Annotated in this window: 189 protein-coding genes, 2 tRNA genes, 3 rRNA genes, 1 other RNA gene and 1 pseudogene; 104 read left to right on the top strand and 92 right to left on the bottom strand. The window is 64.5% G+C overall.

The features are described from left to right. The first annotated feature begins 686 nt into the window (after positions 1 to 686). The 8 genes from zorA1 (at position 687) to PRtIB026_RS26295 (ending at position 16,184) form a co-directional block, all read left to right on the top strand. Positions 687 to 2,879, top strand: coding sequence for a type I Zorya anti-phage system protein ZorA1 (zorA1, locus tag PRtIB026_RS26330; protein ID WP_203650260.1), 2,193 nt, complete (start codon positions 687 to 689; stop codon positions 2,877 to 2,879). Between the two features lie 13 nt (positions 2,880 to 2,892). Further along, positions 2,893 to 3,636, top strand: a complete 744-nt coding sequence (gene zorB1 / locus PRtIB026_RS26325; protein ID WP_012053768.1) for a type I Zorya anti-phage system protein ZorB1 — start codon at positions 2,893 to 2,895, stop codon at positions 3,634 to 3,636. Beyond that, positions 3,633 to 5,261: a type I Zorya anti-phage system protein ZorC gene (gene zorC / locus PRtIB026_RS26320; protein WP_203650262.1), complete on the top strand. Its 1,629-nt coding sequence runs from the start codon at positions 3,633 to 3,635 to the stop codon at positions 5,259 to 5,261. The genes zorB1 and zorC overlap by 4 nt, the downstream gene beginning before the upstream one ends. Continuing rightward, on the top strand, positions 5,261 to 8,509 hold the full coding sequence (zorD, locus tag PRtIB026_RS26315) for a type I Zorya anti-phage system protein ZorD (protein WP_203650265.1): 3,249 nt from the start codon (positions 5,261 to 5,263) through the stop codon (positions 8,507 to 8,509). The genes zorC and zorD overlap by 1 nt, the downstream gene beginning before the upstream one ends. Positions 8,510 to 8,905: 396 nt before the next feature. After that, positions 8,906 to 10,639, top strand: coding sequence for a type I restriction-modification system subunit M (locus PRtIB026_RS26310; protein ID WP_203650267.1), 1,734 nt, complete (start codon positions 8,906 to 8,908; stop codon positions 10,637 to 10,639). Beyond that, a complete protein-coding gene (locus PRtIB026_RS26305) occupies positions 10,629 to 11,939 on the top strand; it encodes a restriction endonuclease subunit S (RefSeq protein WP_203650269.1) in 1,311 nt (436 codons plus the stop codon). Before PRtIB026_RS26310 ends, PRtIB026_RS26305 begins: the two co-directional genes overlap by 11 nt. Position 11,940: 1 nt before the next feature. Next, a complete protein-coding gene (locus tag PRtIB026_RS26300; RefSeq protein ID WP_203650272.1) occupies positions 11,941 to 12,879 on the top strand; it encodes a COG2958 family protein in 939 nt (312 codons plus the stop codon). 182 nt (positions 12,880 to 13,061) lie between these two features. Beyond that, a complete protein-coding gene (locus tag PRtIB026_RS26295) occupies positions 13,062 to 16,184 on the top strand; it encodes a type I restriction endonuclease subunit R (RefSeq protein ID WP_203650281.1) in 3,123 nt (1,040 codons plus the stop codon). 810 nt (positions 16,185 to 16,994) lie between these two features. Here PRtIB026_RS26295 and PRtIB026_RS26290 read toward each other — a convergent pair. The 13 genes from PRtIB026_RS26290 to PRtIB026_RS26230 form a co-directional block, all read right to left on the bottom strand. Continuing rightward, the gene (locus PRtIB026_RS26290) at positions 16,995 to 17,342 is read right to left on the bottom strand and encodes a hypothetical protein (protein ID WP_244670955.1); all 348 of its coding nucleotides are present in this window, start codon (positions 17,340 to 17,342) and stop codon (positions 16,995 to 16,997) included. Further along, entirely contained in the window at positions 17,339 to 18,319 is a 981-nt protein-coding gene (locus PRtIB026_RS26285) for an integrase domain-containing protein (RefSeq protein WP_203650283.1), read from the bottom strand. Before PRtIB026_RS26285 ends, PRtIB026_RS26290 begins: the two co-directional genes overlap by 4 nt. Beyond that, positions 18,297 to 18,656 (bottom strand): hypothetical protein, encoded by a 360-nt coding sequence (locus PRtIB026_RS26280; protein ID WP_203650286.1) that lies wholly within the window; start codon positions 18,654 to 18,656, stop codon positions 18,297 to 18,299. The genes PRtIB026_RS26285 and PRtIB026_RS26280 overlap by 23 nt, the downstream gene beginning before the upstream one ends. Continuing rightward, on the bottom strand, positions 18,640 to 20,037 hold the full coding sequence (locus PRtIB026_RS26275; RefSeq protein WP_203650288.1) for a YfjI family protein: 1,398 nt from the start codon (positions 20,035 to 20,037) through the stop codon (positions 18,640 to 18,642). Before PRtIB026_RS26275 ends, PRtIB026_RS26280 begins: the two co-directional genes overlap by 17 nt. A gap of 991 nt (positions 20,038 to 21,028) precedes the next feature. Next, positions 21,029 to 22,285: an integrase domain-containing protein gene (locus PRtIB026_RS26270; protein ID WP_203650298.1), complete on the bottom strand. Its 1,257-nt coding sequence runs from the start codon at positions 22,283 to 22,285 to the stop codon at positions 21,029 to 21,031. A 187-nt stretch (positions 22,286 to 22,472) separates the two neighbouring features. After that, positions 22,473 to 22,865, bottom strand: a transfer-messenger RNA (tmRNA) gene (gene ssrA / locus PRtIB026_RS26265). Positions 22,866 to 22,970: 105 nt separating this feature from the next. Then, positions 22,971 to 23,264 carry a hypothetical protein gene (locus PRtIB026_RS26260; RefSeq protein WP_023631557.1) on the bottom strand — a complete coding sequence of 98 codons (294 nt, stop codon included), beginning with the start codon at positions 23,262 to 23,264 and terminating at the stop codon, positions 22,971 to 22,973. Positions 23,265 to 23,811: 547 nt separating this feature from the next. After that, positions 23,812 to 25,167: an acetyl-CoA carboxylase biotin carboxylase subunit gene (gene accC, locus PRtIB026_RS26255; RefSeq protein WP_203650307.1), complete on the bottom strand. Its 1,356-nt coding sequence runs from the start codon at positions 25,165 to 25,167 to the stop codon at positions 23,812 to 23,814. Positions 25,168 to 25,184: 17 nt separating this feature from the next. Continuing rightward, on the bottom strand, positions 25,185 to 25,652 hold the full coding sequence (accB, locus tag PRtIB026_RS26250; protein WP_203650309.1) for an acetyl-CoA carboxylase biotin carboxyl carrier protein: 468 nt from the start codon (positions 25,650 to 25,652) through the stop codon (positions 25,185 to 25,187). A gap of 101 nt (positions 25,653 to 25,753) precedes the next feature. Then, a complete protein-coding gene (gene aroQ / locus PRtIB026_RS26245; protein WP_011535870.1) occupies positions 25,754 to 26,206 on the bottom strand; it encodes a type II 3-dehydroquinate dehydratase in 453 nt (150 codons plus the stop codon). A 177-nt stretch (positions 26,207 to 26,383) separates the two neighbouring features. After that, positions 26,384 to 28,141, bottom strand: coding sequence for a protein-disulfide reductase DsbD (locus PRtIB026_RS26240; protein ID WP_203650312.1), 1,758 nt, complete (start codon positions 28,139 to 28,141; stop codon positions 26,384 to 26,386). Positions 28,142 to 28,307: 166 nt separating this feature from the next. Next, entirely contained in the window at positions 28,308 to 30,053 is a 1,746-nt protein-coding gene (locus PRtIB026_RS26235) for a methyl-accepting chemotaxis protein (RefSeq protein WP_420713675.1), read from the bottom strand. A 526-nt stretch (positions 30,054 to 30,579) separates the two neighbouring features. Next, entirely contained in the window at positions 30,580 to 32,196 is a 1,617-nt protein-coding gene (locus PRtIB026_RS26230) for a diguanylate cyclase (protein ID WP_203650321.1), read from the bottom strand. A gap of 249 nt (positions 32,197 to 32,445) precedes the next feature. Between PRtIB026_RS26230 and PRtIB026_RS26225 the strand changes: the two genes are divergently transcribed. Continuing rightward, on the top strand, positions 32,446 to 33,513 hold the full coding sequence (locus PRtIB026_RS26225) for a DUF2333 family protein (protein WP_203650323.1): 1,068 nt from the start codon (positions 32,446 to 32,448) through the stop codon (positions 33,511 to 33,513). Position 33,514: 1 nt separating this feature from the next. Continuing rightward, on the top strand, positions 33,515 to 34,051 hold the full coding sequence (locus tag PRtIB026_RS26220; RefSeq protein ID WP_203650325.1) for an NUDIX hydrolase: 537 nt from the start codon (positions 33,515 to 33,517) through the stop codon (positions 34,049 to 34,051). Between the two features lie 125 nt (positions 34,052 to 34,176). Here PRtIB026_RS26220 and PRtIB026_RS26215 read toward each other — a convergent pair whose 3' ends face one another. Then, entirely contained in the window at positions 34,177 to 34,788 is a 612-nt protein-coding gene (locus PRtIB026_RS26215) for a DapH/DapD/GlmU-related protein (RefSeq protein ID WP_203650327.1), read from the bottom strand. Between the two features lie 342 nt (positions 34,789 to 35,130). Here PRtIB026_RS26215 and PRtIB026_RS26210 point away from each other — a divergent pair, with 342 nt between their 5' ends. The 3 genes from PRtIB026_RS26210 (at position 35,131) to PRtIB026_RS26200 (ending at position 38,209) form a co-directional block, all read left to right on the top strand. After that, positions 35,131 to 35,502 (top strand): translation initiation factor Sui1, encoded by a 372-nt coding sequence (locus PRtIB026_RS26210; protein ID WP_203650329.1) that lies wholly within the window; start codon positions 35,131 to 35,133, stop codon positions 35,500 to 35,502. Between the two features lie 152 nt (positions 35,503 to 35,654). Beyond that, on the top strand, positions 35,655 to 37,568 hold the full coding sequence (gene speA, locus PRtIB026_RS26205; RefSeq protein ID WP_028691191.1) for an arginine decarboxylase: 1,914 nt from the start codon (positions 35,655 to 35,657) through the stop codon (positions 37,566 to 37,568). A 185-nt stretch (positions 37,569 to 37,753) separates the two neighbouring features. Further along, complete coding sequence (locus tag PRtIB026_RS26200) at positions 37,754 to 38,209, top strand: REP-associated tyrosine transposase (protein WP_203650338.1); 456 nt, start codon at positions 37,754 to 37,756, stop codon at positions 38,207 to 38,209. A gap of 116 nt (positions 38,210 to 38,325) precedes the next feature. Here the strand turns inward: PRtIB026_RS26200 and PRtIB026_RS26195 are convergent, their stop codons facing one another. Continuing rightward, positions 38,326 to 39,663: an MATE family efflux transporter gene (locus PRtIB026_RS26195; protein ID WP_203650340.1), complete on the bottom strand. Its 1,338-nt coding sequence runs from the start codon at positions 39,661 to 39,663 to the stop codon at positions 38,326 to 38,328. 269 nt (positions 39,664 to 39,932) lie between these two features. On the opposite strand from PRtIB026_RS26195, the gene PRtIB026_RS26190 reads away from it, so the two are divergent. After that, on the top strand, positions 39,933 to 44,837 hold the full coding sequence (locus PRtIB026_RS26190) for an alpha-2-macroglobulin (RefSeq protein ID WP_203650342.1): 4,905 nt from the start codon (positions 39,933 to 39,935) through the stop codon (positions 44,835 to 44,837). Between the two features lie 137 nt (positions 44,838 to 44,974). On the opposite strand, the gene PRtIB026_RS26185 is transcribed toward PRtIB026_RS26190, so the two are convergent. Then, a complete protein-coding gene (locus PRtIB026_RS26185) occupies positions 44,975 to 45,268 on the bottom strand; it encodes a hypothetical protein (protein WP_110735938.1) in 294 nt (97 codons plus the stop codon). A gap of 68 nt (positions 45,269 to 45,336) precedes the next feature. On the opposite strand from PRtIB026_RS26185, the gene pbpC reads away from it, so the two are divergent. Next, the gene (gene pbpC / locus PRtIB026_RS26180) at positions 45,337 to 47,685 is read left to right on the top strand and encodes a peptidoglycan glycosyltransferase PbpC (RefSeq protein ID WP_203650344.1); all 2,349 of its coding nucleotides are present in this window, start codon (positions 45,337 to 45,339) and stop codon (positions 47,683 to 47,685) included. 111 nt (positions 47,686 to 47,796) lie between these two features. Here pbpC and PRtIB026_RS26175 read toward each other — a convergent pair whose 3' ends face one another. Continuing rightward, on the bottom strand, positions 47,797 to 48,795 hold the full coding sequence (locus PRtIB026_RS26175; protein WP_203650346.1) for an RHS repeat-associated core domain-containing protein: 999 nt from the start codon (positions 48,793 to 48,795) through the stop codon (positions 47,797 to 47,799). Positions 48,796 to 49,200: 405 nt separating this feature from the next. Further along, entirely contained in the window at positions 49,201 to 49,443 is a 243-nt protein-coding gene (locus PRtIB026_RS26170) for a hypothetical protein (RefSeq protein WP_046854291.1), read from the bottom strand. A 642-nt stretch (positions 49,444 to 50,085) separates the two neighbouring features. Here PRtIB026_RS26170 and PRtIB026_RS26165 point away from each other — a divergent pair. Continuing rightward, positions 50,086 to 51,633 carry a collagen-like triple helix repeat-containing protein gene (locus tag PRtIB026_RS26165; protein ID WP_203650349.1) on the top strand — a complete coding sequence of 516 codons (1,548 nt, stop codon included), beginning with the start codon at positions 50,086 to 50,088 and terminating at the stop codon, positions 51,631 to 51,633. A 91-nt stretch (positions 51,634 to 51,724) separates the two neighbouring features. After that, positions 51,725 to 53,395 (top strand): ShlB/FhaC/HecB family hemolysin secretion/activation protein, encoded by a 1,671-nt coding sequence (locus PRtIB026_RS26160; RefSeq protein ID WP_203650351.1) that lies wholly within the window; start codon positions 51,725 to 51,727, stop codon positions 53,393 to 53,395. A 125-nt stretch (positions 53,396 to 53,520) separates the two neighbouring features. On the opposite strand, the gene PRtIB026_RS26155 is transcribed toward PRtIB026_RS26160, so the two are convergent. After that, the gene (locus tag PRtIB026_RS26155) at positions 53,521 to 53,928 is read right to left on the bottom strand and encodes a response regulator (RefSeq protein ID WP_050703614.1); all 408 of its coding nucleotides are present in this window, start codon (positions 53,926 to 53,928) and stop codon (positions 53,521 to 53,523) included. A gap of 47 nt (positions 53,929 to 53,975) precedes the next feature. Continuing rightward, a complete protein-coding gene (locus PRtIB026_RS26150) occupies positions 53,976 to 54,158 on the bottom strand; it encodes a Flp family type IVb pilin (RefSeq protein ID WP_203650353.1) in 183 nt (60 codons plus the stop codon). Between the two features lie 289 nt (positions 54,159 to 54,447). Between PRtIB026_RS26150 and cpaB the strand changes: the two genes are divergently transcribed. The 8 genes from cpaB (at position 54,448) to PRtIB026_RS26110 (ending at position 62,039) form a co-directional block, all read left to right on the top strand. Beyond that, a complete protein-coding gene (gene cpaB / locus PRtIB026_RS26145) occupies positions 54,448 to 55,395 on the top strand; it encodes a Flp pilus assembly protein CpaB (RefSeq protein ID WP_203650355.1) in 948 nt (315 codons plus the stop codon). A gap of 19 nt (positions 55,396 to 55,414) precedes the next feature. After that, the gene (locus PRtIB026_RS26140; RefSeq protein ID WP_203650357.1) at positions 55,415 to 56,704 is read left to right on the top strand and encodes a type II and III secretion system protein family protein; all 1,290 of its coding nucleotides are present in this window, start codon (positions 55,415 to 55,417) and stop codon (positions 56,702 to 56,704) included. Beyond that, positions 56,701 to 57,891 (top strand): pilus assembly protein, encoded by a 1,191-nt coding sequence (locus tag PRtIB026_RS26135; RefSeq protein WP_203650360.1) that lies wholly within the window; start codon positions 56,701 to 56,703, stop codon positions 57,889 to 57,891. Before PRtIB026_RS26140 ends, PRtIB026_RS26135 begins: the two co-directional genes overlap by 4 nt. Beyond that, the gene (locus PRtIB026_RS26130) at positions 57,888 to 59,144 is read left to right on the top strand and encodes a CpaF family protein (protein ID WP_110739121.1); all 1,257 of its coding nucleotides are present in this window, start codon (positions 57,888 to 57,890) and stop codon (positions 59,142 to 59,144) included. Before PRtIB026_RS26135 ends, PRtIB026_RS26130 begins: the two co-directional genes overlap by 4 nt. Beyond that, the gene (locus tag PRtIB026_RS26125) at positions 59,141 to 60,022 is read left to right on the top strand and encodes a type II secretion system F family protein (protein WP_203650362.1); all 882 of its coding nucleotides are present in this window, start codon (positions 59,141 to 59,143) and stop codon (positions 60,020 to 60,022) included. The genes PRtIB026_RS26130 and PRtIB026_RS26125 overlap by 4 nt, the downstream gene beginning before the upstream one ends. A 2-nt stretch (positions 60,023 to 60,024) precedes the next feature. Further along, positions 60,025 to 60,912, top strand: coding sequence for a type II secretion system F family protein (locus PRtIB026_RS26120; protein WP_203650365.1), 888 nt, complete (start codon positions 60,025 to 60,027; stop codon positions 60,910 to 60,912). A 151-nt stretch (positions 60,913 to 61,063) separates the two neighbouring features. Next, the gene (locus PRtIB026_RS26115; RefSeq protein ID WP_232857069.1) at positions 61,064 to 61,765 is read left to right on the top strand and encodes a tetratricopeptide repeat protein; all 702 of its coding nucleotides are present in this window, start codon (positions 61,064 to 61,066) and stop codon (positions 61,763 to 61,765) included. 13 nt (positions 61,766 to 61,778) lie between these two features. Further along, the gene (locus tag PRtIB026_RS26110; protein WP_203650367.1) at positions 61,779 to 62,039 is read left to right on the top strand and encodes a DUF3613 domain-containing protein; all 261 of its coding nucleotides are present in this window, start codon (positions 61,779 to 61,781) and stop codon (positions 62,037 to 62,039) included. Between the two features lie 161 nt (positions 62,040 to 62,200). Here PRtIB026_RS26110 and PRtIB026_RS26105 read toward each other — a convergent pair whose 3' ends face one another. Both PRtIB026_RS26105 and PRtIB026_RS26100 read right to left on the bottom strand, forming a co-directional pair. Then, positions 62,201 to 62,983 carry a response regulator transcription factor gene (locus PRtIB026_RS26105; protein ID WP_267967213.1) on the bottom strand — a complete coding sequence of 261 codons (783 nt, stop codon included), beginning with the start codon at positions 62,981 to 62,983 and terminating at the stop codon, positions 62,201 to 62,203. A 113-nt stretch (positions 62,984 to 63,096) separates the two neighbouring features. Next, positions 63,097 to 63,567: an A24 family peptidase gene (locus PRtIB026_RS26100; RefSeq protein WP_028691368.1), complete on the bottom strand. Its 471-nt coding sequence runs from the start codon at positions 63,565 to 63,567 to the stop codon at positions 63,097 to 63,099. Between the two features lie 75 nt (positions 63,568 to 63,642). On the opposite strand from PRtIB026_RS26100, the gene PRtIB026_RS26095 reads away from it, so the two are divergent. Continuing rightward, a complete protein-coding gene (locus PRtIB026_RS26095) occupies positions 63,643 to 64,086 on the top strand; it encodes a TadE/TadG family type IV pilus assembly protein (RefSeq protein ID WP_203650371.1) in 444 nt (147 codons plus the stop codon). Continuing rightward, positions 64,083 to 66,719, top strand: coding sequence for a PAS domain-containing sensor histidine kinase (locus tag PRtIB026_RS26090; RefSeq protein ID WP_203650381.1), 2,637 nt, complete (start codon positions 64,083 to 64,085; stop codon positions 66,717 to 66,719). The genes PRtIB026_RS26095 and PRtIB026_RS26090 overlap by 4 nt, the downstream gene beginning before the upstream one ends. On the opposite strand, the gene PRtIB026_RS26085 is transcribed toward PRtIB026_RS26090, so the two are convergent. The 7 genes from PRtIB026_RS26085 to PRtIB026_RS26055 form a co-directional block, all read right to left on the bottom strand. Further along, positions 66,704 to 68,656, bottom strand: a complete 1,953-nt coding sequence (locus PRtIB026_RS26085; RefSeq protein ID WP_234562287.1) for a pilus assembly protein TadG-related protein — start codon at positions 68,654 to 68,656, stop codon at positions 66,704 to 66,706. The genes PRtIB026_RS26090 and PRtIB026_RS26085 overlap by 16 nt on opposite strands. Positions 68,657 to 68,914: 258 nt before the next feature. Then, the gene (locus PRtIB026_RS26080) at positions 68,915 to 69,475 is read right to left on the bottom strand and encodes a DUF4136 domain-containing protein (RefSeq protein WP_203650383.1); all 561 of its coding nucleotides are present in this window, start codon (positions 69,473 to 69,475) and stop codon (positions 68,915 to 68,917) included. Between the two features lie 19 nt (positions 69,476 to 69,494). Beyond that, positions 69,495 to 70,127, bottom strand: coding sequence for a DUF4136 domain-containing protein (locus PRtIB026_RS26075; RefSeq protein WP_203650385.1), 633 nt, complete (start codon positions 70,125 to 70,127; stop codon positions 69,495 to 69,497). Positions 70,128 to 70,147: 20 nt separating this feature from the next. Further along, positions 70,148 to 70,897: a methyltransferase domain-containing protein gene (locus PRtIB026_RS26070; protein WP_110739130.1), complete on the bottom strand. Its 750-nt coding sequence runs from the start codon at positions 70,895 to 70,897 to the stop codon at positions 70,148 to 70,150. Further along, on the bottom strand, positions 70,894 to 71,199 hold the full coding sequence (locus PRtIB026_RS26065) for a MazG-like family protein (RefSeq protein ID WP_203650387.1): 306 nt from the start codon (positions 71,197 to 71,199) through the stop codon (positions 70,894 to 70,896). The genes PRtIB026_RS26070 and PRtIB026_RS26065 overlap by 4 nt, the downstream gene beginning before the upstream one ends. A 56-nt stretch (positions 71,200 to 71,255) precedes the next feature. Next, positions 71,256 to 72,107, bottom strand: coding sequence for a MaoC family dehydratase (locus PRtIB026_RS26060; protein WP_203650389.1), 852 nt, complete (start codon positions 72,105 to 72,107; stop codon positions 71,256 to 71,258). A 2-nt stretch (positions 72,108 to 72,109) separates the two neighbouring features. Beyond that, positions 72,110 to 73,462, bottom strand: coding sequence for a 3-oxoacyl-ACP reductase (locus tag PRtIB026_RS26055; protein ID WP_203650391.1), 1,353 nt, complete (start codon positions 73,460 to 73,462; stop codon positions 72,110 to 72,112). Between the two features lie 115 nt (positions 73,463 to 73,577). Between PRtIB026_RS26055 and PRtIB026_RS26050 the strand changes: the two genes are divergently transcribed. Both PRtIB026_RS26050 and PRtIB026_RS26045 read left to right on the top strand, forming a co-directional pair. Continuing rightward, the gene (locus tag PRtIB026_RS26050) at positions 73,578 to 74,855 is read left to right on the top strand and encodes an acetyl-CoA C-acetyltransferase (RefSeq protein ID WP_203650393.1); all 1,278 of its coding nucleotides are present in this window, start codon (positions 73,578 to 73,580) and stop codon (positions 74,853 to 74,855) included. Positions 74,856 to 75,046: 191 nt separating this feature from the next. Continuing rightward, positions 75,047 to 75,823, top strand: coding sequence for an AraC family transcriptional regulator (locus PRtIB026_RS26045; RefSeq protein ID WP_050703629.1), 777 nt, complete (start codon positions 75,047 to 75,049; stop codon positions 75,821 to 75,823). Positions 75,824 to 76,013: 190 nt separating this feature from the next. Here the strand turns inward: PRtIB026_RS26045 and cueR are convergent, their stop codons facing one another. Genes cueR through PRtIB026_RS26030 form a run of 3 tightly spaced genes read right to left on the bottom strand, consistent with a single transcriptional unit; the run spans position 76,014 to position 79,255 of the window. Further along, positions 76,014 to 76,418, bottom strand: a complete 405-nt coding sequence (gene cueR, locus PRtIB026_RS26040; protein ID WP_050703630.1) for a Cu(I)-responsive transcriptional regulator — start codon at positions 76,416 to 76,418, stop codon at positions 76,014 to 76,016. After that, the gene (locus PRtIB026_RS26035) at positions 76,415 to 78,814 is read right to left on the bottom strand and encodes a heavy metal translocating P-type ATPase (protein ID WP_203650395.1); all 2,400 of its coding nucleotides are present in this window, start codon (positions 78,812 to 78,814) and stop codon (positions 76,415 to 76,417) included. Before PRtIB026_RS26035 ends, cueR begins: the two co-directional genes overlap by 4 nt. A 54-nt stretch (positions 78,815 to 78,868) precedes the next feature. Further along, positions 78,869 to 79,255 carry a hypothetical protein gene (locus tag PRtIB026_RS26030; RefSeq protein WP_203650397.1) on the bottom strand — a complete coding sequence of 129 codons (387 nt, stop codon included), beginning with the start codon at positions 79,253 to 79,255 and terminating at the stop codon, positions 78,869 to 78,871. A gap of 146 nt (positions 79,256 to 79,401) precedes the next feature. Here PRtIB026_RS26030 and PRtIB026_RS26025 point away from each other — a divergent pair, with 146 nt between their 5' ends. Further along, entirely contained in the window at positions 79,402 to 79,599 is a 198-nt protein-coding gene (locus tag PRtIB026_RS26025; RefSeq protein ID WP_028691383.1) for a heavy-metal-associated domain-containing protein, read from the top strand. Between the two features lie 248 nt (positions 79,600 to 79,847). Further along, positions 79,848 to 81,029, top strand: a complete 1,182-nt coding sequence (locus tag PRtIB026_RS26020; RefSeq protein WP_198744452.1) for a multidrug effflux MFS transporter — start codon at positions 79,848 to 79,850, stop codon at positions 81,027 to 81,029. Here PRtIB026_RS26020 and PRtIB026_RS26015 read toward each other — a convergent pair. Continuing rightward, positions 80,980 to 81,177, bottom strand: coding sequence for a hypothetical protein (locus tag PRtIB026_RS26015; protein WP_082337625.1), 198 nt, complete (start codon positions 81,175 to 81,177; stop codon positions 80,980 to 80,982). The genes PRtIB026_RS26020 and PRtIB026_RS26015 overlap by 50 nt on opposite strands. 490 nt (positions 81,178 to 81,667) lie before the next feature. Between PRtIB026_RS26015 and PRtIB026_RS26010 the strand changes: the two genes are divergently transcribed. Continuing rightward, the gene (locus PRtIB026_RS26010) at positions 81,668 to 82,378 is read left to right on the top strand and encodes an ArsR/SmtB family transcription factor (RefSeq protein WP_203650400.1); all 711 of its coding nucleotides are present in this window, start codon (positions 81,668 to 81,670) and stop codon (positions 82,376 to 82,378) included. Here PRtIB026_RS26010 and PRtIB026_RS26005 read toward each other — a convergent pair. The 5 genes from PRtIB026_RS26005 to PRtIB026_RS25985 all read right to left on the bottom strand — a co-directional run bounded on the left by PRtIB026_RS26005 (position 82,375) and on the right by PRtIB026_RS25985 (position 86,805). Then, positions 82,375 to 83,325, bottom strand: coding sequence for an adenosine deaminase (locus PRtIB026_RS26005; protein WP_203650402.1), 951 nt, complete (start codon positions 83,323 to 83,325; stop codon positions 82,375 to 82,377). The genes PRtIB026_RS26010 and PRtIB026_RS26005 overlap by 4 nt on opposite strands. An 87-nt stretch (positions 83,326 to 83,412) precedes the next feature. Beyond that, positions 83,413 to 84,099 carry an SDR family oxidoreductase gene (locus PRtIB026_RS26000; protein WP_203650404.1) on the bottom strand — a complete coding sequence of 229 codons (687 nt, stop codon included), beginning with the start codon at positions 84,097 to 84,099 and terminating at the stop codon, positions 83,413 to 83,415. A gap of 446 nt (positions 84,100 to 84,545) precedes the next feature. Beyond that, entirely contained in the window at positions 84,546 to 85,130 is a 585-nt protein-coding gene (locus PRtIB026_RS25995; RefSeq protein WP_203650407.1) for an IMPACT family protein, read from the bottom strand. Between the two features lie 9 nt (positions 85,131 to 85,139). Then, on the bottom strand, positions 85,140 to 85,802 hold the full coding sequence (locus PRtIB026_RS25990) for a TetR/AcrR family transcriptional regulator (RefSeq protein ID WP_023629633.1): 663 nt from the start codon (positions 85,800 to 85,802) through the stop codon (positions 85,140 to 85,142). Positions 85,803 to 85,887: 85 nt separating this feature from the next. Further along, positions 85,888 to 86,805, bottom strand: a complete 918-nt coding sequence (locus tag PRtIB026_RS25985) for a LysR family transcriptional regulator (RefSeq protein WP_110739145.1) — start codon at positions 86,803 to 86,805, stop codon at positions 85,888 to 85,890. A 119-nt stretch (positions 86,806 to 86,924) separates the two neighbouring features. On the opposite strand from PRtIB026_RS25985, the gene PRtIB026_RS25980 reads away from it, so the two are divergent. The 13 genes from PRtIB026_RS25980 to PRtIB026_RS25920 all read left to right on the top strand — a co-directional run bounded on the left by PRtIB026_RS25980 (position 86,925) and on the right by PRtIB026_RS25920 (position 107,920). Next, a complete protein-coding gene (locus PRtIB026_RS25980) occupies positions 86,925 to 88,271 on the top strand; it encodes an aspartate aminotransferase family protein (RefSeq protein WP_203650409.1) in 1,347 nt (448 codons plus the stop codon). Between the two features lie 71 nt (positions 88,272 to 88,342). Continuing rightward, a complete protein-coding gene (locus PRtIB026_RS25975; protein ID WP_050703641.1) occupies positions 88,343 to 89,836 on the top strand; it encodes a CoA-acylating methylmalonate-semialdehyde dehydrogenase in 1,494 nt (497 codons plus the stop codon). A gap of 989 nt (positions 89,837 to 90,825) precedes the next feature. Further along, positions 90,826 to 92,362: ribosomal RNA gene (locus PRtIB026_RS25970) — 16S ribosomal RNA — on the top strand. Between the two features lie 86 nt (positions 92,363 to 92,448). Next, positions 92,449 to 92,525: transfer RNA gene (locus tag PRtIB026_RS25965), tRNA-Ile, on the top strand. Between the two features lie 24 nt (positions 92,526 to 92,549). Then, positions 92,550 to 92,625, top strand: a tRNA-Ala gene (locus tag PRtIB026_RS25960). 245 nt (positions 92,626 to 92,870) lie between these two features. Further along, positions 92,871 to 95,764: ribosomal RNA gene (locus PRtIB026_RS25955) — 23S ribosomal RNA — on the top strand. Positions 95,765 to 95,900: 136 nt separating this feature from the next. Continuing rightward, positions 95,901 to 96,016, top strand: a 5S ribosomal RNA gene (gene rrf / locus PRtIB026_RS25950). Together the 16S, 23S and 5S rRNA genes with 2 tRNA genes alongside form the textbook arrangement of a ribosomal RNA operon. Positions 96,017 to 96,283: 267 nt before the next feature. Then, positions 96,284 to 99,763: an exodeoxyribonuclease V subunit gamma gene (gene recC, locus PRtIB026_RS25945; RefSeq protein ID WP_203650411.1), complete on the top strand. Its 3,480-nt coding sequence runs from the start codon at positions 96,284 to 96,286 to the stop codon at positions 99,761 to 99,763. Beyond that, positions 99,760 to 103,431, top strand: coding sequence for an exodeoxyribonuclease V subunit beta (gene recB / locus PRtIB026_RS25940; RefSeq protein ID WP_203650413.1), 3,672 nt, complete (start codon positions 99,760 to 99,762; stop codon positions 103,429 to 103,431). Before recC ends, recB begins: the two co-directional genes overlap by 4 nt. Further along, on the top strand, positions 103,428 to 105,503 hold the full coding sequence (gene recD, locus PRtIB026_RS25935) for an exodeoxyribonuclease V subunit alpha (protein WP_203650416.1): 2,076 nt from the start codon (positions 103,428 to 103,430) through the stop codon (positions 105,501 to 105,503). Before recB ends, recD begins: the two co-directional genes overlap by 4 nt. 69 nt (positions 105,504 to 105,572) lie before the next feature. Continuing rightward, on the top strand, positions 105,573 to 106,148 hold the full coding sequence (locus tag PRtIB026_RS25930) for a YfiR family protein (RefSeq protein ID WP_203650418.1): 576 nt from the start codon (positions 105,573 to 105,575) through the stop codon (positions 106,146 to 106,148). Continuing rightward, a complete protein-coding gene (locus tag PRtIB026_RS25925; protein ID WP_203650428.1) occupies positions 106,145 to 107,416 on the top strand; it encodes a diguanylate cyclase domain-containing protein in 1,272 nt (423 codons plus the stop codon). The genes PRtIB026_RS25930 and PRtIB026_RS25925 overlap by 4 nt, the downstream gene beginning before the upstream one ends. Before the next feature lie 6 nt (positions 107,417 to 107,422). Continuing rightward, positions 107,423 to 107,920, top strand: a complete 498-nt coding sequence (locus PRtIB026_RS25920) for an OmpA family protein (RefSeq protein ID WP_420713674.1) — start codon at positions 107,423 to 107,425, stop codon at positions 107,918 to 107,920. Between the two features lie 110 nt (positions 107,921 to 108,030). Here PRtIB026_RS25920 and PRtIB026_RS25915 read toward each other — a convergent pair whose 3' ends face one another. Next, positions 108,031 to 108,981, bottom strand: coding sequence for a LysR family transcriptional regulator (locus PRtIB026_RS25915; protein ID WP_203650432.1), 951 nt, complete (start codon positions 108,979 to 108,981; stop codon positions 108,031 to 108,033). 131 nt (positions 108,982 to 109,112) lie between these two features. Between PRtIB026_RS25915 and PRtIB026_RS25910 the strand changes: the two genes are divergently transcribed. Both PRtIB026_RS25910 and mmsB read left to right on the top strand, forming a co-directional pair. After that, positions 109,113 to 110,639: a CoA-acylating methylmalonate-semialdehyde dehydrogenase gene (locus PRtIB026_RS25910; protein ID WP_203650434.1), complete on the top strand. Its 1,527-nt coding sequence runs from the start codon at positions 109,113 to 109,115 to the stop codon at positions 110,637 to 110,639. Positions 110,640 to 110,649: 10 nt separating this feature from the next. Beyond that, complete coding sequence (mmsB, locus tag PRtIB026_RS25905; RefSeq protein WP_203650436.1) at positions 110,650 to 111,540, top strand: 3-hydroxyisobutyrate dehydrogenase; 891 nt, start codon at positions 110,650 to 110,652, stop codon at positions 111,538 to 111,540. Between the two features lie 198 nt (positions 111,541 to 111,738). Here the strand turns inward: mmsB and PRtIB026_RS25900 are convergent, their stop codons facing one another. The 8 genes from PRtIB026_RS25900 to PRtIB026_RS25865 all read right to left on the bottom strand — a co-directional run bounded on the left by PRtIB026_RS25900 (position 111,739) and on the right by PRtIB026_RS25865 (position 118,699). Further along, positions 111,739 to 112,083: a cupin domain-containing protein gene (locus PRtIB026_RS25900; protein ID WP_023631693.1), complete on the bottom strand. Its 345-nt coding sequence runs from the start codon at positions 112,081 to 112,083 to the stop codon at positions 111,739 to 111,741. A 96-nt stretch (positions 112,084 to 112,179) separates the two neighbouring features. After that, a complete protein-coding gene (locus PRtIB026_RS25895; RefSeq protein WP_203650439.1) occupies positions 112,180 to 112,938 on the bottom strand; it encodes an aminoglycoside adenylyltransferase family protein in 759 nt (252 codons plus the stop codon). A 10-nt stretch (positions 112,939 to 112,948) separates the two neighbouring features. Beyond that, on the bottom strand, positions 112,949 to 113,881 hold the full coding sequence (locus PRtIB026_RS25890) for a phosphatidate cytidylyltransferase (RefSeq protein WP_069017061.1): 933 nt from the start codon (positions 113,879 to 113,881) through the stop codon (positions 112,949 to 112,951). A 1-nt stretch (position 113,882) separates the two neighbouring features. Then, positions 113,883 to 114,506, bottom strand: coding sequence for a lysophospholipid acyltransferase family protein (locus PRtIB026_RS25885; RefSeq protein ID WP_203650441.1), 624 nt, complete (start codon positions 114,504 to 114,506; stop codon positions 113,883 to 113,885). Positions 114,507 to 114,516: 10 nt separating this feature from the next. Then, the gene (locus PRtIB026_RS25880) at positions 114,517 to 114,936 is read right to left on the bottom strand and encodes a hypothetical protein (RefSeq protein ID WP_203650443.1); all 420 of its coding nucleotides are present in this window, start codon (positions 114,934 to 114,936) and stop codon (positions 114,517 to 114,519) included. Further along, complete coding sequence (locus PRtIB026_RS25875; protein ID WP_203650445.1) at positions 114,933 to 116,309, bottom strand: phosphatase PAP2/dual specificity phosphatase family protein; 1,377 nt, start codon at positions 116,307 to 116,309, stop codon at positions 114,933 to 114,935. The genes PRtIB026_RS25880 and PRtIB026_RS25875 overlap by 4 nt, the downstream gene beginning before the upstream one ends. Further along, positions 116,309 to 118,063, bottom strand: a complete 1,755-nt coding sequence (locus tag PRtIB026_RS25870) for a bifunctional alpha/beta hydrolase/class I SAM-dependent methyltransferase (RefSeq protein WP_203650447.1) — start codon at positions 118,061 to 118,063, stop codon at positions 116,309 to 116,311. Before PRtIB026_RS25870 ends, PRtIB026_RS25875 begins: the two co-directional genes overlap by 1 nt. A gap of 30 nt (positions 118,064 to 118,093) precedes the next feature. Then, a complete protein-coding gene (locus PRtIB026_RS25865; protein ID WP_203650449.1) occupies positions 118,094 to 118,699 on the bottom strand; it encodes a CDP-alcohol phosphatidyltransferase family protein in 606 nt (201 codons plus the stop codon). A 518-nt stretch (positions 118,700 to 119,217) separates the two neighbouring features. Between PRtIB026_RS25865 and PRtIB026_RS25860 the strand changes: the two genes are divergently transcribed. Next, entirely contained in the window at positions 119,218 to 119,625 is a 408-nt protein-coding gene (locus PRtIB026_RS25860; protein WP_203650451.1) for a type II toxin-antitoxin system HicB family antitoxin, read from the top strand. A gap of 21 nt (positions 119,626 to 119,646) precedes the next feature. On the opposite strand, the gene PRtIB026_RS25855 is transcribed toward PRtIB026_RS25860, so the two are convergent. Beyond that, positions 119,647 to 120,534 carry a LysR substrate-binding domain-containing protein gene (locus PRtIB026_RS25855; RefSeq protein ID WP_203650459.1) on the bottom strand — a complete coding sequence of 296 codons (888 nt, stop codon included), beginning with the start codon at positions 120,532 to 120,534 and terminating at the stop codon, positions 119,647 to 119,649. A 77-nt stretch (positions 120,535 to 120,611) separates the two neighbouring features. Here PRtIB026_RS25855 and PRtIB026_RS25850 point away from each other — a divergent pair, with 77 nt between their 5' ends. Next, positions 120,612 to 121,376, top strand: coding sequence for a sulfite exporter TauE/SafE family protein (locus PRtIB026_RS25850; RefSeq protein ID WP_203650462.1), 765 nt, complete (start codon positions 120,612 to 120,614; stop codon positions 121,374 to 121,376). Here PRtIB026_RS25850 and PRtIB026_RS25845 read toward each other — a convergent pair. After that, positions 121,366 to 121,680 carry a putative quinol monooxygenase gene (locus tag PRtIB026_RS25845; RefSeq protein WP_203650464.1) on the bottom strand — a complete coding sequence of 105 codons (315 nt, stop codon included), beginning with the start codon at positions 121,678 to 121,680 and terminating at the stop codon, positions 121,366 to 121,368. The genes PRtIB026_RS25850 and PRtIB026_RS25845 overlap by 11 nt on opposite strands. Positions 121,681 to 121,840: 160 nt before the next feature. Here PRtIB026_RS25845 and PRtIB026_RS25840 point away from each other — a divergent pair, with 160 nt between their 5' ends. The 3 genes from PRtIB026_RS25840 (at position 121,841) to ggt (ending at position 125,307) form a co-directional block, all read left to right on the top strand. After that, positions 121,841 to 122,428: an NAD(P)H-dependent oxidoreductase gene (locus PRtIB026_RS25840; protein ID WP_203650465.1), complete on the top strand. Its 588-nt coding sequence runs from the start codon at positions 121,841 to 121,843 to the stop codon at positions 122,426 to 122,428. Positions 122,429 to 122,624: 196 nt separating this feature from the next. Then, positions 122,625 to 123,521 (top strand): LysR family transcriptional regulator, encoded by an 897-nt coding sequence (locus PRtIB026_RS25835; RefSeq protein ID WP_203650468.1) that lies wholly within the window; start codon positions 122,625 to 122,627, stop codon positions 123,519 to 123,521. Between the two features lie 118 nt (positions 123,522 to 123,639). Continuing rightward, on the top strand, positions 123,640 to 125,307 hold the full coding sequence (gene ggt / locus PRtIB026_RS25830) for a gamma-glutamyltransferase (protein WP_203650470.1): 1,668 nt from the start codon (positions 123,640 to 123,642) through the stop codon (positions 125,305 to 125,307). Positions 125,308 to 125,386: 79 nt separating this feature from the next. Here the strand turns inward: ggt and PRtIB026_RS26770 are convergent, their stop codons facing one another. The 3 genes and pseudogenes from PRtIB026_RS26770 to PRtIB026_RS25820 form a co-directional block, all read right to left on the bottom strand. Then, entirely contained in the window at positions 125,387 to 126,091 is a 705-nt protein-coding gene (locus tag PRtIB026_RS26770) for a methyl-accepting chemotaxis protein (RefSeq protein WP_371263159.1), read from the bottom strand. 198 nt (positions 126,092 to 126,289) lie between these two features. Then, positions 126,290 to 127,171 (bottom strand): annotated as a pseudogene (locus PRtIB026_RS26765) (methyl-accepting chemotaxis protein); the annotation flags it as partial. 362 nt (positions 127,172 to 127,533) lie between these two features. Beyond that, the gene (locus PRtIB026_RS25820) at positions 127,534 to 128,418 is read right to left on the bottom strand and encodes a neutral zinc metallopeptidase (protein WP_203650474.1); all 885 of its coding nucleotides are present in this window, start codon (positions 128,416 to 128,418) and stop codon (positions 127,534 to 127,536) included. 200 nt (positions 128,419 to 128,618) lie between these two features. Here PRtIB026_RS25820 and pcaH point away from each other — a divergent pair, with 200 nt between their 5' ends. Continuing rightward, positions 128,619 to 129,338 carry a protocatechuate 3,4-dioxygenase subunit beta gene (gene pcaH / locus PRtIB026_RS25815; RefSeq protein ID WP_203650476.1) on the top strand — a complete coding sequence of 240 codons (720 nt, stop codon included), beginning with the start codon at positions 128,619 to 128,621 and terminating at the stop codon, positions 129,336 to 129,338. An 11-nt stretch (positions 129,339 to 129,349) separates the two neighbouring features. Beyond that, entirely contained in the window at positions 129,350 to 129,955 is a 606-nt protein-coding gene (pcaG, locus tag PRtIB026_RS25810) for a protocatechuate 3,4-dioxygenase subunit alpha (RefSeq protein ID WP_232855740.1), read from the top strand. Positions 129,956 to 130,128: 173 nt separating this feature from the next. Here the strand turns inward: pcaG and trmA are convergent, their stop codons facing one another. From trmA to PRtIB026_RS25795, 3 genes are all read right to left on the bottom strand, one after another. Next, entirely contained in the window at positions 130,129 to 131,214 is a 1,086-nt protein-coding gene (trmA, locus tag PRtIB026_RS25805; protein WP_203650478.1) for a tRNA (uridine(54)-C5)-methyltransferase TrmA, read from the bottom strand. Continuing rightward, entirely contained in the window at positions 131,211 to 132,506 is a 1,296-nt protein-coding gene (locus PRtIB026_RS25800; protein WP_203650481.1) for an NCS2 family permease, read from the bottom strand. Before PRtIB026_RS25800 ends, trmA begins: the two co-directional genes overlap by 4 nt. 587 nt (positions 132,507 to 133,093) lie before the next feature. After that, the gene (locus tag PRtIB026_RS25795) at positions 133,094 to 134,314 is read right to left on the bottom strand and encodes an MFS transporter (RefSeq protein WP_232855738.1); all 1,221 of its coding nucleotides are present in this window, start codon (positions 134,312 to 134,314) and stop codon (positions 133,094 to 133,096) included. Positions 134,315 to 134,657: 343 nt separating this feature from the next. Here PRtIB026_RS25795 and PRtIB026_RS25790 point away from each other — a divergent pair, with 343 nt between their 5' ends. From PRtIB026_RS25790 to PRtIB026_RS25780, 3 genes are read left to right on the top strand one after another with little or no spacing between them, the layout of a single operon-like run. Next, complete coding sequence (locus PRtIB026_RS25790) at positions 134,658 to 136,094, top strand: cytochrome ubiquinol oxidase subunit I (RefSeq protein WP_110739371.1); 1,437 nt, start codon at positions 134,658 to 134,660, stop codon at positions 136,092 to 136,094. A gap of 1 nt (position 136,095) precedes the next feature. Beyond that, positions 136,096 to 137,103, top strand: coding sequence for a cytochrome d ubiquinol oxidase subunit II (gene cydB, locus PRtIB026_RS25785; protein ID WP_110739372.1), 1,008 nt, complete (start codon positions 136,096 to 136,098; stop codon positions 137,101 to 137,103). Positions 137,104 to 137,115: 12 nt separating this feature from the next. Beyond that, the gene (locus PRtIB026_RS25780) at positions 137,116 to 137,256 is read left to right on the top strand and encodes a DUF2474 domain-containing protein (RefSeq protein ID WP_036986195.1); all 141 of its coding nucleotides are present in this window, start codon (positions 137,116 to 137,118) and stop codon (positions 137,254 to 137,256) included. A gap of 91 nt (positions 137,257 to 137,347) precedes the next feature. Here PRtIB026_RS25780 and PRtIB026_RS25775 read toward each other — a convergent pair whose 3' ends face one another. Further along, on the bottom strand, positions 137,348 to 138,472 hold the full coding sequence (locus PRtIB026_RS25775; protein WP_203652587.1) for a methyltransferase: 1,125 nt from the start codon (positions 138,470 to 138,472) through the stop codon (positions 137,348 to 137,350). A gap of 78 nt (positions 138,473 to 138,550) precedes the next feature. Continuing rightward, the gene (locus tag PRtIB026_RS25770; protein WP_203650483.1) at positions 138,551 to 139,255 is read right to left on the bottom strand and encodes an autoinducer binding domain-containing protein; all 705 of its coding nucleotides are present in this window, start codon (positions 139,253 to 139,255) and stop codon (positions 138,551 to 138,553) included. Between the two features lie 216 nt (positions 139,256 to 139,471). Here PRtIB026_RS25770 and PRtIB026_RS25765 point away from each other — a divergent pair, with 216 nt between their 5' ends. Beyond that, positions 139,472 to 140,248: a ferredoxin--NADP reductase gene (locus PRtIB026_RS25765; RefSeq protein WP_203650485.1), complete on the top strand. Its 777-nt coding sequence runs from the start codon at positions 139,472 to 139,474 to the stop codon at positions 140,246 to 140,248. Positions 140,249 to 140,316: 68 nt separating this feature from the next. On the opposite strand, the gene mscL is transcribed toward PRtIB026_RS25765, so the two are convergent. Next, a complete protein-coding gene (gene mscL, locus PRtIB026_RS25760; RefSeq protein ID WP_110739376.1) occupies positions 140,317 to 140,730 on the bottom strand; it encodes a large-conductance mechanosensitive channel protein MscL in 414 nt (137 codons plus the stop codon). 176 nt (positions 140,731 to 140,906) lie between these two features. On the opposite strand from mscL, the gene radA reads away from it, so the two are divergent. The 8 genes from radA (at position 140,907) to PRtIB026_RS25720 (ending at position 152,096) form a co-directional block, all read left to right on the top strand. After that, positions 140,907 to 142,274, top strand: coding sequence for a DNA repair protein RadA (gene radA / locus PRtIB026_RS25755; RefSeq protein WP_203650487.1), 1,368 nt, complete (start codon positions 140,907 to 140,909; stop codon positions 142,272 to 142,274). Positions 142,275 to 142,346: 72 nt separating this feature from the next. Next, on the top strand, positions 142,347 to 142,850 hold the full coding sequence (locus PRtIB026_RS25750; protein ID WP_203650489.1) for an RNA polymerase sigma factor: 504 nt from the start codon (positions 142,347 to 142,349) through the stop codon (positions 142,848 to 142,850). 68 nt (positions 142,851 to 142,918) lie between these two features. After that, the gene (locus PRtIB026_RS25745; RefSeq protein ID WP_203650492.1) at positions 142,919 to 143,908 is read left to right on the top strand and encodes a FecR family protein; all 990 of its coding nucleotides are present in this window, start codon (positions 142,919 to 142,921) and stop codon (positions 143,906 to 143,908) included. A 204-nt stretch (positions 143,909 to 144,112) separates the two neighbouring features. Beyond that, the gene (locus PRtIB026_RS25740) at positions 144,113 to 146,782 is read left to right on the top strand and encodes a TonB-dependent receptor (protein ID WP_244670995.1); all 2,670 of its coding nucleotides are present in this window, start codon (positions 144,113 to 144,115) and stop codon (positions 146,780 to 146,782) included. A gap of 82 nt (positions 146,783 to 146,864) precedes the next feature. Beyond that, positions 146,865 to 147,482: a heme acquisition protein HasA gene (locus tag PRtIB026_RS25735; RefSeq protein WP_203650496.1), complete on the top strand. Its 618-nt coding sequence runs from the start codon at positions 146,865 to 146,867 to the stop codon at positions 147,480 to 147,482. Between the two features lie 169 nt (positions 147,483 to 147,651). Continuing rightward, positions 147,652 to 149,418, top strand: coding sequence for a type I secretion system permease/ATPase (locus PRtIB026_RS25730; RefSeq protein WP_203650498.1), 1,767 nt, complete (start codon positions 147,652 to 147,654; stop codon positions 149,416 to 149,418). Positions 149,419 to 149,422: 4 nt separating this feature from the next. After that, positions 149,423 to 150,754 carry an HlyD family type I secretion periplasmic adaptor subunit gene (locus tag PRtIB026_RS25725; protein WP_203650500.1) on the top strand — a complete coding sequence of 444 codons (1,332 nt, stop codon included), beginning with the start codon at positions 149,423 to 149,425 and terminating at the stop codon, positions 150,752 to 150,754. Positions 150,755 to 150,758: 4 nt separating this feature from the next. Next, the gene (locus tag PRtIB026_RS25720) at positions 150,759 to 152,096 is read left to right on the top strand and encodes a TolC family outer membrane protein (protein WP_203650502.1); all 1,338 of its coding nucleotides are present in this window, start codon (positions 150,759 to 150,761) and stop codon (positions 152,094 to 152,096) included. A gap of 210 nt (positions 152,097 to 152,306) precedes the next feature. Here PRtIB026_RS25720 and PRtIB026_RS25715 read toward each other — a convergent pair whose 3' ends face one another. Both PRtIB026_RS25715 and PRtIB026_RS25710 read right to left on the bottom strand, forming a co-directional pair. Further along, a complete protein-coding gene (locus PRtIB026_RS25715) occupies positions 152,307 to 153,824 on the bottom strand; it encodes a nucleobase:cation symporter-2 family protein (protein ID WP_050706911.1) in 1,518 nt (505 codons plus the stop codon). Positions 153,825 to 154,085: 261 nt separating this feature from the next. Beyond that, entirely contained in the window at positions 154,086 to 154,454 is a 369-nt protein-coding gene (locus PRtIB026_RS25710; protein ID WP_028691346.1) for a PilZ domain-containing protein, read from the bottom strand. 166 nt (positions 154,455 to 154,620) lie between these two features. On the opposite strand from PRtIB026_RS25710, the gene PRtIB026_RS25705 reads away from it, so the two are divergent. The 3 genes from PRtIB026_RS25705 to yjiA all read left to right on the top strand — a co-directional run bounded on the left by PRtIB026_RS25705 (position 154,621) and on the right by yjiA (position 158,073). After that, the gene (locus PRtIB026_RS25705; RefSeq protein WP_050706910.1) at positions 154,621 to 156,687 is read left to right on the top strand and encodes a carbon starvation CstA family protein; all 2,067 of its coding nucleotides are present in this window, start codon (positions 154,621 to 154,623) and stop codon (positions 156,685 to 156,687) included. A 13-nt stretch (positions 156,688 to 156,700) separates the two neighbouring features. Beyond that, a complete protein-coding gene (locus PRtIB026_RS25700; RefSeq protein WP_050706909.1) occupies positions 156,701 to 156,898 on the top strand; it encodes a YbdD/YjiX family protein in 198 nt (65 codons plus the stop codon). A gap of 182 nt (positions 156,899 to 157,080) precedes the next feature. Then, the gene (gene yjiA / locus PRtIB026_RS25695) at positions 157,081 to 158,073 is read left to right on the top strand and encodes a GTPase (protein WP_203650504.1); all 993 of its coding nucleotides are present in this window, start codon (positions 157,081 to 157,083) and stop codon (positions 158,071 to 158,073) included. A gap of 212 nt (positions 158,074 to 158,285) precedes the next feature. Here yjiA and PRtIB026_RS25690 read toward each other — a convergent pair whose 3' ends face one another. The 4 genes from PRtIB026_RS25690 to PRtIB026_RS25675 all read right to left on the bottom strand — a co-directional run bounded on the left by PRtIB026_RS25690 (position 158,286) and on the right by PRtIB026_RS25675 (position 166,304). Beyond that, the gene (locus PRtIB026_RS25690; protein ID WP_203650506.1) at positions 158,286 to 159,434 is read right to left on the bottom strand and encodes an MFS transporter; all 1,149 of its coding nucleotides are present in this window, start codon (positions 159,432 to 159,434) and stop codon (positions 158,286 to 158,288) included. Further along, positions 159,431 to 160,681: an aminotransferase class I/II-fold pyridoxal phosphate-dependent enzyme gene (locus tag PRtIB026_RS25685; RefSeq protein WP_420713673.1), complete on the bottom strand. Its 1,251-nt coding sequence runs from the start codon at positions 160,679 to 160,681 to the stop codon at positions 159,431 to 159,433. The genes PRtIB026_RS25690 and PRtIB026_RS25685 overlap by 4 nt, the downstream gene beginning before the upstream one ends. A gap of 230 nt (positions 160,682 to 160,911) precedes the next feature. Continuing rightward, entirely contained in the window at positions 160,912 to 162,165 is a 1,254-nt protein-coding gene (glyA, locus tag PRtIB026_RS25680) for a serine hydroxymethyltransferase (protein ID WP_203650510.1), read from the bottom strand. 308 nt (positions 162,166 to 162,473) lie between these two features. Continuing rightward, the gene (locus tag PRtIB026_RS25675) at positions 162,474 to 166,304 is read right to left on the bottom strand and encodes an EAL and GGDEF domain-containing protein (protein ID WP_203650512.1); all 3,831 of its coding nucleotides are present in this window, start codon (positions 166,302 to 166,304) and stop codon (positions 162,474 to 162,476) included. Between the two features lie 250 nt (positions 166,305 to 166,554). Here PRtIB026_RS25675 and PRtIB026_RS25670 point away from each other — a divergent pair, with 250 nt between their 5' ends. The 3 genes from PRtIB026_RS25670 (at position 166,555) to gdhA (ending at position 170,474) form a co-directional block, all read left to right on the top strand. Then, complete coding sequence (locus PRtIB026_RS25670) at positions 166,555 to 166,950, top strand: hypothetical protein (protein ID WP_203650514.1); 396 nt, start codon at positions 166,555 to 166,557, stop codon at positions 166,948 to 166,950. Between the two features lie 227 nt (positions 166,951 to 167,177). Continuing rightward, a complete protein-coding gene (gene ettA, locus PRtIB026_RS25665; protein WP_186734197.1) occupies positions 167,178 to 168,845 on the top strand; it encodes an energy-dependent translational throttle protein EttA in 1,668 nt (555 codons plus the stop codon). A 288-nt stretch (positions 168,846 to 169,133) separates the two neighbouring features. After that, positions 169,134 to 170,474 (top strand): NADP-specific glutamate dehydrogenase, encoded by a 1,341-nt coding sequence (gene gdhA, locus PRtIB026_RS25660; RefSeq protein WP_203650517.1) that lies wholly within the window; start codon positions 169,134 to 169,136, stop codon positions 170,472 to 170,474. Positions 170,475 to 170,608: 134 nt separating this feature from the next. Here gdhA and PRtIB026_RS25655 read toward each other — a convergent pair whose 3' ends face one another. The 4 genes from PRtIB026_RS25655 to PRtIB026_RS25640 all read right to left on the bottom strand — a co-directional run bounded on the left by PRtIB026_RS25655 (position 170,609) and on the right by PRtIB026_RS25640 (position 174,132). Then, positions 170,609 to 171,106, bottom strand: coding sequence for a GreA/GreB family elongation factor (locus tag PRtIB026_RS25655; RefSeq protein WP_203650519.1), 498 nt, complete (start codon positions 171,104 to 171,106; stop codon positions 170,609 to 170,611). Positions 171,107 to 171,174: 68 nt separating this feature from the next. Then, positions 171,175 to 171,531 (bottom strand): hypothetical protein, encoded by a 357-nt coding sequence (locus PRtIB026_RS25650; protein ID WP_203652588.1) that lies wholly within the window; start codon positions 171,529 to 171,531, stop codon positions 171,175 to 171,177. Between the two features lie 180 nt (positions 171,532 to 171,711). Beyond that, positions 171,712 to 173,565: a DUF4105 domain-containing protein gene (locus tag PRtIB026_RS25645; protein ID WP_203650521.1), complete on the bottom strand. Its 1,854-nt coding sequence runs from the start codon at positions 173,563 to 173,565 to the stop codon at positions 171,712 to 171,714. 78 nt (positions 173,566 to 173,643) lie between these two features. Further along, complete coding sequence (locus PRtIB026_RS25640; protein ID WP_028691183.1) at positions 173,644 to 174,132, bottom strand: DUF3015 domain-containing protein; 489 nt, start codon at positions 174,130 to 174,132, stop codon at positions 173,644 to 173,646. A 254-nt stretch (positions 174,133 to 174,386) separates the two neighbouring features. Here PRtIB026_RS25640 and PRtIB026_RS25635 point away from each other — a divergent pair, with 254 nt between their 5' ends. The 5 genes from PRtIB026_RS25635 (at position 174,387) to PRtIB026_RS25615 (ending at position 179,240) form a co-directional block, all read left to right on the top strand. Continuing rightward, a complete protein-coding gene (locus PRtIB026_RS25635) occupies positions 174,387 to 176,825 on the top strand; it encodes a Lon protease family protein (RefSeq protein ID WP_203650523.1) in 2,439 nt (812 codons plus the stop codon). A gap of 163 nt (positions 176,826 to 176,988) precedes the next feature. Next, positions 176,989 to 177,327: a hypothetical protein gene (locus tag PRtIB026_RS25630; RefSeq protein ID WP_023631147.1), complete on the top strand. Its 339-nt coding sequence runs from the start codon at positions 176,989 to 176,991 to the stop codon at positions 177,325 to 177,327. 236 nt (positions 177,328 to 177,563) lie between these two features. Beyond that, entirely contained in the window at positions 177,564 to 178,052 is a 489-nt protein-coding gene (locus PRtIB026_RS25625) for a TIGR00645 family protein (protein ID WP_203650525.1), read from the top strand. A 179-nt stretch (positions 178,053 to 178,231) separates the two neighbouring features. Next, positions 178,232 to 178,537, top strand: coding sequence for a DUF6482 family protein (locus PRtIB026_RS25620; protein ID WP_203650527.1), 306 nt, complete (start codon positions 178,232 to 178,234; stop codon positions 178,535 to 178,537). A gap of 85 nt (positions 178,538 to 178,622) precedes the next feature. Next, the gene (locus tag PRtIB026_RS25615; RefSeq protein WP_203650529.1) at positions 178,623 to 179,240 is read left to right on the top strand and encodes an FKBP-type peptidyl-prolyl cis-trans isomerase; all 618 of its coding nucleotides are present in this window, start codon (positions 178,623 to 178,625) and stop codon (positions 179,238 to 179,240) included. A 76-nt stretch (positions 179,241 to 179,316) separates the two neighbouring features. Here PRtIB026_RS25615 and PRtIB026_RS25610 read toward each other — a convergent pair whose 3' ends face one another. The 3 genes from PRtIB026_RS25610 to PRtIB026_RS25600 form a co-directional block, all read right to left on the bottom strand. Next, on the bottom strand, positions 179,317 to 179,562 hold the full coding sequence (locus tag PRtIB026_RS25610; RefSeq protein ID WP_028691179.1) for a hypothetical protein: 246 nt from the start codon (positions 179,560 to 179,562) through the stop codon (positions 179,317 to 179,319). A 151-nt stretch (positions 179,563 to 179,713) separates the two neighbouring features. Next, positions 179,714 to 180,055: a zinc ribbon domain-containing protein YjdM gene (locus PRtIB026_RS25605; RefSeq protein ID WP_046857186.1), complete on the bottom strand. Its 342-nt coding sequence runs from the start codon at positions 180,053 to 180,055 to the stop codon at positions 179,714 to 179,716. Between the two features lie 184 nt (positions 180,056 to 180,239). After that, positions 180,240 to 181,208: a polyprenyl synthetase family protein gene (locus tag PRtIB026_RS25600; protein WP_186712958.1), complete on the bottom strand. Its 969-nt coding sequence runs from the start codon at positions 181,206 to 181,208 to the stop codon at positions 180,240 to 180,242. A 244-nt stretch (positions 181,209 to 181,452) separates the two neighbouring features. Here PRtIB026_RS25600 and rplU point away from each other — a divergent pair, with 244 nt between their 5' ends. The 5 genes from rplU (at position 181,453) to PRtIB026_RS25575 (ending at position 185,149) form a co-directional block, all read left to right on the top strand. Next, positions 181,453 to 181,767, top strand: coding sequence for a 50S ribosomal protein L21 (gene rplU / locus PRtIB026_RS25595; RefSeq protein ID WP_003247466.1), 315 nt, complete (start codon positions 181,453 to 181,455; stop codon positions 181,765 to 181,767). A gap of 37 nt (positions 181,768 to 181,804) precedes the next feature. Continuing rightward, positions 181,805 to 182,062: a 50S ribosomal protein L27 gene (rpmA, locus tag PRtIB026_RS25590; protein WP_003247464.1), complete on the top strand. Its 258-nt coding sequence runs from the start codon at positions 181,805 to 181,807 to the stop codon at positions 182,060 to 182,062. Between the two features lie 187 nt (positions 182,063 to 182,249). After that, positions 182,250 to 183,473 (top strand): Obg family GTPase CgtA, encoded by a 1,224-nt coding sequence (gene cgtA, locus PRtIB026_RS25585; RefSeq protein WP_110735931.1) that lies wholly within the window; start codon positions 182,250 to 182,252, stop codon positions 183,471 to 183,473. Between the two features lie 87 nt (positions 183,474 to 183,560). Further along, positions 183,561 to 184,679, top strand: a complete 1,119-nt coding sequence (gene proB, locus PRtIB026_RS25580) for a glutamate 5-kinase (protein WP_203650531.1) — start codon at positions 183,561 to 183,563, stop codon at positions 184,677 to 184,679. A gap of 23 nt (positions 184,680 to 184,702) precedes the next feature. Then, positions 184,703 to 185,149 (top strand): CreA family protein, encoded by a 447-nt coding sequence (locus PRtIB026_RS25575; protein ID WP_186713018.1) that lies wholly within the window; start codon positions 184,703 to 184,705, stop codon positions 185,147 to 185,149. Positions 185,150 to 185,276: 127 nt separating this feature from the next. On the opposite strand, the gene mksF is transcribed toward PRtIB026_RS25575, so the two are convergent. From mksF to mksB, 3 genes are read right to left on the bottom strand one after another with little or no spacing between them, the layout of a single operon-like run. Further along, positions 185,277 to 188,108 carry an Mks condensin complex protein MksF gene (mksF, locus tag PRtIB026_RS25570; RefSeq protein ID WP_203650533.1) on the bottom strand — a complete coding sequence of 944 codons (2,832 nt, stop codon included), beginning with the start codon at positions 188,106 to 188,108 and terminating at the stop codon, positions 185,277 to 185,279. Next, on the bottom strand, positions 188,105 to 188,812 hold the full coding sequence (gene mksE / locus PRtIB026_RS25565; RefSeq protein WP_186712955.1) for an Mks condensin complex protein MksE: 708 nt from the start codon (positions 188,810 to 188,812) through the stop codon (positions 188,105 to 188,107). The genes mksF and mksE overlap by 4 nt, the downstream gene beginning before the upstream one ends. After that, a complete protein-coding gene (gene mksB, locus PRtIB026_RS25560) occupies positions 188,802 to 190,091 on the bottom strand; it encodes an Mks condensin complex protein MksB (RefSeq protein ID WP_110735926.1) in 1,290 nt (429 codons plus the stop codon). Before mksB ends, mksE begins: the two co-directional genes overlap by 11 nt. A 263-nt stretch (positions 190,092 to 190,354) precedes the next feature. Here mksB and PRtIB026_RS25555 point away from each other — a divergent pair, with 263 nt between their 5' ends. Both PRtIB026_RS25555 and rimI read left to right on the top strand, forming a co-directional pair. Then, a complete protein-coding gene (locus PRtIB026_RS25555) occupies positions 190,355 to 191,146 on the top strand; it encodes an energy transducer TonB (RefSeq protein ID WP_267813249.1) in 792 nt (263 codons plus the stop codon). Further along, complete coding sequence (gene rimI, locus PRtIB026_RS25550) at positions 191,143 to 191,598, top strand: ribosomal protein S18-alanine N-acetyltransferase (RefSeq protein WP_203650535.1); 456 nt, start codon at positions 191,143 to 191,145, stop codon at positions 191,596 to 191,598. Before PRtIB026_RS25555 ends, rimI begins: the two co-directional genes overlap by 4 nt. Before the next feature lie 66 nt (positions 191,599 to 191,664). On the opposite strand, the gene PRtIB026_RS25545 is transcribed toward rimI, so the two are convergent. Next, positions 191,665 to 192,843: an acetyl-CoA C-acetyltransferase gene (locus PRtIB026_RS25545; protein WP_267813246.1), complete on the bottom strand. Its 1,179-nt coding sequence runs from the start codon at positions 192,841 to 192,843 to the stop codon at positions 191,665 to 191,667. A 178-nt stretch (positions 192,844 to 193,021) separates the two neighbouring features. Between PRtIB026_RS25545 and PRtIB026_RS25540 the strand changes: the two genes are divergently transcribed. Next, complete coding sequence (locus PRtIB026_RS25540; protein WP_203650538.1) at positions 193,022 to 193,291, top strand: PepSY domain-containing protein; 270 nt, start codon at positions 193,022 to 193,024, stop codon at positions 193,289 to 193,291. Further along, a complete protein-coding gene (locus tag PRtIB026_RS25535) occupies positions 193,288 to 193,821 on the top strand; it encodes a cytochrome b/b6 domain-containing protein (protein WP_203650540.1) in 534 nt (177 codons plus the stop codon). Before PRtIB026_RS25540 ends, PRtIB026_RS25535 begins: the two co-directional genes overlap by 4 nt. Before the next feature lie 134 nt (positions 193,822 to 193,955). Here the strand turns inward: PRtIB026_RS25535 and PRtIB026_RS25530 are convergent, their stop codons facing one another. The 4 genes from PRtIB026_RS25530 to PRtIB026_RS25515 are packed head-to-tail and all read right to left on the bottom strand — an operon-like array spanning position 193,956 to position 198,125. Beyond that, complete coding sequence (locus PRtIB026_RS25530) at positions 193,956 to 195,080, bottom strand: agmatine deiminase family protein (protein WP_203650542.1); 1,125 nt, start codon at positions 195,078 to 195,080, stop codon at positions 193,956 to 193,958. A gap of 4 nt (positions 195,081 to 195,084) precedes the next feature. Next, positions 195,085 to 196,179: an extracellular solute-binding protein gene (locus tag PRtIB026_RS25525; RefSeq protein ID WP_203650544.1), complete on the bottom strand. Its 1,095-nt coding sequence runs from the start codon at positions 196,177 to 196,179 to the stop codon at positions 195,085 to 195,087. 3 nt (positions 196,180 to 196,182) lie between these two features. Further along, positions 196,183 to 197,079 (bottom strand): N-carbamoylputrescine amidase, encoded by an 897-nt coding sequence (aguB, locus tag PRtIB026_RS25520; protein ID WP_203650546.1) that lies wholly within the window; start codon positions 197,077 to 197,079, stop codon positions 196,183 to 196,185. After that, on the bottom strand, positions 197,076 to 198,125 hold the full coding sequence (locus PRtIB026_RS25515; protein ID WP_203650548.1) for an agmatine deiminase family protein: 1,050 nt from the start codon (positions 198,123 to 198,125) through the stop codon (positions 197,076 to 197,078). Before PRtIB026_RS25515 ends, aguB begins: the two co-directional genes overlap by 4 nt. A gap of 134 nt (positions 198,126 to 198,259) precedes the next feature. Between PRtIB026_RS25515 and PRtIB026_RS25510 the strand changes: the two genes are divergently transcribed. The 4 genes from PRtIB026_RS25510 (at position 198,260) to PRtIB026_RS25495 (ending at position 202,515) form a co-directional block, all read left to right on the top strand. After that, on the top strand, positions 198,260 to 199,120 hold the full coding sequence (locus PRtIB026_RS25510) for a LysR family transcriptional regulator (protein WP_203650556.1): 861 nt from the start codon (positions 198,260 to 198,262) through the stop codon (positions 199,118 to 199,120). A 243-nt stretch (positions 199,121 to 199,363) separates the two neighbouring features. Continuing rightward, on the top strand, positions 199,364 to 200,563 hold the full coding sequence (fabV, locus tag PRtIB026_RS25505) for an enoyl-ACP reductase FabV (protein ID WP_203650558.1): 1,200 nt from the start codon (positions 199,364 to 199,366) through the stop codon (positions 200,561 to 200,563). A gap of 167 nt (positions 200,564 to 200,730) precedes the next feature. Then, entirely contained in the window at positions 200,731 to 201,417 is a 687-nt protein-coding gene (locus tag PRtIB026_RS25500; RefSeq protein WP_203650560.1) for a GNAT family N-acetyltransferase, read from the top strand. A 189-nt stretch (positions 201,418 to 201,606) separates the two neighbouring features. Beyond that, positions 201,607 to 202,515, top strand: a complete 909-nt coding sequence (locus PRtIB026_RS25495) for an alpha/beta fold hydrolase (protein ID WP_203650562.1) — start codon at positions 201,607 to 201,609, stop codon at positions 202,513 to 202,515. Between the two features lie 90 nt (positions 202,516 to 202,605). Here the strand turns inward: PRtIB026_RS25495 and PRtIB026_RS25490 are convergent, their stop codons facing one another. The 5 genes from PRtIB026_RS25490 to PRtIB026_RS25470 all read right to left on the bottom strand — a co-directional run bounded on the left by PRtIB026_RS25490 (position 202,606) and on the right by PRtIB026_RS25470 (position 205,361). Next, the gene (locus PRtIB026_RS25490; protein WP_203650564.1) at positions 202,606 to 202,947 is read right to left on the bottom strand and encodes a HopJ type III effector protein; all 342 of its coding nucleotides are present in this window, start codon (positions 202,945 to 202,947) and stop codon (positions 202,606 to 202,608) included. Continuing rightward, a complete protein-coding gene (locus tag PRtIB026_RS25485) occupies positions 202,940 to 203,236 on the bottom strand; it encodes a DUF1244 domain-containing protein (RefSeq protein WP_203650566.1) in 297 nt (98 codons plus the stop codon). Before PRtIB026_RS25485 ends, PRtIB026_RS25490 begins: the two co-directional genes overlap by 8 nt. An 11-nt stretch (positions 203,237 to 203,247) precedes the next feature. Beyond that, a complete protein-coding gene (gene folM / locus PRtIB026_RS25480) occupies positions 203,248 to 203,940 on the bottom strand; it encodes a dihydromonapterin reductase (protein ID WP_203650575.1) in 693 nt (230 codons plus the stop codon). A gap of 76 nt (positions 203,941 to 204,016) precedes the next feature. Continuing rightward, positions 204,017 to 204,589, bottom strand: a complete 573-nt coding sequence (locus PRtIB026_RS25475) for an antibiotic biosynthesis monooxygenase (protein ID WP_203650577.1) — start codon at positions 204,587 to 204,589, stop codon at positions 204,017 to 204,019. Between the two features lie 148 nt (positions 204,590 to 204,737). Then, positions 204,738 to 205,361 (bottom strand): hypothetical protein, encoded by a 624-nt coding sequence (locus tag PRtIB026_RS25470; RefSeq protein ID WP_203650579.1) that lies wholly within the window; start codon positions 205,359 to 205,361, stop codon positions 204,738 to 204,740. A gap of 184 nt (positions 205,362 to 205,545) precedes the next feature. On the opposite strand from PRtIB026_RS25470, the gene PRtIB026_RS25465 reads away from it, so the two are divergent. Next, on the top strand, positions 205,546 to 206,001 hold the full coding sequence (locus PRtIB026_RS25465; protein ID WP_203650581.1) for a flavodoxin: 456 nt from the start codon (positions 205,546 to 205,548) through the stop codon (positions 205,999 to 206,001). Between the two features lie 147 nt (positions 206,002 to 206,148). On the opposite strand, the gene PRtIB026_RS25460 is transcribed toward PRtIB026_RS25465, so the two are convergent. Then, complete coding sequence (locus PRtIB026_RS25460) at positions 206,149 to 207,030, bottom strand: LysR family transcriptional regulator (protein WP_203650583.1); 882 nt, start codon at positions 207,028 to 207,030, stop codon at positions 206,149 to 206,151. Positions 207,031 to 207,130: 100 nt separating this feature from the next. Between PRtIB026_RS25460 and PRtIB026_RS25455 the strand changes: the two genes are divergently transcribed. The 4 genes from PRtIB026_RS25455 (at position 207,131) to PRtIB026_RS25440 (ending at position 210,303) form a co-directional block, all read left to right on the top strand. Further along, complete coding sequence (locus PRtIB026_RS25455; RefSeq protein ID WP_203650585.1) at positions 207,131 to 207,517, top strand: CidA/LrgA family protein; 387 nt, start codon at positions 207,131 to 207,133, stop codon at positions 207,515 to 207,517. Next, complete coding sequence (locus PRtIB026_RS25450; RefSeq protein ID WP_203650587.1) at positions 207,507 to 208,193, top strand: LrgB family protein; 687 nt, start codon at positions 207,507 to 207,509, stop codon at positions 208,191 to 208,193. Before PRtIB026_RS25455 ends, PRtIB026_RS25450 begins: the two co-directional genes overlap by 11 nt. 173 nt (positions 208,194 to 208,366) lie before the next feature. Beyond that, on the top strand, positions 208,367 to 209,272 hold the full coding sequence (locus PRtIB026_RS25445) for an alpha/beta fold hydrolase (RefSeq protein WP_110736894.1): 906 nt from the start codon (positions 208,367 to 208,369) through the stop codon (positions 209,270 to 209,272). Between the two features lie 116 nt (positions 209,273 to 209,388). Continuing rightward, on the top strand, positions 209,389 to 210,303 hold the full coding sequence (locus PRtIB026_RS25440) for an SDR family oxidoreductase (RefSeq protein ID WP_203650589.1): 915 nt from the start codon (positions 209,389 to 209,391) through the stop codon (positions 210,301 to 210,303). Positions 210,304 to 210,829: 526 nt separating this feature from the next. Here the strand turns inward: PRtIB026_RS25440 and PRtIB026_RS25435 are convergent. Next, positions 210,830 to 211,612: an IclR family transcriptional regulator gene (locus PRtIB026_RS25435; protein ID WP_203650591.1), complete on the bottom strand. Its 783-nt coding sequence runs from the start codon at positions 211,610 to 211,612 to the stop codon at positions 210,830 to 210,832. Between the two features lie 189 nt (positions 211,613 to 211,801). On the opposite strand from PRtIB026_RS25435, the gene hmgA reads away from it, so the two are divergent. From hmgA to PRtIB026_RS25415, 4 genes are all read left to right on the top strand, one after another. Beyond that, positions 211,802 to 213,103 (top strand): homogentisate 1,2-dioxygenase, encoded by a 1,302-nt coding sequence (gene hmgA / locus PRtIB026_RS25430; protein WP_203650594.1) that lies wholly within the window; start codon positions 211,802 to 211,804, stop codon positions 213,101 to 213,103. Positions 213,104 to 213,106: 3 nt separating this feature from the next. Then, a complete protein-coding gene (gene fahA / locus PRtIB026_RS25425) occupies positions 213,107 to 214,399 on the top strand; it encodes a fumarylacetoacetase (RefSeq protein ID WP_203650596.1) in 1,293 nt (430 codons plus the stop codon). An 11-nt stretch (positions 214,400 to 214,410) separates the two neighbouring features. After that, positions 214,411 to 215,040, top strand: coding sequence for a maleylacetoacetate isomerase (maiA, locus tag PRtIB026_RS25420; protein WP_267813237.1), 630 nt, complete (start codon positions 214,411 to 214,413; stop codon positions 215,038 to 215,040). A 185-nt stretch (positions 215,041 to 215,225) separates the two neighbouring features. Beyond that, the gene (locus PRtIB026_RS25415) at positions 215,226 to 216,575 is read left to right on the top strand and encodes an MFS transporter (protein WP_203650598.1); all 1,350 of its coding nucleotides are present in this window, start codon (positions 215,226 to 215,228) and stop codon (positions 216,573 to 216,575) included. On the opposite strand, the gene PRtIB026_RS25410 is transcribed toward PRtIB026_RS25415, so the two are convergent. Then, positions 216,564 to 217,370, bottom strand: a complete 807-nt coding sequence (locus tag PRtIB026_RS25410; RefSeq protein WP_203650600.1) for a SirB1 family protein — start codon at positions 217,368 to 217,370, stop codon at positions 216,564 to 216,566. The two genes, PRtIB026_RS25415 and PRtIB026_RS25410, sit on opposite strands and share 12 nt — an antisense overlap. Positions 217,371 to 217,493: 123 nt before the next feature. Here PRtIB026_RS25410 and PRtIB026_RS25405 point away from each other — a divergent pair, with 123 nt between their 5' ends. The 3 genes from PRtIB026_RS25405 (at position 217,494) to PRtIB026_RS25395 (ending at position 220,085) form a co-directional block, all read left to right on the top strand. Continuing rightward, a complete protein-coding gene (locus tag PRtIB026_RS25405) occupies positions 217,494 to 218,513 on the top strand; it encodes a Leu/Phe/Val dehydrogenase (RefSeq protein ID WP_203650602.1) in 1,020 nt (339 codons plus the stop codon). A gap of 115 nt (positions 218,514 to 218,628) precedes the next feature. Then, the gene (locus PRtIB026_RS25400; protein ID WP_050706855.1) at positions 218,629 to 219,270 is read left to right on the top strand and encodes an MBL fold metallo-hydrolase; all 642 of its coding nucleotides are present in this window, start codon (positions 218,629 to 218,631) and stop codon (positions 219,268 to 219,270) included. A gap of 95 nt (positions 219,271 to 219,365) precedes the next feature. Continuing rightward, positions 219,366 to 220,085 carry an OmpA family protein gene (locus PRtIB026_RS25395; protein ID WP_028689530.1) on the top strand — a complete coding sequence of 240 codons (720 nt, stop codon included), beginning with the start codon at positions 219,366 to 219,368 and terminating at the stop codon, positions 220,083 to 220,085. 145 nt (positions 220,086 to 220,230) lie between these two features. On the opposite strand, the gene pta is transcribed toward PRtIB026_RS25395, so the two are convergent. Together pta and PRtIB026_RS25385 are read right to left on the bottom strand one after the other, a co-directional pair. After that, the gene (gene pta / locus PRtIB026_RS25390) at positions 220,231 to 222,321 is read right to left on the bottom strand and encodes a phosphate acetyltransferase (protein ID WP_203650604.1); all 2,091 of its coding nucleotides are present in this window, start codon (positions 222,319 to 222,321) and stop codon (positions 220,231 to 220,233) included. Between the two features lie 32 nt (positions 222,322 to 222,353). After that, positions 222,354 to 222,656, bottom strand: coding sequence for a DUF3565 domain-containing protein (locus PRtIB026_RS25385; RefSeq protein ID WP_062572837.1), 303 nt, complete (start codon positions 222,654 to 222,656; stop codon positions 222,354 to 222,356). Here PRtIB026_RS25385 and PRtIB026_RS25380 point away from each other — a divergent pair. Together PRtIB026_RS25380 and PRtIB026_RS25375 are read left to right on the top strand one after the other, a co-directional pair. Further along, entirely contained in the window at positions 222,655 to 223,140 is a 486-nt protein-coding gene (locus tag PRtIB026_RS25380) for an FKBP-type peptidyl-prolyl cis-trans isomerase (protein WP_050706853.1), read from the top strand. The two genes, PRtIB026_RS25385 and PRtIB026_RS25380, sit on opposite strands and share 2 nt — an antisense overlap. Before the next feature lie 146 nt (positions 223,141 to 223,286). Next, positions 223,287 to 223,769, top strand: coding sequence for a glutathione peroxidase (locus PRtIB026_RS25375; protein WP_203650605.1), 483 nt, complete (start codon positions 223,287 to 223,289; stop codon positions 223,767 to 223,769). Between the two features lie 152 nt (positions 223,770 to 223,921). Here PRtIB026_RS25375 and fecA read toward each other — a convergent pair whose 3' ends face one another. From fecA to PRtIB026_RS25360, 3 genes are all read right to left on the bottom strand, one after another. Continuing rightward, the gene (gene fecA, locus PRtIB026_RS25370; protein ID WP_203650606.1) at positions 223,922 to 226,231 is read right to left on the bottom strand and encodes a TonB-dependent Fe(3+) dicitrate receptor FecA; all 2,310 of its coding nucleotides are present in this window, start codon (positions 226,229 to 226,231) and stop codon (positions 223,922 to 223,924) included. Between the two features lie 148 nt (positions 226,232 to 226,379). Next, positions 226,380 to 227,306 carry a FecR domain-containing protein gene (locus tag PRtIB026_RS25365; protein WP_203650607.1) on the bottom strand — a complete coding sequence of 309 codons (927 nt, stop codon included), beginning with the start codon at positions 227,304 to 227,306 and terminating at the stop codon, positions 226,380 to 226,382. Between the two features lie 214 nt (positions 227,307 to 227,520). After that, positions 227,521 to 228,015, bottom strand: coding sequence for a sigma-70 family RNA polymerase sigma factor (locus PRtIB026_RS25360; RefSeq protein WP_203650608.1), 495 nt, complete (start codon positions 228,013 to 228,015; stop codon positions 227,521 to 227,523). Between the last annotated feature and the right edge of the window lie 50 nt (positions 228,016 to 228,065).

The following is a 228,065-nucleotide window of genomic DNA, read 5'->3' as shown; positions in this document are numbered from 1 at the left end:
CAAAAAAAGACGCCCATTGGGCGTCTTCTTTTTAGGATTTGGTGGGCCGGGGTAAGTTGAATCGACTGATTAATATATTGATTAACAGGCTTAATTTCGGTTTGCATTTTAGCCTGGAATACCAACTGGAATACTGAGAAACCTATTCCTAGCCTGCCAGCAAACAACAGTGACGACTGTAAGTCGACCTGCGCCCAAATCGCGGCCGACCAGGTCGAAGCGTCAGCCTGCTTCGACTGACCTGCGCGAGCTCCTGATCCGATCGTCGGCCCGGCTCGAACCGACGCGGCGCATCGAACTGAAGGCACAGCCCGCCATCAGCTTGCACTGCACTTATCTGAGGTTTTTCACCCCGATTAGATGTACCTAGAGGGCTACTCTCAAGCTAAGCGGGTAGATGGGAAATCGCTTTCGCTTCAGGATGCCGAATATAAGGGTTGAGCTTTCAGCTTTACGACAGTTACGGCTCAAGCTAAGGTGCTGGCATAAGGACATTATCTCCCACCATTTGTCCACGGAAGGTTCTAGGGAGCACGTGGTGCGCCCGCCCATTCCGAGTTTGTGGCCCCCGAAGCGCGCGCTTGGCAAGGTGCTGTCATTGATCCAGCTGGATTGGTCTTTGACGCATCAGTGCCGGTAATGCGGTCATGCTGAACATCAAGAATGCTTAATTGAAGGCGGAAGGTATGGATTTTTCGACGTTGTTGCACCTATGGGGTGCAGCAAGCTCTGAGCAGCTGATCGCACCCAAAATGGTTGTTGGTCTCGTTTTCATTCTTTGCGCTTGGTATTTCGTCCGTTACTTCTGTAGGTCATTCAAGCTTAGCAGCCAGCTGAAACGTTTGACTGTTAGCTTGCAGAACGTGAAAACTCTCGCTCCACCTCTTCGGCGGTCTGAGCTTGAACGTCTGTTCAGTGGCGGCAGATTGGAGCATTCCTGGCGTGAGTATGCTGAAACGCTGCATGATCAGTTCGAGCTCAAGGAGGGCGAACAGGTTCTTGTCCGATCGCGAGCCACTGCCGGTGCTACACACTTCTTCTCACCGCAAAGTGTGGTTGATACCCCGCTGGGGACCGAGTTCTATAAGCACCTACCGGGTATCTTGACCGGTATCGGGATCGTCGGAACCTTCTTCGGCCTGATGCTAGGTCTTCAGCACTTCGACCCGAGCACGCCTGAACAGGTTAACGCCAGCGTCGATAAGCTGTTGAAAGACGTGCTGTTCGCTTTCATCGGCTCCTTCATTTCAATCATGGCCTCTATCGCCGTCACGCTTACTGAAAAGTGGCGCTTGGGACACTGCTACAAGCTGCTTGAGGCATTCAATGAAACCATCGACGGGCTTTTTGACAGCGGTGTCGGCGAGGAATACCTGGCTGAGCTGGTGCGATCAAGTGCTGAAAGCTCGGTGCAAACCCGTCAGTTGAAGGACAGCCTGGTAACCGATTTGCGGGAAATGTTACAGAACCTGGTTGATACCCAGGTCCGTGAAAGCCTCAAATTGGCAGATACCTTGTCGACGACGTACCGCGACTCTGGGCAGCTGTTGGCCGACCAGGTGAGCGGTGCAATCGAGAACAGCCTCAAATCGCCGCTTGAAGCCATCGCGGGTGCCGTGCAGGCCGCCAGTGGCGATCAGTCCGGGCAGGTACAGAATCTGCTCCAGGATGTTCTGGTTGCCTTCATGAACAAGCTGGAAGGTACGTTCGGCCAGCAGTTCAATGGCCTGCACGAGTTGATGGGCCAGTCGGTTGCCGCCATGCAGTCGATGCAGCAGGGTTTCTCGACGCTGATCCAGGATATGCGTTCGGCTAGCGAGTCCTCAAATCAAAGCAGTTCGACCATGATTGCCCAGCTACTGGCCGATATGCAGGCCGGACAAAACGCCATGCAAGCGGGGATGAACGAGATGCTCGCCAATCTTCAGGCTTCGGTTGCCCGTATCGGCAACGAAGGAGAGGGGGCTGGCGCTCGAATGGCCGAGCAACTGGAGAAACTGTTCGCTCAAAGCGAGGCTCGCCAACAGGCAATGGCTGAGAATCTCCAGGCTTTTGTCGAGTCGATCAAGCAGAGTATCGGCCAAGGCCAACAGGAAACCATGGCCAAGATTGCAGGCTCGGTCGAGGTGCTGGGTGAGCAGCTTTCTGCAGTCTTCAAGCAACTGGAACAGGGCCAGCAGCAGATGGATCAATCTACCCGCGCTGCCCAGGCAGACCTGCACCAAGGTACCCGCGAACTCGTGGGCGGCCTCGACGAGCAGGTCAAGGCGTTGCTGCAGACGGTTTCCGAGCAACAGAAGTCTGCCCAGGACACCGTCAATGCATTGAGTGCCCAGACTGAGCAGCATCTGCAAAGTATGCAGCTGGGTGCGGATAAGATGCGGGCGGCGGCTGAGCGGTTTGAAACCGCCGGACAAAGCGTTGCGCGAGCCAGTGAGTCGACTGCAGGGCTGATGGGTACAGTCCAGGGCGCAGGAGCTGAGCTTGCACAGGCATCCCGTGAGCTGAATACCGTAGTCGCGGACTACCGGAACAATCGTGAAGCGCTCGCGAAAACGCTCGCTGTCATCGAAGGGGTAGTTGCCAGTGCGCAAGGGGAAGCCAGCGGGCGCAGCCAATATCTCCAGGACCTGAAGGTTCAAAGCGAGCGGATGCAGGCGCTCAACCGTGAAGTATATGAATACCTCGAAAACATCAGTGGTGTGCTGGGTAACGGCTTCAAGGAGTTCGGTGAAGGTATGGACCGGGCGTTGAGACAAACCCTGGGTAGCCTCGACACCGAGCTCGATAAAGCCGTCAAGAGCCTTGCTGGCGGTGTGGAAGGGGTCAAGGAAAGTCTCGAAGATTTCGGCGACATCATGGAACGTATCAGGCGGTAACGGAGGCTAGTCGATGTTTGGTAAGCAAATGCCTTCGGCTGCCCGTTCAAAGGACGAGGGAGAGAAGCCTTTCTGGATTTCCTTCGCTGATTTGATGACCGCTATGATGATTCTGTTTCTCGTGGTCATGGTGGCGGCTTTGAGCTCCGTGACGCAGCGGATCAACCAGGCGGAGCAGGGAGAGAAGCAGCGTAGCAAGGACATCAGTCAGATTTGTGAGCACCTGAGCCTCAAGGCGAAGACTGCCAGCAAGACCATCGTGGTGGACTGCAAGGACAACCGGATTAGCTTCGGCGATGCTGGGCGCTTTGGGCACAACCAGTATGCGCTGAGCAACGATGGCCAATCGGCACTTCAGGAGGTCGTCCCGATGATTCTGGACGCGGCCAACAGTGAAGAGGGGCGCAAGTGGTTCAAGCAGGTCGTGATCGAGGGGTCTACCGATACCGATGGTTCCTACCTTTATAACCTGCACCTGTCACTGCAGCGTTCGGAGTGGGTGATGTGCAGCCTGCTCGATAGTCGTAGCCCGCTCCAGGTCGGATTGTCGCCGGAGCATCAACAGCAGATTAGATCGATGTTTCTGGCGGGTGGTGTGTCGTTCAACAATGCAAAGGACACCAAGGAAGAAAGCCGGCGAGTGGAGTTGCGCATGCAGTTCTTTGGCTTGAAGGAGAAGGAGAGCAGTCTCAAGCCTGATGTGCCGGTGTTCACTAATACTGATGTGGAAAAATGTCAGTTGGCGATGAACCGATGACCAGTTCGATCGCGAGGCTTTCCGCCGCCATTAGCCAAAGCCTGTCAGCTCATCGCACGGTGCAGGCTCCAGAACCGTTGGAGCGATTCCCCCGTCTGGCTGCTGCGGGAGTCGATCTTTACGAGCGATTCGAGCGCGCTGAAAAGGCCTTACCGCCACCCGAAGAAAAGCGCCGTGCTGCGATAAGCAAGTTTCGCAATGTACTACCACTCAACGCCTCGGAATGGCGCTTGGTTTTCGCCGGCCTTTCCGACAAGAGTGAGCGCGTCGGGCCGATACTGGACGATGACCAGCTTTATGCCCGGGTGCACGAAGAAGTACATCAGCGTATCGAAAAGCGAAGACTGAGCCGCCGGGATTGGTTGGCGCTGTGCTTCAGCTACTTTGGCTACGACGCCGCTAAGCCTGCGCAGAATGCCAATTGGTGCCTGTTGCGCGAAGACGTTCAGCTCGGTTTCGAATGCGTCAGGGACCAGCAGAAGCGAGTGAAGGAATGGGTGCAAATCGTTCAGCAACATCAGGAGCTCTTTTCCGAGCAGGCAGGTGCCACGCTGGGTGACCAGATGTTCAAGGGCGAGATTAGCGACCTTTCGGCATTGCAGACGATTGCGCAGATCCCGGACAACAGCTGGCTGTGGCGCAGGATTTTTACCGTACTGATTTCTCGCATTTTCATGTTGGATGACGCCGAGTTTTCTCAGCGCTTGCCCGACCTGGTCGACATCGGCCGACAGCACCCGCGGTACATGAACGACATTTTGAGTGCATGCCTGTCGCGTTACCACTTGGCAGCTTATCGGGAGAAGCCGTCGTCGCTGCTCAAACAGCTGGCGCTAGACAATTGGGGTAGTCCGCAGATCCGCTCTAGACAAAACAGCTGGCTGCAGTATGTCGATAAAGATGTCTGTGCCATGGTTGTGGCGTGGTTTGCGAAGGAGGATCTAGAGCACTTCTTCAACCTGCTCAAAGGGGAGGCAGAAGTCGATCAATCTCGTCTGCATTATTGGCTGCGTTTTGCCAACCAGATGAGTTACACCCGGATTGTCATGGGTTCGGATGCCTGGCATGACAGCGGGCGAGACTTCGTCCACTTCCGAGAGAAGAACAAGGGGCGCCTCAGCCGACTGGTAGGCGGGCCCGGCCATAACAATGCCGTCATCATGCAGATCGGGAACTACTTTTTCGTGGAATTTTCCGGTACGGGTAATGCCTGCTATGTGTATCAAGCAGACAAGTCGCCTTTCAACCCAGACAAGATGCAGCTCGAATTGGCGAGCGAGCTGAAGCAGCCTAATCGTGCACTGGATCGAATGCGGCATTCACCTGCACCAAACCGCCCGGACCGCATAGAGGGTTGGCTCAGCAAATTCGATTATGCCCTTGAGCAATGGGGTATTCGTGTACAGAGTCAGGCCGCAGCGGCAGGTTCAGCCAAGCCGTTGCCTTTTGAAGACCAGGTCCGTGACGCTCTAAAGTCGGTCAAACACAAGGTCTATGATCAGCGCGAACGCGGCGGTGCATTTCAGGTCCAGCTTGATGATCATGACCCGGCCGCAGTAACTGCACTGCAGCGCCTGGGCTTCAGGCCCGTCAATAACCAGCCACTCCGATTCTGGAGACAGTAATGCTCAAGCGTTTTCTCAAAGGCATCGGCCTGCAGCCGAACTCGGCAGTAGAAAGTACTGAGCCGGTTTTTTCCATTGAAGAGCAGGGCATCTGTTATCCCTTGAGCTTGGCGGAGAGCACGGAGTCCTGGTCGCTGGCGAGTTACCTTGATCAGCTCGAAGAAGAGGAGTTTGTCTCCCAGTTGAGCGATCGCTGGCTTTTGACGTGGGATGAGCTCTACCGGCTGCTGGATGAGCCAGAGCACGAAACAAGCCTGCCACTATTGGGGGTGCCGCCGCAGACAGCCCTCATCCCTCAATTGAGCAGCCAGGGCAGCCTAGCCTCCGACGATTTCAAGGTCTCCATCAGTGGCTGGCGTGATCCGCAGTCCAATGCCAATGTGCAGGTGCAGCGAATGGGGGCCATCGTTCAACATCAGGGATCCACAGAAATGCTGGCTGAGGCGTCCTGGAAACTGACCGGTGCTGTACGACAGCTTTACCTGGCACAACAAAGTGAGCCCGGTGAAGTAACCAACCAGATCGGCTGGGCCAGCATCAGAAAGCTGGCGCGCAAGGCCGGCGCTGGTATGGATGGCTTCTTGGATAAGACCGTCGTTATCAAACCCGAGAAACTGCGGCTCAACCCACGAAAGTCGACGCTTGGCGACACACCAGTTATCGAGTTGCAACCGAGCTTTGATGGCCAGCCGGCCAACTGGCTTGAGAGCTTTGACGGTGCCAAGCAGGTTCAGGATCGGTACCGGATAACGGGTGACGATGGCTCGCTGACTCATGTTCTGATTGAGCCTGAAGTCAAATCGGTACTGGACTACGTGCGTTCGTTACCCGGGCGTCGGGTCGCTGGTGACGATGCCCTTTCATTCGTCCGTAACCCTTACAGCACACTCGGCGAAAGTGCCGCAAACGTGCTGGATGCCGAAGCCTATGAAGACGAGCTCGCTGAGGCCGGTATTTTCTTTCATCGCTTCCATCTGGAACCCAAACTGGATGAAGCGGGCCAGCGTATCGAGCAGGTAACACTGACGCTCGAGCCGATTTCTCCAACCCCGCAGGCGCCTATCGAAATTGAGTTCAAAGCGGCCCATGAATTCGCGCCGCTTGTGCATGAACTGCACCTGAAGTTGGCCGCCGGTATGCCTGCAGGCTTCTGGCAGGGCTATGAGCTGGAACTCAGCGATTTTGATTTGCGCCAGTTGGCAGGCATCAATGACCTGCTCAAGCGTTGGCAAAGCGAAGCGGCTGGAATCGAGTTTGAATCGGTCCTGGACCTTTCTCTCTACGGCGACCGTGTGACAGGCATTGGTGAGGCGGAAAGAATTACTTCGCCTTTCCTGGTCAAAGAGGCGACCGAGAACTGGTTGCCGAAAGATGTGGCAGCGCTGGGCATCGACGCAGAAATCCTGGGTCGGTGGGATCCTTCCGATCGTACTCAATTTAAAGCGTTTGGGCAGCGGCTGGATGAAGCACGCGCTGCCGGTGATGACACGGTCTGTTTGCCAGAGTCCGAAACACCACTCTCGATTGCCGCAGCAGAACAACTGTTGGATGCCTGGTCGAAGAAGATTGCACCTGTCGAGACCGGCCAAGTTGAGCAACGGGAGAAAGTTGGCCGCGCCGTACTACAAATCGGCCACAACATTGACGAGCCGACTTACGTACAGGTACGTCAAGCAGCGTTACGCGCCGCTTTGGATGCAAGGCCAGAGTTGCCTGGTTTGCTCAAGCCTGAAGTCGTTCTGCGTGACCATCAGCTGCAAGGCGTGGCGTGGTTGCAGCATTTGTTCCGCTTGTCCCCCACGGACGTGTCGGGTTGCTTGCTTGCTGATGACATGGGACTTGGGAAAACGATCCAGTTGCTCACCTTCCTGGTCTGGTACCTGGAACATTACCCAAAAGATCAGCCAACCCTGATCGTTGCTCCGGTTTCGTTGCTCGATAACTGGGAGCGAGAGCTTCACCGGTTCTTCTTTGCCGATGCACTGCCTGTGTTGAAGCTGTATGGCTCAGCCTTGAGTGCAGTGAAATTCAAGAAAGATGAAATCCCGGTGGACTTGAAAGCCAAAGGCATCAAGAACCTGCTACGCCCAGGTTGGATGGGCGATGCCCGAATCGTCCTGACGACATACGAGACACTGCGTGATCAGGAGTTTTCCCTGGCGCGTCAGCAATGGTCCATCGTTGTGTGCGACGAAGCTCAGAAGCTGAAGAACCCTGCAGCACTGGTGACTCAGGCGATCAAAGCCATCCCCGCACGGTTCCGAGTGGCGTGTACTGGTACGCCGGTCGAGAACACCCTGATTGATCTCTGGTGTCTGTTCGACTTCATTCAGCCAGGGTTCCTGGGCGGTTTGAACCAGTTCGGTCGCGATTATCAGCGCCCCATCGAAGCCGCACTGGAGCGCGATACGGATGCGTTGGAACGACTGCGTGGGCTTATTGAACCGCAGACTTTGCGGCGCACCAAACAGGACATCGCCAAGGACCTGCCGGCCAAAATCGAAGACGCAGCATGCCGTTCACTTGGCATGTATACCCTGCAGCGTAACCTGTATCTGTCCGAAATTTCCGCATACAGTCAGAAGCAGCAGATCGAAGAGCAGCTCGATCAGAAGACCTCCGGCATGCTGGGCTTGCTGTACAAGCTCAAACTGATTTGTGCCCATCCCTACAGCGTTCAGCCAGACACGAGGTTGCGCGACAACTCGCCGAAGCTTCAGTGGCTGATGCAGACGCTCGAGTCGATCAAAAGGGCCGGCAACGGCGACAAGGTCATCGTCTTTACCGAGTTGCGAGATATTCAGCGGGAACTGCAGCACGCGATTCAGCAGCATTTCGGGTTTCGGGCGACGGTCATCAATGGCGATACCAGTACCAGCAGTCAGAGCGCCACTAGCCGGCAGAGGCTGATCGATCAATTCCAGGAGCTGCCAGGTTTCGCCGTCATCATCCTGTCCACCATCGCCGTTGGATTCGGGGTGAACGTTCAGGCCGCCAACCACGTCATTCATTTCACGCGTTGCTGGAACCCGGCCAAGGAAGATCAGGCGACCGATCGGGCCTATCGGATTGGGCAGCAGAAAGATGTGTATGTGTACTACCCGACAGTTCGGGATGCGGCGATGCCGACATTTGAGGCGACGTTGGATGAGCTGCTGAGTAAGCGGCGGGCGTTGGCGCGCGATATGTTGAATGGGGCTTCGGAGCTTCAGGCTTCGGATTTTGAGGCGTTACTAGGTGCGCAGTGAGGCTGTAATCGAAAGTGCATTAATTCAGGATTTCTTGGTGGTGTTTGATGCTCAGCGACATGTCAATTATGTGTACAGGTTATTCATAGCAGCACTCGCAAATGGAGGCGCTTCAGCCAGCTGAGACATTTCTAGCGCGGTGGCGCCAGCGGAGTCTGTCTGGATTGTTTACCTGTGAGCACGTCCAGTCTTGGCGCTAACAGCTCAACGGCCTATTGTGCGCGGAAATTGGCATCGTCGGTTGCACACACTGAAGCAGTCATCGTGTCGATACCGAGGAAGTTGAACTAGCAACTATCTGCCCCGGTATCATGCAGCCATTTTCGTCCGGCCCTCTGTGGTCGGGATTTCATTTTTACCGCGCAATTCATCTGCGTCGAATGTAGGGAGCAGTCCATGTCGGATCAAAAGAGTACCGAACACTCCGCCAGCAGTCTCGCTGAACAGGCACTCAAGCAGGCCCGCACTCGCTTGGCGCCGAGCGCGGCCGGGGCCGAGCCAGAATCGGAACCGCCGAAAAAGAAGCGCGGGCGCAAGGCCGCTGTCAGCGCCACCAGCAGCACCCTGCAGGATCTGGAAAAGACCCTGTGGGCCACTGCCGACAAGCTGCGCGCCAACATGGACGCCGCCGAGTACAAGCACATCGTGCTCGGCCTGATCTTCCTCAAGTACATCTCCGACAGCTTCGCCGGCCGCCGTGACGAGTTGGAGCGCCGCTTTGCCGACGCTACGGATGATTACTATCTGAACAGCGACGATCCCGAATATCTGGCTGAGGAACTGGAAGAGCGAGACTACTACAAGGAAGTCAACGTGTTCTGGGTACCGGAAGTGGCCCGCTGGGAATCGCTGCGCGCCGCCGCCAAGCAGGTCGACATCGGCAAGCGCATCGACGAGGCGCTGGCCGCCATCGAAGCGGAAAACCCGTCGCTGAAGAACATCCTGGACAAGCGCTATGCCCGCGTCCAGCTGCCGGATGGCAAGCTCGGCGAGTTGGTCGACCTGATCTCGACCATTGGTTTCGGCGGCGACGCTAACGTCGCCCGCGACCTGCTCGGTCAGGTCTATGAATACTTTCTCGGCCAGTTCGCCAGTGCCGAAGGCAAAAAAGGCGGCCAGTTCTACACGCCCGCGAGCATCGTAAAGACCCTGGTCGCCGTGCTCAACCCGCACCACGGCAAGGTCTACGACCCCTGCTGTGGCTCCGGCGGAATGTTCGTGCAGTCGGAAAAATTCATCGAGGCCCACGGTGGCAAGCTAGGCGACGTGTCGATCTACGGCCAGGAGTCCAATCCGACCACCTGGCGCCTGGCGGCAATGAACCTGGCCATCCGCGGCATCGACTTTAACCTGGGCAAGGAGCCGGGCGACAGCTTTGTGCGCAACCAGCACAGTGACCTACGCGCCGATTTCGTCTTGGCCAACCCGCCGTTCAACGTCAGCGACTGGTGGCACGGCAGCCTAGACGGCGATCAGCGCTGGGTCTACGGCACGCCGCCGCAAGGTAACGCCAACTACGCCTGGCTGCAGCACATGCTGTTCCACCTCAAGTCCAGCGGTCGCGCCGGCATTGTCCTGGCCAACGGCTCGATGAGCTCCAACCAGAACAGTGAAGGCGAGATTCGTCGGGCCATGGTCGAGGCCGATGTTGTCGAAGTCATGGTGGCGTTGCCGGGGCAGTTGTTCTTCAACACCCAGATCCCGGCCTGCCTGTGGTTCTTGGCCAAGCAGAAAACCAAACGCCCTGGCGAGGTGCTGTTTATCGACGCGCGCAAGCTTGGCACTAGCATCAGCCGGGTGCAGATCGAGCTGCTCGACAGCGACATCGAGTGCATTGCCCAGACCGTGGCCAACTGGCGCGGGGTGCCGCTGGAGGTTGGTGGTGAGATCGCCGAATACGCCGACGTGGCCGGTTTCTGCCGCAGCGTGCCCTTGACGGAAATCGCCGAGCATGGCCATGTGCTGACGCCCGGGCGCTATGTTGGGGCCGAGGCCCTCGAGGATGACGACGAAGCCTTTGCCGAGAAGATGCAGCACCTCACAGCGCTGCTGGGCGAACAACTCGCCAAGGGCGCCGAACTCGATCAGCTGATTCGTCAGAAGCTTGGAGGGCTGGGTTATGACTTCTGAGTGGACTTTTGCTCCTTTGGAACAATGTCTGGACGCACTCATCGACTACCGAGGTAAAACACCTGAGAAAACAAGCTCAGGCATCCCGCTGATTACTGCAAAAATCATCAAGGGTGGGCGAGTGGGAAAACCTACCGAATTCATCGCTACAGCTAATTACGACTCCTGGATGCGGCGAGGAATACCGAAACCGGGCGATGTTGTACTTACGGTTGAGGCTCCGCTAGGTGAGGTCGCTCAGCTTGGCCCAGAAAAAATTGCTTTAGCCCAACGTGTGGTCACTTTGCGGGGTAAAGAAGGGGTTCTTGATAATTCATATCTTCTGTATCTACTGCAAACAGAGGAAATGCAGGAACAGTTAAAATCTCGCGCTACAGGCACAACGGTACTTGGCATTAAGCAAAGTGAGTTGCGAAAGGTGCAGCTTTCTTTGCCACCTATAAACCAGCAGAAAGTAGCAGCTCAGACGCTTAAAGCCCTCGACGACCGCATAGCTCTGCTCCGCGAAACCAACACGACCTTGCAGGCCATCGCCCAGGCGTTGTTCAAATCCTGGTTTGTCGATTTCGACCCGGTGCACGCTAAGGCGGAAGGGCTCGAGCCAGAAGGCATCGATGCGGCTACTGCTGAGCTGTTTCCGGATGGCTTTGAGGAGTCGGAGCTGGGGTTGGTGCCGAGGGGCTGGAGTTTTGGAACTTTGGCTGACCTAGCAAATTTAAATCCGGAGTCATGGACTGCCAGAAACCGCCCCGAAATTGTGGCATATATTGATTTGGCCAATGCCAAAGAGAATGTGATTGCAGAGATTACAAAATACCCGTTTGAAGATGCTCCCAGCCGAGCAAGGCGAGTTCTGCGTGACGGCGACACAATTGTAGGTACTGTCCGCCCAGGCAATCGTTCCTTTGCTTTTATCGCGAAGGCTGATGCGAATCTGACGGCTAGCACCGGATTTGCTGTTCTTAGACCTACTCATGTGGAGGGTACTGAATTTGTCTATCTTTCAGCGACCTCTGATGCCAGCATCGATTATTTGACTCATATCGCAGACGGTGGAGCTTATCCAGCTGTGCGGCCGGACGTTGTTAGCAGTCTTAAAAGCATCTTGCCAGATTCAAATGTGCTGCGAGTCTTTCATGACACTGCAGCCCCCATATTCAAGAAAATTGCCGGCAATCAGCAACAAGCCGAAGCACTTACCCAACTCCGCGATACCCTGCTGCCGCGCCTGATCTCCGGCCAGTTGCGCCTGCCAGAGGCGGAAACCACCATCGAAAATTTACTGTCGGAGGCTGTCTGATATGGCGCTGAATCTGCGTCAACGCGTCGTCGAGCGCCTGCAAAGCCTGCCGGATACCCAGCAGACCGCCCGCGAACTGGCGCAATGGATATTCGAGCAGTTTCCGGCCGAATGCGCGGTCAAGAAAGCTGGCAGTGCCAACTACATCAAGACTGACGATGATCTGGTACAGCAATTGGTGGCGGAGATCTCGGGCTCACGCCCGCGCTGGCAGGAGATGCACCCGCAACTAAAAACGACCGAAGGACGGCCGCGTCACTATTACTGGTCGGAGTTGGATGCCAACGCTGAGGTGGCGGCGGCTGAAGGGGTCGCCCTCGTAGCGTTAGACTTGCCTGAGCCCTCGCCGTTGCGTGAGCATGCGCTCTATCCACTTTTGGCGGAGTACCTGCTGACCGACGAGCAGCGTGTGTACGCCATGCGGATCAACGAAAAACGTTCGTCCAACCGTGCGGGTATCGGGGGCAACGAATGGTTGCATCCGGACCTGGTCGGTCTGGAAGACCTGACGGCCGACTGGACGTCAGATTTGCGTGACTGCGTCCGTGTGTTGGGCGATCGCCGTGCTCGATTGTGGTCATTCGAAGTCAAGTTGCTGCTCAACCGTTCCAATGCGCGCAAGAGTTTCTTCCAGGCCGTGTCCAACTCATCCTGGGCGCATTTTGGCTACCTGGTAGCCGCCACGGTTGAGGGGGACGGCACACTCAAAGAGTTGCGCATGCTCGCCGCTGCGCATGGCATTGGGGTGATTCAGCTTGACGTTCAGAGTCCCACGGAAAGCCAGATTCTGATCCCGGCTCGCGAACGCAGTGAAGTCGACTGGGACATGTGCAACCGCCTGACGTCAGAAAATGGTGACTTTGCCGAGTTTCTGGGCCGGGTACGGCGCTTCCACCAGACTGGCGAAGTAGCGGCCAGGGAGTGGGAGGCTAACGAGTGATGACGCGTTGTTGCTAGACGGATGGTGACCGAATACGCACTAGCTGGTATCGACAAACCCGTCGGTGCCGCCAAATACCAACTCTTACACGTATTGCCCGAACCCTTGGGCCGCAACCTGCCGAGCATTGTCGAGATCGGGACGGAGGTGGCTGGGGAGTGGGACACAGGAAGTGAAGTGGAATGACCGAAGACCAATTGGAACAGGAAACCCTCGGCTGGCTGGCAGAGGTGGGCTACCGCCATGTGTATGGCCCGACTATCGCCTATGACGGCGAGAACCCGGAACGTGATAATTACCGCCAAGTGCTCCTGATTGAGCGCTTGCGTAGCGCCATCGCCAAGCTCAACCCCACAGTGCCGCTTGCCGCACGGGAGGATGCCCTCAAGCAGGTACAAGAGCTGGGCCTGCCGGTTCAGCTGTCGGCCAACTGCTTGTTCCATCGCCTGTTGGTCAGTGGCGTGCCGGTGCAGTATCAAAAGGACGGTGAAACCCGTGGCGACTTCGTGCGCCTGATCGACTGGGTCGAGGTGAAGGCCAACGATTGGCTGGCCGTCAACCAGTTCAGCATCCAGGGGCCGAAACATACCCGGCGTCCGGACATCATCCTATTTGTCAACGGCCTGCCATTGGTGCTGCTGGAACTTAAGAATCCGGCGGATGTGAAGGCTGACCTCGGCAAAGCCTTTGATCAGATCCAGACCTACAAGGAGCAGATTGCGGATCTGTTCCAGTACAACGAAATCCTGGTGATTTCTGACGGTAGCGAAGCGCGGATGGGCTCCATGTCCGCCGACGCCGAGCGGTTCATGAACTGGCGCACCATTGACGGTCAGGCTCTTGATCCGTTGGGTCAGTTCAACGAACTGGAGACCCTGGTGCGCGGTGCCTTGGCCCCGCCGATGCTGCTTGATTACCTGCGCTACTTCGTACTGTTCGAGGATGACGGCCGGCTGGTGAAGAAGATTGCTGGCTACCACCAGTTTCACGCCGTGCGCGCCGCAATTGGCCAGGTAGTTTGCGCCTCGCGCCCCGGCGGCAGCCACAAAGGCGGAGTGGTCTGGCACACCCAGGGTTCAGGCAAGAGCATCACCATGACCTGCTTCGCCGCCCGGGTGATGCAGGAAGCGGCAATGGAAAATCCGACCATCGTGGTGATTACCGACCGCAATGACTTGGACGGCCAGTTGTTCGGGGTATTCTCACTGTCCCAGGATCTGCTGCGCGAACAGCCTGTCCAGGTGGAGTCTCGCGGTGACTTGCGCCGCAAACTGAACAATCGGCCGAGCGGCGGCATTGTCTTCGCCACCATCCAGAAATTCATGCCAGGTGCGGACGAAGACACCTTCCCGGTACTGTCCGATCGCCGGAACATCGTGGTCATTGCCGACGAAGCACACCGTACCCAGTATGGTTTTGGCGCCGAGCTGAAAACCTCGGAAGGGGCACAGCCCGGCGGCAGTCAGACCCGTTATCAGGTGGGCTATGCCCAGCATCTGCGCGATGCGCTGCCAAATGCTACCTTCGTGGCCTTTACCGGCACCCCGGTATCCAGCGAAGACCGCGACACCCGTTCGGTGTTCGGTGAATACATCCACGTCTACGACATGCAGCAGGCCACTGAAGACGGTGCGACCGTTGCCATCTACTACGAGTCGCGTCTGGCCAAGCTGTCCTTGAAGGAAAGTGAGCTGCCGGCGATTGACGATCAGGTCGATGAGCTGGCCGAGGATGAGGAGGACGACCAGCAGGCCAGGCTGAGAAGCCGTTGGGCCGCTCTGGAACGAGTGGTAGGTGCAGAACCACGTGTACAAAGTGTGGCCGCAGACCTGGTCAAGCATTTCGAGGAACGGAATCAGGGCATGGTGAGTGTGGGGCAGATGCCCGGCAAAGCCATGGTGGTGGCCATGAGCCGCAAGATCTGTGTGCACCTGTACAACGAGATTGTCGCCTTGCGTCCGGAGTGGCACGACGAAGACCCTGAGAAAGGCGCGATCAAGATCATCATGACCGGCAGCGCCTCGGACAAGGCCTTGCTACGGCCGCACATCTATTCTGGCCAGCTCAAGAAGCGCTTGGAAAAACGCTTCAAGGACCCCCTCGACCCGCTCAAGTTGGTGATCGTTCGTGACATGTGGCTGACCGGCTTCGACGCGCCGTGCGTTCACACCCTGTACGTGGACAAACCGATGAAGGGCCACAACCTGATGCAGGCGATCGCCCGGGTAAACCGCGTTTTCAAGGACAAGCAGGGCGGCTTGGTGGTGGATTACATCGGCATCGCCAATGAGCTGAAAGCTGCCCTCAAGGAATACACCGGCAGCAAGGGCAAGGGCCGTCCTACCGTGGATGCCCATGAGGCCTACTCGGTGCTGGAGGAGAAGCTGGACGTCCTGCGTAGCCTGCTGCATGGCTTCGACTACAGCGATTTTCTCACAGGCGGGCACAAGCTGCTGGCTGGAGCCGCCAACCATGTGTTGGGCCTGGAAGACGGCAAGAAGCGTTTTGCCGACAACGCACTGGCCATGAGCAAGGCGTTTACCCTGTGCTGCACCCTGGATGAAGCCAAGGCCGTCCGCGAGGAAGTGGCGTTCTTCCAGGCAATCAAGGTGATCCTGATCAAGCGTGAAGTCAGTCAGCAGAAAAAGACTGACGAAGAACGTGAATTGGCCATCCGCCAGATCATCGGCAATGCGGTGGTCTCCGGTGAGGTGGTGGACATCTTTGACGCGGTAGGCTTGGACAAGCCTAACATCGGCCTGCTCGATGATGCGTTTCTCGCCGAAGTGCGCAACCTGCCGGAGAAGAATCTGGCAGTGGAGCTTTTGGAGCGCTTGCTTGAAGGTGAGATCAAAAGCCGCTACAGCACCAACCTGGCCCAGGAGAAGAAATTCTCTGAGCTATTGGCCAATGTGATCAAACGCTACCAAAATCGCTCGATCGAAACCGCTCAGGTCATTGAAGAATTAATCGAAATGGCCAAGAAGTTCGCCGCCGCAAGTCAGCGTGGCGATGCCTTGGGGCTCAACGATGACGAACTGGCGTTCTACGATGCCTTGGCCAACAACGAGGCATCAGTGCGCGAGCTGGGCGATGAGGTCTTGGCCAAAATCGCCCACGAGTTGACTGCCAGTCTGCGGGCTAATGTCAGTGTCGATTGGAACAGTCGTGAAAGCGTGAGAGCCAAACTGCGCATCCTGGTGCGGCGGATTTTGCGCAAGTACAAGTACCCGCCGGATCAGGCCGAGGAAGCTGCCCAGCTGATCCTCAACCAGGCGGAAACGCTTTGCGAGGCATGGTTGTAAACTTTAGCTCGGTGGGCTTCAGTGAAGATTTTTTGCCGCAATTCTGTCGTAGCTTACGTTCCAGTTTTGGCGAAGATATACGAACTGTGCCAAAAGCGTTATAAATGTTGACAGGGCAGGACTCGATTGGATCGAGCCCTGCCCTGTCTCGACTTATTTGAAAGTCATCGTCGCAAAAGTTCCGCTACCGGTTAGCCACCTACCCCAAGGGCTATGGTCCGTGCAATGAGTTGAGCTCCTACGAACTGATTGGAAACACTGAATGCAGTAAGGCGTGTAGCATTCATCACACATTTTCCAATTATTTGCTCCTTGTTTTTCAGCCCCAGTTTTGCCGCAGCCGGCACATCGAAGAACCTTGCCTGGTCTCGTTACAGACATAGATTTTCCTTTTCCAAATAAATTGAGCTTTGCAGTAAGAATGGTAGCGATGCGCCACTCGCTCGTAAAGGCCTACTCAACTTGTGTTGCAAGTATCCAAAAGCTGGGGCGGACGAAGGTAATGGAGGCGGATTTCGAATTGATCGGCAAGATAACTATTGAGTTCTAAAGGATAACGTTATTAAAGGTTTTATCGAGAGTTCGGCAGGTCAACAAAATTTTTGGCCCGGCGGATGAATTAGCATCGCTATTATGACTGGTTGTGGCATCTTTTAGTTGGGCTGTGCATCCGATGAAACTCTCGCCCACGTTCGACGTATACCAGAAGCATTCTGGAAAATTTGTGGATTTAACGCAGGGCTCATTAGGCATTCGGTATACTGGCGGATAAGAGGGACTTCATGCATAATGCTTGACAGTCTTTAATGATCAAGATTTCTGCCCAGGCTTAACGTTTGATCTGACGACGTTTAAAACGATGTCTTTCGATTTCGCTTGTCCAAGTGCAACTGAAGACCAGTCCCTCCCCATTTGCTTTAAAATCAAGAGCACGGTCAGCCGATAGTAGTACTTCGAAGCAGGCGAGTGCAAAGCTAAATGATGGACTAGAAACCAATGCACGTGCTTGAGCTGCCAAGTCCACGGGTTGTCTCGTTGCCATCGCTGTTGGATAGCCACTTGCATGACTCGTGCTTGCCGTAGGTGGCGTTGCTGAGTGGCCTTCGAGCCAATTAATACGCCGCTCAGGAACAGCGCCATATTGAAGGGCTTGGTCACGTTCGACCTCCAATGTAGGTCGAGACCACATCGATCCGGTTATGTCCGAGCTCAAGGCTGATCTGTTGGCGCGCCTGTTGATCAAGGTCGCGGTTAATGCGATAGCAGTGACCGCCATTGACTGGTGCGGCGTGGCCCGTGAGTTGCTCATAACGCTCGCAGGCGTAAGCCGCGCGCAGTTCATGGAGCCCCTTCAGCCCGTGTTCATGCAGCATTTCGCGGGCTTGGAGCACGGTCTGATGCAGAAATGCGGCGTAGCTTTCGTCGCGGTCTAGCAAGTTGCGGCTTAGGGGCGGCGACACATCACGCGCAAATTGGAGCGCCGCGTTAACTTGTTCAGTGGCGATGATCCAACGTGGCGCAGATGCCCCTGAGCGGCCGCCTTTGGTACCGTCCTGAATATTGATGCGGCCTAAGTGCATGGCTTCGCGTTGCAGGCGTGGCAGATCCGCCAGGATAGCTTCACGCAGACGCATACCCGTTGCGCGGGCCAGTATGACAATGGCCGCTACTCGCTCGTGTTGCTGCTCGGCAAGCGTATGAAGCACTCGCTGTACTTGTTGATGGTCTTGGCCATCTGGTGCTCGAGTGCGTATGTTGGAGCGCTGCTGTCTCAGCGCCTGGCTCGGGCTGACGATTCTCACATCTTGATCACCGCGCAGCGCAGCTAGGGTGCGGTTGACGCTACTCAGGCGGTTTTGCGCGGTGGCGATGCACAGTTCGCCTTGCTGGATCTGCTGGAGTAGGTATGCGGCGTAGTCTTGCAGTGTCTGTCGATCAATCTGGCGCGCATCGTTGCAACCGGGGCCGTCCTCTGACCGGCACCAGCGCACGAAGGCTTGCCAGCGATCGCTATGCGCTTTGACGGTGGCGAAGTGTCCACCGGCGAACATATCCTCGAGTGCCTGCCGCCCGGCATAGCTCAGTTGGCGACCATAGCCAAAGTTGCGACCGTCACGCCGACCGACCAGCGCCATTGTCTTCACCATGATCGTTGGTTTGTAGGTGCAGCAGCAGGGCTTTCCAGTGAGCGCTGACGCTGTCCAATTGTCCCCAGTGTGCTGGACGGATGAGCAGGGTATTTTCGCTGCGTTGCAGCAAAGCCCCTTCTTCTTGCAACTGCTCGATAAGCCGAGTGAGGTCTGTTGACTCAGAGGTTGGAGCGGCGACAGCGGCGACACTGGCGACAACCCCCGCCGCATCTGGATTGGCACGTGGCGACAAAGTGGTGGCAGTGGCGGCAACACACCGTAACTCGGTCGGCGAGCGATGTTGCGCTCGATAGCGGCGCACGGCGTCATTGAGTCGGAACATGGCGCACCTCGAATATGTCCCCGTCATTGTCCAGCCAGTTATGGGCAACCAGCTGCAGCAATAACTCGAAGGTGTGCCGCGTGCTTTTACGGGCAAAGCGAGGGCCGTTGCGCGTGATATCGCGGAGGCGAAACGGTGGCCAGTTCTTCTTTATCAACCAGCGCAGCAGGCAATCTGCCTCTGCGCGAAGCTTATTCAGTGGTTCCTGTTCAGTCAGGCGTTGGTTTTCGGCCAGGTAGTAATCCATCAGCGTGGAGGCGCGCTGAATGTGCATGTCTTCCAATACAGTCGATTCCTCAACCACCGCCATCACACCAGCCATGCGTAGCACGTTCGCGGCGGCTTTGCTCGCTGCAGCTTGGACGTTGACCAGCTCGCCGAACTCCCCTGACTCGCATTCAATGGTGTCGTGAATGGCAATCCATGCTTCACGGGCGCGTGGGCTCAACTCTATGACCGCATGTGTGAGGCCACCGTCTGTATGCCGTGACCAAGGCTTCTGCATCAGCGCGGCAATGCGCTGTTGGTACAGGTGCACCTTTGGATCTCGGGTCAGGTCGATGGCTTTGTACAGTCGTTGTCCAACCAGACGCTCAGGCCAACTGATCAGACAGCGTCCCAGGATGCCCTGGTCTTTGATATCAGCGTCCTGCAGCAAGCGGTCTGCCAGGCGGGGTTGAAGCATCAAGTGCATGCTGAGGCGGCGATCATAGGCACGCAGACTTTCTCCAGTCATCGCGCGCGACCGATCAATCGGGCTACCGTCCCACAGCGTCGACAATTGGGTGATTGCCTTGATCATGTTGTCCTTGCTCATTGTGCTGCCGCCCAAAAACTGGCCGCCTTCATCGCTGAACAGTCCCATGCTCGGCAAACCATGGCACAGGCTTTTGACCAGGCCCTCAATGGTTGGCTCAGCAGTGAGCAGTCTTGGTTGGACAGGCTCAGGTTGGGCGTCCAGCGCTAGCTGTGCTGACTTTTTCGAGGTCGGTGACTTCGCGGTGAGGCTCATTGCAGCTCGGTGCGCCTTGAGCTGTTCGCCATAGGCGATCCACTGCTGTCTTTCCCAGTCGCGTACGGTCTGCAGCGCAATATGGTCCACCGCGCTTTTGCGATCACCCGAGCAAGCCACTGTCAGCAAGTACAGTGACAACGGATAAAATCGGCCGTCGAGGTGAACATTGGCGTGCGCCTGGCTCGCCAAAGCTGCCGTGGCCAGGACAGATTGCGCGGCCATGGCGCAGGGCACGCCGATCACATCGGCCATGCGCTCTACGGCCGGCCGCAAAAGATCGCCCAGCGCCGCGACCGGGTAGGGTAGGGGCGTACTCTGCTGTTCCAACAAGGGGCGTGGTGGCCCTTGTACTTCGCGCAATTGCATAGCCTTCCTCCATAAATTACCGATCTATCCCTCACGTCATCCCGCCAAGAATGCTGAGTGTTATCAGGGATCAAGGCCCCTGCGACCTGTGAGGGTGTCCACTGACGCGGGACTGGCGGCTCCTTACGACCAGGAGCAAGGGCATCTCATGATCTGGCCTCCTGAGCACCGTTACCGGTGGGCGGGTGGAGGCTGCACTGGCTGACGAGACCAGCGCCGCGAGATCCTGAGCCACAAGCAAGCAGCAATGCGATGACCGGGGCATGCCTGACTGTCAGTCAGGTGCAGTCCATTCCTTGGGCTGCGGCACCATCATCTACAGCGCTGTTGCTGGTGACATCGGCGTTTGTCACGCCGATTGTCACGAGGGGGATTGCCGCAAAGCCATGTGCGATCAGGGCTGCAGCAGTGTCAGGAGCGCCCGTCTCTTTTCTGGAAAAAGAGACGGGCGCAAGTTGGCGCAAGAATCGGCCAAGCGATTAGGTTGCTGCAGGACAGCGCAGTACGGTGTAGCTGGCGCACGAGGGCCATGAGGTTAAAGAGCACCCATCACCGGGAAGGTGACCGGGCGAGCTGCCGGATGCTAATCGCCCTTGGGAGAACCACCGCATGAAGCGGCGTGACCTCGAAGGTTCGGGTCACCTGGGTGCTGCCAACGGCAGCGCTTCGAGGCTTCTTTCTAGCGCCGGTGGTATGGCTGGGTCAATCGAGTTAGGCACTGCTCATTGCGCCAAAATTCGATAGCGGAAAGTGGTAGCCGTGAGTGGTGGTGAGTGGACGACGGGCCGTTTGTCGCCTTGTTGATGCGAGCCCCTGAGCATGGGAATGCGGAGCCTTCCCATGCTCAGGGGCTTTGCCTGAAAAGCGCAGAGCAAACGGAGAATTGGCGACGGTCGCTATACCAGTCGCCATTCTGTACCCCACGTATTTCAACGTGTAGCGCCGTTGTCGCCGCTGTCGCCAAAACAGTCAGCTTGCGCTTGTAGCCGGGTCAGCGGATCGGCACTACGTTCTTGTCTCTGACTTGGCCATATGCTGAGGCGAGCAGGTTGCCGGTCGCGGCTTTCAGGATGTACTCACTCCACCAAGCCATCATCGGACGCCGGCGCTCGATGTAGTCGGCTCGGTTGTAGGCACTGCGCACCTCATCCTTGTCTACGTGAGCTAGTGCGACTTCGATGAGCTCTGGATCCCACCCATGCTCATTCAAGATGGTGCTGGCCATAGAGCGCAGGCCGTGGCTGACTAGGCGATCCTGGAACCCCATGCGTTTCAACGCCATGTTGGCAGTCTGGCTATTGGCGTGGGTACGCGGATTTCTGTCTGACGGGAAGACGTATTCGCGATGGCCGCTGTGAGTTTTTAGTGATTGCAGCAGCGCGACTGCTTGATCACTCAACGGGATGCTGTGTGGGCGGCGCTTTTTCATTCGCTCCGGAGGGATGGTCCAGACACGCCTTTCAAAATCAATGTCTGCCCAGCGAGTAGTCGCCGCCTCGGCTGGGCGAGTCATCGTGTGCAACTGCCATTCGATCAGGCATCGGGTGGTGCGTTTGATACTGGCGTTCGCGATTTCCAGCATGAGCTCGGGGAGCTCTTCTGGTGGAAGAGCAGCCATGTTTTCTTTCTTCGGCTTCTTGAATACAGCACGAATTCCATTGAGCGGATTCGCGTGTATCAGGCCGGCGTTCACCCCATAGGTCATGATCTCGTTGAGTCGTTGGCTCAACCGCTTCACAGTCTCCAGGCTGCCTTTCGCCTCGATTGGGCGGAGGATTTTGATGACCATCGGGGCGCTGATTTCCGAAAGCGGCGTTGTCTTCAAATCGGGTAACACGTGCAGCGTGAGCGACCGCCAAATGTCCTCGGCGTAGGCAGGGGTCACCGAGTCTTTTTTCAGCTCGAACCAAGCGGTGGCCACCTTCTCGAAGGTGTGCTCAGTCTCAGCAAGCTTGGCTTGCCTTAACTCATCACGTTGGACCTTGGGATCAATACCCAAGGCAAGCAGCTCGCGCGCCTCGACAGCTTTCTTTCGAGCGTTGGCTAGTGAGAGGTCGGGGTAAGGACCGAGTGCCATGTTGATACGGCTTCTGGTTAACGGTTCACGGTAATTGAAGTTCCACATCATCGAGCCGCTGGCTCTGACGCGAAGCTGTAGGCCGTCACCATCGCTGAGGACGAAATCTTTACCAGTTGCCTTGACCGCCTTGAGCTGGCGGTCGGAGAGACGGGTTGCTTGAGTAGGCATGAGAGCTACCTCCGGCACCGTTTTGGTATCCTAAAAATAGCACCGGGTAGCCCGGGATACCACCTGGGATACCAAACCGTCTGGAACTCAAAAAACCTCTATGGCCTTCAAAAGCGCTGTAAGTCATTGATTTAACTGAATTACAGACACAAAAAAAGACGTCCGTGGACGTCTTTGTTTGATCATTTGGTGGAGCCGGGGGGATTTGAACCCCCGTCCGCCAGTACTCCGCTGTCGGTACTACATGCTTAGCCGTGTCTACTGATTTAATCCGCAGCCGCCCGACGGGCAGGGTGCTTTGGATGAGTTGGGTAAGTTTTAGTCGCTTCGCCCCCAACGTGCTGCACGACGATCCTGTTCTGTATGACAATCATTTCGGGTTTACAGGCATCCCCTGATGATTGCTGGAGCCGAAGCTACCAGAAGGACTTGTCAGCTGCAATTAAGCAGCGAGAGCTTGGCCCTTGAAGTTATCGTCATTGGCAACTATAGAAAGTTGCAACAGTGGATTTACGAGTTCTGTTACCAACTCGGCATGCACCTAGAGTTTCGCTACCGGCGTCGAATCCTAATCGGCCCCACACTCAGCTCTAGCTGAACGCGCTTTTCAGCACGCAAGGCCGAGTATACGCGCTTACGCGGGCGGCGTCGACTGATGGTTCCACCGCCCGCATTCGCGCAGGGCTCAGGTCCCGCTGCCGCCGGCCGAGCCACTGCCTTTCTCGGTCTTCTCCAGGCGCTCGAGCACCTTGCTGGTGATGGCGATGCATTCCTTGGTATCGCCTTTTGCCTGGGCGGCCTTGGCCTGGTCCACATGCTCGGTGATGGCCTTGTCCAGGCCTTCGGAGGTGGCGCCGGCGGTGGCCATGCTGTCGTCGATCTTCTGCAGGTTCATGGCGCACAGGTCGTCGGCGGCGAACACAGGCGAGGCCAGCAGGGTGGCGGCCGCGAACAGGGCGGATAGCGCAGTGCCTTTCATGGGAGTCTCCTTGTGAGGCCTCGGGAGGTGGGCCTGATCGGTGGACTGTGCGGGTTTGCGCGGGGTTCCATTGGGGTGATGGCCTGAGGCATGTGCGATACCTGTAGGCGATCGCCCAGCCCTTGGGGGCCGCGCTCCCACGCTGCCTCAGTCAAATCAAAGAATTATGTTTTGTGCCATGAGAGATCGCCCAGCCATTTGGGGCTGCTCTGTCGAGCAGGGAACTGTTATCTCTGTGGGAGCGGGCTTGCCCGCGAACACCGGCGGAGCCGGTGCCATACACCGCGCTGGATTCTTCGCGGGTAAAACCCGCTTCCACAGGGGCAGGCTAAATCACTGGGTTGCGTGTTGTTCCGTACGAGCGACCTTGTGCCGCGAAAGGGCTGCGCAGCAGGCCCGGGGCATTAGCGTCGGGGCACAGATCGCGGGGCCGCTTTGCGGCCCTTTCGCGGCACAAGGCCGCTCCTACACACGAGAGGGGTAGGGCACATCAGGGCAATAAAAAGCCCCGGCACGGGGCCGGGGCTTTTTCATCACGCTAACGCGATCACTCCTGGTTGGCCAGTTTGTGCTCGAGGTAGTGGATGTTGACGCCGCCTTTGCAGAAACCTTCATCACGCACCAGGTCGCGGTGCAGCGGGATGTTGGTCTTGATGCCGTCGACGACGATCTCGTCCAGGGCATTGCGCATGCGCGCCATGGCTTCGTCGCGGTCCTTGCCGTAGGTGATCAGCTTGCCGATCAACGAATCGTAGTTCGGCGGAACCGAGTAGCCGCTGTACAGGTGCGAATCGACGCGCACGCCGTTGCCGCCCGGGGCGTGGAAGTGCTTCACCTTGCCTGGGCTCGGGATGAACTTCTTCGGGTCTTCGGCGTTGATCCGGCACTCCAGCGAGTGACCGCGGATCACCACGTCTTCCTGGCGGAACGACAGCTTGTTGCCAGCGGCGATGCTCAGCATCTCCTTGACGATGTCGATGCCGGTGACCATTTCCGAAACCGGGTGCTCGACCTGGACGCGGGTGTTCATCTCGATGAAGTAGAAGCGGCCGTTCTCGTACAGGAACTCGAAGGTACCGGCACCGCGGTAGCCGATCTCGATGCACGCGTCGACGCAACGCTTGAAGACTTCCTGACGGGCCTTCTCGTCGATGCCCGGGGCCGGGGCTTCTTCCAGGACCTTCTGGTGACGGCGCTGCAGCGAGCAGTCACGGTCGCCCAGGTGCACGGCGTTGCCCTGGCCGTCGGACAGTACCTGGACTTCCACGTGACGTGGGTTGGTCAGGAACTTCTCCAGGTAGACCATCGGGTTGCCGAACGCGGCACCGGCTTCGGTACGGGTCAGCTTGGCCGATTCGATCAGGTCTTCTTCCTTGTGCACCACACGCATGCCGCGACCACCACCGCCGCCGGCGGCCTTGATGATCACCGGGTAACCGACCTCGCGGGCGATCGCCAGCGCGGTTTCCGGGTCTTCCGGCAGCGGGCCGTCGGAGCCCGGCACGGTCGGCACGCCCGACTTGATCATCGCGTCCTTGGCCGACACCTTGTCGCCCATCAGGCGAATGGTGTCGGCTTTCGGGCCGATGAAGATGTAGCCGGAATTTTCCACCTGCTCGGCAAAATCGGCGTTTTCCGCGAGGAAGCCGTAGCCTGGGTGGATGGCGGTGGCACCTGTCACTTCGGCGGCGGCGATGATCGCCGGGATGTGCAGGTAGGAGTCCTTGGACGATGCAGGGCCGATGCAGACCGACTCGTCTGCCAGGCCCAGGTGCATCAGTTCACGGTCGGCCGAGGAGTGCACGGCGACGGTCTTGATGCCCAGCTCTTTGCAGGCACGCAGGATCCGCAGGGCAATTTCCCCACGGTTGGCGATCAGGACTTTTTCAAGTTTCCCAGACATCGTTGGTTCTCCGCGAATCAAACGATGGTGAACAGCGGCTGGTCGTACTCAACCGGCTGGCCGTCTTCCACGAGGATGGCGTCGATCACACCGCCGATGTCGGATTCGATGTGGTTCATCATCTTCATGGCTTCGACGATGCACAGGGTGTCGCCTTTCTTCACGGCCTGGCCGACTTCGGCGTAGTTTGGCGAAGTTGGCGAAGGCTTGCGGTAGAAGGTGCCGACCATTGGCGAGCGAACCACGGTGCCTTTCAGGGCCGGAGCAGCGGCAGCGGCTTCAGCGGCTGGAGCGGCGGCGGCAACAGGTGCTGCAGCGGCAACCGGAGCGGCCATCGGGGCCGGGGCGGCGAAGTACTGGGCGCCGGCCGGGGTCTTGCTGTGACGGCTGATGCGAACGGACTCTTCGCCTTCCTTGATCTCCAGTTCGTCGATGCCAGACTCTTCCAGCAGTTCGATCAGCTTCTTGACTTTACGGATATCCATTAATCATCAACTCCCAAGGTTCGGTCGGGGACGTATTTTTAAAACGTGTCGAAAACGTTTCTTCATGAGCCTCGGCCCGAAGGGGCCAAGGCCTTGTGTCATCAGGGCTGTGCGTTGGCAGCCAGGTGTTCCAGCGCGGACTCCAGGGCCAGCCGGTAACCGGTGGCACCGAGACCGCAGATCACCCCTACGGCAACATCGGAAAAGTAGGAGTGGTGGCGGAACGGTTCACGCTTGTGCACGTTCGAGAGGTGCACTTCGATGAATGGGATGCTCACCGCGAGCAATGCGTCACGTAATGCGACGCTGGTGTGGGTGAAAGCGGCCGGATTGATCAGGATGAAGTCCACGCCTTCGTTGCGCGCGGCATGGATGCGGTCGATCAATTCGTATTCGGCATTGCTCTGCAGGTATTGCAGATGGTGGCCGGCGGCGCGGGCGCGCTGCTCCAGGTCCTGATTGATCTGGGCCAGGGTGGCGGCGCCATAGTGGCCCGGTTCGCGGGTCCCGAGCAGGTTCAGGTTGGGGCCGTGCAGCACCAGTAGGGTTGCCATCTGCGATTCCTTGGTTTTGTAGGGCAATTCGACATAGCGCGGCGACTATGCCGCAAGCGGCGCTGAGTGTCCAGTTCCCGGCAATAGCCAGCACGATGTCCGAGATTCGCGCAAAGTATGTGACCAGATGATTAAGTCTGGTCACCGCTGCGGGGTTTTTTCACTGGACGCGGGAAGTTATAGCCCGAGTTGGCCGCGCACGCGCGTCAATACCTGGGCGAAATCGCCGGCGTTTATCTCGCCGATGACCCGATCGGTGGTCATTTCGCTGCCGTTCGCGGCAAAGAACATCAGCGCGGGAGGGCCGAACAGCCGGTAGCGGTCGAGCAGGGCGCGTTGTTCGGCGTTGCTCTCGGTGATATCGAAGCGCAGCAGGCGGAAGGCGCCCAGTTGCGGCTGGACTTGCGGCGCATTGAGCACTTCGTGCTCGATCACCTTGCAGCTGATGCACCAGTCGGCGTACCAGTCGAGTAGCACCGGCTGGCCGGCGGCCTTGGCCTCGGCCAGGGCGGCGTCGAGGGCGGCGGGGGTGGTAAGGGTCTGCCAGGCGTTGGCCTTGGTCGGCGCGACGCCGCTGGCCGCGACTGGTGGTGGCAGCGGGCGCAGCGGGTCGCCCTGGCCGCTCAGTGCGCCATACCAGCAGGCCAGGGCGTACACCAGCAGCGCCAGGCCCAGCAGTTGCGCCAGGCGCTGGCGTGGGGTCTTGACCACGAACTCCAGGGCGCCGAGGAACAGCGCCACGCCGGCGGCCAGCAGGCCGACCAGCAGCAGGGTGGCCGGCCCCGGCAGCACGCGGCTGAGCAGGCCGATGGCCAGGCCCAGCAGCAGCACGCCGATGGCGTTCTTCACCGTGTTCATCCATGGCCCGCTCTTCGGCAGCCAGGCCGCGCCGCCGGTGGCCACCAGCAACAGCGGCGCGCCCATGCCCAGGCCCAGGGCGAACAGTTTCAGCGCGCCGCCCAGGGCGTCGCCGCTGGCGCTGATGTACAGCAAGGCGCCGGCCAGCGGCGCCGACACGCAGGGCGAGACCAGCAGGCTGGAGAGCACGCCGAGCACCGCCGCGCCGAGCAGCGAGCCACCTTTGGTGCGGTGGGCGAGGTTGTCCAGGCGGCTGCTCAGGGCCTGTGGGAGCTTGATGTCGAACAGGCCGAACATGGCCAGGGCGAACAGCACGAAGAACGCGGCAAACGGCACCAGCACCCAGGCCGATTGCAGGCGCGCCTGCAGGTTCAGGCCGGCGCCGAACAGGCCCATCAGCGCGCCGAGCACGGCGAAGCTTGCCGCCATCGGCAGCACGTAGGCCAGTGACAGCGACAGCCCGCGCAGGCCGCCGACCTGGCCGCGCAGGACCACGCCGGAAAGGATCGGCAGCATCGGCAGCACGCACGGGGTGAAGGTCAGGCCGACCCCGGCGAGGAAGAACAGCAGCAGCGATTTCCAGGTCCAGCCCTGCTCGGCGGTTGCCGGCAGCGGGGCGCCTTGGCCGTCGATGCTCAGCCGCGCGGTTTCCGGCGGATAGCACAGGCCCTTGTCGGCGCAGCCCTGGTAGCCCACCAGCAGGGTGAAGGCGCGCGGGTCGTTGCGTGGCAGCTCGATGTCGAGCACGCCGTGGTACACCTCGACATCGCCGAAGAACTCGTCGTGCTTGGCCTCGCCCTTGGGGATGTTCGGCGCGCCCAGGCGGATGTCCGCGGGCTCGGTGCGGAACTGGAAGCGGTGGCGGTAGAGGTAGTAGCCGTCGGTGGCGACGAAGCGCAGCTTGACGGTCTGGGCATCGGCCTGGACCAGGCTGAGCTTGAAGGCTTCGTGCACCGGCAGGAAGTCGGCGCTGTTGGAGGCGGCGCCGAGGGTGGCGCTGGGGCGGTTGTCGAGCAGGCCCGTGGCGAAGACGGGGCTGGCCAGCAGCAGGAACAGCAGGAAAAACAGGCGGCGCATGGCGGACTCGCGAGGTGGAACGTGGCGGCATGATAGCGGAGTTGGTCGAGATTGGGGCCGCTTTGCGGCCCATCGCGGCACAAGGCCGCTCCTACAGAGGTGCGCGAACCCTGTAGGAGCGGCCTTGTGCCGCGATGGGCTGCAAAGCAGCCCCATCAAGCAGAGGCTAGAGCCGGAACGCCCGCACCGCCGTATTCAACTCTCCCCCCAGCTTGAGCAACTGCTCGCCCTGCTCACGCCCTTCGCCAATGCGCTGCAAGTTGTCCTCGCCCAACTCATGAATCCGCTCGCTGTGATCGCGGATCTCGCTCACCGCGCCGGTCTGCTGCGCGGTCACATCGGCGATCCGCACCGCCGTGTCGGCAATGGTGCGGATGGCGCTGACGATCGCGTCCAGCGCGCCATCGGCCGACTGCGCCTGGTTGGCGGTGGCCTCGGCGTGCTCCAGCTGAGTGCGCATGCCGTCCACCGAACTGCGGGCGGCCTGCTGCAGGCGGTCGATCAACGCCTGGATCTCGCCGGTGGCGCCGGTGGTGCGCTGGGCCAGCGAGCGCACTTCGTCCGCGACCACGGCGAAGCCACGGCCCATCTCGCCAGCCCGGGCGGCTTCGATGGCGGCATTCAGGGCCAGCAGGTTGGTCTGCTCGGCAATCGCCCGGATCACCGTGAGCACACCGCCGATGGTCGCTGATTCTTCCGCCAGTTGTTCGATCATCCGCGCGTTGCCCTGCACCTCGTCGACCAGCGAACGCAGGCCGGACAGGCTCTGGCCGATCACCGTCTGGCCCTGCTCCACGGCCCGGCCGGCATCGCGGCTGGCCTCGGCGGCGGCGCTGGCATCGCCGGCCACCTGCTGGATGGTCGCCTCCAGCTCACCCAGGGCGTCGCGGATCTGCGCCGTGTCGCCGGCCTGGCGCTCGGCGCCGTCGTGCAGGGCGCTGCTCATGCCGGCCAGGGCATGGCTGCTGCCGGCCACCTGTTCGGCGTTGTGGCGAATGGTGCCGACCAGCTCCACCAGGTACTGGCGCAGGCGGTTCAGCGATTCCTGGATATCGTGCAGCTCGCGGTTGGTGCGGCCCAGGGCGATGGCCTGGGCGAAGTCGCCCTCGGCCCAGCGCGACAGTGCTGGCGCCAGGCTGGTCAGGGTGCGTGCCAGGCGGCGCTGCAGGGTGTCGATCAGCAGGGCGATCAGCAGGATCAGGCCGATCATCAGGCCCTGGATCAGGCGCACCTCGCCGGCAATGGTGGCGTGCAGGCCGCGCACCTCGGGCTCGAGGCCGGCGATGGCCTGCTGCACCGCCTCCAGGCGCTCGCCGGTGCTGGCGGCCAGGGCGGCGCGGCGCTCGATCTGCTCGCGGGTGCGTTGCAGTTCGCCGGGGTAGCGGCCGAGCAGGCTGTGCAGCTCGCGCTTGAGGCCCACGGCCACATCCTCCTGCTGGCTGCTGGCCTGGGACTCCAGGCCCATCATCGCGGCGAAGTCGTCGGCGTTGGATTCGGCGGCGCGGGTCACCCCCAGCAGCGGCATGCTGTCGATGGCCTGTGCCTGGGCGGCGATCTGTTGCAGTTCGCGTTCTACCTCGGCGGCCAGTTCGGCGCGGCCGCTGCTGACCAGCTTGTCGCGGGCCAGGGACAACCGGCCCAGGTGCAGCGAGGCCTCCAGCAGCGGCGTCAGGTAGCGGCCGGCATCGCTGCTGGCGCTGTCATGGGCGTAGCTGGCCAGTTGCTCGAGGTTTGCCCCCAGCTCCCGCTCGGCCTGCAGCAGCAGGGCCTGGGGATCACCGGCCAGCTTGCCGGCGGCGAGCAGTTCGTTGGCGGTGAAGCCCTGCAGGCTGTCGAGGCTCGGGCGCAGCTTGGCCGACAGCTCCTGCGGCCATTCGGCCAGGGCGGCCTGCAACTGTTTGTTGGCCTCCATCGCCGCGGCATGGCGCAGGGCGTCGCCGCTGCCCAGGTAGGCCTGGATATTGCGCGCGGCGTCGTTCTGGAACTGCTGGGAAAGGCCCAGGTAGCGCTCCATCATTTGGTAGGGACGTTCCAGGGCGCGTTGCGACCACCACAGGGTCGCGCCCAGGGCGATACACACGGTCACCAGCAACAGGGTGTTGAAATTGGTCAGCCACTTCAGGCGCATAGCCGCGAACTTCCTGCGGAGGGGGAGTGGAGAGGTCGGGGCCTGAAGTTATTGCGATTTTGTGACGGGGTGATGACGACGGAGGGTTGGCGCCATAAAAAAGTGGCACAGTGCCGGTATTGTTTGCCGGTTGCTCTCTGTAGGAGCGGCCTTGTGCCGCGAAAGGGCTGCGCAGCAGCCCCGGCAATGTCGAGGGTGGCTCAGAACCTGGGGCCGCTGCGCAGCCCTTTCGCGGCGCAAGGCCGCTCCTACAGGATCGAGTTAAATCAATGGGTTACGAATTTTCCATGAGAGCGGCCCATGTCAGCGGTTACGGCTCGACCCTGACCACGCAGTTGCGCCCGGCATGCTTGGCCCGGTACAGCGCCTCGTCCGCCGCACTGGCCATGGTCAGCGCATCGAGGCTGTCGTCCAGCTGCACCACCCCGGCACTGAAGGTGCACTGCAGGTCATGCGGCTGCGCTGGGTAATGGATCTCGGCGAAGCGCCGGCGGATCTCGTCGAGCACCTTGTGTGCCGCCTCCAGCGCGGTGTTGGGCATGACGATGGCGAACTCCTCGCCGCCGTAGCGGCCGATGAAGTCGGTCTTGCGCAGGCGCTGCTTGAGGAACAGCGCCAGGCTCTTGATCACCCGGTCACCCATGGGGTGCCCGTGGCGGTCGTTGATCTTCTTGAAGTGGTCGATGTCGAGCATGGCGAAGCTCAGCGGCTGCGCTTCGCGGCGGGCGCGGAAGCTGCAGTCCTCGAGCAGTTGCAGGATATGGGTGTGGTTGTACAGCCCGGTGAGGCTGTCGCGCACCATCCGCGCCTTGAGGTGGCGGGCGCGGGCGGCGCGGTTGCGCACGGTGGTCACCAGGTGCCGCGAGCGGATCGGCTTGGTGAGGAAGTCGTCGCCGCCTTCGCTCATGGCGTCGAGCTGCTTGTCCAGGTCGTCCTCGGCCGACAGGTAGATGATCGGCACGCTGACGTAGCGGTCGTTGTGGCGGATCACCTTGGCCAGCTCCGGGCCGGTGCACTCGGGCATGTACATATCGAGGATGATCAGGTCGGGCTGGAAGTCGGCCAGCTCGCTCATGGTGCGGATCGGCTCGGTCAGGGTGCGGGTGATGATCCCGGCGCTGTTGAGCAGGCGCTCGGTGTGCAGGGCTTGGGCGCGGGAATCGTCGATCACCAGCACGCGGAACGGGTCGTACTGGGTGGCGCTGGTCAGCAGCTCGAGCTTTTCCAGCAGGCTGGAGGCGTCCAGGGTGCCAGTGAGGAACTCCTGGCCGCCGGCGCGCACGGCGGCCAGGCGGGTCGGGGTGTCGGTCTCGTGCAGGCAGAAGAACAGCAGCGGCACCGGCTGCTCCAGCCCTTGCTGGGCCTGGGCCGCCAGTTGCAGGCCGATGCCGCTGCCGGTGAAGTCCACGTCCATGACGATGGCCGACGGCAGGCGCTCGCTCATCGACGCCTGGAACGCCTCGGCGCTGCACAGCGCCTGCACGGTCAGGCCAAAGAACTCCAGCTGCTGGGCCAGGCGCTCGGCGCGGTCGTGGTCCTGCAGGACGATGTACACCGGCTTGCGCAGTGGCGGCAGGGGCACGTTGTCGAGCTGGTCGCCTTTGCGCAGGCCGGTGCGCGACAGGCGCTGCATCAGGCGGTTGAGTTCGCTGATCAGCTCGGAGTTGAGCCGCGCGCTGTTGGCTTCGATGGCACGCAGGGTCTGGCCGATGGCCGTCGACAGGCTGCCGTGCTCGGGTTGCTCGAAGCGTTCGGCGTAGCGTTGCAGGCGCAGGTTGGCTTCGCACAGCTCGCCCAGATCACCGCTGGACCACTCGCCACGCTGCAGGCGCTGCCAGATCTCGAGGATCTGCCGGGCCTGGTGGATCACCCGCTGGGCAAAGTGCTGCTTGAGGCGTTCGTGGCTCGGCTCGGCTGGCTGGGTCATGTCCTGACTACTTATGAGTGGGAGGGCGCAGGTTCAATGATGGCTCTATGCTAGCACTGCTTTTCCGACAAGCGAGTGCCTGGGGTCAACAAAGTGTTCAGGGACCGTCATTCAGTTGCCGACCCGATGGTCGCTTATACGAATGGCGGCGTCTGCTTTATAGTGCTGGCATGCGGGCTTGTCGTGGCACCCTGGCCGAGGCCTGTGGTCCAAGCCCTGAACCGTTCGTGACTGATTAAGGACAATGCCATGCTGGATTGGAAAAACCGCGAGGCCAAGGCCGAGCCCCGTGAGCGGGTCGAAACCCGCGGCGCCGCCACCCGTAGCTACCTCGGTGGCCTCTGGAGCCGTGCCCTGGGCACCTTGATCGGCCTCTACCTGCTGGTGTGCATCGGCCTGGGCTGGTACTGGAGCCAGGAGCCCGAGCTGTTCCCGGTGCAGCAGAGTGCCCAGGCCGCCGCCGAGCGCAACGGCCAGCAGATGGTCATCGGCTACACCACCGTCGAGACCCTCAAGACCGTCGCCGGCACCTTGCTCGACAAACCGGGTGGCTACATCTCCAACGACCGCTTCCCACCAGGGCTGTGGATGGACAACATGCCGAGCTGGGAATACGGCGTGCTGGTCCAGGTGCGCGACCTGTCCCGCGCCCTGCGCAAGGATTTCGCCCGCTCCCAGTCGCAATCGACCGAGGACGCCGACCTGGCCAAGGCCGAGCCGCGTTTCAACTTCGATAACAAGAGCTGGATCCTGCCGTCCAGCGAGTCGGAGTTCGAAGAGGGCATCAAGTCGCTGAACCGCTATCAGACTCGTCTGGCCAAGGGTGACCAGGGCGCGATCTTCTACACCCGCGCCGACAACCTGAACAACTGGCTGGGCGACGTGGCCACCCGCCTGGGCTCGCTGTCGCAGCGCCTGTCGGCCAGCGTCGGCCGGGTCAAGCTGAACAACACCCTGAAGACCGAGACCGTGGCCCCCGGCCAGGCGCCGCAGGTCGACGAGGAAGTGGTCGAGACCCCGTGGCTGCAGATCGACAACGTGTTCTACGAAGCCCGTGGCCAGGCCTGGGCGCTGTCGCACCTGCTGCGCGCCATCGAGGTGGACTTCGCCGACGTGCTGGCGAAGAAGAACGCCACGGTCAGCGTGCGGCAGATCATCCGCGAGCTGGAAGCCTCGCAGGAAGCGCTGTGGAGCCCGATGGTGCTCAACGGTAGCGGCTTTGGCATGTGGGCCAACCACTCGCTGGTGATGGCCAACTACATCTCCCGGGCCAACGCCGCGGTCATCGACCTGCGCCAACTGCTGTCCCAGGGCTGATATGCCGACCAATCCTGCCGAGGTCGCGCACCGCGCGGCCTCCGACGCCGAGCTGGTGGCCTGGGTCGATGAGCATGACCAACTGCTCGGTGCCCTGCCACGGGCCGAGCTGCGCGAGCGCGGCCTGATCGGGCGCTGCACGTTCATTTTGCTGTTCAACGGCGCGGGTGAGCTGTGCGTGCACCGGCGCACCCTGAGCAAGGCGCTGTATCCCGGTTACTGGGATGTGGCGGCCGGCGGCATGGTCGGGGTGCAGGAGTCCTACGCCGAATCGGCGGCGCGGGAGCTTGCCGAGGAGCTAGGGGTGAGCGGCGTCGAGTTGGGTTTTCACGAGACCTTCTACTTCGAGCAGCCGGGCAACCGCTTGTGGTGCGCGGTGTATTCGGCGGTGTGGGACGGGCCGCTGCGCTTGCAGCCCGAGGAGGTCATCGAGGCGCGGTTCATCAGCGTCGAGCAGGCCCAGGCCGAAAGCGCAAAGCTGCCGTACTGCCCCGACTCGTTGGTGGCGTTGCAGCGGTACCAGGCTGGCCTGATCTGACCGATCGCGGGGCAAGCCCGCTCCCACGTAATAGCACTTATTTCGTGGGAGCGGGCTTGCCCCGCGATAGAGGTCGCAAATTTTTCGTGAAATGGCGCAAGCCCGGAGCGCTACAAGGCCCGTGTTCAGTCGTAGGCGTACTGGTCGATCAGCCCGAGGCGCGGCACCTGTGTACCCGGTTGCAGGAGTGCGCCAGGCGCGATAACGGCGTTTGCCCCGATCTTGCAGCCGTCGCCGACCAGTGCGCCGAATTTGCTGACCGCTGTCTCCATGACCCCCTCGCCGTGGCGAATCCGGATGGGGGCGCCGTCCAGCTCGTTGCGATAGTTGGCGATGATGGCGCCGGCTTCGACATTGACCGTTGAGCCGATCAACGAGTCGCCGACGAAGTTGAAGTGCGCCAGCTTGCTGCCGTCGAGCATGAAGCTGCTTTTCAGCTCGCAGCTCGGGCCGACGACGCACTGGCTGCCCAGGTAGACCCCGCCCCGCAGGTAGGCCCCGGCGGCCACGAAGCAACCCGCGCCAATGATGATCGGGCCTTTCAGGACTGCGCCCGGTTCGACGGTCGCGGTCTCGTGGACCGCGCAATCGCCCTGGCGCCGGTAGCCTGGCGGCAGCCTGCCCAGCAATGCCAGGACTTGGTTGTGGCTGTCCTGGGTCACCTGCCAGGCCATGGGCGGAGCCAGGCGCAGTTCGTGCCAGCGGGCAATGAATGCGCTGACGGCGGGAATACTCATTGGACGGTCTCCTGCATGAGGGCTGGCGAAGTCCGTACTATGGCGGCTGCTCCTGTCATTGCCATAAACGAATCGTTACCGGGTGTTGGAGCAAGGCGCCCTCGCTGCAGGCTCCAGGTTCGAGCTCGCGGGCAAGGTTGTAGCGCCGCAATGAGCCAGGTCGCAAAACATTCGTAAAATGGCGCAATCCTGTACTTAGCAACAGGCAGAATTATCGTTACACTGCGCGCCCTTTTCGGGCTGTCGCAGGACCTTGCGGCAGTAGCGCCGCCCCTGCCAGAGTGGGGCTTCGCGGTCGACACCCGTCGACCAGTTTTTTGTCCTCGGCACAGAGGAACAAAAGTGGCCAAGAAAGCTTCTTCCTTCGCCGCCCTTGGCGGTCTCGTATATTCCACCGACGCCGGTCGGCACTGTCCCGACTGTGGCCAGACGGTGGACGCCTGCATCTGCAAGCAGCAGGTCATCCCCGAAGGCGATGGCATTGCCCGTGTGCGTCGTGAAAGCAAAGGTCGCGGCGGCAAGACCGTGACCACCATCACCGGCGTGCCGCTGCCCCTCGAACAGCTCAAGGAGCTCGCCAGCACGCTCAAGCGTCGTTGCGGCACCGGCGGCGCGCTCAAGGATGGGGTCATCGAGATTCAGGGCGACCATGTCGAACTGTTGCTCGGCGAGCTGATCAAACAGGGCTTCAAGGCGAAAAAATCCGGCGGCTGAGGCCGTCGCGCGACTTTTCGCCCAGCGCTTTCTAAACTCGATGCCGTGGCCAGGGTCTATCCGGGGGCACGGACGATTCGTCATTTTCAGCTTCTACACTGCGCCCGACACCTGATGGGGCAGTGTCTTGGACTTATCTATAGGGGACTTGAATGTCCGTACGACGCACACGCAAAGACGATGGTAGCCAATGGACCGTGGCCGACAGCCGCAGTGTTTATGGCATCCGCCATTGGGGCGCTGGTTATTTCGCCATCAATGAGGCCGGGCGCGTCGAAGTGCGCCCCAACGGCCCGGACAGCGCGCCGATCGACCTGTTCGAGCAGGTTCAGGAGCTGCGCCAGAGCGGTCTGTCGCTGCCGCTGCTGGTCCGTTTCCCCGATATCCTGCAGGACCGCGTGCGTCAGCTGACCGGCGCCTTCGACGCCAACATCGCGCGCCTGGAATACCAGAGCCAGTACACCGCGCTGTACCCGATCAAGGTCAACCAGCAGGAAGCGGTGGTCGAGAACATCATCGCCACCCAGAACGTCTCCATCGGCCTGGAAGCCGGCTCCAAGCCCGAGCTGCTGGCGGTGCTGGCGCTGGCGCCGAAGGGCGGCACCATCGTCTGCAACGGCTACAAGGACCGCGAGTTCATCCGCCTGGCGCTGATGGGCCAGAAGCTCGGCCACAACGTGTTCATCGTCATCGAGAAGGAATCCGAGGTCGCCCTGGTGATCGAGGAAGCCGCGGAGTTGAAGGTCAAGCCACAGGTCGGCCTGCGTGTGCGCCTGTCGTCGCTGGCCTCGAGCAAGTGGGCAGACACCGGCGGCGAGAAGTCCAAGTTTGGCCTGTCCGCCGCCCAGCTGATCTCGGTGGTGCAGCGTTTCCGTGACGCAGGGCTCGACCAGGGCATCCGCCTGCTGCACTTCCACATGGGTTCGCAGATCGCCAACCTGGCCGACTACCAGCACGGCTTCAAGGAAGCCATCCGCTATTACGGCGAACTGCGCGCCCTGGGCCTGCCGGTCGACCACATCGACGTCGGCGGCGGCCTGGGCGTGGACTACGACGGTACCCACTCGCGCAACGCCAGCTCCATCAACTACGACATGGACGACTACGCCGGCGTGGTGGTCGGGATGCTCAAGGAGTTCTGCGACGCGCAGGGCCTGCCGCACCCGCACATCTTCTCCGAGAGTGGCCGCTCGCTGACCGCGCACCACGCCATGCTGGTGATCCAGGTGACCGACGTCGAGAGCCACAACGACGAGATGCCGACCATCGAGAACAAGGAGTCGCTGCCCGAGACCGTGCAGTGGCTGGCCGACCTGCTCGGCCCCACCGACATCGAGATGGTCACCGAGACCTACTGGCGCGCCACCCACTACATGGGCGACGTGGCCGCGCAGTACGCCGACGGCAAGCTGACCCTGGCTGAAAAAGCCCTGGCCGAGCAGTGCTACTTCGCCGTGTGCCGCCGCCTGCACAACTCGCTCAAGGCCCGCCAGCGCTCGCACCGCCAGGTGCTGGACGAGCTGAACGACAAGTTGGCCGACAAGTACATCTGCAACTTCTCGGTGTTCCAGAGCCTGCCGGACACCTGGGCCATCGGCCAGGTGCTGCCGATCATCCCGCTGCACCGCCTGGACGAGGAGCCGCTGCGCCGCGCCGTGCTGCAGGACCTGACCTGCGACTCCGACGGCAAGATCAACCAGTACGTCGACGAGCAGAGCATCGAGACCAGCATGCCGGTGCACGCGGTCAAGGAAGGCGAGGACTACCTGCTGGGCGTGTTCCTGGTGGGCGCGTACCAGGAGATCCTCGGCGACATGCACAACCTGTTCGGTGACACCGACTCGGTGAACATCTACCAGAACGCCGACGGCAGCGTGTACCACGCCGGCATCGAGACCCACGACACCATCGAGGACATGCTGCGCTACGTGCACCTTTCGCCGGAGGAGTTGATGACCCACTACCGCGACAAGGTGGCCAGTGCACGGATCACCGCCCGCGAGCGCACGCAGTTCCTTGATGCGTTGCGGTTGGGGTTGACCCGGTCTTCGTACCTGTCTTCGTAATCGCCGGGGCCGCCTTGCGGCCCTTTCGCGGCACAAGGCCGCTCCTACAGGGAGAATGCATACCCTGTAGGAGCGGCCTTTGTGCCGCGAAAGGGCCTCACCGAAAGCACAATCTGAAACGCTTTCTTCTAAAGCTGTCCGCCCCATGCGACTACCTTTGAATGCAATGTTCAAGGGAGTGACTCATGGAGCATCAAGGTAACCACCGACTGCGTAGAGGGCGCTTTTCAGAGGCTGGTCGTCCGTACCTGCTTACAACCACTACCCGCAATCGCACGCCACTGTTCACTGACCTGCGTTTCGCCAGGGCAGTTATCCAGCAACTTCGCTTGAGCGAGCAGGAAGGCACTTGCCAGTCCTTGGCTTGGGTACTCATGCCTGATCACCTGCACTGGCTGGTTGAACTCAGACAGGGCAGCTTGAGCAGTCTGATGCGTGCGTTCAAATCCAGAAGCAGTTGCGCACTCTTTCGTGTCGGAGTGGATCGTCAACGTGTCTGGCAACCCGGTTTTCATGATCGGGCATTGCGTCGAGACGACAACGTCAAGGCCGCTGCCCGCTACATTATCGCCAATCCCATTCGTGCCGGGCTGGTTCAGCGTGCCGGCGAGTATTCACATTGGGACTGTGTTTGGCTGTAAGTCCGCAGGTGAGGGCTGCGCCCTCATTTCGCGGCACAAGGCCGCTCCTACAGAAGACCGCGATCCCATGTAGGAGCGGCCTTGTGCCGCGAAAGGGCCGCAACGCGGCCCCAACGTCACCGAACCCAACGCCCCTTTTCCTGCAACCGCCACCCCACCCACCCCAGCGTCCCCGCCCGCAACGCCATGAACCCCAGAAACGCCAGCCACAACCCATGATTGCCGAACCCACGCATGGCAAACGCCACGGGCAACGCAATCACCACCGACACCAGCATCGCATTGCGCATCTCCCGCGCCCGCGTCGCACCGATGAACAACCCATCGAGCAGGTAACTCCACACCGCCACCAACGGCAGCACCGCCAGATACGGCAGGTACGGATACGCCGCCTCGCGCACGCTGGCGATATCGGTCTGCAGGTCGATGAACAGATGGCCACCCAGCAGGAACAGCACCGCAAACCCCAGGCTGACGATCAACGACCACCCGCAGGCCACCACCAGCGCCCGCTTCAGGGCACCACGATCACGGGCGCCAATGGCATGCCCACACAGCGCCTCGACCGCATGGGCCAGGCCATCGAGGGCGTAGGCGGTGAGCATCAGCCCGTTGAGCAGCAGGGCATTGGCCGCCACCGTCGCTTCGCCCAGCCGGGCGCCCTGCACGGTCAGCAGCAGGAATACCAGCTGCAACGCCAGGCTGCGCAGGAAGATATCGCGGTTCACCGCCAGCAAGGGCCGCCAGGCCTGCCAACGTTTCAGCGCGGCCCAGGCAATGTGCCCGGGGTAGGCGCGCAGCGCCGGGCGGGTGAGGGCAAGGCCGAGCAGGGCGGCGCTCCACTCGGCGATCACCGAGGCCCGTGCCGAGCCGACCACGCCCCAGTCCAGGCCGAGCACGAACCACAGGTTCAGGGCGATGTTCAGCAGGTTGGTGGTCAGCAGGATCGCCAGCGGCGCCCGGGCGTTCTGCGTGCCGAGGAACCAGCCGACCAGGGCGTAGCTGGCCAGCGCCGCCGGCAGGCCGAGCAGGCGAGTGTGGAAGAACGCCTCGGTGGAGGCATGCAGCGCCTCGCTGGGCTGCATCGCGTGCAGCGCCAGCTGGCTGAAGGGCAGGGCGAGCAGGCCGATCAGCAGGGCGAAGGCCAGTGCCAGCAGCAGCCCCTGCACCAGCACCTGGCGCAGCGCGGCGCCGTCGCCGCGGCCGGCGGCCTGGGCGGCGAAACCGGTGGACCCCATGCGCAGGAAGCCCATCAGCCCGACCATGAAGGTGAACAGCGTGGCGCCCACCGCCACCGCGCCCAACTGGTGGGCGTGGGGCAGGTGGCCGATCACCGTGCTGTCGACCAGCGCCACCAGCGGCACCGAGATGTTGGACAGGATCATTGGCGCGGCCAGGGCCCAGACCTTGTGGTGGGTGGGGCGGTCGCGCCAGGCGGTGGACAGTGAAGACATGCGAGGTCCTGAGGAACTCGGGGCTGCTGCGCAGCCCTTTCGCGGCACAAGGCCGCTCCTACAGGTAACTGCATGCCCCTGTAGGAGCGGCCTTGCGCCGCGAAAGGCGTGCGCAGCGCGCCCCATTGACGAATGGCCAGCATTCTACCCGCCCAGCAACCAATCGGCGCGAACAGGGTCTCACTTGCCGCGCATCGGCAGGTAAGCCGTGCACCGTTGCGCTATAGTTGCCCCCCTCACGTACACGCTGCCGAAGAGTCCCCTCTCAAATGCTCAACAAAGGATTGTTGCTGGCCTGCGCGCTGGCCTTGCTCAGTGCCTGTGATTCCTCCACGCCGGACAAGCCATCGGCCCCCGCCGATGCCGCTACCGCCGTTGCGCCCGCCGAAACCAAGGCGACCAAGCGCGAAGACCCGGCGCTGCTTGCCAAGCGCTACGCTGGTCGCGAGCTGACCGTGCTGGACGTCTCGGAAGTCCAGCTCGACGGCGCCAGCACCCTGTCGGTCAGCGTCTCCGCGCCGCTGGACGCCAACCAGGACTTCGCCGCCAAGCTGCACCTGGTCGACACCGTCAAGGGCAAGGTCGACGGTGCCTGGGAACTCTCCGACAACCAGATGGAACTGCGCCTGCGCCACCTGGAGCCGCAGCGCAAGATGGTCCTGACCATCGACAAGGGCCTGCTCTCGGTCAACGGCAACCAGCTTGAGACCGAATCGGTCAGCCGCTTCGAGACCCGCGACATGCAGCCCACCGTGGGCTTCGCCAGCCGCGGTTCACTGCTGCCCACGCGCCTGGCCGAAGGCCTGCCGGTGATCGCCCTGAACGTCGACAAGGTCGATGTCGAGTTCTTCCGCATCAAGCCGGACATGCTCTCCAGCTTCCTGGTCAACTGGGGCCGCAACTCAAGCCTGTACTACTACCAGTCCAAGGAAACCCTGGAGATGGCCGAGCTGGTCTACAGCGGCCGCTTCGACCTCAACCCCGCGCGCAACACCCGCGAGACCGTGCTGCTGCCGATCGCCGGGATCAAGCCGCTGCAGGAGCCGGGCGTGTACCTGGCAGTGATGCGCGCCTCGGGTACCTATGACTATTCGCAGCCAGCGACCCTGTTCACCCTGAGCGACATCGGCGTCTCCGCCCACCGCTACCGCGACCGCCTGGACGTGTTCGCCCAGGCCCTGGAAGGCGGCAAGGCGCTCAAGGACGTCACCCTCGAGCTGCACGACGACAAGGGCAAGCTGCTGGCCCAGGCCAAGACCGACGGCGACGGCCATGCCCAACTGCCGATCACCGCCAAGGCCGACACCCTGATCGCCACCCAGGGCGTGCACACCACCCTGCTGCGCCTGAACACCGCCGCCCTGGACCTGGCCGAATTCGACATCACCGGCCCCCAGGCCAACCCGCTGCAGTTCTTCATCTTCGGCCCGCGCGACCTCTATCGCCCGGGCGAAACCGTACTGCTCAACGGCCTGTTGCGCGACCAGGACGGCAAGCCGGTCAAGGCCCAGCCGGTGAATGTGGAAGTGCGCCGCCCGGACGAACAGGTCAGCCGCAAGTTCGTCTGGGAGGCCGACAAGAACGGCCTGTTCCAGTACCAGTTGCAACTGGCCAGCGAGGCCCCGACCGGCCGCTGGCAACTGCTGCTGGACATGGGCGGTGGCCGCAAGCAGGTCTACGAATTCCTTGTCGAGGACTTCCTCCCCGAGCGTCTGGCGCTGGAGCTCAAGGGCAGCAGCACGCCGCTGGCGCCGGATGAGACCGCCAGCATCCAGGTCAATGGCCGTTACCTCTACGGCGCGCCGGCTGCTGGCAACCGCCTCAGCGGCCAGGCCTACGTGCGCCCGCTGCGCGAAGCGGTGAAAACGCTGCCGGGCTACCAGTTCGGTGCGGTCACCGAGACCGACCTGAACCAGGACCTGGAGCTGGACGAAGTCACCCTCGACCAGAACGGCAAGGCCCGCATCGATATCGAAAGCCGCTGGGCCGAGGCCCGCTCGCCGCTGCAACTGACCGTGCAGGCCAGCTTGCAGGAGTCCGGCGGCCGGCCGATCACCCGGCGCCTGGAGCAGCCGATCTGGCCCGCTGACCGCCTGCCGGGCCTGCGCGGCCTGTTCGACGGCGAAGAGACCGACGGCGATGGCCCGGTGGAATTCGAGTTCCTGGTGGCCGACCGCAACGGCAAGAAGCTCGCCGCCGACAACCTGAAGGTGCGCCTGATCCGCGAGCGCCGCGACTACTACTGGAACTACTCGCAGAGCGATGGCTGGAGCTACAACTACAACGAGAAATTCCTCACCCAGGCTGAGGAAACCGTCAGCGTGAAGGCCGGCTCCACCGCCAAGCTGAACTTCCAGGTGGAGTGGGGCCCGTACCGCGTCGAGGTCGAAGACCCGCAGACTGGCCTGGTCTCCAGCGCGCGCTTCTGGGCCGGCTACCGTGCCCAGGACAACGCCGAGGGCGGCGCCGTGCGCCCCGACCAGGTCAAGATCGCCCTGGACAAGCCCGCCTACAAGGAAGGCGGCACCGCCAAGGTTACCGTCACTCCGCCGGCCGCCGGCAGCGGCTACCTGATGATCGAGTCCGCCGATGGTCCGCTGTGGTGGCAGGAGATCGACGTACCTGCCGAGGGCAAAACCTTCGACGTCGAGCTGGACAAGAAGTGGGCGCGCCACGACCTGTACATCAGCGCCCTGGTGATCCGCCCGGGCGAGCGCAAGGCCAACGCCACGCCGAAACGCGCCGTGGGTGTGCTGCACCTGCCGCTGGACCGCGCCGAGCGCAAGCTGGCCGTGTCGCTGCAGGCGCCGGAGAAAATGCGACCCAAGCAGCCGCTGACCGTGAAGTTCAAGGCGGTCAACGCCGACGGCAGCGTGCCGAAGCAGGTGCATGTGCTGCTGTCCGCCGTGGATGTGGGCATCCTCAACATCACCGATTTCAAGACCCCCGACCCGTTCGCCAGCCTGTTCGGCCGAAAGGCCTATGGCGCCGACCAGCTGGACATCTACGGCCAGCTGATCGAGGCCGGCCAGGGCCGCCTGGCCAGCCTCGCCTTCGGTGGTGACGCTGCCATGGCCAAGGGCGGCAAGCGCCCGAACACCACGGTGACCATCGTCGCCCAGCAGAGCCTGCCGGTGACCCTCGACGAGAAGGGCGAAGGCCAGGCCACTGTCGAAATTCCCGACTTCAACGGTGAACTGCGCCTGATGGCCCAGGCCTGGACCGAGGAACACTTCGGCATGGCCGAAGGCAAGACCGTGGTCGCCGCGCCGCTGATCGCCGAACTGTCCGCGCCGCGCTTCCTCGCCGGCGGTGACCGCACCCGGCTGGCGCTGGACCTGGCCAACCTGTCCGGCCGCGACCAGCAACTGAGCGTGCAGATGATCGCCGAAGGTCAGTTGAGCCTGGTTGGCGGTGCCCAGCAGAACTTCACTCTGGCCGAAGGCCAGCGCACCACCCTGATGATTCCGGTGCAGGCCCAGGGCGGTCTGGGCCAGGGCAAGGTGCGGGTGCAGGTCAATGGCCTGCAACTGCCGGGCGAGCCGGCCAACACCTTCGAACGCGAATGGACCCTCGGTGTGCGCCCGGCCTACCCGGCGATGCTCAAGCACTATCGCGTGGCCCTGAAGGACCAACCCTGGAGCCTGCCGGACAGCGACCTGGCCGAGTTCGAGCCAGCGGGCCTGGAAGCGAGCCTGGCGTTGTCGAGCCGCCCACCGCTGAACCTGGCCGAGCAGATCCGCGCCCTGGAAGCCTACCCCTACGGCTGCCTGGAGCAGACCACCAGTGGCCTGTACCCGTCGCTGTACGCCGATGCCGACAGCCTCAAGCGCCTGGGCATCAAGGGCGAGCCGACCGATGTGCGCAAGCGCAAGATCGAGATGGGCATCGAGCACCTGCTGGGCATGCAGCGTTACAACGGCAGCTTCGGCCTGTGGAGCTCGGACAGCGAGGAAGAGTACTGGCTGACCGCCTACGTCACCGACTTCCTGCTGCGCGCCCGCGAGCAAGGCTACGGCGTGCCGGCCGAAGTACTGAAGAAGGCCAGCGAGCGCCTGCTGCGTTATGTGCAGGAGCGCAACCTGATCGAAGTCGACTACAGCCAGAACGCCGACCACACCCGCTTCGCCGTGCAGGCCTACGCCGGCCTGGTGCTGGCGCGCAGCCAACAGGCGCCGCTGGGTGCCCTGCGCAGCCTGTTCGAGCGCCGCTCTGACGCACGCTCCGGCTTGCCGCTGGTGCAACTGGCGGTGGCGCTGGACAAGATGGGCGACAAGCAGCGTTCGCAGCAGGCATTGCAGGCAGGCCTGGCCGTGACACGCGGCAAAGGCTGGATGGCCGACTACGGCAGCGCCCTGCGTGACCAGGCGCTGATCCTCGCCCTGCTGCAGGAGAACAACGTTGCCGGCAACCAGGTCGACCAACGCCTGTTCGGCCTGTCCGACGAGCTGGCCGCCAACCGCTGGCTGTCAACCCAGGAGCGCAACGCGCTGTTCCTCGCCGGCCGTGGCCTGCTGGGCAAGCCGGAAGGCAACTGGAAAGCTCGCCTGGACAGCGCCGGTGAAGTGCGCGAGTTCGACAACAACGACTCGGGCATGAAGCTTGAAGGCCCGCTGTTGGCCTCGCCGTTGACCGTGCAGAACCAGGGTGGCGACACCCTGTACCAGCAGTTGACCCTGTCCGGCTACCCGCGCCAGGCCCCGGCCGCCAGCGGCAACGGCATGGAGATCCGCCGCGAGTACCTGGGCATGAACGGCCAGGCACTGGATGTGCGCAACCTGCGCAGCGGCGACCTGGTGCTGGTGCACCTGGCGCTCAAGGCCCAGGACCAGGTGCCGGATGCCCTGGTGGTCGACCTGTTGCCGGCGGGCCTGGAGCTTGAAAACCAGAACCTGGCGCAGAGCGCCGCCAGCCTGGACAACGCCAGCAGTGCGGTGAAGCAGTGGCGCGAGTCGATGCAGAACGCCAGCGTGGTGCACCAGGAGTACCGTGACGACCGCTACGTGGCCGCGCTCAAGCTCGACAGCTACGGCACCACCCACCTGCTGTACCTGGCCCGCGCGGTGACCCCGGGCAGCTACCGCATCCCGCCGCCGCAGGTGGAGTCGATGTACCGGCCGAACCTGCAGGCGATTGGCGATAGCCAGGGCGAAATGGTGGTACGCGCCCGCTGAGGCAACGCGCCCCCTGTAGGAGCGGCCTTGTGCCGCGAAAGGGCCGCGCAGCGGCCCCCCGATCTCGACGTCAATGCGAGAATCGCCGGGGCTGCTACGCAGCCCTTTCGCGGCACAAGGCCGCTCCTACAGGGCTTTCAGTGCACCACCCAACTCAACACCCACAACCCCAGCAGCGCCCAGATGATCCCGAGGATGATCGACGCCCGCATGAACGCGCGCACTGCCGAGTACAGCAGCATCAGGCCAACGATCAGCGCCAGGATGCTGACCAGCGAGGTGTCCATGCCCAGCGTGCGCGCCAGGCCGTCGATGAAATTGCCGCCGGCGTTGGCCAGCAGGTTGAACAACCCGCTCAGGCCGTCGACGATAAAACGGATCACCGAACCCAGTACCTGGCCCAGCCACTCGAAAAAACCTTCTACATGCATAGTCGCTTCCTGATCAACGAATCGGCGATTCCCAGCCTTTGGCCATCACCTGGCCCGGTCGGTTCCCGATGCCAAGCTTAGCGCGCCCAGGTCTGCTCAAGCTGCTGCGGCGTGTCGCCGTGACCTTGCTGGCGGCCATCGCCCTGCTGTGGCTGGCCGACCGCATCTGGCCCTTGCCCATGCCGGGCGACGACCTGGCGCGGGTGGTGCTGGCCGAGGACGGCACGCCGCTGTGGCGTTTCGCCGACGCCGACGGCGTGTGGCGTTACCCGGTCGGCGCGGACGAGGTCTCGCCGCTGTACCTTGAAGCCTTGCTGGCCTACGAGGACCGCTGGTTCTACCACCACCCGGGTGTCAACCCCATGGCCCTGGCCCGGGCGGCCTGGCTCAACCTGCGCGGCGGGCGGGTGGTGTCCGGCGGCAGCACCCTGTCGATGCAGGTGGCGCGCCTGCTTGATCCGCACGACCGTACCCTGGCCGGCAAGCTGCGCCAGCTGTGGCGCACGGCGCAGCTGGAGTGGCACCTGTCCAAGGCCGAGATCTTGCAGTTGTATCTGAACCGGGCGCCGTTCGGCGGTACCTTGCAGGGCGTGGCTGCGGCCAGCTGGGCCTACCTGGGCAAGTCGCCGAAGCACCTGACCCCCGCCGAGGCCGCACTGCTCGCCGTGCTGCCCCAGGCGCCGAGCCGCCTGCGTCCGGACCGGCATCCCGAGCGTGCCCAGCGCGCCCGGGACAAGGTGCTGCAGCGCCTGGCCGAGTACCAGGTGTGGCCGGCCCAGCGCATCGACGAGGCCCGCGAAGAACCGCTGTTGCTGGCGCCCCGCCAGGAGCCGGCACTGGCGCCCTTGCTGGCCCGACGCCTGAACACCCCGGACAGCCCGCCGCTGATCCGCACCACCCTCGACGCCGCCCTGCAACGGCGTCTCGAAGACCTGCTGATGGGCTGGCGCGCGCGCCTGCCCGAGCGCACCTCGGCGGCGTTGCTGGTGGTGGAGACCCAGAGCATGGCGGTGCGCGCCTATCTCGGCTCCATCGACCTGAGTGACGAGCGCCGCTTCGGCCACGTGGACATGATCCACGCCCTGCGCTCGCCCGGCTCGACCCTCAAACCATTCCTCTATGCCATGGCCATGGACGACGGCCTGATCCATTCCGAATCGCTGCTGCAGGATGTGCCCCGGCGCTATGGCGACTACCGCCCCGGCAACTTCTCCATGGGCTTCAGCGGCCCGGTGTCGGCCAGCTCGGCGCTGGCGCTGTCGCTCAACCTGCCGGCGGTGCAGTTGCTCGAGGCCTATGGTCCGAAACGCTTCGCCGCGCAGATGCGCATGGGCGGCATGCCGCTGGTGCTGCCGCCGCTGGCCGAGCCGAACCTGTCGCTGATCCTCGGTGGCGCGGGCAGCCGCCTGGAAGATCTGGTCGGTGGCTATGCCGCGTTCGGCCGAGGCGGCAACAGCGCGAAGATTCGCCTGCAACCCCAGGACCCGCTGGTGGAGCGCCGCCTGCTGTCACCGGGCTCGGCCTGGATCACCCGGCGCATCCTCAGCGGCCTGGCCCGGCCGGACCGCGACCCCCATGCCGAACTGGTGCAGCGCCCGCAACTGGCCTGGAAGACCGGCACCAGCTACGGCTTTCGCGACGCCTGGTCGGTGGGCATAGGCCCGCGTTACCTGATCGGTGTGTGGATCGGCCGCCCCGACGGCACCCCGGTGCCGGGCCAGTTCGGCCTGGCCTCGGCGGCGCCGTTGATGCTGCAGGTGCACGACCTGCTGAGCAATCGCGACAGCCAGCGCGGCATCGAGGTGCCGGTCGAGCCGGTGCCGGCGTCGGTGGGCGTGGCGGCGATTTGTTGGCCCCTGGGCCAGCCGATGAACCGCCAGGACCCCAACTGCCGCCGCCAGCGTTTCGCCTGGACCCTGGACGGCACCACCCCACCAACCTTGCTGGCGGCAGACCAGCCCCTGGGGCTGGGCTTGCGCGAGACGGTGTGGCTCAACGACCAGGGGCTGCGCGTCGATGCCGGGTGCCTCGGGGCCAAGGCCCACGACGTTGCCTTGTGGCCGGCCCCGCTGGAGCCCTGGTTGCCCCGGGCCGAGCGCCGTGCCGCGCGGCTGCCCAGCGTGGACCCGGCCTGCCCGCCACAGCAGGTGGCCAGCGCGCCGCCGCTGTCGATCGTCGGCGTGCGCGCCGGCGACAACCTGCGCCGCCCGGCCACCAGTCACGAGCCGTTGCAGTTGCGGGTGTCGGCCCTGGGCGGCGCGGGGCGGCGCTGGTGGTTCCTGAATGGGCAGCCGTTGGGCGAGACCCAAGGGCAGGACAGTCTGCCGGTGCGTTTCGAACAGGCCGGCAGCATCGAGTTGAGTGCGTTGGATGAAAGCGGCGAGACGGCGCGGGTGGCGTTTCAGGTCAGTGAGTGAGGCAAACTTACACCCTCCTGTAGGAGCGGTAATTTTCAATGCCTCAGGCCGAGGTCGGCATCGTCCATCATTCTGACCCTGGATAATTATGTGGCTATAGGGTCGTGAACTTCAGAAGTTGGCTATTAGATGTCTGAGGTTGGCCATTTGTTGGCTCGGCTGGCGATAAGCAAGGTAATCATGAAAGAATGCAGGCGATATATTGTCAAGTTGCTGCATGCCTGCCTTTATATCATGCCTGGAAGTCAAGAAATTTTCTATCATGCCTTTCCTCCAGCTCGGCGTGGAGGGATCATGAAGTGTCGCGATAAGAGAGGTATGTGGTCTGAGGAGGTTGAATACTAATTGTTCTTCTGTTTTGTACATGCCTAAAGCTTTTATTCCAAAAAGATCTCCGCCATTTTCTGATGAGGCTTTCATATAAAAGGGCGGCGCCCTAGTGACTGTAGTCAGTGTGAACAGCAATTGAGCGGCATTGCTGAAGGATATAGCGTTGGAAAGGCCGTTGTCTGATTCGCTTGTCGACCAATGTCTGGCAAAATCCTCTGTGGGCATTGATGTGGTCCGATTCAGGGCGGTGCTGAAGATTCCTAACTTGTTTTTCTTAGCGATAGGTCCGCCGTATGTATTTTCAAGAATACTGTTGACGGCTTTCAGTTTGTCTTTAGGGTAAGGTAAGGTAGAATTAATTAGTGGGTCGAAACTAAATATAGCGGTCTGTGCCATGCCCGTAAGTGAAGGTATTCTATCTCTAGCTCTACCTGTTCTGTCGACAAAACTTGCTGGGTTTCCTGAACAGTATGCATAGGTGTTTATTCCACCTGCACCAAAAGGACTCAACACATCCGGCGACCTGAAGCGCATTAGCGTTTGAGCATAAGCGCGCACTCCATTTCCCAACAAGTAATGCCCGCCCAAGGCATCCAGCAGCTCACCATCGAAGCCGGTCTTGCAGGCTTCTGGAGTCACGGAAGGCTTGTCACCATAAACCGTATAGCTGCGGCTATTACGCTGATGGACGTTTTGAGTCGTCAGGGCACTACCTGCTCTGTCCACACTTAGCAGAGTTGTGGAGTGTTGATTCTGTCTGGCTTCTTTCACGGGTGCCATGACGTTTCCTCAGACATTTACCGTGATTTTGGTTTCAAGGCTAAGGGGGGGCGGTTTATTAGGAAACTGGCAAAATTGATAGGCGCTATAGATGAGCCGCTTGAGCTTCAGGCCATCAGTTCAAGCGGCGGGGCGGTTATGGCGGGACAGGTGGCGTCTGCAGGTTGGCAGTTCTGAACTGCGGGTCGGTCATGCCTTCGCCTTGGTAGAACTTGGTTTTGCCGACGGTGGTATTGATGTCTTCTGTAGTCATTATTCTCTCCCTGAAATGGTCGGTGCCTGTGCGGGCCTCTTCGCGGGTAAACCCGCTCCCACAGGGACAGCGCTGGCCCCAAGGCACAGGTGAACCTGTGGGAGCGGGTTTACCCGCGAAAGGGCCCGACCAGGCAGCACATGCCTTGCGGCCTAGTGCAACGTCGGCGCCTGCGCTGGCATCTGTACCTGGATCAATGCCGCTTCGAGCAACACGCGCAGCGACTCCATTTCATGCATCGACGCCATCATCAACACGGCAGCCGGCGACCTGGGTTTGAGCTGCACGGCATGATGGGCCACGGTCAAGGCGCACAGGGCGTACTCGGTGGCCTGGATGAGGGTGTCTTCGAGGGAATGAGGGTTGTGGGGTGGATCGGGGACAATCTTCAGCATGATGAATCCTCAATTTGAGATGGAACCATCACCGTTCGCTGTCAAACAAAGGGTGGCAGCTGTACGTGGGTTGACAGACCGGTCAAATAGAGGAAACCCGGCGCACCCGAAGATGCCCCACGCACAGCCGCCATAGCGGCATAGACATGCGTTCGTATTTGAGTCGGCCTGTCAAAGCCGGTCGCTGATTGTGCAGCGACTGCCCGAGACTAGAGGCCAACCCAGACCACCGCAATGGCTTGAAAGGGCTTGGGAGTATGTTTGGGAAATGGACTACAGGGAATGGGGAAAGTCTTATAAATAGGTGCTCATTTTGAAATCGCTGGGGCTGCTTTGCAGCCCTTTCGCGGCACAAGGCCGCTCCTACAATGGGACGCGATTCCTGTAGGAGCGGCCTTGTGCCGCGAAAGGGGCGCGCAGCGGCCCCAGCATTCTGTCAGCCACCCGTACTAATGATTTATGACTAACTCTTTCGACACTGGGCGTTGTCCACCAAACGAAATCGGCTGAAATTCATACGCTTATGCTCCATCCCCGGCCCTCTCCCACAGGTACTAACACCAAGTTGTAATCTACCCCTCTCACCCCCCTCGGCTTTCACTGCTGGTAGCAAGCACAACAACCAGCAGCGGGAGTCTTCCCATGAACACTCAAGCGTGGATCAAGGCCGCAACGGCGCTGACGATGGTCATGTCCCTGGGCCTTACCGGTTGCAGCAGTGGCGGTGGTGGGCATCACAGCGAGGTCGACGGCTCCTCGGCCGATGGCGGCACGGGCGCAGGTGCGGGAGCTGGAGGTTCGGGCGGCGGGGCCGGTGACGGTGGCGCAGGCACCGGTGGTGGTGGCAGCATTCCGGGCGATGGCAGCGCAGGCACGGGTGGGGGCAGCGGCGGCTCCGGCGGCGGCACCACGCCTGGCGGCGGCGATGGCGGAACCGGTGGAGGCACGACACCCACCGCCCTGGTCACCGGCCAGGTGGTCGATCAGCTGGGCAACACCGTCTCCGGCGTTGGTGACGGCGTGAGTAATCTCGGCCAGGCAATCGGCTCGCTGCCCATCGCCGGCGATACCTCGCTGACCGGCGGCGTGGGCACGCTGGTGTCGTCCACCGGCAACGCGGTGAACAGTGTCGGCAGTGGCCTGAGCGACGGCCTGGGGCAACTGGGCACCGGCAACAATGCCGTGGGTACAACCGTCGGCGTGGTCGGCGCGGCCACCGCCGACCTGGGCACCGGCGTCTCAGGGCTTGGCCAGGGCGTGACCGGGCTGGCCAGCAACGGGCCGGTCGAGCAGGTACCGGTGGTCAACCAGCTGGTCGTCGGGGCCGGGCAGGGCGTCGACCGGGTTGGCCAGGCGGTGACCATGCTTGGCAACACCCTCTCGCCGGTTGGCACGAGCGGCCCGCTGGCCGGGGTGACCCAAGGCGCGAGCGATGCCCTGGTGCCGGTGGTCTCGCTGGTGGAAAACACCACGGCCAACGTCACCCGGCAGACCGGGCTCGCCGGGCCGCTCAACCAGACGTTGAACCAAACCGGCACTATCCTGAACCAGGCCGGCCAGCAACTGGCTGGCACGGGTAATCCACTGGGCACCACGCTCGGGCAGGCGGTCGCCAATACTGGCACCTCCGTGAGCACCGCCAGCGGGCTGGCGCCCGTTACCGGTGGCCCGCGCACTGGGCTGCTGGAAACCGCTGGCGGCGTAGTGGCCGGTGCCGGCAGTGGCCTGGCCGCGAGTATTGGCAGCCCGACGGTCAGCGGTATCGGCGGCAGCATGGTGCAGGCAGGCAACAGCGTCGCCAGCCTGGGCCCGGTGCTCGGCGGCAACGGCGTGACCAACACGGCGGCGGGCACCCCTGCCGCGGCACTGACCCAGCAAGTGGGCAGCGGGCTCAATCCGGTGGTCGCCGGTGTGTCCAGCGTGACCCAGCAGGTCGGCGCCAGTACGGGCGCGGGGGTGCCGGTGGCCGGGTTGCTGAACCAGGTCGGTGGCGCGGTGGGCAGCGTCGGCACGCAATTGACCGGCGCCACGGCCAACCCGACGGTCAGCCAGTTGGGCGCGACGGTAACGGCGGTGGGCGCAACGGTCGGCCAGGCCGGCACCTTGGTCAACGCCAACGGCACGCAGGGCGGTGGCCTCGGCGGTGCGTTGAGCGGCGTGACAGGCGCCCTGGCAGGCGGGCAGCGCTGACGCGACGGGCTACGCTCAAGGTGAGCGAGACCGACCGGTGCGTCGTACGCCGGTCGGTCACCCTGCCACCCGTGGATCATGGAGTGTCCGAATGCGCCGATGGCTGGTGACGATGCTGGCGCTGTCCGTGGCCAGCCTGGCGCGGGCCGAGCCCTTGCCGAGTTTCCTCAACAGCAACGAGACCGAGCGCCGCCTGCCCACGCCGAACCTGCCGGTGGACGCCTATCGCCCCGGCCCCGCGGGCCTGCACGTACCCAGCGTGGGCAGCGCACGCCAATCGCCGCTGCTGATGAGCACGCGGGTGGCGGTGCGCAAGGTGCGCTTCGAGGGCGGCACCGTCTACCCCCTGAGCGACCTGCGCGAGCACTACCAGCCGCTGATCGGCCGCGAGGTGACCCTCGCCGAGCTGATCGAGGTCACCCGCCGCCTCACCCAACGCTACCAGCAGGATGGCTACCTGCTGTCGTACGCCTACCTGCCGCCCCAGGACTTCGTCGATGGCCGGGTGCGGGTGGTGCTGGTGGAAGGCTATATCCACGACTATCAGGTCGAGGGCGATATCGGCGCGGCGCGGGCTTACCTGGACCAGTTGATGGAGCGCCTCAAGGCCGAGCGTCCGCTGACCCGCGAGAGCTTCGAGCGCTATACCAGCCTGGCCGGGCGCATCCCCGGGGTGACCTTCCAGGCCCAGGTGCCGCCCCCGGCCACCACCGATGGCGCGACCCGGCTGCTGGCCCAGGTCTCGCGCAAACCGTTTACCACCACCCTGAGCCTCAATGACGGCAGCCGCGACGACCTGCAGGCGCTGCTCGGCGCCAGCAGCAACGCGCAGACCCGTTTTGCCGAGCAACTGAGCGCCAGCGTGCTGGTGCCGCCCGGCGAGGACAAGGAGCATTACTACCGCCTCGACTACAGCCAGTTCCTCGACGCCGAGGGCTCGCGACTGTTGTTGTCGACCTCGCGCTATCGCAGCGACCCCAAGGCGCGCATCCGCCTGGACAACGGCATCGACCTGACCCAGCACCGCGAGAACGAACGCTACTCGGTGGGCATCAGCCAGTCGTTGATCGCCTCGCCCAGCGAATGGCTGGAGGTGGTCGGGCGCTTCTACGTGGTCAACGACCGCATCGACTACCAGGTGGTGGGCTTTCCGTTGCGGCTGGACAGCGAGACCGACATTCGCGCGCTGTCCTTCGAAGGCGACTGGCGCAAGGCCGAGGCGCGGCGCCTGCGCATCCTCAGTGCCGGGGTCTACCAGGGGCTCGACCGGCTGGGGGCGAACACCAATGCTGACTACGACCTGGACTTTTTGCGCCTGCGGGTCTCGGGCGTGCAGAGCGACAACTTCACCGACAACTGGCAGGGCGTGGCCTCGGCGGCGGCCTACTGGAGCAACGACAGCTTGCCCGACAGCGAGCGGGCGGTGTTCGGCGGGCAGAACTTCGGGCGCGGTTATCCCAGCGACCAGGGCTCGGGCGACAAGGGCTGGGGGCTGGCCTACGAACTCAACTACAGCTTCCACCGCGACGGCGCCTGGCTCAAGGTCGTGCAGCCGTACGTGGCGCTCGACACGGCGCGGGCCTGGTTCAACGAGCTGGACGTGAGGGACACGAAGATGTCATCGGCGGCACTGGGGCTGCGGTTTGGCGATATGCGCTACTACAACATCGCGGTCGAGGTGGCCAAGCCGATGTCGGACATCGCCCTGGACAGCTTCAACCGGCGGCCACGGCTGAACCTGAGTTTCAGTTATCAGTTGTAGGAGCGGCCTTGTGCCGCGAAAGGGCTGCGCAGCGGCCCCTCGATTTCGACAGTGTCGCGACAATCGCTGGGGCCGCTGCGCGGCCCTTTCGCGGCACAAGGCCGCTCCTACAGGGGGGAGAGCCGCTATTTGACGGCCTGCATCAACGGCTTGGGAAACAGGTTCTCCAGCGTCTCGAGCAGGCGCGCGTGATAGATCGGTTTGCGGAACAGGTCGAGCACCTGCAAGCGCAGCAGGTCGCTGACATCGTCCATGTCGGCATGCCCGGACATGACGATCACCGGCAGGTGTTGGCGCGCGGTGTGGTCGCGCAGGCGCTGCACCAGGCCCAGGCCGCTCTCCTCGGGCATGCGCAGGTCGGTGATCACCAGGGCGACGTCGGGGTGGCGGGTCAGTTGCTGCAGGGCGCCGCGCACCGAGGTGGCGGTGTGGCAACAGAAGCCCTCGTTCTCCAGCAGCTCGGCCAGCTCCAGCAGGGCCTCTTCCTCGTCGTCCACCAGCAGGATCTGTTGACGCAAGGAAGAGGTCGGCATGGTCGGCTCCTGGCAGTGGGACTACGCGTCATGCAGGTGCTGCGCGATCACTGGGTGATCGCGGTCTTGATGGTGGTCATGATCGCCGACACCTCGGTCGAGATCGGCGTGACGAAGCCGGCCAGCACCACCGCCACCATGGCCGCGATCACCGCGTATTCGATACCGGAGGCGCCGTCCTTGCGCTGGAGGAAAGTCTTCACATGGATGAGGATCTGTTGCAGCAGCATGGCACTACTCCTTGCGCTCGATGGGCGCCGGTCGGCGGGGCTTGATAAGTGATACCCCTTTGCCATCAGAGCATCGCCAAGCCGTGGCGACCTGCAAATGTAAGAAAGCATTAATCCAAAAGTATTGGTTGTAATTGGCGGTGCTAAGTTTTTGTTTTGCCGACGCGTCAATTTCATGGCTCTAAAAATGCGATGCAGGTAATGGCGAAAGATAGCGGCTCAGCTACCGTCCAATAGCGAAATAGTTACCTTTTGCCATCATTGGTCCCGGGCGTAGGGGAGAGCGCAGATGAGCAGTCGCCTGACCATGATCCTCGCCGGCCTGTTCCTGATCGCGGCCTTGCTTGCCGGATACTGGGGCCTGCGTCTGAGCCGTCCGGCCGAGCCCGCGCCGGCGCCATTGGCGCCTCCCAGTGCAGCGGTGATCCCCACCGCGCCCGTTCCCGTAGCCGCGCCCGAGCCGCCGCGTTCGCCCATCGTGGTGCTGCGCAGGGCGGTGCCGGCCAACACCCCCTTGAGCGAAGACGATCTGCTGGTCGAGCGCCTGCAGGTGGTACCGGCCGGCGCCTTCCAGCAACTCGACCAGGTGCTCGGGCGCCGCAGCACCCGGCCGCTGGCGGCGGGCAGTTGGCTGGACGAGTCGAGCTTCCAGGCCGGTGGCCCGCTGGCGCGCATGATCCGCCCGCATGAGCGCGCCGTGGCGGTGGCCATCGACGATGTGAGCGGTGCCGCCGGGCAATTGCGCCCTGGCGATTTTGTCGATGTGCTGCTGTTCCTGCGCGAAGAGAACAACAACCCGCAGTCTTCCGCCCAGGTTGTGCTGCCGGCCCTGCGCGTGCTCAGCGTCGACCAGCAGACCGGGTTGGCCAACGACGGACGCCCGGCGCAAACGGCCGAAGAACAGAAGGCCCGCCGCGACCAGCAATCGCTGAACAGCAACACCACCCGCACCGTGGGTCTGGCCGTGCCCGAGGCCCTGGCCAGCCGGCTGATGCTGGCGGCCCAGGCCGGGACCTTGCGCCTGGCGGTGCGCAGCGCCGATGAACAATTGCTGGCGGCCTACTGGTCCGGCCAGGGCGCCAGTGCGCAACTGGAGAGCGCCAACCGCGATCTCTATCGCTTCAGCCAGTTGTCCCAGGTGCCGCTGGCCAGCCAGGCTGCCTCCGCAGTGGCCGGCGCGCCGACCATGCAGATCATCCGTGGTGCGCAGAACGGCGACAACAACAAGACTCCCTGAACCGGCAAGGATGCGATCCATGCGTAGTTCTTTGCGTGTTACTCCACGAGGCGAATGGCTGGCCCCGGCGCTGCTGGCCCTGGTCCTGCTGGCGCCGTCGGCGCAGGCGGCCAAGGGTTGCGCCGCGTTCGGCCAGTTGCCGTCGGTGATCGAGATGGACCAGGGCCTGCAGCAGGAACTGCGCCTGCCGGTGGCCATCACCCGGGCGGCGGTGGGCGAGCCCAAGGTGGCCGATGTGCAGCCCAGCGGCGAGCGCGCCGTGCTGCTGACGGCGGTGGGGCAGGGCACCACCAGCATCATGCTGTGGACCGACTGCGCCGCGCAGCCGCACCGGGCGATGTTGTTCGTCAAGGGCCGGGCCAGCGCCGACATGACGGAAACGGCGCAGCTGCCCTCCGCCCAGGAGGACCTGCCGGTGCAGGTGCAGGCCGATATCCGCTTCGTCGAAGTGCGCCGCCTCAAGTACAAGGAGGCCGGGGCGCGATTGTTCTTCAAGGGCTCGAACAACAGCCTGATCGGCTCACCCGGCACCGTGCCCGACACGGTGGTGCGCCCAGGCTACGTGCCGAGCACCGCCAGCGTGCCGAGCTCGGCCAACTATGCCGACGCACGGCCCGGCATCCCCCTCGACAACAGCGTCTTCAATATCGTCTGGGGCGGCGGCAGCAGCCGCTTCCTGGCGATGATCAACGCCCTGGAGAACAGCGGCTTCGCCTACACCCTGGCGCGTCCCAGCCTCACCGTGCTGAGCGGGCTGACCGCAAGCTTCCTGGCCGGTGGCGAGATCCCCATCCCGGTCCCCAGCAGCGGTAGCGACAACGTGTCGATCGAGTACAAGGAGTTCGGTGTGCGCCTGGCCTTGACGCCCACCGTGGTCAGCCGCAACCGCATCACCCTGAAGGTCGCCCCCGAGGTCAGCGAGCTGGACTTCAACAATTCGGTGGTCATCGCCGGCACCCGGGTGCCGGGGCTGAGCGTGCGCCGTACCGACACCAGCATCTCCCTGGCCGATGGCGAGAGCTTCATCATCAGCGGCCTGATCAGCAGCAACGTGCGTTCGAACGTGGACAAGATGCCGGGCCTGGGCAACCTGCCGATCATTGGCGCGTTCTTTCGCCAGTCGGCGCTCAACCGCGAGGAGACCGAGCTGCTGATGATCGTCACCCCGCACCTGGTCCAGCCGCTGGCCGCCAATGCGCGCCTGCCGGAACTGCCGGGCGAGGCGCTGCGCACCTACGACCCCAGCTGGGGCCGCCTGTTCTTCATGGAAAACGGCAACTTCGAAGGCCGTGGCGGGTTGTCCCAATGAATGAAAGCCTGAACCAGACCTACCTGGCCCTAACCCGCACTGACGAGGACCTGCACTGGCTGCAGGGCGCGCTGGCGCCGCTGGGGCAGGTGATCGGCGCCAGCAGCCCGAACCTCGACGAGTTGCTGGCGCTGGTCGACATGACCTTCAGCAACCTGGTGTTCATCGGCCTGGACCGCGAGCAGTTGATCGGCCAGTGCGCGCTGATCGAGGGCATGCTCGAAGCCAAGCCGATGCTGGCCATCGTCGCCCTCGGCGACGGCATGGACAACCAGCTGGTGCTGCACGCCATGCGCGCCGGCGCCCGCGACTTCGTCGCCTACGGCTCGCGGGCCAGCGAGGTGGCGGGGCTGGTGCGGCGCCTGGGCAAGCGCCTGCCGGCGGTCACCAGCAACCCCAGCCTGGGCGGCCTGACCGTGCTCTTCGGCACCCAGCGCGGCGCCGACGGCGCGCTGCTCACCACGCACCTGGCGCGGGTGGTGCAGGACAGCGGCCAGCAGACCCTGTTGCTCGACCTGGGTTTGCCCCGGGGCGACAGCCTGGCCCTGCTGGGCCTTGAGGCGTCGTTTCATTTCGGCGATGCGCTGCGTCACCTGCGCCGGCTCGACGCGACCCTGATCGACAGCGCCTTCACCCGCGACAAGGGCGGCCTGCGCATCCTTGCCTATGCCGACAACGACGAGGCCCTGGAACAATCCAGCGCCGCCGAGCTGTACATGCTGCTCAGCGCCTTGCGCCAGCACTTTCAGCACATCGTCGTGAACCTCACCGGGCAGGTCGACAGCGAGGCCCTGCGCACCATCGTCAGCCATTGCGACAAGCTGATCGTCTACACCGACCAGAACATCCTCGACTGCCGGCGCAACCTGGATGTGCTCGAACAGTGGCGCGACCGCGGCATCAAGCTGGAGCACGCCAGCCTGCTGGTGGACCGCTACCTGCGCCATGTGGCGCCGGATGCCGACGCCCTGGCCAAGCGCTACGGGCTGGCCCTGCTCAAGGTCATGCCCTACAGCCCGGAGGTGAGGCTGAACGCCAAGAACCAGGGCCTGAGCCTGTTCGAGCTGGCCCCGCGCGAAGGCCTGACCCAGGCCCTGCGCGGCCTGGGCGAACGCCTGGCGCAGCGTTCGGAAAACCTGGCGCCGGCAGGCCAGGGCTGGCTCAACCGGCTATGGGGCAACCGATGAGCAACGAAGAACCCTTTGGCGGGCCGCGCCATGCGGCCAGCGATCCGCAGGTGCTCAAGCGCGCCCTGCACCGGCATGTCATCGACGCCATCGAGGACAGCGGCCGCAACCTGCTCGAAGGCGCGCGTCCGGTACTGGCGCAGTTCGTATTGGAACAGGTGGGCGACTATGTGGCGCGCCTGCGCCTGGCTTTGTCGCGCTACGAGATGGAGCGCCTGGCCGAGGAGATCGTCGACGAGCTGACCGGCTATGGGCCGCTGGAGGTGCTGCTGCGCGACCCGAGCGTTACCGAGATCCTGGTCAACGGCCCGTACCGGGTGTTCGTCGAGCGGGCGGGGCTGTTGCAACAGACCGACCTGCGTTTCATCGACGCCCACCATGTCGAGCGAGTGATGCAGCGCATCCTCGCGCCCCTCGGGCGGCGCCTGGACGAGTCGTCGCCGATGGTCGACGCGCGCATGCCCGACGGCAGCCGGGTCAACGCGATCATCCCGCCGGTGGCCCTGGACGGGCCTTGCCTGTCGATCCGCAAGTTCCGCCAGGACATGCTCAAGAGCGCCGACCTGCTGGCCACCCGGGCCATCGACCAGCCGATCTACGACTTCCTCGAGCGCGCCGTGGGCCGGCGCTGCAACATCCTGGTCAGCGGCGGCACCGGTACCGGCAAGACCACCCTGCTCAATATCCTCAGCCAGATGATCGCGCCCCAGGAGCGGCTGGTGACCATCGAGGACGTGGCCGAACTGCAACTGCACCACCCGCATGTGGTGCGCCTGGAGACCCGCCCGCCAAATGCCGAGGGCCATGGCGAGATCAAGGCCAGCGAGCTGATCCGCAACGCCCTGCGCATGCGCCCCGACCGCATCATCCTCGGCGAGATCCGCGGCGCCGAGGTGCTCGATGTGATGACCGCGATGAACACCGGCCATGACGGCTCGATGAGCACGGTGCACGCCAACACTGCCCAGGACGCGCTGCTGCGCCTGGAGACCCTGGTCGGCCTGACGGGCCGCCAGGTGGCCGAGAAAACACTGCGGCAGATGATCTGCGCGGCGCTGGACGTGGTGATCCAGCTGACCCGCCTGGCCGATGGCCGGCGCTGCGTCAGCGAGGTGCTGGAAGTGGTCGGCGTGCGCGACGATGTGTACGTGACCAACACCCTGTTCCGCCTGGACCGGCGCAGCGGCGATGGCTTTCTGCGTGAGGCGCCGAACCCGGCGGGGAGCAAGCTGCGCCACGAGGGCGTGCTGTGATGGGCCCGCTGCTGCTGGCGCTGTCGCCGCTGTGCCTGGGCATGGCGCTGCTGCTGTTGCGCCTGGGCCTGTACAAGCGCGGCGAGGAACGCATCCTCGAGCGCCTGGGCCGGGCCTACCGCGCTGTGCGCAGCGCCAATGCCCGGCGCGACCGGCTTGACCCGCTGCTGCAAAGGGCGGGCCTGGCCCATGCCGATTTTTCCCCGCGGCCGTGGCTACTCGGCTGGCTGACGCTGGCCCTGCTCGCCGGCCTGCTGGCGGGCTGGGTGGCAGCGTTGATGGTGTTGTTCGGCCTGCCCTTGCTCGGCCACTTCTACCTGGCCTGGCGCTGCCGGCGGCGCCTGCAGCAGATCGTCCAGCAATTGCCTGGCCTGCTCGACTACAGCGTGCGCAGTCTCAAGGCCGGGCGCACCCTGAACGAGGCGGTGCTCGGTGGCGTCGACAGCACCCGCGAGCCGCTGCGCTCGGCGATGCTGCGGGTGCGGCGCAACGTGCAGTTGGGCGTGCCGCTGGAGGACGCGGTCAACGAATTCGCCGAACTGTATGGCCAGGCCGAACTGCGCATGTTCGCCCTGGGGCTGCGCATCAACCAGCGCCACGGCGGCAATGCCAGCGAGCTGATGGAGAACCTGATCAAGCTGATCCGTGAGCATGAGCAGGGTGATCGGCAGCTGCGCGCCATGACCGGCGAGACTCGCATTACCGCGTGGATCCTCGGCGCGCTGCCGCTGGCCATGGTGGGTTACTTCCTGTTCGCCAATCCCACCTACCTGTTGGCGATGTGGCACGACCGCAGCGGGCAGCTGATGCTGCTGTTCGCCTTTGCCCTGCAGGCCGTCGGCTGCCTGGTGTTGTGGCGCATGATGAGGAGCCTGTGAGCATGGCCATGTTGCTCTGCGCGCTGTTCCTGTTCGCCGCGTTCGTGCTGCTGGCCTTGCAGGCCGCGCAGCAGTGGCGGGCCCGTCAGCGGGTGGCGCGGCGGCTGCAGGGACGGTTGGCCCGTGACGAGCGGCTCGGCGACTGGTTGCAGTGGTTGGGCAGCAGTCCGCTGGGGCGGCGCCTGCAACGACTGGATGGCGAGACCCAGACGCTGCTCGACCGCCTGGGCTGGCGGCGCAGCCGACAACGGGCACTGTTCGCCGCCGTGCAGTTGGGCCTGCCGCTGCTGGCGGTGAGCGTGGCGCTGCTGTTGGCCCATGGCCTGCCCGGGGAAAACCGCGGGCACTGGGGCGTGCTGGTGCTCTGCGCGATGGGCGCGGGTTACCTGCTGCCCAAGCGCCTGCTGGTGCTGGCGGCGGCGCGGCGCCAGCGGCAGATCGCCCAGGAGGTGAGCCTGCTGATCCCGTTGCTGCGCATCCTCTTCGAAACCGGGTTGGCGGTGGAGCAGGCCCTGCGGGTGCTGGCCCATGAAGGCCGCAGCCTGGTGCCGAACATCAGTGAAGAATTGCGCCTGGTCCTGCAGCGGGTCGATTCCGGCCTGGCCCTGGGCCCTGAGCTGGAAAAGACCGCGCGCCTGCTGGCGGTGGATGAGCTGATCGACACCTGCGTCATTCTCCAGCAGCTGCTGGTGCAGGGCAGTGGGTCGATGAAATCGCTGCTGGCGCTCAAGGAACTGCTCGACGACCGACGCCTGACTGGCCTGCAGGAGCGGGTGTCGAAGATGTCGGCGAAGATGTCGGCGGTGATGATGGTGTTCCTGTTCCCGGCGTTGCTGATCGTCCTGGCCGGGCCAGGTTTTTCCGCGCTGGCGCGGGCCTTGGGCTCATGAACATGGAATGTAGGAGCGGCCTTGTGCCGCGAAAGGGCCGCAACGCGGCCCCAGGTTCTCGACCATGGCGAAAATGGCTGGGGCTGCTTTGCAGCCCTTTCGCGGCACAAGGCCGCTCCTACAGAGGTGGCATTGGAGAGGGGGAAATGCAATGAAAACGATTCTGCTGCTAAGCACCCTGTTGCTGCTCACCGGCTGCGCTGGCCAGCCCCCCGAAGGCCTGGCCCGTCTGCTCGGTGGCGGCACCTGCGGCAAGCCCGACGCTGACCAGCAACTGAGCCTGGACATGGCCGACCAGATGATCAGCGAGGGTCGCCCGCACGCGGGCCTGGCCCACCTCGAACAGCTGCCCGACACCCTCGACCAGGTCCGCCTGCGCAAGGCCAAGGTGCTGCGCCAGCTCGGGCGCGGCGAGGCCGAGCCGCTCTACCGCAGCCTGCTTGGCGGCTGCCTGGCCGCCGAGGGCGAGCACGGCCTGGGCCAGCTGGCCTCGGCCCGTGGTGATGACGTCCAGGCCCTGCGCAACCTGCAGCGGGCGGCACGCCTGGCACCCACCGACGAGAAGGTGCGCAACGACCTGGGTGTGGTGCAGATGAACCTGGGCAACCACGAACAGGCGCGCTTCGAGTTTCTCACCGCCATCGAGCTCAAGGACGACAACCCGCTGCCGGCGGTGAACCTGGTGACCCTGTCGCTGGTGCAGGACAACTGGCGCCAGGCGGAGGATCTGGTCAATCGCCTGCGCCTGAAGCCCGAGCAGTTCGCCGAGGCCCAGGCCCGGGCCCAGCGCATCAGGTCCAACGGGCGTGGCCCGCTGGCGGCGACCGAATCCTCGGCCGCGGCCATCAACTGATCGGGAGGTGATCATGTTCAAGCCCTGGATCGTCCTGGCCTGCCTGGCCACACCGCTGCTGGCGCAGGCCGAAGAACCACCGCGCCAGACACGTCCACAGACCGCCACCGAGGCGCTGCTGCAGGTGCAGGCGAGCAATCGTCAGGCATCGAGCGTGCGCCAGGAGCAGACCGACAAGGAGCGCGACCAGGCCATGCAGCGCTGGCTGGACAGCTACAAGTACGCGATTCCTGACTTCTATCGCTGGACCAAGATCAGTTCGTCGAACAATTGATATCGCACAACACTGGCACGATGCGTGTAGGAGCGGCCTTGTGCCGCGAAAGGGCCGCAAAGCGGCCCCGCAATCTCTGCATGAACGCAGGAGCCCAGGGGCTGCTTCGCAGCCCTTTCGCGGCACGAGGCCGCTCCTACAGAGAGGCGGTACTCACAAGGTCAGTGCGTGGTAAACCGCTGGTGCACCGGCGACGAACGCGGGGTCAACGCCAGGGCCAGCTGCGTGCGGTTGTGCATGTGGGTCAGGCGCAGCACCTGCGACACATAGAGCTTCACCGTGTTTTCGGTGATGCCCAGCTCGCAGGCGATCTGGTAGTTGGTCTTGCCCTTGCTCACCAGCCGGGCCACCTCAAGCTGGCGCGGTGACAGCTTCTCGAAGGCGGCGGGCAGCTCCGCCTCGCCGTCCTCGGCGTCGCTGGCGCGGCGGTGGGTGCCCTGGCCCCGGGCTTTTTCCAGGTCCTGGTAGAGATCGTCGATGGACTCGGCCAGCTCCTGCAGGCGCTGGTTGAGGCTGCCCAGCTCGCGGAAGTTGCGGCGCCGTTCGAGCAGCGCCGCTTCCTGTCGGCGCACCCCTTCGAGCAGTTCGTCAAGGTCCATGGGTTTCTGGTAGTAGTCGGCGAAGCCCTCGCGCAGCGCGCGGATCACGTCCTGCTTGTCGGCGCGACCGGTCAGCATGATCGCCTCGAACATGCGCTGCGGCCCGGCGATCTGCTTGAGGGTGCGGACCAGCTCGATGCCATCGCGCTCGGGCATGTGCAGGTCGCACAGGATCAAACCGATGGTCTCGTCGGCTTTGAAGCAGTCGATGGCCTGGCCAGTGGAATGGGCGGGGACGCAACGGTAGCCCTCGCTTTCGAGAAACTCGCACAACTCTTCGACGATCACTGGCTGGTCGTCGACCACCAGCACTTTCACCTCACTGACAGATTTATTCACGATCAACTCCCTGTTGTATCGGCTCTGCTCCCGGGCCAGACGCTCTGGCAGGTAGAAAAGTAGTCGCACTTTGCAATTATGTACATGCGCCTTGCCCGTCGAAGCGGCCCACCGGTCGGTTATTGGATCCAGACGGCCGTCAGCAGGAAGCCGGCCAGCACGTAGGGGGCAAAGGGCTGCTTGTCGCCGACCTGTTCGGCCAGCGCCTGCAGGCGCTTTTTCACCTTGGGATTGAGCAGGGTCCACAGGCGTCGCCGGCCGAACATCCAGGCCAGCACGGTGACCCCGGCGCCGATGAAGGTGCCGAGCACGTACTGCGGGCTGGTGGCCAGGGCCAGGGCGCCCATCAGCTTGACGTCGCCGGCGCCGAAGCGGCCGAGCATGTAGCCGGGCAGGGTGAGCAGCATGACGATGGCCAGGGCCCAGCCGGCCTCGCTGGCGTCGGCGCCAATCCAGCTGCGTCCGGTGGCGAACAGCCAGGCCAGGGCGCACGCCGCGACCCCGAGGGTAAGGGCGTTGGAGATTTGCCGTTCACGGACATCTTGTTCGGTGCACAAGGCAAGCCACATCAGGAGAACAATGCTTTGCATTGGCAAATTGCCATCCCTATTCGTTGAACGGTTCTATGCTTTCAGACAGGTCTCACAGTCAGGGTAGACGCGATCATGAAAGCAAGCCCGGCGGGACGGCAAAAAGGCGCGGCAGCCATCGAGTTTGTCGCGGTATTCATGGTGTTTTTCGCGGTGTTCTACGGGTTGGTCAGCTACGCCCTGCCGATGCTGATGCTGCAGTCGTTCAACCAGGCCAGCAGCGAGGCGGTGCGCCGCTGCGTGGCCGTGGACCCGACCAGCCAGACCTTTGAGCTGGACGTGCAGGGGCTGGCCCGCCAGGTGATCGGCCAGCAATTGGCGTGGATGCCCAACGCGTTGGGGTTCAACGTGCTCACCGACACCCGGGTCACGGTCGGTGTGGACAAGGTGCTCACGGTGGTGATCGACTACCCGCGCTCGCGCCTGACGCGGGTGCTGCCGACCCTGGTGCTGCCGGTGGTCGGTGACGTACCGAAGCTGCCCGCGCGGCTGCAGGCCCAGGCGAGCCTGCAACTGTGAGTGGTAGCCTGTTCGATCGCTGGTTTGCCGCGCCTGCCCCGTCCCAGACGCCCGAGGTAACGCCGGCCATTGGCCTGCAACTGTGGCTCGACGATCAGGCGCGGGTGCTGCGCCTGGCCGGCCCGCTGCGCAGCCTGCTGGCGCTGCCCGGCCAGGCAGGCGCGCAGGTGCATGACTATCTGGAACGCCACAGCTGGCTGGTGCTCGAAGGGCAGCCCGCCGACTGGCAGGGCCAGCCCCTGGACCTGGACTTTCACACCGTCATGGGCCATGCGTTGCACACCCGTGGCTGGCTGCAGCGCAATGAACAGGGCTGGATGCTGCAGCTGTTCGATATCGGCGACCTGTTGCGCGAACAGCGCTGGGATCGTCAGCGCCCCCTGCTCAGCGAGATCGGCCACGCCCTGCGCGAATGCGGCAGCGAGCGCCTGCTGCAGACGACCCGCGAACAGCTGCACAGCCTGGCCGAGCACTGGCAGGCGGCCGCGCTGCGGCTGATGCTGCGCGAGCCGGGTGGCTGGCGCGACTACGCCAGCAGCGACGAGACCTGGCCCTGGCCCGACGATCGCAGGCTGCGCGAGCGCCTGGACCGCTGGCCGGCCCATACCCTGGTCGAGGTTGATGACGACCCCGAACTGCTCGCCCTGTGCGGTGGTACGTCGCTTTTCCTGGTGCCCTACCGCCAGGGCCTGGAGGCCGAGGCCTGGGTGCTGTGCGCCGGGGCGCGGCAAGCGCCCCCGGTCGACATGGCCCTGGCGCTGGTGCGGACCTTGACCGAGCCGCTGCTGGTGCGCCATCGCCGCCAGCAACTGCAGCATCAGGCCCATCACCTTGATGATCTGCAGCGCCAGCTGGGCGCAGGTTGGTGGGAATGGCCGGCGCACGGCGAGCTGCAGCTGGACCCGGCCCTGGCCGCGACCCTCGGGCTGGCGAACCGGATCAGCCTTGACCAATGGCTCGCCCGCCTGCACCCGGCGGACCGCGAGCCGGCGCAACTGGCCCTGGACCAGGCCCGTGACGGGCAAGCGCTGAGCCTCAGCGTGCGTTTGCCGGACCCCGATCCCCTGGCGCCGCCGCGCTGGTTCCATTGGGCCGGCCAGGGTCGGGGCGACCAGTTGCGCGGTTTCCTGCTCGATATCAGCGCCCTCAAGGCCCAGGAGCAGCAGGCCGGCGCGGCCCGTGCGCGCCTGGAGAACCTCATCGCCCGCTCACCCGCGGTGATCTACGTGCAGCGCTATGCCGAAGGCGCACTGCACAGCGACTTCTACAGCGCCAGCCTGGCGCCGTTGCTGGGCTGGGCGGCCGACAGCGAGCAGGCGCGCCAGCCGGGCCTGGCGGTGCATCCGGACGACCGCCCGCTGTGGCTGGAGCGCACCCGCAGCCTGCTGCGTGATGGCCAGGTGCGTTGCCGCTATCGCCTGCGCGATCACCTTGGTGGTTATCACTGGATGCTCGACGAGGCCCGCCTGCTGCGTGACGACCTTGGCCAGCCGCTGGAGGTGGTCGGCCTGTGGCTGGACGTCAGCGAAGCCACCGAAGCCGCCGAGCGCATGCGCCAGAGCGAGGAGCGCTACCGCGTACTGGTGGAGGACTCGCCGGCGATGATCTGCCGCTATCGCCCGGACCTGACCGTGTTGTTCGGCAACCGACCCTTGGGCGATTACCTGGGCTGCACGCCTGAGCAGTTGCAGGGTGCCGACCTTGGGCAGTGGCTGTCTGCCGGCCAGCGCGAGGCCTTTCTCCTGCGCCTGCGGGCGCTGACCCCGGAGCAGCCGGTGAGCAGCGCGGAGATCTGCCTGCAATTGCCCGGCCGCGAGCACGCCTGGTGGGTCTGGGCCGACCGTGGCTTGTTCGACGCCGACGGCAACCTGCTGGAGGTCCAGGCCGTGGGGCGCGACAACACCGAGGTGCGGCGCAGCCAGCAGCAATTGCTGCAGGGCGCGAAGATGGCGACCCTCGGCGAGCTGGCCACCGGCCTGCTGCACGAGATCAACCAGCCGCTCAACGTGATGCGCATGGCGGTGGCCAACACCCTCAAGCGCCTGGAGAACGGCGCCGCCGATCAGGCCTACCTGCAGGACAAGCTGCGCCGTATCGAGGCCCAGGTCGAGCGCGCCGCCCGACTGGTCGACCATATGCGGGTGTATGGCCGGCGCTCGGCGGTCGAGCGCGAGTGCTTCGCCGCCTGGGCCGCGGTGGAAGGCGCCGGGGCGTTGCTCGAGGAAGGCCTGCGCGGCAAGGGCGTGACGCTGCGCCTGGAACCGCCGGAGGCCTTGGCGCAGGTGCTCGGGCACCAGGACCAGCTGGAACAGGTGCTGATCAACCTGATGGTCAACGCCCGTGACGCCTTGCTGGAAAAGCAGGTGGCACAGCCGTGGATCCGGGTACGCCAGGCGCTGCATGGCGGATGCTTATGGCTGCTGGTGGAGGACAACGCCGGCGGGATCGATCCGCAGTTGCACGAGCGGATCTTCGAACCCTTCTTCACCACCAAGCCGGCCGGGGTCGGCACCGGGCTGGGCCTGTCGGTCAGCCATGGCATCGTCAGCCAGATGGGAGGCCGCCTGAGCGTGGACAACGGCGCCGACGGCGCGTGCTTGCGGGTCGAGCTGCCCCTTCACAGCACCAGTTGAGCGTGGCCGCTGGCGCAACTGAGGTTGGTGCCGACCTGGGCGTCGAGCAGGTCGATGCCGAGCACCTTGAGCAAGCCGTTGACCAGGGGATCGAGCAGGGGGCCGAGCAGGTTCTTGATGACCGGTTCGAGGATGTTCTTCACCCCGTCCAGCAGTCCGGCGGTGAGCACCAGCACCTGGCCGAGGCCGCCATTGCCGGTGGGCTTGTAGGCTTCCAGGTGGATGCCCGCCAGGGTGTCGGACAGGCTCGCCACCACCTGGGCCTGGTCGCTGTCCATGGGTTGGTAGGCAGGTTCCTGGCCGATTTCGGTCGGGGCGTGGGCGCCGCTGAACAGCAGTGTCTTTTCGACCGGGCCATTGCCCAGCAGCTTGCTGTCCACCCGCAGGCCTATGCCTCCGCCGGCATAGGGCACCCGTGTGCCGCAGGACGGCGGCAGGATCAGCAGGCGGCTGCAGACATTGGTGCCGATATCGATGACCGGCAGGGCCTTGACCACGGTGGTGCCGTTGCTGAGGAAGTCCGCCGGGGAATCGAACCTGCCGATGGCGATCTTCGCCGCCGAGCGCTGGGTGAGGGTGGTCAGGCTTTTCGGGGTGCAGGTGTAGTTGTCGGGTGGTGCCGGGCGCAGTCGGCTGCTGCCTTCGGCCACTTCGATGCCGATATCGATATGCACCTGGCCGTCCAGCAGCTTGATGTCGCTGACCTTGCACGGAATGCCCAGGGCGCAGGTCAGCGACTGCACGGTGCCCAGCAGGTTCAGGCTGAGCAGGTTGTTGAGCACATTGGTCAGTGGCGCGGCCAGGTCCAGCACGGCGTTGAGCAGCCCGGCGATGCCGCTCAGCAGGGGCAGGTCGAGTGACACCAACGCGCGGATCTGGGCGGTATGAATGCGCAGCTCGTCCGTGCGCGGGTCGCCCACCGCCGAGATCTGCGGGGGCTCGATCACCCGCAGTTGCACGCGGCCATTGACCAGCCCGAGCACATTGATCGGCAGGTCGGCGTTGACCGCGTGCTCGCTGGCCGCCAGCTGGATCACCCCTTGCACCAGTTGCAGCAGCTGGATGCTGGCGTCAAGACCGGCCTGGGCCGTGCCGTTCTGCAGGTCGAGCAGCTCGCCCAGTTGCAGGCCGCCCACCGGCAGGTCCGCCGCCAGCTTGCCCAGGTTGGTTATCACATCGACGGCGGCGCCGCTTTGCTGCAGCACCTTGACCGCGGCCTGCAGCAGCACGGTGGCGCTGGTGTCGGCATTGAGCAGTTGCTGGTAGTCGCCGATATCCAGGTGCAGGTCCACGGCCAGCTGGTCGAGGTACTTCAACAGGTCGAGCTGGGTGTTGGCGATGCCCTGCCAGCCCAGCACATCGAGCTGCGCCGAGCCGCCCAGGGCCTTGAGCAGGGCGTTGAGCACCGAACCCTGGGTCGAGTTGACGGTGGCCAGGGTGGTGCGGATGCTCAGCCGCGCCTGGGGCGTCCCGGGGCTGCCGGCCACCGCGCTGGCGCGCAGGGTGGTGGTGCGGGCGATGGCGCCGCCCTGGACCAGCGCGTACACCCCGCCGGCGACGCTGGTGACCACCACGTTGCTGACTTCGACCTTGATCGCCTCGTTGCGCGCGTTATCGGCGTTGAAGGTGCGCAGGTTGTCGATGCCGGTGCGCAGGTAGCCGCAGCTGGCGATCAGTGGATTGAAGGGCGAGTGGCCGTTGCGGGTGGCCGCAGTGCGGGCCAGGGTGGAGGCCTGTGGGCCGCTGCCGCTGCAGACGCCGCCGTGTTCGGCGGCTTCCAGGGCGGCCATGTCGGCGATGCGCTGCAGCTTGCGTTGTTCGAGGTAGAGGCGGCCGCTGTCGACGGTCAGGAGCATGAACACCAGGGCCAGGCCCATGGTCAGCGCGGCCATCAGGCCGATCGCGCCGCGTTGGCGCACAGCGGAACGGGGAACCACGGGCACTCCTTTGCCGGCCTGTGGCCCGGCAGCACGGCGGCGGTGCAAGGAGTGTAGTCAAGGTGATGGCAAGTTGCCTTGTCTGCTGTTACGCCCTTATGGAACATACCGAAATTCTTTGATTTGGCTGGAGCCGCGTGGGAGCGGGCTTGCCCCGCGATGTGGTGCATGGCACCGGCTTTGCCGGTGATCGCGGGGCAAGCCCGCTCCCACGCTGGTGGTGCTTGCAACGCTGTCCTCCACGCGACAGCACAAGGTTCAATGCGGCGGGTAGTTGCTCAACACCTGGGTCACGGTCTTCTGGATCGCCGCGTTGCGCTCCTGCGGGCTGGGCGGGTAGTTGTTCATGATCTGCTCGGCGCTGCCGCGCCATACCAGTTTGCCGTCACGTCCGTCGAACAGGTCGACCTGGATGGTCGCCACCTTGTAGTCGACGCTGCGCGTCTCGTTGTACATCGGTCCGCCCCAGTAACCGCCCCAGTAGCCACCCCAGGCCCCGCCGTAGTTGGTGGTGATCTGCTGCTGGCGGTCCTCGACGATCAGGTAGGCGCGCACCTTCACATCCGCCCGGGCATTGCCCTGGACCGGGCGCAGGCGGCGCTGGTCGAGCTGGCCGGCGACCGCCTGGCGAATGCGTTGCTCGGTCAGGTCGCTCTTGATCCGCGGGTCGTCCGGGCGATATTGCAGGCCCGGCTCCAGCCAGGCCCAACTGCGGTAAGCGGCGAAATCGCGGCTGGCATCGAAGTCGTGCTGCACGTTGTTGCTCGAACAGGCGGCCAGCAGCAGGGCCAAGGACAGTAGAACGAGACGGCGCAACATGGTGGTTCTCCGTTGAACGTTAGCTGGGAGGATAGCCGTTCATCGCCTTGCTCACCGACTCGCGCAGGGCGCCTTCGCGTTCACGCGGCGAGTCCTTGTCGCTGCCGCTTTCGGCGCTGGCGCTCCACACCGGCTGGCCGTTGCGGGCATCGAACAGGTCGATGCGCACCACCATCACTTCGACTTCGTAGGTGCGCACGATCGGCACGCTGGCGTAGCCGCCATAGCCGTTGCGGTAGCCACCGTAGCCGACGCTACCGTAGGGGTAGGGGCCGTAGTAGGGATCGTAGTCGTAGTCGCGCACCTGGCGCAGGCGCCGTTCCAGGCGTACGTCGGCGCTGACCAGCAGGTCGGCGGGGGCATTGTGGGCCGGGCGCAGGCCGTGCTGGTCGAGGGCGCCGCTCACCGCGTCGGCCAGCTGGCCCGGCGTCGCGTTGACCAGGCCTCCGGGTGGCTGGTTGTTGCGCCAGCTCCAGCTGCGATAACGGCCGTAATCGCGTACCGGCGCGGGATAGGCGCTGGCATCGAAGGTCCTGGCGGCCTGGGGCGGCGCCGGGGGCAGCGGCTTGCCGCTGGCGACATAGGGGTTGCTGCCCTGGCAGGCGGCCAGGGCGAGGGGGAGCAAGGCCAGGCAGAGCAGACGATACGGCATGGATCCTCCTGGCAAGCGGGTCAGTGGGGGCGGCACATCCAGTGCAGGTAGCGGCCCAGGCCGGCGAAGCTGGGATGGCGGCGGTGCGCCAGTTCCATCTCCAGCAGATCGAGCAGCTCGGCCTTGTCCTGGAACTCCTTGGGCATGTAGTCGTGGAATACCCGTACACCGCTCTCGCTTTCGACCTTCCACAGAGCTTCAAGTTGCGCCTTGAGCTCGCGCGGATCAAGTGGTTTCTGTGGCGTGAGACTCTGCTTTTCACCGGCCAGGCGATTGTGCCGCAGCTTGCGGAAATGCCCCTTGAGCAGGTTGCGGTAGACCAGCGCGTCGCGGTTGTAGAAGGCCAGCGACAACCAGCCACCCGGCGCGGTCAGTTGATGCAGGACCGGCAGGATGCTCTCGGGCTCGGCCAGCCATTCGAGCACCGCGTGGCACAGCACCAGGTCGTACGGCTCGGTGAGCTGGCCGAGCAGGTCCTGCCAGGGCGCCTGGATGAAGGTCGCCTGTTGGCCGGCCTCGGCGAAGCGCGCGCGGGCACCGTCGAGCATCGGCGCGGCGGGTTCGGCAAGGGTTACCTGGTGGCCGCGCTGGGCCAGCCACAGGGCCATGTGGCCGAGGCCCGCGCCGATGTCGAGCACCCGCAGCGGACGGTCGGGCAGGGCTTCAGCCAGGTCGGCCTGGAGCACCGCCAGGCGGATGGCGCCCTTGGCGCCGCCATAGATCTTCTCGGCGAAGCGGCTGGCCAGTTCATCGAAGTGACGGTCGTTCATTTGCCGAAGCGCCTCTCGCTGTCGGCGAGCTTGGCCCGCACCACCTCGTCCATGTCCAGGCCCAGTTCGCTGCACAGCAGCAACAGGTAAAGGACGATATCGCCCACTTCCTGGCCGGCATGGGCGAGTTTGTCGGCGGGCAGCTGGCGGGACTGGTCCTCGCTCAGCCACTGGAAGATCTCTACCAGTTCAGCCATTTCGACGCTGGCGGCCATGGCCAGGTTCTTCGGGCTGTGGAACACCCGCCAGTCGTTGGTGTCGCGGATGCGGTGCAGGCGTTCGGTCAGTTCTTGCAGGTTCATCGGGGTCTCCTCGTGGCGCATAGCTTCCGGCGAGGTGCCTTGCAAAGCAAGCCCGATCAGAGCGTGCGCCAGCTGCCGAGCATATGCAGCAGCCCGCCGTGGCCATCCAGGCGCAGCTCGCCGCTCGGCCCCGCCTCGCTGGCGCTCAGTATCACCTCCGAAGGCAGGTGCACCGGCTTGTGGAAGTCCACCGCGAAGGCATACCCGGTCTTGGGCAGGTGCCCCTGCAAGGCCGCCAGCGCCATGGCCTTGCTCCACATGCCGTGGGCGATGGCCCTGGGGAAGCCGAACAGGCGTGCCGTGAGGCTGCTCAGGTGAATCGGGTTGTAGTCGCCGCAGACCCTGGCGTAGCGCCGGCCGATATCGCCGTCGGCATACCAGCGGGTCGCCTCGGGCAGCGCGGCGGGCGTCGTTTCGGTCAGGTCGGCCACTGGCGCGTCAAGCTTGAGGCCGCGCACCAGCATGCGGCTGGTCTCGCGCCAGAGCAGGCCAAGGCCGTCCTCGGCCTCGGTCACCAGGTCGAAGGTGCCGCCCTTTTCATGGGGCTGCAGGTTGTCGGCATACACCGCGAAGCGCAGCCCGTCGATGCCGCCCAGGGGGCGCAGCACCTGCAGGCTGTTGTGCAGGTGCACCAGCCCCAGCAGCGGGAAGGGAAACGCCTCGGCGGTGAGCAGCTGCAGTTGCAAGCTGAAGGCCATGATGTGCGGGTAGGTACCCGGCAGGCGGCCGTCGTCGGCGAAGTGGCAGAGCCGGCGGTAGGCCGCCAGGTTGGCGGGATCGACCCGCAGGAAGCAGCGCAGGCCCTGCTCCGGCAGCTGGCTGCCACGGATCTTGCGTTTGCCGAGGGCGCGCAGGTACAGGCTTAGCCGTGAGTCGGGGCTGTGCAGGTCGTGCCAGGGTCGGGTCATGGTCAGGCTCCCATCAAGGCCTGGCCGCAGACCCGCAGGGCCTGGCCATTGACCGCGCCCGAGCCTGGCTGGCTGAGCCAGGCGATGGCTTCGGCGACGTCCTGCGGCAAGCCGCCCTGGCCCAGCGAGCTCAGGCGCCGGCCGGCCTCGCGCAGGCCCATGGGCATGGCCGCGGTCATGTGCGTCTCGATGAAGCCCGGCGCCACGGCGTTGATGCTGGCGCCCTGTTCGGCCAGGCGTGGCGCCCAGGCCTGGGCGAAGCCGATCAGCCCGGCCTTGCTGGCCGCATAGTTGGACTGGCCACGGTTGCCGGCGAGGCCGCTGACCGAGGCGAGCAGGGTGATGCGCGCATCCGCGTGCAGCTTGCCGCCCTCGAACAGCGCCTCGGTCAGCACCTGGGGCGCCTTGAGGTTGACGGCCAGCACCGCGTCCCAGTACTCCGGGGTCATGTTGGCGAGGGTCTTGTCGCGGGTGATGCCGGCGTTGTGCACGACGATATCCAGGCCCTGGGGCAGGGCTTCGAGCAACTGCGCGGCGGCATCGGCGGCGCAGATGTCCAGCGCCAGGGCACGGCCACCCAGGCGCGCGGCGAGGGCGTCAAGGTCGCGCTGGGCCTGGGGCACATCGAGCAGCGTCACCTCGGCGCCGTCCCGGGCCAGGGTCTCGGCAATCGCCGCACCGATACCCCGGGCGGCGCCGGTGACCAGCGCGTGACGGCCGGCCAGCGGCCGAGTCCAGTCCTGTACCTGGGCGGCGCAGGGCGCCAGGCGCAGGACCTGGCCGGAAACAAACGCGCTCTTGGGCGAAAGGAAGAAGCGCAGCGCGCCCTCGAGCTGGCTTTCGGCGCCTTCGGCGACATACAGCAGGTTGGCCGTGGCGCCATTACGCAGCTCCTTGGCCAGCGAGCGGCTGAAGCCTTCGAGGGCGCGCTGGGCGACGCTGGCCTGCGCATCGACCACGGCTTCTGGCGCACGCCCGAGGATCACCACGTGGGCGCTGGAGGCCAGGCTGCGCAGCAGGGGTTGGAAAAATTCGCGCAACTGCTTGAGGTCATCGCTGTCGGACAGGTGACTGGCATCGAACACCACCGCCTTGAGCTTCGGCCCGAGACCCGCGACCCAGGCGGGGGCCTCGAGCGCTTGGCTGCCGAAGCCGTAGCAGTCGGCCGTCAGACGCGGGGCGATCGCCGCCACCTGGCCTGCCAGCGGCCCGCCGCCCAGCACCAGCGCGCCCTCGATGGGGCGCAGGCGTCCGGCCTGCCAGCGCTCCAGCGGCACCGGGCGGGGCAGGCCGAGGGCATCGACCAGTTTGCGTCCGAGGGTGGAGTTGGCAAAGCCCAGATAGCGGTCGCTCATGTACGGTTCTCCCTGAAGGCAAGCATGCAAGTGTGGACCAAGTTTGTGGCAGGGTCGTTCGGATGCGTGAAAAGAACCTAGGCTTAAGGCTCAAATTGTTTCAGGAGGAACAGGCATGCAGTCAATTCGCCGGGTCGCAATCCTGGGTGGCAACCGGATTCCCTTCGCCCGCTCCAACGGCGCCTACGCCAAGGCCAGCAACCAGGCGATGCTCACGGCGGCCCTCGAAGGCCTGGTGGAGCGTTACCGGCTGCACGGCCTGCGCCTGGGCGAGGTGGCGGCCGGCGCGGTGCTCAAGCATTCGCGTGACATGAACCTGACCCGCGAGTGCGTGCTCGGCTCAAGGCTGTCGCCGCAGACGCCGGCCTACGACATCCAGCAGGCCTGCGGCACCGGCCTGGAAGCCGCGTTGCTGGTGGCCAACAAGATTGCCCTGGGGCAAATCGACAGTGGCATTGCCGGGGGTGTCGACACCACCTCGGACGCGCCTATCGCCGTGAGCGAAGGGCTGCGGCAGGTCCTGCTGCAGGCCAACCGCGGCAAGAGCCTCGGCGAACGTCTCAAGCCCTTTTTGAAACTGCGCCCGGGCCTGCTCAAGCCCGAGCTGCCGCGCAATGGCGAGCCGCGCACGGGGCTTTCGATGGGCGAGCATTGCGAGCGCATGGCGCAGACCTGGCAGATCGGCCGCGAGGAGCAGGATGAACTGGCACTGCTCAGCCACCAGCACCTGGCGGCGTCCTACCGCGACGGCTGGCACGACGATCTGCTCACGCCCTACCTTGGCCTGACCCGGGACAACAACCTGCGCGCCGACCTGACCCTGGAGCAGTTGGCCAAGCTCAAGCCGGTGTTCGAGCGCAGTGGTCTGGGCACGCTGACACCGGGCAATTCCACGCCGCTGACCGATGGCGCCTCGCTGGTGTTGCTCGGCAGCGAGGCCTGGGCCGAGGCGCAGGGCTTGAAGGTGCAGGCCTACCTGGTGGACGGCGAGGCGGCGGCGGTCGATTTCGTCCACGGCCAGGAAGGCCTGCTGATGGCACCGGTGTACGCGGTGCCGCGGCTGCTGGCGCGCAATGGCCTGACCTTGCAGGATTTCGACTTCTACGAGATCCACGAAGCTTTCGCCGCCCAGGTGCTGTGCACCCTCAAGGCCTGGGAGGATACCGACTACTGCCGCACGCGCCTGGGGCTCGAAGGGCCGCTGGGGTCGATCGATCGCGCCAGGCTGAACGTGAAGGGCAGCTCGCTGGCTGCGGGGCATCCATTCGCGGCGACGGGAGGGCGGATACTGGCGAACATGGCCAAGCTGCTGGGCGAGCGTGGCAAGGGACGTGGGCTGATCTCGATCTGCGCGGCGGGCGGGCAGGGAGTGACGGCGATCGTCGAGCGCTAGTGCCCTGTCTCGGAAATAAGCTGGCTTCGCTTTCGCACCGGCAAGCATCACCAGCGTGGGAGCGGGCTTGCCCCGCGATACGGATCGCGGGGCAAGCCCGCTCCCACGCCGTTCCGATTAAATCCTTGCGTCTTGTGTTGTTCCATCAGTTGGCTGGTACCCTTGTCCGACCCGAGACACCAGGCCTCAACATGTCGATCACCGGACCACGTCCCATCCCCGCCCTGGACCACCTGCCCAGACCGCTCTACGCCCGTGCCGAGAGCCTGGGCGCCGGGTCCTGGACTACTCGTCACCAGCACGACTGGGTGCAGTTTTCCTACGCCATCAGCGGCGTGCTTGGCGTCTACACCAGCGATGGCAGCTACTTCGCCCCGCCGCAGTGGGGCGTGTGGATCCCGGCCGGCACCGAGCACGAGGTGTTGACCTCGATGCAGGCCGAGATGCGCAGCCTGTACGTGCGCCGCGATGCCTGCCCCTGGGCGCCGGGCGAATGCCGGGTATTGGAGGTCACACCGCTGGCGCGGGAGCTGATCAAGCAGTTCTGCACCTTTGCGGTGAACTACCCGGAAGGCGACAGTGCCGAGGCGCGGCTGGTGGCCGTGTTGCTGGACCAGCTGCGCACCCTGCCGCAGGTGGGCTTCTCGCTGCCGTTGCCGCGCCACCCGGGGCTGCTGGCATTGTGCAACGGCTTGATCGCCGCCCCCGACCAGCCCCAGACCCTGCAGCAGTGGGCGGTGCAACTCGGGGTATCGGAAAAGACCCTGATGCGCCTGTTCCAGCGCGAGACAGGCCTGAGCTTTCGCAACTGGCGCCAGCGCATGCGCCTGCTGTCGTCGCTGGCGCTGCTGGAGGCCGGGGAGAGCGTCACCCAGGCCGCGCTGGGCTGCGGGTATGACTCGACCTCGGCCTATATCGCCGCATTCCGCCAGCTGTTCGGCGCGACCCCGGGGGAGCTGCGCCTGTAAGAGATTGCCTTGCGCTGTCGCGCAGGGAATAACACCCGAGAGAGAGTCGCTTACCCTGTGGGAGCGGGCTTGCCCGCGAACACCGGCGGAGCCGGTGCCATACACCGCGCTGGATTCTTCGCGGGTAAACCCGCTCCCACAGGGTCAAGCTAAATCAATGGGTTGCGTGTTTCTTCAGGAGTGGCCGCCGTCAGTGACAGCACCCGCTGCCATTGGCCAGGTCCTTGAGGATCGGACAATCCGGCCGGTCATCGCCCTGGCAGTGGGCCACCAGCTCGCCAAGGGTGTCGCGCAGGCTCACCAGCTCCTCGATGCGCTTGTTTAGCGCCTCGATATGCTGCATGGCCAGGGCCTTCACGTCGGCGCTGGCGCGCTGGCGGTCCTGCCACAGGGTCAGCAGCCTGGCGACTTCCTCCAGGGAAAAACCCAGGTCGCGCGAGCGCTTGATGAACGCCAGGCTGTGCAGGTCCTCCTGCTGGTACAGCCGGTAGCCGCTTTCGCTGCGCGTGGCGGGACGCAGCAGGCCGATGGACTCGTAGTAGCGGATCATCTTGGCGCTGAGCCCGCTGCGGCGGGCGGCCTGGCCGATGTTCATGGGGCCTCCTGGTCGATGGCGGTGGGTTTCCAGGTCTTCAGCCACAGGGCATTGCTCACCACGCTGACGCTGGACAGCGCCATGGCGGCGCCGGCCAGCACCGGATTGAGGTAGCCCAGCGCGGCCAGGGGGATGCCGATCAGGTTGTAGATGAATGCCCAGAACAGGTTCTGGCGGATCTTCGCGTAGGTCTTGCGGCTGATCTCCAGGGCGGCGGGCACCAGGCGCGGGTCGCCGCGCATCAGGGTGATGCCGGCCGCCTGCATGGCCACGTCGGTGCCACCGCCCATGGCGATGCCGATATCGGCGGCCGCCAGCGCCGGGGCATCGTTGATGCCGTCGCCGACCATGGCCACCACGCCCTGCTGCTTGAGTGCGGCCACCGTGGCGGCCTTGTCCGCCGGCAGCACTTCGGCGTGCACGTCGTCGATGCCGAGGGCCTCGGCCACCACCTTGGCGCTGCCGCGGTTGTCGCCAGTCAGCAGGTGGCTGCTGATGTGGCGGGCATGCAAGGCGGCGATGGCCTGGTCGGCACCGGGCTTGAGGCTGTCGCCAAAGGCGAACAGGCCCAGCACGCGGGGCTGGCTGCCACGCTCGATCAACCAGGACAAGGTACGGCCCTCGGCCTCCCAGGCCTGGGCGCTGGCCGCCAATTCGCCCGGCACCAACCGGCTCTCGTCGAGCAGGCGGCGGTTGCCCAGGGCCAGCTCGCGGCCATCCACCTGGCCGGCGATGCCACGGCCGGTGAGGGACTGGCTGTCGGCCACTTGCGGTACGTCAAGATCGCGTTCGGCGCAGGCATCGAGCACCGCCTTGGCCAAGGGGTGTTCGCTGCCACGTTGTAGGGCACCGGCCAGGCGCAGCAGTTCGTTGTCGTCGCCGCTGCTGGCCTGTTGATGGACGATGCGCGGGCTGCCGGAGGTGAGGGTGCCGGTCTTGTCGAACACCACGCGGTTGACCGCATGCGCGCGCTCCAGCGCTTCGGCGTCCTTGATCAGGATACCGTGGCGGGCGGCGACGCCGGTGCCGGCCATGATCGCGGCGGGCGTGGCCAAGCCCAGGGCGCAGGGGCAGGCGATCACCAGCACGGCGACGGCGTTGATCAGCGCGGTTTCCAGCGGTGCGCCGGCCAGCCACCAGCCGACCAGGGTGACCAGGGCCAGTACCAGCACCGCGGGGACGAACACCTGGCTGACCCGGTCGACCAGCTTCTGGATCGGCGCCTTGGCCGCCTGGGCGTCCTCGACCAGGCGGATGATGCGGGCGAGCACGGTCTCGGTGCCCAGCGCCAGGGTCTTCACCAGCAAACGGCCTTCGCCGTTGATGGCGCCACCGGTCACCGCGTCGCCGGGCTGCTTGGGCACCGGCAGGCTTTCGCCACTGATCAGGGCTTCATCGGCATGGCTGCTGCCTTCGAGCACCTGGCCATCGACCGGGAAGCGCTCGCCGGGCTTGACCAGCACCACATCCTCCAGGCGCAGCTGGCTGATGGCGACGTCTTCCTCGCGCCCCTCGACCACCCGCACGGCGCGTTCCGGGCGCAGGGCTTCCAGTGCCCGGATGGCGCTGGCGGTCTGGCGCTTGGCGCGGCTTTCCAGGTACTTGCCCAGCAGCACCAGGGCGATCACCACCGCCGAGGCTTCGAAATACAGGTGCGGTTCCATGCCGGTGTGGGCATTGGCCCATTGGTACAGGCTCAGGCCGTAGCCGGCGCTGGTGCCCAGGGCGACCAGCAGGTCCATGTTGCCGGCACCGGCGCGCACGGCCTTCCAGGCGGCGACATAAAAGCGCGCGCCAAGGATGAACTGCACCGGGGTGGCCAGCAGGAACTGCGCCCAGGCCGGCAGCATCCAGTGCAGGCCGAAGGGTTGCACCAGCATCGGCAGCACCAGTGGCAGGGCCAGCAGCAGGGCGGCGCCGACCGCCAGGCGTTCGTTGCGCAGGCGGCGTCGGGCCTGGGCCTGGTCATCGTGGGGAGTACGCGGCAGGGTGGCGCTGTAGCCGGCCTTCTCGACCGCGGCGATCAGCGCGCCGTCGTCGACGCCCTCGAGCACTTCGAGGTGGGCGCGTTCGCTGGCCAGGTTGACGCTGACTTGCTCGACCCCCGGCAGCTTGCCGAGGGCGCGCTCGACCCGGCCGGCGCAACTGGCGCAGGTCATGCCGCCGATCTGCAGTTCGAGGGTGCGGGTGGGGACGCTGTAACCGGCGTCGCGCACCGCGCCGACCAGTGCCGGCAGGCTGTCGGCCGGGGCCTGGACCCGGGCCTGCTCGGTGGCGAGGTTGACGCTGACGTGTTCGGTACCGGTGACCTTGCGCAGGGCGCGTTCGACCCGACCTGCGCAACTGGCGCAGGTCATGCCGGCGATCGGCAGGTCGAAGGTGGTGGATGCGGGCATGGCTCTCTCCTCCGTGGACTGGCCTCCAGCATCAACCTTGCCATGCGGGCAAGGTCAATAGCCCAGGCCGGCTCGCTTCAGCACCAGGCCATTTTGCCCCATCGCAATGCGGTACTTGTTGATCTGGCCCGCCTGCAGGGTCAGGCGCGTACTGCGTTGGTCCTCGACGCCCGGCGCGCAGCCGGGTACCTGCCCTGGCAGCAGGCGCAGGCGTACATCCACCGGGCCCGGCGGCAGGTTGAACGAAGTCGCCTGCTCCTGGAACAGGCGACCGGACAACTGGTCGTTGAGGTAGATGCCGATCTCGCAGCTGGTGGCCACTTCCAGGCGTTCCCGGGAAATGATCAGCACGCTGTAGTCCGAATTGCCCTCGGCGCTGACCGGTGGCACGACGGCCAGTGCGCCCAGCAATCCGACGAGGCCCAATGCTGCCCTGATCATGAAAAATCTCCTGCTTGCCAAAATCGTCAAAGGCGCAGCTTGGCCGAGCCGCGCGCGGATTTCCAGCCCGGCCGTTTTCCGCGGAACTTGACCTTGCCCCGATGGCAAGGCTGAGACTGGGCAAAACCCACAAGGAGGCAACCTCGATGCAAGTGTTCAATGTGCAAGGCATGACCTGTGGCCATTGCGTGAAGGGCGTGACCCGGGCGGTGCAGGAGCAGGATGCGGCGGCGCGGGTGGAAGTGGACCTGGCGGCGCGGCAGGTGCGGGTGGAAAGTGCCCTGGCGGCGGATCAGATCCTGGCGGCGATTCGTGAAGAGGGGTATCAGGCCGAAGTGGCCTGAAAAGGCGACCTCTGTAGGAGCGGGCTTGCCCCGCGATAGCGCCAGAACAGGCAATGATGTTGGCCTGGGTGGCCTCATCGCGGGGCAAGCCCGCTCCCACGCAGATCCTCCCACGCCGATCCTGCTGCAACCCTGTTTTCTGCCTTTTCCTACAGGACACGCAGGATCAATTATTACAAAGGTTTTCAACGCCGGGCGATCCAGTGCAGGTAGACTAGCAAACTTGCTTAGCCTGCTATGGATTCTCCATGAACCTGCGAACCTTGCTGATTCTCGGCGCCCTCAGTGCGTTCGGGCCTCTGGCGATCGACTTCTATCTGCCGGCCTTCCCGGCCATGGCGCATGCCTTCGGCACCGACGAAAAGCATGTGCAGGCCACCCTGGCCGCCTACTTCCTCGGCCTGTCCCTGGGCCAGCTCGCCTACGGGCCGGTGGCCGACCGTTTCGGCCGGCGCCTGCCGCTGCTGTTCGGGGTCGGCCTGTTCACCGTGGCATCGCTGGCCTGCGCCTATGCGCCCAATCTCGACAGCCTGATCCTGGCGCGTTTCGTCCAGGCTCTGGGCGGTTGCGCCGGGATGGTGCTGTCGCGGGCGATCGTCAGCGACAAGTGCGACGCGGTGGCCTCGGCCAAGGTGTTCTCGCAGTTGATGCTGGTGATGGGCCTGGCGCCGATCCTCGCGCCGATGCTCGGTGGCGTGCTGGTCAACGTGGCCGGCTGGCAATCGATCTTCCTCGCCCTGGGCCTGTTCAGCGCCGCGTGCCTGCTGGCGGTCGGCCTGGGCTTGCCGGAGAGCCTGCCGGCCCATATTCCACGCCAGCCGCTGTCGGGCGCGCTGCGCCAGTACCTGAGCCTGCTCGGCGACCGAGTGTTCGTCGGCCATGCGCTGACCGGCGGCATCGCTATCGCCGGGATGTTCGCCTACATCGCCGGTTCGCCGTTCGTATTCATCAAGCTTTACGGCGTGCCGCCCGAGCACTACGGTTGGCTGTTCGGCACCAACGCCGCCGGCTTCATCCTGATGGCCCAGGTCAATGCGCGGCTGCTGGCCAAGCGCGGCCCGGCATTCCTGCTGGCGCGGGCGGTATGGTTGTACCTGGTGGCGGCGCTGGCGCTGCTGGTGGTCGCGGCGTTGCGCCCGGCACAGCTCTGGCCATTACTGGTGCCGCTGTTCGTGTGCATCGCCAGCCTCGGCTGCATCATCCCCAATGCCTCGGCCTGTGCCATGAGCGGGCAAGGTACGCGGGCGGGCAGCGCCTCGGCCCTGATGGGCTGCCTGCAGTTCAGCGTCGCCGCGGGCGCGGCGGCGCTGGTCGGGGTGCTGCACGACGGCAGCGCGGTGCCCATGGCGCTGGTGATCAGCCTGTGCGGCGCGTTGGTGGTCAGTGTCGCAATGCTGACCCGGCGCCTGCAGGCCAGCCGGCCTGCGTGAGCGGGTGGGGCGCGTTGAGACGCGCCTCCAGCAGGGCGACGAACGATCGCGCCTCGGCCTCGCTACGGAAACTCACCACATGCTGGTCGAGCTGGACCTGCCAGGGGCAGGCGGGATTCCGGTTCGACGCACTGACGACAATCTTCATCGCGATCCACCTCCAGTGAGCGGGAGCGGATCTAGTGTAGCGCCGCCCCCGGCCCGTGCCATGACCGGGATCAGTCCCCTGACTGACGGTCATGACGGTCTGAAGTAGGGAGACGTTCTGTTTTGCAAGACGGAAATTTTCCCCCTCCTTGTCAGATGCATCGCCCCCCCTGATAGCGACTGTCAGCCTCGTTCCCGCTAGAGCCACGGTAGTACGGGGGATGAGCAGAATCAGCCGTCTGTCACTCTGACAGACGCATCTTTCAGAACGTTTTTGGGGAGGCAAATCCCGACCCATCCGGGGCATGCCTCCCTCACGGCGAGCACCCTCCAGCGGCTTATACTGCCTCCGGCGACCAGCGCGGGATGAGCGTTTCCCGGGGCTGGCGTCCACCCTCCGGCACACGAACCATCCCGCGCTTGCCCACACCGGAGGCAGGGCATCTGCAGCGTTCGCCAGCAGGCGGGATTCATCAGGGAGCTTCAGGTTCATGAACGCAGTCCGCAGCATCAGTCAGGTCGCCAACCTGATGGCCGATCCCAAGCGCAGCGCCATGTTGTGGGCGTTGATCGATGGCACCCCGCGTGCGGCGGACGAGCTTGCCGTACTCACCGGGCTGAGCACCTCGTCGGCCTGCGCGCATCTGTCATTGTTGTCCAGTGCCGGGCTGCTCAGGCACGAGGCGCGTGGCCGCAAGCGCTTCTTCCGCCTGGCCGCGCCGGAAGTCGGCACTGCGGTGGAGGCGCTGGCCAGCGTTCAACTGGCGACCCGCTTACCTGCAGAGCAGGGCACGACGCTGCAGATTCCCCTGTCGATGCGCAAAGCGCGCCTGTGTGGCGACCACCTGGGCGGCGAAGTGGCCGCCGCGCTGCTCCACCGCCTGCATGTGGCCGGTTGGCTGGAAGGTAACGAGCAGTACCTGTCAGTGAGCCAGGAGGGCAAGGAGCACCTGGAGGCGCTGGGGGTGTTCATCGACGCGTTGGCCGCCGGTGACCGGCACGGCTGCGTGATCTGCCATTGCAGCAAATGGAACGATCAGGGCCCGCACCTGGGCGGTTGCCTGGGCAAGGCCCTGCTCCGGTTGTTCACCCAGTCGGGTTGGGTGCGTGAGCAGGAAGGCAGCCGGGCGGTGCAGCTCACACCGCTCGGCCAGCAGCAGATCAACGCGATCGCCTGCCTCCCGGCCCGGCAGGTCGGCTAACGGACCAGCCGTGCGTCCAGGCTGTTCTGCGCCAGGCGGCGTGCCTGGTCCTGGGTCATGCCCAGGTGCTGGTGCAGGGCGTGGAAGTTCTCGGTGACATAGCCACCGAAGTAGGCCGGATCATCGGAGTTGACCGTGACCTTCACGCCACGCTCGAGCATGTCGAGGATGTTGTGCTGGCCCATGTGTTCGAACACGCACAGTTTGGTGTTGGATAGCGGGCAGACGGTCAGCGGGATCTGCTCGTCGATGATGCGCTGCATCAGGCGCTCGTCCTCGATGGCGCGCACGCCGTGGTCGATCCGCTGGATCTTCAGCAGGTCGAGGGCTTCCCAGATGTACTCGGGCGGGCCTTCCTCGCCCGCGTGGGCCACGGTCAGGAAGCCTTCGCTGCGGGCGCGGTCGAACACGCGCTGGAACTTGCTTGGCGGATGGCCTTGCTCCGAGCTGTCCAGGCCCACGGCGATGAAGGCGTCGCGGAACGGCAGGGCCTGGTCCAGGGTCTTGTGCGCTTCGTCTTCACTCAGGTGGCGCAGGAAGCTGAGGATCAGGCCACTGCTGATGCCCAACTGCTCGCGACCATCCTTCAAGGCCCGGTTGATGCCATCGAGCACCACCTCGAACGGAATGCCCCGGTCAGTGTGGGTCTGCGGGTCGAAGAAGGGTTCGGTGTGGATGACGTTCTGCGCCTTGCAGCGTTGCAGGTAGGCCCAGGTCAGGTCGTAGAAGTCCTGCTCGGTGCGCAGGACATCGGCGCCCTGGTAGTAGAGATCGAGGAACTCCTGCAGGTTGTTGAAGGCGTAGGCGCTGCGCAGGGTCTCGACGTCCGCCCAGGGCAGGGCGATCTTGTTGCGTTCGGCCAGGGCGAACAGCAGTTCGGGCTCCAGCGAGCCCTCCAGGTGCATGTGCAGTTCCGCCTTGGGCAAGGCGTTCAGCCATTCATACATGTGTGCAATCTCGATCAGGTACGGTTGGCCGCCATTCTACAGGGCCTGGCCGGGCAATGCGCCCACCCAGGCCTGCATCGCCCGGGATTACCAGATGAGCGTCTCGCCCTTGTAGTTGATGAAGCGCAGGCCGCCATTGCCGCTCTGGGCCTTGACCTGCTCGAGCATGCCACGGGTGCTGGTGAGCACGTCGATCTCGGCGTTCTCGCCGCCCATGTCGGTCTTCACCCAGCCCGGGTGCATGGCCAGCACGGCCAGGTCGGGGCGCTGCAGCTCGACCACGAAGCTGTTGATCATCGAGTTGAGCGCGGCCTTGCTGGCCTTGTACAGGCAGACTTCGCCACCATCGGGGATGGTCACGCTGCCCAGGATCGAACTCATGAAGGCCAGCACGCCGCTGCCTTCGCGCACCTGGCCGGCCAGGCGGCGGGCCACACGGATCGGCGCCACGGCGTTGGTCATGAACAGGTCGCCGATCTGCTGTACCTGCACGCTTTCCAGATCCTGCGGCAGCGGGCCCATCACCCCGGCATTGACGAACACCAGGTCGAACACTTCACCTTGCAGGCGCTGCTTGAGCCCGTCGAGCTGGGCGGTATCGTTCATCTCCAGGCGCTCGATGCGCACCCCGGAGACTTCGCCCAGCGCACCCGGCTGTTGCGGGTCGCGCACGGTGGCGACGACGTTCCAGCCATCTTCGCGCAGGCGTTGCACCAGGCCCAGGCCAAGGCCTCGGGAGGCACCGATGATGAGGGCGGTCTTGTTGGCGGTCATAGCGATACTCCATATCAAGGGCGCGGCGAGCGCTGCTGTGCACAGGTTCACTCGCCGCGCGACAAGGTGGTGGTTGCCCTCTACAGGGGAAGGCCTGGGTGACGAGCATAAACCAGGAGGAGGTCGGCTGCCCTGTCGCGGCTGGTCAAAAAATGATCTATGGTCTGAAAGGCCTGTGGAGACGGGGTCTGACAGGGTGGTTCACGGGTTATCCACAGGCTGCTCCACAGTAATTGTGTGCAAGCGCGACAGCCTGAAAATGCCCGTTTCAGGGAACGCAGTCGCTTCTGACTGGGGATAACTCACACGCTTTCAGTGACTTGGGTTAATGTCACACAAATGTGATCAAAATATGCTCAATACGCTGCAGGCCTTGCGGAACAAGGCCTGCAGCGGAGTGCCCCAAGCTTATCCACAGGCAGGCCCACAGCAGTTGTGGGCAACGCTCAGCCCCGTTCCAGCAGGATACGCCCGCGGCTCAGGTCGGCGAGCTGCTGCTGCAGCACCTCGAGGTGGCTGTCACCCAGGGCGATGCGCAGGTCGACGCCGTTGGCGGTGAACTGTTCGTCCAGCACCAGGCCGTCGACGTCCGCCAGGCGCAGCTTGACCAGCGCCAGTTCGCTGAAGGTGCAGCTGCAGGTGAACTCGCTGCGCTGTACCAGCAAGCGCTTGGGCGCCTGCTGCAGGCACTTGTTGGCGCCGCCGCCATAGGCCCGGGCCAGGCCGCCGGTGCCCAGTTGGATGCCGCCGTACCAGCGGATCACCAGGACCACCACCTGGTCGCAGTCCTGGGCCTCGATGGCGGCCAGGATTGGGCGCCCGGCCGTACCACCAGGCTCGCCGTCGTCGCTGCTGCGGTATTGGCCGCCGAGCTTCCAGGCCCAGCAGTTGTGGGTGGCCGCCAGGTCGCTGTGGCGTTCGATGAAGGCCATGGCCTCGGCCGGGCTGCTGATCGGGCCGGCGAGGGTGATGAAGCGGCTCTTGCGGATGTCCTCGCGGAACTCGCAGAGCTCGAGCAGGGTAGAAGGCATAAGTCTGGGTCAGGCGGGCGTGCTGATGCCGCAGCCTTTGAGAATGATGTGGATAAGGTTGTTGCTGGCGTCTTCCATGTCCTGCTTGGTCAGCCGGCTGCGTCCGGTCACCTGGCAGATCTGGGTGGCGAAGTCGGCGTAGTGCTGGGTGCTGCCCCAGAGCAGGAAGATCAGGTGCACGGGGTCCACCCGGTCCATCTTGCCGGCGTCCATCCAGGCCTGGAACACCGCGGCGCGACCGCGGAACCATTCGCGGTAGTCGGCGCTGAAGTACTCGCTCAGGCATTCGCCGCCGCTGATCACTTCCATGGCGAAGATCCGCGAGGCCTGTGGGTTGCGCCGGGAGAACTCCATCTTGGTGCGGATGTACTGGCTGAGCGCTTCGGCCGGGTCGTCCTCCACGCTCAGGGCGTTGAAGGTGCTGTCCCACAGCTCGATGATGTTACTCAGCACCGCGATGTACAGGCCCAGCTTGTTGGTGAAGTAGTAGTGCAGGTTGGCCTTGGGCAGCCCGGCCTTGAGCGCGATGGTATTCATGCTCGTGCCCTTGTAGCCGTGCCGGGCGAACTCGTCTTCGGCGGCCTGGATGATGGCCTGTTCGTTCTTCTGGCGAATGCGGCCGGCGGGCTTGCCCGAGGCGGGGGAGCGATGCGCAGGGACTTCTAGGGTCATGGACGATTCCGGGCGGGTCGTTACGGATGTCCGACAGATTACCTGCCTGTGCCGAAGTGACAAGCATTAGCGGTACAGATGCGTATCAACGTGTCGCAGCCAGGCTCTCGAGGAAGCTTTCCAGCACCAGGTTCGGCCGGCGGCCCTTGCGGGTCACCCAGCTCAGGCTCAGGTCATAGAAGCGCTGGGCGGGTTTGAGTGCGCGCAGGCGGCCCTGCTGCACCCAGAACATCGCGTAATGGTCGGGCAGGTAGCCGATGTAGCGTCCGGTGAGGATGAGGAAGGCCATGCCTTCGCGGTCCGAGGCGCTGGCGGTACAGTGCAGGGCCTGGTAATGGGCCTGGATGTCGGCCGGCAGGCGGAAGGTCGGGGCGATCGCGTCCTGGCCATTGAGGCGATCGTCGTCGATCTGCTGGTCGTCGGCATAGAACAGCGGATGGCCGACCGCGCAGTAGAGCAGCGAGCGTTCGCTGTACAGCGGCTGGTACTCAAGCCCCGAGAGCGGGCTGGTCTGCGGCACCACGCCGACATGCAGGCTGCCATCGAGCACGCCCTGCTCGACCTGGCTCGGCGCGATCATGCGGATCTGGATGCGCACGTCCGGGCCGCGGTCCTTCAGTTCCGCCAGGGCGTGGGTGATGCGCATATGCGGCAGGGTCACCAGGTTGTCGGTGAGGCCGATGTTCAGTTCGCCGCGCAGGTGCTGGTGCAGGCCGTTCACTTCGGTGCGAAAGGTTTCCAGGGCGCTGAGCAGTTGCAGCGCCGAATGGTAGACCTCGCGGCCTTCCTCGGTCAGCGAAAAACCGGCGCGGCCGCGTTGGCACAGACGCAGACCCAGGCGTTGCTCGAGGTCGTTCATCTGCTGGCTGATCGCCGAGCGGCCGATCCCCAGTACGTTTTCCGCTGCCGAGAAACCGCCGCATTCGACGACGCTGCGGTAGATTTTCAGCAGGCGGATGTCGAAATCGCTGACCTGGGCGAGGGGATCGGGGCGTCGGCTCATTAGTTTAGTTATCCGCTGACTGAAGATTAGAAATGCTGGGTTTTTCGAACTTTATCGCCGTGACAATTTAGCTGCAACAACACCCATCGTTGCCTAATCGTCTTCCGAGGAATCGCCCGATGAACATGCCCGAAACCGCCCAGGCCGGTCTGGCCAGCCAGCTCAAGCTGGACGCCCACTGGATGCCGTACACCGCCAACCGCAACTTCCAGCGCGACCCGCGGCTGATCGTGGCAGCTGAAGGCAACTACCTGGTCGATGACAAGGGCCGCAAGATCTTCGACGCTTTGTCGGGGCTGTGGACCTGCGGCGCCGGGCATACCCGCAAGGAAATCAGCGAAGCGGTGGCTCGCCAGGTGGCCACGCTCGACTACTCGCCGGCCTTCCAGTTCGGTCACCCGCTGTCGTTCCAGCTGGCCGAGAAGATCGTCGACCTGGTGCCAGGTGACCTGAACCACGTGTTCTACACCAACTCCGGCTCCGAGTGCGCCGACACCGCGCTGAAGATGGTCCGTGCCTACTGGCGTCTGAAGGGCCAGGCCACCAAGACCAAGATCATCGGCCGTGCCCGTGGTTACCACGGTGTGAACATCGCCGGCACCAGCCTGGGCGGCGTCAACGGCAACCGCAAGATGTTCGGCCAGCTGCTGGACGTCGACCACCTGCCTCATACCGTGCTGCCGGTCAACGCCTTCAGCAAGGGCATGCCGGAAGAGGGCGGTATCGCCCTGGCCGACGAGATGCTCAAACTGATCGAACTGCACGATGCCTCGAACATCGCCGCAGTGATCGTCGAGCCACTGGCCGGTTCCGCCGGCGTGCTGCCGCCGCCGAAGGGTTACCTGAAGCGTCTGCGTGAGATCTGCACGCAGCACAACATCCTGCTGATCTTCGACGAAGTGATCACCGGCTTCGGTCGCATGGGCGCGATGACCGGCGCCGAAGCCTTCGGCGTCACCCCGGACCTGATGTGCATCGCCAAGCAGGTCACCAACGGCGCCATCCCGATGGGCGCGGTGATCGCCACCAGCGAGATCTACCAGACCTTCATGAACCAGCCGACCCCCGAGTACGCGGTGGAATTCCCCCACGGCTACACCTACTCGGCGCACCCGGTCGCCTGCGCCGCTGGCATCGCCGCACTGGACCTGCTGCAGAAGGAAAACCTGGTGCAGTCCGCCGCCGACCTGGCGCCGCACTTCGAGAAGCTGCTGCACGGTGTGAAGGGCACGAAGAACGTCGTCGACATCCGCAACTACGGCCTGGCCGGCGCCATCCAGATTGCCGCGCGCGACGGTGATGCCATCGTCCGTCCGTACGAGGCGGCCATGAAGCTGTGGCAAGCCGGCTTCTATGTGCGCTTCGGTGGCGACACCCTGCAGTTCGGGCCAACCTTCAATACCCAGCCGCAAGAGCTGGATCGCCTGTTCGACGCGGTGGGCGAAGCCCTGAACAAGGTCGACTGACTTTTCTGATTTTGACGTCGGGCGCGTGAGTACCACGCGCCTGTCTCTACCTTCTTTATCTGGAGTTCTGCATGAGCATTGTTCAGCACCTGATCCACGGCGAGCTGGTCACCAAGGGCGAGCGCACCGCCGATGTCTTCAACCCGTCCACCGGCCAGGCCGTGCGCAAGGTCGAACTGGCCAGCCGCGCCACCATCCAGCAGGCCATCGATTCGGCCAAGGCCGCCTTCCCGGCCTGGCGCAACACCCCACCGGCCAAGCGTGCCCAGGTGATGTTCCGCTTCAAGCAGTTGCTGGAGCAGAACGAGGCGAAGATCTCGCAGATGATCAGCGAGGAGCACGGCAAGACCGTGGAAGACGCCGCTGGCGAGCTCAAGCGTGGCATCGAGAACGTCGAGTTCGCCTGCGCTGCCCCTGAACTGCTCAAGGGTGAGTACAGCCGCAACGTCGGCCCGAACATCGACGCCTGGTCCGACTTCCAGCCGCTGGGCATCGTCGCCGGCATTACTCCGTTCAACTTCCCGGCCATGGTGCCGCTGTGGATGTACCCGCTGGCCATCGCCTGCGGCAACGCCTTCATCCTCAAGCCGTCCGAGCGCGATCCGAGCTCGACCCTGTATATCGCCCAGCTGCTGCTGGAGGCCGGCCTGCCGAAGGGCATCCTCAACGTCGTGCATGGCGACAAGGAAGCGGTTGATGCGCTGATCGAGGCGCCGGAGGTCAAGGCCCTGAGCTTCGTCGGTTCGACCCCGATCGCCGAGTACATCTATGCCGAGGGCACCAAGCGCGGCAAGCGCGTCCAGGCCCTGGGCGGCGCGAAGAACCATGCGGTGCTGATGCCAGACGCCGACCTGGACAACGCCGTCAGCGCGCTGATGGGCGCGGCCTACGGTTCCTGTGGCGAACGCTGCATGGCCATTTCGGTGGCTGTGTGTGTCGGCGACCAGGTGGCCGATGCGCTGATCGCCAAGCTGGAACCGCAGATCAAGGCGCTGAAGATCGGTGCCGGCACTTCCTGTGGCCTGGACATGGGCCCGCTGGTGACCGCCGCCGCGCGTGACAAGGTGGTGGGTTACATCGATGACGGCGTTGCTGCTGGCGCCAAGCTGGTGGTCGATGGTCGTGGCTACCGTGTGGCCGGTAACGAGGATGGCTATTTTGTCGGCGGCACCCTGTTCGACAAGGTCACCCCCGAGATGCGCATCTATAAGGAAGAGATCTTCGGCCCGGTGCTGTGCGTGGTGCGGGTGAACAGCCTGGAACAGGCCATGCAGCTGATCAACGAGCACGAGTACGGCAACGGTACCTGCATCTTCACCCGTGACGGTGAGGCGGCGCGGCTGTTCTGCGACGAGATCGAAGTGGGCATGGTTGGGGTCAACGTACCGCTGCCGGTGCCGGTGGCGTACCACAGCTTCGGTGGCTGGAAGCGTTCGCTGTTCGGCGACCTGCATGCCTATGGCCCGGACGGTGTGCGCTTCTATACCCGTCGCAAGGCGATCACCCAGCGCTGGCCACAGCGGGCCAGCCATGAGGCTTCGCAGTTTGCGTTCCCGAGCTTGTAAGGCGCAGGGGTGAAAGCGGGGCGGCCGAGAGGCCGCCCCGCTTTGCTTTTTGGGCTGCTTTATATAGGTGTCGGGGCTGGCAGGTGGCTGGCTTGGGGTTGGGTTGTGTGTGGGAGGTGTTCGCCGTGGGATTGTGTTGTGTTCCAGAAGTGTTCACCGAGGGTTCTATGGCGCCTATGAGATCAAGCGCCGCCCGCGCGGCGCATCGCGGGACAAGCCCGCTCCCACATTTGTTTCGGGCCAGTCAATCCTGTGCCATTACCTGGTCCGCCTTGTTGGTCCGACGCGGTTTCAGCGTGGTCACCACTGTCGCTGCGCACGACTCGAGGCATGCACCAAGGCAGGCGCCGATACTTTCACAGGCATAATTGGCCCGAAACAGATGTAGGAGCGGCCTTGTGCCGCGATGCGCCGCGCGGGCGGCGCTCGGTCTCATAGGCGCTGCAAGGGTTGTGGCGAACACTTGGTGGCCCTGACGCGGTCTTTTTCCTCGATATTCCAATTTGATGAAATTAACGGTTGACGCCCTCTCAGATCCCCTTATAATGCGCCCCACTTCCAGCGACATCGGAACGAAAAACTCCTTGAATATCAAAGAGTTGATTGTTGAAGAGGGTTGCGGAGGTGCTTCGATCACCTGATCGGCAGCGGTGAAAAAAGGCAGTTGACAGCAGGTTGTAACGCTGTATGATTCGCCTCCCGCTACGAGAGATCGCAGCGAGTCAAGTGTTTGAAGTGAAACGAAAAACTTCAAAATAAACGCTTGACACGAAATGAGGAAAGCGTAGAATGCGCGCCTCGGTTGAGACGAAAAGCTCTTAACCAAACGCTCTTTAACAAATTGAATCAAGCAATTCGTGTGGGTGCTTGTGAGTATGGACTGATAGTCGCCAAGATTATCAGCATCACAAGTGGCCATGCGAGAAATCACATAGTCATTTGAGATTGCTGAGCCAAGTTTAGGGTTTCTTAAAAACCCAAGCAGTATTGAACTGAAGAGTTTGATCATGGCTCAGATTGAACGCTGGCGGCAGGCCTAACACATGCAAGTCGAGCGGATGAGAGGAGCTTGCTTCTTGATTCAGCGGCGGACGGGTGAGTAATGCCTAGGAATCTGCCTGGTAGTGGGGGACAACGTTTCGAAAGGAACGCTAATACCGCATACGTCCTACGGGAGAAAGCAGGGGACCTTCGGGCCTTGCGCTATCAGATGAGCCTAGGTCGGATTAGCTAGTAGGTGAGGTAATGGCTCACCTAGGCGACGATCCGTAACTGGTCTGAGAGGATGATCAGTCACACTGGAACTGAGACACGGTCCAGACTCCTACGGGAGGCAGCAGTGGGGAATATTGGACAATGGGCGAAAGCCTGATCCAGCCATGCCGCGTGTGTGAAGAAGGTCTTCGGATTGTAAAGCACTTTAAGTTGGGAGGAAGGGTTGTACGCTAATACCGTGCAATTTTGACGTTACCGACAGAATAAGCACCGGCTAACTCTGTGCCAGCAGCCGCGGTAATACAGAGGGTGCAAGCGTTAATCGGAATTACTGGGCGTAAAGCGCGCGTAGGTGGTTCGTTAAGTTGGATGTGAAAGCCCCGGGCTCAACCTGGGAACTGCATCCAAAACTGGCGAGCTAGAGTACGGTAGAGGGTGGTGGAATTTCCTGTGTAGCGGTGAAATGCGTAGATATAGGAAGGAACACCAGTGGCGAAGGCGACCACCTGGACTGATACTGACACTGAGGTGCGAAAGCGTGGGGAGCAAACAGGATTAGATACCCTGGTAGTCCACGCCGTAAACGATGTCAACTAGCCGTTGGAATCCTTGAGATTTTAGTGGCGCAGCTAACGCATTAAGTTGACCGCCTGGGGAGTACGGCCGCAAGGTTAAAACTCAAATGAATTGACGGGGGCCCGCACAAGCGGTGGAGCATGTGGTTTAATTCGAAGCAACGCGAAGAACCTTACCAGGCCTTGACATGCAGAGAACTTTCCAGAGATGGATTGGTGCCTTCGGGAACTCTGACACAGGTGCTGCATGGCTGTCGTCAGCTCGTGTCGTGAGATGTTGGGTTAAGTCCCGTAACGAGCGCAACCCTTGTCCTTAGTTACCAGCACGTAATGGTGGGCACTCTAAGGAGACTGCCGGTGACAAACCGGAGGAAGGTGGGGATGACGTCAAGTCATCATGGCCCTTACGGCCTGGGCTACACACGTGCTACAATGGTCGGTACAGAGGGTTGCCAAGCCGCGAGGTGGAGCTAATCTCACAAAACCGATCGTAGTCCGGATCGCAGTCTGCAACTCGACTGCGTGAAGTCGGAATCGCTAGTAATCGCAAATCAGAATGTTGCGGTGAATACGTTCCCGGGCCTTGTACACACCGCCCGTCACACCATGGGAGTGGGTTGCACCAGAAGTAGCTAGTCTAACCTTCGGGAGGACGGTTACCACGGTGTGATTCATGACTGGGGTGAAGTCGTAACAAGGTAGCCGTAGGGGAACCTGCGGCTGGATCACCTCCTTAATCGAAGACATCAGCCTGCTGATGAGCTCCCACACGAATTGCTTGATTCATTGTGTAAAGACGATGCTGTAACGCGACCCTGTTATAGGTCTGTAGCTCAGTTGGTTAGAGCGCACCCCTGATAAGGGTGAGGTCGGCAGTTCAAATCTGCCCAGACCTACCAATTACTTGGTGCGGCCTAGAATACGGGGCCATAGCTCAGCTGGGAGAGCGCCTGCCTTGCACGCAGGAGGTCAGCGGTTCGATCCCGCTTGGCTCCACCACTCTTTCAGGTTTCGCAGCACTGCTCAGAACTTAGAAATGAACATTCGTTGATGAATGTTGATTTCTGACTTTTGTCAGATCGTTCTTTAAAAATTCGGATATGTGATAGAAATAGACTGAACACCAGTTTCACTGCTGGTGGATCAGGCTAAGGTAAAATTTGTGAGTTCTGCTCGAAAGAGCGACGTGCGAATTTTCGGCGAATGTCGTCTTCACAGTATAACCAGATTGCTTGGGGTTATATGGTCAAGTGAAGAAGCGCATACGGTGGATGCCTTGGCAGTCAGAGGCGATGAAAGACGTGGTAGCCTGCGATAAGCTTTGGGGAGTCGGCAAACAGACTGTGATCCAGAGATCTCTGAATGGGGGAACCCAGCCAGCATAAGCTGGTTATCTTGTACTGAATACATAGGTGCAAGAGGCGAACCAGGGGAACTGAAACATCTAAGTACCCTGAGGAAAAGAAATCAACCGAGATTCCCTTAGTAGTGGCGAGCGAACGGGGACCAGCCCTTAAGCTGGTTTGAGATTAGTGGAACGCTCTGGAAAGTGCGGCCATAGTGGGTGATAGCCCCGTACACGAAAATCTCTTGCCAGTGAAATCGAGTAGGACGGAGCACGAGAAACTTTGTCTGAACATGGGGGGACCATCCTCCAAGGCTAAATACTACTGACTGACCGATAGTGAACCAGTACCGTGAGGGAAAGGCGAAAAGAACCCCGGAGAGGGGAGTGAAATAGAACCTGAAACCGTATGCGTACAAGCAGTGGGAGCCTACTTTGTTAGGTGACTGCGTACCTTTTGTATAATGGGTCAGCGACTTATATTCAGTGGCGAGCTTAACCGAATAGGGGAGGCGTAGCGAAAGCGAGTCTTAATAGGGCGCTTTAGTCGCTGGGTATAGACCCGAAACCGGGCGATCTATCCATGGGCAGGTTGAAGGTTAGGTAACACTGACTGGAGGACCGAACCGACTACCGTTGAAAAGTTAGCGGATGACCTGTGGATCGGAGTGAAAGGCTAATCAAGCTCGGAGATAGCTGGTTCTCCTCGAAAGCTATTTAGGTAGCGCCTCATGTATCACTGTAGGGGGTAGAGCACTGTTTCGGCTAGGGGGTCATCCCGACTTACCAAACCGATGCAAACTCCGAATACCTACAAGTGCCGAGCATGGGAGACACACGGCGGGTGCTAACGTCCGTCGTGAAAAGGGAAACAACCCAGACCGTCAGCTAAGGTCCCAAAGTCATGGTTAAGTGGGAAACGATGTGGGAAGGCTTAGACAGCTAGGAGGTTGGCTTAGAAGCAGCCACCCTTTAAAGAAAGCGTAATAGCTCACTAGTCGAGTCGGCCTGCGCGGAAGATGTAACGGGGCTCAAACCATGCACCGAAGCTACGGGTATCATCTTATGATGATGCGGTAGAGGAGCGTTCTGTAAGCCTGTGAAGGTGAGTTGAGAAGCTTGCTGGAGGTATCAGAAGTGCGAATGCTGACATGAGTAACGACAATGCGAGTGAAAAACTCGCACGCCGAAAGACCAAGGTTTCCTGCGCAACGTTAATCGACGCAGGGTTAGTCGGTCCCTAAGGCGAGGCTGAAAAGCGTAGTCGATGGAAAACAGGTTAATATTCCTGTACTTCCAGTTATTGCGATGGAGGGACGGAGAAGGCTAGGCCAGCTTGGCGTTGGTTGTCCAAGTTTAAGGTGGTAGGCTGAGATCTTAGGCAAATCCGGGATCTCAAGGCCGAGAGCTGATGACGAGTGCTCATTAGAGCGCGAAGTGGTTGATGCCATGCTTCCAAGAAAAGCTCCTAAGCTTCAGATAACTGGGAACCGTACCCCAAACCGACACAGGTGGTTAGGTAGAGAATACCAAGGCGCTTGAGAGAACTCGGGTGAAGGAACTAGGCAAAATGGCACCGTAACTTCGGGAGAAGGTGCGCCGGTGAGGGTGAAGCACTTGCTGCGTAAGCCCACGCCGGTCGAAGATACCAGGCCGCTGCGACTGTTTATTAAAAACACAGCACTCTGCAAACACGAAAGTGGACGTATAGGGTGTGACGCCTGCCCGGTGCCGGAAGGTTAATTGATGGGGTTAGCGCAAGCGAAGCTCTTGATCGAAGCCCCGGTAAACGGCGGCCGTAACTATAACGGTCCTAAGGTAGCGAAATTCCTTGTCGGGTAAGTTCCGACCTGCACGAATGGCGTAACGATGGCGGCGCTGTCTCCACCCGAGACTCAGTGAAATTGAAATCGCTGTGAAGATGCAGTGTATCCGCGGCTAGACGGAAAGACCCCGTGAACCTTTACTATAGCTTTGCACTGGACTTTGAGCTTGCTTGTGTAGGATAGGTGGGAGGCTTTGAAGTGGGGACGCCAGTTCTCATGGAGCCATCCTTGAAATACCACCCTGGCAACCTTGAGGTTCTAACTCAGGTCCGTTATCCGGATCGAGGACAGTGTATGGTGGGTAGTTTGACTGGGGCGGTCTCCTCCCAAAGAGTAACGGAGGAGTACGAAGGTGCGCTCAGACCGGTCGGAAATCGGTCGTAGAGTATAAAGGCAAAAGCGCGCTTGACTGCGAGACACACACGTCGAGCAGGTACGAAAGTAGGTCTTAGTGATCCGGTGGTTCTGTATGGAAGGGCCATCGCTCAACGGATAAAAGGTACTCCGGGGATAACAGGCTGATACCGCCCAAGAGTTCATATCGACGGCGGTGTTTGGCACCTCGATGTCGGCTCATCACATCCTGGGGCTGAAGCCGGTCCCAAGGGTATGGCTGTTCGCCATTTAAAGTGGTACGCGAGCTGGGTTTAGAACGTCGTGAGACAGTTCGGTCCCTATCTGCCGTGGACGTTTGAGATTTGAGAGGGGCTGCTCCTAGTACGAGAGGACCGGAGTGGACGAACCTCTGGTGTTCCGGTTGTCACGCCAGTGGCATTGCCGGGTAGCTATGTTCGGAAGAGATAACCGCTGAAAGCATCTAAGCGGGAAACTTGCCTCAAGATGAGATCTCACTGGAGCCTTGAGCTCCCTGAAGGGCCGTCGAAGACTACGACGTTGATAGGTTGGGTGTGTAAGCGCTGTGAGGCGTTGAGCTAACCAATACTAATTGCCCGTGAGGCTTGACCATATAACACCCAAGCAATTTGCGCCGAGGCCAAATTGTGGTGGTGAAGACGAAAGAACCGAAAGTTCGCGACAAACCACAAATATCGCATATCCGAATTGGCTGGAGTATCCATCTGGATGTTCTGGCAACAGAATTTCTTGACGACCATAGAGCATTGGAACCACCTGATCCCATCCCGAACTCAGCAGTGAAACGATGCATCGCCGATGGTAGTGTGGGGTTTCCCCATGTGAGAGTAGGTCATCGTCAAGATTCATTTCGCAAAACCCCTATCTGCGCGAGCAGGTAGGGGTTTTGTCTTTTCTGCGTTGCAAAATAAACACAGTCTCCCCCTGTAGGAGCGGCCTCGCGCCGCGAAAGGGCCGCAACGCGGCCCCAGGATTTGTGCATCAAGCTGATATCGCCGGGTCTGCTACGCAGCCCTTTCGCGGCACAAGGCCGCTCCTACACAGGGATCGCGTCAACCGCCTCCGTGATAAGGTTCCTGTTCTGCACCAACCGCACTTCCGAGACCACCCAATGCCCCAGACCACCTCACTTCACTCAGGCTTCATGATCGTCCAGGGCAACCGCCTGGACGACCTGCGCAATCTGGTGGTGAGCGTGATGCGCCGCTATCCCCTGGCACCGTTGGAAAACGAAATCGCCCTGGTGCAGAGCAACGGTATCGCCCAATGGTTGAAACTGGCCCTGGCCGAGGACCCGCAGGACGACGACCAGGGCGGTTGCGGGATCGCCGCCGCCATCGATGTGCAGCTTCCGGGCAGCTTCATGTGGCAGCTGTATCGCCGCGTGCTGGGGCGCGATGAAATCCCCGAGGTCTCACTGCTCGACAAGGCGCCCCTGACCTGGCGCCTGATGCGCCTGCTCCCGGAAGTGATCGAGCGCCCGCACTTCGAGCCCCTGCGCCGCTTCCTCACCGATGACAGCGACCTGCGCAAGTGCTATCAGTTGGCGGAGCGCCTCGCCGACCTGTTCGACCAGTACCAGGTCTACCGTGCCGACTGGCTGAAGGACTGGGCAAGTGGAGCCCATGTGCTCAACACCGCACGCGGCGAGCGCAAGCCGCTGGCCGCCGGCAATCGTTGGCAGGCCGAGCTGTGGCGGATCCTGCTCGAGGATGTGGGCGAGGCGGGCATGGCCCAGAGCCGTGCCGGCGTGCACCAACGTTTCATCGAGCGGATCAACGCCCTGGAGCAGGCGCCCGCCGGGCTACCGGCACGGCTGATCGTGTTCGGCATCTCGTCGCTGCCCGCCCAGATCCTCGAGGCCCTGGCAGGCCTGGCCCGCTTCAGCCAGGTGCTGCTGTGCGTGCACAACCCCTGCCGCCATCACTGGGGCGATATCGTCGCCGACAAGGACCTGTTGCGACACCAGTACAAGCGTCAGCAACGCAAGCAGAGCATGCCCCTGCAGCTGGACGATGAGCTGCTGCACCAGCATGCGCATCCGCTGTTGGCGGCCTGGGGCAAGCAGGGGCGCGACTATATCAACCTGCTCGACAGCTACGACGATCCCGGCAGTTACCAGGGCGTGTTCAGCGACGGACGCATCGACCTGTTCAGCGAAGGTGAGCCCAAGACCCTGCTCAACCAGCTGCAGGATGACATCCTCGAGCTGCGCCCGCTGGCCGAGACCCGCGAGCAATGGCCGGCGGTTGACCCGGCCAAGGACCGTTCCGTACGTTTCCATCTGGCCCACAGTCCACAACGCGAAGTGGAGATCCTGCACGATCAGTTGCTGGCCCGCTTCAGTGCCGACCCCACGCTGCGGCCCCGCGACGTCATCGTCATGTTGCCGGCCATCGACACCTACGCACCGCATATCCGCGCGGTGTTCGGCCAGCTCGACCGCAACGATCCGCGTTATATCCCGTTCACCCTGACCGACCAGGGCCAGCGTGGTCGCGACCCGCTGCTGATCGCCCTGGAACATCTGCTCAAGCTGCCCGACAGCCGTTTCGCCGTCAGCGAAGTGCTCGACCTGCTGGACGTGCCGGCAGTGCGTGCCCGCTTCGCCATCCAGGAAAGTGACCTGCCAACCCTGCACCGTTGGATCGAAGGCGCTGGTATCCGCTGGGGACTGAGCGCCGAGCAACGTGCCAGCCTTGGCCTGCCGGAGGGGCTTGAGCAGAACAGTTGGCGCTTCGGCCTGCGGCGCATGCTGCTGGGTTACGCCGTCGGCGTGGGCGAAAGCTGTGACGGTATCGAGCCGTACGATGAGATCGGGGGGCTCGACGCCGCGCTGATCGGCCCGTTGGTGGCGTTGCTCGATGCTCTGGACATTGCCTGCCAGGCCCTCTCGCAACCCGCCTCGGCGACAGAGTGGGGGGCACGGCTGCATGCGCTGCTGCAGATCTTCTTCCTGGCCGAGAACGAGCACGACGAGTTGCTCCTGGTCCAGCTGCAAGACCTGCGCGACACCTGGCTGGAAACCTGCGACGCGGTTGGCCTGCACGACTTGCTGCCACTGACCGTGGTGCGCGAAGCCTGGCTGTCCGGGCTGGACCAGGGCAAGTTGTCCCAGCGCTTCCTGGCCGGCTCGGTGAACTTCTGCACCCTGATGCCCATGCGCGCCATCCCGTTCAGGGTGGTCTGCCTGCTGGGCATGAACGATGGCGACTACCCGCGTGCCCAGCCGCCCCTCGACTTCGACCTGATGGCCAGCGACTACCGGCCAGGGGATCGTTCCCGTCGGGAGGATGACCGTTACCTGTTGCTCGAGGCCTTGCTCTCGGCACGCGACCAGCTCTATGTGAGCTGGGTCGGGCGCAGCATCCGCGACAACAGCGAGCGCCCGTCCTCGGTGCTGATCGGGCAGTTGCGCGATCACCTGGCCGCCGGCTGGCAGCTCGCCGGCGCCAGGACCGGCCAACGCGACGACCCGGGGCAGCAGTTGCTGCATGCCCTGACCCAGGAACACCCGTTGCAGCCGTTCAGCCAGCGCTACTTCCAGAAGGGCAGTCCGTTGTTCAGCTTCGCCCATGAGTGGTTGGCGTTGCATCAGGCCGGGGATGAAGCGCAAGCGCCTACCGCGCTGTTGCCCTACGCCAGCGATGAGCCGCTCAACCTGGTGCAGCTTCAGGACTTCCTGCGCCATCCGGTGCGGCATTTCTTCAGCCAGCGCCTGAAAGTGTTCTTCGAGGCGCTGGAGGCACCGACCCCGGACGAAGAACCCTTCGTGCTGGACGCCCTGCAACGCTATGGCCTGAGCGAAAGCCTGCTCGGCGCCGCGCTGGCCGATCCGGACAACGCCGAGCGGGCGCTGCAGGCCCAGGCCCGACGCCTCCAGGCCTGCGGGATGCTGCCGCTGGCAGGCTTCGGCGAAGCCTTGCAGGCCGAGTTGATCCAGCCGCTGCCGGACCTGCTGCAACGCCATCGGCAACTTCTGCAACGCTGGCCGACCCTGGTCGAGGGGGCCCTGCCGGTCCATTTCGAACACGGGCCGTTGCGCCTGGAGGGCTGGCTCGGCCGGGTGTACCAGGCCGAGGACCAGAGCCTGCTGAGCATCGCCACCGTGCCCAATACCCTCAGTGCCGGGCGCAACAGCCTGAAGTGGCACCGGCTGGTGCCGGCCTGGGTCATGCACCTTGCCGCCTGCGCCTCGGGCTATCCGCTGCACAGCGCGCTGGTGGCCAGCGACCTGACCTTGTTGCTGGCACCGCTACCCCAGGGCGAGGCGGCAGAGCGCCTGGGCGAACTGCTGGTGGCACGCCAGGCGGCAATGAACGCCCCTTTGCCCGTGGCGGCCAAGACGGCCTTCGCCTGGCTGGCCCAGGAGGATCCGGACAAGGCCGTGGCCGCCGCGATCCGCGCCTATGAGGGTGACGGCCAGAACAGCTTCGGCGAGCGCAGCGAAAGCCTGGCGCTGGCCCGCCAGTACCGTGACTTCGCCGCGCTGGCCCTCGACGAGACCTTCGAAGGCTGGTGCGAAGCCCTTTATCGCCCCTTGTTCGCAGCGCCCTGGCAGACCCTGGGTAACCCGGAGAACGCCCAATGACCCAAGCCCGTCCCCTGGCGCTGAGTTTCCCCCTGCACGGCAGCCAGCTGATCGAAGCCAGCGCCGGTACCGGCAAGACGTTCACCATTTCGGCCCTGTACCTGCGGCTGATCCTCGGCCATGGCGGTGAGCAGGGTTTCAGTCGCGAGCTGCTGCCACCGCAGATCCTCGTGGTGACCTTTACCGACGCGGCCACCAAGGAGCTGCGCGAGCGTATTCGCACGCGCCTGGCCGAGGCGGCGCGCTTCTTCCGTGGCGAGCTGGACGATGCCGACCCGCTGCTGCACCTGCTGCGCGACGATTATCCACAGGAGCAATGGCCGCGCTGCGCCAGCCGCCTGGAGATCGCCGTGCAGTGGATGGACGAGGCTGCCGTTTCGACCATCCACGGCTGGTGCCAGCGCATGTTGCGCGAGCACGCCTTCGACAGCGGCAGCCTGTTCACCCAGAGCCTGGAGACCGATCACAGCGAACTGCTGGGCCAGGTCATGCGCGACTACTGGCGGCGCTTCTGCTACGGCATGCGCGGCGAGTCGCTGGCCTGGGTGCGCGGCAACTGGGGCAGCCCCGATGCCTTGTTGCCGAGGATCAGGCCGCTGTTTGGCCGTGTCCGTGGCCAGGAGGACGAGCAAGACCCGCAGTCGTTGATTGAGGCGACCCTGCGCCAGCGCACCGAGCAATTGGCGCAACTCAAGGCGCCCTGGGGCGCCTGGGCCGACGAGCTGCAGCAGATCTGCCGCGATGCCGTGGCGGCCAAGCAGGCCGACGGGCGCAAGCTGCAGGCACGCTATTTCGAACCCTGGTTCGACAAGCTGCGGGCCTGGGCCGGTGATGAGCAAGCCATGGAATTGGACCTGGGCACCGGCTTCACCCGCCTGACGCCCGCCGGCCTGGCCGAGGCCTGGAAGTCCGGCGAGCCGCCGCAGCACCCGGCGCTGCGGGCCATGGAATCCTTGCGCGAGCAGTTGCAGGGCCTGGCCAGTCCCGATGCGCGGTTGCTGGAGCACGCCGCTGCCTGGGTATCGGCGCGCTTCGAGGTGGAGAAACGTCGCCGCGCCGAAATGGGCTTCGACGACATGCTGCTGCGTCTTGAACATGCCCTGGGCAGCGATTCCGGCGAGCGCCTGGCCGCGTTGATCCGTGAGCAGTTCCCGGTCGCGTTGATTGATGAGTTCCAGGACACCGACCCCGTCCAGTACGGAATCTTCGAGCGCATCTACCGCATTACCGAGAACAACCCGGACACCGGCCTGTTCATGATCGGCGACCCCAAACAGGCAATCTACGCCTTCCGTGGCGCCGACATCTTTACTTACCTGGCCGCGCGCCGCGCCACCGCCGGGCGCCTGCACAGCCTGGACACCAACTACCGCTCCAGCCAGGCCATGGTCGCGGCAGTGAACCGCGTGTTCCTGCAAGCCGAGGAACGTATCGAGGGCCGTGGCGCCTTCCTGTTCCGGAGCCAGGGCGACAATCCATTGCCATTCGTCGAAGTGCGCGCCAAGGGTCGTGGCGAGCAACTGTTGATCGCCGGACAGCCCAGCGCGGCCCTGCATTGCTGGCAGCTGGAGAGCGACGAGCCGGTATCCAGCACAGCGTATCGCCAGCAGCTGGCCGCCAGTTGCGCCAGCCATATCGTCGAGCTGCTCGAGGGTGGGCAGCAGGGCGTCAGCGGTTTCGCCGATGCCGCCGGCAAGCTGCGGGCCTGCCTGCCTTCCGATATCGCCATCCTGGTGCGCGACGGTCGCGAGGCCCAGCTGGTCCGCGCCGAACTGGCCGCCCGCGATGTGCGCAGCGTGTACCTGTCGGACAAGGACTCGGTATTCGCCGCCCAGGAGGCCCATGACCTGCTGGCCTGGCTCAAGGCCTGCGCCGAGCCGGACTCGGAGCGTATGCTCAAGGCCGCCCTGGCCAGCCTGACCCTCGACTTGCCGCTTATCGAACTGGAGCGTCTGAACCAGGACGAGCGGGTCTGGGAAAGCTGGGTGATGCGCTTCCGCCGTTACCGCGACACCTGGCAGCGCCAGGGCGTGCTGCCGATGCTGCGCCGCCTGCTGCACGACTTCCAGCTGCCGCGGGCGCTGATGGGCCGCAGCGACGGCGAACGGGTGCTGACCAACCTGCTGCACCTGGCTGAACTGCTGCAGCAGGCCGCCGGCGAGCTGGATGGCGAGCAGGCGCTGATCCGTCACCTCACCGAGCACCTGGCCAACGCCGGGCAGGCCGGAGAAGAGCAGATCCTGCGCCTGGAAAGCGACGAGCAATTGGTCAAGGTGGTGACCATCCACAAGTCCAAGGGCCTGGAATACCCCTTGGTGTACCTGCCGTTCATCTGCACCAGCAAGCCGGTGGATGGCCAGCGCCTGCCCCTGGGCTGGCACGACGACCAGGGGCAGGCACACCTGACCCTGACCCCGAATGCCGAGCAGATCGAGCGCGCCGACGACGAACGCCTGGCCGAGGACCTGCGCCTGCTCTACGTTGCCTTGACCCGTGCCCAGCACGCCTGCTGGCTGGGCGTTGCCGACCTCAAGCGCGGCACCCAGCGCAGTTCGCAGCTGCACCGTTCGGCCTTGGGCTACCTGCTGGGCGGTGGCCTGCCGTTGGCGGCTTCCAGCCAGCTGGGCGAGTGGCTCGCCACCCTGGCGGCCGGCAATCCGGCCATCACCCATGGTCCACTGCCGGAGGTTCAGGCCCTGTGTTACCGCACGCCGGACAGCCAGCGCGAACTGCTGCCGCCGCGCAAGCCACGGCGGGCCGCTGCGGAGCATTGGTGGATCGCCTCGTACAGCGCCTTGCGGGTGGGTGACCAGACCCTGGTCGCCGACAGCTCCCAGGCCCAGCAACTGCTGGACGACGAGGTGCTGGACAGCCAGGCGCTGCGCGAGGTGCCGGCCGAGGCGGGCGATATCCACCGCTTCCCCCGTGGGCCGAATCCGGGCACCTTCCTCCACGGCCTGCTCGAATGGGCGGGGCGCGAAGGGTTCGCCGAGGTCGCCGCCCAAGGGCCGGTGATCGAACGCACCGTGGGCCAGCGCTGCAACCGGCGCGACTGGACCGGCTGGATTCCCACGCTGACCCAGTGGCTGCAGCAACTGCTGGTCCAGCCCATGCCGTTGCAAGGGGCCACCTTGACCCTCGCAGGCCTTGAGCGCTACCAGGTCGAAATGGAGTTCTGGTTCGCCAGCCATCAGGTCGATGCGGTGCGCCTCGACCACCTGGTGGCGCGCCACACGCACGTTGGCATGACGCGGGCGGCCGCCCAGCCGACCGTGCTTAACGGCATGTTCAAGGGCTTCATCGACCTGGCCTTCGAGCTCGACGGGCGCTACTACGTGGCCGACTACAAGTCCAACTGGCTCGGCCCCGACGCCGAGGCCTACGGCGCCCTGGCCATGGAGCAGGCAATTCTCGAGCACCGCTACGACCTGCAGTACGTGCTCTACCTGCTGGCCCTGCATCGCCAGCTGCGCGCGCGCCTGCCCGACTACGACTACGACCGGCATGTCGGCGGTGCCGTGTTCATCTTCCTGCGTGGCGTCACCTCGGCCGGTCACGGGCTGTATCATGCGCGGCCTCCCCGGGCGCTGATCGAACAGCTCGACGCGATGTTCCGGGGTGAGCAAGAACCTGCCCAACAGGACCTGTTTGCCGGAGCCACGCCATGAGCCGCAACCTCGACGACCTGCTGCCCACACCCTTGCAGGCCGAGCACCTGAGCGCCCTGGCGCCACTGCGCCATAGCCAGGACTTGCTGGCATTGCTCGATCGCTGGGTCGAGCGTGGCTGGCTGCGCGCACTGGACCGGGCCTTCGTGAGTTTCCTCGAGGAGCGGGCGCCGGGCAGCGATCCGCTGGTGCTGCTGGCGGCCGCCCTGGCCAGCCACCAGCTGGGTCATGGCCATGTCTGCCTCGACCTGCAACAGACCCTTGCCGAGCCGGACTTCGCCCTGTCGCTGCCGCCGGAAGGCGATGCCCTGGCCGGGCCGTTGCTGCTGCCTTCGCAGCTGCTGGCCAGCCTCGAACTGGGCACCTGGTTGCAGCGGATCGCCGAGAGCCCCCTGGTTGCCACTGGCGATACCGTCGAGCAGCGTGCCCGACCACTGGTGGTCAGCGGTGAGCGCCTGTATCTGCGCCGCTATTGGACCTACGAGCGACGCATCGACAACGCCCTGCATGAGCGCCTGGCGCGCCTTCAGCCGCAGCCGGCCGACCTGGCACTACGCCTGGCGCAACTGTTCGAAGGTGGCTCGGTTGCAGGCGAAGTGGACTGGCAGAAGCTGGCCTGCGCCCTGGCCACCCGTGCCGGCTTCAGTGTCATCACCGGCGGCCCCGGAACCGGCAAGACCACCACTGTGGTACGTCTGCTGGCGTTATTGCAGGGGCCTGCGGTCGAGCAAGGCCGGCCGCTGCGCATCCGCCTGGCGGCGCCGACCGGCAAGGCCGCGGCGCGCCTCACCGAGTCCATCGGTCAGCAGGTGGAACGCTTGCAGGTGGATGGCGCGGTGCGGGCGCAGATCCCCACCGAGGTCAGCACCGTGCACCGCCTGCTGGGCAGCCGCCCGGGGTCGCGGCACTTCCGCCATCATGCCGGCAACCCGTTGCCCCTGGATGTGCTGGTGGTCGACGAAGCCTCGATGATCGACCTGGAGATGATGGCCAACCTGCTCGATGCCCTGCCGGCCAATGCGCGTCTGGTGTTGCTGGGCGACAAGGACCAGCTCGCCTCGGTGGAGGCCGGGGCGGTGCTGGGCGACCTGTGCCGTGACGCCGAGGACGGCTGCTACTGGCCGCAGACCCTGGCCTGGCTGGAGCAGGTGGGCGGGCAATCGCTGGCCGACATCGGCCTGAAGACGGGCGACGGTCAGCGCAACCCGCTGGCCCAGCAGATCGTGATGCTGCGCCACTCACGGCGTTTCGGCGAAGGCAGCGGCATCGGCCAGTTGGCGCGCCTGGTCAATCGCCAGAAAGCCCTGGAGGCGCGTGCGCTGCTGGCGACCCGACCGGCGGATGTCCATTGCCTGACCCTGGGCGGCGAGCATGACAAACGCTTCGACCGCCTGCTGCTCGATGGCCTCAACCAGGGTGCCGAAGGACCACAGGGCTATCGCGGTTACCTGCGTACCATCGGTCGCCTGCGCCCGCCGCCAGGTACGCCAGGCGACGATCCGCGCTGGGAGCGCTGGGCGGCCGAGGTGCTGCAGAGCTTCGAGGCGTTCCAGTTGCTCTGCGCCGTGCGCAAGGGCGCCTGGGGTGTCGAAGGCCTCAACGAGCGGGTCGCCCGGGTGCTGCACAACGCTGGGCTGATCGACAGCCAGCAACCCTGGTACGAGGGCCGTCCGGTACTGGTGACCCGCAACGACTATGGCCTCGGCCTGATGAACGGCGATATCGGCATCGCCCTGCGCCTGCCGGACGATCAGGGCGAGGCGCTGTTGCGCGTGGCTTTCCCGCGCAACGATGGCAGCGGTGGGGTTCGTTTCGTCCTGCCCAGCCGCCTCAGCGAGGTGGAAACAGTATTCGCCATGACCGTGCACAAGTCCCAGGGCTCGGAATTCAGCCATACCACGCTGGTGCTGCCCGACGCGCTGAACCCGGTGCTGACCAAGGAGCTGGTGTACACCGGCATCACCCGCGCCAAGCATTGTTTCAGCCTGATCGAGCCGCGCGCCGGGGTGTTCGAGGAGGCCGTGGGGCGCAAGGTCCGGCGGGTCTCGGGGCTGATGCTGGAGCAAGTCTGACTCTGGAGTTTGCCGCCGATATGCTATCGTTGCGGCATTATCCGCAAACATTTTGTGAGATTTCCCCCCATGACAGTGGCTGTCTCGGCCCTGGGACGCGTGAAGGGCTGTGCGCTCTCGTTGCTGATGGCCACGCTGTTGTCGAACGGCGCGCCCGCCTGGGCGGGCAATGCCGTGTCGGATGCGCAGGTGCAGCAACGGGCCAGGGCCGTGACCCAGGTCGTGCTGGGCATCCTCAGCTACGCCCGCTGGCCCGCCGACCCCAATCCCCTGCGCCTGTGCCTGGTCGGCCCGACCGAATATGCCGACGACCTGATCAAGGGCAATCTGCAGCAGTCCGGGCAACCCCTGCAGGTGCGCCGCCTGCTCGCCGACGACCCCAGCGTGGCCAGTGCCTGCGATGCCATCTACCTCGGCAAGCTCGACAAGCTGCAACGTGAACGGCTGTTCCAGCGGGTCAACGGCCACCCGGTGCTGAGCATCAGCGAGGCCGACGATCCGTGCACGGTGGGGAGCCTGTTCTGCCTGCGGGTCGGCGACCAGCAGGTGGCGTTCGACGTCAACCTCGACTCGGTGGCGCGCAGCGGCGTGCGCATCCATCCCAGCGTGCTGCAGTTGTCGCGACGGCGGGCGGGGCAGCCATGAAACGTTCAGCCAGGCGCTTCAGCCGGCCGACCCTGCGCGCCGTGCTCGGGCGGGGTCACCTGGGCGTGGCCTTGCTCGCTGCGGGTCTGGCCGGTGTGCTGGTGACCCTGCTCGGGGTGGCGGCGTTGCGCGTGTATGCCAACCACAACCTGCACCTGATCGCCCGCTCCATCAACTACACCGTCGAAGCCGCCGTGGTCTTCGACGACAGTGCCGCGGCCAATGAGGCCCTGGCGCTGATCGCCTCCACCGAGGAGGTGGCCGACGCCAAGGTCTACGACAACGATGGTGACCTGCTTGCCCATTGGCAGCGTGACGAGCAGGGCGTAATGGCGCAGTTGCAGTCCCATGTGGCGCGCAGCCTGCTGGAAGAGCCGATCAACATGCCGGTGCAGCACATGGGTCAGCGGGTCGGCCATATAGAGCTGACCGGACAGGGCGGCAGCCTGGTGCGCTTCCTGTTCAGCGGCCTGGTGGGCATCCTGGTGTGCACGGTGCTCAGCGCGGTGCTGGCGCTGTACCTGTCGCGACGCCTGTTCGGCGACATCATCCGTCCCTTGCGCAACCTGGCCAGCGTCGCCCATGCCGCGCGACGCGAGCGCAGCTTCGACCGGCGGGTACCGCAAACCCAGATCGCCGAACTCAACGAGCTGGGCAACGACTTCAATGCCCTGCTCGACGAGCTGGAGGTCTGGCAGAGCCACCTGCAGAGCGAGAACGAAAGCCTTGCCCACCAGGCCAGCCATGACAGCCTCACCGGCCTGCCCAACCGTGCCTTCTTCGAAGGGCGGTTAAGCCGCAGCCTGCGCAATGCCGCCCGTAGCGAAGACCACCTGGCGCTGTTGTTCCTCGACAGCGACCACTTCAAACAGATCAACGACAGCCTCGGCCATGCGGTGGGGGATGAAGTGCTGATCAGCGTGGCCAACCGCGTGCGTGCGCAACTGCGCGAGCACGACCTGGTGGCGCGCCTGGGAGGGGACGAGTTCGCCGTGTTGCTGACCCCGCTGCACTCGCGCGAGGATGCCCAGCGCATCGCCGAGAAGATCGTCGCCAGCATGAAGCTGCCGGTGCAGCTGGAGGATGGCAACAGCCTCGTCACCTCGCTGAGCGTCGGTATCGCCTATTACCCGGACGACGGCCGCGACCCGGCCAGTCTGCTCAATGCCGCCGATGCGGCGATGTACCAGGCCAAGCGCAATCGCCGTGGCCATTGGCAAGTGGCGCAGACGGAACGCTGCGCCCCTGATGCAAAAAACAGGAGCTGAACCGTGATAAAGCGTTTTTCCGTGCTGCGTTTCCCGTTATTCACCCTGCTGCTGGCGCTGTTCGCCCTGGCCGGCTGCCAGAGCGTGCCGCCCAAGGGGCTGACCCCCGAGCAGGTTGCTGTGCTCAAGCGCGAGGGTTTTGCCCCGACCGACGAGGGCTGGGCGTTCGACCTGTCCGGCAAGGTGCTGTTCGGCAGTGACCTGGACAGCCTCAACAGCGCCAGCGAGTCGATTGTCGAGCGCATCGGCAAGGCGCTGCTGTCGGTGGATATCCAGCGCGTGCGCATCGACGGCCACACCGATGCCTCGGGCAAGACCGCCTACAACCAGCAGCTCTCTGAGCGCCGTGCCCAGAGTGTGGCCAAGGCCTTGATCGGCATCGGCATGCAGCCGCAGAACATCCAGACCCGCGGCATGGGCAGCAGCCAGCCGGTGGCGGATAACCGCACCGCGGCAGGGCGCATGGAGAATCGGCGGGTGTCGATCGTGGTGGCGTCGGACTGAGTGCTGCATGCCATCCATCGCGGGGCAAGTCGCATCGGCGCACCGCCGCTCCCACGTTGAATTGCGAATACCTGCGTGGGAGCGGGCTTGCCCCGCGATGGCCCTCAAGTTCAACCTTGAGAGAACTTCATCTCCCGCGTTTCCCCCATCAACAACGGCGCATTGGCCTCGGTCACCTCGCGGATGTAATCCCACAGCAGGGTGATCCGCTTCAACTTGCGCAGGTCCTCCCGGCAGTACATCCAGAACTGCCGCGTCACCTCGATCTGCTCCGGCAACACCGTCACCAGCCGCGGATCCTGCGCCGCCAGGAAGCACGGCAGGATCGCCAGGCCACGGCCCTGCAAGGCCGCCGTGTACTGGGCGATAACGCTGGTGCTGCGCAGGTGCGCGTTGGCGTTGGGGATCAGGTTGGCCAGGTACAGCAGCTCCGAGCTGAACGCCAGGTCGTCCACGTAGCTGATGAACGGATGGCGCCCCAGGTCGGCGATCTCGTGGATCGGCTCGTGGCTGTCCAGGTAGTCCTGGGTGGCATACAGGCGCAGGCGGTAGTCGCACAGCTTGCAGCACACGTAAGGGCCATGTTCCGGGCGCTCCAGGGCGATGACGATATCGGCCTCGCGCTTGGACAGGCTGATGAAGTGCGGCAGCGGCAGGATATCCACCGAGATCGCCGGCCAGGCATCGACGAAATGGCTCAGCTGCGGGGTAACGAAGAAGCTGCCGAAGCCTTCGGTGCAGCCCATGCGCACATGCCCCGACAACGCGACGCCCGACCCCGAGACCTGCTCGCAGGCCATGTGCAGGGTGCTCTCGATCGATTCGGCATAGCCCAGCAGGCGCTGGCCCTCGGCGGTGAGGACGAAGCCGTTGGTCCGTGATTTTTCGAACAGCAAAGTACCCAGCGCCCCTTCCAGTGAACCGATGCGCCGCGACACCGTGGTGTAGTCCACGGCCAGGCGCTTGGCCGCACTGCTGGCCTTGCGGGTGCGCGCCACCTCAAGAAAGAACTTGAGGTCGTCCCAGTTCAGCGCGCTCAGGGAGGTGAGGTCTTTTTGCATGATGATCCGGTTTTTTTGTGCATTCTTGTTGGATGTTTGCACATCTATACTCGAACTCAGCCCCTGAGCGCCACCCCGTTCGCTGCGGCGTAGGCGTCCTCGTTCCGACAATAATTCCAAGGAGAGCGCAGATGAACGCACCCCAGACGCCCGACCAGACCAAGGTCGAGCAGGTCAAGCTGCTGATCGACGGCCAATGGGTCGAGTCCAAGACCACCGAATGGCGTGACATCGTCAATCCTGCGACCCAGCAAGTGCTGGCGCGGGTGCCGTTCGCTACCGTCGAGGAAGTCAACGCCGCCGTGGCTGCGGCCGAGCGCGCCTTCAAGATCTGGCGCGATACCCCGATCGGCGCGCGCATGCGCATCATGCTCAAGCTGCAGGCGCTGATCCGTGAACACAGCAAGCGCATCGCCGTGACCCTCAGCGCCGAACAGGGCAAGACCATCGCCGACGCCGAGGGCGACATCTTCCGTGGCCTGGAAGTGGTCGAGCACGCCGCCTCCATCGGCACCCTGCAGATGGGCGAGTTCGCCGAGAACGTCGCCGGCGGTGTCGACACCTACACCCTGCGCCAGCCGATCGGCGTGTGCGCCGGCATCACCCCGTTCAACTTCCCGGCGATGATCCCGCTGTGGATGTTCCCGATGGCCATCGTCTGCGGCAACACCTTCGTGCTCAAACCGTCCGAGCAGGACCCGCTGTCGACCATGATGCTGGTCGAGCTGGCGTTGGAAGCCGGCATCCCGGCCGGCGTGCTCAACGTGGTGCACGGCGGCAAGCAGGTGGTCGACACGATCTGCACCCACCAGGACATCAAGGCGATCTCGTTCGTCGGCTCGACCGAGGTCGGCACCCACGTCTACAACCTGGGCAGCCAGCACGGCAAGCGCGTGCAGTCGATGATGGGCGCCAAGAACCACGCCGTGGTGCTGCCCGACGCCAACCGCACCCAGACCATCAACGCCCTGGTCGGCGCCGCCTTCGGCGCGGCCGGCCAGCGCTGCATGGCCACCTCGGTGGCGGTGCTGGTGGGCAAGGCCCGCGAATGGCTGCCGGAGATCAAGGAAGCGGCGAGCAAGCTCAAGGTCAACGCCGGCAACGAGCCGGGCACCGATGTCGGCCCGGTGGTTTCCAAGCGTGCCAAGGAGCGGGTGCTGGGCCTGATCGAAAGCGGTATCAAGGAAGGCGCCAAGCTCGAACTGGACGGCCGCGATGTGAAGGTGCCGGGCTACGAGCAGGGCAACTTCATCGGCCCGACCCTGTTCTCCGGGGTCAAGACCGACATGCAGGTCTACACCCAGGAAATCTTCGGCCCGGTGCTGGTGACGCTCGAAGTGGACACCTTCGACGAGGCCATCGCCCTGGTCAACGCCAACCCGTTTGGCAACGGCACCGGCCTGTTCACCCAGAGCGGCGCGGCGGCGCGCAAGTTCCAGAGCGAGATCGATATCGGCCAGGTCGGCATCAACATCCCGATCCCGGTGCCGGTGCCGTTCTTCAGCTTCACCGGTTCCCGCGGCTCCAAGCTCGGCGACCTCGGCCCGTACGGCAAGCAGGTGGTGCAGTTCTACACTCAGACCAAGACCGTCACCGCCCGCTGGTTCGACGATGACAGCGTCAATGACGGTGTGAACACCACCATCAGCCTGCGCTAAGGAGCTCGTCATGCGTATCGCATTCATCGGCCTGGGCAACATGGGCGCGCCCATGGCCCGCAACCTGATCAAGGCCGGGCACCAGCTCAACCTGTTCGACCTGAACAAGACCGTGCTGGCGGAGCTCGCCGAGCTGGGCGGCCAGGTCAGCACGTCGCCCAAGGACGCCGCCGCCAACAGCGAGCTGGTGATCACCATGCTGCCGGCCGCCGCCCATGTGCGCGGCGTGTACCTGGATGAAGCAACCGGCGTGCTGGCCGGCATCCGCCCCGGCACCCCGACCGTGGACTGCAGCACCATCGACCCGCAGACCGCCCGTGAGGTCTCCAAGGCCGCGGCGGCCAAGGGCATCGACATGGGCGATGCGCCGGTTTCCGGCGGGACCGGCGGCGCGGCAGCCGGCACCCTGACCTTCATGGTCGGCGCCAGCGCCGAGCTGTTCGCCACGCTCAAGCCGGTGCTGGAGCAGATGGGCCGCAATATCGTGCACTGTGGCGAGGTCGGCACCGGGCAGATCGCCAAGATCTGCAACAACCTGCTGCTGGGCATCTCGATGATCGGCGTGTCCGAGGCCATGGCCCTGGGCAATGCGCTGGGCATCGACACCAAGGTGCTGGCCGGGATCATCAACAGCTCCACCGGGCGTTGCTGGAGTTCGGACACCTACAACCCGTGGCCGGGCATCATCGAGACCGCCCCGGCTTCGCGCGGCTACACCGGCGGCTTCGGTGCCGAGCTGATGCTCAAGGACCTGGGGCTGGCCACCGAGGCCGCGCGCCAGGCGCACCAGCCGGTGATCCTGGGGGCCGTGGCCCAGCAGCTGTACCAGGCCATGAGCCTGCGCGGCGAGGGTGGCAAGGATTTCTCGGCGATCGTCGAGGGGTACCGCAAGAAGGATTGACGAGCGAGTGGACTTGATCGCGGGCCGGGTGGCCCTTCCCCTTGTAACTGCGCACCTTGGGGAAGGGTCATCAGGTTCGCGATTTTTTTATGACCAGCTGTGGGGGGCGTGGGAGCGGGCTTGCCCCGCGATGGCATCTGCTCGAGCAGTGATGTCTTGTGGCAGTACGCATCGCGGGGCAAGCCCGCTCCCACCGAGTCAGGCGAAGACGAAGTATTTACGCACCGTCTCGACCACTTCCCAGGTCCCCTTCATCCCCGGTTCGATCACAAACACATCGCCCGCCTTCAGATGCTTCGGCTCTTCACCCTCAGGCGTGACGATGCAGTAGCCATCGAGGAAATGGCAGTACTCCCACTTCTCATAGTTGACCTCGAACTTGCCTGGCGTGCAGATCCAGGTGCCCATGATCTTGCTGCCGTCAGCGGACAGGTAGGCGTTGAGGTTGACGGTGTGCGGGTCGCCGCCGATGCGCTTCCACTTGGTCGCGTCGACCACCGGGGTCGGGCAGGTTTCGCGCAGGACGGTGATGAAATCGGACATGGCGTGGCTCCAGGCAACAGGTGAGATGACGCATCACCATAGGGCCATTGCCAGGCGGGCAGTTGCCTGGGCTCGACGCCCAGCTGTCTGCCTGCGCTATGCCGGGATATGGGCCTTGCAGTAGTGAATAAATGCAGCCACCGGCTCAGGCCAGGCCGTCAATTGCTCCGTGGTCTCGCCCCGGTAGGCGTCCCGGGCATTGGCCAGCACGGGCCGGTGGACCTTGGGCAGCTGCGGTAACAGCCAGTCGGCAGCGACATCCTTGGCCGCGATTTCACCGGTCGTCAGGCTGTACCAGATACGCGCAAGGGCCAGGACCACGGTGCGCTCGTCGCCGCTCCAGTCCTCGGGGCTGTTCCATTGCGCGAGGGTGTCGTGGAAGGCCCGGGCCAGGTCGGCAGCCGGAACGGGGTCGAACCATTGCGCGGCGGCCGGGCCAAGCAGGTTGATGCTGTGCTGGCGGGCCTTGGTCAGCAGGATGGCCAGGTCGGGGTCGAGTTGTGCAGGTTCCAACTCACCTGCCAGCAACGCCTCGCGCAGCCATTCGCCGAATTGCAGTTCACGCCGGGCCGGATAGTGCCAGGGGTGAGTGTGGTCACGAGCCAGCACTGTCACCTCGAGCGCCCGCAGATCAGGGCGACTACCGGGACGGGCCGAGACCGTGAGCAGATCGAGCATCAGTGCTTGACGCGTCGCAGGGGGCAGGGGACTTGCCACGGTTACCAGCAGGTCCAGGTCGCTCTCCGGTTTCAAGCCACCGGAGACCGCAGACCCGTAAAGATGGATGGCCAGCAGTTGATCGCCCAGGTGCCGTGTGAGGATCTGCCGGGCGGCGGACAATTGCGCGTCGATCATGCTGTATGCCTCACGCCCACCAGTAACGCACGAAGTGGAAGAATACCGGCGCGGCGAAACACACCGAGTCCATGCGGTCGAGCATGCCGCCGTGGCCTTCGATCATGTGGCCCCAGTCCTTCACGCCGCGGTCGCGCTTGATTGCCGACATCACCAGCCCGCCGAAGAAACCCATGGCGTTGACGGTCAAGGCCATCAGCGCCGCCTGCCAGAAGGTGAAGGGGGTGATCCAGCACAGCAGGGCGCCGACCAGGGTGGCCAGCGCCACGCCGCCGGCCAGGCCTTCGACGGTTTTCGACGGTGACAGGTTCGGCGCTACCTTGCGCTTGCCGAACAGCTTGCCGCACACGTACTGCAGCACGTCGCTGATCTGCACCACCAGGATCAGCCAGGCGATCAGCAGCAGGTTGCGGCCTTCGTAGCCGGGGATGTCCAGGGTCATCAGCGCCGGCACCGACGACACGCAGTACACCGCGATCATCAGCCCCCACTGCACCTTGGAGGCGCGTTCGAGGAAGCGCGTGGTGTCGCCGCCGAAGCTGGCCAGGATCGGCAGCAGCAGGAACAGGTAGACCGGGATGAAAATGCTGAACAGCCCGTACCAGTCCATGGCGATCAGCAGGTACTGCACCGGCAGCGCCACATAGAACGCCGCCACCAACGCCGGGTAGTCGCTGCGTCGGGTCGGGGTGAGGGTCATGAACTCGCGCAGGGCATAGAACGACACGCCGTAGAACAGCACGATCACGCCGTACTTGCCGAACAGGAAGGCGATGCCGATCACCAGCACCATCACCCACCAGGCGTTGATGCGCGCGTTGAGGTTGTCGATCACCGCATGCGGGGCGGGGCCGGCGCGCCATTTGAGCAGGCGGCCGATCAGGCTGGCTAGCAGCAGCAGGGCGCCGATGCCGGCGAACAGCGACAGGGTGTTGTGATCCATCTCAGGCTTCCTTCGGGGCCAGGTTCAGCAGGGCCTGGCGGGCCCGCTCGAGAAAGGCGTGCTTGCCCTCGTCCGGCTGCAGGTGCAGCGGCTCGCCGAAGCTCAGGGTGCACAGCAGCGGCAGCGGCAGGGCGCGGCCCTTGGGCATGACCCGGTTGAGGTTGGCGATCCACACCGGCACCAGCTCGACCTGCGGGTTGGCCGAGGCCAGGTGGAACAGGCCGCTCTTGAATGGCAGCAACGGGTCGTCGGTCAGGTTGCGCGTGCCCTCCGGGAAGAAGATCAGCGAATCGCCCTGGGCGAAGGCCTCGAGCACCGGTTGCAGCGGGTTGCCCTCGCTTGCGCCGTGCTGGCGGTCGATCAGCACGCCGTTGAACACCCGGCGGATCAGGAAGTCGCGGATGCCCGGTTTGCACCAGTAGTCGGCGCCTGCCACGGGGCGAGTGCGGCGACGCAGCGGCTCGGGCAGCGCCGCCCACAGCAGCACGAAGTCGCCATGGCTGCTGTGGTTGGCGAAGTACAGGCGCTGCACCGGTTGCGGTGTGCAGCCCAGCCACAAGGCGCGGGCGCCGGTGATCAGGCGGGCGGCGGAAGTGATGACGAAGGCGGTCAGGCTGGCGAGCATGGCATTGGTCTTATCCGGTGAAGGGGAGGGTCAGCAGTAGCGCGACCTGCAGCGCCAGGCACAGGGCCTGGCGACGCAGCAGGGCCAGGGCGGCCCGGCCGCGGGTCGGCCAGTCGCGCGGGTCGCTGGGCGCAGGTTTGAGACGCAGGTCGAACAGGGCGTGGTCCAGGGCCTGGGTATCGGCAGGCAGGTCGCCGCTGGCGCCGAGGCGGGCGAACAGGTCGGCATCCAGGGCGACGCGTATAGCCCAGTACTTGTGGGCCAGACCGAGCAGCAGCGACAGGCCGCAGAGCAGATGGGGCAGCAGCGCCAATCGCAGGCCGAGCAGCGGTGCCAGGGTGCAGGCCAGGGCCAGCAGGGTCAGGCCGTCCGACAGGCGCTCCAGCTGACGGCCACGGGCGAGCAGGCTGGCGACGAGAAACAGCCTCATGGCTGGGCCTCCAGGTGATGCAGTGCCAGGCGGTGGGCCGGGTGCAGGATCACGCCGGGGCGCGCCTGGCGAATCAGCGCTTCGGCTTGTTCGGAACTGGCACAGCGGCCGCTGAGCAGCAGCCAGGCGGCGACGGCGCTGGCGCTGCGCGAGTAACCCAAGGCGCAACAGACCAGCACCGGGCCTTGTTGCTGGCGGTGTTCGATGGCCTTGGCGGCCTGTTGCAGGATTTCCCGGTCTGGGGCAATCAGGTCCAGGGTCGGCAGGCTCTGGTAGTCCTGTGGCGTTTTCAGCGCCTTCATCGCGGGGCAAGCCGCGTTGTGGGAGCGGGCTTGCCCCGCGATGCTCTGTTGAGGGACAGCAAGACAGGGCAGTTCCGCGCTCAGGTCGACAATCGCCGCGAACGCGGACGCTTCAGTGCGCCCCGGCACTCTGCCGAGATATACGCCATCGGCCACCTCATCCGCCTGCGGATGCCGCCAGGTCCATAGCCGAGAATTGACCCAGGCGCACAGTAGATACGGCGCCAGCAGCCAGGTGGCGGCCACGGACAGCTGCCCGTCGGCGCCTTTCTGGAAACCTGCGGCGCCGAACAGGGCATAGTTCAGCGCCACCAGCAGCAACGACAGCGCCGGCCACAGCAGCCACAACCCGCCACCGCCGATCTTCATTGCCAGTAGCCCCAGCACGGCCGCGCCCAGTCCATAGCGCAGTGTCAGGCGCCAACGTTTCGGATCGCGCGCCAGGTGTGCCTGTCGCCAGGGCAACGGGCCGCTGTGTGGCCACAGCCACAGGCAGACGAACCCCGCCAGCGCCCCGGTCGGCACATCAATGAAATGATGCTGCCAGGTGGTCAGCACCGACAGGCCGATCAGCCCCATCCAACCATGCAACACCCAGCGCCAGGCAGGATGCCGCGTATGCCGGGCGAACATCGTCCAGATGATCACCAGCAACGCAATGTGCAACGACGGCGCCTGGTTGTAGGGCTTGTCGAAGCCCATCAGCACATCGAACAGCCAGCCGAACAGCCCCGACAGCTCGGGGCGCTCGAAGGTGAAGCGCAGCGGCCAGAGCAGGAAACAGGCCACGCAGACCAGTTGCGCCGTCAGCAGGGCCAGGGCATGGCGGTCCATCTCCGAACGCGAGCGCGGCAGCAGGAACGACAATCCGTACAGCAGGTCGATCGACCAGTACGGGATGATCGTCCAGGGCCACAGCGGCACCTGCCGTTCCCAGGCGAACACCAAACTGCCGATATCCTCGCGACCGGCGGTGTAGGTATTGGCCAGGCCGTAGCTGAGGAAGAAGAACGGCCCGAGCAGCAACAGCCACAGGATGCCACGGCGGATCAGCCCGGTTTCACGGACCATCAGCGCACCCGCTGCGCCAGGCTGACGCTGAAGATGCCCCACTCGTCGATGCGCTGGGTGATCTTGCGAAACCCTGCCGCTTCCACCAACTGGTCCATCTCCGCCTGGCTGCGCCGACGCATCACCCAGGCCTGGCCGCCACGGTGGCTGGTCAGGGCACGGGCGATCATTTCCAGCTGCGGGTGCCAGGGCTGCCCGGTGTAGACCAGATAGCCGCCGTCCTCTACCGCGTCGGCGAGTCCCGCCAGCGAGTTGCCGACCAGCTCGTTGCTGGGGAACAGTTCGTAGAGGCCCGAGACCACCGCCAGTGTCGGATGCGGGGTGAGAGCGGCCAGGCTCTGGCGGTCGAAGGCATCGCCCTGGACGAAACGAGCGATCTCGGCCAGGCCCTTTTCGCTGATCAAGGCATTGCCCTGTTGTACGTTCAGTTCGCTGTAGTCGCGCAGCAGGATCGAGTCGGGCAGCTGTTGCAGGCCCTGCAGCGCCTCGAGGATGTAGCGGCCATGGCCGGCGGCGATATCGACGATATGCACCGGGCGCTGCTGTTCACGCAGGCGGGCGATGGCCAGGCGCAGCAGTTCCTCGACATTCAGCTTGCGCTGGCGGATACCACGCCAGCCGATGGCATCCAGGTAGTTGCGGTCGATCAGCTCGCCCAGCTTGCCCTTGCCGGTCGGGGTGTTGCGGTAGATGTAGTCGAGGGTGGAGCCTGAGTCGAAACCGGTGTCGAAGCCCAGCTTCACCCCTTCGGAAAGGCCTTTGCCCAAGCGCAGGCTGGCGCGGGTGGCACGCCAGTAGAGGTCGCGTGGCGAATGGCGCGGCAATGGCGCGGCCAGGCTCTCGGCCTCGGCGCAACTGGCGCCGCTCTTGTCGGCATCGAGCAGCGAGGGCTGCGCTTGCGGAGCGTCGAAGCAGTGCGCGACGAAGCGCTCGATCCGCGCCAGGGCATGGGCGCGGTCGCGTTCGCCAAGGGTGTCGTGGAAGAAGCCGGGGAGGATGTGCTTCTCTTTGCGTGCGCTGCCCAGGCGGTCGAAGAACTGCTCCTGCGGCTTGCGCTCGACCACCAGGTCGGCGCCGGAAATCAGCAGCTGCGTCGGCACCTGGATCGCCTGGGCATCGGCGACCACGCGGTCGGCGGCGTCGTACAGGCCCAGCAGCATGGTGACGGAGATGGGCCGGCTGATCAGCGGGTCGGCGACATAGGACATGACCCGTTCCGGGTCGTGGGTCAGCAGGCGCGGCTTGACGTAGCTGTTGACGAAAAAATTGCCGCGCAGGGCCTTCATAAGCTTCAGCCCGGGGCGGGCGAAAGGTACGTAGAGCTTGACCTTGAAGGCCGGCGAGGCGAGCACCAGGCAACGTACCCGGGGCGCATAATCGTGGGCCCAGGTGGCGATCAGTACCGCGCCGACACTCTGCGCCAGCACCACCATGTCGGCCTCGGCGATGCCGTGCTGCGCCTGGATGTGCTCGATGAAGGTCTGCACGTCGCGCACGCTGGTGGCGAAGCTCGGGCTGTCGCCGCGAGCCCCTGGTGACTGCCCATGACCACGGGCGTCCCAGGCGAAGAAGTCGTAGCCGGGCATATCCAGCTCATCGGCCAGGTGGGCCATGCGCCCGCCGTGCTCGTGGCCGCGGTGGAACATCACCACGGCCCGGCGCGGCTGGTGTTCGTTGCGCGTGGCGGGCCAATGACGATAGTGCAGCTCGACGCCGTCATGGGTGCAGAAGTGCAGCGATTGCGCTTGACGCATGGCGAATATCCTTGTCCGGCAGCGAGGGGCTCAGCGGGTTTCGGCCAGGCCGTGGCGAACCCGGTTGTAGAGGGTATAGAGCGAGAGCAGCAGGATGACCAGCAGCAGGCCGTTGATCCAGGTCGCGGCCAGCAGCCCGAACCCCACGCCGGTGCCCAGCACGCCGAAGGCAAAGGCCCGGTCGCTCTTGCCCATCGGCCCGTCGTAGCGGCGCGATGCGCCGGCCAGCGGGCCCATCACTCCGGCGTACTCGCTGATCACGGCGAACACCACCACCAGCACTACCAGCGTCGGCGAAACACCTGGCAGCAGGGCGAAGGGCAAGTAGAGGGCGGAGTCGGCGATCACGTCGCACAGTTCGTTGAGGTAGGCGCCGAGTTTGGACTGCTGGCCGAACTCCCGGGCGAGCATGCCGTCGACCGCGTTCAGCGCCATGCGCAGCAGCATCCACACCGGGATCAGCAGGAACAGCCAGGTGACCTGGGGCAGCCAGGCCAGCAACAGGCCCAGCAGGACGGAAACCGCAGCGGCGGTGACCGTGACCTGGTTGGCGGTGATGCCGCGATCGAACAGGCGCTGGACGGCAGGGCGCAGCAACGCCTGGAAGCGGGGTTTGAGCTGGTAGATCGATGGCACGGTGAATTCCCTGTCGTGGTGCGGCATGGACGCGATTGTGGGGAATCAGGCCCAGGGGCGGCAAGGGGGGCGTAGCGGAGTTGTGAGGAGGGCGAGGTAATCGAGGTGGCTTTTGCCGACATTGATCGCGGGGCAAGCCCGCTCCCACACTGTTCCCCGCGAAGGCAGGGTAGTGCAATAGGCAGGGCAATCTCCTAAGAAACAACACGCAACCCATTGGTTTGGCTTGGCCCTGTGGGAGCGGGTTTACCCGCGAAGAATCCAGCGCGGTGTATGGCACCGGCTTCGCCGGGCGATCTCCTACAGACTTGGCGCAATTGTTGTAGGAGCGGGCTTGCCCCGCGAGGGGCCGCACAGCGAGTTTCGGTACTCGGCTGTAGTTCATTTCCGAAACTTGTTTCACTGCCGCCTGGCACATTGCGAGGGTGCGGCTGAACGTTCTAGTTTCGCGGTTCACCGACCGGAAACGCTGCCCGGCAGATGCCCAACCATGGCAGCTCGACAAAACGAGAGAGCCGATGAACCTACTTGTTGTCCTGCACAAGTCCCGTGAGACCTATTACGGTGTCACCATCCCCGATGTACCTGGCTGTTTTTCCGCAGGCGCCACGGTCCCCCAGGCACTGGAGAACGTTCAGGAGGCGCTGGCGCTGCATTATGAAGGGCTGGTGGCCGATGGCGCGCCCCTGCCACAGGTGCAGGAAATGGATGCGCATGTGGACAATCCAGAGTATGCAGGCGGCCTCTGGGCGTTGGTGGACTTCGACGCAACGCCGTACCTGGGGACGGCGGTACGGTTCAGTGCGACGTTGCCCAGGAACTTGTTGCAACGAATCGACGATAGGGTGAAGCAGGACAATCGCTACGCTTCACGCTCCGCATTTCTGGCTTCAGCGGCGCTGCGCGAACTGGCTGTGGTGTCCTGAGCCTGCGCGCCCCGGTCATATTCAGACAGGCTCGGCCAAGCGATCGACCAGCACGGCGGCGTACCCCGGCAATGCGCTGAAATCCCGCGAGCAGAGGAGCAAATGGCGATTGGCCCAGTCCTCTCGCAGGGCAACCCAACGCAACGGCAGGACGCCTTCCCAGCGCCGAACCGAGGCCAGTGGCACCACTGCCACGCCGGCCCCGCCCGAGACCATGCGGATCACCCCATCGAACCCTTCCGCACGAACCCGCACCTGCATGCGCCTTCCCTGGCGTAGCGCCTGTTCCTCAAGGTGCAACGCGAGGGCGCTGTTGGCGCCAAGCCCCACATACCCATGGCCCAGACTCGCGTTGAAACCTGCCTCATCATGGGCGTCCAGCGGATGTCCCCGGGGCATTACCAGCACCAGCGGATCATCGCGAAACGGCCGTGTTTGCAGATGTTCGCAAGGCGCGGCGCTGGAAATGATGCCCAGGTCCGCCATGCCCTGGGTGATCGCCTGGACGATGCCAAGGCTCGGCAACTCCTGGATATCAACACTCACCCCCGGGTGCTCGACCAGATAGCTGGCCAGCAGCTCCGGCAGGTACTCGGTCAGTGCTGCCGTGTTGCACAGCAGGCGTACCTGTCCTTGCAGGCCTTGAGCGTACCGCCCCAGGTCGTATTGCAGGCGTTCCAATTGCCGGGCAACCAGCCGCGCATGCTGCAGGAGCGCCTGGCCGGCAGGTGTGGGCTGTACACCACGGCGATTGCGGGTGAGCAGGGGGATGCCCAACGAAGCTTCCATGGCGCGAATGCGGGCACTGGCCGCTGGCAGCGACAGGTGACTGCGTCGGGCACCTTCGGTGATGTTGCCGCTCTCGAGGGTATGCTGGAACAGCTTGAGATCGATCAGGTCGAAATGCATCTGCCTCTGTCCTGGAAAGAGTCTGCCTGAGTATATGGCAGATTTTCAGCGCGCCGGCCGCACGGCAGGATGACGCCATGAATACCTTCCTGGCGTTTTATCAAAGTATCGGGCCTGCAATTTCACTGCTGGTGATCATGAGCTTCTTCCTGGCTGGCGCGGTCAAGGGGGTGATCGGCCTGGGGCTGCCTACCATTGCCATGGGCTTGCTGGGCCTGGCTATGTCTCCGGCGCAGGCAGCGGCGCTGCTGATCGTGCCGTCGACCGTGACCAACCTGTGGCAGCTGGCGGCAGGCGGTCACTTGCTGGCGCTGCTGCGGCGCCTGGGAGGGATGTTGTCGATGATCTTCATCGGCACCCTGTTGGGCAGCGCCTGGTCAGGTATCGACAGTGGCCCGTGGGCAGCCCATGGCTTGGGCGCTGCGTTGCTGATCTATGCCCTTTACGGCCTGGCCGGCCCGGGCTTGCGGGTGGCGCCTGGGCGGGAGCGTTGGCTGGGCCCCGCCTGCGGGTTGCTGACGGGCGTGGTGACGGCGGCCACCGGGGTGTTCGTGATGCCGGCAGTGCCCTATTTGCAAGGTCTTGGCCTGAGCCGTGAGGAGATGGTCCAGGCATTGGGGCTGTCATTCACCGTCTCGACCCTGGCGCTGGCGGTTGGCCTGGCCGGTCAGGATGCCTTGGGTGGCCAGGCCTTGGGCGCTTCGTTGCTGATGCTGGCGCCCGCCTTGCTGGGCATGTTCGCCGGTCAGTGGCTGCGCGGGCGGATCAGCGCTGCGCTGTTCAAGCGCTGCTTCTTCATCGGCCTGGCGCTGCTGGGCACGCACCTGTTGATCAACGGTTAGCGGACGCAGCGCTGAGCATGTCGATCATCTGGATATCAAAGTCGCGCTCCAGGTAATCCATGCGCTTTTCGAAGAACGCCGCCATATGCGGCAGCGCCGAGTGCACGTCCAGCGCCGCCTTGCTGGCCCAGACCTCGAAGAACACGAACAGGCTCGGGTCTTCCTTGTCGCGCAGCATGTGGTACTCGATGCAGCCCGGCTCCTGGCGGCTGGGCTCGACGTAGGGACGGAACAACCGCTCGAAGGCTTCGGCCTGTTCCGGGCGGGTCTTGGCTTTGAGGATGAAGGCGTATTGCTCGCTCATGGCAGATCTCGGTGAGTGAAGAGGGTGAGCAGATTCTAAATCAACAATATGTTTGCCATTCGTGATTAACAGGCAAATGTATTTTGCCCTGAACCCGCTGTTTCCCCGCCCCGTGAGTGCCTAACCTGCCGGCAACTTCACTTACAGGGCTGACCCTCCCATGAAAAAGATCCTCCTGCTCAACGGTGGCAAACGCTTCGCCCACTCCGACGGCCGCCTCAACCAGACCTTGCACGATGCCGCGCTGGCTCACCTGGACCGTGCCGGTTTCGATGTGCGGGAAACTTTCATCGACGGTGGCTACGACGTCCAGGCCGAGGTGGAGAAATTCCTCTGGGCCGACGTGGTGATCTACCAGATGCCCGGTTGGTGGATGGGCGCGCCCTGGACGGTGAAGAAATACATCGACGAGGTGTTCACCGCCGGGCACGGCAGCCTGTACGCCAACGATGGCCGCACCCGCTCCGACGCCTCGCAGAAGTACGGCAGCGGTGGCCTGGTCCAGGGCAAGCAGTACATGCTGTCGCTGACCTGGAACGCGCCGCAGCAGGCGTTCGACGATCCGAGCGATTTCTTCGAGGGCAAGGGCGTGGATGCGGTGTACTTCCCGTTCCACAAGGCCAACCAGTTCCTCGGCATGAGCGGGTTGCCGACCTTCCTCGCCGTCGATGTGATGAAGCGGCCGGATGTGCCGGCGGCGCTGGCGGCGTACGAGCAGCACCTGGATGAGGTGTTCGGCAAGGCCTGATCGCTCGCCTCTGTAGGAGCGGCCTTGTGCCGCGAAAGGGCCGCAGTGCGGCCCCAGGTTTTCGTATACCTGACAACTTCAATGGCGCAGCGTAGCCCTTTCGCGGCACAAGGCCGCTCCTACACGGGGCAAGTTGCTTGCACGTACGTTGATCAACAGCTATCAATCACGGCATTCTCCAATCAGGTCCTTTCGTGTGAAAACTCGCTCCGAAGAACTCCAGGTCTTCGTCGCCGTCATCGACAGCGGCTCGATCTCCGCCGCCGCCGAGCAGATCGGCCAGACCCCGTCGGCCGTCAGCCGCACCCTGTCGCGGCTGGAGGGCAAGCTGGGCACCACCTTGGTCAACCGCACCACCCGGCGCATGGACCTGACCGAGGAAGGGCGCTTCTTCCTCGAACGCGCGCGGCTGATCCTCGAGCAGATGGACGACATGGAAGAGCGCCTGTCGATGAACCGCCAGACCCCTTCCGGGCGCCTGCGCATCAACGCTGCCGCGCCGTTCATGCTGCACGCGATCCTGCCGTGGATCGGTGAGTTCCGTCGGCAATACCCCGGCATCGAGCTGGAACTGAACACCGACGACCTGATCATCGACCTGCTGGAGCAGAGCACCGACGTGGCCATTCGCATCGGCGAGCTGTCCGACTCCAGCCTGCATGCCCGCTCGCTGGGCTGCAGCCCGGTGCAGGTACTCGCCAGCCCCGATTACCTGGCGCGGCACGGTACGCCGCAGAAGGTCGAGGATCTCGACCAGCATTGCCTGCTCGGTTTCAGCTCCCTGGAATCGCTCAACCGCTGGCCATTGCGCCACGCCCAGGGCGACCATTGGGCGATCCGCCCGCAGCTGCTCGCCTCCAGTGGCGAAACCCTGCGCCAGCTGGCCATCGCCGGTGAAGGCATCGTCAGCCTGTCGCACTTCATGACCCATGAGGACATCCGCGCCGGCCGCCTGCAGGTGCTGCTCGGCGAGCACAACAACGGCTATCGCCAGCCGATCCACGCGGTCTACTACCGCAACACCCAGTTGGCGTTGCGGATCCAGTGTTTCCTCGATTTCATCCAGAAGAAGCTGGCCGCCTACGCCTGCTGAGTTGCCTGAACGCGACAGTGTCTGCCCATCGGCGGCGCGATCCTGCAATGGTGTTTGCTTAGTCGGAGGGCTTCGGCCTTAATGACTGATCAACAAAAACAACACCAAGGAAGTGCGCATGCGTATCGTCATGTTCCAGCCGCTGGCCCTCGGGGTCGCGATCCTGAGCTGTTCCTCCGCCTTTGCCGTGACGCTGGAAGGCGGCGCGGTGGCCGCGCCTGATCAATATGGCGCACAGGTGGCCGCCGATATCCTCAAGAAGGGCGGCAACGCGGTGGACGCCGCCGTCGCCACCGCCTTCACCCTGGCCGTGACCTACCCTGAAGCTGGCAACATCGGCGGTGGTGGCTTCATGACCCTGTTCGTCGACGGCAAGCCCTACTTCCTCGACTACCGCGAAGTGGCGCCCAAGGCCGCGACCAAGACCATGTACCTGGACGACAAGGGTGAGGTGATCGAGAACCTCAGCCTGGTCGGCGTACGCGCCGCCGGCGTGCCGGGCACGGTGATGGGGCTGTGGGAGGCGCACCAGAAGTTCGGCAAGCTCAAGTGGAGCGAGTTGCTGACGCCGGCCATCGGCTACGCGCAGAACGGCTTCAAGATCGCCCAGAAGCAGTACCAGTACCGTGACGACGCCCAGGGTCTGTTCAAGACCGCCACCAACTTCAACGACTACTTCGGCCACATGAAGGTCGGCGAGCTGTTCAAGCAGCCGGAACTGGCGCAGACCCTGGAGCGCATCGCCGACAAGGGCGTCAGCGAGTTCTACCAGGGCAAGACCGCCGACCTGCTGGTGGCGCAGATGCAGGCCGACAAGGGCCTGATCACCAAGGATGACCTCAAGGACTACAAGGCCGTGTGGCGCGACCCGATCGCCATTGGCTGGCGCGGCAACGTGGTCTACACCGCGCCGCCGCCAAGCTCCGGCGGCGTCGCCCTGGCCCAGCTGCTGGGCATCAAGGAAGACCGCGCCGCGGACTTCAAGGGCGTCGAGCACAATTCGGCCAAGTACATTCACCTGCTGGCCGAGATCGAGAAACGCGTGTTCGCAGATCGCGCCGACTACCTCGGTGACCCGGCCTTCACCAAGGTCCCGGTCGACCAGCTGGTGGCCAAGGACTACCTGGCCAAGCGGGCCGCCCAGGTCAACCCGAACGCGATCTCCGAGACCGACAAGGTCAAGCCAGGGCTGGAACCGCACCAGACCACGCACTTCTCCATCGTCGACAAGCAGGGTAACGCGGTGAGCAACACCTACACCCTCAACCTCGACTACGGCAGTGGCGTGGTGGTCAAGGGCGCGGGCTTCCTGCTCAACGACGAGATGGACGACTTCAGCGCCAAGCCGGGGGCGGCCAATGCCTTTGGCGTGGTCGGCGGCGACGCCAATGCCATCGCGCCGGGCAAGCGCATGCTCTCGTCGATGAGTCCGAGCCTGGTGACCCGCGATGGCAAGGTGGCGCTGGTGCTGGGCACGCCGGGCGGTTCGCGGATCTTCACCTCGATCTTCCAGGTGATGAACAACCTGTATGACTACGGCATGCCGTTGGAGAAGGCGGTGGCGGCGCAGCGTGTGCATCATCAGTTGCTGCCCAAGGACACGATCTACTTCGACAGCTATGCGCCGCTCACCGGCAAGGTGGCGGACGATCTGAAGAAGATGGGCTACGTGCTGGAAGACCAGGGTTGGGAGATGGGCGATATCCAGGCGATCCGGGTCACCGGGGAGAAGCTGGAGACCGCGTCGGATCCGCGGGGTAGGGGTGTGGGGATGATCGTCAAATAAGGCTGGGGTGAAATGATCGCGGGGCAAGCCCGCTCCCACGACCGGTGGGAGCGGGCTTGCCCCGCGATGCGTTACAGGGTCAGACGCGGAACTGGCTGACCAGTGTCTGCAGGTGACCACCCAGGCGCGCCAGCTCGACGCTGGAGGCGGCGGTCTCGTCGCTGGCCGCGGCGGTCTGCTCCGACACGTCGCGCACGTTGAGGATGCTGCGGCTGATCTCTTCGGCCACGGCGCTCTGCTGCTCGGCGGCGGCGGCGATCTGCTGGTTCATCGACTGGATATTCGACACCGTGCGGGTGATGCTCTCCAGCGAACCACCGGCCTTGCGTGCCAGCTCGACGCTGCTGTCGGTCAGGCTGCGGCTGCCGTTCATCACTTCGGCGACCTGCTGGGTGCCGTGCTGCAGGCTGGCGATCAGGCCTTCGATCTCTTCGGTGGACTGCTGGGTGCGCTGGGCCAGGCCGCGGACCTCGTCGGCCACCACGGCGAAGCCACGGCCGGCCTCGCCGGCACGGGCCGCCTCGATGGCGGCGTTGAGCGCCAGCAGGTTGGTCTGCTCGGCCACCGACTTGATCACATCCATGACGCTGCCGATCTTCTGGCTTTCCTGCTGCAGCAGGGTCATCGCCTCGGTGGAGCGGTGCACCTCATGGGCCAGGCGTTCGATCTGGCTGATGGCTTCACCCACCACCTTGTCGCCAACCCGGGCTTCGTCGTCGGCGTTGGTCGCCGCGTGGGAGGCCTGCTCGGCGTTGCGCGCGACTTCCTGGACGGTGGCGGCCATCTCGTGCATGGCGGTGGCCACCTGGTCGGTCTCGACCTTCTGGCTGTTGGCGCCGGCACTGGTCTGCTCGGTCACCGCCGACAGCTCCTCGGCGGCGCTGGCGATCTGGGTGACGCCGTCGCGGATGCCGGTGATCAGGTCGCGCAGGGTGGTGCCCATGCGGGCGATGCCCTGCTGCAGGGCGCCCAGTTCGTCGCGGCGGGTGACGCGCAGCTCCTGGGTGAGGTCGCCGCTGGCGATGCGGTTGACCACGTCCATGGTTTCGCGCAGCGGGCGGGTGATCTGGCGGGTGATGATGAACGCGGCGAGCACGCCGACCAGCAGCGCCAGGAGGGTGGCGGTGGTCTGCAGGCTGCGGGCCTGGACGCTTTCGGCGTCACGGCGCTCGATCTGGATCTTGTACAGCTCGTCGCTGCGCTTGACGATGTCGGCGCCCTGCACGGTCATTTCAGCGCGGGCCACGCCGATGGCGGCGGTGGCGTCGCGGAACTGGCGCACGGCGTCGCGGTAGGCCAGCACGGCGCTTTCGAACTGCTGGATGCGCGAGGCTTCGCCTGGCAGCTGGCGCTTGAGGCTGTCGATTTCATTCAGGGCGTTTTCCAGCTGGCGCAGGGCAGCCTGCTCGGCTTCGCTGGTCAGGTCGGCGATGTAGCTACGTACATCCAGGCGCACTTGCACCAGCTGCTGCTTGGCCTTGCTGATCAGCAGGTACTGGGCCAGGCGGCTGGCATCGCTCTCGGAGCTGGACAGCACGGCGCCGCTGATCGCCTCGATCGCCTCATTGGCGCGGCCGGCGGCCTGGTTCATCGAATCGCGGGCGGAGAGGGTGGTCTTGTAGCCCTGGCGCATCTTTTCCAGCGAGACGCGATATTCGCTGATGCTCTGGCCCTGCTCGCGCAGCAGCTTGACGTTTTCCGGGCTCTTGAAGGAGTTGACCAGGTGCTGCTGCTGGCTGCCGAAGGCGTCGAGCTTGGCCTGGACGTTGGCCGCCGAGGCATCGTCGCCGTTGGTCAGCATCCACTGCAGGCGGGCCACGCGCAGGTTGGTCAGGTCACTGTTGAGCTGGGTGATGTCGCTCATCCAGTTGCTGCGGTCGATGAGGCTGCCCAGGCTGTTCCAGCCGGTCAGGGCCAGCAGGCCGGTCAGGACCAGGACCAGGCCGAAGCCCAGGCCGAGTTTGAGGTTGACGCTGATATTGGCTAACCAACTGTTCATGCACGCTCTCCCAGAGAATGATTTCGCTCACTTGATCTCAAAAGCTGGGCGTTGTTGTTGTCAGATAGCCCGCAGATTTGTGTAGGACATATCGGCAAAGAGGGGAGAAGCTGAAACGCTTTTTCAGCAAATTTGTAACTTGTTGAATACGTTTGTGTTTTTAATGTGGTCAATCGCGGGTTTGCCCGCAATGCGCACCTGCAGGCGCGCACTGGGGGATCGCGATCTCAAAGGCTACGTGCGCTGAAGGTGTCGCACTGGTTCACGTCGCCACTGGAAAACCCAGCCTTGAACCAACGCTCGCGCTGTTGCGAGGTACCATGGGTGAACGAGTCGGGCACCACCCGCCCTTGCCCCTGCTGTTGCAGGCGATCATCACCGATGGCATTGGCGGCGTTCAGCGCCTCTTCCACATCACCCGGCTCCAGCCAGTTCAGGCGTTTCTGCGCCTGGTAGGCCCACACGCCGGCCAGGCAGTCGGCCTGCAGTTCCTGGCGTACCAGCAGGCCGTTGTCGCCTTCCATGCGCTGGCCATTGCGGCGCGCGGCGTCGACCTTGGCCGAGACGCCGAGCAGGGTCTGCACGTGGTGGCCGATTTCGTGGGCGATCACGTAGGCCTGGGCGAAGTCGCCGGCGGCCTTGAAGCGGGTTTCCATTTCCCGGAAGAACGTCATGTCCAGGTACACGCGCTGGTCGCCGGGGCAGTAGAACGGCCCGACCGCCGCCGAGGCGAAGCCGCAGGCGGAGTTGACCTGGCCACTGAACAGCACCAGCTGGGGATCGCGGTACTGCTTGCCCGCCTGGGCAAAGAGTGCCTTCCAGGTGTCCTCGGTGTCGCCGAGGATCGAGGCGACGAACTCGGCCTGCTCGTCGTTGGCCGGCGGCGCCTTGCTGCCGACGTTGGCCGGAGCGGTCTGCTGCTGCTCCATCTGCCCGGCCAACTGGCCGAGGATCTGCAGCGGGTCCTGCCCGGTGAGCCAGCCGATGCCAACGATCAACAGGATGGCGCCGAGCCCGAGGCCCTTGCCGCCGCCGAAGCGCATGCCGCCGCCACCCCCTTCGCCGCGGGCATCGACCACGTTGTCGCTGCGTCGACCTTTTCGCCATTCCATATGGAGCTCTCCGGTTTGTGAAACATGAAGTCTAAAGATTAGTTCAGCGCTGCCCAGGGCGTCGCCCTGGTCGCTGATGCATAACCAAATGGTTATGTCTAAGACCGCTGAATTCAATATTCATCCCGACTGGCCTGCCGGAAACTGCAAGTCCGCCTGCCACGCCCAGGCGCTCGACAATTCCAAGAGAGGAAACCGGCATGCCCGCCCAGGACACCAGCCGCTTCGTGATCCGTGATCGCAACTGGCACCCCAAGGCCTTCACCCCCGACTACAAGACCTCGGTGGCGCGTTCGCCGCGCCAGGCGCTGGTCAGCATCCCGCAGTCGATCAGCGAAAGTACCGGCCCGGACTTTTCCCATCTGCGCTTCGGCGAGCACGACCACGACCTGCTGCTCAACTTCAACCAGGGCGGCCTGCCGATTGGCGAGCGCATCATCGTCGCCGGCCGTGTTGTCGACCAGTACGGCAAGCCGGTGCCCAATACCCTGGTCGAGATGTGGCAGGCCAACGCCGGCGGTCGCTACCGGCACAAGAACGACCGCTACCTGGCCCCGCTGGACCCGAACTTTGGCGGCGTTGGTCGTTGCCTGACCGACCGCGACGGCTACTACAGCTTCCGCACCATCAAGCCCGGTCCGTACCCGTGGCGCAACGGCCCCAACGACTGGCGCCCGGCGCATATCCACTTCTCCATCAGCGGGCCGTCGATCGCCACCAAGCTGATCACCCAGCTGTACTTCGAGGGCGATCCACTGATTCCGCTGTGCCCGATCGTCAAGTCGATCGCCAATCCTGAGGCGGTCCAGCGGCTGATCGCCAGGCTCGACATGGGCCATGCCAACCCCATGGATTGCCTGGCCTACCGCTTCGACATCGTCCTGCGCGGCCAGCGCCAGACCCACTTCGAAAATCGCTGAGGAGGCCCGTCATGCCTATCGAACTGCTGCCGGAAACCCCTTCGCAGACCGCCGGCCCCTACGTGCACATCGGCCTGGCCCTGGAGGCGGCGGGCAACCCGACCCGCGACCAGGAAATCTGGAACCGCCTGGCCCGGCCCGATGCGCCGGGCGAGCACATCCTCTTGCTCGGCCAGGTGTACGACGGCAACGGCCACCTGGTGCGCGATTCGTTCCTGGAAATCTGGCAAGCCGATGCCAATGGCCAATATCAGGATGAATTCAACCTGGAGAACGCTTTCAACAGCTTCGGCCGCACCGCGACCACCTTCGATGCCGGCGAATGGACGCTGCACACGGTCAAGCCGGGGGTGGTGAACAACGCCGCGGGCGTGCCGATGGCGCCGCACATCAACATCAGCCTGTTTGCCCGGGGGATCAATATCCACCTGCATACCCGGCTGTACTTCGATGACGAGGGCGAGGCGAACGCCCGGTGCCCGGTGCTCAACCTGATCGAGCAGCCGCAGCGGCGCGAGACGCTGATCGCCAGACGTTGCGAGGTAGAGGGAAAGACGGCGTATCGGTTCGATATCCGTATCCAGGGGGAAGGGGAGACGGTGTTCTTCGATTTCTGAAGGCGTTTACGCGATCCCTGTAGGAGCGGCCTTGTGCCGCGAAAGGGCCGCAGAGCGGCCCCGGTGATTGATGTGTAAACGCTGGAATCCAGGGGTCGCTACGCGACCCTTTCGCGGCACAAGGCCGCTCCTACACACACACACAGCGTGCAGGAGCCTGCCCTGCGAGCGTTTCAGCGCCGAACCAGCAGTACGCCGCTTTCCATGTGGTGGGTATACGGGAACTGGTCGAACAGCGCGCAGCGCTCGATACGGTGGGTATCGTGCAGCTGGGCGATGTTCTGCGCCAACGTTTCCGGGTTGCACGAGATGTACAGGATGCGCTCGAAGCGGCGGGTCAGCTCGCAGGTGTCCGGGTCCATGCCGGCGCGTGGCGGGTCGACGAACACGGTGCCGAAGTCGTAGCTTTTCAGGTCGATGCCTTCCAGGCGGCGGAACGGGCGGACCTCGTTCAGCGCCTGGGTCAGCTCTTCGGCCGACAGGCGTACCAGGCGCACGTTGTCCACGCCGTTCTCGTCGAGGTTGTGCAACGCGGCATTGACCGAGGTCTTGCTGATCTCGGTGGCCAGCACCTTGCGCGCGCGGGTGGCCAGCGGCAGGGTGAAGTTGCCGTTGCCGCAGTACAGCTCCAGCAGGTCGTCCTGGCGCTCGCCCATGGCCTCGAAGGCCCAGCCGAGCATCTTCTGGTTCACCGCGCCATTGGGCTGGGTGAAGGCGCCTTCAGGCTGGCGATAGCTGAAGGTGCGCCCGGCGATGTCGAGCTTCTCCACCGCATAGTCGCGGCCGATCACCACGCGCTTGCCCTTGGAACGACCGATCACGCTGACGTTCAGGTCGCTGGCCAGTTGTTGCGCGGCGGTTTCCCAGGCGTCGTCCAGCGGACGGTGGTAGCACAGGGTGACCATCGCATCGCCGGCCAGGGTGGTGAGGAACTCGACCTGGAACAGGCGATTGTCGAGCGCCTCGTTGCCCTGCCAGGCGGCCTTCAGGCGTGGCATCAGTTCATTGATGCGCTCGCTGGCGATGGGGAAATCGTCGATCAGGATCGCCTTGTGCTTCTCGCCCGGGGCGAACATCGCGTAATGGCGTTGGCCGTCCTCGCGCCACAGGCGGAACTCGGCGCGCAGGCGATAGTGCTCGCGAGGCGAGTCGAACAGCGCCGGCTCCGGCGCGCCGAACGGTGCCAGCAGCTCGCGCAGGCGGTCGGCCTTGGCCGCCAGCTGCGCATCGTATTGGGAAGGATCCAGGACAGCACTCATGCGGGGAACCAGCCCAGCTTGATGACGAACAGGATCGACAGGATCACCAGCGCCGGGTTCAGGTCGCGGTGACGACCGGAGATCAGCTTGATGGCGGTCCAGGCGATGAAGCCGAAGGCGATGCCGTTGGCAATCGAATAGGTCAGCGGCATGGCCAGGGCGGTCACCACCACCGGCGCGGCTTCGGTGACATCGTCCCAGTTGATCTCGGCCAGGCCCGAGGCCATCAGCACGGCGACGAACAGCAGCGCTGGCGCGGTGGCGAAGGCTGGCACGCTGCCGGCCAGCGGGGCGAAGAACAGCGCCAGCAGGAACAGCACGGCGACCACGATGGCGGTCAGGCCGGTGCGCCCGCCCGCGCTCACGCCCGCCGCCGACTCGATGTAGCTGGTGGTGGTCGAGGTGCCCAGCAGGGAACCGGCCATGGCGGCGGTACTGTCGGCGATCAGGGCGCGGCCCATCTTCGGCATGTGGCCGTCCTTGCCCATCAGGCCGGCGCGCTTGGCCACGCCGATCAGGGTGCCGGAGTTATCGAACAGGTCGACGAACAGGAAGGCGAAGATTACGCTGATCAGGCCGACGTCGAGGGCGCCGGCGATGTCCAGTTGCAGGAAGGTCGGGGCCAGTGACGGCGGCATCGACACCACGCCATTGAACGGAGTGACGCCCATCGCGATCGAGGCCACGGTCACCGCCAGGATACCGATCAGCACCGCGCCGCGGACCTTCAGCGACTCGAGGGCGACAATCAGGAAGAAGCCGAGGATGGCGAGGATCGGCGCCGGCTTGCTGAGGTCGCCCAGGCCCACCAGAGTGGCCGGGTTATCGACGACGATACCTGCGTTATGCAGGGCGATCAGTGCCAGGAACAGGCCGATGCCGGCAGCGATGGCCGAGCGCAGCGGCAGCGGGATGCTGTTCACGATCCACTCGCGGATGCGGAAGATCGACAGCAGGAAGAACAGCACGGCGGAAATGAATACCGCGCCCAGCGCCACCTGCCAGGTGTGGCCCATGTGCAGGACCACGGTGTAGGTGAAGAAGGCGTTCAGGCCCATGCCCGGCGCCAGGGCGATCGGGTAGTTGGCGATGATGCCCATGGTCACCGAGCCGATGGCCGCGGCAAGGCACGTGGCGACGAACAGCGCGCCCTTGTCCATGCCGGTCTCGCCGAGGATGCTCGGGTTGACGAACAGGATGTAGGCCATGGCCAGGAAGGTGGTGACGCCCGCGAGAATCTCGGTGCGCACATTGGTGTCGTGTGCTTTTAGTTGAAACAGCCTTTCCAGCATGCCTGCTCCCCGGGCGCCCTCGCGCCGTGAATGTATCGACCCCAACAGCAAAGCACAGACCGTACCGGATACCGTGGTTTTGTGTGGGGCGGAAAAAAGCCGCGCATCATACCAGCATGGATGGCGGGGGCCTATGGCCATTGGGGAGAGGGTTTTCTCCAGCCTGTGTCGGCCCTTTCGCGGGCAAGCCCGCTCCCACAGGTATTTCACAGGGCCTGAGGGCGGCGCGATCCCTGTGGAAGCGGGTTTATCGGACCGCCGCACCGCCGCGAAGCAGGCGAGGCGGTGCCTGGCACCGGCTATGCCGGTGTTCGTGGCTGAAGCCGCTCCCACAGCGACCGTGCAGCTCTCAAGCCACGCCTGTGGGAGCAACTGTCTTGCTCAATTTTTAGAATCTGGCGCGATCCCTGTGGGAGCGGGTTTATCGGACCGCCGCACCGCCGCGAAGCAGGCGACGCGGTGCCTGGCACCGGCTATGCCGGTGTTCGCGGCTGAAGCCGCTCCCACAGTGACCGTGCAGCCCTCAAGCCACGCGCCACGCCTGTGGGAGCGGGTTTACCCGCGAAGAGGCCGGCACAGGCAACCGATCAGCTGTTGTGCATCCGGTCCCGATGGGTCAGCGTCGGGAACAGCTTCATCCACACCCCGGTCACCACCAGCGTGCCCACGCCACCGAGCACCACCGCCGGCACTGTGCCAAACCAGTGCGCGGTAACGCCCGACTCGAACTCGCCGAGCTGGTTCGAGGCACCGATGAACAGCCCATTCACCGCGCTCACCCGGCCGCGCATCTCGTCTGGCGTCTCCAACTGCACGAAGGCGCTGCGGATGACCATGCTGATCATGTCCGCCGCGCCCAGCACCACCAGCACCGCCAGGGAGAACCAGAACGAAGTGGACAGGCCGAAGGCGATGGTCGCGACGCCAAATATGCCCACTGCGGTGAACATGGTCAGACCCACCTTGCGTTCCACCGGGAAGCGCGCCAGCCACAGCGACATCAACAATGCACCGACGGCGGGCGCCGAGCGCAACAGACCCAGGCCCCAGGCGCCGGTGAGCAGGATGTCCTTGGCGAACACCGGCAGCAGGGCGGTGGCACCGCCCAGCAGCACGGCGAACAGGTCCAGCGAGATCGCGCCGAGGATATCCGGACGGCTGCGGATGAAGCGGATCCCGGCCAGCAGCGAGTCGAGGTTGGCCCTGCCTGGCTGCGGCGGCTGCCGACGGGCATCGAGGCTCAGGGTCAAAAGACAGGCGATGAGATAGAGGACTACGGTCGGACCGTAAACCCAGGTACTGCCGAGGGCGTAGAGCAGGCCGCCCACCGCCGGGGCGACGATGGTCGCCGCCTGGGACGCCGATGCAGAGGCCGCCACCGCGCGTGGGAACAGCCCGGGGGGTACCACGTTGGGCAGCAGGGCCTGGGTCGCCGGCATCTCGAACGAGCGGGCGGCCCCCAGCAGGAAGGCCAGCACGAAGATCAGTTCGCGGCTGACGTTGTCGGTAAAGCTGCCCACGGCCAGTGCGAGGGCGATCAGCGCCTGCAGGGTCTGGCACAGGGCGGCGACCTTGCGCCGGTCGTAGCGGTCGGCGACATGCCCGGTGTGCAGCATGAACAGCACCCGCGGGGCGAACTCGACCAGCCCGACCAGGCCCAGGTCGAGGACATTGCCGGTCAGTTGGTAGAGATGCCAGCCGATGGCCACGGTGAGCATCTGGAAGCCGCTGGCGGTGAACACGCGGGCCAGCCAGAAGGCGAGGAACGGGCGGTGATGGCGCAGCAATTTCGGGGCGGAATCGGACATCGGGGAGCCTGCGACCTCGGTACCAGAGGGGGCTGAAGAGTAACATCTGTTTGTAACAAATAGTTGCTGAAAGCCGCGTGGATCAACTTTTCACACGCAAAAAAAGAGGGTGAGGCAACCGGTCACGCGGCAATCAACCACACATCCGGATGGGTCATTCGGGACTATGCTTCCATTCAGTCGTTGACCTGGATCAATCGTTCCAGATGCAACGATCTTGGCCCTCGGGCCGGAATCCCCGCGATCGAACAGAACAATTCCAACGCGCCGCACTCGATACCCGTGGGGGCAGTGGGCGACAGGCCATGAGCCCGGTCGCCGGATTACCTGAAGAGGAAGCACCATGTTCGGATTGGAAGCCCTAGAGCTCGCCCGAATCCAGTTTGCCTTTACCGTGTCCTTTCACATCCTGTTCCCGGCCATCACCATTGGCCTGGCGAGCTACCTGGCGGTCCTCGAAGGCCTTTGGCTGAAGACCGGCGACAATACCTACCGTGACCTCTACCACTTCTGGTCGAAGATCTTCGCCGTCAACTTCGGCATGGGCGTGGTCTCGGGCCTGGTCATGGCCTACCAGTTCGGCACCAACTGGAGCCAGTTCTCCGACTTTGCCGGGTCCATCACCGGTCCATTACTTACTTACGAGGTCTTGACCGCCTTCTTCCTCGAGGCCGGTTTCCTCGGCGTCATGCTGTTCGGCTGGAACCGTGTCGGGCGTGGCCTGCACTTCTTCGCCACGTGCATGGTGGCGCTCGGCACGCTGGTGTCGACGTTCTGGATCCTCGCCTCCAACAGCTGGATGCAGACGCCCCAGGGCTACGAGATCGTCAATGGCCAGGTGATCCCGGTGGACTGGTTCGCGGTGATCTTCAACCCGTCCTTCCCCTACCGGCTGATGCACATGGCCACCGCGGCCTTCGTCGCCACCGCGTTCTTCGTCGGCGCCTCGGCGGCCTGGCACCTGCTGCGCGGGCGCGACAACCCGGCGGTGCGCAAGATGCTGTCGATGGCCATGTGGATGGCGCTGATCGTCGCGCCGGTACAGGCGGTGATCGGTGACTTCCATGGCTTGAACACCCTCAAGCACCAGCCGGTGAAGATCGCCGCCATCGAAGGCCACTGGGAGAACAAGCCCGGCGAGCCGACCCCGCTGATCCTGTTCGGCATTCCCGACATGCAGGCCGAGACCACGCGCTTCAAGATCGAGATCCCGGCGCTCGGCAGCCTGATCCTCACCCACAGCCTGGACAAGCAGGTCCCGGCGATGAAGGACTTCCCGCCCGAGGATCGACCCAATTCGACCATCGTGTTCTGGTCGTTCCGGATCATGGTCGGGCTGGGCATGCTGATGATCTTCGTCGGCCTGTGGAGCCTGTGGCTGCGCAAGCGCGGCACGCTGTACAGCTCGCGTCCGTTCCTCTACCTGACCTTGTGGATGGGCCCGTCCGGGTTGATCGCCATCCTCGCCGGCTGGTTCACCACCGAGGTCGGTCGCCAGCCCTGGGTGGTCTATGGGCTGATGCGCACCGCCGATGGGGTGTCCAACCATAGCTACGCGCAACTTGGTTTCACCCTGGTGATGTTCGTGGTGGTCTACTTCGCCCTGTTCGGCACCGGCATCGGCTACATGATGCGCCTGGTGCGCAAAGGGCCGAAGACCGGCGAAGGCGAGGAGCACACCCCGGGTGGCCCTGGCCAGAAACGCACGCCGGCGCGGCCACTGTCCGCCGCCGATGAAGGCCATGAGGCCGACTCCGCCAGCCTGAGCAAGGGGAACTGAGATGGGTATCGATCTTCCGCTGATCTGGGCCGTGATCATCATCTTCGGCGTCATGATGTACGTGGTGATGGATGGTTTCGACCTGGGAATCGGCATGCTCTTCCCCTTCGTCAAGGACGAGCGTGACCGCGATGTGATGATGAACACCGTCGCCCCGGTATGGGACGGCAACGAAACCTGGCTGGTGCTGGGCGGCGCGGCGCTGTTCGGCGCCTTCCCGCTGGCCTACTCGGTGGTGCTGGAGGCACTGTACCTGCCGTTGATCCTGATGCTGGTGGGCCTGATCTTCCGTGGCGTGGCCTTCGAGTTCCGTTTCAAGGCCCGGGCCAACAAGCGGCACATCTGGGACAAGGCGTTCATTTGGGGCTCGCTGGTGGCGACCTTCTTCCAGGGCGTGGCCCTGGGCGCGTTCATCGAGGGCTTCAAGGTGGTCGACCGCAAGTTCGTCGGCGGCACCCTGGACTGGCTGACGCCGTTCACGCTGTTCTCCGGCCTGGGCCTGATCGTCGCCTACACCCTGCTGGGCTGCACCTGGCTGATCATGAAGACCGAAGGGCCGCTGCAGAAGCAGATGCATGACATCGCTCGGCCACTGGCGCTGGTGCTGCTGGCGGTCATCGGCGTGGTCAGCCTGTGGACGCCGATCGCCTATCCGCAGATCGCCGAACGCTGGTTCAGCATGCCCAACCTGGTCTGGTTCATGCCGGTGCCGATCCTGGTGCTGGTGACCTTCTACGGCCTGCTGCGGGCGGTGGCGCGCAATGCCCACTACACGCCGTTCCTGCTGACCCTGGTGCTGATCTTCCTGGGCTACAGCGGGCTGGGTATCAGCCTGTGGCCGAACATCATCCCGCCGTCGATCAGCATCTGGGACGCCGCGGCGCCACCGCAGAGCCAGGGCTTCATGCTGGTGGGCACGCTGTTCATCCTGCCGTTCATCCTTGGCTACACCTACTGGAGCTACTACGTGTTCCGCGGCAAGGTGACCCATGAAGATGGCTATCACTAGGAGCGTATCGTGATGAACGTCGAAGAGAAAAAGCCGCTGTGGCAACGCCTGGGTTGGCTGGTGCTGATCTGGGGGCTGAGCGTGGCGGCGCTTGGGGTGGTGGCTTATGGCATGCGCATGTTCATGAGTGCGGCAGGCTTGAGTACCCACTAGGTTGTGAGGGCTGCGGTGCAGCCCGATCGCGGGACAAGCCCGCTCCTACAGAACCAGTAGGGGCGGGCTTTTCTCGTTTTCTATCGGGTGTTTATTTACGGGCTTTCAACACCACGAACTTCGGCGTCGCAGCCACCTGCTCGACCCCTCGGAACAATCGCGCCAGCTTGCTGTGGTAGCCCAGGTGGCGGTTGCCGACGATGTACAGCGCGCCACCGACCTCCAGCGCCTCCCGGGCCTGCTGGAACATGCGCCAGGCGAGGAAGTCGCCGACCACCTGCTGCTGGTGGAACGGCGGGTTGCACAGCACCACGTCCAGCGATTGTTTCTCCTGACCGGCCAGGCCATCCGCGGCCCTGATCGTCACTTCGCGATCACCCAGCGCCGCCTGCCAGTTCTCCCGCGCCGACTGCACCGCCATGTACGACTCGTCGACCAGGGTGAACTGCGCATCCGGGTTGGCCAGGGCGCAGGCGATCGCCAGCACGCCATTGCCACAACCGAGATCGGCGACACGGGCGCGGCCCAGGTCGCGTGGCAGGTGTGGCAGGAAAGCGCGGGTGCCGATGTCCAGGCCTTCGCGGCAGAACACGTTGGCGTGATTGACCAGCTCCAGGGCCGGGCTGTCCAGGCGGTAGCGGCTGGGGTAGGGCGAGCGCGCGGTCGGGCGTTCGCCGACAGTGGCAATCAGCAGGCGGGCCTTCTTCTGCGCCAGCGAAGCCTGGACCGGGCCGATGTACTTCTCCATCAGGTCGCCGGCGGCGCGGGGCAGGTGCTTGATCATGGCCCCGGCGATCACCTGGGCGCCGGGCGCCAACTGGCCCTGCAGGCGGATCAGCTGTTCCTCGAGCAGGGCCAGGGTCTTGGGCACGCGCACCAGCACGCGTTCGAACGGGCCCTGGAAGGTCTCGCTGGCCGGGATGAAGGGCACGCTGTCGAATGGCTTGCCGTTACCCGCCAGGTTCTTCTCCAGGGCCAGGTGCGCCAGGTGCGAGTCGCCGCTGCTGCTCACCTGCACATGCCCCGCGAGGCTCGCGGCCAGGGCGCCGAAGCTGTCGTTGAGCACCAGCACCTTGCAGCTCGCCTGCGGCGCCTGGGCCGCCAGGTGCTCCAGCAGGTACTGGTCGGCGGCGTCGAAGGCCAGCAACGGGTCGTTGGCCTGGGCCGGCTGGCGGATCAGGTCGAGGTCGGCGAAGGGGCTGTTGAACAGGGGCATGGCGTACGACTCAAGGTGGTGCTGGTCATCGCGGGGCGCGATGGACATGAGGTACGCGATTCTACAGATTCCGAGCCTTTACCTGGGACTGATCTGCTTGGCTTCGACGAGCTTGGCGACCGCCGCTGTCTTGTTGGGAGCATTGGTCTTGTCGATGGCGCTGCGGATATGAAAGTTCACTGTGCTGGTCGATAAGCGCAGGATCTTGGCAATATCCTCGGCAATCTTGCCTTTGGCGCACCAGTCCATCACCTCCAGTTCCCGCACGCTGAGCCCGTAGAGATGGGTCAGGTGATATTCACTGAGCAACGTGTGCAAGGTGTTGCATAGCCACATCGTTGCAGCGCACTTTTCGTAATGTTCGTCTTCGTCGATGGCGCGGGAGCGCCGGGACACGCTCAAGTGGCTTTCGTTATGCCGCAGGTCATGCGTTGACTGGGTCCAGCCGTAGGTCAGCCCGTGCGCATGGGCTTCCTCGCGCAGCTGTGGGACGTCGCGGAAGAGATCGTCGCTCCAGACAAAAGGCAGCTCGCCGAGGTGGCACTTTAATATTGTCGGATCCATACTGATGAAATTCTCGTTCTGGTAACGATCATTCCAGCTTTTGGGATAGTTGTTGTAGAGAATTACCTGCGGAACCTTTGCACAGGCATGCAGATGTAGCGTCAAACCCAGATACTCCATGTCGAGCTTCTGTATCAGGTCTACGGCGCATGCGAAAATCTGTTTGGGCTCGCGCTCGTCCAGCAGCTGCTGGAGATCTTCAGTCTTCCAGTGTGGCATCGATGAAGCTCCCTTCTGCTTCTCGCTGGATCCAATGTAGGAAACGCACGAAGCGAAGTGTAGGAAATCTCCTAACTCTGTGCTGGGTTTTTTTGTTATAGCTGGCGCGTTTTCTTAGCTGATTGCGAGCAGTCCCAGGCGATACCTTACAAACCGACGGTGTTTATCTCCGCTGCTTTGCGCGACACTACGCGCATCTGTTCCATGGAGTCCGTCATGACCGCCAGCGCCGACAAATTCACCCGCCAGACCCTGCTCGACGTCCAGCCCCTGACGCCCAACCTGTTTTCCCTGCGTGTCACTCGCGATGCCGGTTTCCGTTTCCGCGCCGGGCAGTTCGCTCGCCTTGGGGTGAGCAAGGCCGATGGCAGCGTCGCCTGGCGCGCCTATTCCATGGTCAGCGCGCCCCATGACGAATTCCTCGACTTCTTCTCCATCGTGGTGCCGGGGGGCGAGTTCACCAGCGAGCTGAGCCGCCTGGGCGCGGGCGACACCCTGCTGATCGACCGCCAGGCCTTCGGCTACCTGACCCTCGACCGTTTCGTCGGTGGTCGCGACCTGTGGCTGCTGGCCACCGGCACCGGCATTGCGCCGTTCATGTCGATCCTGCAGGACTTCGAGGCCTGGGAGCGCTTCGACAACATCAAGCTGGTCTACTCGGTGCGCGAGGCGAAGGAGCTGGCGTATGTGGATGAGATCGCCGCGCTGGAGCAGCGCGACTACCTGGCGGAGTTCGCGGGCAAGCTGCAGTTCATTCCGGTGGTGACCCGAGAGCCGCATCCGGGCGCGTTGAATGCGCGAATCACCACGCTGATCGAGAACGGTGAGCTGGAAAAGGCGGCGGGGCTGGCGCTGTCGCCGGAGCACTCGCGGATCATGCTGTGCGGCAACCCGCAGATGATCGACGAGACGCGCAAGGTGCTCAAGGCGCGTGACCTGCAGTTGAGCCTGAGCAAGCGGCCAGGGCAGGTGGCGGTGGAGAACTACTGGTAAGGCACAACAGCGCCTGTTGGATCGTCGTCACTGGGGCCGCCGAAAAGCGGCCCCAGTCGTTTTGTGCTTCAGGGCTGGCGGTTCTGCGCCTTGAGCAGGTCGCGAATCTCGGTCAGCAGGGTTTCCTCGGCGCTTGGCACTGGCGGTGCGGTCGGTGCCACGGCCTCTTCGCGCTTGAGGCGGTTGATCACCTTCACGCCCATGAAGATGGCGAAGGCGACGATGATGAAGTCGAGGATGGTCTGGATGAACTTGCCATAGGCCATTACCACGGCTGGCACATCGCCTTCGGCGGCCTTGAGCGTGATCGCCAGGTCGCTGAAATCCACTCCGCCGATCAGCATACCGATAGGGGGCATGATCACGTCGCCGACAAAGGACGAGACGATCTTGCCGAACGCCGCGCCGATGATGATACCTACCGCCATGTCGACGACATTTCCCTTGACCGCGAAGGCCTTGAATTCACTGAGCATGCCCATGCTGTATTCCTTTGTTACGAATGGAGAGGTAAACGCAGTGTAAGCCACTAAAACGCTTCATGCGTGACGTTCGCAGCTACAGACTGTGTTTAGCGCGAATAGTTTTGTCGCCTGCCGAGGCCTCCGGGACACGTCCGTGTTCGGCTATCATGGCGGTTTTTCCAGGAGACCCACCCATGGCCAAGGCCAAGCGCTTGTATGGCTGCACAGAGTGCGGCGCGACCTTCCCCAAATGGGCCGGCCAGTGCGGTGACTGCGGGGCCTGGAACACCCTGGTCGAGACCATGATCGAGAGCGGCGGCGCCGCGGCGCCGAGCGGGCGTGCCGGCTGGACCGGGCAGCAGGCGCAGATCAAGACCCTGGCCGAAGTCAGCGTCGAGGAGATCCCGCGCTTCACCACCAGCAGCACCGAGCTCGATCGCGTGCTCGGCGGGGGCCTGGTGGACGGCTCGGTGGTGCTGATCGGCGGTGACCCGGGGATCGGCAAGTCCACCATCCTGCTGCAGACCCTGTGCAACATCGCCACGCAGATGCCGGCGCTGTATGTCACCGGCGAGGAGTCGCAGCAGCAGGTGGCCATGCGCTCCCGGCGCCTGGGCCTGCCCCAGGAGCAGCTCAAGGTCATGACCGAAACCTGCATCGAGACCATCATCGCCACCGCGCGCCAGGAAAAGCCGCGGGTGATGGTCATCGACTCGATCCAGACCATCTTCACCGAGCAGTTGCAGTCAGCCCCCGGCGGCGTGGCCCAGGTGCGCGAGAGCACGGCATTGCTGGTGCGCTACGCCAAGCAGAGCGGCACGGCGATCTTCCTGGTCGGCCATGTCACCAAGGAGGGTTCGCTGGCCGGGCCCCGGGTGCTCGAGCACATGGTCGACACCGTGCTGTATTTCGAGGGTGAGTCCGACGGCCGCCTGCGCCTGTTGCGGGCGGTGAAGAACCGCTTCGGCGCGGTCAACGAACTGGGCGTGTTCGGCATGACCGACCGTGGCCTCAAGGAAGTCTCCAACCCCTCGGCGATCTTCCTCAACCGTACCCAGGAGGAAGTGCCGGGCAGCGTGGTCATGGCCACCTGGGAAGGTACCCGGCCGATGCTGGTGGAGGTCCAGGCGCTGGTCGACGACAGCCACCTGGCCAACCCGCGACGGGTGACCCTGGGTCTGGACCAGAACCGCCTGGCCATGCTGCTGGCGGTGCTGCACCGGCACGGCGGCATCCCCACCCACGACCAGGACGTGTTCCTCAACGTCGTTGGTGGCGTGAAGGTGCTCGAAACCGCCTCGGACCTGGCGTTGCTGGCCGCGGTGATGTCGAGCCTGCGCAACCGCCCGCTGGCCCATGGCCTGCTGGTGTTCGGCGAGATTGGCCTGTCCGGTGAGGTGCGCCCGGTGCCCAGCGGCCAGGAGCGTCTGAAAGAGGCGGCCAAGCATGGCTTCAAGCGCGCCATCGTGCCCAAGGGCAACGCGCCGAAGGAAGCGCCCGTCGGGTTGCAGGTGATTGCCGTGACCCGTCTGGAACAGGCGCTGGATGCACTCTTCGAGTAATGCTGTTTCTTGCAAGTGATTCTCAATAACCAGTAGCATACCGCCACCTTGCGACCACCCCATGGAGAGCGTGTGGCGGAGTTCGACCTCAAGCGGCTGTTCACAAAGCACGCGAAAAACCTTCAGGGCCTGCTCTCGCGCAAGGTGCGCGACCCGCAGCTGGCGGCCGACCTGGTGCAGGACAGCTTCCTGCGCCTGGCCGAGCAGCAACGTCACGAGCCGATCGACAACGCCCAGGCCTACCTGTACCGCACCGCGCACAACCTGATGATCGATCACGTGCGCCAGCAGCAGCGGCGCAAGACCGACACGGTGCCCCACGAAGCCTTCGAGGCGATCGTCGAGGATGGCCCCGGGCTCGAGGAGCAGGCCGTGCGTGAGCAGCACCTGCGTCGCCTGCAGGCGATCCTCGGCGAGCTGCCCGAACGTACCCGGGAAATCTTTCGCCTCAACCGCCTGGAAGGCATGACCCACGCCGAGGTTGCCCGGCACCTGGGGATCTCCGACAGCTCGGTGCAAAAGCATCTGGCCAAGGCCCTGGCCTATGTGATGCAGTGCCTGCAGGAAACCGAATGACCAACGGTTTACTGACAAATGCCGCTTCAGACGTCAGCCCAGACATAACCAGATCACGAGAGAACCGTGTGAGCAGCCAGAACGAGCAAGCCATCCGCGAGCAGGCCGCCGAGTGGGTGGTGCTGCAGCAGGCCGGTCCCCTGGGCCCGGCGCAGCAGCACGCCTTGGACCAGTGGTGCGCCAGCGATCCCCGGCACGCCCAGGCCTATGGTTTCGCCCAGGCCACCTGGGCTGACCTTGGGCAATTGGCAAGCTTGCCCGCCGTCTCGGCCGTTCGCCCCACGACTCCCCTTCAGGGCAGCCCGGTACGGCGACGGCGACCTCGGTTGCGCCGGGCTGTCGCCAGCGCGGCGGCGCTGTTGCTGGCCGTGCTCGCTGTGCAGCAATGGCCGCAGGCATGGCTAGGCTGGCGTGCGGACTACCTCACGGGTATCGGCGAGGTGCGCCGGGTGACCCTGCCCGATGGCAGCCAGGTCGAACTGGACAGCCGTAGCGCCGTCCAGCTTGCCTTCGACGATCAGGAGCGCCGCGTGCGCCTGTTGTCCGGTGAAGCCATCTTCACTGCCGCACCGGTCACGTCCCGGGACGCACGCCCGTTCGTGGTCGAATACGCCGGGGCTACCAGTCGCGCCCTCGGTACACGCTTCGTGGTTGGCGCGCAGGGTGAGGGGGGCTGGGTCGGCATGTTGGAGCACAGCGTCGCCGTCGAGCTGCAGGCGCCGCCGTTGCAGGGCCCGGCCAGCCAGTTACTGGAGCAGGGCGAGAGCCTGCGCTATGACCAGCGCAAAGGGATACGACCCTGGCCGGGTCACGATCTGCGGCGGGCCACGGACTGGCAGCGCGGCGTGCTGGTGTTCGAACGCCAGCCGCTCGCCGAGGTGGTCGCCCGGCTCAATCGCTACCGTGCTGGCCAGCTGGTAGTCGCCAGTGGCGCACTGGCCCGGCGTGAGGTCAGCGGCGTATTCCGCCTCGACCAGCTAGGCACCGCCCCGGTGGTGCTCGGTGACGAGCTCAAGGCCCGGCTGATCGAGCTTCCAGGCCTGGCCGTGCTCTACTGAACGCGGCTTCGGCAAAAAACTTTCTATTTTAGTTACTGACTTTTCCTGCGTTGCTCGTCTGATTGTTGAGATTGATTTTCATTACTAGAAAGCGCCAACAACGGACGAGCAACCGCAGTGAGCACGCCACGACAACAACCCTTGCGCCCTCTGGGCCGCCTCGCCCTGGCCGGCAGCCTGGTCCTGGGCTGCTGTGCTTTGCCGATGGGGATCGGCATGGCACAAGCCGCCGATTCGCCAAGCACCGCCAACCGCAACCTGGTGCGTTTCGATATTCCGGCCCAGTCGCTCGACAGCGCGGTACTGGCCTACGCCGAGCAGTCCGCTGTGCAGGTGTTCTTCGACAGCCGCAAGCTGGCCGGCCTGCGCAGCGAGGGGCTGCGCGGCAGCTACCCGGCTGAAGAGGGCCTGCGCCAACTGCTGCGCGGCACGCCGGTACGCTACCACTTCAGCGCCGCCGGACAGGTCGGCCTGGAGCGTGTCGCCCAGGACGGCGAGGTCCTGGAGCTGGGCGCGACCCATGTCGATTCTCAGCGCGATGGCGATTGGGTGTACCAGACCCCGCGATCGGTCAGTGTGATTACCCGCGAGCAGATCGAGCAGCGTGCCCCTCGTCATGCCGCCGACCTGCTCGAACAGACCCCGGGCGTGTACACCGCGGTCAACCAGCGTGACCCAGGACTGTCGGTCAACATCCGCGGCGTGCAGGACTATGGCCGGGTCAACATGAACATCGACGGCATGCGCCAGAACTTCAACGTCAACGGCCACCAGCAGCGCAACGGCGTGATGTTCATCGACCCCGAGTTCATCCAGGGCGTCGAGATCGACAAGGGCACCTCGGCCGGCATGGGCGGTGCCGGGGTGATCGGCGGCATCGCCAGCTTCAACACCGTCGATGCCCGTGACCTGCTCGGCCAGGGCAAGGAAATCGGTGGTCGTCTGCGCGCCGGCCACGGTATCGGCGAACTGGGCAACGGCACCTACTTCAATGGCAGTGCGCTGTTCGCCGTCGGCAATGAAGCCGGCGATATCCTGCTTGGCCACAGCGAGCGGCATTTCGGCAACTACCGCAGCGGTACGCAGAACGCCGACAACCTGGGCACGCAGATCCGCGGCAAGCTGGAGAATCGCGAGGCCTGGAAGAGCTGGCTGCATGGCGAAGTGGGGGCGATGGACAGCGTGACCCGCTCCCAGCTGTTCAAGCTCGGCCTCAACTTCGCCGACGACCAGCGCCTGCAGTTCAGCTACATCGAGACCGACACCGACAGCAAGGACGCCTGGACCTACAACGACAGCAACGCCAACCGCTATTACTACCGGGTCACCGGCACCAACGACATCAATGCGAAGAATGCCGCGCTGGACTACAGCTTCACCCCGGACAACGACCTGATCGACTTCAAGGCCAAGCTGTACTACGTGACCACCCGCCAGGACCGCTGGAACGCCGACAACCTGTCCAGCGCCGCCACCGGCAACCGCGTCGAGGCCTACACCGACCGCTTCCAGACCGACACCTGGGGCCTGCAGCTGCAGAACACCTCGCGCTGGTACCTGGGACAGGCCGACACCCTGAGCTTCAACTACGGCACCGAGTTGTTCCAGGACAGCTTCCGCCCCAGCACCGAGCGCGTCGCCGCAGTCAACGAGGTGGAATCGCTACCCTACGTGCAGGGCGCCAACCCCAAGGGCAAGCGAGTGATGGCCAGCCTGTTCGGCAAGCTCACCTACGAGCATGACGACTGGCTCACCCTGGATGCCGGGCTGCGCTACGACCGTTATCGCCTGAGCGGCAAGACCGGTGTCACCACCTGGATGTACCCCGAAGGCGTCACCGAGGTCGGCCTTACCCGCCAGCAGACCCACATGATCTTCGACGAGGACACCGAGGAGGGACGCTTCTCGCCGACCTTCGGCATCGCGCTCAAGCCCGGGCCGGACTGGTTGCAGGTCTATACCCGCTGGGGCCGTGGCTGGCGTCCGCCGGCGGTGACCGAAGTGTTCATGAGCGGCCGCCCGCATGCCGGCGGCAGTGCCGAGATGGTCTACCCCAACCCGTTCCTCAAGGCCGAGGAGTCGCACAACTGGGAGCTGGGGCTGAACATCTTCAAGGAGTCGCTGCTGCGCGACGGCGACCGCTTCGGCGCCAAGGTCGCCTACTTCGATACGCGCATCGACAACTTCTCGTTCCTCGACACCAATGTCTCGCTGCCCGGCAGTAGCGTGGCAGGCATCGCCCTGGGCCGTTCGGCCTACCAGAACAACCTGGAGACCACACGCTTTCGCGGCGTGGAATACAGCCTGGACTACGATGCCGGTGCCTACTACGGCCAGCTCAGCTACACCCACATGATCGGCAGCAACGAGTTCTGTTCCAACCAGTTCTACATGGGTGGCGCACAGCGTCTGGTCAGCGCCGGTACCGTCATGCGCCCGGTGCGGGTGGGCAGCCGCATCATCATGCTGCCGGTGCGCGTATCACGCGCCGAGGGCGCCGCAGACACCAACGCTATCGTCAGTTGCGGCGACATCATGGGCAACGCCTCGTACATGCCCGCCGACCGTGGCGCCCTGACCCTGGGCATGCGCCTGCTCGAGCGCACCCTGGATGTGGGCATGCGCGTGCGTTACAGCGAAGGCAACGGCGAGAACCTCAAGAGCCATACCTACAACCAGATCGATCAGGCCCAGTGGCCGCAGTACACGGTCTACGACCTCTACGCCAGCTACTGGATGACCCCCAGCCTGAACCTGGCCCTGTCGCTGGAGAACGCCACCGACGAGGCCTACTTCGTGGCCATGGGCGACGGCAACAACCTGTCGCTGGCCCGCGGCCGCACCTTGAGCGGCATGCTCGAGTACCGCTTCTGAACCAACCGGGTTTGCCCATTCCGGGCGACGCGAAGGCACGGAACGCGCCTTCGTCATCACTGTGCAACAACGAGGAACCGTTATGACCATCTCCGTTAACTATGACGCTGCCTTCGCCAGCTCGACCGTCGACGACTACCTGGCCTTCTGGAGTGCCGGCTTCGTCACCGCCGGCCATGGCTACAGCAACACCGGCGGCTTCAGCAACGGCACCTTCGATGGCGACCAGTACGCCACCCACGGTCGCAACAACTCGGACTACGCCTTCATTGCCGACAGCGACAGCGCCAACGGTCTGCACTATGTGTTCGACCCGTCCAAGGCCCCGGGCGACAACCTCAACCACTACCTGTGGGGCTCGCTGGACAACGTCTCCCTGGGTGAAGTGCTCGGTGGCGGCAGCGGCAGCGACTTCAGCCTGGGCAACTACGTGGTCAGCTTCAACGGCCTGGACCTGGATGCCGCGCAGGGTGCCGGGCGTGCCGGCAACGAAGTGCAGGGCGTGATCTACGGCCTGATGCAGGGCAACACCTCGGCCCTGGAAGGCGTGCTGGACAACCTGCTGGCCGGTTATGGCGTCTCCACCAACAGCACCTTCGCCGAGATCGGTGCGGCCCTGGCCGCCGGCCCGGCTCACGCCGCTGCCGCCGAAGCGGTCGGCGTGCAGGCGCTGCCCGAGGACCTGGCCCTGGCGGCCTGAGCGCAGGCATGAAAAAGCGAATGGAAGGTCACCCTGCCATTCGCTGATCTGATGCACTTACCCCGCAGCCCGTGTCTTTGCCGGGCCCAGGCTGCGGCGGTGCGAATTCTGTGGCGACGACAGGGCGAATGCAATCACCGGTCGGCGCCTTCTACGAGGTTTCCAACAAATGCGAACCGCTCCCGCCGCGGCCAACGAAGTGCTGCGGGCGCTCAGGGCCTGCCGTGCCGGGCTTGGCAACGTTGCGCTGTTCACTGCGGTGATCAACGTGCTGATGCTGGCCCCGGCGCTGTACATGCTGCAGGTCTACGACCGGGTCCTGTCGTCGCGCAACGAGATGACCCTGTTGATGCTCAGCCTCATGGTGCTCGGGGTGTTCGCCTTCATGGGCCTGCTGGAGTGGCTGCGCAGCCAGGTGGTGATCCGCCTGGGCACGCGCATGGACATGGACCTCAACCCACGGGTGTTCGAGGCCGCCTACGAGGCCAGCCTGGCCGGGCACAAAGGTGCCGCAGGGCAGATGCTTGCCGACCTGACCGCGCTGCGCCAGTTCGCCACCGGTCAGGCCCTGTTCGCGTTCTTCGACGCGCCGTGGTTCCCGGTGTACCTGCTGGTGATGTTCATGTTCAGCCCATGGCTCGGCCTGATGGCGCTGCTGGGGGCGGTGCTGCTGACGCTGCTGGCCTGGGTCAACGAGCGCCTGACCCAGGCGCCGTTCGCCGAGGCCGGGCAGCTGTCGCAGCAGGCCGGCCTGGAAGCCAGCGCCAACCTGCGCAACGCCGAGGTGATCGAGGCCATGGGCATGTTGGCGCCGGTGCGTCAGCGCTGGGCGCGCCTGCACCATGGCTTCCTGGCTCGGCAGAACCTGGGCAGCGAGCGTACCGCGGCGGTCACCGCGCTGACCAAGACCGTGCGCCTGGCGCTGCAGTCGCTGGTGCTCGGCCTGGGCGCCTGGCTGGCCATCGAGCAACTGATCACGCCGGGGATGATGATCGCCGGCTCCATCCTCATGGCCCGGGTGCTGGCACCCATCGACCAGTTGATCGGCGCCTGGCGCCAATGGAGTGGCGCGCGCCTGGCCTATCAGCGCCTCAGCGAGCTGCTGCTGGCCCAGCCGCCGCGTCCGGCGGGCATGCCGCTGCCGGCACCGCTCGGCAAGCTGACGCTTGAGCAGGTGGGGGCGACGCAGCCGGGCAGCAGCCGTCTGTGCCTGAACAACCTGGGCTTCGAACTGCCAGCGGGCGAGTCACTGGGGATCATCGGCCCGTCCGGCTCGGGCAAGTCGACCCTGGCGCGGCTGCTGGTCGGCGCCGTTGCCCCGGCGAGCGGCAAGGTCCGCCTGGATGGCGCGGACCTGAGGGTCTGGGACCGTGGCGCACTGGGTCAGCATATCGGCTACCTGCCCCAGGACGTGCAGCTGTTCGCCGGCAGCATCGCCGACAACATCGCCCGGCTTGGCGCGGTGGATGCCCAGCAGGTGGTGGCCGCGGCGCAGCTGGCGGGGGTGCACGACATGATCCTCAAGCTGCCGGGCGGCTATGACACGCTGCTGGGCGAGGGCGGGCTGGGCCTGTCCGGCGGCCAGCGCCAGCGCATCGGCCTGGCGCGGGCGCTGTATGGGCTGCCGGCGCTGATCGTGCTCGACGAGCCCAATTCCAATCTCGATGAAGCCGGGGAGCAGGCGCTGGTCGAGGCCATTGCCAGGCTGCGCGAGCACAAGCGCACGTTGATCCTGATTACCCACAAGTCCTCGCTGCTGGCCGGCCTGGACAACTTGCTGATGCTCAAGAGCGGCCAGTTGCAGGCCTTCGGCCCCACCGCCCGGGTGCTGCAGGACGCACAACGGTCCGCCCGGCCGGCTCCCTCACCCGTCGCGCCACCCACCACACGCAATCCCATCGGCCTGAGCGTCACCTTCGGCCAGCCAAGAGCCTGACTTCATGAGCGTACACGCCCTCTCCACGCAAAAGACCGAGGCGAGCCTGCTCAGCCTCGACGAACACCGCCCGGGCCGGGTCGGCCGCTGGCTGGTGCTGGCAGGTTTCGGTGGCTTCCTCCTGTGGGCCGCGTTGGCGCCGCTGGACAAGGGTGTGCCGGTCAGCGGCAGCGTGATGGTCGCCGGTAGCCGACAGGCCGTGCAGCACCCCACGGGCGGGGTGATCGAGCAGTTGCTGGTGCGTGACGGCGACACGGTGAGCGCCGGCCAGGTCGTGCTGCGCATGGACCCGACCCTGGCTCAGGCCCAGGTCGGCTCTCTACGGGTGCAGTATGTCAACGCCCGCGCCGCCGAAGCGCGCCTGCTGGCCGAGCGCGATGGCAGGGCTTCGATCGAGTTCCCGCAGGGGCTGCGTGACCAGGCCGGCAGCGCCTGGGTGGCCACGGTGCTGGAGAGCCAGCGGCAACTGCGCAGCAGCCGCGCCCAGGCGCTGGAGATGGAACTCGGCGGCCTGCGCGAGAGCATCGCTGGCGCCGAAGCCTCGCTGCAGGGCCTGCAAGGCTCGCTGACCAGCAAACAGGCCCAGCGTGACGCGCTGGACGAGCAACTGCGCGGCCTGCGCGAACTGGCTCGGGATGGCTACATCGCCCGCAATCGCCTGCTCGACAGCGAGCGGCTGCTGGCCCAGGTCAACGGCTCGATCGCCGAGGACTTCGGCAGTATCGGTCGCACCCGGCGCCAGGTGCTGGAACTCAAGCTGCGCATCGGCCAGCGCCAGCAGGAGTACCAGAACGAGGTGCGCCAGCAGCTCGCCGAGCTGCAGGCCAGCGCCGAGGACCTGGACAACCGCCTGCGCAGCGCCGAATTCGAGCTGGCCCATACCCAGGTGCGGGCGCCCGTAGCCGGCACGGTGGTCGGCCTCAGCGTGTTCACCAACGGCGGGGTCATCGCCAGGGGCCAGCAACTGATGGAGATCGTGCCGCGCGATGCGCCGTTGCTGGTCGACGCCCGTGCCTCGGTGGACATGGTCGACCGCCTGCGCCCAGGGCTGCCGGTGGAATTGATGTTCGTCGCCTTCAACCAGAGCACCACGCCGCGAGTGGATGGCGAGGTGACGTTGGTCTCGGCCGACCGCCTGCTCGACGAAAAGACCCAGCAGCCCTACTACCAGGTGCGCATCAAGGTCAGCGAGCAGGGCCTCGGCCAACTGGCCGGCCTGGATATCCGTCCGGGCATGCCGGTGGAGGCCTTCGTGCGGACCGGCGAACGCTCGATGCTCAACTACCTGTTCAAGCCACTGGCCGACCGGGTGCATGTCGCCCTGGCCGAGGAATAAAAGGATGTCAGTGTTTTTGCGTGCCGCCTGCCCGCTGCTGTTGTTTACGAGTCTGTCGGCGCAGGCCCTGGACCTGGGCGACGCCTATGCCCTGGCCCTGCGCAACGATCCCACCTGGCAGGGCTCCATCGCCGAGCGCGAGGCGGGGCTCGAGAACCTGGCGATCGGTCGTGCCGGCCTGCTGCCCAGGCTGTCGTACCGCTACAACCGCGCCCGTAACGATTCCGAGGTGACCCAGCGCAGCCAGTTCGGCGACGTGACCACCCAGCGCGACTACCGCAGCTACAGTTCGACCCTGACCCTCGAGCAGCCGCTGTTCGACTATGGTGCCTGGAGCGACTACCGCCGTGGCGTGGCCCAGGCCGCCCTGGCCGACGAGCGCTATCGCGGCCGTGGCCAGGAGCTGATGGTGCGTTTGTTCGGCGCCTACAGCGAAGCGTTGTTCGCCAACGAACAGATCGCCCTGGCCCAGGCCCAGCGACGCACCTACGCCGAGCAGTTGACCCTCAATGAGCGCCTGCTCAAGGGCGGCGAGGGCTCCCGTACCGATGTGCTGGAAACCCGCGCCCGCTACGAGCTGGCCCAGGCCCAGGAGATCGAGGCCGGCGACAATCTCGATGCGGCGTTGCGCGTCTTGCAGGCGATCATCGGCGAGCCGGTGGCAGTCGAGGACCTGGCGCCGATGGCCGGCGATTTTCGCGTCCAGCCGCTCACCCCCACACGTTTCGAACCCTGGCGCGACCTGGCCGTCGCCCACAACGCCGAACTGGCCAGCCAGCGCCACGGGCTCGAGGTCGCCGAGCAGAACATCGAGCGGCAGCGGGCCGGGCACCTGCCTTCGTTGAGTGCCTATGCCAGCAAGGGCATTTCCAGTTCCAGCTCCGAGAGCAGCTACAACCAGCGTTACGACACCGACAGCATTGGCGTGCAGTTGAGCGTGCCGCTGTTTGCCGGAGGCGGTGTGCAGGCGTCGGTGCGTCAGGCCCGGGCCCAGCGCGATGCCGCGGGTTTCGAGCTGGATGCGCAGCTGCGCGACACGCTCAACCAGCTGCGCCGGCAGTTCAACCTGTGCGCCAGCGGCACGGCGAAGATCCGTGCCTACGACCTGGCGGTGAAGGCCGCCTCGGCCCTGGTGCAGGCCACGCGCAAGAGTGTGCGGGGAGGGGAGAGGGTCAACCTGGATGTGCTGGACGCCGAGCAGCAGCTGTTCGGTGCCCGGCGCGACCTGGCGCAGGCACGCCATGAGTACCTGCGGGCGTGGTTGCAGTTGCGCTATCTGGCGGGGGTGCTGGAGGCGGGGGATCTGAATGTGTTGAACCGGTACTTCGTGGCGCACGGCTAGGGCGACTCAGCGGATCGAACGTGGGAGCGGGCTTGCCCCGCGATGGCGTCCTGTCATGAAGTGATGTTGTACCGACAGACCGGATCGCGGGGCAAGCCCGCTCCCACAGTGCCCGCATCCCACAGTGCCTGCTTGCGCACATGCTCGAGACGAAAAAAAGGAGCCGACGATGCGCGTCGGCTCCCCCTCGATGACCGTCCTGGTCAGCGATCAGTGTTCGGCAACCGCCTTGCGCCTGGGCGCCTCGTTGCCGTGCTCGTCGAGTTCCAGCACCGGAACCTCGTTACCGTCGGCGTCGAACAGCTTGCCATCCTTGAAGTAATCGCCATCGCGCAGGGCCGAGATGTCCGAGTACTGGATGGTGCGCTCGTAGGCCGCGGCGAACACCGACTGGTTTTCCGAGTTGCCGGTGGTGAAGTGGTTGAAGATCAGGTTCAGCAGGATGGCCATGATCGCCGCCGAGCTGATGCCGGAGTGGAAGATGGTTTCGAACCAGCTCGGGAAGTTGTGGTAGAAGGTCGGCGCCGCGATCGGGATCATGCCGAAGCCCAGCGAGGCGGCGACGATGATCAGGTTGACGTTGTTCTTGTAGTTGACCTTGGACAGGGTACGGATGCCGCTGGCCGCCACGGTGCCGAACAGCACGATGCCCGCGCCGCCGAGGACCGGGGTTGGTACCGCGGCGATGACCCGGCCCATGATCGGCAGCAAGCCCAGCACCACCAGGATCACCCCGCCGGTGGCCACCACGTAGCGGCTCTTGACCCCGGTCACGGCCACCAGGCCGACGTTCTGGGCGAAGGCGCTCTGGGTGAACGAGCCGAAGATCGGCGCCAGGATGCTCGACGCCATGTCGGCGCGCAGGCCATTGCCCAGGCGCTTGGAGTCGACCTTGGTGTCGATGATCTCACCGACTGCGAGGATGTCCGCCGAGGTTTCCACCAGGGTCACCATGATCACGATGCACATCGACAGGATCGCGGCGATATGGAAGGTCGGCATGCCGAAGTGGAACGGCGTGGGGAAGGCGAAGATCGGGCCTTCGGTGACCTTGCTGAAGTCGGTCATGCCCAGCGCCCAGGCAATCAGGGTGCCGGCGACCATGGCCAGGAGGATCGACAGGCGCGAGATGCTCGCGCTGCCCAGCTTGCTCAGCAGCAGGACGATGGCGAAGGTCAGCCCGGCCAGACCGATGTTGGCCACGCTGCCGAACTCCGGCGAGGCGCTGTTGCCGCCCATCACCCAGCGTGCGGCCACGGGCATCAGGGTCAGGCCGATGGTGGTGATGACGATGCCGGTGACCAGCGGCGGGAAGAACTTGGTGATGCGCGAGAACACCGGGGTGATCAGGAATCCGATGAGCGAAGCCGCCATCACCGCGCCCAGCACCGAAGGCAAGCCGCCACCGCTCTGACTGCCGAGGATCGCGCCCATGGTCGCCACGCCGGCGAACGATACGCCCTGCACCAGTGGCAGCTGGCAACCGAAGAACGGCAGGCCGAGGGTCTGCAGCAGGGTGGCCAGGCCTCCCGCGAACAGCGAGGCGGCGATCAGCAGGCCGATTTCCGCCGGGGCCAGGCCGGCGGCCTGGCCGAGGATCAGGGGTACGGCGACGATCCCTCCATACATGGTCAGGACATGCTGCAGCCCGTAGGCCAGGTTGGCGCCAAGGCCGAGATTTTCGTCCTCGGGGCGCGGGGCGGGAGACGTGCTGGGGGACGTGGTCATTGGAGCAGGCTCTCTGTTTATTGTTGTGTCGCTACTGTAGACAACTACCACAAAAAATTGCCACAAAAATTGTATACAAAGTTTTGATCGTAGCGACGGAACGGGTGCGTCCAGGGTGCGTGAAACCTGGATGCAGGTTGCGTTCCAACATGCAGGAGGCTGTTCCAGAGGGGTGTGTACAAACAGGTTGGCGGGTGTAGGAAAGCTGTCTGGCTGGACAGGAAAGCCGTCACAGCCAGATAGATAGCAGGCTAAGAGATATCAATCTTCGATGAGTTCGCGCAGCTCGCGCATCATTTCGGTGCTGTCACCCACGTTCAGCTCCACCAGACGGTGCAGATGGGTCATCGAATCGATATCGATGTGCAGGCAGATGAATCCCAGACGGCTCGGCTCCTCGTGGCGCAGTTCGACCTGCATCAGCACCTGGGTCTTCTTGTCGTTGAGGTGGATGATCGCTTCGAAGTCCTGGGTGAGGTCGGCATTCCAGGGATCGGGGCGCTCGATCAGCAATCCCTTGAGCGACAGGTCGAGCAGTTTCACCGGCCAGCGCCGCTCGCCCTGGCGCAGTTCAGTGGGGGCATCGAAGGCGATGCGTTGAAAGCGGCGGCGTTCGTCGTGGTCGCTCATGGGAAAAGCCCTCGGGGGTTCAACCTGACTATAGTGGGTTATGTTGCCGTATCAGGTACCGCAATCTGGCCGCAGAGGCTCTAGACCAAAGCAAGTGTGGCAATGCGCTTTGACTGGCCCTAGACTCGATGGGCGGTCTTTCCAATCCACCAGCTGGAAGTAAACCATGAACAACAATAATAGCCTGCTACGCCACATTCCGTGGCTGGCGCTGGCAGTCATAGGGGCCTGCGCGCTGGGTGTGGTTGCCCTGCGTCGCGGTGAGGCGATCAATGCCTTGTGGATCGTGGTCGCGGCAGTGGCCCTCTACCTGGTCGCCTACCGTTACTACAGCCTGTTCATCGCCACCAAGGTGATGCAGCTCGACCCCCGCCGGGCCACGCCCGCGGTACTCAACAACGATGGCCTGGACTACGTCCCGACCAACAAGCACATTCTCTTCGGCCACCACTTCGCCGCCATTGCCGGCGCCGGCCCGCTCGTGGGCCCGGTGCTCGCCGCGCAGATGGGCTACCTGCCCGGCACGCTGTGGCTGATCGCCGGCGTGGTGCTGGCCGGCGCGGTGCAGGACTTCATGGTCCTGTTCCTCTCCACCCGCCGCAACGGCCGCTCGCTGGGCGACATGGTGCGCGAGGAAATGGGCCGCATCCCCGGCACCATCGCCCTGTTCGGCTGCTTCCTGATCATGATCATCATCCTCGCGGTGCTGGCGCTGATCGTGGTCAAGGCCCTGGCCGAGAGCCCGTGGGGCATGTTCACTGTGATGGCGACCATCCCGATCGCGATGTTCATGGGCATCTACATGCGCTACATCCGCCCGGGCCGCATCGGCGAGATCTCGGTCATCGGCGTGGTCCTGCTGCTGCTGTCGATCTGGCTGGGGGGCCAGATCGCCGCGGATCCGGTGTGGGGCCCGGCGTTCACCTTCACCGGCGTGCAGATCACCTGGATGCTGGTCGGCTACGGCTTCGTCGCCGCCGTGCTGCCGGTGTGGCTGGTGCTGGCGCCGCGTGACTACCTGTCGACCTTCCTCAAGATCGGCACTATCGTCGGCCTGGCCATCGGCATCCTGATCATCGCGCCCGAACTGAAGATGCCGGCGCTGACCCAGTTCACCGACGGCACGGGCCCGGTGTGGAAGGGCACCCTGTTCCCGTTCCTGTTCATCACCATCGCCTGCGGCGCGGTGTCCGGCTTCCACGCGCTGATCTCCTCGGGGACCACGCCCAAGCTGCTGGACAACGAAACCAACGCCCGCTACATCGGCTACGGCGGCATGCTCATGGAGTCGTTCGTCGCCATCATGGCCATGGTCGCCGCCTCGGTGATCGAGCCGGGCGTGTACTTCGCCATGAACAGCCCGGCCGCAGTGGTCGGTGCCGACGTCGTCTCGGTGGCGCAGACCGTGAGCAGCTGGGGCTTCATGATCACCCCCGAGCAGCTCGAGGCCACCGCCCGCGACATCGGCGAGCACACCATCCTGGCCCGTGCCGGCGGTGCGCCAACCCTGGCGGTCGGTATCGCGCAGATCCTCCACCAGGTGCTGCCGGGTGAGAACACCATGGCGTTCTGGTACCACTTCGCCATTCTGTTCGAAGCACTGTTCATCCTCACCGCGGTGGACGCCGGTACCCGTGCCGGACGCTTCATGTTGCAGGACCTGCTGGGCAGCTTCGTGCCGGCGCTGAAACGCACCGAGTCGTGGACCGCCAACCTGATCGGCACCGCCGGTTGCGTGGCGCTGTGGGGCTACCTGCTGTACCAGGGCGTGATCGATCCGCTGGGTGGCATCAACACCCTGTGGCCGCTGTTCGGCATCTCCAACCAGATGCTCGCCGGCATCGCCCTGATGCTGGGCACCGTGGTGCTGATCAAGATGAAGCGCCAGCGCTACGTTTGGGTCACCCTGCTGCCGGCCGTGTGGCTGCTGATCTGCACCACCACCGCGGGTCTTATCAAGCTGTTCGACCCGAACCCGGCGGTCGGCTTCCTGGCCCTGGCCAAGAAGTACAGCACCGCGCTGGACGCCGGCCAGGTGCTGGCCCCGGCCAAGGACATCGGCCAGATGCAGCACGTGATCTTCAACGCCTACACCAACGCCGGCCTGACCGTGCTGTTCCTGGTGGTGGTATTCAGCGTGCTGTTCTTTGCCGTCAAGGTCGGCCTCGCCGCCCTGGGTCGCAAGGAGCGCAGCGACAAGGAAACCCCGTTCCAGGCCCTGCCTGACGCTTGAGAGGACCGCCGCGATGTTCAACGACCTGGGTCGACTGGGTAAGTACCTGGGGCAGGCCGCCCGCCTGATGGTCGGCATGCCCGACTACGACAACTATGTCGAGCACATGCAGAAGAAGCACCCGGACAAGCCGGTAATGAGCTACGAGGCGTTCTTCCGCGAGCGCCAGGAAGCGCGCTATGGTGGCAAGTCCGGGCCCAAGTGCTGTTGAACCTGATGCCGGCGCGGTCCTTGTAGGAGCGGCCTTGTGCCGCGAAAGGGCCGCGCAGCGGCCCCGGCAATATCTGCTGCGAACCTGCAAATCTGGGGCCGCTTTGCGGCCCTGTCGCGACACAAGGCCGCTCCTGCAAGGGATCGCGGCCTTTCTTTTTTTTCCGCACAGGAGATTTCCGCGTGCAAACGCCGATTCCCGTTACCGTGCTGACCGGCTTCCTTGGCGCCGGCAAGACCACATTGCTCAAGCACATGCTCAAGGCCGAGCATGGCCTGAAGCTCGCCGTGATCGAGAACGAGTTCAGCGAGGCCGGCATCGACAGCCAGCTGCTGGGCGATGAACCGGTGCAGGTCATGACCCTGGCCAACGGCTGCGTGTGCTGCAGCATCCATGGCGACCTGACCCGGGCCCTGTACCTGCTGCTCGAACGGCTGGATGCCGGTGAAATCGCCTTCGATCGGCTGGTCATCGAATGCACCGGCCTTGCCGACCCGGCACCGGTGGCGCAGACCTTCTTCATTGATGAAGAGCTGCGCGAGCGCTATATCCTCGACGGCATCATCACCCTGGTCGACACTGCCCACGCCGAGTTGCACCTGACCCAGGCCATCGCCCAGGCCCAGGTCGGCTTCGCTGACCGTCTGCTGCTGAGCAAGACCGACCTGGTCGAGCCGCAGGTGGTCGAAGCCCTGCGCGAGCGCCTGGCGCGCATCAATGGCCGGGCGGCGATCCGTGTGGTCGAGCACGGCCGCATCGACCTGGCCGAGCTACTCGATGTGCGCGGCTTCAACCTCAACCCGGACCTGGGCATCAGCCCAAAACCCACCTTGCGCCCGGTACTCAAGCCGGCCACCCCTGACCGTATCTCGACGCTGGTGCTGCGCACTGAAACGCCGTTGGACATCGATCGGCTCAGCGACTTCATGAACGAGCTGCTGGAAGAGCACGGCAAGCAATTGCTGCGCTACAAGGGGGTACTGAACATTGCCGGCGAGGACCGCCGCCTGGTGTTCCAGGGGGTGCTGAAGCTGTACGGATTTGACTGGGACGCCGAGTGGAAGGAAGGCGAGATGCGCGAAAGCGTGATGGTGTTTATCGCCGATGAGTTGCCGGAGGAGAAGATTCGGATAGGGTTTGAGGCGTTGAGTCACGAGGGAGTCAGAAGTATCTGACTTGCTAATGCCGCCTTATGGCGGCATTTTTTTACCTCTACTTACTCAAGCGAGGAAGACCGAATGAACCTTCACAAAGGGACGGATTTTGATGACTTCCTTTTGGAGGAGGGCTTGGCTGAAGTGGTATCTGAGGCGGCACTCAAGCAGGTGCTTATCTGGCAATTGATGCAATGCATCAAGAAGATTCACATCGCAAACGACGATGGCGTTCAGGGGCTGGAGCGCGTTGCCAACCAGGCGAGTGACGCCAACCCAGCGCATAACATAACCAGCACAGTGGGACTCGTGCCCACGGAGCTGGATATCAAGTTCGTCAGGGCAGCCAGCAGTTGGTGAACAAGAGCGATCAGTGCCATGGCAGGAGAAGCAGCTCCTGTTGACTGCCTGCTTGCCAGTGACAGACTCACTGGGTATGCCATTCCCTGAGCTACAAGCATCAGGCAATAGGGTAGCCAGATCGCGTAAGCCGAGTTTTTCAACAGTGATGATGCAATAAGCATGATGAGTGCGCCAAGTAACAGCAAAGCGCTCGAAAATCGAAGCATCGTTACTTCGTTGTGACCGGTTGCAAGGGTGCTCGCCAGACGAGTGCCGAGCAGATAGGCAATGCTGATTGGCCATCCCAATAGCCCATATTCCCACATGGACCAGTTGAAGGACTGCTGGAGAAGCAAGGGCGCTGTACTGCTAAATACGACGATGATGGAGTACCCAAAACCTCCAGTAAGCACAGGTAGAATGAAGCGTGGTTGCACAATGAGCTTATGGAGATTGGTGCTCTCATCTGTTCGGCGCGGAAGAACTATGTGCTGGGCTGCGATGTTCCAGCCCTTCAGTGTTGCCATGAGTACACAGGGTATCGCGACGAGCAGCATCGCCATTCGCCAGTTCGTGAGCGTAGCAATCATCGCGCCTATAAACTGGGAGGCTCCTAGGGAAAGCACGAAGCAAAGTGAAAGGCTGCTATAGGCGCGTGTCAGGTCCTTGCCATCATACTGTTCGACCAGCAACGCACGAGCGGCAACTGATATGCCGCCTGCCAGGGCTCCCTGAAGCAGGCGTAGAACAAGAAATGCCCAGGCAACGGGCGATACTGCGAGCAGAAATGTGCAACAGCCGTAGAGGAGTAGCGTCCAGGTCAGCATACGGCTTGAACCGAGAGTGACCCCCAACCGACCCCATAGCATTACGCATGCCCCCATTCCTCCGAGAAACAGGCTCAGGCTGAGTGCGGCGAATTCATCTGTTGCATTCAGATCATCAGCAATGGCCGGGAGCATGGGTAGGTAGAAGGTTATACCCGACTGGCACAACAGTACGGCTAAGCAACTGAAGTAGAGAATTCGCCGTTTGGTCATGGCTGAGTGTTCAGTAAATGGGCGATGGCAGGGTTGCTGTCCAGGTACTCAGCGACACTCCGGCAGAAGCTCTCGATTTCACCAGGCTGCATATCTGCTCTGAGCGTAATGCGCAGTGCTGCAGCATTCTTGGGTACGACAGGAAAGAAGACGGCTGAGGTGAGGAACCCGTTGTTGGCCAGGAAGGTCGACGCAGCAATGGCATCTTCAGCCTCTCCCAGCGGTATTAGCCTGATGGGAGATGTTGATCCAGCATGAGGTGTGGGCAAAAGCCTGTCGAACAGTTCGATGTTGTTTCTCAACTCTTGCTGCAGCGTATTCAGTAGAGGGCTGGAGTGAAGTCGGGCGGAGGCCCGGCCTGCACCGATAGCTGCGGCATTGAGACTTTGGGACCAGTTGGTAGGACCGCCATATCTTTGTACAAGACGTTTCTGTTGGGTATTTGCCAGCATGACCAGGCCACCGCTTGCGGCAAATGCTTTTCCCAAGGACGCTACAATGATGACCCCTTCATCCAGCTCCTGTAGTTGTCCCCTGACAAAGCCCTGCCCAAAAACACCTACCGTAGAAAGGGCATGTGAGTCGTCCAAGTACAAGAACAAACCGTAGCGCTCCTTGAGGTACAGCAAGGCGTCCATGTGTGCCGTCCCGCCCATGCTGTAGTAGCCGTCTGTGACATAGGCAACCCTTCCATGTTGCCTGCAGATGCTCTCGAGCTGGTCCATATCGTTATGGGGAAGCGTCTGGACCTCGGTCTCATCCGCACAAGCTGCTTTGATATGGTTCAGGGAGTAGTGGGCAAACTTGTCGAACACCATATGGGGCGACATTCCATCGGTGAAAATGCCTGCGGCAACAAGAGGCAATACTCCAGAGCTTGCTGCGCTGCATGACAATGTGGCCAGAGACGCGCATCCAAACAGTTCGGACAGTTCAGCCTCATATTGGTCTAGCACTTGAAGCTGGCAGCGATTGCGCGAGTTGGCGATACGTAGGGTGCGCGAATTCTCCAACTCTTCGATCGCCCCTTGGAGGATATCAGGGTGGTAGTCCAGCCCAAGATAGGAGGTCGTACAGAAGTGTTGCAGCGTCCTGCCGTGTTGGTCCTGAAGTAGATTTCTGGCGATGGGCTGCACCTGCAATCCGGAAAGATGCTTGGCATACGATGTCTGCCAGTCCGGCTCGGACTTTTGAATCATGCTCCTGTAATTGGTGAATCGATTTCGAGTGACTGCCATGTCAAACACTTCCTGCAATGGTGTGGAGCAAGCAGTGTGCATTGCAGGAAAGCGTCGGTATGTCCGAAGCCGGGTGTTTTGACCGAGGTAATTCTCCGAGAAGAGCGTCAGAAATACCTTGGTGTGTAGCGGAGAATTAAACAATCATGTTCAAGGTTTTGTAGGATATGCATGCGTCCACACAAGGCACAAAAAAGCCCGGCACATGGCCGGGCTTTTTCACATCAGGCGTCTGCCAATCAGTTGCCGTACACCGGCAGCTTCTTGCAGATGGCCTTGACCTTCTCACGCACGGCGTCGATCACCGCTTCGTTGTTCAGGTCGGCCAGGATGTCGCAGATCCAGCCGGCCAGTTCGCGGCACTCGGCTTCCTTGAAGCCACGGGTGGTGACGGCCGGGGTGCCGAAACGCAGGCCCGAGGTGACGAACGGCGAACGTGGGTCGTTCGGGACCGAGTTCTTGTTGACGGTGATGAAGGCCTTGCCCAGGGCGGCGTCGGCGTCCTTACCGGAGATTTCCTGCTTGATCAGCGACAGCAGGAACAGGTGGTTCTGGGTGCCGCCGGAAACGACGTCGAAACCACGCTCGATGAACACGCTGGCCATGGCCTGGGCGTTCTTCACCACTTGCTGCTGGTAGGCCTTGAACTCAGGCTGCAGCGCTTCCTTGAAGCAGATCGCCTTGGCGGCGATGACGTGCTCCAGCGGGCCGCCCTGGGCGCCCGGGAAGACCGCGGAGTTCAGCTTCTTCTCGATGTCGGCGTTGGCACGGGCCAGGATCAGGCCGCCACGCGGACCGCGCAGGGTCTTGTGGGTGGTGGTGGTGACCACGTCGGCGAACGGAACCGGGTTCGGGTACACGCCAGCGGCGACCAGGCCTGCCACGTGGGCCATGTCGACGAACAGGTAGGCACCGACCTTGTCGGCGATTTCGCGGAAGCGTGGGAAATCCAGGACCTGCGAGTAGGCCGAGAAGCCGGCGACGATCATCTTCGGCTTGTGCTCGACAGCCAGGCGCTCGACTTCGTCGTAGTCGATCAGGCCGTTGGCGTCGATGCCGTACTGGATGGCGTTGTACAGCTTGCCCGAGGAGGAGACGCTGGCGCCGTGGGTCAGGTGACCGCCGTGGGCCAGGCTCATGCCCAGGATGGTGTCACCGGCCGAGAGCAGGGCCAGATAGACGGCGGCGTTGGCCTGGGAGCCGGCGTGCGGCTGGACGTTGGCGTAGTCGGCGCCGAACAGTTCCTTGGCGCGGTCGATGGCCAGCTGCTCGACGACGTCGACGTACTCGCAACCACCGTAGTAACGCTTGCCTGGGTAGCCTTCGGCGTACTTGTTGGTCAGTACCGAACCCTGGGCCTCCATGACCGCCGGGCTGGTGTAGTTTTCCGAAGCGATCAGCTCGATATGCTCTTCCTGGCGCAGGGCTTCTTGCTGCATGGCTTCGAAGAGCTCGGCGTCGTACTTGGCAATGGTCAAATCACGGCTGAACATGGCGGTCCTCAAGGATCGGGCAGAATTGGGGGGGCATTCTAACCGATTGATTCGCCGCTGGCATATGAAGTGGCATCAAGTCGCGGACCAATGGCCCTCATGTTGCAACCCGCGCCGTTTCTGGGCTGGAGTTGACTTTTGGGTCCGCTTTTCCGACGCTGCGCCGTGCCCTTGTAGGAGCGGCCTTGTGCCGCGAAAGGGCTGCGTAGCAGCCCCAGGATTTCAGCGTTGATGCATGGTTAGCGGGGACCGCCTTGCGGTCCTTTCGCGGCACAAGGCCGCTCCTACAGGGCCGTGTGGTTTTGCGATTACTGGAACATGAACAACGTCTCGTTGCTGAACTGCGCCTCGAACTGGTTGGCCGGCATCGGCCTGCCGAACAGGTAGCCCTGCACCTCGTCGCAGCCGTGCTCGCGCAGGAACTCCAGCTGCTCGTGGGTTTCCACGCCCTCGGCGATCACCGCCAGGTTGAGGCTGTGGGCCATGGCGATGATTGCCCGGGCGATCTGCGCGTCCTGCTCGCCCTCGGGCAGGCCGTCGACGAAGGTGCGGTCGATCTTGAGCACGTCGATGGGGAACTGCTTGAGGTAGTTGAGCGACGAGTAGCCGGTGCCGAAGTCATCGACCGCGATGCTCAGGCCGAGGTTCTTCAGGCTGTCGAGGATCTGCATGGCCTCGTTGACCTCGCGCATCAGGATGCTTTCGGTCAGCTCCAGTTCCAGGCAGGCCGGGGGCAATCCGGTTTCCTCGAGGATGGTGGCGATGCGCGTGCCCAGCTGGCCGTCGGAGAACTGCCGGGCGGAAATGTTCACCGACACCTTCGGTACCCGCACCTTCTCCTTGTGCCAGGCCTTGAGCTGGCGGCACGCCTCGCGCAGCACCCAGTCGCCGACGTCGACCACCAGGCCCAGCTCTTCGATCACCGGGATGAAGTCGCCCGGCGGCACCAGGCCGCGGGTCGGGTGGCGCCAGCGCAGCAGCGCCTCGGCGCCGGTCAGGCGCTTGCCGTCGCCGCTGAACTGCGGCTGGTAGTAGAGGATGAACTCGTTCTGCTCCAGAGCATGGCGCAGGTCGCTTTCCAGTTCCAGGCGCTCAAGGGCGCTGGCGTTCATGTCCGTCTGGTAGAACTGGAAGTTGTTCTTGCCGCGTTCCTTGGCGTGGTACATCGCCGTGTCGGCGTTCTTCATCAGCTGGCTGAGCTCGCTGCCGTCCTGCGGGCTCAGGGCGATGCCGATACTGGCGGTGACGAAGAACTCGCGGTTTTCCAGGACGAACGGCGTGACCAGCCCCTCGAGGATGTTCTCGGCGACATGGATGGCCCGGTTGAGCGCCTGCTCGCGGCTGGCCTTGGGCTGCAGCAGCAGGGTGAACTCGTCGCCGCCCATGCGCGCCACGGTGTCGTCGTCGTCGACGCAGGCCAGCAGGCGCTCGGCCATGTCCTTGAGCATGCGGTCGCCCGCGGCATGGCCGAGGGAGTCGTTGATCGGCTTGAATCGGTCGAGGTCGAGGAACATCAGCACCACCCAGGCCTTCTGCCGTTCGGCCTGTTGCAGGGCGGTGTACAGGCGGTCCTGGAACAGTGTGCGGTTGGGCAGGTGGGTCAGGGCATCGTAGTAGGCCAGGCGATGGATGCGCTGTTCACTGGCCTTGCGCTCGCTGATATCGGTGAAGAAGCACACGTAGCTGGCCAGGTCGCCCTCGTCGTCGAGCACTGCGGTGATGCCCACCCATGCCGGGTAGTGCTCGCCGTTGCGCCGCTTGAGCCACACTTCGCCTTCCCAGGTGCCGCGCTGGCTCAGTTGCTTGAGCACATAGCCCAGCTGGGCGCTCTGCTGCTGTTCGACGGTGAGCATGCCGGGCAGCTGGTCGAGCACTTCGGCCACGGCATAGCCGCTGACCCGGCTGAAGGCCTCGTTGGCCTGGACGATATAGCCGGCCGGGTCGGTGATAAGGATCGCCGAGGTGGAGTGTTCGAACACTGTCGCGGCCATGCGCAGGTCTTTCTCGGCGCGGCGCTGCTGGCTGATATCACGGCCCACGCCCAGCACGCCCTCGAAGCGCTCGTGTTCGTCCCACACCAGCACCAGGCGCAATTCGATGGGGATCTTGCGGCCATCGGCGCGCAGGCAGTCGAACAGGAACAGCTGGGTGGGCAGGGTGCTGCGCAACTGGGCCAGTTGCTCACTGTCGCCCAGCACCTTGCTGACCCGCTCCAGCAGGTTGTAGACGCCGCTGAGCTGGGCGGGGTTGGCGACGATCGACTGCCAGCCGTTGGCGAAGATCCAGTCGGCCTGGTAGCCCAGCACCGCCTGCACCGAGGGGCTGACGTAGTTCAGCTGCAGCTGGCTGTCGGTGGAGAAGATCACGTCGCTGATGCTCTCGGCGAGCATGCGGTAGCGCTGTTCGCTGTCGCGCAGGGACTCGCTGGCCTCGATCTGCACGGTGACATCCTTGCCCACGCCGATGATGCGGGTGACCAGGCCCTCGCTGTCGCGGGTCAGCACTTGTTCGCGGATGTCGTAGCAGCGCCAGCCGCCGTCACGGTGGCGGAAGCGCAGCTGGCAGTGCAGCGACTCGCCGTAGCTGGTATCGCGCTGCTGCTGGCGCAGGGCGCGGTAGTGCTCGGCGTCGCCGGGGTGCAGGAGCATCTCCCAGAAACGGTCGCCCATCTGTGCCAGCTCCACGCGGTCGTAGCCCAGGGTCTGGCCGAGGTGGCGGTTGCTGAAGATCATCCGCTGGCTGTTGACGTCCTGCACGTAGAGCTGGTCGGGCACGGTGCGCACCACATCCGACCAGAAGCCTTCGCGCTCCAGCAGCGACAGCTCCACCTGCTTGCGGCTGGTGATGTCGCTGATGCTCAGGATCACCGCCTGGTAGTCGCGACGCTGCTGGGGCAGGCGGGCCATCAGCCACAGGTGCAGCTCGCCGCCCAGCGGGGCGGGCAGGCGCACTTCCAGCTCAAGCTGCTGGCGCTCTTCGATCAGCGCGTCGAGCAACTGCATGCCGACACTGTCGCGGCTGTCGCCGCTGCCTTCGATCAGGCGCTGCCAGGCGCCTTCGTGGCAGTCGACGTTGAGCAACTGGCGGGCCACCTGGTTGATCTCGGTGATCTTCAGTTCCGCCAGCAGTGTGCGTCGCAGCCTGGTGTCCAGCGCCAGGCTCTGCTTGAGCGCGGCGCGGTTGCGCAGGTGATAGCGGTCGAGCTGGCCGGGCAGGCTGGAGAGGTCGAGCACGCACAGGGCCACGCCGGTGCCCTCGAAGATTTCCTGGTAGCGTCGGCGATCTTCCTGCAGGGCGCGCTGGCGCCGGCGCATGTTGATCAGCGCCAGCACCGGCAGCAGGGCGCAGAACAGCACCAGCACGCACTTGCCGATCAGCGCCGGCAGCAGTTTGTCGCGGGCAAGGCCGGCGTCGAACAGGCCGCGCAGTTGCCAGGTGCTGTTGTCGATGAACGCAAGCATCACGCTCTGCAGCGGTTCATCGCTGGTCTGGCGGTGGCCGTGGTGCTCGATGACCTCGCCGCTGCGGCTGTTTTCCAGCAGCCACAGGGGGTGGTTGGGGCCGTCCAGGTGACGGGTCAGCTCTGAGTAGTAGTCCGGGCTCAGGCGCAGCAGCCAGTAGCCGCGGTCCTGTTCGGTCGGCTGGAGCAGCAGCAGGTACACCTGTTTATTGTCGGGGCCGTTGCCATAGAAGAAGGCGCGGCCCTGATTCAGTTGCAGGAGGTCGTCAATCAGCTGACGGTCCGGGGTACCGTCGAGGCTGTCGCTGCGCACCTGCCCGGCGGCGTCCAGCCAGGCCAGGTCGCGCAGGGCCGGCAGGCGCGCCTGCAAGGTAGTGAGCAGGCTCGGCAGGGCGGCGGGCGCCGGTGGTTTGACGTAAGGCTGGACCAGGTTCAGCGATTGCTGGGCCTTGAGCGCCATGTTCAGGCTCAGGTGGTCGGCCAGTTCGGCGCTGGTCGCCAGGCTGTGCTGGCGCAGGTCGGCCTGGGTATGGCGGAATTGGGCGAACAGTTGCCACAGCAGCAAGCCCAGCAAAACCAGGGCGAGCAGGGCCAGCGCCCCCTTGAGCGAGCCACGCAGGTGTGCGCCGGCCGAGGTGTCGGCAGGCCGCAGGGATGACGGTTGCGTGAGATTGGTCAAGCGTTGGGTCCTGCGATTGGGCTGGCGATGGCAGGGGTTGGGTTCTCGCAGCATGCACGGCGCGTGCCGTGGTCGCTGCGCACTATAAGACGCAGGCGAGAAGCCGACTAGCATGCCTTCAAATATGGCAAAGTGCCAGTCCGTGTGTCCGCGGTCTGGTCAGCAGCCGGTCATGTCGGTTCGGCAAGCCCCTGCAACCTGTGCGAGAATGCCGCCCGCTTCATAGTCAACGCAACGGAGATGTACGGTTTTGGTTACCCACTATTCCTCCAACGGCCTCGATTCCGCCTGTGGGCGTAGCAGTCAGACCCTGGTCAGCACGGCCGTGGCCGAGGACGTATCCTGCAAGACCTGCCAGCGTTCGCTGGCCAAGCCGGACACGGCTGCCGTCAGTGCCAACAAGACGCCGTCGCTGGCCGAACTGCGCAAACAGGCCAAGCCTGCGGTCGAGCCCGTCGCCCCGGCGCCTGCCAAGCCTGTTGCCGCGCCCGCCAAGGTCGCGAGCAAGCCCGCCGCCGCCAAGGCTGCTGAAAAACCTGCTCGCAGCGGTGGCTTCAGCGTCAAGGCCGCCTGGGCCGCGCGTCTGTCCGAACAGTCGGACCGTTGCCGTTTGCCGCGTGGCAAGGTAAAGCAAGCTCACGTCTGAGCCTGCTCACCCTATCGCGGGTCAAGCCCGCTCCCACGAAACAATGCCGTGGCGTGGGAGCGGGCTTGACCCGCGATAGCCGCCGAGCGGCCCCGCCATCTACCCCATCTGTGCAACGCCGCGACTTGGCGTAGAATGGCCCACTTTGTTCAACGACACCCCGTAACTACATCCCCCTGGCCCATGCCGGGGCGCGTGTCTTTACCTATCTGATAGAGGGCTTGGTTTTGGCTCAATACGTCTACACCATGCATCGGCTGAGCAAGGTCGTGCCGCCGAAGCGGGAAATTCTCAAGAATATTTCCCTGTCGTTCTTCCCGGGCGCCAAGATCGGCGTGCTGGGCCTGAACGGCGCGGGTAAATCGACCCTGCTGCGGATCATGGCGGGCGTCGACAAGGAATTCGACGGCGAAGCCCGTCCGATGCCCGACATCAACGTCGGCTACCTGCCCCAGGAGCCGCAACTGGACCCGACCAAGACCGTGCGTGAAGTGGTCGAGGAAGCGGTCAGCGTGATCAAGGACGCCCAGGCTCGCCTGGACGAGGTCTACGCCGCCTACGCCGACCCGGATGCCGACTTCGACAAGCTGGCCGCCGAGCAGGCCAAGCTCGAGGCCATCCTGCAGGCCGCCGACGGCCACAACCTGGAGCGTCAGCTGGACGTCGCCGCCGACGCCCTGCGCTTGCCGGCGTGGGACGCCAGGATCGAGCACCTGTCCGGTGGCGAGAAGCGCCGCGTGGCCCTGTGCCGCCTGCTGCTGTCGGCTCCCGACATGCTGCTGCTGGACGAACCGACCAACCACCTGGACGCCGACTCGGTGGCCTGGCTTGAGCGTTTCCTCCACGACTTCCCCGGCACCGTGGTGGCGATCACCCACGACCGTTACTTCCTCGACAACGTCGCCGGCTGGATCCTCGAACTGGACCGCGGCGCCGGCATCCCGTACGAAGGCAACTACTCGGGCTGGCTGGAGGCCAAGTCGGATCGTCTGGCCCAGGAATCCAAGCAGCAGAGCGCCCACGAGAAGGCCATGAAAGAGGAACTGGAGTGGGTGCGCAAAGGCGCGAAAGCCCGCCAGTCCAAGTCCAAGGCCCGTCTGCAGCGCTTCGAAGAGATGCAGTCGCAGGAATTCCAGAAGCGCAGCGAGACCAACGAGATCTACATCCCGGCCGGTCCGCGCCTGGGCGACAAGGTCATCGAGTTCAAGAACGTCACCAAGGGCTACGGCGATCGCGTGCTGATCGACAACCTGTCGTTCGCCATGCCCAAGGGCGCCATCGTTGGCGTGATCGGCGGCAACGGTGCCGGTAAGTCGACCCTGTTCCGCATGCTGATGGGCAAGGAGCAACCGGACTCGGGCAGCATCGAGATCGGCGAAACCGTGCAGCTGGCCTGCGTCGACCAGAGCCGCGAGGACCTGGACGGCAGCAAGACCGTGTTCCAGCAGATCTCCGACGGTTCCGACCAGATTCGCATCGGCAGCTACGAGATCCCGTCGCGCACCTACGTCGGCCGCTTCAACTTCAAGGGCGGCGACCAGCAGAAGTTCGTCAAGGACCTCTCCGGTGGTGAACGTGGCCGCCTGCACCTGGCCCTGACCCTGAAGGAGGGCGGCAACGTCCTGCTGCTCGACGAACCGTCCAACGACCTCGACGTCGAAACCCTGCGTTCCCTGGAGGAAGCCCTGCTGGACTTCCCGGGCGCCGCCATCGTGATTTCCCACGACCGTTGGTTCCTGGACCGTGTGGCCACTCACATCCTGGCGTACGAGGACGACTCGAGCGTGGTGTTCTTCGAGGGCAACTACACCGAGTACGAAGCCGACCGCAAGAAGCGCCTGGGCGACGCCGCTGCCCAGCCGCACCGTGTGCGTCACAAGAAACTGGCCCAGTAAGGCGGTTTCGGTTGCACAAGAATGGGGCCCTTCGGGGCCCCATTTTTGTGCCTGGAATATGCTGTTTGTCTTTGTTTGCGTGGGCGCGGGCTTGCCTCGCGATGGCTCGCGCTCAGGCAATCGCGGGGCAAGCCTGCTCCCACGATTCAGTCATTGATTCTGTATACACTTATAGAAATTGCACCAAATAATTTCATAAAAACGACATTTCGCCCTGTTCCAGTGCGATTGGTTCTTGGTACATTCGGGAAAAAACCAAAAACAATCCCTCTTGGTGAGATGTCTACCATGATCGAATCTGTCGACGATTTCCTGGCCCGGTTGCAGCAGCGTGACCCGGCCCAGCCCGAGTTCCACCAGGCCGTGGAGGAGGTGCTGCGCAGCCTGTGGCCTTTCCTCGAAGCCAATCCTCACTACCTGCAGGCGGGCATCCTCGAGCGCATGGTCGAGCCCGAGCGCGCCGTGCTGTTTCGTGTGTCGTGGGTCGATGATCAGGGCAAGGTCCAGGTCAACCGCGGCTACCGCATCCAGATGAGCAGCGCCATCGGCCCGTACAAGGGCGGCCTGCGTTTCCACCCGTCGGTGAACCTGGGCGTGCTCAAGTTCCTGGCCTTCGAGCAGGTGTTCAAGAATTCGCTGACCTCGCTGCCCATGGGCGGCGGCAAGGGCGGTTCGGACTTCGATCCGAAGGGCAAGAGCGACGCCGAAGTGATGCGCTTCTGCCAGGCATTCATGAGCGAGCTGTACCGTCACATCGGCGCCGACCTTGACGTGCCGGCCGGTGACATCGGCGTTGGCGCCCGCGAGATCGGCTTCCTGTTCGGTCAGTACAAGCGCCTGGCCAACCAGTTCACCTCGGTGCTGACCGGCAAGGGCATGACCTACGGCGGCAGCCTGATCCGTCCGGAGGCCACCGGCTACGGCTGCGTGTATTTCGCCGAAGAGATGCTCAAGCGCCAGGACAAGCGCATCGACGGTCGCCGCGTGGCGATCTCTGGCTCCGGCAACGTTGCCCAGTACGCCGCGCGCAAGGTCATGGACCTGGGCGGCAAGGTCATCTCGCTGTCCGACTCCGAAGGCACCCTGTTCTGTGAAGCCGGGCTGAGCGACGCGCAATGGGATGCGCTGATGGAACTGAAGAACGTCAAGCGTGGCCGCCTCAGCGAGCTGGCCGGGCCGTTCGGCCTGGAGTTCCGCAAGGGGCAGACGCCGTGGAGCCTGCCGTGCGACATCGCCCTGCCGTGCGCCACCCAGAACGAGCTGAACGCCGAGGACGCCCGTACCCTGCTGCGCAACGGCTGCATCTGCGTGGCCGAGGGCGCCAACATGCCGACTACCCTGGAGGCTGTGGATATCTTCATCGAGGCCGGCATCCTCTATGCGCCGGGCAAGGCTTCCAACGCCGGTGGCGTGGCCGTGTCGGGCCTTGAGATGTCGCAGAACGCCATGCGCCTGCTGTGGACTGCAGGCGAGGTGGACAGCAAGCTGCACCACATCATGCAGTCGATCCACCATGCGTGCGTGCATTATGGGGAAGAGGCTGATGGCCGCATCAATTACGTCAAGGGCGCTAATATTGCCGGATTCGTGAAAGTTGCCGATGCCATGCTGGCCCAGGGCGTGGTCTGATCTCGGATCGCAGGGGCCGCTCTGCGGCCCTTTCGCGGCACAAGGCCGCTCCTACAGGAACAGCGCATGGTCGAATCTTTGCGCAATACCTGTAGGAGCGGCCTTGTGCCGCGAAAGGGCTGCAAAGCAGCCCCTCAACCCTCAACCTCGATCCCGGCAATCTCGATCATCTGATCCCCCGCCGGCCTTCGCCACAACACCTCATCCCCAGGCCCCGTCCCCAGCAACGCCCGCCCCAGCGGTGAGCCCCAGTTGATCAGCCCATGCTGCGCATCTGCCTGGTCCTCGCCCACCAGTTGCACCTGATGCTCCTGGCCATTCTCATCGACAAAGCGCACCCGGCTGCCAATCTGTACCTTCTGCGTGGACGTGGCAGTAGGCACCACCTGCGCACTTTGTACGCGGGCGTTGAAGTAGCGCAGGTCACGCTCGGTATCGGCCAATCGCTGTCGGTCGGCGCGCTCGCCCTGCGCTTGCAGCTCGCCGCGTAGCGCATTGAGCGCGGCCAGCCGTTGCTGCAACTGGGCAAGACCGCTGGCAGTGACATAGTTGGGCTGGTCGCTGACGCGTCGCTCCACCGGCTGGCTGGCCTGGGCGGCGGCCTGGTCCTCGTTGACGAATGCTCGGCTCATCAAAGGCCTCCTTGTACTGGAGACCATGGTGGCAGGTTGCGGGTTGCAACGGTTGTCCGTTTGCGACGTCACTTGCGGCGATAGGCGCGGGCGGCGTCCTGGTCCTTTTCCTGCTGCCAGTCGCGGTCGCGCTCATCCCAGTAGCGTTCGCGGTATTCGCGCAGGTCTTCGTTGGACTGCATCGAGTGGCACTGGCGAAAGCCGTCGTCCCAGCCGCTTTCGTACTGGCGATTGCGCAGGTAGCGCGGGACATCCTTGCGAAAGTCGCCGGCCATCAGCCCGGCGGCCTGGCGACCGCTGCTGCAGCCGTCCTGGAAGCCGTCGGCGTAGGCGGGGGGATAGCCTTGATTGACCATCTGTTCGTGGGTGGTCTCGCACCCCGCCAGCAGTAACACGACGCACAATCCCAACCCGTACCGCAACATGGCCACCAGCCCCTCGGAGTGATAGCGCAAAGTCTAGGAGGGGAATTGTCGGCGCGATGTCAAAACGCTGTCGAAGGATTGCACCTGGACCGCTTTGCGGTCCTTTCGCGGCGCAAGGCCGCTCCTACAGTGTAGGAGCGGCCTCGTGCCGCGAAAGGGCTGCGCAGCGACCCCACGGTTTCAATACTGATACCACTTCAGTTCCAGCATCACCTCGTTCTGCGCCGTGGCCAGATGACTGAACTGCCGCGAAGCGCTCAACCTCAGCCCTAGGTCCCGGCTAATCTCCCACTGCTGGTTCAGGCTAACGCTGCGCCGTACCTCGCCATTGGCAAAGTAATCCCCCTTGGCCTCCAGGGTCAGGTTGCCCAGCCCATTGCGCCATAGCAGCCCGCCATTGAACCCGGCCGCCGGCGAGATGAATTCGGCGAAATCATTGTGGTGTTCAACCCGCACTGTACCCAGGGCAAAGCCCAGCAGGTCGTCGCCCAGCTGCCAGGTGCCGCCGGCGCCGCCGTTGACATGGCTGACCAGCACCTCGTCGTCGTGCTTGCCCGGCACCCGCTCCAGGCCCCCGGCGACCTGCCACGACCAGGGCTTGAGCAACTCATTGCGCGGGGTCAGCGAGCGGATGGTGGCCAGGTCCAGGCGCTGCACCTGCCAGTCGTTGCCCTCGTACTGGCGCAGCTTGAGCTGGAGGATCTCGATCTGCGCGCCCAGCGGGAAGCCATACAGGTTGTCGTTGAGGTCGTGATAGGCCATGCGCAGGCCGTACTCGGCATAGGCGCGGTCCTCGCGGCTGCCGACCCCCAGTTGCCAGGTGCGCGACTGGTGGCCGTCCTCGGGCAGGCCTGGACGCTCGATCGCCAGCGGTGGCGGCGGGTTGCGGTTGATCGCCTTGAGCAGTTCGAAACTGCGCGCGGCCTGGGCCGGGTCGCGTTCCTGGCCGTTGGCCCGGTAGCGTTCCAGGCGGTAGGCGGCATCCTGCACCAGCGCCTGGCGCTCGCGGGGCAGGGCGGTGAAGTCAGGACTCTGCAGCTGGGCGGTGTCGGCGCTGATGGCCAAAACCTGCTGTTTCTCCTCATGGTCCAGCGGCTCGGCGCGGGCCAGCAGCTCGCGCTCGCGGGAGGGGCGGTAGCGCACGTCGGAGACCAGCCCCGACTGCTTGACCGCCTTGACCGTGTCGGTGGGAATGGCGGTCAGCGGGAACTGCGAGGTCAGGTCCAGGCTCGGGCGTGCCACCTGCAGCAGTTCCAGCAGGCGGTAGGAGCAGTTCTCGTCGAAGAAGAAGTAGTCGAACTTGATCTGCTTGAGCTCCCACACGTGCTCGACCATGCGTCCGGTCTCCTCGGGCGTCAGGTCCAACTGGTATTCCCACAGGTCGCGGTTTTCCAGGCTGCGGTACTCGGAGAGCTTCTCCTGGTAGGGCATCATCGCGAACAGGCCGGGATAGCCACCCATCAGGCCCTTCCAGGCATAGAGGATGCTGTTGTCGCTGCCTTCGATGTAGGCGCCGAAGTTGATCGCGTAACTCAGCAGCGTGGTGTCGTCGCGGCGGGTGTTGGACTGGTCGATGCGCAGCAGCGTGTGGCCGAACATCGACGACGGGCTGTTGAGGTAGGCCGCCGGGAAGATCAGCGTTGCGCTGTGCGGGTCGATAGATTTGTACCAGGTCTTGAATTCCTGGCAGTCCGGGCTCGGCAGGCCGGTGAGGTCCAGCTGCTCGCGCAGCCAGCGGGTGCGTGCGGGGAACACGCACTGGGCATGCTTGTCGCCCAGGCTGGCCGGGGCGTACAGGGCGGCGACCGTGGCCTGCAGCTCCAGGTCCGGGTGATGGGCGCCATCTTCGGCGAGGAAGAAGCGTCGATCGTCCACATAGCTGCGCCAGCCGCCGAGCTTGGCGGTCTCGTAGTGCCCGAGGGCGATCCAGTAGGGCGTGGCCGCCAACTGCTGGACGCGGGCCGGGTCGAGCTGGGGTGCGGCATGAATCGGTGCGCTGACGATCAGCGCCAGGGAAGCGAGGCGTTTGAGCATGTCGGGCAACTACATCCTGATGATGCCGGAAGGTGAAGCGCCAAACCCGCCCCGCAACCGGGGCGGGAGGCGTGGAACTCAAGCCTCGGTGGCGTACTTGGCCAGTTGCGGGTCGCTCTTGAGCACGGCCAGGGTGTTGGAGTGGACAGTCTCGGCAGTCACGTCGGCGCTGCTGAAGATCTGCTGGAAGTGCTCATGGGTGACGGCGGCGAAGCGCGCGCGGTCTTCAGGGGCTACACCGAGGACCACGGCATAGGTGGTCAGGGCTTCGCCCTGGCCCTGGGCCATGTCTTCGGAGAGCTCGTTCATCATGCCGTTCATGGCGAACCAGGATTTGCCGCCATAGGTGAGCGCGGCCTTGGTCGAGCAGCCGTTGGTGCCCGAGGTCATGCCGAAGGTTGCGTTGCCGGAGGTGCCGTTGGTGGTGGAAGCCAGGAAGTGGGCCGGTGTGCCGCGCTGGCCCTCGAACAGCAGGTTGCCCCAGCCGCAGTTCGGGCCGCCCGGCGCTTCGGCCATGGCGTTGATCGAGACAGCGGCGAACAGAGTACCCAGAAGAATCCGTTTCATAGCGTTGTTCTCTTTCTCAAGTGACGTACCAATGGTCAGGGTTCTGGCAACGCGGTTGCCAGGGCGGGAGGATTTCCATCCCCCTGCGCAGCTTGGAGTTTAGGCACGATCCAAAGGTTGCGTTGTTTATTGCGAAAAATTGCTTGCGCGATCGGCCATGTTGGGCTGTGACATAAAGTCCCACGGAGCCTTGCCGCTGCGCGCTGGCGGCGCCAGAATGCCTTCCATCCGCCCCGCCGAAGTAAGGAAACCCAATGCCCGATTCTGTCGCCTCGCGCCTGCGTCTCGCGCCCGAAGCCCTGACCCGGCGTTTCTCCGCTGAACAGTTCGCTTTCTCCAACACCGACGACCTGGAGCCGTTTCGTGGCGTCCTGGGCCAGGAGCGTGCCGTCGAGGCCCTGCAGTTCGGCGTGGCCATGCCGCGCCCCGGTTACAACGTGTATGTGATGGGCGAGCCCGGCACGGGCCGCTTCTCGTTCGTCAAGCGTTACCTCAAGGCCGAAGGCAAGCGCCAGCACACCCCGGCCGACTGGCTGTACGTCAACAACTTCGAGGACTCCCGCGAGCCCCGCGCCCTCGAGCTGCCGTCCGGCAGCGCCCATGAGTTCATAAGCGACATGAACGGGCTGATCGACAACCTGCTGGCCACCTTCCCGGCGGTGTTCGAGCACCCGTCCTACCAGCAGAAGAAGAGCGCCATCGACCGCGCCTTCAACCAGCGTTACGACCGGGCGCTGGACGTGATCGAACGGGCCTCGCTGGAAAAGGACGTGGCCCTGTACCGCGACAGCAGCAATGTCGCCTTCACCCCCATGGCCGATGGCAAGGCGCTGGATGAAGCCGAATTCGCCCAACTGCCGGAGGCGTTGCGCGAGCGCTTCCACGAGGACATCGCCGAGCTGGAGGAACGCCTGAACGAGGAGCTCTCCAGCCTGCCGCAGTGGAAGCGCGAATCGAACAACCAGTTGCGCCAGCTCAATGAAGAGACCATCACCCTCGCCCTGCAGCCGCTGCTGGCGCCGCTGTCGGAGAAGTACGCGGAAAACGCCGCAGTGTGCGCCTACCTGCAATCGGTGCAGCTGAACCTGCTGCGCACCGTGGTCGAGCAGTTGGTCGATGACAGCAAGACCGACGCCGTGGCGCGCAAGATGCTCGAGGAGCAGTACGCGCCCAACCTGGTGGTCGGCCATCCCGGCAAGGGCGGGGCGCCGGTGGTGTTCGAGCCGCACCCGACCTACGACAACCTGTTCGGCCGCATTGAATACAGCACCGACCAGGGCGCGTTGTACACCTCCTACCGCCAGTTGCGCGCGGGGGCGTTGCACCGCGCCAACGGCGGCTTCCTGATCCTGGAAGCGGAGAAGATGCTCGGCGAGCCGTTCGTCTGGGACGCCCTCAAGCGCGCCCTGCAATCGCGCAAGCTGAAGATGGAGTCGCCGCTGGGCGAACTGGGTCGTGTCGCCACCGTCAGCCTGACGCCGCAGATGATCCCGCTCAGCGTCAAGCTGGTGATCATCGGCTCGCGCCAGCTGTACTACGCGCTGCAGGACCACGACTCGGACTTCCAGGAGATGTTCCGGGTGCTGGTGGATTTCGACGAAGACATGCCAATGGTCGACGAGAACCTGGAGCAGTTCGCCCAGCTGTTGCGCACCCGCACCAACGAAGAGGGCATGGCGCCTTTGACCAGCGATGCGGTGGCGCGCCTGGCCACCTACAGCGCGCGCCTGGCCGAGAACCAGTCGCGGTTGTCGGCACGGATCGGCGACCTGTTCCAGCTGGTCAGCGAGGCGGACTTCATCCGCCAGCTGGCCAACGAGGCCATGACCGATGCCGGCCACATCGAGCGCGCGCTCAAGGCCAAGGCCCAGCGCACCGGGCGGGTGTCGCAGCGGGTGCTCGACGACATGCTCGCCGGGATCATCCTGATCGACACCGAAGGCGCGGCGATCGGCAAGTGCAACGGCCTGACCGTGCTCGAGGTCGGTGATTCGGCGTTCGGCATGCCGGCGCGGATTTCCGCCACCGTCTACCCCGGCGGCAGCGGCATCGTCGACATCGAGCGCGAGGTCAACCTCGGCCAGCCGATCCACTCCAAGGGGGTGATGATCCTCACCGGCTACCTGGGCAGCCGCTACGCCCAGGAGTTCCCCCTGGCGATCTCGGCGAGCATCGCCCTGGAGCAGTCCTACGGCTACGTCGATGGCGACAGCGCCTCGCTGGGCGAGGCCTGCACACTGATTTCGGCGCTGTCGCGCACGCCGCTCAAGCAGTGCTTCGCCATCACCGGCTCGATCAACCAGTTCGGCGAGGTGCAGGCGGTCGGCGGGGTCAACGAGAAGATCGAAGGCTTCTTCCGTCTCTGCGAGGCCCGTGGCCTGACCGGCGAACAGGGCGTGATCATCCCGCGGGCCAACGTCGCCACACTGATGCTCGACGAGCGGGTGGTGCAGGCGGTCGAGGCCGGGCGCTTCCATGTCTACGCCGTCAGCCAGGCCGACGAGGCGCTGAGCCTGCTGGTCGGCGAGGAAGCCGGCGCGGTCGACGACAAGGGCGAATTCGCCGAGGGCAGCGTCAACGCCCGGGTGGTCGAGCGCCTGCGGGTGATCGCCGAGATGATCAGCGAGGAGGAGATCAAGGAGGCCGAGAAGGAGCGCATGGAGGAGGTCATCGCCCAGGCCAAGCCTGCCTGAGTCAATAAACCGGCGCTAGCGGCCATGTGCTACCGTTCAGCGCCGGTTTTCCAACTTTTTCCTCAGCTCGGCTAAAGTGGAACTTAAGGACGTTGTCAGGGTTCAGGATGGAAACAGCCTGAGGGTTTCAGGCTGAACAGGGCTTTACAGAGGGGACGCCGCCATGCGCAACCTCAGCCTCACCCGCCAGTGCCTGGGCCTGGTGACCCGCATCGAATGCAGCATCCGTCCGTTGGCCGGGGACAACGGCATGTGGACCTTGCTGTTCGCCGCCGGCATGGCCGGCGAACAACCCTCGGCGATCAAGGCCCAGGGCCCGTTCCATGGGCCGATGGTGGCCGAGTCGGTGATGAACGCCATCGTCGACAGCCTCACCCTTCATGGTTATCAGGTCGCGGAAGACCCGCAGATCTGGTGCCTGCACCTGCAGGCGCAGTTGCGCCGGATCAACGGTGAGCGTTGCCGCAATCTTGGGGACTATCAGTTCCATCCGGAGACCTGAGCGTCTTTCCTGTGGAACCAGGTTCCCGTGGGAGCGGGCTTGCCCCGCGATAAAGGCCCGGCCTGGCCATTGTGACAAGATGGCTGGCGCCATCGCGGGGCAAGCCCGCTCCCACGAAGTCGGCTCCACAAAGCCCGTTCCCACGTGCGGCAACCAGCCGCAGGCTTTTGCTGTCACAGGTGGCTGGCTATACTCGCGCTCGCTTTTCCAGTCACTTCACGAGTCCCCTACTGTCCATGGAACGTATCCTCGAAAACGCGATGTATGCCTCACGCTGGCTGCTCGCCCCGATCTACTTCGGCCTCTCGCTTGGCCTGCTGGCACTGGCCCTGAAGTTCTTCCAGGAAATCATCCATGTCCTGCCCAACGTCTTCACCCTCGCCGAAGCCGACCTGATCCTGGTGATCCTGTCGCTGATCGACATGTCGCTGGTCGGCGGCCTGTTGGTGATGGTGATGATCTCGGGCTACGAGAACTTCGTCTCGCAGCTGGACATCGACGACAGCAAGGAGAAGCTCAACTGGCTCGGCAAGATGGATTCTTCGTCGCTGAAGATGAAGGTGGCCGCGTCCATCGTCGCCATCTCGTCGATCCACCTGCTGCGGGTGTTCATGGATGCGCAGAACATCTCCACCGACTACCTGATGTGGTACGTGATCATCCACATGACCTTCGTCATCTCGGCGTTTGTCATGGGTTATTTGGATCGCATTACCAAGCACTGATGCCTGCAAGGGCCATTCGCGGGTAAACCCGCTCCCACAGGTTCTCTGCCAACCCTGTGGGAGCGGGTTTACCCGCGAAGAAGGCAATGCGCTGCAACTGACGAGCGGTGCCTTGTCTAATCCAAGGTTCTGTACAAAAAATGAGCACTCATGCGTGGTTCCCGCAGCGAGGTACGCCCATGAACCTGCATCAGCTCAATGCCGAGGCCAGGGCTGGCCATGTCGACGAACTCAACCTGATCGCCATCGAGGGCGGTGACTACCTGCTCGAGGCCCGGGTCAAGGGTCGTCCCCACCCCTTGGCCGATACCCGCGGCCAGCGTCTGCGCGTGCATTCGGTGGAGGATGCGCGGCAGCTTCTGCAATCGCTCCCCTTGCTATCGATGAACCTGGTGCACTGGTCCGTGCAGGATGAGATGTGTGGCCTGGGTCTGCACCCGGAAGAAGACCTCAAGGTCCCGATTTCCCAGCGTTCGGCCTGGTAGCTGCTTCGCGCGGCACCAGTGTGCTAGGCTGCTCGCCCTTTTCATTAGGGCGCGGATGCAGTGCGCCCTTAAGCGGAGCAAGCCAATGTCCGAACTCAACCTGTCCACCGACGAATCCCGCGTCAGCTACGGCATCGGCCGCCAACTGGGCGGCCAGCTGCGTGACAACCCGCCACCAGGCGTCAACCTGAACGCTATCGTTGCCGGCCTGACCGACGCCTTCAACGGCGCCGACAGCCGCGTCAGCGAAGAAGACCTGTCGGCCGCCTTCAAGGTCATCCGCGAAGTGATGCAGGCCGAAGCCGCAGCCAAGGCCGAAGCCGCCGCTGCCGCCGGCAAGGACTTCCTGGCCTTCAACGCCAAGCGCGAAGGCATCGTGACCCTGGCCTCGGGCCTGCAGTACGAAGTGCTGACCGCAGGCGAAGGCGCCAAGCCGACCCGCGAAGACAACGTGCGTACCCACTACCACGGTACCCTGATCGACGGCACCGTGTTCGACAGCTCCTACGAGCGCGGCCAGCCGGCCGAATTCCCGGTCGGTGGCGTGATCGCTGGCTGGACCGAGGCCCTGCAGCTGATGAACGCCGGCAGCAAATGGCGCCTGTACGTGCCGAGCGAGCTGGCCTACGGCGCCCAGGGCGTCGGCAGCATCCCGCCGCACAGCACCCTGGTGTTCGACGTCGAGCTGCTCGACGTTCTGTAATGCCTGATCGCGGGGCAAGCCCGCTCCCACGAGGTAGCAGAGCACCAGTGGGAGCGGGCTTGCCCCGCGATGCCTTTCAGTTCCAATCCGTTCCCCCCGGGCGCAACGCCCGCGCATAGCAGAACAGAAACAGATTCCTCACCAGCTCCTTGAGCACCCCGGGTTCACTCGAATTCAACCCCGTGAGGTCCAGGTCACCCTGGTCACGCAGTTCGTCGAGCGCGTCTTCCTCGAGTACGGCGCACACTTCGCCAGTCTCGCGGTGGAGGATACGCAGGTAGGGGTGGGGGCGGTCGAGCCAGGCGTCGATCAGATAGGTCATGGCTATTCTCCTTGGATAGCGTTTCCAATGAGAATAATTCTTATTATCAAAATAGCAAGGGACTATTGGAAGAAATCTTCCAAATGGTGCAGGCGATCCTGTTGCAGGATCTGTCAGGGCCGCCCGCAGGGCAGCCCCGAGGGGCAGGAGATCAGACCTTGCGCACGAACTCGGACTTGAGCTTCATCGCGCCGATGCCGTCGATCTTGCAGTCGATGTCGTGGTCGCCATCGCACAGACGGATGTTCTTGACCTTGGTGCCGACCTTGACCACCAGGGACGAACCCTTGACCTTGAGGTCCTTGATCACGGTGACGGTGTCGCCGTCCTGCAGGACGTTGCCGACCGAATCCTTCTTCACCACGTCGTCGCTGGCGGCTTCGGCTTCGCCGTTGGCCGACCACTCGTGGGCGCATTCGGGGCAGATCAGTTGGGTGCCATCCTCATAGGTGTATTCGGAGTTGCATTGGGGGCAGGGTGGCAGAGTGCTCACGGCTTTTCCTTTCAAGTACAGGCGGGTAAAGGCGCACATTGTATAAGGTTTTGCCTGGGAAATGTGCTTCGCCTGTGCAAAAGCATTCGCGGGTAAACCCGCTCCCACAGGTAAACCATGCTTTCAAGAGCAGTGGGGTACCTGTGGGAGCGGGTTTACCCGCGAAGAAGGCGACGCGATTTGTTTAGTGGGTGCGCGCGACCGCGAACTCGCTCAGCTCGACCAGGGCATCCCGGTACTCGCTGGCCGGCAGCACTTCCAGGCAGGCGATGGCGCGGGCGACGTAGTCACGGGCCATCTGCGCGGTGTAGTCCAGGGCGCCGGATGCCTCGACGGCGATGCGGATCTGCTCCAGGTCTTCCAGGCCACCTTTCTGGATCGCCTGGCGCACCAGCGCGGCCTGCTCCGGGGTGCCTTCGCGCATGGTGTAGATCAGCGGCAGGGTCGGCTTGCCTTCGGCCAGGTCGTCGCCGACGTTCTTGCCCAGGGTCTCGGAGTCGCCCTTGTAGTCGAGCAGGTCGTCGACCAGCTGGAAGGCCACGCCCAGGTGGTCGCCGAAGGTGCGCAGTGCTTCGCGCTGCTCGTCGGTGGCGCCGGCCAGCGCGGCGGCGCTGTGGGTCGAGGCCTCGAACAGCATCGCGGTCTTGCCGCGGATGACGTCCATGTACACCTCTTCGGTGGTGCTGGCGTCACGCACGCGCGACAGCTGCAGCACTTCACCCTCGGCGATCACCCGGGTGGCCTTGGAGAGGATCTGCATGACCGGCATCGAGCCCAGCTCGACCATCATCTCGAACGAGCGCGAATAGAGGAAGTCGCCCACCAGCACGCTCGGCGCGTTGCCCCACAGGGCGTTGGCGGTGGAGCGGCCACGGCGCATGCCGGACATGTCGACCACGTCGTCGTGCAGCAAGGTGGCGGTGTGCAGGAACTCGATGGTCGCCGCCAGCAGGCGCAGGTCGTCGCCTTCGCGGCCCAGGGCCTTGCCGCACAGCAGCACCAGCAGCGGGCGCAGGCGTTTGCCGCCGGCGGAGGTGATATAGTCGCCGATCTTCGATACCAGCGGGACGCGCGAGGTCAGCTGCTTCTTGATGATCTCGTCGACGGCGCTGAAATCATCAGCTACCGCGCGGTAGAAGGATTGGGGTTGCATCGGCTGCTCCATTGAGGTTGCGCGGCATGCTAGGTCGCGGGTCCCGGTGTGTCAAGGCGCGGTGGCCGTGGCCCCGGGCCGGTACTTGCAAGCATTTATGGGGTTGCGTACAATCGCGCACCCTAACTTCCTGGGCAGCACCTGCCTTACGCAATTGCACCGGGCCGTTCCAGCCTTGTGCAGCCATGCCAGCCAATACTCATCATATAAAGCGCTGGGTGAGCAGGATTATCGGAGAAATACCATGTCTTACGCAGTAATCGTTACCGGCGGCAAGCAGTACAAAGTCGCTGAAGGTGAATTCCTCAAGATCGAAAAACTGGAAGTCGCCACTGGCGAATCCGTGACCTTCGATCGCGTCCTGCTGGTCGCCAACGGTGAAGAAGTCACCATCGGCGCTCCAGTTGTTGCTGGTGCTAAAGTAGTGGCCGAAGTCGTTTCGCAAGGCCGCCACGACAAGGTTCGCATCATCAAGTTCCGTCGTCGTAAGCACCACATGAAGCGCATGGGCCACCGCCAGTGGTTCACCGAAATCAAAATCACCGGTATCCAGGCTTAATCGCCCCGATCCCCTGAATTTATTGGAGAATTGAACCATGGCTCACAAGAAGGCTGGTGGTAGTACTCGTAACGGTCGCGACTCAGAATCTAAACGCCTTGGCGTGAAGATGTATGGCGGCCAGGTGATCAAGCCGGGCAACATCATCGTCCGTCAGCGCGGCACCGAATTCCACGCTGGCTACGGCGTTGGCATGGGCAAGGATCACACCCTGTTCGCCAAGATCGAAGGCGTGATCAAGTTCGAGAAGAAAGGCGAGTTCATGCGCCGTTACGTGAGCATCGTCGCCGCTTAATCGCGACGTCGCTCCAGAAGCCCCGTCATGCGACGGGGCTTTTTCGTTTGTGGTGAGCCTCTTGCAAAGCTGTTTGTCTGGGCTGCCGGCGTTGGTTTCTGATGGTACGGGGCCGCCGCGCTCATTTTTGCAAGAGCCTCATGGTTTTCTGGTTTTCGACTCGTCGTCCGACGAGAGGCGGTTTTGAATGAAGTTTGTAGACGAAGTATCGATCCGGGTTAAGGCCGGTGACGGCGGCAACGGTTGCATGAGCTTCCGCCGCGAGAAATTCATCGAGAACGGTGGCCCCAACGGCGGTGACGGTGGCGACGGCGGTTCGGTGTACATGGTGGCCGACGAGAACCTCAACACCCTCGTCGACTACCGCTACACCCGTCACCACGAAGCCCAGCGCGGCTCCAACGGCGGCAGCACCGACTGCACCGGCAAGAAGGGCGACGACCTGTTCCTGCGCGTGCCGGTGGGCACCACCGTGATCGACGCAGCCACCCAGGAAGTCATCGGTGACCTGATCACCCCGGGCCAGAAGCTGATGGTCGCCCAGGGCGGCTGGCACGGCCTGGGCAACACCCGCTTCAAGTCCAGCACCAACCGGGCGCCGCGCCAGACCACCCCGGGCAAGCCCGGCGATCAGCGCGACCTGAAGATGGAAATGAAGGTCCTGGCCGACGTCGGCCTGCTGGGCCTGCCGAACGCCGGCAAGAGCACCTTCATCCGCTCGGTCTCGGCCGCCAAGCCGAAAGTCGCCGACTACCCGTTCACCACCCTGGTGCCGAACCTGGGCGTGGTCAGTGTCGACCGCTGGAAGAGCTTCGTCATCGCCGACATCCCCGGCTTGATCGAAGGCGCCTCCGAAGGTGCCGGCCTGGGCATCCGCTTCCTCAAGCACCTGGCCCGTACCCGCGTGCTGCTGCACCTGGTCGACCTGGCGCCGCTGGACGGCAGCAGCCCGGCCGATGCCGCCGAGATCATCATCAACGAGCTGGCGCAGTTCAGCCCGGCGCTGGTCGACCGTGAGCGCTGGCTGGTGCTGAACAAGGCCGACATGATCATGGACGACGAGAAGGATGAGCGCGTCAAGGAAGTGGTCGAGCGCCTGAACTGGGACGGTCCGGTCTATGTCATCTCGGCCATCGCCAAGCAGGGCACCGAGAAGCTCAGCCACGACCTGATGCGCTACCTCGAAGACCGCGCCGACCGCCTGGCCAACGACCCGGCCTACGCCGAGGAACTGGCCGAGCTCGACCAGCGCATCGAGGACGAGGCCCGTGCCCAGCTGCAGGCCCTGGACGATGCCCGTACCCTGCGTCGTACTGGCGTCAAGAGCGTGCACGACATCGGTGACGATGATGACTGGGATGACTTCGAGGACGACGAAGACGGCCCGGAAATCATTTACGTGCGCGACTGATCGGTTGCAGTACACTAAACGCCGCTCTCTGGAGCGGCGTTTTTGTATCCACGGTATCTACAGATTCGACATAGGTTGGAAGAGAAGATGCGAAGCAAGGTGACTGGCGCCCAGCGCTGGGTCGTGAAGATCGGCAGCGCGCTGCTGACCGCCGATGGCAAGGGCCTCGACCGCGGTGCCATGGCGGTGTGGGTCGAGCAGATGGTGGCCCTGCGTGAAGCGGGCGTGGAACTGGTGCTGGTCTCCTCCGGGGCCGTGGCCGCCGGCATGAGCCAGCTGGGCTGGACCTCGCGACCGAGCGCGATGAACGAGCTGCAGGCCGCCGCCTCGATCGGCCAGATGCGCCTGGTGCAGGCCTGGGAGTCGAGCTTTGGCGAGCATGGCAAGCACACCGCGCAAATCTTGCTGACCCACGACGACCTCTCCGACCGCAAGCGTTACCTCAATGCCCGCAGCACCCTGCGCACGCTGGTCGACCTGGGCGTGGTGCCGGTGATCAACGAGAACGACACCGTGGTCACCGACGAGATCCGCTTCGGCGACAACGACACCTTGGCCGCCCTGGTGGCCAACCTGGTGGAAGCCGACCTGCTGGTGATCCTCACTGACCGCGACGGCATGTTCGACGCCGACCCGCGCAACAACCCCGAAGCCCAGCTGATCTACGAAGCCCGTGCCGACGACCCGTCGCTGGACGCCGTGGCCGGCGGTACCGGTGGCGCCCTGGGCCGCGGCGGCATGCAGACCAAGCTGCGCGCCGCGCGCCTGGCCGCCCGTTCCGGTGCCCACACCATCATCATTGGTGGCCGTATCGAGCGCGTGCTGGATCGCCTGAAGGCCGGCGAGCGCCTGGGCACCCTGCTGTCGCCCGAGCGCGGCATGCTCGCCGCGCGCAAGCAGTGGCTGGCCGGCCACCTGCAGACCCGTGGCACCCTGGTGCTCGACGACGGCGCGGTGAAGGCCCTGCGCGAATCGAACAAGAGCCTGCTGCCGGTGGGCGTGAAGACCGTGCAGGGTAGCTTCCGCCGTGGCGAGATGGTGGTCTGCGTCGGCCCCGATGGCCTGGAAGTGGCCCGTGGCCTGGCCAACTACAGCGCCCTGGAGGCGCAGAAGATCATCGGCCAGCCGTCCGACGCCATCGAGAGCCTGCTGGGCTACAGCGCCGAGCCTGAGCTGGTGCATCGCGATAACCTGGTCCTGGTCTGAAGGAGATCACCGTGCTGAAAAGGATGTTTGCCGTGGCGGCGCTGCTGCTGCCGATGCTGGCCGGGGCCGAGGAAATCGGCCAGGTGTCCACCGTGTTCAAGTTCGTCGGGCCCAATGACCGCATCGTGGTCGAGGCGTTTGACGACCCGAAGGTCGACGGCGTGACCTGCTACCTGTCGCGGGCCAAGACCGGTGGCTTGAAAGGTGGGTTGGGGCTGGCCGAGGACCGTGCCGAGGCGTCGATTGCCTGCCGCCAGGTGGGGCCGATTCACTTCAAGGGTGAGTTGAAAGATGGCGAGGAGGTGTTCAAGGAGCGCACCTCGCTGGTGTTCAAGACCATGCAGGTGGTGCGGTTCCTCGACAAGAAGCGCAATACGCTGGTGTACCTGGTGTACAGCGACCGGGTGATCGAAGGCAGCCCGCAGAATGCGGTGACGGCGATTCCGATTGTGCCTTGGGCACAGCAGTAACTTCCCGATTTTTGGGAGGCCTTTGGCCTCCTTTCGCGGCACAAGGCCGCTCCTACAGGGGGACGCATATCCCTGTAGGAGCGGCCTTGTGCCGCGAAAGGGCCGCGAAGCGGCCCCATGCACCTAATCAGGCCAGTTCCTCGGCCTCATCCTCGCGCACGATCGCCTTCACTTCGTCGCGACGGCTGATGTACTTCCAGTCCGCCTCGTCGATGTAGATGCCATTCGGCCCGCTGCCGCCTTCCAGGTCGATCGCCACCCGCGCCGACACCTGCGGCTTCACGCTCGCCAGGATCGGCACGAAGCCCAGCTGCTGGCTGGTCTCCAGCAACGCCGCCTGGTTGCGTTCGTCGATGTCCGCCGCCTCGTCGAGGTAGTACGGCAGGCGAATGCGCCCGGCCAGGTCGCGGTCCATCAGGTGCAGCAACAGGTACATGTTGGTCAGCGCCTTGATGGTCATGGTGGTGCCGTTGGACGCAGCGCCGTCGATGTCGGCGTGAATCACCGGCTGGCTGTTGATCTTGGTGATCTCGAAGGCCAGTTCGAACAGGTCCTTCAGGCCCAGCTGGTTGTGGTTGGCCGCCACCAGCCGCGCCAGGTACTCCTTGGCCTCTTCGTTCTTGTGATCCTGCTCGGCGCTTTGCGTGAGGTCGAACACCGACAGGGTTTCGCCTTCCTCGTACTGGCCGGCGCTGTGGATGATCTGGTCGATGTGCCGGAGCGCTTCCTTGTTCGGTGCCAGCACCACGCGGAAGCTCTCCAGGTTCGACACCTGGCGCTTGTTGATCTCGCGGTTGAACAGCGCCAGCTGGTGCTCGAGGCTGTCGTAGTCGCTGCGGATGTTGCGCAGGGTCCGGGCGATGTCGGTGACCGCGGCGCGGCGGGCCTTGGCCAGGGTCAGCGCTTCCTCGGTGCGGTGCGAGTAGGCGTTGATCAGCAGCTGCAGGCGGCGCTCCATGTCGTCTTCGCTGTCGAACTTGGCCACGCCCTTCAGGCGCACCTGGGCGTACAGCGCCTCGATCTGGTTGTCGACGCGCTGCAGCGCCTGCCAGCTGTCCTGGTAGTCGTTGAGCAGCGGCAGCAGGTTGTCCATGGAGTCGTCGATCGCTTCCATGAACGGCGTGCCGAACGGCAGGTCGGCCGGCAGCAGCTGGCGACGGCGCAGGGCGTCCTCCAGGGTGCGCTGCTTGGCTTCGAGGTCGGCGATCTGCCGGCCCACCAGCTGCAGCTTGGCCGACAGCTGCTGGACGCGTTCGGTGAAGGCGTCGCTGGAGCGCTTGAGCTCGTCCTGGGCGGCTTCCAGCTGGCCCAGCTGCTCCATCTTCTCCGGCTCTTCGGCGGCCAGGGTCTCGGTGCGGCGGAAGTCTTCCAGGGCCTTCTGCGCATCCAGCACCTGCTGGTACAGGGCCTCGGTCTGCGCCTTGCTGGCGGCGCGGTCGAGGGCCACGGCCTGCTGGGTCTTGAGCTGCTTGAGTTCTTTTTCCAGGCGCTCTTTCTGGTCGCGCAGGGCGGCGCGGTCGGCCAGGGCCTGCAGCGCGGGTGGGTCGATGTGCGAGATGTCGATGGACAGGCCCGGCACTTCGAAGCGTTCGCCCTTGAAGCGGTCGAGCACGCCTTCGAGGGTCTTCACCCAGACGTCGCTGTCGTCCAGCTCGATGCCACGGTCACCCAGCGGCAGGCTGAACAGCGCACCGTTGAACAGGCGCATCAGGCGGTCGACGTCCTGCTGCGAGAACTCCTCGCGCAGGCGGGCGTAGCTGTTGTTGTCGGCGTGGTCGAGCTGCTGCTTGACTGCCTTGACGCGTTTTTCCAGGTCGCGCACGCGCTCGTCGAGGTCCTCGGCGGAGAACTGTCGCGACTGGGCCAGGGCGCCGGCCAGTTCGTCGTGGGCGTCCTTGGCCGCCAGCAGCTGCTGCTCCAGGACCTTGACGTCGGTGACCAGGGCGAAGCGGTGCTTGAGCACCGACAGCTCACCCAGCCAACGCTGGATGCCGGTAATCTCGCGCTCCAGGCGCATCAGCTCCTGGGTACCGCCGCGCTGGTCGTTCTGCAGGCGGTCCTGCTCGCCACGGTAGTGCTCGGACTGGATCACCAGCTCTTCCTTGCGCGCCATGGCGTATTCCTGCCAGGTGCCCAGCAGGTTGTCGAGCAAGGGCGAGATGCGGTGCAGCTTGCCGCGCAGGATGTCGCGTTGGGCCACGCCACCGGCCAGGGCCTCGACCAGTGGGCCTGCGGCCACCAGGGCGTTGTAGTCGCCCTCCATGCGGCGCACGTCGCGGAAGGCCTCTTCGCAGGCGGCGATGTAGTCGACGCTACCGGAGCGCAGGCTGTGCTCGAAGGCGTCGAGGAACAGCTGCTTTAGCTTGGCGGCGGTGATCTCGCGCATGTGCAGCAGGTTGATGAACAGTGCGCGGAAGGTCTTCAGGCTCTGCTCGCTGGTCGAGCGCAGCGGGATCAGGGTCAGGTCCAGCGGCACCGAGGTGTGGCCGCCGACCAGCAGTCGGCGCAGTTCGTCCGGCTTGAGCTCGTAGGCTTTCAGGCCATGGCGCTCGAGGTTGGTGAACAGCTCCTTCTGGCGCAGGCAGGTGTCGTCTTTCTGGTAGTGGGCCAGGTCCAGCTCGCCCTGGTAGGCGAAGAACTGGTGGCCGAAGCCGCCGCCCGGGCCGCGGCCGACCACGCCGATCACGTGCGGGCCGTGGGGCAGGTTCAGTTCGGTGAGGATGTAGCTGGTGTCGGTGGCGAAGTAGAAGCGCCGCGACTGTTCCAGGCTGTACTTGCCGAAACTCATGTCGGACATGCGCGCCAGGATCGGGAACTGCAGGGCGTTGATCGACGCCGATTTACCCAGGTTGTTGGCGCCGTAGACCGACAGCGGGTGTTCCAGGGGGAACAGGCCGAGGCTGTAGCCGGCGGTGTTGAGCAGTGCGAAGCGGCGGATGCCGTAGCGTTCCTGGCTCATGCGTCAATCTCCTGTTGCTCTTCGCGGATCGCCCGGGCCAGGGCGTCCTCTTCGCTTTCCTCGCCAGCAAATGGGGTGAGGTCGAGCGGGTCGTCGGTGCGGTTGAGTTCCTCGGGGGTTTCTTCCACCACCAGCACGGGCACCGGCAGCGGCAGGTCGCTGTGCAGGGTGGCGGCCAGGTCGCGGTCCTGCTGGACCGACAGGCACACGTCGAGGAAACGGTGCATCGGCGGCATGAAGCGGTAGATGCCGCCCTCTTCGAAGGCGAAGCCCAGCTGGGTCATGCGGCGCATGATCTTTTCTTCGAGCTCGTCGACGGTCTGCACTTCGGCCTGCAGGAACAGGTCGCGGTACTTGTCCAGCAGCGACGGCAGTTCGTCGCGGCCGATGCTGCCACCGTCGAGCACGGCCATCGGGTCGCGGCCCTGGTCGGCCAGGTGCTCGACCAGGATGAAGGTGAACAGCGACAGGCGCTGGGCGGTCTTGTTGACCTGCGCGGCGGCCTGCTCGGGGACGAAGTAGTAGAAGCCGCGGGTGTCGCAGACCAGCTCGAAGCCCAGGGCCTTGAACAGGGTGCGGTACTGGTCCTGGAAGTTCGACAGCTGGGCGTACAGCTCCGGGTCGCGGCGGCTGATGTGGAAGCCCTTGAACAGCTCGCGGAAGATCGGCGCGAGCTGGGACAGTTCGGAAAGATCAAGATGCATGGACGGGGCTCGCGGTGGATTCGGTCGTGGTCGCCGGCTTGTTGTCGCGGCTGGAGGTCAGGGCGAAGGAGCGCAGGCTGACCAGGTGTTCGCGGGTGAGGTATTGCTGGCGATCGAGGCGCTCGCGGCTGAAGCGCTTCTCGCGCGACAGGCGCGAGAACCAGTACAGCAGTTCGTCGGTGGCGCCCTCGGGCTCCTGCTCCAGCAGCCAGACCATCAGGTCCGGCAGCGGCAGGGCGTCTTCGCAGCGTTCGAGCATTTCCTTGACCGTGCGTGGGGCGCGGGGCAGCGGGCCCTTTTGCGTCTTGTGCGCCTTGGGGAAGCGCGCAGGCTTGGGCTCGAAGCGGGCCAGGGCGTAGACGTAGGCTTCAACTTGGCTGGCGCTGCCGAGGAAGGTGCTCTGTGGGCGGGTGAACAGCGGCATGGCGGCCTGCGGCACGGCGTCGATGCCCTTCTTGCGGATCACCGACAAGGCCAGGGCGGCGCCACGGGTCACGGCGTTGTGCCGGCGCGCTTCTTCGCGCAGCGGCAGCAGCAGTTCGCGGGCGTGGCGCAGGGTCAGCTGGGCGCTGGTCTGCATTTCGAGGATGCGCGCATGGGTGCGCAGCAGCATGTCGTCGTCGACCAGGTGGCCCAGGCGCGCCTGCTCGCCCAAAAGGCGCAGCAGCACGGTCTCGACCTTGCGCACGCCCTGCTCGAAGGCGCCGTCGGCGTTGACCAGCTGGATCATCGGTTCGACGTACTCGTCCCAGGTCGCCAGCACTTCGGCGTAGCGCTGGCGCAGGGGGATCTGGCGGTTGCTGGTCTTGGCCCGCTCGGCCACGGCCACCAGCGCCTGTTCGTCGTTGTCGAGCTTCTTCAACACGTCGCGCACGCGCATGTCGAGCAGGCGCAGCTGGCGCGCCAGGTCGTCGCTGTCGCGGTTGTCGAAGGCGTCCTGGATATGCCCGGCGAGGCGTTCCAGGTGGCGCAGGTAAGCCTCGATCTCCAGGCACAGGCCCAGCCGGTGTTCGCGGCGCAGGTAGGCGAGGAAATCGTGGATCTGCGCGTTGAGCTCGAAACGGTTCGGGCTCTTGGCCACCGGGACCAGGATGTCCAGGCGGATCCACACGTCGAGCAGCTGGGTGATGTCCTGCGGGGTGCTTTCCACCTGCTGGCGGGCCAGCTGCTGGCGCAGCTCGACCAGGCTCAGGGTGCCCTGGTCGAAGCGCTCGCACAGCGGCTCGATCAGGGCCCAGTGTTCGGCTAGGGCGCGCAGGACGCGCTTGGGTTCGATCATTGGCGGGTCGACTCGTTGCCAAATAAAAGGGGCGATTGTACTGCATCCGGGGGGGAGGATTTCACCCCTTGGTCTGTTATGGGGACAACCCTGAGGCTCAAGGGGGGATTTACCGGCCCCATCGCGGGGCAAGCCCGCTCCCACACCTGCATTAAGGCGTGGGAGCGGGCTTGCCCCGCGATGGCCGATAATCTGTTGCGGCGCATCCTGGGCAACGGCGTTAGAATGCCCGACTGTTTCGTCTATCCCCGGATACCCGCGCCTTGCTGATCGAGTCCCGCCGCCGCGCCTACCTGTCCGCCATGCAAGTGGTGCACTGGCTGCCGCGCGCCGAACTGCCGTTCGCCGCCCCGTCGCGGCCGGAGCTGCTGTTGCCGGTGGCGCCGGTTGAGGAACTCGACTTCGAAGTACGTCCGGCCGCTCCCGCGCCTGCGCCGAACGCCACCCCGGCGGCCCCTCAGGCACGTGCCGAGCGGCCGAAGATCGAAATCCCGCGCCCGGGCAGCGCGCCGAAACCGGCCGCCAAGCCGGTCGAGGCCGAGCAGGAGGCCCCCGCGCCACGCCCGGCGCCGGTACCGCCACCACGCTTCGCCCTGCAGTTGCTGCGCGCTGGCAGTTGCCTGCTGCTGGTCGAGCTGGCCACCGGCCAGCCGTTCCAGAGCCGCGATCCGTCGTACCTGCTGCTCAAGGACATGCTGCGTGCCGCCGGCCTGCCGGATGCCCCGCAGATCATCGGCGAGCCGGTGCGCTGGCCGTTGCTGATGCGCGGCAGCATGGACCAGGGCCCGGACGCCGCCCGCGACTTCGTCCAGGGTTTCATCGCCGCGCGCCTGGAAGAGGCGCCGTGCACCTGCCTGTGGCTGCTCGGCCTGCCGGCCATCCGCTTCGCCGGCCAGGCCGATGCCGAAGCCTACTACCAAGAACTCGAGGTCGACCTGCTCGGCAACGCCTGGGCCTTGCCCGGCCTTGAACTGTTGATGGACGAGCCGCAACGCAAGGCGGACGTCTGGAAAGCCATGCGCCAGCTGATGGCGCGCTGGAAGAGCCTTGAATGAGTGACTCGATCAGTTTCCGCCCGGCAACCGAGGCGGATCTGGATGCCCTGCTTAAGATCGAATATGCCGCCTTCAGCCACCCCTGGACCCGCGGCATCTTCCTGGATGCGCTGAAGTCCTATGAAGTGTGGTTGATGTTCGTTGGCCAGCAGCAAGTCGGCCATGGCGTGATCAACGTGATCATCGACGAGGCGCACCTGCTCAATATCACCGTCAAGCCGGAAAACCAGGGCAGCGGGTTGGGCCTGCGCCTGCTCGAGCACCTGATGGCGCGGGCCTACCAGCTCAATGGCCGCGAGTGTTTCCTCGAAGTGCGCGCCAGCAACCAGTCGGCCTATCGCCTGTACGAGCGCTATGGGTTCAACGAGATCGGCCGGCGTCGAGACTACTATCCGGTGGCGGGCGGGCGCGAAGACGCGCTGGTGATGGCCTGTACGCTGCTGGAGGACTGAGGCGCGCCGCCGCGGGCACCGGTTCAAGCCAGTGCCAGGCGACGGCTGAGGTTCAGGCGGCGAGAATTAACGCTCGATTGCCAGGGCTACGCCCTGACCGCCGCCGATGCAGAGGGTCGCCAAGCCCTTCTTCGCATCGCGCTTGATCATTTCGTGCAGCAGGGTCACCAGCACCCGGCAGCCCGAGGCGCCGATCGGGTGGCCCAGGGCGATGGCGCCGCCGTTGACATTGACCTTCGCCGCATCCCATTCCAGCTGTTTGCCCACCGCCAGCGCCTGGGCGGCAAAGGCTTCGTTGGCCTCGATCAAATCCAGATCGGCCAATTGCCAGCCGGCCTTTTCCAGGCAGCGCTGGGTCGCCGACACAGGGCCGATGCCCATGATCGCCGGGTCCACGCCGGCGCTGGCGTAGGCGGCGATCTTCGCCAACACCGGCAAGCCCAGGGCCTTGGCCTTGGCGGCGCTCATCAGCAGCACCGCGGCGGCGCCGTCGTTGAGGCTGGAGGCGTTGCCGGCGGTGACGCTGCCGTCTTTCTTGAACGCGGCGCGCAGCTTGCCGAGGGATTCGGCGGTGGTGCCGGGGCGGGGTTGTTCATCGGTGTCGAACACCAGCGGCTCGCCTTTTTTCTGCGGGATGTGGATCGGGGTGATCTCGTCCTTGAAACGCCCGGCCTCGATGGCGGCCACGGCCTTGCGCTGCGACTCGGCGGCGAAGGCGTCCTGTTGTTCGCGGGTGAGGGCGTACTTGTCCACCAGGTTCTCGGCGGTGATGCCCATGTGGTAGTCGTTGAAGGCGTCCCACAGGCCGTCGGTGATCATGCTGTCGATCAGCTGGCCGTGGCCCATGCGCTGGCCGGTGCGCGCCGAAGGCATCACGTAGGGCGCCAGGCTCATGCTTTCCTGGCCGCCGGCGATCACCACCTCGGCGTCACCGCAGCGGATGGCCTGGGTGGCCAGGTGCAGGGCCTTGAGGCCCGAGCCGCAGACCTTGTTCAGGGTCAGCGCCGGGACCTCGAAGGGCAGGCCGGCCTTCACGGCGGCCTGGCGGGCGGGGTTCTGGCCGGCGCCGGCGGTGAGCACCTGGCCGAGGATCACTTCGTCGACATGGGCCGGGTCCAGTTGGGTCTGGGCCAGCAGCTGGCGGATCACGGCGGCGCCCAGCTCCACGGCGGACACGTTGGCCAGGGCCCCCTGGAAACTGCCGATGGCAGTGCGGGTGGCGGCGACGATGACGACTTCGTTCATTGTTGTTCTCCGGGATGCGGGCGTGATCCTGACAGCATCCCCGCCCGGGGCTTATTTGAGAAGTTTGTTTTTCTTTGCCATTGATCTGAAATTCAAATGAATGATTGGTGCGGGTCGGTGCCTTCAATCGGGCAGGGCTAAGCTTGGCTGGTTCCCGCCAACCACAAGGGGTTCGACCATGCGCCATTCAGTGATCGCCATCACCTTGCTGCTCGCCAGCGCCGGTGCGTTCGCCAGGACCGAGTGCACCACCGCCGATCGCGGCACCTGGCAGGATGCCGAGAAGTTCCAGGCCCAGCTCAAGGAACAGGGCTACAAGATCAACAAGTTCCAGATCACCAAGGGCAACTGCTACGAGATCTACGGTTTCGACAAGGACGGCCGCAAGGTCGAGATCTACCACGACCCGGTGACGGGCAAGGCGGTCAAGACCGAGTACCATAAGTGACCGTCAGCGTGCGGCTGTGGGACCCGTTGCTCAGGGTGTGCCACTGGTCGCTCGCGCTGGTGTTCTTCGGCGACTATTTCTTCAACGAGGCCGGTGACGACTGGCACCAGTGGCTGGGTTACTACGCCTGCGTGTGCCTGGTGATACGGCTGACGTGGGGCTTCGTCGGGCCGCGCAGTGCGCGCTGGGCGGACTTCTGGCCGACGCCTGCGCGGCTGCTGGGCCATGCCCGGGCGCTGTGGCGCGGTGAGCGTTATCACCGCCTGGGGCACACGCCGATCGGCGCGCTGGTGATGGTGCTGATGATGACCGGCATCGCCAGCCTGGGCCTGACCGGCTGGATGATGCTGGAGGTGGATGCGTTGTGGGGCGCCGAGTGGCTGGAAACCTTGCACAGCTGGCTGGCCGATGGCCTGCTGGCGCTGGTCTGCGTGCACCTGCTGGCGGCGCTGGTGGAGAGCGTGCGACTGCGCGAGAACCTGCCGTGGTCGATGGTGACGGGGCGGCGCAGGTCTACCGAGGACCCGTGAAAGTGGGGCCGCTTTGCGGCCCTTTCCGGCCGGTCCGACGCCTCGGCAAGGCCGCTCCTACAGGAGATAGCGTTTTCTCTGTAGGAGCGGCCTTGTGCCGCGAAAGGGCTGCGCAGCAGCCCCGGCAATCGTGCCTACACCGCCGGGCACTGGTTGGTCACGCAGTGAATCCCGCCCCCACCCGCCGCAATCGCATCGATATCCAACTGCACCACCTTGCGCCCCGGATACAGCTTCACCAACAACGCCCGCGCCTTCTCGTCGGCACTGCGGTCACCGAACTGCGGCGCGATCACCGCGCCATTGATGACGAAGTAGTTGATATACCCCGCCGCGAAGTCCGGATTGTCCTCGCTGAACTTGCTGCGCCGAGGCTTGAGCGGTGGCGACATCGTGTGCACCTGCAACTTGCGGCCATCGGCATCGGTGGCGTTGCGCAGGATTTCCAGGTGCTCAAGGGTCACTTCGTGATCGTACGAGTCCGGATCGTTGTCCAGGTTCGCCACCACCACGCCGGGCGCCGCGAAGCGCGCGTAGAAGTCCACATGTGCATCGGTGATGTCCTTGCCCTTGATGCCCGGCAGCCAGATGATCTTGCGCAGCCCCAGCCGCTCCTTCAGCTCCGCCTCGACCTGAGCCTTGCTCCAACCCGGGTTGCGGTTGCTGTTGATCCAGCTGCTCTCGGTCATGATCCCGGTGCCATGGCCGTCCACTTCGATACCGCCGCCTTCGCCCACCAGCTCGCTGCGCTGGTGCTGGGCACCGGCCAATTTGGCGACGCGGGCTGCCAGCTTGGCGTCGTAGCGGTGCTGCTGCTTGCCGCCCCAGCCGTTGAAGTTGAAGTCCACCGCGCCCAGCGCGCCATCGTCGTCGACCACGAAGTTGGCGCCGATGTCGCGCATCCAGATATCGTCCAGCTCGGTCTCGACATAGGTGATGTTGTGGCTGCCGCATTCCTCCTCGGCGATGTCGCGCTCGCTGGCGCGGCAGAACACCGTCACCGGCTGGAACGCGGCGATGGCACGGGCGATGCGCCCGAGCGCGGCCTGGACGTCTTCGGTGAAGTCTTCCCAGATGGCGTCCTGGGCGCCGAAGGCGATGTAGGCGCGCTGGTGCGGTTCACCCTCGTCGGGCATGAACCAGCGACCGGCCTCGCTGGCGCGGGCGCTGTTGCTGCCGAACGGCAGGCCAAAGCTGGCGGCGGCGCCGAGGCCGGCGACGACGCTCATTTGCTGGAGGAAGGTACGGCGAGTGGGCATGGGGTCAGTCCTGTGCAGTCTTGAAACGGGTCCAGACGCGCATGCGCGCACGCATGTCGGCCTGGGGGATGTCCTTGCCCGGGATCAGCCGGGTGTAGGTGGCATCGGCGAGGTAGATGTCCGGGTTGTCACGCAGGCGCGCGTCCACCAATGGGCGGGCCTTGGCGCTGGCGGTGGGGTAGCCGGTGAAGTTGCTGATCGCGGCCATGTTCTCCGGGCGCATGACGAAGTTGATGAAACGATAGGCGTATTCCGGGTGCTTGGCGTCGGCGGGGATGGCCATGGTGTCCATCCACACCGTGGTGCCTTCGCGGGGCACGCGGTACTGGAAGTCGATGGCCTTGCCGGCGGCCTCGGCGGTGCGCTGTGCCTGGATCACGTCGCCGCTGTAGCCCAGCGACAGGCAGGTGTTGCCGTTGACCAGCTCGGTGACCGGCTGTGACTGCAGCTTGCGCACATAGGGGCGAATGCCCTTGAGCAGTTCGCTGGCGGCGGCCAGGTCTTCGCGTTTGGCGCTGCGTGGTTCGCGACCGAGGTAGTGGAGGACCACGGCCAGCACTTCGTCGGGCGAGTCGATCATCGAGATGCCGCAGTCGGCGAACTTGGCCGCCAGCTCCGGTTTGAACAGCAGATCGAGGCTGTCCAGCGGGGCGTCGGGCATGCGCTCGCGGATCTTCGCCGCGTCCATGGTCAGGCCGATGGTGCCCCAGGTGTAGGGCACGGTGGCCTGGCTGGCCTTGGGATAGCGCTCGTGCAGCTGGCGCAGACCGGGCTCGATGTCATCCAGCGCGGTCAGTTGCTGGCGGTCCAGCGGCCGCAGGCTGCCGGCGCGCATCAGCCGTTCGGCCACGGTGTCGCCGGGGAACACCAGGTCATAGCCGCTGCGCCCGGACATCAGCTTGGCCTCGAGCACTTCGCTGCCGTCCATGACGTCGTAGATCACCGGGATGCCGGTTTCGGCGGTGAAGCGCTTGAGGGTGTCCTCGGCAAAATAGTCGGCCCAGTTGTACAGGCGCAGGGCTTCCTGCTCGGCCTGGGCAACGCCGGCGCAGGCCACCAGGGCGGCGATGGCGAGCAGTTTCGATGGACGGCTTGGCATGGTTCAGGCCCTCGCGGTTTGTGGGGTACGGCCGTCGAGGGTCATCAGCGGCGCATACATGCTGGGGCGACGGTCACGGTAGATGCCCCAGGTCAGGCGGTCCTCGCGCATGCCTTCCAGGTCCAGGTCGTGCAGCCACACGCCTCTGCTGTCGCGGTCGGCTTCTTGCAGCATGGCGCCTTTGTGGTCGCAGATGAATGACGAGCCGTAGAAGTGCATCGACAGGTTGTCGTCACTACGGGCGACCTCGTAGCCGACCCGGTTGGCGGCCACCACCGGCAGCAGGTTGGCGGCGGCGTGGCCACGCATGGCCATCTGCCAATGGTCGCGCGAATCCAACTCGGCGGCGCCCGGCTCCGAGCCGATGGCGGTGGGGAACAGCAGCACCTCGGCGCCCATCAGCGCCAGGCAGCGGGCGGTCTCGGGGAACCACTGGTCCCAGCAGATGCCGATGCCCAGGCGGCCGAAGGCGGTGTCCCAGACCTTGAAGCCGGTGTCGCCGGGGCTGAAGTACTCCTTCTCCTGATAGCCGATGGCGTTGGGGATGTGAGTCTTGCGGTAGATGCCCAGCAGGCGGCCGTCGGCGTCGGCCACGGTCAGCGAGTTGAAGAAGGCATTGCCGGTGCGCTCATACCAGCTCAGCGGCAGCACCACGCCCAGCTCCTTGGCCAGGGCGGCGAAGCGCTTGAGCAACGGGCTGTCGTGGTAGTCCTGGGCCAGGGCCTGGTGGCTGTGGCACTGCTCGATGCAGAAGTACGGGGTGGCGAACAGTTCCTGCAGCAGGATCACCTGGGCGCCCTGGGCGGCGGCCTCTCGCACCAGCTGCTCGGCACGGTCGAGGTTGGCGGCCAGGTCCCAGCTGCAGGCCATCTGCGTGGTGGCGATGCGCAAGGTGCTCATGGCCGCGCCCCCTGCCACGCTGGCTGCTGCTGGGTGATGCAGTGGATGCCGCCGCCACCGTGGGCGATGTGGTCGATGCGCACCGGCACGACCTCGCGGCCGGGGAAGGCCAGGGCCAGCTGCTGCGCGGCGGCCTGGTCGGCGTCGATGCCGTAGGCCGGCATGATCACCGCGCCGTTGGTCAGGTAGAAGTTGGTGTAGGAGGCGCAGAACACCTCGGCTTCGGTGTCCACGGCCGCCGTGGCCTCGTACAGGTCGAGCAGCTCGAACGAGCGGCCCTGGGCATCAGTGGCCAGTTCCAGGGCGCGGCGGTTCTCGCGGGCCACTTCGGCGTACACCGAACCCTGGTCGTGGGTGGCGTCCACCAGCAGCACGCCGGGGCGGGCAAAGGCGCACACGCCATCGACATGGCCGTCGGTCATGTCGCCGGTGACGTACTGCGGGTCGCCCGGCAGCCAGATGGTCTTGCGGATGCCCAGCAGGCGGGCGAAGCAGTCCTCGAAGTCGGCCTTGCTCAGGCCCGGGTTGCGGTTGGGATTGAGCAGCACCGACTCGGTGGTGATCAGCGTGCCTTCGCCGTCGACGTGGATGGCGCCGCCTTCGTTGCACAGCGGGGTGCTCAGGCCTTCGAGGCCGAGGTGGTCGAGGATGCGCCGGGCCAGGCTGCGGTCCTTGCCATGCTCGGACTTGTCGCCCCAGGCGTTGAAGCGCCAGCTCAGGCCGGCCACGCCCTGTTGCGGGTGGACGAGGAAGGTCGGGCCGCTGTCGCGGCACCAGCTGTCGTCCACGGCCAGTTCGACCAGCTCGATGCCGGGGCCGCACAGTTCGCGGGCAATGGCCATGGCCGAAGGATCGACCACCATCTTCACCGGCTCGAAGCGGGCGATGGCGGCGGCCACGCGGGCATAGTCGCGCTGCACGTCGGCCAGGGTCACGCCCCAGCCCGACTCCCACAGCGGCTTGTTGTGTGGCCAGATCATCCAGGTGGCGGCGTGGCGGGCCCATTCGGCAGGCATGCGCCAGCCGCTGTCGCGGGACAGGGTCATAGTGAACTCCGATCTATTAGGGATTGTTATCAACGAAGCCCGCCGTCGCGGGTGTTGCTGCCCATGTTATGGCTGGGAAAGTGGCGCGACAAACGATAGATTTAGCGTATTTCTGATTAGTCAGGCTTATCAGCATGCTCAAGCATTGGCCCCCGCTCAACGCCCTGCGTGGTTTCGAAGCCGCCGCCCGCCTGGGCAGCTTCCATAAGGCCGCCGAGGCCCTGAACCTCACCCAGTCGGCGATCAGCCAGCAGATCCGCAGCCTGGAAAGCTACCTGGAACAGCCCTTGTTTCATCGCAGCGGGCGCAGTGTCAGCCTGACCGATGCCGGGCATGACCTGCTCAGCACCACCCAGGCCTTGCTGCAGCAGCTGGCGGTGGGGATTCGTCGTCTCGACCAATACCGCAAGCCCAACCAGCTGGTGGTCAATACCACCCCGGCCTTCGCCCGGCATTGGCTGTTACCGCGCCTGGCGGATTTCCACCGGTGTCACCCGGACGTGGACCTGTGGCTGTTCACCAGCTTCGAGGTGCCGGACATGGCCAGCGAGACCATCGACCTGGCGATTCGCGACGATATCGGCCCGCAGGCTGAATGCAGCTTCACTGTGCTACACCAGGACACGCTGTATCCGGCTTGTCACCCGACATTATCCGAGACCGGGCGCACGACCTTGCACGGCGAGCGCGAGATGGACTGGAGCCACTGGCAGCTGGAGGGCGGCGAGGAGGTAGGGCAGCAGGGCAAGGGGCTGAATTTCTCCGACCCGGGGCTGCTGCTGGAGGCGGCGGGCGAGGGGCTGGGGATTGCCCTGGTCAGTCAGCTGCTGGCGCAGCGGATGGTCGACGAGGGACGTTTGCGACCCTTGTCGGCACAGCGTGTACGCGGGCCGGTGTGGAGCTGCCTGGTGCATTGGGAAAGCCAGGAGGATCCGTTGGCGCGGCAGTTCCTGGCATGGTTGCGCGAAGCCTTGCAGCCAGCACCGTCCCTGTAGGAGCGGCCTTGCGCCGCGAAAGGGCCGCGCAGCAGCCCCAGATTTCGGAAGATCGCTGAAATTGCCGGGGCCGCTTCGCGGCCCTTTCGCGGCACAAGGCCGCTCCTACAAAATGTTCGAGGATTTTGAATCACCCCGTAATATGTGTCGGATATCCCGCGAGGGTAGTCTCACCCTCTAGATCAAACGGCAGCGCCCCGAATCCGGGTGCTGCCCCAGCCTAAACCTGACGAGGTACAGACATTGGCCATCATTCATCCCAAGGTTCGCGGTTTCATCTGCACCACGACTCACCCCAAGGGCTGCGAGCTCAACGTCCGTGACCAGATCGAAGCCACCCGCAAGCTGGGCGTGCGCGAGGATGGTCCGAAGAAAGTCCTGGTGATCGGCGCCTCCAGCGGCTACGGCCTGGCCGCGCGCATCACCGCGGCGTTCGGCTTCAAGGCCGATACCCTGGGCGTGTTCTTCGAAAAGCCGGGCACCGAGACCAAGCCCGGTACCGCCGGCTGGTACAACGCCGCCGCATTCGACAAGTTCGCCAAGGCCGAAGGCCTGTACAGCAAGTCGATCAACGGGGACGCCTTCTCCGACGAAGCCCGTGCCAAGGTCATCGAGCTGATCAAGACCGAAATGGGCGGCCAGGTCGACCTGGTGATCTACTCCCTGGCCTCGCCGGTGCGCAAGCTGCCGCAGACCGGTGAAGTGATCCGCTCGGCGCTCAAGCCGATCGGCCAGCCGTACAAGTCGACCGCCATCGACACCAACAAGGACACCATCATCGAGGCCAGCATCGAGCCGGCCACCGAGCAGGAAATCGCCGACACCGTCACCGTGATGGGCGGCCAGGACTGGGAACTGTGGATCGACGCCCTGAACGCCGCTGGCGTGCTGGCACCGCAGGCCCGCACCGTGGCCTTCAGCTACATCGGCTCCGACATCACCTGGCCGATCTACTGGGACGGCGCGCTGGGCAAGGCCAAGCAGGACCTGGACGAAACCGCCCAGCGCCTGGGCAAGAAAGTCGGTGGCAGTGCCAACGTTGCGGTGCTGAAGTCGGTGGTTACCCAGGCCAGCTCGGCGATCCCGGTGATGCCGCTGTACCTGTCGATGGTCTTCAAGATCATGCAGGAGAAGGGTATCCACGAAGGTACCCAGCACCAGCTGGACCGCATGTTCCGTGACCGCATGTACCGTGCGGACGGAGCGCCGGCTGCCCTGGACGACGAAGGCCGCCTGCGTCTGGACGACTGGGAACTGCGTGATGACGTGCAGGAGGCCTGCCGTACGATGTGGCCAAAAGTCACCACCGAGAACCTGTTCGAGCTGACCGACTACGCCGGCTACAAGAAGCAGTTCCTCAACCTGTTCGGTTTCGAGCGCGCTGACGTCAACTATGATGAAGACGTGGCCACCGACGTACGGTTCGACTGCATCGAGCTGTAAGCAAGTCCTTGACCGTGCAGCCGTTGATGACGGCTGCGCGGTTCCCGCCGACGACTTGTTAATATTCTGAAACAAATCCTCCAATGGCCCTTTGCCATGGGCACCCTCCGCCTGATCTATACCCCAGCTATTGGCCTGGCAATTCCGCCGGGGCCGAGGAGGGAGCAATGGGCGCACTGCAAAAACTACAAGAACGCATTCGCCAGAAGGGCCTCAAGCGCACCTTCAAGACCTTGTTCGAACGTTACGTGTTCTTTCACTGGGAATTGTTGTGGATGGAACGCGACCTGATCAGCCCGGTGCCGCCCTACAGCCTAAAGGTCCACACGCCGGTCACCCTGGTGCAGATCACCACCGCCAACGCCGACGCCTTCGCCGCGAATTTCGGCGACCGCGTCGAGACCATGCGTGAACTGGCCGCCGAAGGGCACACCGGGCACATGTACCTGGACGAGCAGGGCGATGCCGTGGCCTTCATCTGGGCCAGCGTGGTCGACTATCACGACAAGCACTACTACGGTTGCACCTTCCCGGTGAAACCGGGCGAGTTCTTCGAATTCGGCGGCGAAATGACCCGGCCCTACTTCGGCAGCGAGCTGTCGGTGACGGCCCAGGTCGACCTGTGGAACGCCATGCGTGCCAAGGGCTGCCATAAGGTGGTGGATGTGGTGGAGACCCACAACGTGCCGGCCATGAAGCTGCACCTGCGTATGGGTTACCACGAGCAGGGTCGGGTGATGCATGTGTATGGCCTGTTTGGCCGCTGGAAGCTGTTCCGCGAGACCCGCTACCACGGCTCGCGCCTGGCGGTGCTGCGCAAGCCGGGTGTGGCGCGAGCCTTGCCGACTGCCTGAAAGCACAGGACCTGTAGGAGCGGCTTCAGCCGCGATGAAACCAACGAGGTATATGGCACCAGCTTCGCTGGTGATCGCGGCTGAAGCCGCTCCTACAAGGAACTCGCGCTGTTCGGGAATTTTTTGCTAGCGTGGGCGCACGACAACAGCCCGTCCGCCAGCATGGCGCGACGCCGCAGGGAGCGCGCCATGAGCAGCCTCACCCAACCCGCCTGTGCCTTTCGTCATGTCGCCGCCGATGGCTACAGCCTCGGCGGATTCCGCTGGCGCCACGCGGAGCCCGATCCCGGGCGAGCGCTGGTGATCATCAACGCCGCCACCTCGGTGCGCTGCCGTTACTACTCGCGATTCGCCGACTACCTGTTCGCCCAGGGCTTCGACGTGCTCACCTATGACTACCGCGGCATCGGCGAATCGCGCCCGGCCACGCTGCGCGGCTTCCAGGCGTCCTGGAGCGACTGGGGGCGGCTGGACTTCGAGGCGATGCTGCAATTGGCCGTCGCCGAGCATCCCGGCCAGCCGGTGCATGTGGTCGGCCACAGTTTCGGCGGCTGGGCGCTGGGGCTGGCGCCTTCGGCGGCGCAGGTGCGCCATGCGGTGCTGGTGGGGGCGCAGTTCGCCTACTGGCGTGACTACGCGGCGGAGCAGCGTTGGCAGCTGTTCGGCAAATGGCATGTGCTGATGCCGCTGTTGACCCGGGTGTTCGGCTACTTTCCCGGCAAGCGCCTGGGCTGGCTGGAGGATACCCCGGCTGGTGTGGTGCACGACTGGAGCACCCGCACGCCGCGCTACGAGCACCGGCCCAGTGGGCGCCTGCTCGAGGCGGCGCCGTTCGAACAGGTGCGGGCGGCGACCCTGGCCGTCAGCTTGACCGACGATCCGTTCGGCACGGTGGCGGCCACCGAGAGGTTGTTGGGGTATCTGCGGCAGGCCGAGCGTCGGCACCTGCGGGTGGCGCCTGTGGATATCGCAGTGGAGGAGATCGGGCATTTCGCGTTCTTTCACGATCGGTTTCGTGAAAGTTTGTGGCCGATTGCGCTGGGATGGCTGCGAGAAGGGCAGTTGCAGGGCCAGGTGCCGGGTCGCGTTATCGGTTGAGGGCCCCATCGCGGGGCAAGTCGCATCGGCGCACCGCCGCTCCCACCAGCAGTGGGAGCGGGCTTGCCCCGCGATGGGCGAGACGCGAAGTCAGGCCAGGCGCGTGAGCGGCTGGGCGGTGAACTTCACGCCGGCCAAACCATGCTTGATCAGCGCACGGATATTGCCATGGTCGCTGCCCTCGGGGGTGGCCACCACGCTGCGGTAGTGCTCGCCGAAGGCCAGCAGTGCTTCCTGGTCGCTCAGCCCTTCCAGCAGCGCCAGGCCCAGGGTCTTGCACGAGCCTTCGTTCTGCCCGGCGGCATTGTGCACGTCGCCGTTGTCGAAGGCCTGGGGCTGGTAGCTGTAGTTCGCGGCGATGAACGCCAGGGTGTCGGCGAAAACGTGTTCGCCGCTGGCGAGGCTGCTGCGCAGGGTGTTCAGGTCAGTCACGGGGTTTTCCTTGTTCGAACGCCGCCTGTTGCTCGGCGCTGGCTTCTTTCTGGTGTTGGGCTTTCCACTCGGCGTAGGGCATGCCGTACACCTGCTCGCGGACAGCGTCCAGGCTCAGCTCGATCTGGCGATCGTCGGCGGCGGCCTTGAGCCATTTCGACAGGCAGTTGCGGCAGAAGCCGGAGAGGTTCATCAGGTCGATGTTCTGCACGTCGGTGCGTTTCTGCAGATGGTCGACCAGGCGCCGGAACGCGGCGGCTTCGAGTTCGAGCTGTTGTTGCGGGGTCATGGGCGGTCTCTTCAGGTCATGCGGTTCTTCAGATGGCGGCCACCGTTGATGACCACCTGGCTACCGGTGCTGTACTGGCTTTCGAGCAGGAACAGCACGGCGTCGATCAGCGGGCGGGCGCCGGGTTCGAATTCGAGCAGGGCCTTTTTCAGGGTCTGCTGGCGGTACTGCTCGTCGCCGCCTTCCTTGAGGATCAACAGGCCCGGCAGGATACCGTTGACCCGCACCTTGGGCGCGTACTTTTCGGCGAACGACAGCACCATGTTCTGCAGCGCGGCCTTGGTCGCGGCGTAGCCGATATGGCTCTTGCTGCCGCGCGAGGAGGTCTCGTCGCAGATGTGGATGATATCGGCCTTGTCCACCTTGTTCAGCCATTCGCCGAGGGCCAGGTTGAGGTGGTAGGGCGCCTCGACGTGCAGGCGGAACATGGTGTCGAGGTTGTCCAGGCCGTCGTCGAGCCACAGCGAGGCGTTGTGGATGATCCCGCGCAGGCCGTCGTAGTGGCCGTGCAGGTGGTCGATCAGGGCCTGACGGTCTTCACTGCGGGTCAGGTCGGCCTGGAACTGCCGGATGTTCGGGTGGGCCGCCTGGGCATGCAGGCTGCGGCTGGCGCTGACCACCGTATGGCCGGCCTGGGCCAGCTCCAGGGCCAGGGCCAGCCCGACGCGCTGGCTGGCGCCGGTGATGAGGATTGGGCTGTTCATGTGCGGGCGGTCTGTTCGTCTGTCCGTGCGTGATGCCCCAGCATACCCGAACTGCGCGGCCTTGCGAGCCCGTGCCTCAGCGGCTGCGCAGCCCCTGGGGGCGGTCGCTCGGGGCCTGCGGCGCGGCGTTCAGCCAGCCGGCCAGCAAACGGGTGGACAGCGGGATGAACAGGTACACCATCAAGGGGGTCAGGGCCAGGGTGCTGAGCAGCACGCGGGGCAGTAGTTCCAGCGCTGCCAGCCAGTGGCCGAACAGCAAGTTGAACAGCAGCGAGACCGGGAAGAACGCCAGCCAGATGGCCGTGGCCTGTTTCCAGCGTGGCGGTTTTTGCACCGTATTGGTGCCGAACCAGTCGTCGATGCCGCTCACACGCCTCTCTTTGGGGCGTTCGAACAGGCCGTCGCCGCGCTCCAGCCAGGTCCGGCGCGAGGCGGAGTGCTCCCAGGCGTGCAAGGTCTGCTCGTCGGTGAAGCGGAAGATGATCTGGAATTCATCGCCCTCGGCCGGCGGCGCGAGGATGCCCGAGCCCAGGTAACCGGGGAAGTCGGTGGCCAGCTGCTCGCCTTCGTGCAGCCAGGCCAGCAGGTCCTGGTAGCGGCCACAGGCGGCGCGGCGCGACACCATCAAGGTGACGGGTGGGGTAGACATCGTGTATCTCCTGGCGACGGGGCTGGCGGGTAGCCGGCCCCTTGGCATGCGGCCCGGGGTGGTGGGCGGCGCAGGCGTGCTTGCAAGAATCGGGCGCAAATTATGCGCGAACACGCATGACCGGTCAGTTTCAGCGGCTGGACGGTCGTCAGAAGGCGGCAGGGGCCTGGGCGTGCAGCTCGGGGTGAGCCTGGCGGTGGGCCTGCAGGATGTATTCGCGCAGGCGTTCGATTTCTTCGGCCGGGCTATGTGACAGGTCATAGGCGGCCAGGCGCGGGCCGATGCGTCGGCGCAGCACGCCGTGCAGGCCGATCGGCGGGATATCCGCGGCGGCGAAGCGCAGCTTGAAGCGGGACGGCGCCTCGCGCTGGCCACGGACTTCCAGCAGCACGCCCTTGAACGAGATGTCCCGCACCCACAGGTCGCTGGCCTGGCCATGGTCGTCGAGCAGGGCGCTCGGCCGCTCCAGCGACAAGCGCCAGGGCCGCAGCATGGGGCCGTCCTCGTAGATGTCCGGCGAGCCCAGTTGCAGGTGCAGGGCGTGGAATTCATCCTCGACCAGTTGCAGAGGGAAGCTTAACTGCTGGTTGTTGAAGCTGGCCTGCAGGGTCACCTGCTCGTTGGCCACCAGGCGGGTGAGCAGGTCCTTCAGACGACGGTCGCCATTGACCAGCAGGCTCGACATGGGGTCGGCCAGGTTCAGCTGGGGCGAATGCTGCATGTCCTGGATGAAATCCAGTTCGTCCTGGGAGAGTAGGGCGTCTGCTTGCATGGTCGAACTCGAAGGGGCGATCGGTAAGGGCGATTTCTTCACGGTGGTGGACAGTGGGCAATACGCTTCGTTCCGGTCATTCGTCGGATAATCCTGAAGTGTGTGACTTCAGGCATAGGCGGCCTTTTGCCACTGTCGAGTGTTAGTATCCTACGTTTTCACTCAGTTTCGGAATCCTCACCCGATGAAAGTCGCCATTATTTCCGGTTCGGTATACGGCACCGCCGAAGAAGTCGCCCGTCACGCCGAGTCGCTGCTCAAGGCCGCCGGCCTTGAAGCCTGGCACGCCGCCCGCGCCACCCTGCAGGACATCGAGGGCTTCGCCCCGGATGCGCTGCTGGCGGTGACCTCGACCACTGGCATGGGTGAGCTGCCCGACAGCCTGATGCCGCTGTACAGCACCATTCGTGACGTGCTGCCGGCGACCTGGCGTGGTTTGCCGGGGGCGGTGATCGGCCTGGGCGACTCGAGCTATGGCGACACCTACTGCGGCGGCGGCGAGCAGATGCGCGAGCTGTTTGCCGAACTGGGGGTGAACGAGGTGCTGCCGATGCTGCGGCTCGATGCCAGCGAGACGGTGACGCCGGAGACCGATGCCGAGCCGTGGCTGGCGGAGTTTGTGGCTCTACTCAAAGGTTAAACGACCCCTGTAGGAGCGGCCTTGCCGAGGCGTCGGACCGGCCGGAAAGGGGCGCGAAGCGGCCCCTGGTTCTGAGCGTCTGCACATAAATTGCTGGGGCCGCTTCGCGGCCCTTTCGCGGCACAAGGCCGCTCCTACACGTTCGTGTCATTCGTTCTGTTCGCGCAACAACGCCAGCCACGCCTGCGCTGCCCGCGACAGGTAAGCCCCGCGCCGCCAGATGAAGGCGATATCCCAGCGCAGATGTTCCGGCGCCCGCAACGGCAAACGCACCACCCCGGACCGCTCCAGCGCCCGCGCGACGATCGCCGGCAGCAACACCACGCCTTGACCGGCCGCCACCAGCGCGGCGAGAAAGTCCGCCTGGCCGCTGCGTCCGCCTTCCCTGGGCGTGAAACCCTCCTGCTGGCAGGCACTGAGCAACCGATCATTCAACACGAAGCTGCGCTGGTACAGCAGGAACGGCGTGTCGGCCAGTTGCGCCAGGGCGACGTCGGCTTGCCCGGCCAGCGGGTGGCCGGCGGGCAGCAGTGCCTCCAGCGGCTCATTGCAAAAGGCTTGGTAATCGAACGCCGGATCGCTCGGCGTCAGGCTGCCGCCCAGTTCCAGCTCGCCGCTTCTCACCGCCTGCTCGACCATGCGGCTGCCGCCTTCGAGCAGTTGGATCGAGATGTTCGGATGCCGCCGCCGGTACTCGGCGAACAACCCGGCGAACAACGCGTCGCTGCCCAGCAGCGGCAGGCCCAGGCGCAGCTCGCCGCGGGCCATCTGGCTGAGGTCGTCCAGTTCGCTCTGCAGCTCCTGGCGCTGGCGCAACAGCGCCTCGCCCCGCTCCAGGACGATGCGCCCGGCGGCGGTCAGCAGCAATTGCGAACCCTGACGTTCCAGCAGGGGCTGGCCGATAGCCTGTTCCAGCTGGGCGACCTGCTTGCTCACCGCCGACTGGCTGATGTGCAGGGTGGTCGCCGCCTGGGTGAAGCCGCCCTTGTGAACGACCTCGATAAAACTGCGCAGCTGTTTGAATTCCATGATCGCTCGATTCCATTCTGGAATGGCTGTCAGTCTAACAATTCGCTTTTGGCCTAGGTGCGCGACTTCTACAATGGGCACGTTGTCGAGGAACCCCGCCATGAATCCTGAATTGCTGAAGAAAACCCTGCGCCTGCTCGCCGAGCTGACGGTGTTGCTGGGCCTGTTCCTGATCGGTGGCCAGCTGGCCGCCTGGCTGGCCTGGCCGATCCCCGCCGGGGTGATGGGCCTGGCGCTGCTGCTGGTGCTGTTCGCGACCGGCGTGCTCAAGCCGGCCACCCTGCAACTGGGCGCCGGCTGGCTGATGGCCGAGATGTTGCTGTTCTTCATCCCGGCGCTGATGAGCCTGCTGGACTACGGCAGCCTGCTGCGCAGCGAAGGCTGGCGCATCTTGCTGGTGATCGCCCTGAGCACGCTGCTGGTTATGGTCGTTACCGCGCTGACCGTGGAACTGGTGTGCCGCTGGAGGTTGCGCCATGAGCCTTGAACCCATGCCGCTGTTCTGGCTGGCGCTGACCCTGGGCGCCTACCTGGGCAGCCGCTGGCTGTACCGGCGCAGCGGGCGCTACCTGCTGTCGCCGCTGATTCTGGTGCCGGCGCTGCTGCTGGCGGTGGCCGTGCCGCTGCACACCGCCTACGCCGAATATGCCCGCAACACCCACTGGCTGATGGGCGTGCTGGGCCCGGTCACCGTCGCCTTCGCGGTGCCGATCTGGCAGCAGCGGGCACTGCTGGCGCGCCACTGGCCGGCGCTGCTGGTGGGCATGCTGGCCGGCAGTGTGGCCTCGATCGGCAGTTCCTGGGCGCTGGCGCACCTGCTGGCGCTGGACGATGCGGTCAGCCTGTCGCTGCTGCCGCGCTCGATCACCACGCCGTTTGCCATGCCGGTGGCCCAGGACCTGGGCGGCGTGCCGGAACTGACGGCGGTGTTCGTGATGTTCACCGGCGTGCTCGGGGCGATGTTCGGCGGCATCCTGCTGCGCTGGCTGCCACTGCGCACGCCGTTGGCGCGGGGCGCGCTGTTCGGCGTCGGCGCCCATGGCGCGGGCGTCAGCCGGGCCCAGGAGGTCGGCCGCGAGGAGGGCTCGGTGGCCGGCCTGGTCATGGTCCTGACCGGGCTGCTCAACCTGCTCGCGGCGCCGCTTTTGATGAAGCTGATCTGACCGTTCGTGCCACTGACTCGCACGGTCATCAGGCTGGCTGCCAAGGCGACTTATCACCTTCGTATAGGCTTCTAGACTGAGCCTCGACATAGAGAGCACATGTATGTGCCGAGGTGACATGCAATGAACGCAGCCTTGCCCTCTTCCGACACTTATCCACCGGGACGACCGTGATGCCACTGGCCGAGATTCCATTGTGCGTCTGGCGCACCCGGAGCCAGGGTTTCACCTTCCGGGGCCAGAGCATCCGCTACTGGACGGCAGGGCAAGGAGAGCCCCTGCTATTGCTTCACGGTTTCCCCACGGCCAGCTGGGATTGGCACTACCTGTGGGCACCCCTGACCCAGCGTTTTCGCGTGGTGGCCTGCGACATGCTCGGCTTCGGCGACTCGGCCAAGCCCGCGGACCACGACTACAGCCTGCTCGAGCAGGCCGACCTGCAGCAGGCGTTGCTGGCGCACCTGCACATCGACCAGCCGGTGCACCTGCTGGCCCATGACTACGGCGGCAGTGTCGCCCAGGAGCTGCTGGCCAGGCACCATGAACAGCGGCTGGAGGTGGCCAGTTGCGTGTTCCTCAACAGTGGGCTGTTCCCCGAGAGTTGCCGCGTGCTGCTGGTGCAAAAGCTGCTGCTCAGCCGCCTGGGCTGGCTGGTCGGGCGCTCGTTCGGGCGCGACGACCTGGTGCGCAACGTCACCCAGGTCTACGGCCCCTGCACCCACCCCAGCGAAAGCGCCCTGGACGACTACTGGAGCCTGATCGCCTCCAACCGCGGCCCACGCATCCTGCACCGGCTCATCAGCTTCCTGCCCGAGCGCAGGGCCCAGCGCGAACGCTGGGTCGCGGCGCTGCAACGCCCGGGCGTGCCGCTGCGCTTCATCAATGGCGCGGTGGATCCTTTGTCCGGCGCGCACATGGTCGAACGCTACCGCGAACTGGTGCCGGAGCCCGACACCGTGGTGCTGCAGGGCATCGGCCATTACCCGCACACCGAGGCGCCGGTGCAGGTGCTGCGCCACTACCTGGCCTTTCGTGAGCAACCGATGAGCTATGTGCCGCTGAAGGTCGCCTGGTCCTGACCGGGCGATCATCGCCGGGCGTTATCGGGCGGCATTCGCCACGGTGCGCTTGATTGCCCGGCCCCGGCGGCTGGCGGAGACTGCGTTGCATCCCTTCATTGCCAGGAGCCTTGAGCATGAGCGAACCAGTACGTCTGCAGGATCGAGTGGTGATCGTCACGGGGGCCGGTGGCGGCCTGGGCCGGGCCCATGCGCTGCTGTTCGCCGCGCGCGGCGCGCACGTGGTGGTCAACGACCTGGGCGGGTCGACCCACGGCGAAGGCGCCAACGCAACGGCGGCCGACCGCGTGGTGGAGGAGATCCGCGCCGCGGGCGGTTCGGCGATCGCCAACCATGACTCGGTCACCGACGGCGCACGTATCGTTGAACAGGCCCTGGACACCTTTGGCCGCGTCGATGTGCTGGTCAACAACGCCGGCATCCTGCGCGACAAGACCTTCCACAAGATGGAGGACAGCGACTGGGAGCTGGTCTATCGCGTGCACGTCGAGGGCGCCTACAAGGTTACCCACGCCGCCTGGCCGCACCTGCGGGCGCAGAACTGGGGGCGGGTGATCTTCACCTCGTCCACTTCGGGCATCTACGGCAACTTCGGCCAGGCCAACTACGGCATGGCCAAGCTCGGCCTTTACGGGCTGACCCGCACCTTGGCCATCGAAGGCCGCAAGCACGGCATCCTGGTCAACGCCATCGCCCCGACCGGCGGCACGCGCATGACCGAGGGGCTGATCCCGCCGCAGGTGTTCGAGCGGCTGCAACCCGAGCTGATCAGCCCGCTGGTGGTGTACCTGGGCAGCGATCAGTGCCAGGACAGCGGCGAGCTGTTCGAGGTGGGCGGCGGCTGGGTCGGCAAGGTGCGCTGGGAGCGCAGCCAGGGCGTGGGGTTCGACCCGCGGGAAGGGTTCACGCCCGAGCAGGTGGCGGACAACTGGGCGCGGATTGGCGACTTCGAGGGTGCCGGGCATCCGCAGGACAGCCTGCAGGCGTTGCAGCAGATGATGGCGAACCTGCAAAAGCATCCGTTGGGTTGAGGCGCGCGTGTCACGGCATGGTCGGATTTGCGTGGGGGCTGGCATGCGTGCGAGCTGGCTTGCGAGCGGGGTATGCGTGGGAGCGGGCTTGCCCCGCGATGAGGCCGGTCCAGGCAACGGCGCCACATGGCACGGGCTTCGCCCGTGATCGCGGGGCAAGCCCGCTCCCACGCAGCCTCGCTCGCATACCCGCTCGTACGCAGCCCGTACCAAGCCCGCTCTCAACCAGCCCATTCCCACCAGATTTTGCCAAGCGATTCTTGCACAAATAAAAAAGGCCGCTGCAATCGCAGCGGCCAATCGAGACGTTAGATCAAGGAGCTTCAAAATCAACGTCGGTGAACCTGAGCGGGCGCGAAAGGCGGGGGGGAGAGCCCTTCGTGCCGGCCAGTGAGATCAGAATAAGCGCTTGAACCCGTGGGAAAAATAGCCGCTTATGACATTCACCTTTACGTTTCGGGTAAAAGTGCAAGGCGAACTATAGCCAGCCTGTGCAGTGAAAATCCGTAATGCTTTGTAAGCCCTTTCACTGATCCGCGCCGTATCCCATCCGCCAGCTGGTGGCCTGGGTGGCGGCGAGCAGGCGTCGGGCGGCCGGGCCGTGCTCGTCGGCATGGAAGATCGAGGTCGGCCCGACCACGGTCATCACCGCGGCGACCTGGCCCATGGCGTTGAACACCGGCGCGGACAGCGCATCCACCCCCGGCATCAGCAACCCGTGCACATGGTGCAGGCCGCGCTGGCGGATCTGCTCCAGCAGGGGCGCATAGTCGTCCGCCTTCTGGCCGAGCGAGGCCAGCTCCTGGTCGCGCAGCTCCACGGTCTCCCGTTCGGGCAGATGCGCAGCGAACACCAGCCCGGTGGACGAACTCAGCAACGGCAGCACCGAGCCGATCTGGGTCACCACGGTCACCGCCCGCACCGCCGGTTCGATACTCACCACGGTCGCGCCCTGGTTGCCCCACACGGCGATGAAGCAGCTTTCGTTGAGCTCGTCGCGCAGCTGCGACAGCGGCAGCGCCGCGACCTTCAGCACATCGATGCTGCCCAGGGCCGCCATGCCTACCCGCAACGCCTCGCGCCCGAGCCCGTAGTGGTTGGTGGCCGGGTCCTGCTCGGCGAAGCCGCTGGCGATCAGTGCCTGCAGGTAGCGGTGCACCTTGCTCGCTGGCATCTCGACATGCTCGGCCAGGCGTGACAGCGAGGTGGAGGGGGAGAGTTCGGCCAGGGCCTTGAGGATGTCGGTGCCGACTTCCGCCGAGCGGACCTTCTGTTTGCCGTTGTCGGCACTGCTGCTGGCTTTGGCCATGGGGGGCTTCTATGCAGATTTCATGGAGTGGCGCCTTTATAGCTTGACGCCTGCGCGCGGGCAAATTACGTTATTCGTAATCTGATTACGATAAAAACAATGCAGACGCGCTGCCGCCCTTGGTGCCGGTTTCAGGATCGGGCCCGCAGCCAGCTGCCCGCAATGGCTCCCAGCAGCCTGGAGGCACCGATGACCCGCGACACTTCCCCTGAACTCGAGTACCTGAGCGGCTTCGGCAACGAATTCGCCAGCGAAGCCTTGCCCGGCGCCCTGCCGGTCGGGCAGAACTCGCCGCAGAAGGCACCCTACGGGCTGTACGCCGAGCTGCTGTCGGGCACTGCCTTCACCATGACCCGCAGCGAACTGCGCCGTACCTGGCTGTACCGCATTCGCCCGTCGGCGCTGCACCCTCGCTTCGAGCGCCTGGAGCGCCAACCGCTGACCGGCGCGCTGGGCGCCATCAACCCCAATCGCCTGCGTTGGAGCCCCCAGCCGATCCCGTCCGAACCGACCGACTTCATTGACGGTTGGGTGCCCATGGTGGCCAACTCGGCATCGGAAAAGCCGGCTGGCGTGAGCATCTACATCTACCGCGCCAACCGTTCCATGGAGCGGGTGTTCTTCAATGCCGACGGCGAGCTGCTGCTGGTGCCCGAGCAAGGCCGCCTGCGCATCGCCACCGAGCTGGGCGTGCTCGTGGTCGAGCCGCTGGAGATCGCGGTGATCCCACGGGGCATGAAGTTCCGGGTCGAACTGCTCGATGCCCAGGCCCGTGGCTACATCGCCGAGAACCACGGTGCGCCGCTGCGCATTCCGGACCTCGGCCCGATCGGCAGCAACGGCCTGGCCAACCCGCGTGACTTCCTTACCCCGGTCGCCCATTACGAAGAAAGCACCGGCCCGGTGCAGCTGGTGCAGAAGTTCCTCGGCGAACACTGGGCCTGCGAGCTGCAGCATTCGCCGCTGGACGTGGTTGCCTGGCACGGCAGCAACGTGCCGTACAAGTATGACCTGCGCCGCTTCAACACCATCGGCACGGTCAGTTTCGACCACCCCGATCCGTCGATCTTCACCGTGCTGACCTCGCCCACCAGCGTGCATGGCATGGCCAACATGGACTTCGTGATCTTCCCGCCGCGCTGGATGGTGGCCGAGAACACCTTCCGTCCACCATGGTTCCACCGCAACCTGATGAACGAGTTCATGGGTCTGATCCATGGCGCCTACGACGCCAAGGCCGAAGGCTTCCTGCCCGGCGGCGCCTCGCTGCACGGGGTGATGAGTGCCCACGGCCCGGACGCCGAGACCTGCGACAAGGCCATCTCGGTCGACCTGGCGCCGCACAAGATCGACAACACCATGGCCTTCATGTTCGAGACCAGCCAGGTGCTGCGTCCGAGCCGCCAGGCCCTCGAAAGCCCGCAGTTGCAGGCCGACTACGATAGTTGCTGGGCCACCTTGCCGAGCACCTTCAACCCGAACCGGAGGTAACCGATGAACCACACCGCCATTGCCCGCAGCTGGGTCGAGCACGCCAACGGGCACCGCGACTTCCCGCTGCAGAACCTGCCCCTGGGCATCTTCAGCCGTCCAGGGCAGGCGCCACGTTGCGGCGTGGCCATCGGCGACGCGATCCTCGACCTCGAGGCCGTGCTGGCCGCCGGCCTGTTTGACGGTGCGGCCAAGGCCGCCGTCGAAGCCACCGCCGGCGGCGCGCTGAACGCTTTCTTCGCCCTCGGCCGGGCGGCCCGTGTGGCCTTGCGCGAGCGCCTGCTGGTACTGCTGGGCGAGGGCAGCGAGCACCAGGCCGCGCTGAAGGCCGCGCTGTACCCGGCCGGCGAATGCCAGCTGCACCTGCCGGCGAAGATCGGTGACTACACCGACTTCTATGTCGGCATCGAGCACGCCAAGAACGTTGGCAAGCTGTTCCGCCCGGACAACCCGCTGCTGCCCAACTACAAGCACGTGCCGATCGGCTACCACGGCCGCGCCTCGACCATCCGTGCCTCCGGCGCCGATGTGCGCCGTCCCAAGGGCCAGACCCTGCCGGCGGGCCAGACCGAGCCGAGCTTCGGCCCTTGCGCGCGCCTGGACTACGAGCTGGAACTGGGCATCTGGATCGGCCAAGGCAATGACATGGGCCAGCCGATCCCGGTGGGCGATGCCGCCGAGCACGTGGCCGGCTTCTGCCTGCTCAACGACTGGTCGGCGCGGGACATCCAGGCCTGGGAATACCAGCCGCTGGGCCCGTTCCTGTCCAAGAGCTTCATCACCACGGTGTCGCCATGGGTCGTCACCGCCGAGGCCCTGGAACCGTTCCGTTGCGCCCAGCCGGCCCGTCCGGAGGGTGACCCGCAGCCGCTGTCGTACCTGCTGGACAAGCGCGACCAGGCCGCCGGCGCCTTCGACATCGAGCTGGAAGTGCTGCTGCTGACCGAGCGCATGCGCGAGCAGAACCTGCCGGCTCATCGCCTGACCCTGAGCAGCACCCGCAGCATGTACTGGACCGTGGCGCAGATGGTCGCCCACCACAGCGTCAACGGCTGCCAGCTGCAACCGGGCGACCTGTTCGGCTCGGGCACCCTGTCGGGCGCCGCGCCGGGGTCGTTCGGCAGCCTGCTGGAGATCACCGAAGGTGGCAAGCACCCGGTGGAACTGGCCAGTGGCGAGGTGCGCAAGTTCCTCGAGGACGGCGACGAGATCATCCTGCGCGCCCGTTGCGTGCGCGAGGGCGTGGCCAGCATCGGCTTCGGCGAGTGCCGCGGCACCATCGTCGCGGCCAACTGAGGGGCAGGGCGATGGAACTGTTCACCTACTACCGCTCCACCTCGTCGTTTCGGGTACGCATTGCCCTGGCGCTCAAGGGCCTGGATTACCAGGCCTTGCCTGTGAACCTGCTCAAGGGCGAGCAGCGCGGCGCGGACTATCTGGCGCTCAACCCCCAGGGCCGGGTGCCGGCCCTGCGCCTGGAGAGCGGCGAGCTGCTGGTGCAGTCGCCGGCGATCATCGAGTACCTGGAGGAAGCCTTCCCCGAAACGCCACTGCTGCCCCGTGGACCTGAAGCCCGGGCCAGGGTGCGCGGCGTGGCGGCGATCATCGGTTGCGATATCCACCCATTGCACAACGTCAGCGTGCTCAACCAGCTGCGTCAGCTGGGGCACGAAGAGGCCCAGGTCAACCAGTGGATCGGCCACTGGATCAGCCAGGGGCTGGCGGCGGTCGAGCAATTGATCGGCGATGAGGGCTTCTGCTTCGGGGCGACGCCGGGCCTGGCCGACGTCTACCTGATCCCGCAGCTGTACGCGGCCGAGCGCTTCAACATCGACCTTGGTGGTTACCCGCGCATTCGCCGGGTGGCCGCCCTGGCCGAGCAGCACTCGGCCTTCCTCCAGGCCCACCCGGCGAGGCAGCCCGACACGCCCGACTGACCACCAACTCATTTTGTTGGCAGGGGCACTGTGGGAGCGGGTTTACCCGCGAATGCAATGGTGAGGCCACCGACGCTTTCGCGGGTAAACCCGCTCCCACAGGTACTGCTTCAGCCCGCAGGAGCTAGCTCCTGCAACGACCATCGCGATCCCGTGGCATAACAATAAAAGACAGGTAACTTGCGATGCACAACCAGATAGCCAGCTTTCGCGCGGCGCTCGACGCGCGCCCGGTGTCACCCTACCAGTGGCGCCTGCTGCTGCTGTTGATCCTGCTGTTGGTCACCGATGGTTATGACGCCCAGGTGCTGGGCTATGTGATTCCCGCGCTGGCCCAGGACTGGGGCCTGGAAAAGGCCGCCTTCGGGCCGGTGTTCAGCGCCAACCTGCTGGGCCTGACGGTCGGCTCGCTGGCGGTTACGCCACTGGCCGACCGCTTCGGTGTGCGTCGGGTGCTGCTGTGCTGCGTGCTGCTGTACGCCAGCCTGACGGTGCTGATGGTGTTTGCCACCTCGCTCGACAGCCTGATGCTGGCGCGTTTTCTCTGCGGCATCGGCATGGGCGGCGCCATGCCCAGCGCCATGGCGCTGATGGCCGACTACGCGCCGCCTCGACTGCGCACCCTGATGGTGACCCTGGCGGCCTGCGGCTTTTCCCTGGGCGGAGCGGCGGGTGGTTTCGTCGCTGCGGGCTTCATCGACCATTACGGCTGGCAGGCGGTGTTTCTCGCCGGTGGCGTGGCGCCGCTGCTGTTGTTCCCGTTCCTGGCCTTGTACCTGCCCGAGTCGCTGCCGCGCCTGCTGCGCGATGCGCCGCCGTATGCCCGGTTGCAAAGGATTGCCACCCGCCTGCTGCCGGGCTGGCAGGTGCCGGCGGCACAGGTCGCCACCGATGAGCCAGCGGACAGCAAGCTCACCATGGTCGCGTTGTTCCGCGACGGTTTCGCCCGGCCGACCTTGCTGCTGTGGGGCACCTTCTTCGTCAGCCTGATCCTGCTGTATTTCATGATCAGCTGGCTGCCGTCGCTGCTGCAGGAAAGCGGCCTGGCGCTGAACCAGGCCAACCTGGTCACTTCGCTGTTCCTGTTCGCCGGCACATTCGGCGCGGTGTGCCTGGCGTGGTGCGCCGACCGTATGAAGAACAAGGCCCACCTGTTGGCCGGCGTATTGCTGGGGGCGGCAGTTTTCAGCGTGCTGGTCGGCCTCAACCACGACGACCCGCGCTGGCTGGTGCCCAGCGTGTTCGCCGCAGGCTTCTGCATCATCGGTGGCCAGCTGACGCTCAATGCCTTCGTCAGCAACTTCTACCCGGCCCAGGTGCGCGCCACAGGCACCGGCTGGGCCCTGGGCGTCGGGCGCTTCGGCTCGATCCTTGGACCGCTTATCGGTAGCTTGCTGCTGACCCTGCACATGCCGGTGGAGCAGATCTTCTTCTTCTGCGCCATCCCGGCATTGCTTGGGGCGCTGCTGGTCAGCCAGGTGCGGGCGCCACGGCCACGTGAAGTGGCGCCCAAGGCTGAAGCGCTAGTGGATTGAGCGCTTGCCGCTGGGCAACTGGCCGATGCGTTCGCTGAGTTTCAGGCGTTGCAGCGGGTCGTCGGTCAGCAGCAGGGCGTGTTCCAGGTCGAAGCGTTCGGCCTGGGGGCAGTCCAGATGCTGGTACAGCGTGGCGCGGGCCAGGTAGTCGTTGACCTGCACCGGACCCAGTTGCATGACCCGTTCGGCATCGACCAGCGCGGCCAGGTCGTTGTCGTTACTGCTGTGCAACTGGCGCAGGTTGCGCGACAGGCGCTGGAGCATCTGCATCGGCGAGGCGCTGCGCAGGTGTTCGGCGGTCAGCGGCATCTGCGGGCCGAACTGGCGGGCGAGCAGTTCGCGGCAGTCGTTGGGGTAGAGGCGACGACCGCCGCAGGGGTCGAGCAGGTGATCGGCGCCGGGCACGCGCAGCAGGAAGTGGCCGGGGAAATTGACGCCTTCCAAGGGAATCGACAGGCGGCGGGCCAGCTCCAGGGCGAGAATGGCCAACAGCAACGGCTGGCCGCGGCGGCGCTGCAGCACTTTGTCCATCAGGGCCGCCTGCGGTCGCAGCGGGTGGTACTCGTCCTGCTGGTAACCCAGGGCGTTGAGCTGGCGCAGCAAGGGCTGGGCCAGCTCGTTGAGCGGCAGCATCGGCAGGTTGGTGCTGACGTCGCGTTGCAGTTCGTGTAGCCGGGCCAGGCCGGCCGCGGGCTCGACGTTGCGGTCATGCTCGGCGGCGATCCACAGGGTGGCCTCCAGCAGGGCGACCGGCTCGCGTTCCAGGCAGGCCAGGCAGGCTTGGCGTGGGTTCATGGGACCTCTCCATCACGCTTAACTTGTAGCCCTGGCGCGGCTTTTCGTCCAGTGGTCCGCCCGTGCGGTGTCCGGCCTCGACCTGTTTATACTGGTAGGAGCACCTCGTTGGGGAGCCCGTCCATGTTCGAGCTCATGCAAAGCACCCGCGCCCAGTCACTGCACCTGTTCATCGACCCACCCACGGGCCTGAAGGCCGTGGTGGTGATTCACAGCGAACAGCTGGGACCGGCCATGGGCGGCTGCCGCTACCTGCCCTATGCCGACGACGAGAGCGCCATGACCGACGCCATCCGCCTGGCCCAGGGCATGAGCTACAAGGCGGCCCTGGCCGGGCTGCCGATGGGCGGTGGCAAGGCGGTGATCGTGCGCAACCCGCACGTGGAAAACCGCGCGGCGCTGTTCGAGGCCTTCGGCCGCTTTGTCGACAGCCTCCAGGGACGCTTCATCACCGCAGTGGACAGCGGCACCTCGACCCTCGACATGGACTGCATCGCCCAGTCTACCCGCTACGTGACCAGCACCACCGCCTCGGGCGACCCGTCGCCCCACGCGGCCATGGGCGTGTTCGCTGGCATCCGCGCCACCTCCATGGCCCGGTTGGGCAGCGATAACCTGGAGGGCCTGCGGGTGGCGGTGCAGGGCCTGGGCAACGTGGGCTATGCCCTGGCCGAGCAACTGCATGCGGCGGGCGCCGAGTTGCTGGTCAGCGACCTGGACCCAGGCAAGGTGCGCCTGGCGGTGGAGCAGTTCAGTGCCCAACCGGTGGCCCATGAGGCCTTGATCAGCACCCCGTGCGACATCTTCGCCCCCTGTGGCGTGGGGCCGGTGCTCAACAGGCAGAGTGTGATGCAGTTGCGCTGCGCGGCGGTGGCGGGGTCGGCGAACAACCAGCTGACCACCTTGGAGGTGGCCGACCAGTTGGAGAATCGGGGGATCCTGTATGCACCTGACTACGTGATCAATGCGGGCGGGTTGATCTATGTGGCGTTGACCCATCGTGGGGAAGCCGCGGGCACCATAACCGCGCACCTGGCGCGAATTCCCACGCGGCTGACCGAGGTGTTCGCCCATGCCCAGGCGGAGAAACGCTCGCCGGCAAGGGTGGCGCAGACATTGGCGGAGCGGTTGCTGTATGGCTGAGGCTCAGACTGGCCGCTTGTGGTGAAGATCGTTCCTCAATACCATCGAAAGGACCTCCGTCTTATTGCGCAGGGCGACTCCGAGCGGTCGTCATCTGTGATGTTTCCAGGTAGACATGAACCCATTACCCACCCTTATCCGCGAAACCTTCCCCGTCGGCCCTTTGCAGTGCAACTGCACCCTGATCGGCGACCCGCTGAGCAAGAAGGCCATCGTCGTCGATCCGGGCGGAGACGAGCAGAAGATCCTCGCCCGCCTGCAGCACCATGGCCTGACCCTGGTGAGCATCATCCACACCCATGCCCACTTCGACCATTTCCTCGCCTCGGGCAAGCTCAAGGAGCTGACCGGTGCCACGCTGCACCTGCACAAGGCCGACCAGCCGCTGTGGGAAAACCTGGAAATGCAGTGCCAGATGTTCGGCATGCCCTACACCCCGGTGCCGTCGCCGGATCGCTGGCTGAGCGATGACGAGGAGCTGGCCTGCGGCTGCGGCGTGGCGCTGCACACCCCAGGGCATACGCCGGGCTCGATGAGTTTCTGGTTCGCCGAGCACAAGCTGCTGATCGCCGGCGATACCCTGTTCCGCCGTGGTGTCGGGCGCACCGATTTGTGGGGTGGCGATCAGCGGGCTATCGTTCGTTCCATCAAGGAACGGCTGTACCGCCTGGATGAGGAAGCCATCGTGGTGACCGGTCATGGCCCGGACACCCGCCTCGGCGACGAGATGCGCGAGAATCCGTTCGTGCGCGCCTGAGGTTTCATGGAATTTTTCCGCTGCGCTGCAATCCAAGGCTGGCATAGATCCGTAGGCGATCCGCTGCACTTTTGAATTTCAGTAGGAGCTTGTCCATGTTCACCATGCGTCGTCTGATTATCGTCGCTACCGCCGCCGCCCTGATGTCCGGTTGTGCCAGCCCCAACCCGTATGACAACCAGGGCCAGGCGCAGGGCTCCACAGGGATGAGCAAGACCGCCAAGTACGGTGGCCTGGGCGCGCTGGCCGGCGCCATCGCCGGTGCCGCCATCGATCACAACAACCGCGGCAAGGGCGCGCTGATCGGCGCCGCCGCGGTGGGCGCCGCCGCCGCCGGCTACGGCTACTACGCCGACAAGCAGGAAGCCGAGCTGCGGGCCAAGATGGCCAACACCGGCGTCGAGGTGCAGCGCCAGGGCGACCAGATCAAGCTGATCATGCCGGGCAACATCACCTTCGCCACCGATTCGGCGAACATTTCCCCGAGCTTCTACTCGCCGCTGAACAACCTGGCCAACTCGTTCAAGCAGTTCAACCAGAACACCATCGAGGTGGTGGGCTTCACCGACAGCACCGGCAGCCGCCAGCACAACATGGACCTGTCGCAGCGCCGTGCCCAGGCGGTCAGCACCTACCTGACTTCCCAGGGCGTGGACTCGTCGCGGGTCAGCGTGCGTGGCATGGGGCCGGACCAGCCGATCGCCAGCAACGCCGACGCCAATGGCCGTGCGCAGAACCGCCGGGTCGAGGTCAACCTGAAGCCGATCCCGGGTCAGCAGTATGACCAGCAGGGGACTGTGCAGCAGTATCCGTAAGTTATAGTTCTGAACTGATGGGGCTGCTTCGCGGCCCTTCGCGGGTAAACCCGCTCCCACAGGGTTTGTGCATGACTTTGGCCTTGCGCGATACCTGTGGGAGCGGGTTTACCCGCGAAGGGGCGCGTAGCGGCCCCATCTGTTTTCAGCGCTCGGTACTGGCCTGGATCGCCGTCAACGCGATGGTATGCACGATATCGTCCACCTGCGCCCCACGGGGCAGGTCGTTGACCGGTTTGCGCAGCCCCTGCAGCATCGGCCCGAGGCTGACGCAGTCGGCGCTGCGCTGTACCGCCTTGTGGGTGGTGTTGCCGGTGTTCAGGTCGGGGAACACGAACACCGTGGCGCGTCCGGCCACCGGGCTCGACGGCGCCAGTTGCCGGGCGATCTCGGGGTTGGCAGCGGCGTCGTACTGCAACGGCCCGTCGATCACCAGGTCGTGCTCGGCCTGTTGCGCCAGGCGCGTGGCCTCGCGCACCTTTTCCACTTCCTCGTCGCTGGCCGCCGAATCGCTGGAATAGCTGAGCATCGCCACCCGTGGCGCGATGCCGAACGACTCGGCGGACTCGGCGCTCTGCCGGGCGATTTCGGCGAGCTCCGCGGCACTGGGGTGCGGGTTCATCACGCAGTCGCCATAGACCAGCACCTGGTCGGGGAACAGCATGAAGAACACCGACGACACCAGGCTGCTGCCTGGCGCGGTCTTGATCAGCTGCAAGGCCGGGCGGATGGTGTTGGCGGTGGAGTGCACCAGGCCGGAGACCAGGCCGTCCACCTCGCCGAGGGCGAGCATCATGGTGCCGATCACCACCGGGTCTTCCAGTTGCTGTTCGGCCATCGGCGCGTTGAGGTTCTTGCTCTTGCGCAGCTCGACCATGGGTTCGACATAGCGGCCACGGATCAGCTCGGGGTCGAGCACTTCCAGGTCCGGCGGCAGGCTGATGCCCTGGGCGCGGGCCACGGCCTGCACGTCCTCGGGCTTGGCCAGCAGCACGCAACGGGCGATGCCACGGGCCTGGCACAGGGCGGCTGCCTGCACCAGCAGGGGCTCGGCGCCCTCGGGCAGGACGATGCGCTTGTTGGCCTGCTGGGCGCGCTGGATCAGCTGGTAGCGGAACACCGCCGGCGACAGGCGCAGTTCCCGTGGCGTGCCGCAACGCTGGTGCAGCCAGGCGGCGTCCAGCTGGCCGGCGACGAAGTCGGTGATGAACTCGGCACGTTCGCGGTCGTCCACCGGGATCTCGCGGTTCAGCGAGTTGAGCTGGTTGGCCGTGTCGTAGGAGCCGGTGCTCACCGACAGGATCGGCAGGCCGGCCTGCAGGGCGCCGCGGCACAGTTCGAGGATGCGCGGGTCGGGCTTGCTGTCGCTGGTCAGCAGCAGGCCTGCCAGGGGCACGCCGTTGATCGCGGCCATGCACACGGCGAGGATGATGTCGTCGCGGTCGCCCGGCGTCACCACCAGGGTGCCGGAGGTCAGCAGCGGCACGGTGTTGGCCACGGTGCGGGCACAGATGATGATCTTGCTCATGCGCCGCTGGTCGTAGTCGCCGGCGTTGAGCACCTGGGCACCGAGCAGCTCGGCCACGTCGCGGGTTCGCGGGGCGTTGAGCTCGGCCTGGTAGGGGATGCAGCCGAGCAGGCGGAAGTCGTTGCCACGCAGCAGCGGCGAATGCTCGCGCAGGCGCGTGGCGAAGTCGGCCATGCTTTCGTCGGTGCGCACTTTGTTGAGAATCACACCGAGCACCTTTGGGTCCCGCGGGCCGCCGAACAACTGGGCCTGCAGCTCGACGCGGCCGGACAGCTCGCTCAGTACCTCGTTCTCCGGCGCCGACACCAGGATCACCTCGGCGTCGAGGCTCTTGGCCAGGTGCAGGTTGACCCGGGCGGCATAGCTGGCGTGGCGGGTCGGCACCATGCCCTCGACCACCACCACGTCCTTGCCGACGCACGCCTGCTGGTAGAGGCGGATGATCTCCTCGAGCAGTTCATCGAGTTGGCCGTCACCGAGCATGCGCTCGACATGCCCCAGGCTCAGGGGCGTGGGCGGCTTGATGCCGTGGGTGCGGGCGACCAGTTCGCTGGAACGCTCCGGGCCGGTGTCGCCGGGGTGCGGCTGGGCGATCGGCTTGAAGAAGCCGACCTTGAGCCCCGCGCGCTCCAGGGTGCGCACCAGGCCCAGGCTGATGGAGGTCAGGCCGACACCGAAGTCGGTCGGCGCGATGAAAAATGTCTGCATGCGTGCTTCTCGAAATAAGCGGTGCAAGGAATTCAGCGGCCAAGGGTATCGCTAACCGCCCCTTGTGCGCACCAGCCACAGGCGAATACCTGGCCGATGCGTCGGGCGCGTTCGTCGGCGTCGAGCACCCAGGGCCGCGCCTGCCACGGCGGCTGGTGGCGCAGGTGCTGGGTGTGGCCGCAGGACAGCTCGACCACCCAGTGGCCCTCCTCGTCGAGGTGAAAGCCGGTGATCCGACTGATGGGCGGCCCTTGGTCCGAGTCGCGTTCGCAATCGGTCGATGCGTTGGTTACACTTGTCCGTTCTACATTCTTTTGCAAAAGGTCTTGCCCCATGCTGATCGCCGCCAACAAGGCTGTCTCCATCGACTATACCCTCACCAACGACGCTGGTGAGGTCATCGACAGCTCCGCCGGTGGTGCGCCGCTGGTCTACCTGCACGGTGCCGCCAACATCATCCCGGGCCTGGAAAAAGCCCTGGAAGGCAAGCAGGCCGGTGACGAGCTGACCGTTGCCATCGAACCGGAAGAAGCCTACGGCGAGTACTCGGCCGAACTGGTCAGCACCCTGAACCGCAGCATGTTCGAAGGCGTCGACCAACTGGAAGTCGGCATGCAGTTCCACGCCTCGGCGCCGGACGGCCAGATGCAGATCGTCACCATCCGCGACATCGACGGCGACGACGTGACCGTCGACGGCAACCACCCGCTGGCTGGCCAGCGCCTGAACTTCAAGGTCAAGGTTGTCGACGTGCGTGACGCCAGCGAAGAAGAAATCGCTCACCGTCACATCCACGGTGAAGGTGGCCATCACCACTGATTTTCTGCGCTAAGCTCAGAGAGTCGCCAGGCGCTCGGGCAAGCCGGACTTGCCCTCCTCAGGAGGGTGGACGGTTTGGCCGCGCGCCTTTTTAGTGGGCGGGATTCGCCCCAGCGGCAATCGGGAACCTGAGAGGGGATTTCATCATGAGTGCATTTCACGACCTGACGTTGAAGGCGTTGAACGGTGAGGACCTGCCGCTGGCCCCGTTCAAGGGCCAGGTGGTGCTGGTGGTCAATGTCGCCTCCAAGTGCGGGCTGACGCCGCAGTACAAGGCCCTGGAGAACCTGTATCAGGATTACCGGGACAAGGGCTTCAATGTGCTGGGCCTGCCGTGCAACCAGTTCGCCGGCCAGGAACCTGGCAGCGAGAAGGAAATCCAGGAATTCTGCAGCCTCAACTATGGGGTGAGCTTCCCGCTGGGCGCCAAGCTCGAGGTCAACGGCCCGCAGCGTCATTCGCTGTATCGCTTGCTGGCGGGTGAAGGGGCAGAGTTCCCTGGCGATATCACCTGGAACTTCGAGAAGTTCCTGGTTGGCAAGGATGGCCGTGTATTGGCGCGTTTCGCCCCGCGTACGGCGCCGGATGATCCGACCGTGGTGCAGGCGATCGAGAAGGCGCTGGGCTGATCTGTACCCACCCCCTGTAGGAGCGGCCTTGTGCCGCGAAAGGGCTGCGTAGCAGCCCCAGAATTTCAGCTACGCAGCCAATATTGCCGGGGCCGCTTCGCGGCCCTTTCGCGGCACAAGGCCGCTCCTACAGGGGGAGGCGTCATGGGCCGTCAGAACGCTACCGACGTCTGCACATACAGCGTCCGCGGCTCGCCCACGTACTTGCCCTTGTTGTTGTCGTCGAACGAGCGGGTGTAGTACTCGCGGTTGAACAGGTTCTTCACTCCCACCGCCACCTTCAGGTTCGAAAGCGCAGGGCCGAAGTCATAGCCGGCGCGGGTGCTGACCAGCATGTAGCCGGGGATGCGCCCGGTGCTGCCGTCGGCGCTCTCGCCGCCGGTGTTGGCGTTGTCGGCGTACTGGCTGCTCTGGAAGCTGCTGTCCAGGTTCAACTGCCACGGGCCTTCGGTGTAGCCGATCCCCAGCGTGCCCTTGTGGCGGGACGAGAACGGTACCTGGTTGCCCTTGTTCGGGCCGTCCTCGCGGATGGTGGCATCGACGAAGGCATAGCCGGCGTGCACGTCGAAACCGACCAGCGCCGGGCTCAGTCCGTCGAGGGCGTAGCGCACGCTGGTCTCGATGCCCTGGTGACGGGTTTCGCCGCGGGCGATCACCGAGTCGTTGGTCTGGTTGCTTTCGTACTGGTTGTCGAAGTTGATCAGGAATGCGCCGATCTCGGCCTGCAGGTCGCCGTTGTCGTAGCGCGTGCCGACTTCCCAGGTGCGCGCCTTCTCCGGTTTCACCTCGCCGCTGCTGACCCGGTTGGGCATCTGGCTGTACTGCACGCTGCCGAACGAGCCTTCGGTGTTGGCGTAGAGGTTCCAGTTGTCAGTGAGGTGGTACATCACGTTCAGTGCCGGCAGGGCGGTGTTGTAGCTGCCCTGGTACTGCTGGCCATTGAGCTTGTTGCTCTGCTCGGAGTCGATCATCTCGTAGCGGATGCCCGGGGTGATGGTCCAGCGGCCGATGTCGATGCGGTCGTCCAGGTAGATGGCGTGGGCTTCGGTGCTGCCGCGGGTGTCACGGTCGTTGCGGCTGGCGGTGGTCGGCAGGGCGCCGTTGACGGGCTCGCGGTAGCGCAGTTCATGTCCGGCCTCGTTGACGTAGCGGTAGCCGATACCCAGCTCGTGCCAGCTGTCGCCCAGGGCCACGCCCTGCGAGAAGCGGGTCTCGATGCCGCGCACCCAGTACTCGCGTGGCGACAGCGAGACGAAGCTGCCCTGGTCGAGGTAGCCGCTGCGCAAGGTCTTGGTGAAGAAGCTGTTGACGCTGAACTGGCGGTCGTCCTGCTTGTAGTCGTAGCCCAGGTTGAACAGGGTGCGGCGGCCCCAGAACTTGTCCTTCAGACGGGTCGACTGGTACGGGTCGGCGTCGAAGGCGGCAGTGCTCAGGCCACCGGGCATCTCGGCTTCACCCTCGTAGTACTGGGCCATGGCATGCAGGCTGTTGGCTTCGTCCAGTTGCAGCTTGCCCTTGAGCATCAGGTCGTCGATCTGCGTGTCGCTGTGTTCGCGCCAGTCGCTGCCGCGGGTGCCGGAGTAGAGCAGGGCGCCGCCCAGGCCGTTGGCATTGGTGCCGCCGATCAGCAGGTTGGCGCTGTTCTTCAGGCCATCCTGGCTGGACGAGGGGCTGATCTGGTTCTGCATCGCCGCCTTGAAGGTGGCTTCTTCAGGGATGGCGCGGGTGACGAAGTTGACGATGCCGCCGACGTTCTGCGGCCCGTAGCGCACCGCGCCGCCGCCGCGCACCACGTCTACGGCGTCCATGTTGCCCAGGCTGATCGGTGCCAGCGACAGCTGCGGCTGGCCGTAGGGGGCGAAGGGCACGGGGATGCCGTCCATCAGCACGGTGGAGCGCGAGGCCAGGCGCGGGTTCAGGCCACGGATGCCGAAGTTCAGCGCCAGGTCATGGCTACCGGTGCCGTTGTTTTCCGGGGCGTTAACGCCGGGGATGCGGTTGAGCACTTCGCGGGCGCTGCTGGCACCGCTGCGTTCGAACTCCTCACGGCGCACCACGTCGCGGGCGCCGGCATGTTCGAAGACGTTGTCCTGGCGGGCCTCGGCCAGCCAGTCGCCGACCACGGTCGAGGCGCCCAGCTCGACCGGGGCGTTGCCGCCCATGGCCGGCAGCGGTTGCAGGCTGTAGGCGTTGTCGGTCTCCTGGCGCGCCTGCAGGCCGCTGTCGCGCAGCAGGGCATCGAGCCCCTGGCCGACCTCGTACTGGCCCTCCAGGCCCGGGCTGCTCAGGCCCTGGGTCAGGCCCGGGCTGAACGAGATCAGCGCGCCGCTTTCGCGACCGAACTGGTTCAGGGCCTGTTCCAGTGTGCCGGGCGCGATGTGGTAGGCGCGGGGCTCTCCAGCCAGGGCGAGCGGGGCGGCGAGGATCAGGGCGTAGGCGAGGGGGCTGAGGCGCAGGGGCATGTGACGGAGGTCCTGTGACAAGGGGTTCTGTCTTCTCTGTCACGCGAGGTTTGGAAAATGGCTCAACTGATTTGAAATAATTTTGGGTTGGAGCCGATAATCGTGGGAGCGGGCTTGCCCCGCGATGGCCATGTCGGTTGCTTGCCTCTCAACCCGTTGACGCAGCCTCGAGCGACACCCAGTACCGGGTGAACCGCCGCACCTTTACCGGCAGTGTCACTTCCAGCATCTCCAGGATCTGCTCACTGTCTGCCAGCGGATACGATCCGGAAATCCGTAGATCGGCCACCCGCTCGCTGCATCCCAACTGCCCGAGTCGATACCGCGACAGCTCGGCGAGAAAGTCACCCAGGCGCATCTGCGACACCACCAGCATGCCCTCCACCCAGGCCGCCCGGTTAGGGTCCAGCGGTGCGATTGCCTGCCAGCCGCCTTGCGCGAAACGTGCCTGATGCCCGGCCAGCAGCGGTGTGCCGGCCACGCTGGCGCTGCCGCTGAACACCGATACCAGGCTGAAACCATCGAACTGACGGACGTCGAAGCGTCCGCTGTGCAGATGCAGCTCGCCCTGGGCCGTGGCCAGGCGCAGCGGACGTGGATCGTTGATCACCTCGAGCAGCAGCTCGCCCTCCTGCAAGCGCACCAGGCGCTGCCGGCCATCGAAGCGCACGTCGGCGGCGCTGCGGGTGTTCAGGTGCAACTGGCTGCCGTCGTCGAGGGTCAGGCGGCGGCGCTGGCCGACCGGGCTGCGGTAGTCGGCCATCAGCCCGGGCAATGGATTGTGCGGGTACAGGCCCAGCCCGGCGGCACTGGCCACCCCTGCCAGCAGCAGCGCCTTGAGGGCACGACGCCTGGCCGGAGAAGGCGGCGCCTGCAGGGTGGCGTGGACCACCGGGGCGGCGACGCCGCGCAGGCGCTGGTTGACCTGCTGGATATGGGCCCAGGCCCGCTGGTGTTCGCTGTCGGCCTGCAGCCAGCGCTCCAGGGCCTGGTGCTGGTCGAAATTGTCGCTCTGCGACTCGATCAGCCAGTGCACCGCCTGTTCGGCGATCTGCGAGGAAAAGGCAGCGTTCACAGGGGCAGCCCTTCCAAAGTGTTGAAAATTGGCGTCCGGTTTGGATTTGCCGGGGCCGCTGTGCGGCCCTTTCGCGGCGCAAGGCCGCTCCTACAGGTGACCGCGCCCCCTGTAGGAGCGGCCTTGTGCCGCGAAAGGGTCGCACAGCGACCCCGGCAATCTTGAATTGGAGCGTTCATATCCAAAAAATCGCAAAAACCTCGAAAGGCAGGATTCACAAGGCGAAATAGCAGCGCAAGGCTGCCTTGTGCAGGTAGCGCTTGACCGTCGCCAGGGAAATGCCCAGCTCGCGGGCGATCTCCCCCTGGCCCAGGCCATCGACCTGGGCCAGCAGGAAGGCACGCTTGACCAGCGGTGGCAGGCTATCGAGCAGGCGGTCGAGTTCGAGCAGGGTGTCGAGGATGATGGCTTTGTCTTCCTCGCTGGGGACCACCTGCTCGGGTAACTGGGCCAAGGCATCGAGGTAGGCGCGCTCCAGCTCCTGGCGGCGGAAGTGATTGCACAGCACGCGCTTGGCCACGGTGGTGAGGAAGGCACGGGGTTCGATCAGCTGCGGTGCCTCGTGGGCCTGGAGCAGGCGCAGGTAGGTGTCCTGGGCCAGGTCGGCGGCACTCTGCGGGCAGCCCAGGCGTCGTCGCAGCCAGCCGGTCAGCCAACTGTGATGGGCGTGGTAAAGGCCTTCGACGGTGGAAGAGAGGGCACTGGACACCGATACGACTCCGGCGCCGCAAAGCGCAACTGGAAGTAAGAATTGTTCGC

It is taken from the genome of Pseudomonas sp. RtIB026, from assembly GCF_016861355.2.
In the GTDB taxonomy this organism is placed as follows: domain Bacteria; phylum Pseudomonadota; class Gammaproteobacteria; order Pseudomonadales; family Pseudomonadaceae; genus Aquipseudomonas; species Aquipseudomonas peradeniyensis.
This window is presented reverse-complemented; position numbering and strand designations above follow the sequence as displayed.

Excerpts from the sequence above, each read along its gene's own strand:
- zorA1 (WP_203650260.1), top strand. The coding sequence starts at position 687 with ATGGATTTTTCGACGTTGTTGCACCTATGGGGTGCAGCAAGCTCTGAG.
- zorB1 (WP_012053768.1), top strand. The coding sequence starts at position 2,893 with ATGTTTGGTAAGCAAATGCCTTCGGCTGCCCGTTCAAAGGACGAGGGA.
- zorC (WP_203650262.1), top strand. The coding sequence starts at position 3,633 with ATGACCAGTTCGATCGCGAGGCTTTCCGCCGCCATTAGCCAAAGCCTG.
- zorD (WP_203650265.1), top strand. The coding sequence starts at position 5,261 with ATGCTCAAGCGTTTTCTCAAAGGCATCGGCCTGCAGCCGAACTCGGCA.
- PRtIB026_RS26310 (WP_203650267.1), top strand. The coding sequence starts at position 8,906 with ATGTCGGATCAAAAGAGTACCGAACACTCCGCCAGCAGTCTCGCTGAA.
- PRtIB026_RS26305 (WP_203650269.1), top strand. The coding sequence starts at position 10,629 with ATGACTTCTGAGTGGACTTTTGCTCCTTTGGAACAATGTCTGGACGCA.
- PRtIB026_RS26300 (WP_203650272.1), top strand. The coding sequence starts at position 11,941 with ATGGCGCTGAATCTGCGTCAACGCGTCGTCGAGCGCCTGCAAAGCCTG.
- PRtIB026_RS26295 (WP_203650281.1), top strand. The coding sequence starts at position 13,062 with ATGACCGAAGACCAATTGGAACAGGAAACCCTCGGCTGGCTGGCAGAG.
- PRtIB026_RS26285 (WP_203650283.1), bottom strand. The coding sequence starts at position 18,319 with ATGGCGCTGGTCGGTCGGCGTGACGGTCGCAACTTTGGCTATGGTCGC.
- PRtIB026_RS26280 (WP_203650286.1), bottom strand. The coding sequence starts at position 18,656 with ATGTTCCGACTCAATGACGCCGTGCGCCGCTATCGAGCGCAACATCGC.
- PRtIB026_RS26275 (WP_203650288.1), bottom strand. The coding sequence starts at position 20,037 with ATGCAATTGCGCGAAGTACAAGGGCCACCACGCCCCTTGTTGGAACAG.
- PRtIB026_RS26270 (WP_203650298.1), bottom strand. The coding sequence starts at position 22,285 with ATGCCTACTCAAGCAACCCGTCTCTCCGACCGCCAGCTCAAGGCGGTC.
- PRtIB026_RS26260 (WP_023631557.1), bottom strand. The coding sequence starts at position 23,264 with ATGAAAGGCACTGCGCTATCCGCCCTGTTCGCGGCCGCCACCCTGCTG.
- accC (WP_203650307.1), bottom strand. The coding sequence starts at position 25,167 with ATGTCTGGGAAACTTGAAAAAGTCCTGATCGCCAACCGTGGGGAAATT.
- accB (WP_203650309.1), bottom strand. The coding sequence starts at position 25,652 with ATGGATATCCGTAAAGTCAAGAAGCTGATCGAACTGCTGGAAGAGTCT.
- aroQ (WP_011535870.1), bottom strand. The coding sequence starts at position 26,206 with ATGGCAACCCTACTGGTGCTGCACGGCCCCAACCTGAACCTGCTCGGG.
- PRtIB026_RS26240 (WP_203650312.1), bottom strand. The coding sequence starts at position 28,141 with ATGCGCCGCCTGTTTTTCCTGCTGTTCCTGCTGCTGGCCAGCCCCGTC.
- PRtIB026_RS26235 (WP_420713675.1), bottom strand. The coding sequence starts at position 30,053 with ATGGAGGCCAACAAACAGTTGCAGGCCGCCCTGGCCGAATGGCCGCAG.
- PRtIB026_RS26230 (WP_203650321.1), bottom strand. The coding sequence starts at position 32,196 with ATGACCCAGCCAGCCGAGCCGAGCCACGAACGCCTCAAGCAGCACTTT.
- PRtIB026_RS26225 (WP_203650323.1), top strand. The coding sequence starts at position 32,446 with ATGCTGGATTGGAAAAACCGCGAGGCCAAGGCCGAGCCCCGTGAGCGG.
- PRtIB026_RS26220 (WP_203650325.1), top strand. The coding sequence starts at position 33,515 with ATGCCGACCAATCCTGCCGAGGTCGCGCACCGCGCGGCCTCCGACGCC.
- PRtIB026_RS26215 (WP_203650327.1), bottom strand. The coding sequence starts at position 34,788 with ATGAGTATTCCCGCCGTCAGCGCATTCATTGCCCGCTGGCACGAACTG.
- speA (WP_028691191.1), top strand. The coding sequence starts at position 35,655 with ATGTCCGTACGACGCACACGCAAAGACGATGGTAGCCAATGGACCGTG.
- PRtIB026_RS26200 (WP_203650338.1), top strand. The coding sequence starts at position 37,754 with ATGGAGCATCAAGGTAACCACCGACTGCGTAGAGGGCGCTTTTCAGAG.
- PRtIB026_RS26195 (WP_203650340.1), bottom strand. The coding sequence starts at position 39,663 with ATGTCTTCACTGTCCACCGCCTGGCGCGACCGCCCCACCCACCACAAG.
- PRtIB026_RS26190 (WP_203650342.1), top strand. The coding sequence starts at position 39,933 with ATGCTCAACAAAGGATTGTTGCTGGCCTGCGCGCTGGCCTTGCTCAGT.
- PRtIB026_RS26185 (WP_110735938.1), bottom strand. The coding sequence starts at position 45,268 with ATGCATGTAGAAGGTTTTTTCGAGTGGCTGGGCCAGGTACTGGGTTCG.
- pbpC (WP_203650344.1), top strand. The coding sequence starts at position 45,337 with ATGCCAAGCTTAGCGCGCCCAGGTCTGCTCAAGCTGCTGCGGCGTGTC.
- PRtIB026_RS26175 (WP_203650346.1), bottom strand. The coding sequence starts at position 48,795 with ATGGCACCCGTGAAAGAAGCCAGACAGAATCAACACTCCACAACTCTG.
- PRtIB026_RS26170 (WP_046854291.1), bottom strand. The coding sequence starts at position 49,443 with ATGCTGAAGATTGTCCCCGATCCACCCCACAACCCTCATTCCCTCGAA.
- PRtIB026_RS26165 (WP_203650349.1), top strand. The coding sequence starts at position 50,086 with ATGAACACTCAAGCGTGGATCAAGGCCGCAACGGCGCTGACGATGGTC.
- PRtIB026_RS26160 (WP_203650351.1), top strand. The coding sequence starts at position 51,725 with ATGCGCCGATGGCTGGTGACGATGCTGGCGCTGTCCGTGGCCAGCCTG.
- PRtIB026_RS26155 (WP_050703614.1), bottom strand. The coding sequence starts at position 53,928 with ATGCCGACCTCTTCCTTGCGTCAACAGATCCTGCTGGTGGACGACGAG.
- PRtIB026_RS26150 (WP_203650353.1), bottom strand. The coding sequence starts at position 54,158 with ATGCTGCTGCAACAGATCCTCATCCATGTGAAGACTTTCCTCCAGCGC.
- cpaB (WP_203650355.1), top strand. The coding sequence starts at position 54,448 with ATGAGCAGTCGCCTGACCATGATCCTCGCCGGCCTGTTCCTGATCGCG.
- PRtIB026_RS26140 (WP_203650357.1), top strand. The coding sequence starts at position 55,415 with ATGCGTAGTTCTTTGCGTGTTACTCCACGAGGCGAATGGCTGGCCCCG.
- PRtIB026_RS26135 (WP_203650360.1), top strand. The coding sequence starts at position 56,701 with ATGAATGAAAGCCTGAACCAGACCTACCTGGCCCTAACCCGCACTGAC.
- PRtIB026_RS26130 (WP_110739121.1), top strand. The coding sequence starts at position 57,888 with ATGAGCAACGAAGAACCCTTTGGCGGGCCGCGCCATGCGGCCAGCGAT.
- PRtIB026_RS26120 (WP_203650365.1), top strand. The coding sequence starts at position 60,025 with ATGGCCATGTTGCTCTGCGCGCTGTTCCTGTTCGCCGCGTTCGTGCTG.
- PRtIB026_RS26115 (WP_232857069.1), top strand. The coding sequence starts at position 61,064 with ATGAAAACGATTCTGCTGCTAAGCACCCTGTTGCTGCTCACCGGCTGC.
- PRtIB026_RS26110 (WP_203650367.1), top strand. The coding sequence starts at position 61,779 with ATGTTCAAGCCCTGGATCGTCCTGGCCTGCCTGGCCACACCGCTGCTG.
- PRtIB026_RS26100 (WP_028691368.1), bottom strand. The coding sequence starts at position 63,567 with ATGCAAAGCATTGTTCTCCTGATGTGGCTTGCCTTGTGCACCGAACAA.
- PRtIB026_RS26095 (WP_203650371.1), top strand. The coding sequence starts at position 63,643 with ATGAAAGCAAGCCCGGCGGGACGGCAAAAAGGCGCGGCAGCCATCGAG.
- PRtIB026_RS26080 (WP_203650383.1), bottom strand. The coding sequence starts at position 69,475 with ATGTTGCGCCGTCTCGTTCTACTGTCCTTGGCCCTGCTGCTGGCCGCC.
- PRtIB026_RS26075 (WP_203650385.1), bottom strand. The coding sequence starts at position 70,127 with ATGCCGTATCGTCTGCTCTGCCTGGCCTTGCTCCCCCTCGCCCTGGCC.
- PRtIB026_RS26070 (WP_110739130.1), bottom strand. The coding sequence starts at position 70,897 with ATGAACGACCGTCACTTCGATGAACTGGCCAGCCGCTTCGCCGAGAAG.
- PRtIB026_RS26065 (WP_203650387.1), bottom strand. The coding sequence starts at position 71,199 with ATGAACCTGCAAGAACTGACCGAACGCCTGCACCGCATCCGCGACACC.
- PRtIB026_RS26060 (WP_203650389.1), bottom strand. The coding sequence starts at position 72,107 with ATGACCCGACCCTGGCACGACCTGCACAGCCCCGACTCACGGCTAAGC.
- PRtIB026_RS26055 (WP_203650391.1), bottom strand. The coding sequence starts at position 73,462 with ATGAGCGACCGCTATCTGGGCTTTGCCAACTCCACCCTCGGACGCAAA.
- PRtIB026_RS26050 (WP_203650393.1), top strand. The coding sequence starts at position 73,578 with ATGCAGTCAATTCGCCGGGTCGCAATCCTGGGTGGCAACCGGATTCCC.
- PRtIB026_RS26045 (WP_050703629.1), top strand. The coding sequence starts at position 75,047 with ATGTCGATCACCGGACCACGTCCCATCCCCGCCCTGGACCACCTGCCC.
- cueR (WP_050703630.1), bottom strand. The coding sequence starts at position 76,418 with ATGAACATCGGCCAGGCCGCCCGCCGCAGCGGGCTCAGCGCCAAGATG.
- PRtIB026_RS26035 (WP_203650395.1), bottom strand. The coding sequence starts at position 78,814 with ATGCCCGCATCCACCACCTTCGACCTGCCGATCGCCGGCATGACCTGC.
- PRtIB026_RS26030 (WP_203650397.1), bottom strand. The coding sequence starts at position 79,255 with ATGATCAGGGCAGCATTGGGCCTCGTCGGATTGCTGGGCGCACTGGCC.
- PRtIB026_RS26025 (WP_028691383.1), top strand. The coding sequence starts at position 79,402 with ATGCAAGTGTTCAATGTGCAAGGCATGACCTGTGGCCATTGCGTGAAG.
- PRtIB026_RS26020 (WP_198744452.1), top strand. The coding sequence starts at position 79,848 with ATGAACCTGCGAACCTTGCTGATTCTCGGCGCCCTCAGTGCGTTCGGG.
- PRtIB026_RS26015 (WP_082337625.1), bottom strand. The coding sequence starts at position 81,177 with ATGAAGATTGTCGTCAGTGCGTCGAACCGGAATCCCGCCTGCCCCTGG.
- PRtIB026_RS26010 (WP_203650400.1), top strand. The coding sequence starts at position 81,668 with ATGAACGCAGTCCGCAGCATCAGTCAGGTCGCCAACCTGATGGCCGAT.
- PRtIB026_RS26005 (WP_203650402.1), bottom strand. The coding sequence starts at position 83,325 with ATGTATGAATGGCTGAACGCCTTGCCCAAGGCGGAACTGCACATGCAC.
- PRtIB026_RS26000 (WP_203650404.1), bottom strand. The coding sequence starts at position 84,099 with ATGACCGCCAACAAGACCGCCCTCATCATCGGTGCCTCCCGAGGCCTT.
- PRtIB026_RS25995 (WP_203650407.1), bottom strand. The coding sequence starts at position 85,130 with ATGCCTTCTACCCTGCTCGAGCTCTGCGAGTTCCGCGAGGACATCCGC.
- PRtIB026_RS25990 (WP_023629633.1), bottom strand. The coding sequence starts at position 85,802 with ATGACCCTAGAAGTCCCTGCGCATCGCTCCCCCGCCTCGGGCAAGCCC.
- PRtIB026_RS25985 (WP_110739145.1), bottom strand. The coding sequence starts at position 86,805 with ATGAGCCGACGCCCCGATCCCCTCGCCCAGGTCAGCGATTTCGACATC.
- PRtIB026_RS25980 (WP_203650409.1), top strand. The coding sequence starts at position 86,925 with ATGAACATGCCCGAAACCGCCCAGGCCGGTCTGGCCAGCCAGCTCAAG.
- PRtIB026_RS25975 (WP_050703641.1), top strand. The coding sequence starts at position 88,343 with ATGAGCATTGTTCAGCACCTGATCCACGGCGAGCTGGTCACCAAGGGC.
- recC (WP_203650411.1), top strand. The coding sequence starts at position 96,284 with ATGCCCCAGACCACCTCACTTCACTCAGGCTTCATGATCGTCCAGGGC.
- recB (WP_203650413.1), top strand. The coding sequence starts at position 99,760 with ATGACCCAAGCCCGTCCCCTGGCGCTGAGTTTCCCCCTGCACGGCAGC.
- recD (WP_203650416.1), top strand. The coding sequence starts at position 103,428 with ATGAGCCGCAACCTCGACGACCTGCTGCCCACACCCTTGCAGGCCGAG.
- PRtIB026_RS25930 (WP_203650418.1), top strand. The coding sequence starts at position 105,573 with ATGACAGTGGCTGTCTCGGCCCTGGGACGCGTGAAGGGCTGTGCGCTC.
- PRtIB026_RS25925 (WP_203650428.1), top strand. The coding sequence starts at position 106,145 with ATGAAACGTTCAGCCAGGCGCTTCAGCCGGCCGACCCTGCGCGCCGTG.
- PRtIB026_RS25915 (WP_203650432.1), bottom strand. The coding sequence starts at position 108,981 with ATGCAAAAAGACCTCACCTCCCTGAGCGCGCTGAACTGGGACGACCTC.
- PRtIB026_RS25910 (WP_203650434.1), top strand. The coding sequence starts at position 109,113 with ATGAACGCACCCCAGACGCCCGACCAGACCAAGGTCGAGCAGGTCAAG.
- mmsB (WP_203650436.1), top strand. The coding sequence starts at position 110,650 with ATGCGTATCGCATTCATCGGCCTGGGCAACATGGGCGCGCCCATGGCC.
- PRtIB026_RS25900 (WP_023631693.1), bottom strand. The coding sequence starts at position 112,083 with ATGTCCGATTTCATCACCGTCCTGCGCGAAACCTGCCCGACCCCGGTG.
- PRtIB026_RS25895 (WP_203650439.1), bottom strand. The coding sequence starts at position 112,938 with ATGATCGACGCGCAATTGTCCGCCGCCCGGCAGATCCTCACACGGCAC.
- PRtIB026_RS25890 (WP_069017061.1), bottom strand. The coding sequence starts at position 113,881 with ATGGATCACAACACCCTGTCGCTGTTCGCCGGCATCGGCGCCCTGCTG.
- PRtIB026_RS25885 (WP_203650441.1), bottom strand. The coding sequence starts at position 114,506 with ATGCTCGCCAGCCTGACCGCCTTCGTCATCACTTCCGCCGCCCGCCTG.
- PRtIB026_RS25880 (WP_203650443.1), bottom strand. The coding sequence starts at position 114,936 with ATGAGGCTGTTTCTCGTCGCCAGCCTGCTCGCCCGTGGCCGTCAGCTG.
- PRtIB026_RS25875 (WP_203650445.1), bottom strand. The coding sequence starts at position 116,309 with ATGGTCCGTGAAACCGGGCTGATCCGCCGTGGCATCCTGTGGCTGTTG.
- PRtIB026_RS25870 (WP_203650447.1), bottom strand. The coding sequence starts at position 118,063 with ATGCGTCAAGCGCAATCGCTGCACTTCTGCACCCATGACGGCGTCGAG.
- PRtIB026_RS25860 (WP_203650451.1), top strand. The coding sequence starts at position 119,218 with ATGAACCTACTTGTTGTCCTGCACAAGTCCCGTGAGACCTATTACGGT.
- PRtIB026_RS25855 (WP_203650459.1), bottom strand. The coding sequence starts at position 120,534 with ATGCATTTCGACCTGATCGATCTCAAGCTGTTCCAGCATACCCTCGAG.
- PRtIB026_RS25850 (WP_203650462.1), top strand. The coding sequence starts at position 120,612 with ATGAATACCTTCCTGGCGTTTTATCAAAGTATCGGGCCTGCAATTTCA.
- PRtIB026_RS25845 (WP_203650464.1), bottom strand. The coding sequence starts at position 121,680 with ATGAGCGAGCAATACGCCTTCATCCTCAAAGCCAAGACCCGCCCGGAA.
- PRtIB026_RS25840 (WP_203650465.1), top strand. The coding sequence starts at position 121,841 with ATGAAAAAGATCCTCCTGCTCAACGGTGGCAAACGCTTCGCCCACTCC.
- ggt (WP_203650470.1), top strand. The coding sequence starts at position 123,640 with ATGCGTATCGTCATGTTCCAGCCGCTGGCCCTCGGGGTCGCGATCCTG.
- PRtIB026_RS26770 (WP_371263159.1), bottom strand. The coding sequence starts at position 126,091 with ATGGCCGCCACCGTCCAGGAAGTCGCGCGCAACGCCGAGCAGGCCTCC.
- PRtIB026_RS25820 (WP_203650474.1), bottom strand. The coding sequence starts at position 128,418 with ATGGAATGGCGAAAAGGTCGACGCAGCGACAACGTGGTCGATGCCCGC.
- pcaH (WP_203650476.1), top strand. The coding sequence starts at position 128,619 with ATGCCCGCCCAGGACACCAGCCGCTTCGTGATCCGTGATCGCAACTGG.
- pcaG (WP_232855740.1), top strand. The coding sequence starts at position 129,350 with ATGCCTATCGAACTGCTGCCGGAAACCCCTTCGCAGACCGCCGGCCCC.
- trmA (WP_203650478.1), bottom strand. The coding sequence starts at position 131,214 with ATGAGTGCTGTCCTGGATCCTTCCCAATACGATGCGCAGCTGGCGGCC.
- PRtIB026_RS25800 (WP_203650481.1), bottom strand. The coding sequence starts at position 132,506 with ATGCTGGAAAGGCTGTTTCAACTAAAAGCACACGACACCAATGTGCGC.
- PRtIB026_RS25795 (WP_232855738.1), bottom strand. The coding sequence starts at position 134,314 with ATGTCCGATTCCGCCCCGAAATTGCTGCGCCATCACCGCCCGTTCCTC.
- PRtIB026_RS25790 (WP_110739371.1), top strand. The coding sequence starts at position 134,658 with ATGTTCGGATTGGAAGCCCTAGAGCTCGCCCGAATCCAGTTTGCCTTT.
- cydB (WP_110739372.1), top strand. The coding sequence starts at position 136,096 with ATGGGTATCGATCTTCCGCTGATCTGGGCCGTGATCATCATCTTCGGC.
- PRtIB026_RS25780 (WP_036986195.1), top strand. The coding sequence starts at position 137,116 with ATGAACGTCGAAGAGAAAAAGCCGCTGTGGCAACGCCTGGGTTGGCTG.
- PRtIB026_RS25775 (WP_203652587.1), bottom strand. The coding sequence starts at position 138,472 with ATGCCCCTGTTCAACAGCCCCTTCGCCGACCTCGACCTGATCCGCCAG.
- PRtIB026_RS25770 (WP_203650483.1), bottom strand. The coding sequence starts at position 139,255 with ATGCCACACTGGAAGACTGAAGATCTCCAGCAGCTGCTGGACGAGCGC.
- PRtIB026_RS25765 (WP_203650485.1), top strand. The coding sequence starts at position 139,472 with ATGACCGCCAGCGCCGACAAATTCACCCGCCAGACCCTGCTCGACGTC.
- mscL (WP_110739376.1), bottom strand. The coding sequence starts at position 140,730 with ATGGGCATGCTCAGTGAATTCAAGGCCTTCGCGGTCAAGGGAAATGTC.
- radA (WP_203650487.1), top strand. The coding sequence starts at position 140,907 with ATGGCCAAGGCCAAGCGCTTGTATGGCTGCACAGAGTGCGGCGCGACC.
- PRtIB026_RS25740 (WP_244670995.1), top strand. The coding sequence starts at position 144,113 with ATGGGGATCGGCATGGCACAAGCCGCCGATTCGCCAAGCACCGCCAAC.
- PRtIB026_RS25735 (WP_203650496.1), top strand. The coding sequence starts at position 146,865 with ATGACCATCTCCGTTAACTATGACGCTGCCTTCGCCAGCTCGACCGTC.
- PRtIB026_RS25730 (WP_203650498.1), top strand. The coding sequence starts at position 147,652 with ATGCGAACCGCTCCCGCCGCGGCCAACGAAGTGCTGCGGGCGCTCAGG.
- PRtIB026_RS25725 (WP_203650500.1), top strand. The coding sequence starts at position 149,423 with ATGAGCGTACACGCCCTCTCCACGCAAAAGACCGAGGCGAGCCTGCTC.
- PRtIB026_RS25720 (WP_203650502.1), top strand. The coding sequence starts at position 150,759 with ATGTCAGTGTTTTTGCGTGCCGCCTGCCCGCTGCTGTTGTTTACGAGT.
- PRtIB026_RS25715 (WP_050706911.1), bottom strand. The coding sequence starts at position 153,824 with ATGACCACGTCCCCCAGCACGTCTCCCGCCCCGCGCCCCGAGGACGAA.
- PRtIB026_RS25710 (WP_028691346.1), bottom strand. The coding sequence starts at position 154,454 with ATGAGCGACCACGACGAACGCCGCCGCTTTCAACGCATCGCCTTCGAT.
- PRtIB026_RS25705 (WP_050706910.1), top strand. The coding sequence starts at position 154,621 with ATGAACAACAATAATAGCCTGCTACGCCACATTCCGTGGCTGGCGCTG.
- PRtIB026_RS25700 (WP_050706909.1), top strand. The coding sequence starts at position 156,701 with ATGTTCAACGACCTGGGTCGACTGGGTAAGTACCTGGGGCAGGCCGCC.
- PRtIB026_RS25690 (WP_203650506.1), bottom strand. The coding sequence starts at position 159,434 with ATGACCAAACGGCGAATTCTCTACTTCAGTTGCTTAGCCGTACTGTTG.
- glyA (WP_203650510.1), bottom strand. The coding sequence starts at position 162,165 with ATGTTCAGCCGTGATTTGACCATTGCCAAGTACGACGCCGAGCTCTTC.
- gdhA (WP_203650517.1), top strand. The coding sequence starts at position 169,134 with ATGATCGAATCTGTCGACGATTTCCTGGCCCGGTTGCAGCAGCGTGAC.
- PRtIB026_RS25655 (WP_203650519.1), bottom strand. The coding sequence starts at position 171,106 with ATGAGCCGAGCATTCGTCAACGAGGACCAGGCCGCCGCCCAGGCCAGC.
- PRtIB026_RS25650 (WP_203652588.1), bottom strand. The coding sequence starts at position 171,531 with ATGTTGCGGTACGGGTTGGGATTGTGCGTCGTGTTACTGCTGGCGGGG.
- PRtIB026_RS25645 (WP_203650521.1), bottom strand. The coding sequence starts at position 173,565 with ATGCTCAAACGCCTCGCTTCCCTGGCGCTGATCGTCAGCGCACCGATT.
- PRtIB026_RS25640 (WP_028691183.1), bottom strand. The coding sequence starts at position 174,132 with ATGAAACGGATTCTTCTGGGTACTCTGTTCGCCGCTGTCTCGATCAAC.
- PRtIB026_RS25635 (WP_203650523.1), top strand. The coding sequence starts at position 174,387 with ATGCCCGATTCTGTCGCCTCGCGCCTGCGTCTCGCGCCCGAAGCCCTG.
- PRtIB026_RS25630 (WP_023631147.1), top strand. The coding sequence starts at position 176,989 with ATGCGCAACCTCAGCCTCACCCGCCAGTGCCTGGGCCTGGTGACCCGC.
- PRtIB026_RS25625 (WP_203650525.1), top strand. The coding sequence starts at position 177,564 with ATGGAACGTATCCTCGAAAACGCGATGTATGCCTCACGCTGGCTGCTC.
- PRtIB026_RS25620 (WP_203650527.1), top strand. The coding sequence starts at position 178,232 with ATGAACCTGCATCAGCTCAATGCCGAGGCCAGGGCTGGCCATGTCGAC.
- PRtIB026_RS25615 (WP_203650529.1), top strand. The coding sequence starts at position 178,623 with ATGTCCGAACTCAACCTGTCCACCGACGAATCCCGCGTCAGCTACGGC.
- PRtIB026_RS25610 (WP_028691179.1), bottom strand. The coding sequence starts at position 179,562 with ATGACCTATCTGATCGACGCCTGGCTCGACCGCCCCCACCCCTACCTG.
- PRtIB026_RS25600 (WP_186712958.1), bottom strand. The coding sequence starts at position 181,208 with ATGCAACCCCAATCCTTCTACCGCGCGGTAGCTGATGATTTCAGCGCC.
- rplU (WP_003247466.1), top strand. The coding sequence starts at position 181,453 with ATGTCTTACGCAGTAATCGTTACCGGCGGCAAGCAGTACAAAGTCGCT.
- rpmA (WP_003247464.1), top strand. The coding sequence starts at position 181,805 with ATGGCTCACAAGAAGGCTGGTGGTAGTACTCGTAACGGTCGCGACTCA.
- cgtA (WP_110735931.1), top strand. The coding sequence starts at position 182,250 with ATGAAGTTTGTAGACGAAGTATCGATCCGGGTTAAGGCCGGTGACGGC.
- proB (WP_203650531.1), top strand. The coding sequence starts at position 183,561 with ATGCGAAGCAAGGTGACTGGCGCCCAGCGCTGGGTCGTGAAGATCGGC.
- PRtIB026_RS25575 (WP_186713018.1), top strand. The coding sequence starts at position 184,703 with ATGTTTGCCGTGGCGGCGCTGCTGCTGCCGATGCTGGCCGGGGCCGAG.
- mksF (WP_203650533.1), bottom strand. The coding sequence starts at position 188,108 with ATGAGCCAGGAACGCTACGGCATCCGCCGCTTCGCACTGCTCAACACC.
- mksE (WP_186712955.1), bottom strand. The coding sequence starts at position 188,812 with ATGCATCTTGATCTTTCCGAACTGTCCCAGCTCGCGCCGATCTTCCGC.
- mksB (WP_110735926.1), bottom strand. The coding sequence starts at position 190,091 with ATGATCGAACCCAAGCGCGTCCTGCGCGCCCTAGCCGAACACTGGGCC.
- rimI (WP_203650535.1), top strand. The coding sequence starts at position 191,143 with ATGAGTGACTCGATCAGTTTCCGCCCGGCAACCGAGGCGGATCTGGAT.
- PRtIB026_RS25545 (WP_267813246.1), bottom strand. The coding sequence starts at position 192,843 with ATGAACGAAGTCGTCATCGTCGCCGCCACCCGCACTGCCATCGGCAGT.
- PRtIB026_RS25540 (WP_203650538.1), top strand. The coding sequence starts at position 193,022 with ATGCGCCATTCAGTGATCGCCATCACCTTGCTGCTCGCCAGCGCCGGT.
- PRtIB026_RS25530 (WP_203650542.1), bottom strand. The coding sequence starts at position 195,080 with ATGCCCACTCGCCGTACCTTCCTCCAGCAAATGAGCGTCGTCGCCGGC.
- PRtIB026_RS25525 (WP_203650544.1), bottom strand. The coding sequence starts at position 196,179 with ATGCCAAGCCGTCCATCGAAACTGCTCGCCATCGCCGCCCTGGTGGCC.
- aguB (WP_203650546.1), bottom strand. The coding sequence starts at position 197,079 with ATGAGCACCTTGCGCATCGCCACCACGCAGATGGCCTGCAGCTGGGAC.
- PRtIB026_RS25515 (WP_203650548.1), bottom strand. The coding sequence starts at position 198,125 with ATGACCCTGTCCCGCGACAGCGGCTGGCGCATGCCTGCCGAATGGGCC.
- PRtIB026_RS25510 (WP_203650556.1), top strand. The coding sequence starts at position 198,260 with ATGCTCAAGCATTGGCCCCCGCTCAACGCCCTGCGTGGTTTCGAAGCC.
- PRtIB026_RS25500 (WP_203650560.1), top strand. The coding sequence starts at position 200,731 with ATGGGCGCACTGCAAAAACTACAAGAACGCATTCGCCAGAAGGGCCTC.
- PRtIB026_RS25495 (WP_203650562.1), top strand. The coding sequence starts at position 201,607 with ATGAGCAGCCTCACCCAACCCGCCTGTGCCTTTCGTCATGTCGCCGCC.
- PRtIB026_RS25485 (WP_203650566.1), bottom strand. The coding sequence starts at position 203,236 with ATGACCCCGCAACAACAGCTCGAACTCGAAGCCGCCGCGTTCCGGCGC.
- folM (WP_203650575.1), bottom strand. The coding sequence starts at position 203,940 with ATGAACAGCCCAATCCTCATCACCGGCGCCAGCCAGCGCGTCGGGCTG.
- PRtIB026_RS25475 (WP_203650577.1), bottom strand. The coding sequence starts at position 204,589 with ATGTCTACCCCACCCGTCACCTTGATGGTGTCGCGCCGCGCCGCCTGT.
- PRtIB026_RS25470 (WP_203650579.1), bottom strand. The coding sequence starts at position 205,361 with ATGCAAGCAGACGCCCTACTCTCCCAGGACGAACTGGATTTCATCCAG.
- PRtIB026_RS25465 (WP_203650581.1), top strand. The coding sequence starts at position 205,546 with ATGAAAGTCGCCATTATTTCCGGTTCGGTATACGGCACCGCCGAAGAA.
- PRtIB026_RS25460 (WP_203650583.1), bottom strand. The coding sequence starts at position 207,030 with ATGGAATTCAAACAGCTGCGCAGTTTTATCGAGGTCGTTCACAAGGGC.
- PRtIB026_RS25455 (WP_203650585.1), top strand. The coding sequence starts at position 207,131 with ATGAATCCTGAATTGCTGAAGAAAACCCTGCGCCTGCTCGCCGAGCTG.
- PRtIB026_RS25450 (WP_203650587.1), top strand. The coding sequence starts at position 207,507 with ATGAGCCTTGAACCCATGCCGCTGTTCTGGCTGGCGCTGACCCTGGGC.
- PRtIB026_RS25445 (WP_110736894.1), top strand. The coding sequence starts at position 208,367 with ATGCCACTGGCCGAGATTCCATTGTGCGTCTGGCGCACCCGGAGCCAG.
- PRtIB026_RS25440 (WP_203650589.1), top strand. The coding sequence starts at position 209,389 with ATGAGCGAACCAGTACGTCTGCAGGATCGAGTGGTGATCGTCACGGGG.
- PRtIB026_RS25435 (WP_203650591.1), bottom strand. The coding sequence starts at position 211,612 with ATGGCCAAAGCCAGCAGCAGTGCCGACAACGGCAAACAGAAGGTCCGC.
- hmgA (WP_203650594.1), top strand. The coding sequence starts at position 211,802 with ATGACCCGCGACACTTCCCCTGAACTCGAGTACCTGAGCGGCTTCGGC.
- fahA (WP_203650596.1), top strand. The coding sequence starts at position 213,107 with ATGAACCACACCGCCATTGCCCGCAGCTGGGTCGAGCACGCCAACGGG.
- maiA (WP_267813237.1), top strand. The coding sequence starts at position 214,411 with ATGGAACTGTTCACCTACTACCGCTCCACCTCGTCGTTTCGGGTACGC.
- PRtIB026_RS25415 (WP_203650598.1), top strand. The coding sequence starts at position 215,226 with ATGCACAACCAGATAGCCAGCTTTCGCGCGGCGCTCGACGCGCGCCCG.
- PRtIB026_RS25410 (WP_203650600.1), bottom strand. The coding sequence starts at position 217,370 with ATGAACCCACGCCAAGCCTGCCTGGCCTGCCTGGAACGCGAGCCGGTC.
- PRtIB026_RS25405 (WP_203650602.1), top strand. The coding sequence starts at position 217,494 with ATGTTCGAGCTCATGCAAAGCACCCGCGCCCAGTCACTGCACCTGTTC.
- PRtIB026_RS25400 (WP_050706855.1), top strand. The coding sequence starts at position 218,629 with ATGAACCCATTACCCACCCTTATCCGCGAAACCTTCCCCGTCGGCCCT.
- PRtIB026_RS25395 (WP_028689530.1), top strand. The coding sequence starts at position 219,366 with ATGTTCACCATGCGTCGTCTGATTATCGTCGCTACCGCCGCCGCCCTG.
- pta (WP_203650604.1), bottom strand. The coding sequence starts at position 222,321 with ATGCAGACATTTTTCATCGCGCCGACCGACTTCGGTGTCGGCCTGACC.
- PRtIB026_RS25380 (WP_050706853.1), top strand. The coding sequence starts at position 222,655 with ATGCTGATCGCCGCCAACAAGGCTGTCTCCATCGACTATACCCTCACC.
- PRtIB026_RS25385 (WP_062572837.1), bottom strand. The coding sequence starts at position 222,656 with ATGGGGCAAGACCTTTTGCAAAAGAATGTAGAACGGACAAGTGTAACC.
- PRtIB026_RS25375 (WP_203650605.1), top strand. The coding sequence starts at position 223,287 with ATGAGTGCATTTCACGACCTGACGTTGAAGGCGTTGAACGGTGAGGAC.
- fecA (WP_203650606.1), bottom strand. The coding sequence starts at position 226,231 with ATGCCCCTGCGCCTCAGCCCCCTCGCCTACGCCCTGATCCTCGCCGCC.